The organism is Cucumibacter marinus DSM 18995 (assembly GCF_000429865.1).
GTDB classification, from domain to species: domain Bacteria; phylum Pseudomonadota; class Alphaproteobacteria; order Rhizobiales; family Devosiaceae; genus Cucumibacter; species Cucumibacter marinus.
This window is the reverse complement of record NZ_AUCR01000001.1, coordinates 53,278-281,507: the sequence shown is the minus strand read 5'-3', so window position 1 is coordinate 281,507 and position 228,230 is coordinate 53,278. Positions and strand designations below refer to the sequence as shown.

At 61.5% G+C, this 228,230-nt stretch carries 224 protein-coding genes and 3 tRNA genes (2 of these 227 only partly in view); 146 read left to right on the top strand and 81 right to left on the bottom strand.

The genetic code is table 11. From position 1 onward, the window contains the following. From G489_RS0101505 to G489_RS0101380, 25 genes are all read left to right on the top strand, one after another. Positions 1-123: the 3' portion of an outer membrane protein gene (locus G489_RS0101505; protein WP_029040026.1), read on the top strand. 405 nt of this gene lie to the left of the window's left edge; only the last 123 of its 528 coding nucleotides appear in the window; its start codon lies off the left edge, out of view; it ends in the stop codon at positions 121-123. A 296-nt stretch (positions 124-419) separates the two neighbouring features. Next, entirely contained in the window at positions 420-944 is a 525-nt protein-coding gene (locus G489_RS21515) for a hypothetical protein (protein WP_155889276.1), read from the top strand. Positions 945-1,110: 166 nt separating this feature from the next. Next, positions 1,111-1,623: an outer membrane protein gene (locus G489_RS0101495; RefSeq protein WP_029040024.1), complete on the top strand. Its 513-nt coding sequence runs from the start codon at positions 1,111-1,113 to the stop codon at positions 1,621-1,623. 293 nt (positions 1,624-1,916) lie between these two features. Beyond that, positions 1,917-2,282, top strand: coding sequence for an NADH-quinone oxidoreductase subunit A (locus G489_RS0101485; RefSeq protein ID WP_029040023.1), 366 nt, complete (start codon positions 1,917-1,919; stop codon positions 2,280-2,282). Further along, positions 2,273-2,851 (top strand): NuoB/complex I 20 kDa subunit family protein, encoded by a 579-nt coding sequence (locus tag G489_RS0101480; RefSeq protein WP_029040022.1) that lies wholly within the window; start codon positions 2,273-2,275, stop codon positions 2,849-2,851. The genes G489_RS0101485 and G489_RS0101480 overlap by 10 nt, the downstream gene beginning before the upstream one ends. Positions 2,852-2,862: 11 nt before the next feature. Then, positions 2,863-3,462: an NADH-quinone oxidoreductase subunit C gene (locus G489_RS0101475; RefSeq protein ID WP_029040021.1), complete on the top strand. Its 600-nt coding sequence runs from the start codon at positions 2,863-2,865 to the stop codon at positions 3,460-3,462. 80 nt (positions 3,463-3,542) lie between these two features. Then, complete coding sequence (locus G489_RS0101470) at positions 3,543-3,902, top strand: four helix bundle protein (protein ID WP_281173292.1); 360 nt, start codon at positions 3,543-3,545, stop codon at positions 3,900-3,902. A 60-nt stretch (positions 3,903-3,962) separates the two neighbouring features. Further along, the gene (locus G489_RS0101465; protein ID WP_029040019.1) at positions 3,963-5,153 is read left to right on the top strand and encodes an NADH-quinone oxidoreductase subunit D; all 1,191 of its coding nucleotides are present in this window, start codon (positions 3,963-3,965) and stop codon (positions 5,151-5,153) included. Beyond that, complete coding sequence (gene nuoE / locus G489_RS0101460; RefSeq protein WP_029040018.1) at positions 5,153-6,190, top strand: NADH-quinone oxidoreductase subunit NuoE; 1,038 nt, start codon at positions 5,153-5,155, stop codon at positions 6,188-6,190. Before G489_RS0101465 ends, nuoE begins: the two co-directional genes overlap by 1 nt. After that, positions 6,190-6,399 carry a hypothetical protein gene (locus G489_RS0101455; RefSeq protein WP_029040017.1) on the top strand — a complete coding sequence of 70 codons (210 nt, stop codon included), beginning with the start codon at positions 6,190-6,192 and terminating at the stop codon, positions 6,397-6,399. Before nuoE ends, G489_RS0101455 begins: the two co-directional genes overlap by 1 nt. 1 nt (position 6,400) lies before the next feature. Continuing rightward, a complete protein-coding gene (gene nuoF / locus G489_RS0101450; protein ID WP_029040016.1) occupies positions 6,401-7,708 on the top strand; it encodes an NADH-quinone oxidoreductase subunit NuoF in 1,308 nt (435 codons plus the stop codon). Between the two features lie 9 nt (positions 7,709-7,717). Then, positions 7,718-9,790 (top strand): NADH-quinone oxidoreductase subunit NuoG, encoded by a 2,073-nt coding sequence (gene nuoG, locus G489_RS0101445; RefSeq protein WP_029040015.1) that lies wholly within the window; start codon positions 7,718-7,720, stop codon positions 9,788-9,790. A 4-nt stretch (positions 9,791-9,794) separates the two neighbouring features. Beyond that, positions 9,795-10,892 (top strand): NADH-quinone oxidoreductase subunit NuoH, encoded by a 1,098-nt coding sequence (gene nuoH, locus G489_RS0101440; RefSeq protein WP_081691335.1) that lies wholly within the window; start codon positions 9,795-9,797, stop codon positions 10,890-10,892. 10 nt (positions 10,893-10,902) lie between these two features. Then, positions 10,903-11,391 carry an NADH-quinone oxidoreductase subunit NuoI gene (nuoI, locus tag G489_RS0101435; RefSeq protein ID WP_029040013.1) on the top strand — a complete coding sequence of 163 codons (489 nt, stop codon included), beginning with the start codon at positions 10,903-10,905 and terminating at the stop codon, positions 11,389-11,391. Between the two features lie 8 nt (positions 11,392-11,399). Then, the gene (locus G489_RS0101430) at positions 11,400-12,008 is read left to right on the top strand and encodes an NADH-quinone oxidoreductase subunit J (protein ID WP_029040012.1); all 609 of its coding nucleotides are present in this window, start codon (positions 11,400-11,402) and stop codon (positions 12,006-12,008) included. A 9-nt stretch (positions 12,009-12,017) separates the two neighbouring features. Continuing rightward, a complete protein-coding gene (gene nuoK, locus G489_RS0101425; RefSeq protein WP_029040011.1) occupies positions 12,018-12,332 on the top strand; it encodes an NADH-quinone oxidoreductase subunit NuoK in 315 nt (104 codons plus the stop codon). A 5-nt stretch (positions 12,333-12,337) separates the two neighbouring features. After that, a complete protein-coding gene (nuoL, locus tag G489_RS0101420; protein WP_029040010.1) occupies positions 12,338-14,374 on the top strand; it encodes an NADH-quinone oxidoreductase subunit L in 2,037 nt (678 codons plus the stop codon). After that, entirely contained in the window at positions 14,374-15,894 is a 1,521-nt protein-coding gene (locus G489_RS0101415) for an NADH-quinone oxidoreductase subunit M (protein ID WP_035871137.1), read from the top strand. Before nuoL ends, G489_RS0101415 begins: the two co-directional genes overlap by 1 nt. A gap of 9 nt (positions 15,895-15,903) precedes the next feature. Continuing rightward, complete coding sequence (gene nuoN, locus G489_RS0101410) at positions 15,904-17,349, top strand: NADH-quinone oxidoreductase subunit NuoN (RefSeq protein ID WP_029040008.1); 1,446 nt, start codon at positions 15,904-15,906, stop codon at positions 17,347-17,349. A gap of 2 nt (positions 17,350-17,351) precedes the next feature. Continuing rightward, complete coding sequence (locus G489_RS0101405) at positions 17,352-18,137, top strand: biotin--[acetyl-CoA-carboxylase] ligase (RefSeq protein WP_051332191.1); 786 nt, start codon at positions 17,352-17,354, stop codon at positions 18,135-18,137. Between the two features lie 8 nt (positions 18,138-18,145). Beyond that, positions 18,146-19,798: a ribonuclease J gene (locus G489_RS0101400; protein WP_035871134.1), complete on the top strand. Its 1,653-nt coding sequence runs from the start codon at positions 18,146-18,148 to the stop codon at positions 19,796-19,798. A 21-nt stretch (positions 19,799-19,819) separates the two neighbouring features. Next, a complete protein-coding gene (locus G489_RS0101395) occupies positions 19,820-20,065 on the top strand; it encodes a DUF1467 family protein (protein WP_029040005.1) in 246 nt (81 codons plus the stop codon). A gap of 358 nt (positions 20,066-20,423) precedes the next feature. Continuing rightward, a complete protein-coding gene (proS, locus tag G489_RS0101390; protein WP_029040004.1) occupies positions 20,424-21,773 on the top strand; it encodes a proline--tRNA ligase in 1,350 nt (449 codons plus the stop codon). A 4-nt stretch (positions 21,774-21,777) separates the two neighbouring features. Beyond that, complete coding sequence (locus G489_RS0101385) at positions 21,778-23,151, top strand: ABC transporter permease (protein WP_029040003.1); 1,374 nt, start codon at positions 21,778-21,780, stop codon at positions 23,149-23,151. After that, positions 23,144-23,830, top strand: a complete 687-nt coding sequence (locus G489_RS0101380) for an ABC transporter ATP-binding protein (RefSeq protein WP_029040002.1) — start codon at positions 23,144-23,146, stop codon at positions 23,828-23,830. Before G489_RS0101385 ends, G489_RS0101380 begins: the two co-directional genes overlap by 8 nt. Positions 23,831-23,873: 43 nt before the next feature. Here G489_RS0101380 and G489_RS0101375 read toward each other — a convergent pair whose 3' ends face one another. After that, positions 23,874-24,284, bottom strand: coding sequence for a DUF7674 family protein (locus G489_RS0101375; protein WP_029040001.1), 411 nt, complete (start codon positions 24,282-24,284; stop codon positions 23,874-23,876). Between the two features lie 444 nt (positions 24,285-24,728). Here G489_RS0101375 and dnaE point away from each other — a divergent pair, with 444 nt between their 5' ends. From dnaE to G489_RS0101305, 14 genes are all read left to right on the top strand, one after another. Beyond that, positions 24,729-28,172, top strand: coding sequence for a DNA polymerase III subunit alpha (gene dnaE / locus G489_RS0101370; protein ID WP_029040000.1), 3,444 nt, complete (start codon positions 24,729-24,731; stop codon positions 28,170-28,172). A 197-nt stretch (positions 28,173-28,369) separates the two neighbouring features. Then, positions 28,370-29,518 carry a 30S ribosomal protein S2 gene (gene rpsB / locus G489_RS0101365; protein WP_029039999.1) on the top strand — a complete coding sequence of 383 codons (1,149 nt, stop codon included), beginning with the start codon at positions 28,370-28,372 and terminating at the stop codon, positions 29,516-29,518. Between the two features lie 67 nt (positions 29,519-29,585). Further along, on the top strand, positions 29,586-30,512 hold the full coding sequence (gene tsf / locus G489_RS0101360) for a translation elongation factor Ts (protein ID WP_029039998.1): 927 nt from the start codon (positions 29,586-29,588) through the stop codon (positions 30,510-30,512). 54 nt (positions 30,513-30,566) lie between these two features. Continuing rightward, complete coding sequence (gene pyrH, locus G489_RS0101355) at positions 30,567-31,280, top strand: UMP kinase (RefSeq protein ID WP_029039997.1); 714 nt, start codon at positions 30,567-30,569, stop codon at positions 31,278-31,280. Positions 31,281-31,313: 33 nt separating this feature from the next. After that, positions 31,314-31,871, top strand: a complete 558-nt coding sequence (frr, locus tag G489_RS0101350) for a ribosome recycling factor (protein WP_029039996.1) — start codon at positions 31,314-31,316, stop codon at positions 31,869-31,871. 73 nt (positions 31,872-31,944) lie between these two features. After that, entirely contained in the window at positions 31,945-32,646 is a 702-nt protein-coding gene (uppS, locus tag G489_RS0101345; protein ID WP_407059817.1) for a polyprenyl diphosphate synthase, read from the top strand. Between the two features lie 50 nt (positions 32,647-32,696). After that, complete coding sequence (locus G489_RS18635; protein ID WP_051332190.1) at positions 32,697-33,500, top strand: phosphatidate cytidylyltransferase; 804 nt, start codon at positions 32,697-32,699, stop codon at positions 33,498-33,500. Positions 33,501-33,575: 75 nt separating this feature from the next. Further along, positions 33,576-34,709, top strand: coding sequence for an RIP metalloprotease RseP (rseP, locus tag G489_RS0101335; RefSeq protein ID WP_029039994.1), 1,134 nt, complete (start codon positions 33,576-33,578; stop codon positions 34,707-34,709). A 189-nt stretch (positions 34,710-34,898) separates the two neighbouring features. Further along, positions 34,899-37,220: an outer membrane protein assembly factor BamA gene (gene bamA / locus G489_RS0101330; RefSeq protein WP_051332189.1), complete on the top strand. Its 2,322-nt coding sequence runs from the start codon at positions 34,899-34,901 to the stop codon at positions 37,218-37,220. 69 nt (positions 37,221-37,289) lie between these two features. Beyond that, positions 37,290-38,342 carry a UDP-3-O-(3-hydroxymyristoyl)glucosamine N-acyltransferase gene (gene lpxD, locus G489_RS0101325; RefSeq protein ID WP_029039992.1) on the top strand — a complete coding sequence of 351 codons (1,053 nt, stop codon included), beginning with the start codon at positions 37,290-37,292 and terminating at the stop codon, positions 38,340-38,342. A 2-nt stretch (positions 38,343-38,344) separates the two neighbouring features. Further along, entirely contained in the window at positions 38,345-38,803 is a 459-nt protein-coding gene (gene fabZ / locus G489_RS0101320) for a 3-hydroxyacyl-ACP dehydratase FabZ (protein WP_029039991.1), read from the top strand. 4 nt (positions 38,804-38,807) lie between these two features. Beyond that, positions 38,808-39,626 carry an acyl-ACP--UDP-N-acetylglucosamine O-acyltransferase gene (gene lpxA / locus G489_RS0101315; RefSeq protein WP_029039990.1) on the top strand — a complete coding sequence of 273 codons (819 nt, stop codon included), beginning with the start codon at positions 38,808-38,810 and terminating at the stop codon, positions 39,624-39,626. Beyond that, complete coding sequence (lpxI, locus tag G489_RS21510; RefSeq protein WP_051332187.1) at positions 39,610-40,428, top strand: UDP-2,3-diacylglucosamine diphosphatase LpxI domain-containing protein; 819 nt, start codon at positions 39,610-39,612, stop codon at positions 40,426-40,428. The genes lpxA and lpxI overlap by 17 nt, the downstream gene beginning before the upstream one ends. Beyond that, a complete protein-coding gene (locus tag G489_RS0101305) occupies positions 40,421-41,557 on the top strand; it encodes a lipid-A-disaccharide synthase (protein ID WP_029039989.1) in 1,137 nt (378 codons plus the stop codon). The genes lpxI and G489_RS0101305 overlap by 8 nt, the downstream gene beginning before the upstream one ends. 98 nt (positions 41,558-41,655) lie before the next feature. On the opposite strand, the gene gltA is transcribed toward G489_RS0101305, so the two are convergent. Both gltA and gltX read right to left on the bottom strand, forming a co-directional pair. Further along, positions 41,656-42,945 carry a citrate synthase gene (gene gltA / locus G489_RS0101300; protein ID WP_029039988.1) on the bottom strand — a complete coding sequence of 430 codons (1,290 nt, stop codon included), beginning with the start codon at positions 42,943-42,945 and terminating at the stop codon, positions 41,656-41,658. 212 nt (positions 42,946-43,157) lie between these two features. Beyond that, positions 43,158-44,573 (bottom strand): glutamate--tRNA ligase, encoded by a 1,416-nt coding sequence (gene gltX / locus G489_RS0101295; protein WP_029039987.1) that lies wholly within the window; start codon positions 44,571-44,573, stop codon positions 43,158-43,160. 187 nt (positions 44,574-44,760) lie between these two features. Here gltX and G489_RS22360 point away from each other — a divergent pair, with 187 nt between their 5' ends. Continuing rightward, on the top strand, positions 44,761-46,749 hold the full coding sequence (locus G489_RS22360) for a ComEC/Rec2 family competence protein (protein WP_029039986.1): 1,989 nt from the start codon (positions 44,761-44,763) through the stop codon (positions 46,747-46,749). Positions 46,750-46,757: 8 nt separating this feature from the next. Here G489_RS22360 and G489_RS18625 read toward each other — a convergent pair whose 3' ends face one another. The 5 genes from G489_RS18625 to G489_RS0101265 form a co-directional block, all read right to left on the bottom strand. Beyond that, positions 46,758-47,618, bottom strand: coding sequence for an SMP-30/gluconolactonase/LRE family protein (locus G489_RS18625; protein ID WP_051332186.1), 861 nt, complete (start codon positions 47,616-47,618; stop codon positions 46,758-46,760). Beyond that, on the bottom strand, positions 47,615-48,229 hold the full coding sequence (locus G489_RS0101280; RefSeq protein WP_029039985.1) for a 2-dehydro-3-deoxy-6-phosphogalactonate aldolase: 615 nt from the start codon (positions 48,227-48,229) through the stop codon (positions 47,615-47,617). The genes G489_RS18625 and G489_RS0101280 overlap by 4 nt, the downstream gene beginning before the upstream one ends. A 28-nt stretch (positions 48,230-48,257) precedes the next feature. After that, complete coding sequence (locus tag G489_RS0101275) at positions 48,258-49,178, bottom strand: 2-dehydro-3-deoxygalactonokinase (protein ID WP_029039984.1); 921 nt, start codon at positions 49,176-49,178, stop codon at positions 48,258-48,260. A gap of 266 nt (positions 49,179-49,444) precedes the next feature. Beyond that, positions 49,445-50,158, bottom strand: a complete 714-nt coding sequence (gene lexA / locus G489_RS0101270) for a transcriptional repressor LexA (RefSeq protein ID WP_029039983.1) — start codon at positions 50,156-50,158, stop codon at positions 49,445-49,447. Between the two features lie 140 nt (positions 50,159-50,298). Next, positions 50,299-51,714, bottom strand: a complete 1,416-nt coding sequence (locus G489_RS0101265) for a mannose-1-phosphate guanylyltransferase/mannose-6-phosphate isomerase (protein ID WP_029039982.1) — start codon at positions 51,712-51,714, stop codon at positions 50,299-50,301. Between the two features lie 344 nt (positions 51,715-52,058). On the opposite strand from G489_RS0101265, the gene G489_RS18620 reads away from it, so the two are divergent. The 5 genes from G489_RS18620 to G489_RS0101240 are packed head-to-tail and all read left to right on the top strand — an operon-like array spanning position 52,059 to position 56,638. Then, a complete protein-coding gene (locus G489_RS18620) occupies positions 52,059-53,228 on the top strand; it encodes a thiolase family protein (RefSeq protein ID WP_035871125.1) in 1,170 nt (389 codons plus the stop codon). Next, positions 53,225-53,638: a Zn-ribbon domain-containing OB-fold protein gene (locus G489_RS21505; protein ID WP_245578787.1), complete on the top strand. Its 414-nt coding sequence runs from the start codon at positions 53,225-53,227 to the stop codon at positions 53,636-53,638. The genes G489_RS18620 and G489_RS21505 overlap by 4 nt, the downstream gene beginning before the upstream one ends. Continuing rightward, entirely contained in the window at positions 53,639-54,385 is a 747-nt protein-coding gene (locus G489_RS0101250; RefSeq protein ID WP_051332183.1) for a dienelactone hydrolase family protein, read from the top strand. A 19-nt stretch (positions 54,386-54,404) separates the two neighbouring features. After that, positions 54,405-55,475: a CoA transferase gene (locus tag G489_RS0101245; RefSeq protein ID WP_029039980.1), complete on the top strand. Its 1,071-nt coding sequence runs from the start codon at positions 54,405-54,407 to the stop codon at positions 55,473-55,475. Then, positions 55,475-56,638: a CaiB/BaiF CoA transferase family protein gene (locus G489_RS0101240; protein WP_029039979.1), complete on the top strand. Its 1,164-nt coding sequence runs from the start codon at positions 55,475-55,477 to the stop codon at positions 56,636-56,638. Before G489_RS0101245 ends, G489_RS0101240 begins: the two co-directional genes overlap by 1 nt. A gap of 12 nt (positions 56,639-56,650) precedes the next feature. Here G489_RS0101240 and gcvA read toward each other — a convergent pair whose 3' ends face one another. Beyond that, positions 56,651-57,601 (bottom strand): transcriptional regulator GcvA, encoded by a 951-nt coding sequence (gene gcvA / locus G489_RS18610; protein ID WP_051332182.1) that lies wholly within the window; start codon positions 57,599-57,601, stop codon positions 56,651-56,653. 181 nt (positions 57,602-57,782) lie between these two features. Here gcvA and G489_RS0101230 point away from each other — a divergent pair, with 181 nt between their 5' ends. From G489_RS0101230 to G489_RS0101175, 12 genes are all read left to right on the top strand, one after another. Further along, positions 57,783-58,403 carry a glutathione S-transferase family protein gene (locus tag G489_RS0101230; RefSeq protein ID WP_081691328.1) on the top strand — a complete coding sequence of 207 codons (621 nt, stop codon included), beginning with the start codon at positions 57,783-57,785 and terminating at the stop codon, positions 58,401-58,403. Between the two features lie 28 nt (positions 58,404-58,431). After that, entirely contained in the window at positions 58,432-59,601 is a 1,170-nt protein-coding gene (locus tag G489_RS0101225; protein WP_029039977.1) for a thiolase domain-containing protein, read from the top strand. Between the two features lie 9 nt (positions 59,602-59,610). After that, positions 59,611-59,994, top strand: a complete 384-nt coding sequence (locus tag G489_RS0101220) for a Zn-ribbon domain-containing OB-fold protein (RefSeq protein WP_029039976.1) — start codon at positions 59,611-59,613, stop codon at positions 59,992-59,994. 190 nt (positions 59,995-60,184) lie between these two features. Beyond that, a complete protein-coding gene (locus G489_RS0101215) occupies positions 60,185-61,555 on the top strand; it encodes an MmgE/PrpD family protein (RefSeq protein ID WP_081691327.1) in 1,371 nt (456 codons plus the stop codon). A 96-nt stretch (positions 61,556-61,651) separates the two neighbouring features. Next, entirely contained in the window at positions 61,652-62,671 is a 1,020-nt protein-coding gene (locus tag G489_RS0101210; RefSeq protein ID WP_029039974.1) for an amino acid ABC transporter substrate-binding protein, read from the top strand. A 212-nt stretch (positions 62,672-62,883) separates the two neighbouring features. Further along, positions 62,884-63,903, top strand: a complete 1,020-nt coding sequence (locus tag G489_RS0101205) for an amino acid ABC transporter substrate-binding protein (protein WP_029039973.1) — start codon at positions 62,884-62,886, stop codon at positions 63,901-63,903. Between the two features lie 100 nt (positions 63,904-64,003). After that, entirely contained in the window at positions 64,004-65,215 is a 1,212-nt protein-coding gene (locus tag G489_RS0101200; RefSeq protein WP_029039972.1) for an amino acid ABC transporter permease, read from the top strand. Positions 65,216-65,218: 3 nt separating this feature from the next. Beyond that, positions 65,219-66,337: an amino acid ABC transporter permease gene (locus G489_RS0101195; RefSeq protein ID WP_210162557.1), complete on the top strand. Its 1,119-nt coding sequence runs from the start codon at positions 65,219-65,221 to the stop codon at positions 66,335-66,337. Beyond that, positions 66,334-67,122, top strand: a complete 789-nt coding sequence (locus tag G489_RS0101190) for an alpha/beta fold hydrolase (RefSeq protein ID WP_051332181.1) — start codon at positions 66,334-66,336, stop codon at positions 67,120-67,122. The genes G489_RS0101195 and G489_RS0101190 overlap by 4 nt, the downstream gene beginning before the upstream one ends. Positions 67,123-67,221: 99 nt before the next feature. Beyond that, entirely contained in the window at positions 67,222-67,998 is a 777-nt protein-coding gene (locus tag G489_RS0101185; protein ID WP_029039969.1) for an enoyl-CoA hydratase/isomerase family protein, read from the top strand. Between the two features lie 26 nt (positions 67,999-68,024). Next, the gene (locus G489_RS0101180; RefSeq protein WP_029039968.1) at positions 68,025-68,717 is read left to right on the top strand and encodes a 3-oxoacid CoA-transferase subunit A; all 693 of its coding nucleotides are present in this window, start codon (positions 68,025-68,027) and stop codon (positions 68,715-68,717) included. A 9-nt stretch (positions 68,718-68,726) separates the two neighbouring features. Beyond that, positions 68,727-69,380, top strand: a complete 654-nt coding sequence (locus G489_RS0101175; protein WP_029039967.1) for a 3-oxoacid CoA-transferase subunit B — start codon at positions 68,727-68,729, stop codon at positions 69,378-69,380. Positions 69,381-69,406: 26 nt separating this feature from the next. On the opposite strand, the gene G489_RS0101170 is transcribed toward G489_RS0101175, so the two are convergent. The 3 genes from G489_RS0101170 to G489_RS0101160 form a co-directional block, all read right to left on the bottom strand. After that, entirely contained in the window at positions 69,407-69,793 is a 387-nt protein-coding gene (locus tag G489_RS0101170) for a DUF302 domain-containing protein (RefSeq protein WP_029039966.1), read from the bottom strand. 93 nt (positions 69,794-69,886) lie between these two features. Next, positions 69,887-70,195 carry a hypothetical protein gene (locus G489_RS0101165; protein ID WP_029039965.1) on the bottom strand — a complete coding sequence of 103 codons (309 nt, stop codon included), beginning with the start codon at positions 70,193-70,195 and terminating at the stop codon, positions 69,887-69,889. Between the two features lie 107 nt (positions 70,196-70,302). Beyond that, positions 70,303-72,228, bottom strand: coding sequence for a beta-N-acetylhexosaminidase (locus tag G489_RS0101160; RefSeq protein WP_029039964.1), 1,926 nt, complete (start codon positions 72,226-72,228; stop codon positions 70,303-70,305). Between the two features lie 116 nt (positions 72,229-72,344). Here G489_RS0101160 and G489_RS0101155 point away from each other — a divergent pair, with 116 nt between their 5' ends. Further along, positions 72,345-72,833: a GNAT family N-acetyltransferase gene (locus G489_RS0101155; protein ID WP_029039963.1), complete on the top strand. Its 489-nt coding sequence runs from the start codon at positions 72,345-72,347 to the stop codon at positions 72,831-72,833. 9 nt (positions 72,834-72,842) lie between these two features. Here the strand turns inward: G489_RS0101155 and G489_RS0101150 are convergent, their stop codons facing one another. Genes G489_RS0101150 through G489_RS0101120 form a run of 7 tightly spaced genes read right to left on the bottom strand, consistent with a single transcriptional unit; the run spans position 72,843 to position 80,379 of the window. Beyond that, on the bottom strand, positions 72,843-74,042 hold the full coding sequence (locus G489_RS0101150; protein WP_029039962.1) for a molybdopterin molybdotransferase MoeA: 1,200 nt from the start codon (positions 74,040-74,042) through the stop codon (positions 72,843-72,845). Continuing rightward, entirely contained in the window at positions 74,039-74,527 is a 489-nt protein-coding gene (gene moaC / locus G489_RS0101145) for a cyclic pyranopterin monophosphate synthase MoaC (protein WP_035871124.1), read from the bottom strand. The genes G489_RS0101150 and moaC overlap by 4 nt, the downstream gene beginning before the upstream one ends. After that, positions 74,517-75,335, bottom strand: coding sequence for an indole-3-glycerol phosphate synthase TrpC (gene trpC, locus G489_RS0101140; protein WP_029039960.1), 819 nt, complete (start codon positions 75,333-75,335; stop codon positions 74,517-74,519). Before trpC ends, moaC begins: the two co-directional genes overlap by 11 nt. Next, positions 75,332-76,351 carry an anthranilate phosphoribosyltransferase gene (gene trpD / locus G489_RS0101135; protein ID WP_029039959.1) on the bottom strand — a complete coding sequence of 340 codons (1,020 nt, stop codon included), beginning with the start codon at positions 76,349-76,351 and terminating at the stop codon, positions 75,332-75,334. Before trpD ends, trpC begins: the two co-directional genes overlap by 4 nt. 13 nt (positions 76,352-76,364) lie before the next feature. Next, the gene (locus G489_RS0101130) at positions 76,365-76,961 is read right to left on the bottom strand and encodes an anthranilate synthase component II (protein ID WP_029039958.1); all 597 of its coding nucleotides are present in this window, start codon (positions 76,959-76,961) and stop codon (positions 76,365-76,367) included. Positions 76,962-76,973: 12 nt separating this feature from the next. After that, complete coding sequence (gene trpE / locus G489_RS0101125; RefSeq protein WP_029039957.1) at positions 76,974-78,482, bottom strand: anthranilate synthase component I; 1,509 nt, start codon at positions 78,480-78,482, stop codon at positions 76,974-76,976. Positions 78,483-78,486: 4 nt separating this feature from the next. Then, on the bottom strand, positions 78,487-80,379 hold the full coding sequence (locus tag G489_RS0101120; protein WP_029039956.1) for a peptidylprolyl isomerase: 1,893 nt from the start codon (positions 80,377-80,379) through the stop codon (positions 78,487-78,489). Positions 80,380-80,615: 236 nt separating this feature from the next. On the opposite strand from G489_RS0101120, the gene tpiA reads away from it, so the two are divergent. The 7 genes from tpiA (at position 80,616) to G489_RS0101085 (ending at position 85,975) form a co-directional block, all read left to right on the top strand. Beyond that, positions 80,616-81,371 (top strand): triose-phosphate isomerase, encoded by a 756-nt coding sequence (gene tpiA / locus G489_RS0101115; RefSeq protein WP_029039955.1) that lies wholly within the window; start codon positions 80,616-80,618, stop codon positions 81,369-81,371. 96 nt (positions 81,372-81,467) lie between these two features. Then, entirely contained in the window at positions 81,468-81,920 is a 453-nt protein-coding gene (secG, locus tag G489_RS0101110) for a preprotein translocase subunit SecG (protein ID WP_029039954.1), read from the top strand. Positions 81,921-82,030: 110 nt separating this feature from the next. Further along, positions 82,031-83,659 carry a CTP synthase gene (locus tag G489_RS0101105; protein WP_029039953.1) on the top strand — a complete coding sequence of 543 codons (1,629 nt, stop codon included), beginning with the start codon at positions 82,031-82,033 and terminating at the stop codon, positions 83,657-83,659. 76 nt (positions 83,660-83,735) lie between these two features. Beyond that, entirely contained in the window at positions 83,736-84,830 is a 1,095-nt protein-coding gene (locus G489_RS0101100) for an Acg family FMN-binding oxidoreductase (protein WP_029039952.1), read from the top strand. A 26-nt stretch (positions 84,831-84,856) separates the two neighbouring features. Further along, positions 84,857-85,033 carry a DUF4169 family protein gene (locus tag G489_RS22140; protein ID WP_081691324.1) on the top strand — a complete coding sequence of 59 codons (177 nt, stop codon included), beginning with the start codon at positions 84,857-84,859 and terminating at the stop codon, positions 85,031-85,033. Between the two features lie 99 nt (positions 85,034-85,132). Then, the gene (locus G489_RS0101090; protein ID WP_029039951.1) at positions 85,133-85,747 is read left to right on the top strand and encodes a trimeric intracellular cation channel family protein; all 615 of its coding nucleotides are present in this window, start codon (positions 85,133-85,135) and stop codon (positions 85,745-85,747) included. Between the two features lie 9 nt (positions 85,748-85,756). Then, positions 85,757-85,975, top strand: a complete 219-nt coding sequence (locus G489_RS0101085; protein WP_029039950.1) for a SlyX family protein — start codon at positions 85,757-85,759, stop codon at positions 85,973-85,975. 15 nt (positions 85,976-85,990) lie between these two features. Here G489_RS0101085 and G489_RS0101080 read toward each other — a convergent pair whose 3' ends face one another. Continuing rightward, positions 85,991-86,368, bottom strand: a complete 378-nt coding sequence (locus G489_RS0101080) for a DoxX family protein (RefSeq protein WP_029039949.1) — start codon at positions 86,366-86,368, stop codon at positions 85,991-85,993. Between the two features lie 219 nt (positions 86,369-86,587). On the opposite strand from G489_RS0101080, the gene eno reads away from it, so the two are divergent. From eno to G489_RS18600, 16 genes are all read left to right on the top strand, one after another. Continuing rightward, the gene (eno, locus tag G489_RS0101075) at positions 86,588-87,862 is read left to right on the top strand and encodes a phosphopyruvate hydratase (protein WP_029039948.1); all 1,275 of its coding nucleotides are present in this window, start codon (positions 86,588-86,590) and stop codon (positions 87,860-87,862) included. A gap of 72 nt (positions 87,863-87,934) precedes the next feature. After that, positions 87,935-88,279: a DUF4180 domain-containing protein gene (locus G489_RS0101070; RefSeq protein WP_035871123.1), complete on the top strand. Its 345-nt coding sequence runs from the start codon at positions 87,935-87,937 to the stop codon at positions 88,277-88,279. Between the two features lie 135 nt (positions 88,280-88,414). Further along, positions 88,415-88,732, top strand: coding sequence for an FtsB family cell division protein (locus G489_RS0101065; protein ID WP_029039946.1), 318 nt, complete (start codon positions 88,415-88,417; stop codon positions 88,730-88,732). 177 nt (positions 88,733-88,909) lie between these two features. Further along, complete coding sequence (gene pdhA, locus G489_RS18605) at positions 88,910-90,109, top strand: pyruvate dehydrogenase (acetyl-transferring) E1 component subunit alpha (protein ID WP_081691323.1); 1,200 nt, start codon at positions 88,910-88,912, stop codon at positions 90,107-90,109. Positions 90,110-90,123: 14 nt separating this feature from the next. Continuing rightward, the gene (locus G489_RS0101055; RefSeq protein WP_029039945.1) at positions 90,124-90,504 is read left to right on the top strand and encodes a VOC family protein; all 381 of its coding nucleotides are present in this window, start codon (positions 90,124-90,126) and stop codon (positions 90,502-90,504) included. Positions 90,505-90,525: 21 nt separating this feature from the next. After that, positions 90,526-91,941: a pyruvate dehydrogenase complex E1 component subunit beta gene (locus tag G489_RS0101050; protein WP_029039944.1), complete on the top strand. Its 1,416-nt coding sequence runs from the start codon at positions 90,526-90,528 to the stop codon at positions 91,939-91,941. 4 nt (positions 91,942-91,945) lie between these two features. After that, positions 91,946-92,395 (top strand): nucleoside deaminase, encoded by a 450-nt coding sequence (locus G489_RS0101045; protein ID WP_029039943.1) that lies wholly within the window; start codon positions 91,946-91,948, stop codon positions 92,393-92,395. A 45-nt stretch (positions 92,396-92,440) separates the two neighbouring features. Next, a complete protein-coding gene (locus G489_RS0101040) occupies positions 92,441-93,796 on the top strand; it encodes a pyruvate dehydrogenase complex dihydrolipoamide acetyltransferase (RefSeq protein WP_029039942.1) in 1,356 nt (451 codons plus the stop codon). A gap of 41 nt (positions 93,797-93,837) precedes the next feature. After that, positions 93,838-94,359, top strand: coding sequence for a hypothetical protein (locus G489_RS0101035; protein WP_029039941.1), 522 nt, complete (start codon positions 93,838-93,840; stop codon positions 94,357-94,359). Between the two features lies 1 nt (position 94,360). Further along, positions 94,361-94,864, top strand: a complete 504-nt coding sequence (locus G489_RS0101030) for a hypothetical protein (protein ID WP_029039940.1) — start codon at positions 94,361-94,363, stop codon at positions 94,862-94,864. A gap of 1 nt (position 94,865) precedes the next feature. Further along, positions 94,866-95,507, top strand: a complete 642-nt coding sequence (locus tag G489_RS0101025) for an SGNH/GDSL hydrolase family protein (RefSeq protein ID WP_029039939.1) — start codon at positions 94,866-94,868, stop codon at positions 95,505-95,507. Positions 95,508-95,543: 36 nt separating this feature from the next. After that, positions 95,544-96,986, top strand: a complete 1,443-nt coding sequence (lpdA, locus tag G489_RS0101020) for a dihydrolipoyl dehydrogenase (protein ID WP_029039938.1) — start codon at positions 95,544-95,546, stop codon at positions 96,984-96,986. A gap of 44 nt (positions 96,987-97,030) precedes the next feature. After that, positions 97,031-97,282, top strand: a complete 252-nt coding sequence (locus tag G489_RS0101015; RefSeq protein WP_029039937.1) for a GlsB/YeaQ/YmgE family stress response membrane protein — start codon at positions 97,031-97,033, stop codon at positions 97,280-97,282. A 6-nt stretch (positions 97,283-97,288) separates the two neighbouring features. After that, positions 97,289-97,540 (top strand): GlsB/YeaQ/YmgE family stress response membrane protein, encoded by a 252-nt coding sequence (locus G489_RS0101010; RefSeq protein WP_029039936.1) that lies wholly within the window; start codon positions 97,289-97,291, stop codon positions 97,538-97,540. A 23-nt stretch (positions 97,541-97,563) separates the two neighbouring features. Further along, entirely contained in the window at positions 97,564-98,526 is a 963-nt protein-coding gene (gene lipA / locus G489_RS0101005) for a lipoyl synthase (protein WP_029039935.1), read from the top strand. Next, positions 98,523-98,963: a type II toxin-antitoxin system RatA family toxin gene (locus G489_RS18600; RefSeq protein ID WP_051332180.1), complete on the top strand. Its 441-nt coding sequence runs from the start codon at positions 98,523-98,525 to the stop codon at positions 98,961-98,963. Before lipA ends, G489_RS18600 begins: the two co-directional genes overlap by 4 nt. Here G489_RS18600 and G489_RS0100995 read toward each other — a convergent pair. Next, positions 98,954-99,448 (bottom strand): CinA family protein, encoded by a 495-nt coding sequence (locus G489_RS0100995; protein WP_029039934.1) that lies wholly within the window; start codon positions 99,446-99,448, stop codon positions 98,954-98,956. The genes G489_RS18600 and G489_RS0100995 overlap by 10 nt on opposite strands. Beyond that, on the bottom strand, positions 99,441-100,616 hold the full coding sequence (locus tag G489_RS0100990; protein ID WP_029039933.1) for a bifunctional 2-C-methyl-D-erythritol 4-phosphate cytidylyltransferase/2-C-methyl-D-erythritol 2,4-cyclodiphosphate synthase: 1,176 nt from the start codon (positions 100,614-100,616) through the stop codon (positions 99,441-99,443). The genes G489_RS0100995 and G489_RS0100990 overlap by 8 nt, the downstream gene beginning before the upstream one ends. 154 nt (positions 100,617-100,770) lie before the next feature. Here G489_RS0100990 and dusB point away from each other — a divergent pair, with 154 nt between their 5' ends. From dusB to hflX, 9 genes are all read left to right on the top strand, one after another. Next, positions 100,771-101,793, top strand: coding sequence for a tRNA dihydrouridine synthase DusB (dusB, locus tag G489_RS0100985; RefSeq protein ID WP_029039932.1), 1,023 nt, complete (start codon positions 100,771-100,773; stop codon positions 101,791-101,793). Further along, on the top strand, positions 101,790-102,914 hold the full coding sequence (locus tag G489_RS18595) for a two-component system sensor histidine kinase NtrB (protein WP_035871120.1): 1,125 nt from the start codon (positions 101,790-101,792) through the stop codon (positions 102,912-102,914). Before dusB ends, G489_RS18595 begins: the two co-directional genes overlap by 4 nt. After that, complete coding sequence (ntrC, locus tag G489_RS0100975) at positions 102,911-104,365, top strand: nitrogen regulation protein NR(I) (protein ID WP_029039931.1); 1,455 nt, start codon at positions 102,911-102,913, stop codon at positions 104,363-104,365. The genes G489_RS18595 and ntrC overlap by 4 nt, the downstream gene beginning before the upstream one ends. A gap of 184 nt (positions 104,366-104,549) precedes the next feature. Then, positions 104,550-106,868 carry a sensor histidine kinase NtrY-like gene (locus tag G489_RS18590; protein WP_051332179.1) on the top strand — a complete coding sequence of 773 codons (2,319 nt, stop codon included), beginning with the start codon at positions 104,550-104,552 and terminating at the stop codon, positions 106,866-106,868. Continuing rightward, positions 106,869-108,248, top strand: a complete 1,380-nt coding sequence (gene ntrX / locus G489_RS0100965) for a nitrogen assimilation response regulator NtrX (RefSeq protein ID WP_029039930.1) — start codon at positions 106,869-106,871, stop codon at positions 108,246-108,248. A gap of 42 nt (positions 108,249-108,290) precedes the next feature. After that, entirely contained in the window at positions 108,291-109,667 is a 1,377-nt protein-coding gene (gene trkA / locus G489_RS0100960) for a Trk system potassium transporter TrkA (protein ID WP_029039929.1), read from the top strand. A 10-nt stretch (positions 109,668-109,677) separates the two neighbouring features. Continuing rightward, entirely contained in the window at positions 109,678-111,120 is a 1,443-nt protein-coding gene (locus G489_RS0100955; RefSeq protein ID WP_029039928.1) for a potassium transporter TrkG, read from the top strand. A 164-nt stretch (positions 111,121-111,284) separates the two neighbouring features. Then, positions 111,285-111,542 (top strand): RNA chaperone Hfq, encoded by a 258-nt coding sequence (gene hfq / locus G489_RS0100950; protein ID WP_029039927.1) that lies wholly within the window; start codon positions 111,285-111,287, stop codon positions 111,540-111,542. Continuing rightward, the gene (gene hflX / locus G489_RS18585; protein WP_081691321.1) at positions 111,539-112,912 is read left to right on the top strand and encodes a GTPase HflX; all 1,374 of its coding nucleotides are present in this window, start codon (positions 111,539-111,541) and stop codon (positions 112,910-112,912) included. The genes hfq and hflX overlap by 4 nt, the downstream gene beginning before the upstream one ends. Before the next feature lies 1 nt (position 112,913). On the opposite strand, the gene mazG is transcribed toward hflX, so the two are convergent. The 10 genes from mazG to G489_RS21500 form a co-directional block, all read right to left on the bottom strand. After that, a complete protein-coding gene (gene mazG, locus G489_RS0100940; RefSeq protein ID WP_245578786.1) occupies positions 112,914-113,744 on the bottom strand; it encodes a nucleoside triphosphate pyrophosphohydrolase in 831 nt (276 codons plus the stop codon). A gap of 95 nt (positions 113,745-113,839) precedes the next feature. Continuing rightward, complete coding sequence (locus G489_RS0100935) at positions 113,840-114,061, bottom strand: tautomerase family protein (RefSeq protein ID WP_029039925.1); 222 nt, start codon at positions 114,059-114,061, stop codon at positions 113,840-113,842. A 209-nt stretch (positions 114,062-114,270) separates the two neighbouring features. Further along, positions 114,271-114,783, bottom strand: coding sequence for a hypothetical protein (locus tag G489_RS0100930; RefSeq protein WP_029039924.1), 513 nt, complete (start codon positions 114,781-114,783; stop codon positions 114,271-114,273). Positions 114,784-114,903: 120 nt separating this feature from the next. Further along, positions 114,904-115,716, bottom strand: a complete 813-nt coding sequence (locus tag G489_RS0100925) for an MBL fold metallo-hydrolase (protein ID WP_029039923.1) — start codon at positions 115,714-115,716, stop codon at positions 114,904-114,906. 1 nt (position 115,717) lies between these two features. Beyond that, positions 115,718-116,494: a TatD family hydrolase gene (locus G489_RS0100920; protein WP_029039922.1), complete on the bottom strand. Its 777-nt coding sequence runs from the start codon at positions 116,492-116,494 to the stop codon at positions 115,718-115,720. A gap of 2 nt (positions 116,495-116,496) precedes the next feature. Further along, on the bottom strand, positions 116,497-118,044 hold the full coding sequence (gene metG, locus G489_RS0100915; protein ID WP_029039921.1) for a methionine--tRNA ligase: 1,548 nt from the start codon (positions 118,042-118,044) through the stop codon (positions 116,497-116,499). Between the two features lie 14 nt (positions 118,045-118,058). Beyond that, positions 118,059-119,102 (bottom strand): DNA polymerase III subunit delta', encoded by a 1,044-nt coding sequence (locus tag G489_RS18580; RefSeq protein WP_035871117.1) that lies wholly within the window; start codon positions 119,100-119,102, stop codon positions 118,059-118,061. 1 nt (position 119,103) lies between these two features. Beyond that, positions 119,104-119,763 (bottom strand): dTMP kinase, encoded by a 660-nt coding sequence (gene tmk / locus G489_RS0100905; RefSeq protein ID WP_029039920.1) that lies wholly within the window; start codon positions 119,761-119,763, stop codon positions 119,104-119,106. 33 nt (positions 119,764-119,796) lie between these two features. Next, positions 119,797-120,963, bottom strand: coding sequence for a D-alanyl-D-alanine carboxypeptidase family protein (locus G489_RS0100900; protein WP_029039919.1), 1,167 nt, complete (start codon positions 120,961-120,963; stop codon positions 119,797-119,799). A 95-nt stretch (positions 120,964-121,058) separates the two neighbouring features. Continuing rightward, positions 121,059-122,132: a septal ring lytic transglycosylase RlpA family protein gene (locus tag G489_RS21500; protein WP_051332177.1), complete on the bottom strand. Its 1,074-nt coding sequence runs from the start codon at positions 122,130-122,132 to the stop codon at positions 121,059-121,061. 226 nt (positions 122,133-122,358) lie between these two features. On the opposite strand from G489_RS21500, the gene bmt reads away from it, so the two are divergent. The 7 genes from bmt (at position 122,359) to G489_RS0100860 (ending at position 128,632) form a co-directional block, all read left to right on the top strand. Then, positions 122,359-123,372: a betaine--homocysteine S-methyltransferase gene (bmt, locus tag G489_RS0100890; RefSeq protein ID WP_407059818.1), complete on the top strand. Its 1,014-nt coding sequence runs from the start codon at positions 122,359-122,361 to the stop codon at positions 123,370-123,372. A gap of 39 nt (positions 123,373-123,411) precedes the next feature. Further along, positions 123,412-124,098, top strand: a complete 687-nt coding sequence (locus tag G489_RS0100885) for a corrinoid protein (protein WP_029039917.1) — start codon at positions 123,412-123,414, stop codon at positions 124,096-124,098. Positions 124,099-124,110: 12 nt separating this feature from the next. Beyond that, entirely contained in the window at positions 124,111-124,728 is a 618-nt protein-coding gene (locus tag G489_RS0100880) for a DUF1638 domain-containing protein (protein ID WP_051332176.1), read from the top strand. Further along, the gene (locus G489_RS0100875) at positions 124,725-125,024 is read left to right on the top strand and encodes a virulence factor (protein ID WP_029039915.1); all 300 of its coding nucleotides are present in this window, start codon (positions 124,725-124,727) and stop codon (positions 125,022-125,024) included. The genes G489_RS0100880 and G489_RS0100875 overlap by 4 nt, the downstream gene beginning before the upstream one ends. Before the next feature lie 8 nt (positions 125,025-125,032). Next, entirely contained in the window at positions 125,033-125,950 is a 918-nt protein-coding gene (locus tag G489_RS0100870; protein ID WP_029039914.1) for a methyltetrahydrofolate--corrinoid methyltransferase, read from the top strand. Between the two features lie 22 nt (positions 125,951-125,972). Beyond that, positions 125,973-128,000 (top strand): ASKHA domain-containing protein, encoded by a 2,028-nt coding sequence (locus G489_RS0100865; protein WP_029039913.1) that lies wholly within the window; start codon positions 125,973-125,975, stop codon positions 127,998-128,000. Positions 128,001-128,101: 101 nt separating this feature from the next. After that, complete coding sequence (locus G489_RS0100860) at positions 128,102-128,632, top strand: thermonuclease family protein (protein ID WP_245578785.1); 531 nt, start codon at positions 128,102-128,104, stop codon at positions 128,630-128,632. 176 nt (positions 128,633-128,808) lie between these two features. Here G489_RS0100860 and folD read toward each other — a convergent pair whose 3' ends face one another. The 6 genes from folD to G489_RS18565 all read right to left on the bottom strand — a co-directional run bounded on the left by folD (position 128,809) and on the right by G489_RS18565 (position 133,480). Continuing rightward, positions 128,809-129,711 (bottom strand): bifunctional methylenetetrahydrofolate dehydrogenase/methenyltetrahydrofolate cyclohydrolase FolD, encoded by a 903-nt coding sequence (gene folD, locus G489_RS0100855; RefSeq protein ID WP_029039911.1) that lies wholly within the window; start codon positions 129,709-129,711, stop codon positions 128,809-128,811. 28 nt (positions 129,712-129,739) lie between these two features. Further along, on the bottom strand, positions 129,740-130,483 hold the full coding sequence (locus G489_RS0100850) for a LamB/YcsF family protein (protein ID WP_029039910.1): 744 nt from the start codon (positions 130,481-130,483) through the stop codon (positions 129,740-129,742). Further along, a complete protein-coding gene (locus G489_RS18570; protein WP_051332175.1) occupies positions 130,480-131,373 on the bottom strand; it encodes a 5-oxoprolinase subunit C family protein in 894 nt (297 codons plus the stop codon). Before G489_RS18570 ends, G489_RS0100850 begins: the two co-directional genes overlap by 4 nt. Next, positions 131,370-132,050 (bottom strand): 5-oxoprolinase subunit B family protein, encoded by a 681-nt coding sequence (locus G489_RS0100840; RefSeq protein ID WP_029039909.1) that lies wholly within the window; start codon positions 132,048-132,050, stop codon positions 131,370-131,372. The genes G489_RS18570 and G489_RS0100840 overlap by 4 nt, the downstream gene beginning before the upstream one ends. 46 nt (positions 132,051-132,096) lie before the next feature. Then, the gene (locus tag G489_RS0100835) at positions 132,097-132,954 is read right to left on the bottom strand and encodes a DUF6544 family protein (protein WP_029039908.1); all 858 of its coding nucleotides are present in this window, start codon (positions 132,952-132,954) and stop codon (positions 132,097-132,099) included. A gap of 112 nt (positions 132,955-133,066) precedes the next feature. After that, the gene (locus tag G489_RS18565; RefSeq protein WP_051332174.1) at positions 133,067-133,480 is read right to left on the bottom strand and encodes an META domain-containing protein; all 414 of its coding nucleotides are present in this window, start codon (positions 133,478-133,480) and stop codon (positions 133,067-133,069) included. A gap of 184 nt (positions 133,481-133,664) precedes the next feature. Between G489_RS18565 and G489_RS0100825 the strand changes: the two genes are divergently transcribed. Together G489_RS0100825 and G489_RS18560 are read left to right on the top strand one after the other, a co-directional pair. Continuing rightward, on the top strand, positions 133,665-134,660 hold the full coding sequence (locus G489_RS0100825; protein WP_051332173.1) for an amino acid ABC transporter substrate-binding protein: 996 nt from the start codon (positions 133,665-133,667) through the stop codon (positions 134,658-134,660). 14 nt (positions 134,661-134,674) lie between these two features. Then, positions 134,675-136,345 carry a L,D-transpeptidase family protein gene (locus G489_RS18560; protein WP_051332172.1) on the top strand — a complete coding sequence of 557 codons (1,671 nt, stop codon included), beginning with the start codon at positions 134,675-134,677 and terminating at the stop codon, positions 136,343-136,345. A gap of 4 nt (positions 136,346-136,349) precedes the next feature. On the opposite strand, the gene G489_RS0100815 is transcribed toward G489_RS18560, so the two are convergent. Beyond that, the gene (locus G489_RS0100815) at positions 136,350-136,898 is read right to left on the bottom strand and encodes a hypothetical protein (RefSeq protein ID WP_155889272.1); all 549 of its coding nucleotides are present in this window, start codon (positions 136,896-136,898) and stop codon (positions 136,350-136,352) included. 248 nt (positions 136,899-137,146) lie between these two features. Here G489_RS0100815 and G489_RS0100810 point away from each other — a divergent pair, with 248 nt between their 5' ends. Together G489_RS0100810 and G489_RS0100805 are read left to right on the top strand one after the other, a co-directional pair. Continuing rightward, positions 137,147-137,851 carry an ABC transporter ATP-binding protein gene (locus tag G489_RS0100810; protein WP_029039905.1) on the top strand — a complete coding sequence of 235 codons (705 nt, stop codon included), beginning with the start codon at positions 137,147-137,149 and terminating at the stop codon, positions 137,849-137,851. After that, the gene (locus G489_RS0100805; RefSeq protein ID WP_029039904.1) at positions 137,848-140,406 is read left to right on the top strand and encodes an ABC transporter permease; all 2,559 of its coding nucleotides are present in this window, start codon (positions 137,848-137,850) and stop codon (positions 140,404-140,406) included. Before G489_RS0100810 ends, G489_RS0100805 begins: the two co-directional genes overlap by 4 nt. Before the next feature lie 6 nt (positions 140,407-140,412). Here G489_RS0100805 and G489_RS0100800 read toward each other — a convergent pair whose 3' ends face one another. Further along, on the bottom strand, positions 140,413-141,066 hold the full coding sequence (locus G489_RS0100800) for a pyridoxamine 5'-phosphate oxidase family protein (protein WP_029039903.1): 654 nt from the start codon (positions 141,064-141,066) through the stop codon (positions 140,413-140,415). Between the two features lie 62 nt (positions 141,067-141,128). On the opposite strand from G489_RS0100800, the gene pdxR reads away from it, so the two are divergent. Then, positions 141,129-142,577, top strand: a complete 1,449-nt coding sequence (gene pdxR, locus G489_RS0100795) for a MocR-like pyridoxine biosynthesis transcription factor PdxR (RefSeq protein ID WP_029039902.1) — start codon at positions 141,129-141,131, stop codon at positions 142,575-142,577. Here pdxR and G489_RS18555 read toward each other — a convergent pair. Continuing rightward, the gene (locus G489_RS18555) at positions 142,549-143,886 is read right to left on the bottom strand and encodes an MFS transporter (RefSeq protein WP_051332171.1); all 1,338 of its coding nucleotides are present in this window, start codon (positions 143,884-143,886) and stop codon (positions 142,549-142,551) included. The genes pdxR and G489_RS18555 overlap by 29 nt on opposite strands. Before the next feature lie 168 nt (positions 143,887-144,054). Beyond that, positions 144,055-144,945, bottom strand: a complete 891-nt coding sequence (locus tag G489_RS0100780) for an AraC family transcriptional regulator (protein ID WP_029039901.1) — start codon at positions 144,943-144,945, stop codon at positions 144,055-144,057. A 156-nt stretch (positions 144,946-145,101) separates the two neighbouring features. Between G489_RS0100780 and G489_RS0100775 the strand changes: the two genes are divergently transcribed. Both G489_RS0100775 and G489_RS0100770 read left to right on the top strand, forming a co-directional pair. Next, positions 145,102-145,971, top strand: a complete 870-nt coding sequence (locus G489_RS0100775; RefSeq protein ID WP_029039900.1) for an SDR family NAD(P)-dependent oxidoreductase — start codon at positions 145,102-145,104, stop codon at positions 145,969-145,971. 10 nt (positions 145,972-145,981) lie between these two features. Further along, positions 145,982-146,794, top strand: coding sequence for an SDR family oxidoreductase (locus G489_RS0100770; RefSeq protein ID WP_029039899.1), 813 nt, complete (start codon positions 145,982-145,984; stop codon positions 146,792-146,794). 428 nt (positions 146,795-147,222) lie between these two features. Here the strand turns inward: G489_RS0100770 and G489_RS18550 are convergent, their stop codons facing one another. Beyond that, positions 147,223-148,443, bottom strand: a complete 1,221-nt coding sequence (locus G489_RS18550; protein ID WP_081691319.1) for a mandelate racemase/muconate lactonizing enzyme family protein — start codon at positions 148,441-148,443, stop codon at positions 147,223-147,225. A 117-nt stretch (positions 148,444-148,560) separates the two neighbouring features. After that, complete coding sequence (locus G489_RS18545; RefSeq protein WP_162142390.1) at positions 148,561-149,475, bottom strand: LysR family transcriptional regulator; 915 nt, start codon at positions 149,473-149,475, stop codon at positions 148,561-148,563. Between the two features lie 192 nt (positions 149,476-149,667). On the opposite strand from G489_RS18545, the gene G489_RS18540 reads away from it, so the two are divergent. From G489_RS18540 to G489_RS0100695, 13 genes are all read left to right on the top strand, one after another. Then, positions 149,668-150,933 (top strand): aminotransferase class V-fold PLP-dependent enzyme, encoded by a 1,266-nt coding sequence (locus G489_RS18540; protein WP_081691317.1) that lies wholly within the window; start codon positions 149,668-149,670, stop codon positions 150,931-150,933. Positions 150,934-150,935: 2 nt separating this feature from the next. Then, positions 150,936-152,036, top strand: coding sequence for an ABC transporter substrate-binding protein (locus G489_RS0100750; RefSeq protein WP_029039898.1), 1,101 nt, complete (start codon positions 150,936-150,938; stop codon positions 152,034-152,036). 55 nt (positions 152,037-152,091) lie between these two features. Then, entirely contained in the window at positions 152,092-153,021 is a 930-nt protein-coding gene (locus tag G489_RS0100745; RefSeq protein WP_029039897.1) for an ABC transporter permease, read from the top strand. Continuing rightward, positions 153,018-153,839, top strand: coding sequence for an ABC transporter permease (locus G489_RS0100740; protein WP_029039896.1), 822 nt, complete (start codon positions 153,018-153,020; stop codon positions 153,837-153,839). Before G489_RS0100745 ends, G489_RS0100740 begins: the two co-directional genes overlap by 4 nt. Beyond that, positions 153,832-154,926 carry an ABC transporter ATP-binding protein gene (locus G489_RS0100735; protein WP_029039895.1) on the top strand — a complete coding sequence of 365 codons (1,095 nt, stop codon included), beginning with the start codon at positions 153,832-153,834 and terminating at the stop codon, positions 154,924-154,926. The genes G489_RS0100740 and G489_RS0100735 overlap by 8 nt, the downstream gene beginning before the upstream one ends. 22 nt (positions 154,927-154,948) lie before the next feature. After that, positions 154,949-155,431: a RidA family protein gene (locus tag G489_RS0100730; RefSeq protein WP_029039894.1), complete on the top strand. Its 483-nt coding sequence runs from the start codon at positions 154,949-154,951 to the stop codon at positions 155,429-155,431. A 33-nt stretch (positions 155,432-155,464) separates the two neighbouring features. Further along, a complete protein-coding gene (locus G489_RS0100725; protein WP_029039893.1) occupies positions 155,465-156,439 on the top strand; it encodes an ornithine cyclodeaminase in 975 nt (324 codons plus the stop codon). Between the two features lie 144 nt (positions 156,440-156,583). Further along, positions 156,584-157,474 (top strand): LysR substrate-binding domain-containing protein, encoded by an 891-nt coding sequence (locus G489_RS0100720; protein ID WP_245578784.1) that lies wholly within the window; start codon positions 156,584-156,586, stop codon positions 157,472-157,474. A 216-nt stretch (positions 157,475-157,690) separates the two neighbouring features. After that, positions 157,691-158,941, top strand: coding sequence for an ABC transporter substrate-binding protein (locus tag G489_RS0100715; RefSeq protein WP_245578783.1), 1,251 nt, complete (start codon positions 157,691-157,693; stop codon positions 158,939-158,941). A 31-nt stretch (positions 158,942-158,972) separates the two neighbouring features. After that, entirely contained in the window at positions 158,973-159,920 is a 948-nt protein-coding gene (locus G489_RS18535) for a carbohydrate ABC transporter permease (protein WP_051332169.1), read from the top strand. After that, positions 159,917-160,762 carry a carbohydrate ABC transporter permease gene (locus G489_RS0100705; protein WP_029039890.1) on the top strand — a complete coding sequence of 282 codons (846 nt, stop codon included), beginning with the start codon at positions 159,917-159,919 and terminating at the stop codon, positions 160,760-160,762. Before G489_RS18535 ends, G489_RS0100705 begins: the two co-directional genes overlap by 4 nt. 65 nt (positions 160,763-160,827) lie before the next feature. Then, the gene (locus tag G489_RS18530; RefSeq protein ID WP_051332168.1) at positions 160,828-161,955 is read left to right on the top strand and encodes an ABC transporter ATP-binding protein; all 1,128 of its coding nucleotides are present in this window, start codon (positions 160,828-160,830) and stop codon (positions 161,953-161,955) included. Then, positions 161,945-163,231, top strand: a complete 1,287-nt coding sequence (locus tag G489_RS0100695) for an NAD(P)/FAD-dependent oxidoreductase (protein ID WP_029039889.1) — start codon at positions 161,945-161,947, stop codon at positions 163,229-163,231. The genes G489_RS18530 and G489_RS0100695 overlap by 11 nt, the downstream gene beginning before the upstream one ends. Here the strand turns inward: G489_RS0100695 and G489_RS0100690 are convergent. Further along, complete coding sequence (locus G489_RS0100690; RefSeq protein WP_407059816.1) at positions 163,228-164,085, bottom strand: LysR family transcriptional regulator; 858 nt, start codon at positions 164,083-164,085, stop codon at positions 163,228-163,230. The two genes, G489_RS0100695 and G489_RS0100690, sit on opposite strands and share 4 nt — an antisense overlap. A 213-nt stretch (positions 164,086-164,298) precedes the next feature. On the opposite strand from G489_RS0100690, the gene G489_RS18525 reads away from it, so the two are divergent. The 3 genes from G489_RS18525 to G489_RS18520 are packed head-to-tail and all read left to right on the top strand — an operon-like array spanning position 164,299 to position 167,443. Further along, the gene (locus tag G489_RS18525; RefSeq protein ID WP_051332167.1) at positions 164,299-165,729 is read left to right on the top strand and encodes a hypothetical protein; all 1,431 of its coding nucleotides are present in this window, start codon (positions 164,299-164,301) and stop codon (positions 165,727-165,729) included. Positions 165,730-165,746: 17 nt separating this feature from the next. Further along, positions 165,747-166,070, top strand: coding sequence for a ferredoxin FdxA (fdxA, locus tag G489_RS0100680; RefSeq protein WP_029039887.1), 324 nt, complete (start codon positions 165,747-165,749; stop codon positions 166,068-166,070). Then, on the top strand, positions 166,067-167,443 hold the full coding sequence (locus G489_RS18520; RefSeq protein ID WP_051332166.1) for an aspartate aminotransferase family protein: 1,377 nt from the start codon (positions 166,067-166,069) through the stop codon (positions 167,441-167,443). The genes fdxA and G489_RS18520 overlap by 4 nt, the downstream gene beginning before the upstream one ends. Here the strand turns inward: G489_RS18520 and G489_RS0100670 are convergent. Continuing rightward, the gene (locus G489_RS0100670) at positions 167,362-167,742 is read right to left on the bottom strand and encodes a hypothetical protein (RefSeq protein WP_029039886.1); all 381 of its coding nucleotides are present in this window, start codon (positions 167,740-167,742) and stop codon (positions 167,362-167,364) included. The two genes, G489_RS18520 and G489_RS0100670, sit on opposite strands and share 82 nt — an antisense overlap. A gap of 389 nt (positions 167,743-168,131) precedes the next feature. Then, a tRNA-Ser gene (locus G489_RS0100665) sits at positions 168,132-168,221 on the bottom strand. Positions 168,222-168,467: 246 nt separating this feature from the next. Here G489_RS0100665 and G489_RS0100660 point away from each other — a divergent pair. Both G489_RS0100660 and G489_RS0100655 read left to right on the top strand, forming a co-directional pair. Continuing rightward, positions 168,468-169,316, top strand: a complete 849-nt coding sequence (locus tag G489_RS0100660; RefSeq protein ID WP_081691315.1) for a LicD family protein — start codon at positions 168,468-168,470, stop codon at positions 169,314-169,316. Next, a complete protein-coding gene (locus G489_RS0100655) occupies positions 169,313-169,723 on the top strand; it encodes an adenylyltransferase/cytidyltransferase family protein (protein ID WP_029039884.1) in 411 nt (136 codons plus the stop codon). Before G489_RS0100660 ends, G489_RS0100655 begins: the two co-directional genes overlap by 4 nt. Here the strand turns inward: G489_RS0100655 and G489_RS0100650 are convergent. From G489_RS0100650 to G489_RS22350, 3 genes are all read right to left on the bottom strand, one after another. Continuing rightward, positions 169,720-170,643 carry a uroporphyrinogen decarboxylase family protein gene (locus G489_RS0100650; RefSeq protein WP_029039883.1) on the bottom strand — a complete coding sequence of 308 codons (924 nt, stop codon included), beginning with the start codon at positions 170,641-170,643 and terminating at the stop codon, positions 169,720-169,722. The genes G489_RS0100655 and G489_RS0100650 overlap by 4 nt on opposite strands. A gap of 122 nt (positions 170,644-170,765) precedes the next feature. Continuing rightward, a complete protein-coding gene (locus G489_RS22355) occupies positions 170,766-171,317 on the bottom strand; it encodes a TetR/AcrR family transcriptional regulator (protein ID WP_029039882.1) in 552 nt (183 codons plus the stop codon). After that, the gene (locus tag G489_RS22350) at positions 171,314-172,108 is read right to left on the bottom strand and encodes a hypothetical protein (RefSeq protein WP_210162555.1); all 795 of its coding nucleotides are present in this window, start codon (positions 172,106-172,108) and stop codon (positions 171,314-171,316) included. The genes G489_RS22355 and G489_RS22350 overlap by 4 nt, the downstream gene beginning before the upstream one ends. Positions 172,109-172,218: 110 nt before the next feature. On the opposite strand from G489_RS22350, the gene G489_RS0100635 reads away from it, so the two are divergent. Continuing rightward, entirely contained in the window at positions 172,219-172,536 is a 318-nt protein-coding gene (locus G489_RS0100635) for a hypothetical protein (protein ID WP_029039880.1), read from the top strand. Then, entirely contained in the window at positions 172,533-173,030 is a 498-nt protein-coding gene (locus G489_RS0100630; RefSeq protein ID WP_029039879.1) for a PadR family transcriptional regulator, read from the top strand. The genes G489_RS0100635 and G489_RS0100630 overlap by 4 nt, the downstream gene beginning before the upstream one ends. A 68-nt stretch (positions 173,031-173,098) precedes the next feature. Here the strand turns inward: G489_RS0100630 and G489_RS0100625 are convergent, their stop codons facing one another. Further along, on the bottom strand, positions 173,099-174,070 hold the full coding sequence (locus G489_RS0100625) for a quinone oxidoreductase family protein (RefSeq protein WP_029039878.1): 972 nt from the start codon (positions 174,068-174,070) through the stop codon (positions 173,099-173,101). After that, positions 174,067-174,798, bottom strand: coding sequence for a TerC family protein (locus G489_RS0100620; protein ID WP_029039877.1), 732 nt, complete (start codon positions 174,796-174,798; stop codon positions 174,067-174,069). The genes G489_RS0100625 and G489_RS0100620 overlap by 4 nt, the downstream gene beginning before the upstream one ends. 200 nt (positions 174,799-174,998) lie before the next feature. Between G489_RS0100620 and G489_RS0100615 the strand changes: the two genes are divergently transcribed. Genes G489_RS0100615 through G489_RS0100605 form a run of 3 tightly spaced genes read left to right on the top strand, consistent with a single transcriptional unit; the run spans position 174,999 to position 177,072 of the window. Continuing rightward, positions 174,999-175,430, top strand: coding sequence for a YeeE/YedE family protein (locus tag G489_RS0100615; RefSeq protein ID WP_029039876.1), 432 nt, complete (start codon positions 174,999-175,001; stop codon positions 175,428-175,430). Further along, entirely contained in the window at positions 175,430-175,912 is a 483-nt protein-coding gene (locus tag G489_RS0100610) for a DUF6691 family protein (protein ID WP_035871104.1), read from the top strand. Before G489_RS0100615 ends, G489_RS0100610 begins: the two co-directional genes overlap by 1 nt. After that, positions 175,909-177,072 (top strand): FAD-dependent monooxygenase, encoded by a 1,164-nt coding sequence (locus tag G489_RS0100605; RefSeq protein WP_029039874.1) that lies wholly within the window; start codon positions 175,909-175,911, stop codon positions 177,070-177,072. The genes G489_RS0100610 and G489_RS0100605 overlap by 4 nt, the downstream gene beginning before the upstream one ends. 78 nt (positions 177,073-177,150) lie before the next feature. Here G489_RS0100605 and G489_RS21490 read toward each other — a convergent pair whose 3' ends face one another. From G489_RS21490 to G489_RS0100590, 3 genes are all read right to left on the bottom strand, one after another. Beyond that, a complete protein-coding gene (locus G489_RS21490) occupies positions 177,151-177,801 on the bottom strand; it encodes an invasion associated locus B family protein (RefSeq protein WP_051332164.1) in 651 nt (216 codons plus the stop codon). A 178-nt stretch (positions 177,802-177,979) separates the two neighbouring features. Beyond that, positions 177,980-181,402 carry a transcription-repair coupling factor gene (gene mfd, locus G489_RS0100595; RefSeq protein WP_051332253.1) on the bottom strand — a complete coding sequence of 1,141 codons (3,423 nt, stop codon included), beginning with the start codon at positions 181,400-181,402 and terminating at the stop codon, positions 177,980-177,982. A gap of 50 nt (positions 181,403-181,452) precedes the next feature. Beyond that, positions 181,453-181,746: an FAD assembly factor SdhE gene (locus G489_RS0100590; RefSeq protein ID WP_029039872.1), complete on the bottom strand. Its 294-nt coding sequence runs from the start codon at positions 181,744-181,746 to the stop codon at positions 181,453-181,455. Between the two features lie 142 nt (positions 181,747-181,888). On the opposite strand from G489_RS0100590, the gene recG reads away from it, so the two are divergent. Then, entirely contained in the window at positions 181,889-183,997 is a 2,109-nt protein-coding gene (recG, locus tag G489_RS0100585) for an ATP-dependent DNA helicase RecG (RefSeq protein ID WP_051332163.1), read from the top strand. A 66-nt stretch (positions 183,998-184,063) separates the two neighbouring features. On the opposite strand, the gene G489_RS18505 is transcribed toward recG, so the two are convergent. The 3 genes from G489_RS18505 to glmU form a co-directional block, all read right to left on the bottom strand. Further along, a complete protein-coding gene (locus G489_RS18505) occupies positions 184,064-184,828 on the bottom strand; it encodes a DUF502 domain-containing protein (RefSeq protein ID WP_210162554.1) in 765 nt (254 codons plus the stop codon). A gap of 155 nt (positions 184,829-184,983) precedes the next feature. After that, positions 184,984-186,813, bottom strand: a complete 1,830-nt coding sequence (gene glmS, locus G489_RS0100575) for a glutamine--fructose-6-phosphate transaminase (isomerizing) (protein WP_029039870.1) — start codon at positions 186,811-186,813, stop codon at positions 184,984-184,986. Positions 186,814-186,820: 7 nt separating this feature from the next. Next, positions 186,821-188,182 carry a bifunctional UDP-N-acetylglucosamine diphosphorylase/glucosamine-1-phosphate N-acetyltransferase GlmU gene (glmU, locus tag G489_RS0100570; protein ID WP_029039869.1) on the bottom strand — a complete coding sequence of 454 codons (1,362 nt, stop codon included), beginning with the start codon at positions 188,180-188,182 and terminating at the stop codon, positions 186,821-186,823. A 177-nt stretch (positions 188,183-188,359) separates the two neighbouring features. Between glmU and G489_RS0100565 the strand changes: the two genes are divergently transcribed. Beyond that, positions 188,360-189,184: a hypothetical protein gene (locus G489_RS0100565; RefSeq protein WP_029039868.1), complete on the top strand. Its 825-nt coding sequence runs from the start codon at positions 188,360-188,362 to the stop codon at positions 189,182-189,184. A gap of 114 nt (positions 189,185-189,298) precedes the next feature. Further along, positions 189,299-189,374: transfer RNA gene (locus G489_RS0100560), tRNA-Lys, on the top strand. 295 nt (positions 189,375-189,669) lie between these two features. Here G489_RS0100560 and G489_RS0100555 read toward each other — a convergent pair. The 3 genes from G489_RS0100555 to G489_RS0100545 all read right to left on the bottom strand — a co-directional run bounded on the left by G489_RS0100555 (position 189,670) and on the right by G489_RS0100545 (position 191,011). After that, a tRNA-Cys gene (locus tag G489_RS0100555) sits at positions 189,670-189,743 on the bottom strand. Positions 189,744-189,841: 98 nt separating this feature from the next. Beyond that, the gene (locus G489_RS0100550) at positions 189,842-190,414 is read right to left on the bottom strand and encodes a hypothetical protein (RefSeq protein ID WP_155889270.1); all 573 of its coding nucleotides are present in this window, start codon (positions 190,412-190,414) and stop codon (positions 189,842-189,844) included. Positions 190,415-190,573: 159 nt separating this feature from the next. Further along, entirely contained in the window at positions 190,574-191,011 is a 438-nt protein-coding gene (locus G489_RS0100545) for an FKBP-type peptidyl-prolyl cis-trans isomerase (protein ID WP_029039866.1), read from the bottom strand. A gap of 308 nt (positions 191,012-191,319) precedes the next feature. Between G489_RS0100545 and G489_RS0100540 the strand changes: the two genes are divergently transcribed. From G489_RS0100540 to G489_RS0100520, 4 genes are all read left to right on the top strand, one after another. Continuing rightward, positions 191,320-191,748, top strand: coding sequence for a DUF1801 domain-containing protein (locus G489_RS0100540; protein WP_029039865.1), 429 nt, complete (start codon positions 191,320-191,322; stop codon positions 191,746-191,748). A 26-nt stretch (positions 191,749-191,774) separates the two neighbouring features. Next, a complete protein-coding gene (locus G489_RS0100535; protein WP_035871103.1) occupies positions 191,775-192,257 on the top strand; it encodes an SRPBCC family protein in 483 nt (160 codons plus the stop codon). A 385-nt stretch (positions 192,258-192,642) separates the two neighbouring features. Further along, positions 192,643-194,106 carry an AMP nucleosidase gene (locus G489_RS0100525; RefSeq protein WP_029039863.1) on the top strand — a complete coding sequence of 488 codons (1,464 nt, stop codon included), beginning with the start codon at positions 192,643-192,645 and terminating at the stop codon, positions 194,104-194,106. An 86-nt stretch (positions 194,107-194,192) separates the two neighbouring features. Continuing rightward, the gene (locus G489_RS0100520) at positions 194,193-194,471 is read left to right on the top strand and encodes a YrhK family protein (protein ID WP_029039862.1); all 279 of its coding nucleotides are present in this window, start codon (positions 194,193-194,195) and stop codon (positions 194,469-194,471) included. Positions 194,472-194,480: 9 nt separating this feature from the next. On the opposite strand, the gene G489_RS0100515 is transcribed toward G489_RS0100520, so the two are convergent. From G489_RS0100515 to aspS, 5 genes are all read right to left on the bottom strand, one after another. Next, complete coding sequence (locus G489_RS0100515; RefSeq protein ID WP_029039861.1) at positions 194,481-196,775, bottom strand: NADP-dependent malic enzyme; 2,295 nt, start codon at positions 196,773-196,775, stop codon at positions 194,481-194,483. A gap of 158 nt (positions 196,776-196,933) precedes the next feature. Next, positions 196,934-198,535: an EAL domain-containing protein gene (locus G489_RS21485; protein WP_051332161.1), complete on the bottom strand. Its 1,602-nt coding sequence runs from the start codon at positions 198,533-198,535 to the stop codon at positions 196,934-196,936. A 57-nt stretch (positions 198,536-198,592) separates the two neighbouring features. Further along, on the bottom strand, positions 198,593-199,477 hold the full coding sequence (gene speE / locus G489_RS0100505; RefSeq protein WP_035871102.1) for a polyamine aminopropyltransferase: 885 nt from the start codon (positions 199,475-199,477) through the stop codon (positions 198,593-198,595). Positions 199,478-199,561: 84 nt separating this feature from the next. After that, positions 199,562-199,975: an adenosylmethionine decarboxylase gene (speD, locus tag G489_RS0100500; RefSeq protein ID WP_342667625.1), complete on the bottom strand. Its 414-nt coding sequence runs from the start codon at positions 199,973-199,975 to the stop codon at positions 199,562-199,564. Between the two features lie 215 nt (positions 199,976-200,190). Continuing rightward, a complete protein-coding gene (aspS, locus tag G489_RS0100495; RefSeq protein WP_029039858.1) occupies positions 200,191-201,960 on the bottom strand; it encodes an aspartate--tRNA ligase in 1,770 nt (589 codons plus the stop codon). 167 nt (positions 201,961-202,127) lie between these two features. Between aspS and rnd the strand changes: the two genes are divergently transcribed. After that, a complete protein-coding gene (gene rnd / locus G489_RS0100490) occupies positions 202,128-203,294 on the top strand; it encodes a ribonuclease D (RefSeq protein WP_029039857.1) in 1,167 nt (388 codons plus the stop codon). Here the strand turns inward: rnd and G489_RS0100485 are convergent. The 4 genes from G489_RS0100485 to G489_RS0100470 all read right to left on the bottom strand — a co-directional run bounded on the left by G489_RS0100485 (position 203,278) and on the right by G489_RS0100470 (position 208,991). Continuing rightward, positions 203,278-204,822 carry a Ppx/GppA phosphatase family protein gene (locus G489_RS0100485; protein ID WP_051332160.1) on the bottom strand — a complete coding sequence of 515 codons (1,545 nt, stop codon included), beginning with the start codon at positions 204,820-204,822 and terminating at the stop codon, positions 203,278-203,280. The two genes, rnd and G489_RS0100485, sit on opposite strands and share 17 nt — an antisense overlap. Next, positions 204,819-207,014, bottom strand: a complete 2,196-nt coding sequence (locus G489_RS18495) for an RNA degradosome polyphosphate kinase (RefSeq protein WP_051332159.1) — start codon at positions 207,012-207,014, stop codon at positions 204,819-204,821. Before G489_RS18495 ends, G489_RS0100485 begins: the two co-directional genes overlap by 4 nt. 114 nt (positions 207,015-207,128) lie before the next feature. Further along, positions 207,129-207,830, bottom strand: coding sequence for a P-loop NTPase family protein (locus tag G489_RS0100475; RefSeq protein WP_029039855.1), 702 nt, complete (start codon positions 207,828-207,830; stop codon positions 207,129-207,131). 51 nt (positions 207,831-207,881) lie between these two features. Further along, the gene (locus tag G489_RS0100470) at positions 207,882-208,991 is read right to left on the bottom strand and encodes an AI-2E family transporter (RefSeq protein ID WP_029039854.1); all 1,110 of its coding nucleotides are present in this window, start codon (positions 208,989-208,991) and stop codon (positions 207,882-207,884) included. A 172-nt stretch (positions 208,992-209,163) separates the two neighbouring features. Here G489_RS0100470 and purM point away from each other — a divergent pair, with 172 nt between their 5' ends. The 3 genes from purM to G489_RS18490 all read left to right on the top strand — a co-directional run bounded on the left by purM (position 209,164) and on the right by G489_RS18490 (position 212,004). Beyond that, positions 209,164-210,237, top strand: a complete 1,074-nt coding sequence (gene purM / locus G489_RS0100465) for a phosphoribosylformylglycinamidine cyclo-ligase (protein ID WP_029039853.1) — start codon at positions 209,164-209,166, stop codon at positions 210,235-210,237. Beyond that, positions 210,234-210,887 (top strand): phosphoribosylglycinamide formyltransferase, encoded by a 654-nt coding sequence (purN, locus tag G489_RS0100460; RefSeq protein ID WP_029039852.1) that lies wholly within the window; start codon positions 210,234-210,236, stop codon positions 210,885-210,887. Before purM ends, purN begins: the two co-directional genes overlap by 4 nt. A gap of 190 nt (positions 210,888-211,077) precedes the next feature. Beyond that, complete coding sequence (locus tag G489_RS18490; RefSeq protein ID WP_051332250.1) at positions 211,078-212,004, top strand: DMT family transporter; 927 nt, start codon at positions 211,078-211,080, stop codon at positions 212,002-212,004. A gap of 1 nt (position 212,005) precedes the next feature. Here G489_RS18490 and G489_RS0100450 read toward each other — a convergent pair whose 3' ends face one another. The 7 genes from G489_RS0100450 to G489_RS18475 all read right to left on the bottom strand — a co-directional run bounded on the left by G489_RS0100450 (position 212,006) and on the right by G489_RS18475 (position 216,853). Continuing rightward, positions 212,006-212,392 carry a VOC family protein gene (locus G489_RS0100450; protein ID WP_029039851.1) on the bottom strand — a complete coding sequence of 129 codons (387 nt, stop codon included), beginning with the start codon at positions 212,390-212,392 and terminating at the stop codon, positions 212,006-212,008. 92 nt (positions 212,393-212,484) lie between these two features. Next, complete coding sequence (gene gatB / locus G489_RS0100445; RefSeq protein ID WP_029039850.1) at positions 212,485-213,969, bottom strand: Asp-tRNA(Asn)/Glu-tRNA(Gln) amidotransferase subunit GatB; 1,485 nt, start codon at positions 213,967-213,969, stop codon at positions 212,485-212,487. Positions 213,970-214,027: 58 nt separating this feature from the next. After that, positions 214,028-214,501, bottom strand: a complete 474-nt coding sequence (locus G489_RS21480) for a GNAT family N-acetyltransferase (protein WP_051332158.1) — start codon at positions 214,499-214,501, stop codon at positions 214,028-214,030. Positions 214,502-214,546: 45 nt separating this feature from the next. Then, positions 214,547-214,855 (bottom strand): chorismate mutase, encoded by a 309-nt coding sequence (locus G489_RS0100435; RefSeq protein ID WP_029039849.1) that lies wholly within the window; start codon positions 214,853-214,855, stop codon positions 214,547-214,549. Positions 214,856-214,995: 140 nt separating this feature from the next. Then, the gene (gene sigJ, locus G489_RS18480; protein WP_035871101.1) at positions 214,996-215,895 is read right to left on the bottom strand and encodes an RNA polymerase sigma factor SigJ; all 900 of its coding nucleotides are present in this window, start codon (positions 215,893-215,895) and stop codon (positions 214,996-214,998) included. Beyond that, positions 215,895-216,470, bottom strand: a complete 576-nt coding sequence (locus tag G489_RS0100425; RefSeq protein ID WP_029039848.1) for a hypothetical protein — start codon at positions 216,468-216,470, stop codon at positions 215,895-215,897. Before G489_RS0100425 ends, sigJ begins: the two co-directional genes overlap by 1 nt. Continuing rightward, a complete protein-coding gene (locus tag G489_RS18475) occupies positions 216,467-216,853 on the bottom strand; it encodes a hypothetical protein (RefSeq protein WP_035871098.1) in 387 nt (128 codons plus the stop codon). The genes G489_RS0100425 and G489_RS18475 overlap by 4 nt, the downstream gene beginning before the upstream one ends. Before the next feature lie 121 nt (positions 216,854-216,974). Between G489_RS18475 and G489_RS18470 the strand changes: the two genes are divergently transcribed. Together G489_RS18470 and G489_RS0100410 are read left to right on the top strand one after the other, a co-directional pair. Further along, a complete protein-coding gene (locus G489_RS18470; RefSeq protein ID WP_051332157.1) occupies positions 216,975-217,352 on the top strand; it encodes an MliC family protein in 378 nt (125 codons plus the stop codon). Between the two features lie 227 nt (positions 217,353-217,579). After that, on the top strand, positions 217,580-217,831 hold the full coding sequence (locus G489_RS0100410; protein WP_029039847.1) for a YjhX family toxin: 252 nt from the start codon (positions 217,580-217,582) through the stop codon (positions 217,829-217,831). Between the two features lie 93 nt (positions 217,832-217,924). Here G489_RS0100410 and gatA read toward each other — a convergent pair whose 3' ends face one another. The 4 genes from gatA to G489_RS0100390 form a co-directional block, all read right to left on the bottom strand. Next, on the bottom strand, positions 217,925-219,406 hold the full coding sequence (gene gatA, locus G489_RS0100405) for an Asp-tRNA(Asn)/Glu-tRNA(Gln) amidotransferase subunit GatA (RefSeq protein WP_029039846.1): 1,482 nt from the start codon (positions 219,404-219,406) through the stop codon (positions 217,925-217,927). A gap of 23 nt (positions 219,407-219,429) precedes the next feature. After that, positions 219,430-219,894 carry a GNAT family N-acetyltransferase gene (locus G489_RS0100400; RefSeq protein ID WP_029039845.1) on the bottom strand — a complete coding sequence of 155 codons (465 nt, stop codon included), beginning with the start codon at positions 219,892-219,894 and terminating at the stop codon, positions 219,430-219,432. Between the two features lie 6 nt (positions 219,895-219,900). After that, positions 219,901-220,188, bottom strand: a complete 288-nt coding sequence (gatC, locus tag G489_RS18465; RefSeq protein WP_035871093.1) for an Asp-tRNA(Asn)/Glu-tRNA(Gln) amidotransferase subunit GatC — start codon at positions 220,186-220,188, stop codon at positions 219,901-219,903. Positions 220,189-220,308: 120 nt separating this feature from the next. Next, the gene (locus tag G489_RS0100390; protein ID WP_029039844.1) at positions 220,309-220,824 is read right to left on the bottom strand and encodes a hypothetical protein; all 516 of its coding nucleotides are present in this window, start codon (positions 220,822-220,824) and stop codon (positions 220,309-220,311) included. 98 nt (positions 220,825-220,922) lie between these two features. Between G489_RS0100390 and ruvX the strand changes: the two genes are divergently transcribed. From ruvX to topA, 6 genes are all read left to right on the top strand, one after another. After that, complete coding sequence (gene ruvX / locus G489_RS0100385; protein ID WP_029039843.1) at positions 220,923-221,399, top strand: Holliday junction resolvase RuvX; 477 nt, start codon at positions 220,923-220,925, stop codon at positions 221,397-221,399. A 103-nt stretch (positions 221,400-221,502) separates the two neighbouring features. After that, positions 221,503-222,486, top strand: coding sequence for an aspartate carbamoyltransferase catalytic subunit (locus G489_RS18460; RefSeq protein WP_051332156.1), 984 nt, complete (start codon positions 221,503-221,505; stop codon positions 222,484-222,486). Continuing rightward, positions 222,483-223,769 (top strand): dihydroorotase, encoded by a 1,287-nt coding sequence (gene pyrC / locus G489_RS0100375; protein WP_029039842.1) that lies wholly within the window; start codon positions 222,483-222,485, stop codon positions 223,767-223,769. The genes G489_RS18460 and pyrC overlap by 4 nt, the downstream gene beginning before the upstream one ends. 29 nt (positions 223,770-223,798) lie before the next feature. Continuing rightward, positions 223,799-224,407, top strand: a complete 609-nt coding sequence (gene plsY / locus G489_RS0100370; protein ID WP_029039841.1) for a glycerol-3-phosphate 1-O-acyltransferase PlsY — start codon at positions 223,799-223,801, stop codon at positions 224,405-224,407. A 3-nt stretch (positions 224,408-224,410) separates the two neighbouring features. Further along, positions 224,411-225,544 carry a DNA-processing protein DprA gene (dprA, locus tag G489_RS0100365; RefSeq protein WP_029039840.1) on the top strand — a complete coding sequence of 378 codons (1,134 nt, stop codon included), beginning with the start codon at positions 224,411-224,413 and terminating at the stop codon, positions 225,542-225,544. 120 nt (positions 225,545-225,664) lie between these two features. Next, positions 225,665-228,230, top strand: partial view of a type I DNA topoisomerase gene (gene topA, locus G489_RS0100360; RefSeq protein WP_029039839.1) — the 5' portion only. Its footprint extends 38 nt past the window's final position; only the first 2,566 of its 2,604 coding nucleotides appear in the window; the start codon lies at positions 225,665-225,667; its stop codon lies beyond the right edge, outside the window.

Sequence of the window (228,230 nt, the reverse complement as noted above, 5' to 3'; positions counted from 1 at the left end):
GGCATCCAGTTCGCGGCGAGCGACAACATGTCGATTCGCCTCGAGGCCCAGGGGCTCGGCGAACTTGGCAGTTCGATCTCCGAGACGCGCGTGACAGCCGGCTTCCTGTGGCACGCCAACTAGGCAAACGCGAAGATCCCACACGACAGGGCCCCGCTTCGGCGGGGCTTTTTTTGTGACCGCGCGGATGACCTCCTTGGCGATTCTGCCCAACCAGACTGATGCTTGGTCGTTGCGAGAGGCCCGGAAATCAAGTGGTGCACATGCAGGCTCTTTGCAATGAAAACGTTCCCATAGTCAAAACCGTTGCGAAATGGTCACGCTTTTAACCAATTGTTTATTTGTGGAAGTGCCTACGCATTGTCCGCAGTCCGATTCCCCGCCACAATTCCGACATCACTTATGAAGGGGACGACATCATGAAACTCAGGACGATTGCAGCGGCGGCTTTGGCGTCAACGATGATCGCCGGCGGCGCGCAAATCGCGCAGGCAGACGAATACAGCATGTATTCGCCCATGCCGGCCCACGATTGGAGCGGGTTCTATGTCGGCAAGTTTGCGGTTGCCGCCATGGAGATCTACGACGGCGGGATTTATGGCTTCGGTGGGTTTGGCGCGGCCCTCGGCTACAACTGGCAGGATGGGTCCACCATTTACGGGATTGAGAAGTTCGTTGGCTTCGCTCCTGATGGCGACGACATTCTGGCTTCCTATCAGGTTACCGGACGTATCGGGACCGTGCTGACAGAAAATTCGATCATCTACGGGTCTTTGAGTGCCGGGTTTACCAATGCCTGGGACGAAGCGTATGTCGCGTTTGGCGGCGGCGTGGAAGTCGCGATGAACGAAAAACTGGCCTGGCGCACTCACGTGCAGTTTACGCCGTTCGATGGTGCCGTCATCGCAGGTGTCGCGACCGGCTTCACGTACAATCTCGACTGATCACGTTTGCCAAAACGCTAATCATTCATTAAGCCCTGCCTTGCGGTGGGGCTTTTTGGTTACCATGGTCGGGCCGCGGCAATTGTTGTGGCAGACTTACCACATGCATTTGGGTAGAATTCTCACTATAGTCTGGTAAGACGTGCGTTAGGGAAGGGCTAAGGGCATGAAAACTATCGCGAAATTTGGCGCGGCGGCTCTCGCTGCCACCACAATGGCATTCGCGGCGGACGCCGCAATGGCGCAGAACGCGACCTATTACGAATCACAGATTTACACACCGGCGCCGGTGGCGCAGTGGGACGGACTCTATCTTGGCGGCCACGTTTCGTTCCTTGAAAGCGCTTTCGGCGTGGGCAAACAGGTCGGCTTCAACGTGCAGAGCGGCGACGTCGTCTACGGGCTGCAGGGGTCCTGGACCTATTTCCCGAGCCCGGGCGAATATGTCGTTCAGGGGCAGGGCCGTCTCGGCATGGTCGTGTTCGACGAATTCCTCGCCTATGTGGCTGCTGGTATCGGCACCGGCAGCTCAAACCAGGCTTTCGTGACTGCAGGCGCTGGTACCGAGTTCAAGTTCTCGGACAATGCGTCCTTCTTCGAGCAAGTCGACGGCGTCTGGTATAACGGCGGTTTCCAGGGCTTGCAGGTTAAGGGCGGCATCAACTGGTATATCGACTGAGTCTGATTAATCGGTCTTACCTGACGAATTCGGGCCCCGCATCGCGCGGGGCCCTTTTGTTTTCGGGCTCATCGAATCCTGTATTGAGGGCAAGGGTGTCCCCGAAAACCGGGGGTGTGACACCGCTGCGGCGGGGCAAAGCCGCGCAACTGGGTTTTGAGCCGGACAACCCCCTTGAAACCGGCCATCGGCTGGGCTAAGCCCAAGCCCGAAAAAGGCGCCCGGGGCGGTGTCATCCCCGCCGGGGGAAATGCTAGGCTGCCTCAAGCCACAAGAACCTCGAGCGAGGCATCATGACCGAGCTGTTAAGCGACTATCTCCCGATCGTCATCTTTGTCGGACTGTCGGGTGTCATCGGTCTGGCGCTGTTGGTGGCGCCATTCATTATCGCCATCAAACGCCCGGACCCCGAAAAGGTTTCCGCCTATGAGTGCGGCTTCGACGCTTTCGACGATGCCCGCATGAAGTTCGATGTCCGCTTCTACCTGGTGGCCATCCTCTTCATCATTTTTGACCTCGAAGTGGCGTTCCTCTTCCCGTGGGCTGTCGCTTTCCGGGATGTCGGCTGGTTCGGCTTCTGGTCGATGATGATTTTCCTCGCCGTTTTGACCATCGGCTTCGTCTATGAGTGGCGCAAAGGAGCTCTCGAATGGGATTGAGCGACACAGGCACTCTGGTGACCCCGCGCCCCACCGGCGCGCTCGACCCCCGCACCGGCCAGCCGGTCGGGGCCGACGATCCGTTCTTTACCGACATCAACAATGAGCTGGCGGACAAGGGCTTCCTCGTCACCGCGACCGATGATCTGATCAACTGGGCGCGCACCGGCTCGCTGATGTGGATGACTTTCGGTCTCGCCTGCTGCGCGGTCGAGATGATGCAGATGTCGATGCCGCGCTATGACGCCGAACGCTTCGGCTTTGCGCCGCGCGCTTCACCGCGTCAGTCCGACGTGATGATCGTCGCCGGGACACTCACCAACAAGATGGCCCCGGCGCTGCGCAAGGTCTACGACCAGATGCCCGAGCCGCGCTACGTCATCTCCATGGGCTCCTGTGCCAATGGCGGCGGCTATTATCATTATTCCTATTCGGTAGTGCGCGGCTGCGACCGCGTCGTGCCGGTCGATATCTATGTGCCCGGTTGTCCCCCGACAGCCGAAGCGCTGCTTTACGGCGTTCTTTTGCTGCAAAAGAAGATCCGCCGCACCGGCACGATCGAGCGCTAGGAGAGGCGGGGATGGACGAGGTTCTCATCGAACAGGGCGACTACATCGCCCAGCGCCTGGATGATGCGGTCATCGGCCGACAGATCGCCTTTGGCGAGTTGACCCTTACGGTCAAGCGCGAGGCGATCGTGGATGTCGTGCGGTTTCTGCGCGACGACGGCCAGTGCCGCTACGTCAACATCGTCGATGTGTGTGGCGTCGACTATCCGGGGCGCCCGGAGCGCTTCGAAGTGGTCTATCACTTCATGAGCCCGACCCAGAATGCGCGCATCCGGCTGAAGGTGACGACGGATGAGGCGACGCCTGTTCCCTCGATCTGCTCGGTGTTCCCGGGTGCTGACTGGTTCGAACGCGAAGCCTATGACATGTACGGTATCCTGTTCACCGGACATCCTGAATTGCGGCGGCTTCTGACCGATTACGGTTTCGAGGGCTATCCGCTGCGCAAGGACTTTCCGCTGACCGGCTTTGTCGAAGTCCGTTACGACGAAGAGCGCCAGCGCGTCGTCTATGAGCCCGTCAAGCTCGCGCAGGAATTCCGCTCATTTGATTATCTCAGTCCCTGGGAAGGCACGGATTACGTGCTGCCGGGTGACGAGAAGGCAGAATGATGGAGGCTGTTGAAGCGACGGTGGCTCATCAGCGAATAGTGAATAGCCAATAGGGAATAGGGAAGGAGAACGGCACGACGATCGAATCCTACAAAGATCTCAGAGTATGGCAGGCCGCAATGGATCTGGCCGTCCGATGCTATGAAACGACGCGCAGTTTTCCGCGCGAAGAAGCATTCGGACTAACCAGCCAGATACGCAGGGCCGCGGCGTCAGTCGCTGCCAACATTGCTGAGGGGCACGGCAGGCAGACGACAAACTCGTTTGTGCACTTTCTGCGGGTCGCCCAAGGCTCTTTGAAGGAACTGGAAACACACATCATTCTGTCTCGACGAGTTGAGTTGATGACTGATACCAACGCCCAGCCTCTGCTGGGATTGAGTAACGAGATCGGAAAGATGTTGCGGTCGTTGATCCGTAACCTGGAGAACAAGCAATGACAGCGGAAAACGCAATTCGCTATTCGCTACTCGCTACTGGCCAGATCGCGGAGCGATCTCATGTCTGAAGCCGAAGTCCGCAACTTCAACATCAACTTCGGGCCGCAGCATCCGGCGGCCCACGGCGTGTTGCGTCTTGTGCTGGAACTCGATGGCGAAGTCGTCGAGCGCGTCGATCCGCATATCGGCTTGCTTCACCGCGGCACCGAGAAGCTGATCGAGCACAAGACCTATTTGCAGGCGGTGCCGTATTTCGACCGGCTCGACTATGTCGCGCCGATGAACCAGGAGCACGCCTTCGCGCTCGCCGTCGAACGGCTGCTGGGTATCGAAGTGCCGTATCGCGGCCAATTGATCCGCGTACTTTATTCCGAAATCGGTCGGATCCTGTCGCACCTTCTCAACGTCACCACCCAGGCCATGGATGTTGGCGCACTCACCCCGCCGCTTTGGGGTTTTGAAGAGCGCGAAAAGCTCATGGTCTTCTATGAGCGCGCCTCGGGCTCGCGCATGCATGCGGCCTATGTACGTCCGGGCGGTGTGCATCAGGATCTGCCGCAGGACCTGATCGACGATATCGAGGGCTTCTGCGACCCGTTCCTCAAGGTCTGTGACGATATCGAAGGCCTTCTGACCGAAAACCGCATCTTCAAGCAGCGCAATGTCGATATCGGCGTGGTCTCGCTGGAAGAGGCCTGGGCCTGGGGCTTCTCGGGCGTCATGGTGCGTGGTTCGGGCGCGGCCTGGGACCTGCGCAAATCCCAGCCCTATGAATGCTATGCGGATCTCGAATTCGATATTCCGATCGGCAAGAACGGCGACTGCTACGACCGCTATCTCATTCGCATGGAAGAGATGCGCCAGTCGGTCCGGATCATGAAGCAGTGCATCGAACTGCTGAATTCGGACAAGGGCAACACGCCGGTCTCTGCGACTGATGGAAAGATCGTGCCGCCCAAACGCGGTGAGATGAAACGGTCGATGGAAGGCCTCATCCACCACTTCAAGCTCTACACCGAAGGCTACAAGGTTCCCGAAGGCGAGGTTTACGCCTGCGTCGAGGCGCCGAAAGGCGAATTCGGTGTCTATGTCGTCTCCGACGGTACCAATAAACCCTATCGCTGCAAGCTGCGCGCGCCCGGCTTTGCCCATCTGCAGGCCATGGATTTCATGTGCCGCGGGCACATGCTGGCCGACGTCGCCGCAGTTCTCGGCTCTCTCGATATCGTGTTCGGAGAGGTTGATCGCTAATGTCTGTACGCCGCCTCGCCGAGGACCATGTCCAACCGCAAGCCTTTGCCTTCTCCAAAGAGAATGAGGATTGGGCCAAGGGCTTCGTCAACAACTTCCCCGAAGGCCGCCAGGCCTCTGCGGTGATCCCGATGCTGATGCGGGCACAGGATCAGGAAGGTTGGGTGACCAAGGCTGCCATCGAGCACATCGCCGACCGGCTTTCGATGCCCTATATCCGGGTGCTCGAGGTCGCGACGTTCTATACCCAGTTCCAGCTCAAGCCCGTGGGCACCAACGGCCATATCCAGGTTTGTGGCACCACGCCGTGCATGCTGCGCGGGGCCGAGGATCTGCGTTCGGTCTGTCAGAAGAAGATCAACGCCGAGCCCTTCAAGACCAGCCAAGATGGCACCATGAGCTGGGAAGAGGTCGAGTGCCTCGGCGCTTGCGTCAACGCCCCGATGGTGCTGATCGGCCGCGACACTTATGAAGATCTGACCCCCGAGCGGCTCGAAGAGATCATCGATGCCTTTGCCGCCGGCAAGGGCGACACAATCAAGCCCGGGCCGCAGATCGACCGCGTCTTCTCTGCTGCTGAAGGCGGTCAGACCACGCTGACGGATATCGATCACAAGGCTGCATCGGCACCAAAGTCCAACAAGGGTGACAGCGGCAAGCCGGTCGCCAAGGGCAAGAAGGCCCAGGTGACCGAGGAATCGGCCCCGGCCGTTGAGGGCCCTGATGACAGTGCCAAGGTTTCCCAGAAGGAGGCCGAGGCCGAAAAGGACGCCCTGTTTGACCGTCCGGCAGGCGACCCCGACGATCTCAAGCTGATATCCGGCGTCGGCAAGGTCATCGAGGGCAAACTGCATGCTCTCGGCATTACCAAATACGCCCAGATCGCCAATTTCACGCCTGAGCAGATCGCCCAGGTCGATGAACGGCTGAATTTCAAGGGCCGCATCGAGCGCGACAATTGGCTCGAACAGGCTGACGCACTGGCAACCGGCGGCGCCGAGGAATACCGCAAGCGCTTCGGCAAGGAGCCGCGCTGATGGCGGACGAACAAAAACAGCCGGTCAAGTTCGGCATCGTTGATCTGATCATCGGCGTGGTGGCTGTCGTGGTTGCCATCCTGGTGATCTCGGTGATCAACACCGCCGCTTCGCTGGGCATTCCGGACTGGCTTGCCACCGCAATCGGCGCCGCGATCGGCGTTGCCGGCTGGCTGGGCTTCAAACTGACGCGGCAGAAGGCTGAGTGACATGCTGAGTGACAAGGACCGCATCTTCACCAATCTGTATGGCCAGGGCGACTGGGGCCTTGAAGGCGCCAAGGCGCGGGGCTCCTGGTCGGGCACCAAGGCCCTGATCGACAAGGGCCGCGACTGGCTGACAGACGAGGTGAAGGCATCAGGACTGCGCGGGCGCGGCGGGGCAGGGTTCCCCACCGGCCTCAAATGGTCGTTCATGCCCAAGCAGAACGATGGCCGTCCGCATTACCTGGTCGTCAATGCCGACGAATCCGAGCCGGGCACCTGCAAGGACCGCGAGATCCTGCGCCATGACCCGCATCACCTCGTCGAGGGCTGCCTGTTGGCGGGACGCGGCATGGATGCACATGCGGCCTATATCTATGTGCGCGGCGAGTTCATCCGCGAACGTGAGCGTCTCGAGGCTGCTGTCCAGCAGGCCTATGACGCCAACCTCATCGGCAAGAACAACGTCCATGGCTGGGACTTCGATATCTATGTCCACCATGGTGCCGGCGCCTATATCTGCGGCGAAGAGACTGCGCTCCTCGAAAGCCTTGAAGGCAAGAAGGGCCAGCCCCGCCTCAAGCCGCCTTTTCCCGCGGGCATGGGGCTTTATGGCTGTCCGACCACGGTCAACAATGTTGAATCGATTGCCGTGGTGCCGGAGATCCTCAAGCGCGGCAGCTCCTGGTTCTCAGGCCTTGGCCGAGAGAACAACACCGGCACCAAGCTGTTCTGCGTTTCCGGCCACGTCAATCAGCCGGCGACTTTCGAAGAAGAAATGGGCGTCTCCTTCCGCGAACTGATCGACCGCCATTGCGGTGGCATTCGCGGCGGCTGGGACAATCTGCTGGCGGTGATCCCCGGCGGTTCATCTGTGCCTTGCGTGCGCGGCGAGAACATGCCCGACGCGCTGATGGATTTCGACGGCCTGCGCGATGTCGGCTCCTCGCTCGGCACCGCGGCGGTGATCGTCATGGACAATTCGACCGACATCATCAAGGCGATCTGGCGGCTTGCGGCTTTCTACAAGCATGAGAGCTGTGGCCAGTGTACGCCGTGCCGTGAAGGCACCGGCTGGATGATGCGGGTGATGGAACGCATGGTCCGCGGCGAAGCCGGAAAGCGCGAGATCGACATGCTGTTCGAAGTGACCAAGCAGGTCGAGGGCCACACCATCTGTGCGCTCGGCGATGCGGCGGCCTGGCCGATCCAGGGCCTCATCCGCAACTTCCGCGATGTCATCGAAGAGCGGATCGACGAATACACATACAACGCCAACCCGGACGGCGCGGTGCCGTCCGTTGCGGCGGAATAGGGCGGCGAAATGACCCTGATCAAAGTCGACGGACAGGAAATCGAAGTCCCCGATCACTACACCCTGATGCAGGCGTGTGAGGCGGCGGGCGCTGAAATTCCGCGCTTTTGCTATCACGAGCGCCTTTCGGTCGCCGGCAATTGCCGCATGTGCCTTGTCGAGGTGAAGGGCGGCCCGCCCAAGCCGGCGGCAAGTTGCGCCATGGGCGTACGCGACCTGCGTCCTGGGCCCGAGGGGCAGCCGCCCGAGGTCTTCACCAACACGCCGATGGTCAAGAAGGCCCGCGAAGGCGTGATGGAATTCCTGCTGATCAACCATCCGCTCGATTGCCCGATCTGCGACCAGGGCGGGGAATGCGATTTGCAGGACCAGGCCATGGCCTATGGCGTGGATTCTTCGCGCTATCACGAGAACAAGCGCGCGGTTGAAGACAAGTATATCGGTCCGCTGGTCAAGACGATCATGACAAGGTGCATCCACTGCACCCGCTGTGTGCGCTTCACCACCGAAGTGGCCGGTATCTCCGAGCTCGGCCTCATCGGCCGTGGCGAGGACGCCGAGATCACCACCTATCTCGAAAGCGCCATGTCGAGCGAGCTGCAGGGCAATGTCATCGACCTATGCCCGGTCGGCGCGCTGACCTCGCGGCCCTATGCGTTCCAGGCGCGGCCCTGGGAGCTCAACAAGACCGAAACCATCGACGTGATGGACGCGGTCGGCTCGAATATCCGCGTCGACAGCCGCGGTCGCGAAGTGATGCGCGTCATGCCGCGCGTCAACGAGGCGGTGAACGAAGAGTGGATCTCGGACAAGACCCGGTTCATCTGGGACGGTCTCAAATCCCAGCGCCTCGACCGGCCTTATGTGAAGAAAAACAAGCGCTTGCAGCCGGTTTCCTGGACCGAGGCTCTGGCCGCTGTGGCCAAGGAGCTCAAGGGCAAGGCCGGCGACAAGGTCGCCGCGATCGCCGGCGATATGGCATCGGTCGAAGACATGTATGCCCTCAAGGTCTTGATGGGTGCCATGGCGTCGCCGAACCTCGATTGCCGTCCGGCTGGTTCGGTGATGGATCCCGCCAATGGCCGCGCGTCCTACATATTCAACCCGTCCATTGCCGGGATTGAGGATGCCGACGCACTGCTGATCATCGGCGCCAATCCGCGCAAGGAAGCGGCGGTTCTCAACGCCCGCATCCGCAAGCGCTTCCGCCAAGGCCCGTTCCCCATTGCCGTGATCGGCGAGGGCGGCGACCTGCGTTACGACTACGAACATCTCGGCACTGGTGCGGATGCCATCGCCAAGGCGATCGACAACCCGCCCTTCAAGGCCGAGCGTCCGCTGGTGCTGGTGGGCGAGGGGGCTTTCACCGGTCCTGACGCCGACGCCACCGTCAAGCTCGCCGCCGAGGCCGCCAAGAAGCTCGGCGCCATCAAGGACGGCTGGAACGGCTTCGGGGTGCTGCACAACGCGGCCAGCCGCGTCGGTGGCCTCGATATCGGCTTCGTGCCGGGCAAGGACGGCAAGGACACGGCTGCGATCATCGAAGGGGCCCAGGCGGGCGACATCGACACGGTCATCCTGCTGGGCGCTGACGAGATCGACGTCAATGCTCTCGGCGAAGCGAAGGTCATCTATGTGGGCAGCCATGGCGATGCCGGCGCCCACCGCGCAGACCTCATCCTGCCTGCCGCCGCCTATACCGAGCAGAACGGCACCTATGTGAACACCGAGGGGCGGGTTCAACTCGCCAACCGCGCCGTGTTCCCGCCGGGTGACGCCAAGGAAGGCTGGGCGATCTTCCGCGCTATTTCCGGTCAACTCGGTTCGCCGCTCGGCTTCGACAGCATGACCCAGCTTCGCGCCGCGCTGCACAACGATGTGCCGCATATGTCGGGCTGGGACGAGATCGCCATCGGCGATCCATCCGATATCGAAAAGCTCGCCGGCAAGGCCAAGCCCTCCGGCGCCGCGCTCATCTCCCCGGTCGGCGATTTCTACCTGACCAACCCCATCGCGCGCGCTTCGGCAGTCATGGCCGAATGTTCGCAACTCGCCCTCGGTCAGAAGCAGGCGGCGGAGTAAGGCCATGGAATTCATCGCAACTGCCGCCGACTACCTTCTCGGCATTCCCTTTCTCGGCCTCGGCACGCAGATCGGCTTTGTCTACAAGGCCTTGCTTCTGCTGGTGACGCTCTTGCTGTTCGTCGCCTATGTGCTTTTGGCCGACCGCAAGATCTGGGCCGCCGTCCAGATCCGCAAGGGGCCGAACGTGGTCGGGCTGTTTGGTCTGTTCCAGAGTTTTGCCGACCTGATGAAGTTCGTCTTCAAGGAGCCGCTGATCCCGGCCGGCGCCGACAAAACCGTGTTCCTGCTTGCCCCGCTCGTCACCGTGCTGCTCGCGCTAAGCGCCTGGGCCGTGGTGCCGATCGCGGAAGGCTGGGCGCTGGCCGACATCAATGTCGGCATCCTCTATATCTTCGCGATTTCCTCGCTCGGCGTTTACGGCGTCATCATGGGCGGTTGGGCGTCGAACTCGAAATACCCGTTCCTCGGCGCTCTGCGCTCGGCGGCCCAGATGGTGAGCTATGAAGTCTCGATCGGCTTTGTCATCATCACCGTGCTGCTGTGTGTCGGTTCGCTCAACCTGACCCATATCGTTCAGGCGCAGCAGGAAATGGGGCTCGCCCACTGGCTCGGCATTCCCTGGGCGTCGTTCCTCAACTGGTTCTGGCTGCCGCTGTTCCCCATGTTCGTGGTGTTCTTCATCTCGGCCCTGGCGGAAACCAACCGGCCGCCTTTCGACCTGCCGGAGGCGGAATCCGAGCTCGTCGCCGGCTTCATGGTCGAATACGGCTCCACCCCCTACATGATGTTCATGCTTGGCGAGTATGTCGCCATCGTCCTGATGTGCGCGCTCACCACGATCCTGTTCATGGGTGGATGGCTGCCGCCCCTCGACATTCCGCCGCTCAACTGGGTGCCCGGCGCGGTCTGGTTCATTCTCAAGGTCTGCCTGGTGTTTTTCATGTTCGCCATGGTCAAGGCCTTCGTTCCCCGCTACCGCTATGACCAGCTCATGCGGCTCGGCTGGAAAGTCTTCCTGCCTATCTCGATTGTCATGATCTTCGTTGTTGCCTTCGTCCTTCAGCTCACGGGCTGGGGCTGGCACGGCGGCATGGCGTAAGGAGAGCAAGATGCGGTTCGTTCAGTTCCTCAATTCGCTCCTGCTCAGAGAGTTCGTCTCGACGTTCTTTTTGGCGATGCGCTATTTCTTCAAGCACAAGCCGACCATCAACTATCCCTTCGAAAAGGGACCGGTGAGCCCGCGTTTCCGCGGGGAGCACGCCCTGCGCCGATACCCGAACGGCGAGGAGCGTTGCATCGCCTGCAAGCTGTGTGAAGCGATCTGCCCGGCGCAGGCCATCACCATCGAGGCCGGCCCGCGCCAGAACGACGGCACCCGCCGTACGGTGCGCTACGACATCGACATGGTGAAGTGCATCTATTGCGGTTTCTGCCAGGAGGCCTGCCCGGTCGATGCGATCGTTGAGGGCCCCAATTTCGAATTCGCGACCGAAACCCGAGAGGAGCTTTACTTCGACAAGGACAAGCTCCTGTCCAACGGCGATCGCTGGGAGCGTGAACTGGCCCGCAACCAGGCGCTCGACGCGCCCTACAGGTAACAGATGCGATGACCCTCCCGCTCTTTTTCTTCTATATCTTCTCGGCCATCTGCATCGCCTCGGCGCTGATGGTGATTGCCTCGCGCAATCCCGTCCACTCGGTGCTGTTCCTGATCCTGGCCTTCGTCAACGCCGCTGGCATCTTCATGCTGGCGGGCGCCGAATTCCTCGCGCTCATCCTGATCGTCGTCTATGTCGGCGCGGTCGCGGTGCTGTTCCTGTTCGTCGTCATGATGCTCGACGTCGATTTCGCCGAGCTGGGCAAGGGCATGCTGCAATACATGCCCATCGCCATCGTGGTCGGCATCATCTTCGGGCTTGAGCTTCTGATGGTCGCGGGATCCTGGTTCATCACGCCGGAGGTCGCCGGCGGAAGCGTGCTGCCGATTGATGCCGGGGTCGAAAACACCCGTGCGCTCGGCCAGGTCATCTACACGCGTTACGTCTATCTGTTCGAAGCCGCCGGCATCGTGCTGCTCGTTGCCATGATCGGCGCCATCGTTCTCACCCTCCGTCACAAGCCCGGCGTCCGCCGTCAGGACATCGCCACCCAGGTGGGCCGGCGTCCCAAGGATGCCGTCGAGGTTGTGAAGGTCGAGAGCGGCAAGGGGATCTAGGGGGCTATTATGACACCTGCAATCGGGCTCGGGCATTTTCTGACCGTCGCCGCCATCCTGTTTACGCTCGGCGTGTTCGGCATCTTCCTGAACCGCAAGAACGTGATCATCATCCTGATGTCGATCGAACTGATCCTTCTGGCGGTCAACATCAACTTCGTGGCTTTCAGCGCCCATCTCGGCGATCTGGCCGGCCAGGTCTTCGCCTTGATGATCCTCACCGTCGCGGCCGCCGAGGCGGCCATCGGCCTCGCCATTCTCGTCGTCTTCTTCCGCAATCGGGGCACGATTGCCGTTGACGACATCAACATGATGAAAGGCTAGGACAAGTGCAGGCGTTTCTCTTCCAGGTCATCGTCCTGGCGCCCCTGCTAGGTGCGCTCGTCGCCGGCCTGCTCGGGCGGTCGATCGGACACCGGCCCGCTGAAATCATCACTTCGTCGCTGCTGGTCCTGGCCGGGCTGTGCTCCTGGATCGTGTTCCTGGGCATCCTGTTCGCGGGCGGCGGCGCCGAGCACGGAGCGGAAGCTGCCGGTCATGGCGAGGAGGCGGCTCACGCCGCCTTTGCGCTGGCCGAGAGCACCAAGGTTACCCTGTTCAGCTGGGTCCATGTCGGGGACCTCAGCCTCGACTGGATGATCCGCGTCGACACGCTGACCGGGGTCATGCTGGTCGTCGTCACAACGGTGTCGGCCCTCGTGCACATCTATTCTATCGGCTACATGCACGAAGACCCGCACCGCGCGCGCTTCTTCGCCTATCTGTCGCTGTTCACCTTCGCCATGCTGATGCTGGTGACCGCGGACAACTTCCTGCAGCTCTTCTTTGGCTGGGAAGGCGTGGGGCTGGCGTCCTATCTGCTGATCGGCTTCTGGTACAAGAAGCCCTCTGCCAATGCCGCGGCCATGAAGGCCTTTATCGTCAACCGGGTAGGGGACTTCGGTTTCGCCCTCGGTATCTTCGGTGCCTTCATGATGCTCGGCAGCATCAATTTCGATGAAGCCTTCGCCCAGGTCTCGCACATGGAAGGCGTCACCATCGACTTCCTGTGGGGCCAGTGGGATGCGATGACCGTCATCTGCCTTCTGTTGTTCCTTGGCGCCATGGGCAAATCGGCCCAGTTCCTGCTGCACACCTGGCTGCCGGACGCGATGGAAGGCCCGACACCCGTCTCCGCGCTCATCCACGCCGCCACCATGGTGACCGCCGGTGTGTTCATGGTCGCGCGCCTGTCGCCGATGTTCGAAGCCTCGGAAGTCGCGCTCACCGTCGTCATCTATGTCGGGGCAATCACCGCCTTCTTTGCGGCGACGGTTGGCCTAGTGCAGAACGACATTAAGCGCGTCATCGCTTATTCGACCTGTTCTCAGCTCGGCTACATGTTCGTCGCGCTCGGCCTCGGCGCTTATTCGGCCGGCATCTTCCACCTGTTCACCCACGCCTTCTTCAAGGCGCTGTTGTTCCTTGGCGCCGGGTCGGTGATCCACGCGATGCATCACGAGCAGGACATGCGCAAAATGGGTGGGCTGAGGACCAAGATCCCGCTGACCTATGCCATGATGATGATCGGCACGCTGGCGCTGACCGGTGTTGGCATTCCGGGCACGCCGATCGGTTTCGCGGGCTTCTTCTCCAAGGACGCGATCATCGAAAGTGCGGCTGGCGCTCATACCGCCGCCGGCGATTTCGCCTTCTGGATGCTGGTCATCGCCGCCGTGTTCACGAGCTTTTATTCCTGGCGCCTCGTGCATCTCACTTTCCATGGCAAGACCCGCGCGTCGCGCGAGACCTACAGCCATGCCCATGAGAGCCCGAACGTCATGATGATCCCGCTCTATGTGCTGGCTGCCGGCGCGGTGCTTTCCGGGGTGTTGTTCCACGAAGTGTTCTTCGCCAATGCCGAGCATGTGACAGCCTTCTTCAGGAACGCCATCGTTGTCGACGAGCATGTCATCGAGGAAGCGCACCATGTGGCGCTCTGGGTGAAATGGTCGCCCGCCATCGCCATGATCATCGGGTTCCTCGTGGCGTGGCAGTTCTATATCCGCCGCCCGGACCTGCCCAAGGCCCTGGCCGCGGAGCATTCGGGGCTCTACCAGTTCCTCTTGAACAAGTGGTATTTCGACGAGCTCTACGACTTCATCTTCGTGCGCCCTGCGAAATGGCTTGGCCGTGCGCTGTGGCGCGGGTTTGACGACTGGCTGATCGACGGCATCATCGTGGGCGGCCTCGCCGCCAGGGTGAAAGACGTCACCGATCGCGTCGTCAGGCTGCAATCCGGCTATCTCTATCACTACGCCTTCGCGATGCTGATCGGGGTTGCCGCTCTGATTACCTGGGCGATCGCCACCGGGGGCCTTCTGTAATGGAATCGAATATTCTCGCTCAGAACATTCTGACGATCGTCACATTCCTGCCGCTGGTGGGGGCGCTTTTCGTCCTCGTCGTGCCGGGCACGGATTCGGTCTCGAAGATGAACATGCGGCGCATTGCGCTTGCCACGACCGTTGTGACCTTCGTGTTCACGCTGGTCTTGTGGGCGATGTTCGATCCGTCCGATCCCGGCTTCCAGTTCGTCCAGAACGTCGAGCTGATCCCGCCCGCCATCGGCTATCGCATGGGCGTCGACGGGATTTCGGTGCTGTTCATCGTGCTGACCGGGCTTTTGATGCCGGCCTGTATCCTGGCGAGCTGGGAATCGGTCGAGAACCGCGTGCGCGAATACATGGTCTCGTTCCTCATCCTCGAGACCCTGATGATCGGCGTGTTCGCCACCCTTGATCTGGCCTTTTTCTACGTCTTCTTCGAAGGCGGCCTGATCCCGATGTTCCTGATCATCGGCATCTGGGGCGGCAAGCGGCGCATCCAGGCGAGCTACAAGTTCTTCTTCTACACCTTTGTCGGCTCGGTGCTGATGCTGCTGGCCATCATGGCCATGTACTGGAACGCCGGCACGCTCGACATCCAGCGGCTGCTCAAGCACAGCTTCCCGCCCGAGATGCAGTTCTGGCTGTGGCTGGCCTTCTTCGCCAGTTTCGCGGTCAAGATGCCGATGTGGCCATTCCACCGCTGGCTGCCCGAGGCGCACGTTGAGGCGCCGACGGCCGGCTCGGTCATCCTGGCGGCGATCCTGCTGAAGCTCGGCGGCTACGGCTTCCTGCGCTTCTCATTGCCGATGTTCCCGGACGCCTCGGCCTATTTTGCGAACTTCGTCTTTTTCCTGTCGGTCTGCGCGATTGTCATCACCTCGCTGGTGGCCCTTGTGCAGGAGGACGTAAAGAAGCTGATCGCCTACTCGTCAGTAGCGCATATGGGCTATGTGACCATGGGGATCTTCACCGCCAATGTTTACGGGATCCAGGGCGCGATCTTCCAGATGATCTCGCACGGCATCGTCTCCGGCGCTCTCTTCCTGTGCGTCGGCGTGATCTATGACCGCATGCATACCCGCGAGATCGCGGCCTATGGCGGTCTGGTCGAACGCATGCCGCAGTACGCCTTTGCCTTCATGGTCTTCACCATGGCCAATGTCGGCCTGCCGGGGACCTCGGGCTTCATCGGCGAATTCCTGACCCTGATCGGCATCTTCCAGGTCAATACCTGGGTCGCCGTGGGCGCAACGCTCGGCGTGATCCTGAGCGCGGGATATGCCCTGTGGCTCTATCGCAGGGTCATTTTCGGCGCGCTCGAAAAGGATTCCCTCAAGGGCATTCTCGATCTCAGCCGCCGCGAGATGGTGGTCCTGGTGCCGCTGATCGTTCTGACGATCTTCTTCGGCTTCTATCCGGCACCGATTCTCGATGCGACGGCGGCTTCGGTCGAAGCCCTCGTCCAACACTATGCCGACGCCGTGGGCACCGGCGCGATGACCGTCGCGGCTCACTAGGAGGGCTCAATGACATCTGATTTGACCGATATCTTCGCCCTCGCACCGGCCTATCCAGAGCTCGCGCTCGTCATTGGCGCGGTCCTGTTGCTGATGATCGGGGTGTTCCAGAAGAACAACCACTTCATGACCATCAACGGCCTTGCCATTGGCCTAATGGGGGCGGTGCTCGTCCTGCTGCTGTTCGCGCCAAGCGACGGGGTGCTGTTCAATGGTGGCTTCGTCCAGGACGAGTTCTCGCGTTTCATGAAAGTGCTGGTGCTGATCGGCTCGATCGGCGCGCTTCTGGTCTCGGTCTCTGCGGCCGAGGAGCATGCGCTCAACAAATTCGAGTATCCGGTACTCGTGTTGTTGGCGACGCTGGGCATGATGATGATGATCTCCGCCAACGATCTCATCTCGCTTTATGTCGCGCTCGAACTGCAGTCGCTTTCGCTCTATGTCGTTGCTGCCCTCAAACGCGATTCCGCGCGGGCAACAGAGGCGGGCCTGAAATATTTCGTTCTCGGCGCGCTGTCCTCTGGCATGCTGCTTTACGGTGCATCCATGGTCTATGGCTTCACCGGGCAGACCGAACTCGGCGCGATCACCGAAGCGATTGCCCTGGGTGAACCCTCGATCGGGCTCATTTTCGGCCTTGTCTTCCTGCTGGCCGGCCTGGCCTTCAAGATCTCGGCGGTGCCGTTCCACATGTGGACGCCCGACGTTTATGAAGGCGCGCCGACCCCTGTGACCGCCTTCTTTGCCGCTGCGCCGAAGGTGGCAGCGATGGCCCTGTTCGTCCGCCTGACATATGGCACCTTCGCGCCCATTTCGACCGACTGGCAGCAGATCGTGATCTTCATCTCGATCCTGTCCATGGTGCTCGCTGCCTTTGCGGCCATCGGGCAGAACAACGTCAAGCGCCTGATCGCCTATTCCTCCATCGGCCATGTCGGCTTCGCCCTTGTGGGGCTGAGCGCCGGCTCCCAGGCCGGTGTGCAGGGCGTTGCGATCTACATGGCGGTTTATCTGGCGATGACCATCGGCCTGTTCGCCTGCATCCTGTCGCTCAAATCCGACAAGGGCTATATCGAACAGATCTCGGACATGAAGGGCCTCGCACAATCGCGGCCGTTCATCGCCGTGATCATCGCGGTGATGATGTTCTCGCTGATCGGTTTGCCGCCGCTTGCCGGCTTCTTCGCCAAATGGCAGGTGTTCCTGGCCGCCGTCGAGGCGCGGCTCTACTGGCTGGCCGTGATCGGCGTGCTCGCCAGCGCTGTGAGCGCCTTCTATTACCTGCGCATTGTCCGGACGATGTATTTCGATGAGCCGGAAAACAATTTCGCCGCCGCGCCGATGGAACTGACCGTGGTCATGGGCCTCGCCGGATTGTTCGTGATCACCTATGTCTTCACCTTCGGTGGGCCGATCGCGCGCATGGCGGAAATTGCCGCAGCAAGCCTGCACTGACCGTGCTGGCGCTGTCCGAGCCGGCCGTGTTCGCGGGGTTCACCCTCGAACATGTTGTGACGATCGGTTCGACCAGCCAGACATTGCTCGAGCGGGCGGCCCGGGGTGAAACCGGGCCGCTCTGGCTCGTTTCCGACGAACAGGTGACGGGCAGGGGCCGCCGCCAGCGGGACTGGACGTCCCCCCGCGGTAATCTCTACGCGTCCTTGTTGCTGACCGATCCCGGCCCGGCGGCAAAACTCGCTCAACTGTCCTTCGTATTCGCACTGGCGTTGCGCGATGCCGTGCTGGCGATTACCCAGACAGGGCCGACCCCGCCGGACGTGAGGCTCAAATGGCCCAATGATCTGATGGTCAAGGGCCGCAAATGCGCCGGAGTTCTGCTCGAAGGGGGCAGCTATGCGGGCCGCCACTACCTCGTGCTCGGCATGGGAGTGAACATCGTCTCTCATCCGCAAGGAACCAACCACCCGGCCACCGACTTGACCGAAGCCGGATTGCCCGCAGAGCGCGACGCCCTTTTTGGCGCATTATCGAGTGGAGTGGTGCATCGCCTGGCACAATGGAACCGCGGTGACGGTTTCGCCGGTATCCGCGAGGCATGGCTCGGTTGTGCGTTCAGTATGGGGCGTGAAATGACGGTCAATCTGCCCCATGAGCGGTTCACCGCCAAGGCAGTCTCACTCGATCACAACGGTGCCCTTGTGGTGATCCGCGACGGTGTGGAACAGATCATATCTTCGGGTGAAGTCTTCGCCCTGGATGAACAATTGGAGGTTCGCTCTTGAGCGACCAGATGGTATTTGCGCCGCTCGGCGGCGTTGGTGAAATCGGCATGAATATGGGGCTCTACGGTTTCGGGCCCGAAGGCAATCGCAAATGGCTGATCGTCGATTGTGGCGTGACCTTCGCCGGTCCCAACCTGCCAGGCATCGACCTGATCCTGCCCGATATCCGGTTTCTCGAAGAGATCGGCGGCGATGTCGTTGGCATGGTCCTGACCCATGCCCATGAGGACCACTATGGCGCCGTCCTGGACATCTGGCCCGATATCGAGTGCGAGCTGTTCGCCTCGTCCTTTGCCAAGGCCATGATCGACGCCAAGGCCTCATCCAACGGCTATCCGTACACGGTTCCCGCGACCATCGTGGAGGCCGGAAAGCCCTTCAAGGCAGGTCCGTTCACCGTCGAGCTCGTCTCGATGGCCCACTCGATCCCCGAGAGCTTTGGCCTCATCATCGAGAGCCCCGCCGGAACGGCTTTCCACACAGGCGACTGGAAGCTCGATCCCGATCTGATTGGCGGGGCACCCACCGATATTGCGCGCCTGCGTGAGCTCGGGAAATCTGGCAAGTCTCTGGCGCTGGTCTGCGACAGCACCAATGCCACCCGCGACGGCGAAAGTCCGTCCGAAGCAGCGGTCGCTGCAACCCTTGAACGCATCATTGCCGGGGCCGAAAACCGCGTGGCGGTGACCATCTTCGCCTCGAATGTGGGGCGCATGGTGTCGATCGCCCGTGCCGCGCAAAAGGCAGGTCGCCAGGTCGTTGCCGCGGGCAGGGCGGTCCATCGCATCGGCGGCATTGCCCGCGATCTTGGGCTGCTCGAAGGGATTGACGATTTCCTCGATCAGGATGCCTTCGGCTATCTGCCCCGCGACAAGACCGTCCTGATCTGCACAGGTTCGCAGGGCGAGGCGAGGGCGGCCATGGCCCGTATCGCGCGCGGCGAGCATCCCGACATCTCGCTCGCCAAGGGCGATATGGTGATCTTCTCGTCCCGCGCCATTCCGGGCAACGAGCGTGAAGTGATCGACATCCACAACATGCTGGTTGACCAGGGAGTCGAACTGATTACAGACCGCGATGCCCTGGTGCATGTTTCCGGCCACCCGCGGCGCGACGAACTTCGCCAACTCTACGATTGGCTGAAGCCCGAAACCCTGGTTCCGGTTCATGGCGAGCCGACCCATCTGCATGCCCATGCAAAACTGGGGCGCGATGCGGGGATCAAGAATATTCTCGAGGCGCGCAATGGCGACATGGTCACGCTGTTCCCAACGCCGGGGGTCTCCAAGGCCGAAGTGCCGACCGGGCGGGTTTATCTGGACGGCAATCTGATCTGCGACCCTGAAGAAACCCGTGTCGGAGAGCGCCGCAAACTCTCCTTTGCCGGCCACATCACCGCCTCGCTGTGCATCAACGGCAAGGGGCAGGTGGTTTCGGGCCCGGACCTGCGCATGCTCGGTGTGCCGGAACTGGATGACGATGAAGACAATCTGACGGAAGTCGCTGTCGATGCGATCTCGGGCGTGATCAAGTCCATGCCACCCAAGCACCGCGGCGACCCCGCGCGCTTTGCCGAAGCCCTGCGACGTGCTGTCCGTGGCGAAATCAATGCTGTTTGGGGCAAAAAGCCTGTCGTCGACATCTTCGTGCACAAGGTCTGATCCCAAAAGGCTCGAGAACCCATGAACCTGACTACCGCAATCGCGCTCTATTTTGTTCTGTGGTGGATTTGCCTGTTCATCACGCTGCCCTGGGGCAACCGCTCGCAGGCCGAGCATGGCGAGCGCCACCAGGGCACAGATCCCGGTGCGCCGGTCGTCACGCGACTACGGCTGAAACTGGCCGCGACCACGGTAATTGCGGGCGTGCTGCTGGGTGTGATGTATCTTGCGCTTTCGTCTGAAGCGCTGCAGGCCTATTGGGGCTGATCGATCCGGATTTGTCCTTAGCCCGGCTGCACCAAACCCGCAAATAAGAAAGGCAGGGCGCGCGCCCTGCCTTGATAGTTCCGCGACAATCCCGCTGGTCTTATGCTCTAGGCGCAGCCAGCGCTCCTCCCTTGACGATGTCAGCGTAAAATCAGCGTTTTAGCCGCTGGTTTTTTGTGGAGCGCACCCTAACAACTCTGTGATCGGGTGTCACCTTAAAATTCCGGGTCGCGCCTCTTATGAGAAATCGTGTGTCCGCGAGCTGCCAATGGGCCTGCGGCAAAGCCGAGGCTTGAGTTTGTTCGCGGATTCGCGTTTTGTGGCCCCCACCATTCGTGAATCAGGACACAGCGCCGTTATGCGTCTTTCCCGTTATTTCCTTCCTGTCCTGCGTGACGTCCCCAAGGAAGCCGAAATCGTCTCTCACCGGTTGATGCTGCGGGCCGGCATGCTCAAGCAGGAGGCCGCCGGCCTTTATGCCTGGCTGCCGCTGGGCTATCGCGTCCTGCGCAAGATCCAAGCGATCATCGAGCAGGAACAGGATCGGGCAGGGGCCCATGAGATGCTGATGCCGACCATTCAGTCGGCCGATCTCTGGCGGGAAAGCGGGCGTTATGACGCCTACGGCAAGGAGATGCTGCGCATCACCGATCGCCATGAGCGCGACATGCTCTACGGGCCGACCAATGAAGAGATGATCACGGACATCTTCCGCGCTCATGTGCGGTCCTACAAGGATCTGCCGCTCAACCTCTACCACATCCAGTGGAAGTTCCGGGACGAGATCCGGCCCCGGTTCGGCACCATGCGCTCGCGCGAGTTCCTGATGAAGGATGCCTATTCCTTCGATCTCGATCTCGGACGGGCGCGCGAAGCCTATAACCGCATGTTCGTCTCGTACCTGCGCACTTTCTATCGGATGGGCTTGACGGCTATTCCCATGCGCGCCGAGACCGGCCCGATTGGCGGCGACCTGAGCCACGAATTCATCGTGCTGGCCGACACCGGTGAAAGCGGTGTGTTCTGCCACGCCGACCTTCTGGACAAACCGATCCCGACCCATGACGTCGATTATCTCTCAGATCTCCAGCCGATCGTCGACGACTGGACCTCGCTTTATGCGGCGACCGAGGACATGATCGACATGGCCGAGTTCGAAAGCACCGTGCCCGAAGACAAGCGCATCGCTGCGCGCGGCATCGAAGTTGGCCAGGTCTTCTATTTCGGTACGAAATACTCGGACCCTCTCGGTGCAACAGTCACCGATGATGAGGGCAAGGAAGTCGCCGTTCACATGGGGTCTTACGGCATCGGCCTGACCCGCGTTGCGCCTGCCATCATCGAGGCAAATCACGACGATGACGGTATCATCTGGCCGGTTTCGGTCGCGCCTTTCGAGGTCGCACTGATCAACCTGAAGCCGGGCGACAAGGACTGCAACACGGCCAATGAGGGGCTCTATCAGAGCCTCACCAATGCGGGCATTGAAGTTCTTTACGATGATCGGGATCTCGGCGCCGGCGCGAAGTTCGCCACCGCGGACCTGATCGGTTTGCCCTATCAGCTGATTGCCGGGCCGCGTGGCCTCAAAAACAACGAAGTCGAGATCAAACATCGTCGGACGGGCGAACGCGAAACAGTATCGACCGATGCCGCTGTGGCCCGCCTCCTTGCCCTCATCGAGCCCGAGCGCCGTGACAAGATCTGACGCCATGGCAGCGCCCGACATGATGGAAACCAAGCGGCCCCGCGATCCGGGGCCCTTTTCCCGTTTTGAATGGAAGGTGGCGTTCCGCTATCTGCGCGCCCGGCGCAAGGACACCTTCATCTCCGTCATCGCGGCGTTGACCCTGACCGGCATTGCCATCGGCGTGGCCACGCTGATCGTTGTTATGTCGGTGATGAACGGCTTTCGTGCCGAACTGCTTGAAAAGATCCTGGGACTCAACGGTCATTTCACCGGCTTCCCGGTCTCTGAAAGCTTCACCGATTTCGAGGACGTCGTTGCCAAGATCGAAACCGTTGACGGTGTGACCTCCGTCGTTGCCTTTGTGGAAGGCCAGGCGCTGGCTTCCGGCATCGGAGAATCGACCGGTGTGTCGGTGCGCGGCATGAATGCCCGCGATATCAACAAGCTGCCGCTGATGCAGAAATCGGTCGTGCTGGGCGGCTACGATGGTTGGGATGGCAGCCGGGGCGTGGCGCTTGGCATGCGTCTGGCGCAAAAGCTCGGCGTTTCCATCGGTGACAAGGTGACCATCATTTCGCCTGAAGGCGTGGTGACACCCTTCGGCACGACGCCGCAAATCCGGACTTACCCCGTGAACGTGATCTTCGAACTCGGCATGGTCGAGTTCGACAGCTATTTCGTCTTCATGCCGATGCAGGCCGCTCAGGAATATTTCCAGCTCTATACCGATCAACTCAAGGATGGCGTCGACCCGCCGCCACTCGACGCGACGGACGAGGAAATCGATGCAGCCTATGAGCGCATCTACCAGGCCAGTGCGATCGAGGTGTTCCTCGAAAACCCGGATGCCACCCAATCGATGCGGGGTCCGATCGCGGAAGCTGCAGAGCGCCCGCTGATCCTCACCGATTGGCAGCGGCGCAACCAGACCTTCTTTTCCGCCTTGCAGGTCGAGCGCACAGTGATGTTCCTCATCCTGTCGATGATCATCGTCGTGGCCGCCTTCAACATCATTTCGAGCCTCGTCATGCTGGTGAAGGACAAGGCCACCGACATCGCCGTGCTGCGCACCATGGGGGCCACGCGTTCCTCGATCATGCGCATCTTTTGTATCACCGGGACGTCGATCGGGGTTGTGGGCACGGTTATGGGACTGGTTTTCGGGCTGATCCTTGCTGCCAATGCAGAAGGTATCCGCTCCTGGCTGTCGGACGTGTTCAGGGTGTCGCTGTTCCCGCCCGAGGTTTTCTTCCTTTCCGAACTGCCATCAAAGATCGATCCCGGCGAAGTCGTCTTCGTGTGCCTCCTTGCACTGGGCCTGAGCTTTTTGGCAACGCTCTACCCGGCCTGGCGGGCCGCCCAGTACGATCCTGTCGAGGCCCTGCGCTATGGCTGATACGCCCCATCTCGAACTGCGCAACGTCACCCGCCATTACGACGACGGCGCCAAGATCATCAAGGTTCTGACTGGCGCGAGCCTGACGGCGAAATCCGGGGAAGTCGTTGCATTGGTGGCGCCTTCGGGGGCCGGCAAATCGACCCTGTTGCACCTGGCGGGCCTGCTCGAACGCGCACAGGAAGGCGAGGTTATCCTGGGGGGCACAGAAACTTCCGGGCTAGACGATCGTACCCGCACCAAGCTGCGGCGGCACTGGATCGGCTACATCTACCAGTTCCACAATCTCCTGCCTGAATTCTCGGCCATCGAGAACGTCACCATGCCCCAGCTCATTGCCGGGCACGGCAACAGCGCGCGCGACCGCGCCATGGCCCTGCTGGACCTGCTTGGACTGGCTGACCGCGCCGAACACCGCCCCGCAGAACTGTCAGGCGGCGAGCAACAGCGCGTGGCCATCGCCCGCGCCATGGCCAATCGCCCGCATCTGATCCTTGCTGACGAGCCAACTGGCAATCTCGATCCCGGCACCTCCGACGCCGTCTTCGACGCCTTTCGCGACATCATCAAGCGGGAAGGGGCGGCCAGCGTGATCGCCACGCACAACCACGAGCTGGCGCGCAAGGCGGATCGGATCGTGACGCTCAAGGACGGCGCAATCGTTCCACACACGCTCTAGGGCCGGTCCTGAGCCGGGCTTGGCGCAGTCAGGTCAGGCTCGATCAGGTTTGGCGATCATCGATCAGCCGCTCGCCGTTCTGCCAGAACCGGTTGAGCTTGCCCCACCAGATTTTTGACTGGGGCAGGAGGAAGCGTTCGAAGTCTTCGGGCGCAGTTCCCTCGTGCAGATTGGTGTTCTGCATGTCTTCGAGAAACCCGGTCGTGGCGGCGTGAAGCACGTATTTGTCGCCATCCTCGATCCAGCGCTCCACCGCAGCGAAAAGGGCGGCGATGGTCTCGTCCTCGCCAGCCTTGAGAAGGCGGGTGCATTCGATGACAAGATCGCCGACCAGCAGGAAGTGGGGCGTGCCCCTGGGATGGTCCGCCCATTGCGCCATGAACTCTTGCCACTGGGCAGTGAAATCGGGGTGAGCGCGCAGGACCGGCTCCCACATTCTGGTCTGGTCGATCATGGCTGAGTCTCGCGCCTGGCGCGCACCTCTGGTGGCGGGAAATACGTTCGCTTGGAGTGTTGAGTTTGTCGTACTGCGCCGGTCCCCGCAATCCACAGCGAAGCAGCGGGTTGTCCACCGAACCCACACGCTGAAACACAGGCGTTTTAACGCTTTATTAGTCTTCGCGGCCATTCCGGCACACAGGCACACGCTTGTGCCTAGACGAGAACAAAAATGGAACTTATAAGAACAAAACAGGAATTCAATGGAGGTTGCGATGACGGCTTGGATCAAAGACACCATGGCTCTGGTTTCGGTAGTGAGCTTTTGCGCAAGCGCAACGGTCTGGCTCGACATGCTGTCACGCCTCGCTTGACCCGACGTTTTCCCGCGCGTCATCCATGTGAATTGCGGGAGTGATCGCTTGGCGGGTGAACCGCCAACTGGCACAAGTGAGAGATCATGGAATCGCCCGGCTTCATCCATCTGCATGTCCACTCTGCTTTCTCCCTGCTTGAAGGCGCGCTGCCGCTCGGCAAGCTGATCGACATGGCAGTGGCCGACAAGCAGCCGGCCCTTGGCATCGCCGACACATCGAACCTGTTCGGCGCACTCGAATTCTCGGAGAAGGCGTCGGGCAAGGGGCTGCAGCCCCTGGTTGGGTGCGAGATCCCGCTGGACTTCGGTGACCGCGATGAGGGCAGGGGTGGCGAGCGCCGTCCGCCCGGCAAGGAAGCCGTGGTGCTGATGGCGATGAACGAGGAGGGGTTCGCCAACCTTTCCGAGCTGATTTCCCGGGCCTATCTCGAAAGCGAGAAAGGCATCGCCACCATCCCGGCCGACTGGCTGCAGGATGGTCGCTCTGATGGTCTGATCTGCCTCACCGGCGGGCCCGAAGGCTGTATAGACCCCTATATCGTCAACGGGCAGGAGGCGCAGGCCCAGGCGCGGCTCGATGCGCTGGCTGATTGTTTCGGTGACCGGCTTTACGTCGAGTTGCAGCGCCACGGTCTTGATCGCGAACACCAGTCCGAACCGGTGCTGATCGACGCCGCCTATCGCATGGGACTGCCGCTGGTCGGGACCAACGAGCCCTATTTTCCGAAGTCGAGCGACCATGAGGCGCATGACGCGCTTCTGGCGATTGCGGGCGGTACGGTGCTGGCCCAGACCAATCGGCGCAAGCTGTCGGACCAGCACTATTTCAAGACCCGCAAGGAGATGACCGAGCTGTTCTCGGATCTCCCCGAGGCGCTGGAAAACACCGTCGAGATCGCCCGCCGGGTGCAGTTCCGCCCTATGACGCGCGGCCCGATCCTGCCGGCGTTCACGACCGGCGCCGCCGGGCAGGACACCGAGCAGGCCGAGGCGGAGGAACTCGCCCGCCAGGCCCGCGAAGGGCTCGAGCAGCGCCTGCAGCGCTATGGCCTCGCCCCGGATATGTCGCGCAAGGATTATGACGAGCGGCTCGAATACGAGCTCGGCATCATTCAGCGCATGAAGTTTCCCGGCTATTTCCTGATCGTGTCGGACTTCATCAAATGGGCCAAGGCTCACGACATCCCGGTCGGCCCGGGCCGTGGTTCCGGCGCCGCGTCGGTCGTCGCGTGGTCGCTCTCGATCACCGACCTCGATCCCTTGCGTTACAATTTGCTGTTCGAGCGCTTTTTGAACCCGGAACGCGTGTCGATGCCGGACTTCGATATCGACTTCTGCCAGGAGCGGCGCGAAGAGGTCATCGGCTACGTCCAGAACAAATATGGCGCCGACCAGGTCGCCCAGATCATCACCTTCGGAACGCTGCAGGCCCGTGCGGTTCTGCGCGATGTGGGCCGGGTGCTGCAGATGCCGTATCCGCAGGTCGACCGCATCTGCAAGCTGGTGCCGGCCAACCCTGCCAACCCGGTGACCCTGCCGGAAGCGATCCGCGACGAGCCGAAACTGCAGGCGATGCGCGACGAGGACGAAACCGTCGCGGAGCTGCTGGAGATTGGGCAGAAGCTCGAAGGGCTTTACCGCCACGCCTCAACCCACGCCGCCGGCATCGTGATCGGTGACCGCCCGCTGCAGCAATTGATGCCGCTCTACCGCGATCCGCGGTCCGATATGCCGGTGACCCAGTACAATCTGAAATGGGTGGAGCCGGGCGGCCTCGTCAAATTCGACTTCCTGGGTCTGAAGACCCTGACCGTGATCGATTATGCCGTACGCATGGTCAATCGCGATGGCGGCGATTTCGTCATCGACGATATTCCGCTCGACGATGCCGACACCTACGGCATTTATCAGCGCGGCGAGACCTACGGCATTTTCCAGTTTGAAAGTCCGGGCATGCGCCGGGCGCTGATCGATCTCAAGCCCGACCGCATCGAAGACCTGATCGCCATGAACGCGCTCTATCGGCCCGGCCCGATGGACAATATCCCGAGCTTCATCAACAGAAAGCACGGGCGTGAGGACAGTTCGGTTCTTCACAAGCTCATGGAGCCGATTCTCGCCGAGACCTACGGCATCATTGTCTACCAGGAACAGGTGATGTCGATCGCGCAGGACCTGTCCGGCTATTCGCTTGGCGAAGCGGACCTTCTGCGCCGCGCCATGGGCAAGAAGATCAAGGCCGAGATGGACTCCCAGCGGGTCCGCTTCCGCGAGGGCGCCAAGGCCAACAATATCAGCGACGGTCTGGCTGACACCATCTTCGACCTGCTGGCCAAGTTCGCCAATTACGGCTTCAACAAGGCCCACGCCGCAGCCTATGCCTATGTCTCCTATCAGACGGCATACCTGAAAGCGCATCACCCGCGGGAATTCCTCGCCGCATCGATGACGCTCGATATGGGCAACACCGACAAGCTTAACGATTTCAAGCGCGAGGCCCAGCGCCTCGACATCGAACTTGTGCCGCCTTGTGTGAACCGCTCCGAGGTCATCTTTTCGGTGAAGGACGGCAAGGTCCATTATTCACTCTGTGCGGTGAAGGGTGTCGGGCGCAACGTCGCCGAAAGCATCGTGGCCGCGCGCGGTGACAGGCCGTTTGAAGACCTTGCTGACTTCGCCTCGCGGGTCGATCCGAAGGTCCTTTCCAAGCGCACTCTCGAAACCCTGGTGAATGCCGGCGCTTTCGACACGCTGGTGCCTCAGCGTGAGCGGGTGGTTGCCGTTCTCGACACAATCGTGGCGACTTCGCAGCGTTCGGCCTCGGCGCGCGATGACGGGATTGTCGACATGTTCTCTGCCGACAAACCCGAGCCTGTGCGCCTGCCGGATAACTATGAGCCCTGGTCGCCGACCGAGAAACTGGCGCGGGAATTCTCTGCCATCGGGTTTTACCTGTCAGCCCATCCGCTCGATGCCTATGAGGAGTTGTTCGCCGGCCTGCGCGTCCAGCCCTGGTCGACTTTCGAGAAGGCGGCAAGAGAAGGGGCGACCGCAGGGCGGGTGGCGGGCACGATTGCCACAAGGCAGGACCGCAAAACTCGCCGCGGCTCGCAGATGGCGATCATGAACCTTTCGGATTCGACCGGCGCCTATGAATGCGTCGCTTTTTCCGAGCAGCTGGCGGAATATGGTGAAGTGCTTGAGCCGGGGAACTCGGTGATCCTCGAGGTTTCAGCAGAAGCGCGGCCTGACGGTGTACGTCTCACCCTGGCGCGCGCCCAGCCGATCGAGAAGGCGGCCGAGCGCCTTTCGCATCGACTGACGATCTTTGCTGAAACGGCCGAATGCCTGTCGCACATCAAGGCATTGCTGAAAAAAGGGGGCGACGGCACCGTTTCGCTGGTCCTCGATCGGCCCGAGGCCGCCCATGAATACGAGATCGAGCTGCCGGGCGGCTATCGGGTTTCTCCTGAAATCGCCAGCGCGATCCGCGCCGCACCCGGGGTCACCGACGCACGTCTCGCCTGAGGTCCTCTGTTGACTGCGGCGGAACACGGCTCAACCCCGCGCAACACCGGGCTTGCGCTCCCATCCGGCTTGTTATAGAGAGCCCACGCGTAAATTCACACGCAGGGGCGGCCATTCCGTGTCGGAATGACCAACCGGTGCCGGAAAACCCGGACACATCCCCTGCGGCGGCATAACCGGTAAAGGAGAAGTCAGCCATGGCGCTGCCCGATTTTTCGATTCGTCAGTTGCTCGAAGCAGGTGTCCATTTCGGTCACCAGAAGCACCGTTGGAACCCCAAGATGGAGCGTTTCATCTTCGGTGTGCGTAACGACATCCACATCATTGACCTTCAGCAGACCGTTCCCGCGCTCTACCAGGCGCTGCAGATGGTGTCCGACACCGTGGCCGAAGGTGGCCGCGTTCTGTTCGTCGGTACCAAGCGCCAGGCTGCTCCGGTTGTGGCCAATGCCGCCCGGCAGTCTGCCCAGTATTTCGTCAACTCCCGCTGGCTCGGCGGCATGCTGACCAACTGGCAGACCATTTCCAACTCCATCGCCCGCCTCAAGGCGCTCGAGGAGCAGGAAGCCGAAGGCATGCAGGGTCTGACCAAGAAGGAACGCCTCAATCTCAGCCGTGAAATGGAGCGTCTCGAGCGCGACCTTGGCGGCATCAAGGACATGGGCAACCTGCCGGATCTGCTGTTCGTCATCGACACCAACAAGGAATCCATCGCGCTGCACGAAGCACGCCGCCTGGGTATCCCGGTTGTAGCGATCGTCGACACCAATTGCGATCCGGACACTGTCGATGTGCCGGTTCCGGGCAATGACGATGCTGCCCGCGCCATCGAATTGTACTGCGACCTGATTGCCAAGGCTGCCATCGACGGCATCTCGCGGTCTTCGGCCGCGCATGGCCATGATCTGGGCGAGGCTGTCGAGGTTCTCGAAGAGCCGGCCCTGGCTGCAGCTGAAGAAGCCGGCGTTGCTGAGGCCGCTCCGGCTGCAGAAGCCCCCGCTGAGGCCGCACCTGCTGTCGAGGCTGCTCCCGCCGCCAAGGAAGCGCCGGCCGCCAAGGAGGCGCCCGCCGCCAAGGAAGCACCCGCGGCCAAGGAAGCGGACAGCGAAGACGAAGGTCCGCTGTTCACTGCCCCTGAAGGCAAGGATGATCTCAAGAAGATCACCGGGGTCGGGCCCGTCCTGGAGCAGAAGCTCAATGATCTCGGCATCACCACTTATGCCCAGATCGCGAACTTCTCGAACGAGGACATCGTGCGGGTTGACGATCGGCTGAACTTCAAGGGCCGCATCGAACGCGACGACTGGATCGGTCAGGCCACCGAACTGGCCAAACAGGCGTCATAAGCAGACGCTAAAGACCGCTTCATCGAGAACGGGCCGCCAGCAGGAGCGGCCGACAAGGAGATTCGACATGGCGATTACTTCCGCACAGGTCAAAGAACTGCGTGAGCTCACCGGCGTGGGCATGATGGACTGCAAGAAGGCGCTGACCGAAACCGACGGCGATATGGAAGCCGCGATCGATTGGCTGCGTACCAAGGGCCTCGCCAAGGCCGCCAAGAAGGCCGGCCGTGTGGCTGCCGAGGGTCTCGTTGGCGTGGCCGTCGACGGCACCAATGGTGCCGTGGTCGAGCTGAACTCTGAAACCGACTTCGTTGCCCGCAACGAAGCGTTCCAGAAGCTCGTGGCCGACGTGGCCAAGCTGGCCGTCACCGAAGGCGAGAGCGCCGAAAAGCTCGCTGCCGCTGCCTATCCCGGCAAGAGCCACTCGGTTGCTGACGAAGTCACCGAAGCCATTGCCAAGATCGGCGAGAACATGACCCTTCGCCGCGCGGCTCAGGTCAAGGTCTCTGACGGCGTGATCGGCACCTATGTCCATACCGCTGTGGCCGATGGTCTCGGCAAGATCGGCATCCTGGTGGGTCTGGAATCCACCGGCGACAAGGCCAAGCTCGAAGAGCTCGGTCGCCAGATCGCCATGCACATCGCAGCTGCACAGCCCAAGGCGCTAGGCCCCGACGGCCTTGACGTTGACGAGGTTGCCCGTGAGCGTGCGGTGTTCGAGGAACAGGCCAAGGCGTCCGGCAAGCCCGCCGAGATCGTCGACAAGATGGTCGAAGGCCGTCTGCGCAAATACTATGAAGAAGTCTGTCTTCTCTCCCAGGTCTATGTGATCGACGGGGAAACCCGCATCGAGAAGGTGCTCGAGAATGCCGCCAAGGATGTTGGCGCACCGGTCAAGATCACCGCTTTTGAACGCTTCGCCCTCGGCGAAGGCGTGGAAAAGGAAGAGAGCGACTTCGCAGCCGAGGTTGCGGCGACTGCCGGCACCGCATAAGTTTGCCCCCGCAGCGGAATCGCCGCAGCCAAGAACAGGGGCAACCAGCGGCTTATGTCGACCAGACCGCTCAAGAAAATACTCGTCAAGGTCTCCGGCGAAGCGCTCGCCGGAGATCACTCTTTCGGTCTTGAGGTCAAGCTCCTCAACATCGTAGCCACCCAGCTCATCGAAATCGCCAATTCCGGTGTCCAGGTTGCCGTTGTCGTGGGAGGCGGCAACATCTTCCGGGGCATGGCCGTGGCGGCCAAGGGTGCCGACCGCGTTGTCGGCGATTACATGGGCATGTTGTCCACCGTGATCAACGCGCTCGCCATAGGCGATGCCGTCAATCAGAACGGTGGCAAGTCCAAGGTGTTCTCCAACCTCGACATACCGTTGGTTGCGGATAACTTCACCGTGCGCGGAGCGCGTGCGGCGATCGAGGATGGCTCGATTGCCGTGTTCGGGGGAGGGACGGGCAATCCGTTCTTTACGACGGACACTGCCGCCGTGCTCAAGGCTGTGGAACTCGATTGCGACGCAGTGATCAAGGCCACCAAGGTCGACGGCGTCTATTCGGAAGACCCGGCGATTAATCCTGATGCCGAGCGCTTTGACGAGATTTCACACGATGAGGTCTTGCGGCGCGGTCTGCGCGTCATGGATATGGCGGCATTTGCCATCGCGCGCGAAAACAATCTGCCAATTCTGGTATATGCCCTTGATTCCGAGGGCGGTTTACCGGCAGTGCTTGAAGGGACGGCGCGCTCGACCACCATCGCCTGAGGGTCGGTTCGCGCCAGACAAGGGACTCGAAAAATGTCAGACTACTCACTTAATGACATCCGTTCGCGAATGCAGAAGTCGATTGGCACGCTCAAGGAAGAGTTTGCCGGGCTGAGAACCGGTCGCGCCAGCTCCAGCATGCTCGATCCGGTCATGGTCGACGCCTATGGTTCGCAGATGCCGATCAATCAGGTCGCGACGGTTTCCGCACCCGAGGCACGGCTCATCACCGTGCAGGTCTGGGACAAATCGATGACCGCAGCCGTCGACAAGGCCATCCGCGAATCCGGCCTTGGTCTCAACCCAGCATCTGAAGGCACGCTGATCCGCGTTCCGTTGCCCGAACTCAACGAAGAGCGGCGCCGCGAGATCACCAAGGTTGCCCATCAGTATGCCGAGCAGGCCCGCGTGGCAGTGCGGCACATCCGCCGTGACGGGATGGACATCCTCAAGAAGCTCGAAAAAGACGGCGACATGAGCCAGGACGAGATGCATTCCCAGTCCGATCAGGTGCAAAAGGCAACCGACGATGCCGTAGCCCAGATCGACGAGATGCTCGCGACCAAAGAAAAAGAAATCATGCAGGTCTAACCTGGGATGGTCCCCCCCGATGGCCAATGAGCCCGCTTCCGTCCAACAGCCTCCCTTGGAGAATGCACATGCCGTGCCGCGCCATCTGGGCGTGATCATGGACGGGAACGGGCGTTGGGCCCAGGCCCGGGGCAAGCCCCGGACCGAGGGGCACAAGGCGGGTGTTGAGGCGCTGGGCCGGCTGATCGAACTTTCAGCCCGTCAGGGCATCGAATTTGTGACCGTTTACAGCTTTTCTTCAGAGAATTGGCGGCGCCCGAAGGAAGAAGTCTCCTTTCTTTTCAATTTGTTGCGGCGCTATGTTGCGGCAGAACTTGAGCGTTTTGTTAAAAACGGCATTCGCGTGAAGGTGCTGGGCGAGCGCGAAGGGCTCGACAAGACCATCTGCGGCCTGCTCGATCAGGTCGAGAGCCGGACGGCCAGTGGCACCCGCATGCAACTCAACCTGGCATTCAACTACGGGGCCAAGTTCGAGCTCGCTTCGGCAATGCGCAAGATTGCGCGCCAGGTTGCCTCGGGCGAGCTGGCACCGGACGCAATCACCGCCGACATGGTGGGCGAGAACCTCTATACCCGCGACATTCCGGATCCCGATCTCATTCTGCGAACTGGCGGCGAAAAGCGGCTCTCCAACTTCCTGCTCTGGCAGGCTGCCTATTCCGAGTTCATCTTCATCGACCAGTGCTGGCCCGATTTCGACGAAGACACGTTTCGCGACGTCCTGCTCGAATTTGGCCAGCGTCAACGCCGCTATGGCGCCCTGGAGAACCGCTAGTGACGGAATCCGGGGGAGGAGCAGACAGCACCAGGCGCAAATGGTCTGATATGTTGCCGCGGCTGGCGTCGGCGGCAGTGCTGATTCCCGTGGTCGCGGTCGCCATCTTTTTTGGCGGCTGGCTGATCGCGCTTGCCGTCGCCGTGACCATCGCCGGCGCCTTCAGGGAATGGGACACCATCATCAATGGTGGCCACCGTGATTGGCGCACGATTTCGCTGATGGCGCTGCTGGCGGCTTCCCCCTTTGCCTTCGAGGCATTCGGCTCACTTGCAGCGTTGGCTCTGACGGCGGTTGCCGTTGCTGTGGCTGTCGTCGCTGCCGATTCGAGCCGCGCCTATCTTTTCCGGGCCCCTGGAGTGGCCTTGCTCGGCATCGCCGGCATCGCCTGGATGGCGCTGCGTGGCGACACGGCTGATGGCATCTGGGCGGCGATTTTCCTGGCCGCTGTGATCTGGCTCACCGACAGCGGCGCGCTGGTTGTGGGCCGGCTGATCGGGGGATTTCGGCTGTCCCCTGAGATTTCGCCCTCAAAGACCTGGTCTGGCGCAATCGGCGGCCTGATCATCGGCACGATCGGCGGTCTCGTAGTGTGGCTGCTGGCGTCCGACTCACCGTGGTGGATCGGTGTCATTATCGCCTCGAGCCTGAGCGTTTTGGCACAGTTGGGCGACCTGGCAGAGAGTGCTCTTAAGCGCTGGTTCATGGTAAAGGATAGCGGCGATATCATTCCCGGCCATGGGGGTATACTCGACCGTATCGACAGCTTTACGGTCGGCGGGATCGGCCTTTACATTCTCGGCGCGTTGCATGCCGGTACCGGCGCGGCGGCACTCGGGGTTCTGGTCTGGTAGCCGGATTTCGCCGCATTTGGATGAGACAGGCGGTGCGAAGCCGCACCAGCGGACAGCAAACATGAGGAATGCAAGGTGATCGAAGCCCTCCTATCCCTGTTGTCCTACATCATTCCCTTCCTGGTCGTTCTCACCGTGATCGTCTTCGTTCACGAGATGGGGCACTATCTGGTCGCGCGTTGGAACGGGGTTGCCATTCAGACCTTTTCGCTCGGCTTCGGTCGCGAACTGGCTGGCTTCACGGATAAGTCCGGCACCCGTTGGCGGCTCTCCGCGATTCCGCTTGGCGGCTATGTGCGCTTTGTGGGTGACATGAACCCGGCGAGCGCACCCGATCGCGACATGCTGGCTGAAATGGATCCCGCAATCCGCAATTCACTGTTCTATTACAAGAATGTCTGGCAGCGCATCGCCGTGGTGGTGGCCGGGCCGGCTGCGAACTTCATCTTCACATTCGTGGTTTTCTACGCGCTGCTGATGAGCCTCGGGCAATATACCATTCCCCCGGTCATCCAGGACGTTGTGCCGGATTCACCCGCCGCTGTGGCCGGGCTGGAGCCCGGAGACCGTGTAGTGGGTGTCGATGGATACGAGGTGAGGGGGTTCGAGGACTTCCAGCGGCTGGTGGCAACAAGCCCCGGACGGCCAGTGACCGTTTATGTCGAGCGCGACGGCGAGCGGCTGGGATTTCTTGTGACACCTGAGATCGTCGAGCAGGAAGACGCGCTGGGCAACATCAACAAGATCGGTCGGCTCGGTGTTTCGCGTCAGACCACTGCTGAAGACATCGAGCATATCCGGCCCGATCCGATTGACGCCGTTGGCATCACGGTGTCGCGCATGTGGCTGATTGTCGACCGGACCTTTGCGTTCATTGGCGACTTCTTTGTGGGCCGCGGTGATCCGGATCAGCTTGGCGGCCCTATCAAGGTCGCCCAGGTTTCTGGCGACGTGGCGACCCTGGGGTGGCTGGAACTGGTGAACTGGATCGCGCTTCTGTCGCTGAGTATCGGTCTGTTCAATCTGTTTCCGATCCCGCTGCTCGATGGCGGGCACCTGCTTTTCTACCTGATTGAGGCCGTGCGCGGAAAGCCGCTCAGCCCCAGAGTGCAGGAGGCCGGATTCAGATTCGGGCTGGCCATTGTGTTCACCCTGATGGTATTCACGATCGCAATCGACATCCCGGATGTTGTGAACCGCTTAATGTGAGGGCTTGCCCCAGCCGTTTCCATAGTGTTGCATGTTCGCAAGGACGCCAATCTTTTGGTAACCGATGCAAGCGTTTAGCCTTGTCTTTGGCTTAAGAAACGGTAAAACGGAACAATCGAGTTAGGGCTGCTTCGTGCGGCCCGTCCGGCGTGACGCCCGCTAGACGATTGAAAGGCTGCAGAAAATATCATGACCGCCAGAGCCCACCTCCTGCCCAGTCTGATTCTTGGCCTTCTGATATGGGTGGCCGCGCCACTTGTCGGCGGGCCCCTGCAAAACCTTGTCGGCGTTGAGGCTGCGCAAGCCCAAACGGTCCGCGCAATCGCGGTTTCGGGGAACAACCGGGTCGATGACACGGTGGTGATTTCCTTCCTCACTGTGAAAGTGGGGCAGACCGCGAATTCCTCGAACATCGTGTCGTCGATCGATTCGCTCTATCAGAGCGGCCTGTTCAAGACGGTTGATGTGCGCATGTCGGGCAACACGCTGCGCGTTTCTGTGTCGGAAAACCCGATCGTCGCTTCTGTCCTTTTCGACGGCAACCGCAAGATCAATGACGGCAAGCTGGCCAATTTGGTCGATCTGTCCGAAAGCGGGGTCTATACCGACGCCGGTCTCGAGCGGGGCGTTCGCGCGATTCGTGCCGAGTATGACAAGATCGGCATTCCCGCGACGGTGCGCTCGGAAGTGCAGACGCTGACCAATCAGCGCGTCCGCGTCACCTTCCACATTGTCGAAGGGGACCGGATCGGCGTCGCAGCCATCAATTTCACCGGCAACCAGTCGATTTCCGACTGGACATTGCGTTCAGTCATCAAGACTCGCCAGTCACACCTGTTGAGCTTCCTGTTCCGGGACGACGTCTATGACGAGGCCAAGATTGCTGCTGACAAGGAACTGATCCGTCAGTTCTACGTCGATCACGGGTTCCCCGACGCCATCGTGCAGTCGGCCGTTGTCGAGTTCGACGAGCAGCGCGGCGCCTACTATGTGAATTTCGACATCCAGGAAGGTGAGCGTTACGAGTTCGGCGATATCGCCATCGAGACCTCGATCCCCGGAGTCGATACCCGTTCGCTTGAGCGCGAAATCCGCACTCGCGAAGGCACACGGTTCTCGGGTCGCGATCTTGATCGCACCACCCAGGAGATGTCCCTCGCTGCCGCCAATCAGGGTTATTCCTTCGCCGAGGTGCGTCCCCGCGTTGAGCGTGACATCGCCAACAAGCGGTTCCGGGTGACCTATCTGGTTGACGAAGGTGCGCGCCTTTACGTCGAGCGCATCAATATCTTCGGCAACGACAAGACCCGCGACTTCGTGATCCGTCGCGCCTTTGACTTCGCTGAAGGCGATCCGTTCAACCGTGCGCTGCTGATGAAGGCACGCGACGAACTTGAAGGCAGTGGTCTTTTCGCCGCCGTACAGGTGTCGATCGAGCCCGGCTCGGCTGGTGACCTTGTGGTCGTCAACGTGCTGGTCGAAGAGACCTCGACCGCTCAATACGGTGCAACCGCAGGCTATTCGACGGCAGATGGTGTTCTTGGCGAGCTTTCGCTGACCGAACGGAACTTCCTCGGCCGTGGCCAGTATCTCAAGGCGTCGATCAGTGCGACCTCCGGGACCCGCAGCTTCGATTTCTCCTTTACCGAGCCGCATTTCCTCGGCCTGGATGTCTCGACCGGCTTCGATGTCTACCGCCGGACCCGCGATGAAAACGAAACGGCCACGACCCCTGTGACTTATGGCATGGAGACGATCGGCGGCCAGGTTCGTGTTGGCGTTCCGCTGACAGATGAGCTCTCGGTCAACATGTTTGCCGGTTATGAGCACCAGACCTTCACCGATAACGATCCGATGCCTGCGCCGGCTTACCTGCCGGGTAGCATGGAAGCCAACAAGATCTTTGTCGGCAAAACGCTCACCTTCTCGACGCTGGATGACAGCCGTCGGCCGACGGAAGGCGTGATCGCCCAGCTCACCACTCAGTATGTCGGGCTCGATTACAGCCTCGCCAAGGTTGAGGGTAAGGCGCGCTACTTCTACTCGGTCCTGCCGGACTACGGCGTGGTGGCGTCCATCAAGGGCCAGGCCGGCACCATCTACGATTTCTCTGGCGGTGGTGTGAGCCCGCTTGAAGCCTATCGCGCTTCAGCCCGGCTGGTTCGCGGCTTCGTTCCGGGTGACTTCGGTCCGCGGTCGGGCGGCGACACTATCGGCATCACCGAATACGCGGCAGTGTCGGGTGAAGTTGAATTCCCGATCCCGGTTATCCCGGAATCCTATGGTATCCGTGGCGCGGTCTGGGCCGATGCTGCCTACTTCGGTACCGACGGATTTGCCGTGGCGATCGATGGAACAAGTAATGATGTTCCGGTCCGCACTTCGGCTGGTGCCAGCTTGATCTGGGATTCGCCTTTCGGGGCTCTGCGTGGCGACTTCGCCTATGCCATCAACAAGTCGACCGACGACAAAACGCAGACATTCCAGCTGACCCTGTCGAACCTGTTCTAGGATCAGGGTACACAAGAAAAACCAAAAAGGACCGTAGCCTGTGCTGCGGTCCTTTTGTTATGCAGAGCCATGGTAGACAACAGATTCTACATCAGTGCCGGGCCGATACTGCTCGCTGACTTGTTGCAGGCTGCAGGCGCGGAAGAATTGGCCGCAGCGCTAACAGCGAATCCGATGATCGCCGATGCCAAGGACGCAGAAGCTGCAGGCGCGGGCGACATGGTGTTGTTGGCCAGTTCGAACTTTCGGGACGCGGTTGCGGTTACCCGAGCGGAAGTCGTCATTGCCGAACCCGCCTTCGCCGAGTACGTGCCCGAGACGGCCACCGCGGTGCTGACAAAAGGCGCCTACGCGTTGTTTGCCCGCATGCTCGAAGTTCTGTATCCCGACAATCTGCGCGCCAACGCCCGGTTGGCGGCGGCTGCGCCACACATTGATGCCAGTGCTCGGATCGAACAGAACGTGACCTTGGGACCGGGCGCTGCGGTGGGACCCGGTGCGGAGATCGGCAGCGGCACGATACTCGGTCCAAATGCCGTGATCGGACCCGGTGTGGCGATTGGTCGAGATTGTGTGGTCGGCGCCAGTGTTTCCGTGCATAGCTCACTGCTGGGCAATCGCGTGATCATTCACCCCGGTGCACGGATCGGGAATGAAGGTTTTGGCTTCATCCCCGGCAAGGGGCGCCCGCTCAAGATCCCCCAGCTTGGCCGCGTAATCGTTCAGGATGATGTGGAAATCGGAGCATCCACGACTATCGACAGGGGCACGTTAGGCGATACCGTGATCGGCGAGGGGACCAAGATCGACAATCTGGTTCAGATTGGCCACAATTGCCGCCTCGGTCGCAATTGCCAGTTGGCTGGCACGGCCGCCATGGCTGGATCGTCCTCACTGGGCGATCATGTCCTGCTTGGCGGCGGGGCAGCGGTCGATGGATATGTGCATGTCGGGGAGGGAAGTGTGGTTCATGGTCGTGGGGTGGCGACGAGGTCCTGCCCGCCAAACTCGCGACTGGCGGGCTTTCCTGGCCGAGACTCAATGACCTGGCGCCGACAGATGGCTGCACTTGCGCGCCTTGCCGGGCGCAGGCCGGTAGATAAGAACAATACCAAGGACTAGCTATGTCAGACCGGGAACTCAACGCGCTCGATATTCGGGACATCCTCAAGTGTCTCCCGCATCGCTATCCGTTCCTGATGATCGACAAGATCATCGAGATCGACGGGATCGAGAGCGGCATTGGCATCAAGAACATCACCTATAATGAGCCCATTTTCACGGGCCATTTCCCTCAGGAACCTATCTTTCCCGGTGTGCTCATTATTGAGGGCATGGCGCAAACCGCAGGTGCCATGGTGGTAGCGGCCCAGCGCGAAGCGGGTGAAGAGCACATGGTTTATCTGCTGACCGTGGACAAGGCGAAATTCCGCAAGCCGTCCCACCCGGGAGACGTCATCGAATACCATGTCCGGAAGATCAACCTGCGCCGCAACGTGGGGCGCTACGAAGCAAAAGCCATGGTCAACGGTGTCCTCATCGCAGAGGCCGAAATTGGCGCGATGATCGTTCAGGACGTTTGAGTTTATGACCCATATTCATCCGACAGCAATCGTCGGATCATCGGTCCGGATCGGGGAAAACGTCCGGATCGGACCCTATTGCGTTGTCGATGGCGAGGCCTCGCTCGGCGAAAATGTCGAGCTGAAGTCACATGTCGTGGTCACCGGCAATACCGAAATCGGTGCTGGAACGACCGTCTATCCGTTCGCATCGATCGGATCGGCGCCGCAGGATCTCAAATTCAGGGGTGAGCACAGCCGGCTGGTCATCGGGAGCAATTGTACGATCCGCGAACACGTGACCCTCAATCCAGGCACGGAAGGCGGCGGTATGGAAACCACCGTCGGTGACGACTGCCTGTTGATGGTCGGTGCCCATGTCGCCCATGACTGCCATGTCGGCTCCAATGTCATCCTTGCCAACAATGTGACCCTCGCTGGTCACGTTACGATTGAGGACCACGCGATCATTAGTGGATTGGTGGGAATCATCCAGTTCTTGAGGATCGGCAAACATGCCTTTGTGGGGGCACAAGCCTGCATAAGAAAGGATGTTTTGCCGTACGCCATGGTCTCCGGCAATCCGCCCTATATGAGTGGAATTAATGTCGTCGGTCTCAAGCGCCGAGGGTTTACGCGCACGCAGATTCACACCCTGCGTGCTGCCTACAAGAAGCTTTTTACGATCTCCGGCCCCATGCATCAGCGCGCCGAGGCCCTCGCCAAGGATGTCGAGAACCCCGAGGACATTGCCGAGATCCTGGCTTTCCTCGACGGTCCCAATGGGCGGGCCTATTGCACGCCGCGCAGCGTCAAGGACTTCGTCAGTGAGCGAGACGCCTGAACATCTGGTCATTCTGGCGGGCACAGGCGATCTGGTGCCCGAAGTCAGCGAGGCGGCGCGGGAACACGCAAAGCGGGTTTCAATCTTGTCCCTGGTCGCGCGAGACGATCTCGGCCCGGTTGAACATGGCAGCCTGGAAGATTTGCCGGGCGTACTCGCCAAGCTCGCGGCCCTGGCTCCCACACATGTCTGTGCTGTTGGCGCTTTGCACATTTCGCACACCCAGCGCATGGATATCGCTGACGCGTCTGACGGCGCTCGCGATGCCAGCGACCTGGCGGGCAGTGCCAATGTGATGGGCCTGGCGACCAAGCTTGGATTTGCGCTGGTTGGCGCCCATCAGATCGCGCCGGAACTCCTCGCAGGTAACGGGCTGATTGCCGGTCCCGAGAACAGCCTGCCCTTGCATGGTGCGGCTGCGGCAGCCATCGAAGCAGCGCGGAACGCAGGGCGGCTGGACCTCGGACAAGCCGTGGTCTGGGTTGGCGGCCGTGTAGTGGCAGCCGAAGATATCTCGGGCACTTCCGGCCTGCTGGTCCGAATAGAGCGATATTCGGATGAGGGCTTGCTGCCGTCACCCGAAATAGCGCCGCGCTTGATGGCAAAAGCTCTGAAGCCCGGACAGCCAGCAGTACTCGACATGCCCGCTATCGGTCCGGATACGATCGATCAGGCCGCCGCGGCGGGCGTGACCGCCATCGTGCTGGAGGCGGCACGTTGCCTGATTATTCAACGCAAAGTGGTCGCTGAACGGGCCGAACGGCTCGGCATCGCTATTCTCGGCGTCACCGCCGATGAGTGACCCCCTCAACGTCTTTGTTGTGGCCGGAGAAACGTCCGGTGACCGGATCGGTGCCGGCATTCTGGCTGATCTCAAAAGGTCCGGGCCCGTAACCGCCGCTGGTGTTGGTGGCCCAGCACTGGCTGCAGAGGGCCTGCAGTCCCTGTTCGGCATGGACGAACTCTCGGTGATGGGGCTGACCGACGTGCTGCTTCGCTTGCCGCGATTGCTGAGCCGACTGCGCCAGACCATCGATGCAGTGTGTGAATGGCAACCCGACGTGCTGGTTCTCATCGATTCCCAGGAGTTCTCCTGGCGTGTAGCCAAGGCTGTCCGGCAACGAATGCCAGACCTGCCCATCGTCCTGTGCGTCGCTCCTTCAGTATGGGCATGGCGACCAGAGAGGGCGCCCGCAATGAAAGGCATCTACAGCCATGTTCTGGCTGTCCTGCCCTTTGAGCCACAAGTTATGGCCCGGCTGGGCGGTCCTCCGACGAGTTACATCGGGCACCCTGCGCTTGACCGGTCGATTGCCGATGTCGACCGCATTCCTGATCGTGTGCTGCTTTTGCCCGGATCGCGGACAGGCGAGGTGCGGCGGCACCTCGGGCATATGCTGACGGCAACGGCGGCCATCCGCACGGCACGGCCGGGTGCCAGTTTTTCAGTCGGGACCTTGCCACATCTGGCGGACACCGTTTCTCGCGCCTGCCGGGCCTTTTCGGTGGATGCAGAAATCGCGGTCGGAGGTGACGCTGTCGCCCGGGCCATGGCGGAGGCGGAGGTTGCGCTTTGCGTGATGGGAACGGCCACCCTCGAACTGGCGCTCTCCGGCACGCCAACAGTCGGCGTCTATCTGGCCGATTTCTGGCAGAAACGGAAGTACTTCCAGTATCGGCCCGATCACCTGTCCCTGCCCAATATCATCCTGGGTGAGCCCGCCATTCCCGAAGTGCTGGCGGAGACCCCGCAGCCTGCACGCTGGGCTGCCGTTGTGGCGGATCTGCTCGCCAACGAAAGCGCCCGCCGGGATCAGCGGCGGGCGTTCGAAAGGCTCAACAACCTGATGATGCAGGGGACGCCGGAAGCGCCTCTGATCAGCGGCGCGCGGATTATCCGCGATCTCGCCGCCGGCGATCGGCCCGCCTAGACCCGTACTGCGTCAGTTGGAATCGCTGAACGGATCTAAGCGCTTGGCTCTTCGCGTTTCCGAACGGTGAACCGGTATCCAATTCACCTGGAAACGCTCTAGCGTGTGCCGATATCGGTATAGTCGCGGCTGTCCGAGCCGGTATAGAGCTGACGCGGGCGACCGATCTTCTGGGTCGGATCCTCGATCATCTCCTTCCACTGCGAGACCCAGCCCACGGTGCGGGCCAAGGCGAAGATCGCGGTGAACATGGAGGTCGGGAAGCCGATCGCATCGAGGATGATACCCGAATAGAAGTCGACATTCGGATAGAGCTTTTTCTCGACGAAATACTCATCCTCAAGGGCAATCTTTTCGAGTTGCTGGGCGACCTGCAGGGTCGGGTTGTTTTCGACGCCGAGCTCCGCCAGCACTTCGCGTGCGGTTTCCTGCATCACCTTGGCGCGCGGATCGTAGTTCTTGTAGACGCGGTGGCCAAAGCCCATCAGGCGGAACGGATCCGACTTGTCCTTGGCGCGGGCAACATATTCGGGAATGCGATCCGGCGTTCCGATTTCGCGCAGCATCATCAGCGCTGCTTCATTGGCGCCGCCGTGAGCGGGGCCCCAAAGCGAAGCGACACCTGCTGCGATACAGGCGAACGGATTGGCATGCGAAGACCCGGCAAGCCGGACCGTCGAGGTCGAGGCGTTCTGCTCGTGATCCGCGTGCAGGGTGAAGATGCGGTCCATGGCGCGCGCGAGGGTCGGGGACACCTCGTACTCTTCCGCCGGAACGGCGAAGCACATGCGCAGGAAATTGGATGCGAAATCGAGATCGTTCCGCGGATACACGAAGGGCTGACCGATCGAGTATTTATAGGCCCAGGCGACAATGGTCGGCATCTTGGCGATCAGCCGGATGGTGGCGATCTCGCGCTGCTTTTCGTCCGTGATGTCGGTGCTGTCGTGATAGAAGGCCGACATGGCACCAACAGCGCCGCAGGTGATGGCCATCGGATGGGCGTCGCGGCGGAAGCCGGTGTAGAACTTCACGATCTGTTCGTGAAGCATGGTGTGCCGGATGACGGTCTCGGAGAACTTGTCATACTCCGCTGCGGTCGGCAGTTCGCCATTGAGCAGCAGATAGGCCACCTCAACGAAATTGCTCTTTTCGGCAAGCTGCTCGATGGGATAGCCACGATAGAGCAGGGTGCCTTCATCGCCATCGATATAGGTGATCTGGGATTCAGTCGATCCGGTCGAGGTATAGCCTGGATCGAAGGTGAACAGACCCGTCTGCTTGTAGAGCGTGCGGATGTCGATAACATCCGGGCCAACCGACCCCGATATGATCGGAAATTCGTATGTTTTGTCGCCAATAACGAGCTTGGCGTTCTTTTCGGTCATGGGTGGCCTCCCTCCGGATGTTGCGATTGAGATGGCTGGACGAACGGCTAGCCAAGGTGGCAACGCAGCATGCCGCGCCGAGCCTGGCGGCAGTGTCGCCGGGCTGGTGAGTGGGTACCGGATTTGGCCTCATTCTGCAATAGAATTGCGCCTCTTACGGCCCGCTTCGGCCGTGGCACAGGGCCGCGCCCGACTGGTGCCGGGGCTTTGCGCTAGACAGCGATATCGCCAAGCCGGGCCAGAGTTTCTTCCTGTCCGATCAGCAGCATGACGTCGAAAATGCCGGGCGAGACTGCCTTGCCGGTGAGCGCGGCGCGAAGAGGCTGGGCGACCTTGCCAAGCTTGAGATCTTCCGCCTCGGCAAAACTGCGGACGGCCGCGTCGATCGTGTCGTGGTCCCACGCAGACAATGCGGTCAGTTCACTTGCAAGCCGCCCGATCAGCGCTCGCGCATCATCGTCCAGAAGCCCGGCGGCCTTCTCATCGAGCGGCAGCGGGCGCGGCTGATAAATGAACTGGGCGCCGTCAATCAGCTCAACAACGGTTTTCGCGCGCGGCTGCAGTTCAGGCAGGGCAGCAAGAACCGTGTCGCGGTGAGCCTCAAGGCCCGCCTTGTCGTCCGGTCGTTCCAGCTCTTCGGCAAGCGGCACCATCGCGGCATATAGTGCGTCGGGCGTCGACGTGCGGATGTAGTGTGCGTTGAGGTTTTCGAGTTTCTTGAAATCGAACCGCGCTGCAGCCTTGTTCAACCCATCAAGCGAAAACCATTCGACCAGCTGGTCGCGCGAGAAAATCTCGTCGTCCCCATGCGCCCAGCCGAGCCGTGCGAGATAGTTGCACAGCGCGTCGGGCAAATAGCCCATCGCGCGATAGGAAGCCGCCCCCAGCGCACCGTGGCGCTTGGAAAGCTTGGCGCCATCCGGGCCGTGAATGAGCGGTATGTGCGACATCTCCGGCACGGGCCAGCCCATCGCCTCGAAAATGACCTGCTGGCGAGCCGCATTCGTCAGGTGGTCGTCGCCACGAATGATGTGGGTCACGCCCATATCGTGATCGTCCACGACAACAGCGTGCATATAGGTGGGGGTGCCGTCGGACCGCATGATGATGAAATCATCGAGGTTCTCGGCAGCGAAGGTCACGTCACCCTGCACATGATCGCGCACCACGATTTGTCCCTCGCGTGGCGCCTTGATGCGTACGACGGGATTGACGCCTTCGGGCGCCTCGGACGGGTCGCGGTCGCGCCAGGTCCCGTCATAACGGGGCGGGCGGCCCTCGGCGCGCGCCTTTTCACGCATCTCGGCGAGTTCGTCTTGCGAGCAATAGCAGCGATAGGCTTTGCCTTCCGCCAGAAGCTGTTCGGCGACTTCCTTGTGGCGCGCGACGCGGGCGAACTGGGAGATCGGGTCGCCATCCCACTCGATGCCGAGCCAGCTCAACCCATCGAGGATTGCGGCAACGGATTCATCGGTTGAGCGGGCGCGGTCGGTATCCTCAATACGGAGCAGCATCTTGCCGCCATTGGCCTTGGCGAACGCCCAGTTGAACAGCGCGGTGCGCGCGCCGCCGATATGCAGCATGCCGGTGGGCGAGGGGGCGAAACGGGTCACAACGGATGACGTCATCGAAACTGGGGCTCTTGCTGGAGAAAATCTGCGCCGTGTGTACCATAGAGCCGGGAATGCGCAAGGTGAGGCTGGCATGCCGGAGGCGGCGGCCCCGCCCAGGGGGAAACAGGCGTCTGGGAGAGGATTTGGTCCACCTGTCTGGCCGAATAGCCGGCGGGCGCCGGAACGCTTGCGCAGGGTGTCCTTGCGAGCTGCGATCACTGACGCCGTAGACCATCGGCGCGCCATTGTCCTTGCACCCTTCGCGGTTCTCGCCGGGATCGCGCTGTATCGTGCCGTTCCCGCGGAGCCGAACTCCTTCGCGGCAGCGGCAACGGTGGTTGCTGGCCTGTTGCTCGTCTGGTTGGCCCGGCACCGATATGCCGGCGTTCGGGCAGCCGCATTGTTGACTTGCATGCTCGTCGGATTTGCCTGGCCGGCGATCTCCGCCGCGGTGTGGGGAACCCATATGGTGACCTATCCAGGCGTCGCAGTGGTGGAAGGGATTGTCGCCGATACGGCCTGGAGCAGCTCCGATCGCCAGGTCCTGTTTCTCAACCGGAAATCCGACGACACCGACGGAAGGCTGGACGGCGTCCGCAAGCTGCGCGTAACGGTTGCCGGCGCCGACCCGGTGACCGTGGGCAGCTTCGTTCGCATTCGGCTGCGCTACTTTCCTGTCCCCGGGCCTGTGGCCCCCGGCGCCTATGACGCCCAGCTGCACGGATATTTCGACGGGATCGGTGCCTACGCCTCCGCCCTCGATCCGCCGGAGGTTCTGGCCCGCGGGCAGGGGATCAGAACGGCCTTCGACGCGCTTAGAACCACCATCAAGCAGCGCATTGAGTTTCACCTTACGGGCAGCGGAGCGGCCATCGCGAAAGCACTGATCATCGGCGATCAGGGCGCTGTTTCCGATGAAGATCGCGACGCTTTGGCCAAGGCAGGGCTGGCCCATGTCATTGCCATATCCGGATTGCACCTGACGCTCGTTGCCGGTGGTGTTTTCGTAAGCCTGCGGCTGTTGCTCGCCCTCTCTCCGCTTTCATTTCATTGGCCGATCAAGGCCGTCGCCGCGGGCACGGCGATATTCGTCACCTTTTTCTACTTGATGATTTCGGCGGGAAGCATTGCGACCATCCGGGCCACGATCATGCTGACCCTGGTGTTTCTGGCCGTGATGCTTGGCCGGCGGGCGCTGACCATGCGAAATGTCTCGATCGCTGCCCTGATCGTGATCGCCATGTCGCCCATGGATAGCTTCCGGCCGGGCTTTCAACTTTCATTCGCCGCGGTTGTCGGCCTCGTCGGGTGTTATGAGGCGCTGCGTGACCGGCGGCCAGCCGACGCGGTGACCCATCCGGCCTGGCGCTATGTCGGTGGGCTGGTGTTCACGAGCCTGGTCGCGGGTATCGCGACTGCGCCATTCGCGGCCTACCACTTTCAGCAGTTCGCACCCCTTGGTGTGGTCGGCAATCTTCTTGCTGTGCCGCTGGTCGGGATGTTGATCCTGCCCGCCGGTTTTATGGCGGTCTTGCTGATGCCTTTCGGCGGGGAAGGCGTGCCACTCGCCGCCATGGGTTGGGGCATTGAGCGGGTCCTGGCGATTGCCTATTGGGTTTCGGCCCATAGCGGCGCCTTTACGCGATCACCCGTCTATGGTTCGGGCACGCTGGCGCTAGTCGGTATTGGCCTGGCCTGGTTCGCCTTTCTGCGCCACCCGCTCAGGTTTGTCGGGCCGGTGCTGGCGCTCGCAGCCTTTGTTACCCTGGGGCCGAAGCCCGAAGCGTTGCTGATCGTCTCGGATTCGACCAAGGCGGTTGCCGTACGGTACGAGGACGGCATGCGTCTTGTCGGGTCCAACCGCTCGAGTTTCACCGTTCGGGCATGGTCTGACCGCTATGGAATACCGCTCGGCGATCTCCCCGCTATAGGCCAATGCGACGACATGGGTTGTGCGGTGTCGCTTCAGACACAGGTTCTGGGGATCGCAGAGGATTACGCTGCCGCTGCCGAAGAGTGCTTCGAAGCCGGCATTCTGATCGCGCGTCGCGGGGCCCCGCCAACCTGTGCGGCGAAATGGGTGATCACCGGTGCGGATCTCGACCGGTACGGCGTGCATGTGATTTCCGGCGCGTGGGAGGCGCCTGTTCTCGAGGTTGGAATGCCCGATACCGGCAGACCGTGGCGGTAGAGGTCGCCTCAGAGGTCGAGATACGACTCGGCAATGCCTTCAACGGCGAGAGAAGCCAGATAGAGACCGCCGCCCTGGTCATCCGCCGCCATATTGGCGGTTGTGATGGCCAGCTTGTCCATCTTGCCGCCAACAAAAGCGGGACAGGTCGGCCGCAGTGCCGGAATCCTGATCTCCTCTATGATTTCGCCCTGCGGCGAAAGCCGGACCACGCGACCGCCGGCCCAGCGCGCATTCCAGAGGCACCCTTGGGCATCGACAACACTACCATCAGGCTCTTCGGGCTTCTCGACTGAGTGGAAGGTTGTGAGCGAGCCAGACGGCAGACCTGTTGCCGCATCAAGTGGGCACTTCATCATCTCGCCGGTGCCACCGTCGCATAGATAGGCCGTGGAACCGTCGGGCGAAAAGCAGATCGAATTGGGGATCGTCAAGCCGTCGAACAGTTTCGACAGGCGTCCCCGGTGGTATCGGTAAACGGCACCGGCGCCGATTTCTGCCTGCCGGCCCATCGTGCTGATCCAGAAGCCGCCTTTTCGGTCCACGCGTCCATCATTGCTGCGCAGACGGACCGCATCGGCATCCAGATCGATCAGGTGTTCGCTCGCACCGGTGCCGATGGAAACGAGGAACAGTGATGTTCCAATGGCAACCACCACCCGGGACTCGTCGACCAGCGCTATTGCCGAACAACTGTCCTCGAACTGGTGCATCCCGACCACGTGGCCGTCGTCGTCCGTAATCTCGGCGATGAACAGCTGGCAGGCGTTGATATCGACCCACAGGAGCTGATTGCGTCCGGGATGCCAGATGGGTCCCTCGCCAAGTTGGTTTTGGGCCGCAATCGCAAGCCGGGCATCAATGATCATCGAGCAAAAGCGGCGTCAAAAGCAGCCACGATGGCGCGGGCGTCCGAAGACACGGCTTCAGCACTCTTGCCGGGCACGTAAATGCTGGTGCCAAGTCCTACACCGACACAACCGGCGTCTGCATATTCGGCGAAGTTGTTCACGCCGGCGCCCCCGACTGCATAAAGCGGCATTTCAGGCGGCAATACCGCCTTGATGGCCTTGATACCGTCCGGACCCAGAACGCTGGCGGGAAACAGTTTGAGCCCCGTTGCGCCCGAGCGGATGGCGCTGAAAGCCTCGGTCGGGGTCAAAACGCCCGGAAAACTCCCAAGACCCTTGCCGGCCGTGTGTGAAATCACTGCCGGATTGGCATCGGGCGAAACGATGAATGTTCCTCCGGCACCGGCCACCGCATCGACATCGTCCGGTGTCAGGACTGTTCCGGCGCCGATCTCGGCCTTGCCGGAGAAAGCAGCCGCGGCCTTGCCGATGCTCTCAAGTGGATCAGGTGAATTAAGAGGGACCTCGATGCGCGTGATGCCGGCCTCGATCAATGCGTCGCAGATATCGAGCACCTCTTCGGGGCGAACCCCACGCAGAATGGCAATTATTTCTCTGTTGCCGGACATTTCTGTCCCTCCAGGATTGGATTTCGCGCTAGGGCGCGATGGATGAGATGACGGTCTTCAGACCTGCAAGGACGGCGCTTTCACCCGACACGATCTGCGCTTTGTGGCCGGCAAGTTCGAGCGCGCGCCGGTAAAGACCGCCAAGGGCCTCGCCGGCGATGACGGGGACCGGCGCGGCGGTTGTCTTGGGCGCACAAGCTGCAATTTCGGCGCCGATCAGCAGACCCGAAAGATAACCGCGGCACCAATCCGGTGACGCGTCCGCAAGCAGGGACCGCGTGCGAACCTGGAACAGGTTCGTCAAAAGCTGGTCGGGATTGCCCAGTGCCTCGTTAACGCCGGTGTCAAAAGCTGAGCTGTCAGCGACGCCATCCTGCTGAACCGGCAGCGAGTGACGCAGCACGGAATGGCTGTTTAAAACGGAGAACATCTCGCCGGTCATTGCGGTTGCAAACCCGATAAGAAGGTCGTTCTCGATCGCGATCCACTTGCTGTGGGTGCCCGGCGTACAGATCGAGCCCCGAAAACCCGGCTGAGCCGACAAAAGACCAAGCACTTGGGTTTCTTCCCCGCGCATCACATCGAACCGGCCGTTCTGCCGGTCGGCAATGCCCGGGACGAGGAAAACGGCCTGTGTGAGCTCATGAGCGGCGGCCCTTGCCGTGTGTCTGGCAAGCTCTGAGAGAGCCGTCGGCGCCTCAAGGTAGGGTGCCTCGACCCAGCCCTGCCGGGAACCCGCCATGCCGCAAATCACGATGGGAACCTCGATGCCGAGTTCCAGATCGGCAATTGCCGCCATCAATGCAGGTTCGAACTGATCGGGGGAAAGCCCGGCGCCACCAACATTGTCGGCGGCATGCCAGACAATGTTCCCGGCATCATTAAGGCCCCAGAGCCTTCGATTGGACGAGCCCCAGTCGATGGCCAAAGATGAAATCGCTTGGGTCACGCTGCCTGCGACCCCTCGCATACGACGAGGTCGCGCAAAAGGCTATCCGTCACCGTCCACTCGAGATGACCTGGCATAAATCCCCCTACTGCCTGCGGCTTGCTTCTAGCGGGCAGGGTGGGGCGCTGGCAATATCATTATTGGAAATGCCCGCAAGCGCGAGGCGGCCGAACGCCCGCAAGTCGCTTGCGAGCCAAGCCCAAGCCGCTTGCGAGCCAAGCTCAAGTCGCAAGTCAGGCACCAGGACCGCAGGGATGCAACCGGCGTCAGTATTTGCGGAAGAGACCCACCAGACGCCCCTGAACCTTGACGCGGTCAGGACCGAATATCCGGGTCTCATAGGCCGGGTTCGCGGCTTCCAGGGCCACCGAATTGCCCTTTTTGCGCAAGCGCTTGAGCGTAGCCTCTTCATCGTCGACCAGCGCAACGACAATATCGCCATTGCCGGCGGTTTCCTGCTTTTTCACCACCACGGTATCGCCATCGAAGATGCCGGCATCGACCATCGAATCCCCGCGCACCTCAAGCGCATAATGCTCCCCGCCGGACACCATTTCGGGGGGCACGCTGATCGAATGGGAATGGGTCTGGATCGCCTCGATCGGTACGCCAGCCGCAATCCGGCCCATGACCGGGATGGAAACAGTACTCGCATTCGAAAATTGCGGAGGCGGCGGGGCAGGCGGAGCCTTGGGCTTGCCGCGATCCCCCTCGATGACGCTCGGTTCGAACTTCGACCGCTTGCCGCCGAGAGACGGGTTCATCGAGTCCGGCAGACGCATCACCTCAAGCGCGCGGGCCCGATTGGGAAGCCTGCGGATGAAGCCGCGTTCCTCGAGCGCTGTGATCAGCCGGTGAATGCCGGACTTCGATTTGAGGTCCAGCGCATCCTTCATCTCGTCAAAGGACGGCGGAATACCGCTTTCCTTCATGCGCTCATGGATGAACATCAGCAATTCATGCTGTTTTCGCGTGAGCATCAGAGGGTCCTTTCAAAGGCAGAATCAGAACAAAGCTCGAACAATAGTACATGTTCGGGTTATGTTCCGCAACTGCAATGCAGGAAAGCCCGGTTTGGCAGGGTCGCTCGCGGCTTGTGGGGGGGCGGGCCCCGGGTTGTTCAGGGACGCCCGTAGGTATCGTCATAACGCACGATATCGTCTTCGCCCAGATAGTCCCCTGTCTGCACCTCGATGAGGATCAGAGGCAGGATGCCCGGGTTCTCGAGCCTGTGTGTGTGCCCGCACGGAATATAGGTCGACTGGTTTGTGGTCAGCAGGATTTCGTCCTCACCATTGACCACGCGTGCGGTGCCGGAGACGACCACCCAATGCTCCGAGCGGTGGTGATGCGATTGAAGGGACAGCTTGGCCCCGGGTTTCACGACAATCCGCTTGATCTTGAATCGGCTGCCCTCTTCAAGAACCGTGTAGGTGCCCCAGGGACGGTGGGCCGTGCGGTGTAGCTTTGCAGCCTCGTGTCCTTGTGCAGAAAGCTGCTTGGCGAGGCCCTTCACGGCCTGATCATGCCCGCGGCGGGCAACCAGCAAGGCATCCGGCGTATCGATGACCAACAGGTCCGAGACACCGACCAGACCGACCAGACGGTCTTCCGCGTGCACGAAACTGTCGCTTGAATTCTCCTGCACCACGGTGCCCGTGATCCGGTTGCCGTTTTCATCCGGCGGCAGGAGCTCGGCATACGAGGTCCAGGACCCCACATCGGTCCAGCCGCAATCAAGCTTCTGGCAGGCGATTCTGTCCGTCTTCTCCATCACGGCGTGGTCGATCGAGATTGCCTCGATCCCGGAGAAGGGATCCATGGGAAACTCGAGCACACTGCTGCCCATCAGATCACTGTGCTTCGCGGTTTCATAGGCCGTTTGCGCGCCGTCGAGTATGTCGGGACAGTGTTTGCCCATGGCGGTCAACATCGTGTCGGCGCGGAAACAGAACATGCCCGCATTCCAAAGATAACGTCCGCTTTCAACGAATTGAGCCGCCGTCGCTTCGTCCGGCTTTTCCTTGAAGCTCACAACTTCGGTGCCGTGGGTTTCAATGTAGCCATAGGCGGTTTCCGGGCGCTCCGGCGTTACGCCAAAAGTCACGATTCGGTCCGATTTTGCCTGTTCGACGGCGCGTTCAACCGCGCCGGCAAATGCAGCCTGATCATGCACAAGATGGTCCGAAGGCATCACCACAAGAATGGCATCGGGCCCGACCGTGGCGTTGAGATGTATGGCGGCCAGCGCGATCGCAGCGGTTGTGTCTCTGGGCGCCGGTTCGAGCAAATATTCGTTGGCAAGCTCTGGCGCTTTCGCATCCGCATAGGCGTCGGCGGTCAGGAACAGCAGGTCGCGATTTGTCACCGTGATCATCCGCTCGGCCCCATCCAGCGAGGCGAGCCGCTCATAGGTGCGCGTGATCAGCGTGCTGCCGTCGGGCAGGGCCAGAAACGGCTTGGGATGGGCTTCTCGCGACAGCGGCCAGAGCCGGGTTCCGGTGCCGCCGCTGATGATGATGGGGAAGAAAGCCACGGTTGCTCCTGACTATTCAGATCCGGTGCTGCGCGTCTCTAGCGCACACTCACGGGGGCATCAATAAAGCCCCTCACGTGAGCGGGTTCAAGGAGATAGGCGGCTCACGGTTAAGTTCTGCCCGGTGGTCACGCCGAAATGCGGGGGCGTCCCGCTCTCAGCAAATCACTGAAATCTGGAGCCCGCCGCCCCACCGCTTGAGCGTTGCTCAATCCAGCTTTCTCTTAACTCGTTTGACCCTTTGAGCGCTGCCAGCGGATGCTCTGGCAACCCTGTCGGTTGACCGGGTGCTGTTCCCAAGCGGTGCCTGTCCATCACATAGCCAAGCCGGAGACCTTGCCCGTATGGCGGCTCAAAATGACCTTAGCGGCATCGCTGCCATGATCGGCGTCGGCCATACGGACTGGCCGGCGGATCACGCCCGCGTCCGCGCCGGTGACAAGCCCCATGATTCCTATGGCTATGCCGCAGCGGCCTTCAACGCTGCGCTCGCAGATGCGGCCATTTCGCGCCAGGATATCGACGGTCTGATCGTCGGCCCGACTATCGCCAATGAACGCATGGGAGAACTCCTCGGGCTCGATGTGCGGTGGGGAGGTCAGGCCGACGCCATGACCGCGGTTCTTGAGGCCGTCGCTGCCATCCGCGCCGGATATTGCGAAGTTGTGGCGCTGGTCTATGGCAATGACCAGCGCTCCGCGGCGGTCAAATATGGAGGACCCGATGCGATGGGCGGGAATGCCTTCCTGTCCTACGTCTACCACGCCCCCTGGGGCTTCACTTCCCAAGGCGCCCTCTACGCCATGATGGCCCGGCGCTATCTCCATGAACGCGGCATGACCGAGGCCGAACTCGGCGAGGTTGCGGTCGCACAACGCCTCGCCGCGAGCCGAAATCCCAACGCGTTGATGCGCGAGCCAATCACTATCGAGGATTACCTTGCGTCCCGCTTTATATGTGAACCGCTCCACCTGTTCGATTATTGCCTGATCAATGATGGCGGGGTGGTGCTGCTCGTCGCAGAGGCCGAAAAGGCCCGCCAGATCAGCCGCAAGCCGGTATCGATAAAAGGGGTGGGTCGTTTCGACCTCAACAAGGGCGCAACCAGCCTCGAGCCACGCCTCACCGATTACTACCATTCTGCCCAGTCGAAAGTGGCAGATCAGGTTTTCGAAATGGCCGGATTGGGTCCACGGGACATGGACGCGCTGCAGATCTATGACAGCTTTTCCCTGCATGTCCCGCTGGCACTGGAAGGTTATGGCTATTGTCGGCCCGGTGAGGCGGGTCGGTTTCTGACCGAGCATGGCATTTCGCTCGACAAGGGCCTGCCGGTGAACACCAGCGGCGGCCATCTGTCCGAGACCTATATGCAGGGCTGGAATCACCAGATCGAGGCAGTCAGGCAGGTTCGGAACGAAGCCGGTGACCGCCAGGTGCCGCAGTGCCGGCACGTCCATTACTCATCGGATGTGGCCGGCAAGGCGATCTCTATCATCTACGGAGCACCATGATGGCAGACGCCCAACCCGTTCTCAGCCTTTACGATGAACCTTTCTGGGCCGCCATGGCCGAGGGCAGGCTCGAGCTCCAAAGTTGTGCTTCATGCGCTCGGTTCCGCTATCCGCCGGCGCCTGTTTGTCCGGATTGCCTCAGCATGGATTATGCCTGGACGCCGGTATCAGGCCGCGGAGAGATCCTGTCCTGGGTGATATTCCACCGCCAGTATTTTGATGATTTTCCACCTCCCTACAACGCGATTGCCGTCCGTCTGGAAGAGGGGCCCATCCTGGTGTCGAACCTTATGGGCATCATGCCGGTAGGCAACTGGATCGGCGAGCCGGTACAACTCACGTGTCGCCAACACGAAGGGCGTCGCCAACATGCCTTTGAGTGGGCCGGCGCCGGGGCAGAGGGAGCCTAGATGATGCAGGAATACGAGACCGAAATTACAACGAAACACGGTCTGATGCCGACGTTTGCCGTGCACCCGGATGGGGAGGGCCCATTTCCTGCGATCCTCTTCTTCATGGACGCCCCTGGCATTCGCGAGGAGTTGCGTGAGATGGCCAGGCGCCTTGCCACGCATGGCTACTACGTCCTGCTTCCGGATCTCTACTATCGACTAGGCCACGTCAGGTTCGATTTACCGCGCCGCGATGATGCGATGTCCCGGGTCATCGGCGCGGCGCTGAACAGCATCGATAATGAGCGGGTGATCGAAGACACTGCCGCGATGCTGATGTTCGTGAGGGCGCAGGCCGAAGTCGCAACCGGTCCGGTTGGGGCGGTCGGGTTTTGCATGTCCGGTCGCTATGTCTGCGCAGCCGCACACGCTTTCCCCGGCCAGTTCGCTGCGGTGGCGTCGCTCTACGGCACGAAGCTGGTGACCGAAGACCAAGGGTCGCCACACCGGCTCTTCAACCCCTCAGGCACGGAATACTATTTCGGGTTCGCCGAAACAGACAGTTCGGCCCCGCCCGAGACCATCGAAACGGTCAGGCAGGCGCTGCAAGTTAGCGGAGCGCCACACACCGTCGACGTCTATCCGGACACGCAGCACGGCTATTGTTTTGCGGCCGGGCGAGCCTATGCCCCGGCGGCCGCCGAACAGACCTGGGAGCGCTTGTTTGACCTGTTCGAACGAACCACCCAGACGGGCCGCCATTAACGGAGAACAGCCCAGCCCCATGCTGCATGCCACCAACTATACCCTGCTCGAGGCGCCAACCCCCGATTGTCCTTTGCCGTTGCGCGTTGCCATGGCGATGACCGGCCGCATTGCTGCGGATTTGGGGGCGAACGTCCTCAGGGTGGAGGGTGGTTGCGGTGATCCGTTGCGATCGGTTGGCGCGCAGGGGAACGATGACGGCGCGCTTTTCAGTTTCCTTTCGGCCCGCAAATCAACGCTGCACATGGCAGAAGTGTCCGGTAGCGCCCTCATGGCTATAGCGGCAGATACCGACGCCGTAATCACCAACAAGGGTCTTGGCGGCGAAGCGCTCGCGCTTCCCAGCGATATCGTGGTCGAGCTGAGTTGTTTCGCCAATGATGATGCGCGCAAGGCCAGTGAGTTCACGGTCGCGGCACTGGCGGGCCTTCTCTCAATGGTGGGCGATCCTGACCGGCAGCCGCTGCGCCTTGCCGGTCATCAGCCGGCCTACGCCCTGGGACTTTCAGCATTTCTGGGGCTTTCGTCCGCCCTGTTCGGCCGTGAGTTCGGCGAGCGCGCCGGTCAGCGGGAGGTCGTGCGAGCCAATTTGATGGATACGATTGTCTGGCTCAACTGGAAAGCGATCCCGATGCCGGGCACTGACGCTGAGCCCCTCATGCGGGCGGGCACAAGCGGCGAATGGCAAGTCGTGCGATGTGCTGATGGTTATGTTGCCATCGTCTATCAGGAAGCCGACTGGGAGCGTCTGTGTAAGGCTTTGAACGACCCGAGGTTAAGCGATCCGGCTCTCGCCTTGCGTGCAGATCGATTGCGCGCATCCAAAAGGGTTGCGGCGCTGATCGAGGACAACTTTACCGACATGTCTCGCGCCGATATCCGGCGTATGGCGCTGGATCATCGTCTGCCCCTCGGTCCTGTCTGGAGCCCCGAAGAACTGTTCGATGACCCTCAATGCACCGAGCGAGATTTTTTCGCCGCAGCCCAGATCGGGTCCGCTCGTGTGCCTGGTCTGCCTCTGCTGATGAACGGGAAACGGCCCGGTCCCGATACCGTTGACGCGGCCATAATCGGGCGTGCGACTCGCTGATGGGTGTTCTCAAGGGTTGCCGTATCCTCGATCTCGGCATCATCACGGCAGGCGCCGCCACTTCCGCTTTGCTGGCCGATTTGGGCGCCGAGGTGATCAAGATCGAATCGCCCAGCTATCGTGATCCCTTCCGGGCCTGGATCCCGGACGGTCCAGCGATGTCAGAAGGCGCGATGTCACCGTTTTTCCGGGCCACGAACCGCAACAAACGTGGGCTCAGCCTCGATCTAAAGCAACCCGCTGGCCGAAAAATCATGCTGCGCCTGGCGGCCAGCTCTCATGGTCTGGTCGAAAACTTCCGGCGCGGGGTGCTGGAGCGCCTCGGCCTTGGATATGAAACGCTCGCTGGCGTTAATCCCGGATTGGTGCTGGGGTCAATCTCCAGCCAGGGCGAGACCGGCCCGGATTCCCATTACGTATCCTACGGCTCAACGCTTGAAGCGGTGGCAGGTATGGCCTGGCACACGGGCTATGATGGCGATGCACCCGTGGTCAGCGGGCGGGACGTCAACTACCCCGATCAGGTTGTTGCGATATTCGCGGCATCGATGATCGTGTCGGCGCTTCATGAGGCGCGCGCAACCGGACAGGGCGCTCACCTCGATCTCTCGCAGCGCGAGCTGACAAGCTATCTCATTGGCGAAACGTTCATTTCGGCCAAAGATGAAGCCGCGCCCAGAATCGGCAACGCGGACGCGCCCTATCTGGTGCAGGACTGCTTTCGATCGGCCGATGGTGAATGGGTCGCGGTGTCGCTGGAACACAGAGACCGCTCGAAACTCCATCAGTTGATCGGAGCGCCTGAAGGTGCTCACGCACAGCAATGCCGGCAGGCCCTTTTGGACTGGATTGGAGCGCGGCAGGGTCACGAAGCGGTCGCGTTGCTCGTGGATGCCGGGATTGCCGCTGCAACGGCCATGACCGGCGATCGCCTGATGAGTGAAACCGCCCGATTGTGGAATATGGCCATTATACCGGGGGGCGATGACGGCGGCTGGTTCAAGGGCTTTCCCGTCCAGCTTGTCAATCAGCCGCTCGCGATCGATCGCGACGCGCCGGAGGTTGGCGCCGACAGCCGAACTATTCTGTCTGAATTGGCGGGCTACACCGACCCGGAAATCGATCAATTCGCCGAGGAAGGCGTAATTGAACTGGCGGACTGAACGCCGGCGGCGCTATCCCGACAGAGCGGTCACACCGGGCTTTATCGTGTCTTTGTGGGCCTGAGCGTAATCCTCGGCCTGCCCGAGCACCCAATCTCGGAATTCACGGACCCGCGGGTCGTTTTCCGCGTGATCGGCATAGGTCAGGTAGTAGGCCTCACCATTGTCGAAGACAAAGTCGAAGGGCGTAACCAGCCGTCCGGTCTCCAGATCGTCGACGATCAGCGCCATTTGGCCCATGGCTACACCCAGCCCTTCCTTGGCCGCCTGATAGGCAAGGCTTGAACTCTCGAAACGCAAACCGCGTTCCGGGTCGACTTGAGCTGCGCCTGCCGCCTCGAGCCAGTCAGCCCAGTCATGCGGGCGCGCAAGCGAGTGCAGGAGCGTGTGCTCGTTGAGATCGTGGACAGCGCCGAGCGGAAGATCTCCATCAATCAAAGCCGGCGCACAAACCGGGACCAGCGCGCTGCCGGCCAGCCGGTGCGCGATCATGCCCTGCCAGTCTCCGCGTCCCATCTGGATAGCGACATCCACATCGCCACTTTCGAGCAGTGTTACCGGCAGAGGCGCCAGGGAGGTCGTGAGCTGAATTTCGCGTTGCGGATATAGCCGGTGAAACAGGGGCAGGAGCGGAACCAGCCAACGCAAGGTGAAGGTCATGGCACAGTGAATGCGCAACGGGCGTTCGCGCCGCGCTGTCAGCAGCCTTTCGGTGGCGGAGTTCACCCTGTCGAACACATCCGTCAGGGCGTGAACGTAATCCTCCGCCTCTTCTGTAATTCGCAGATCGCGGCTGGTTCGTTCGAACAGTTCAAGCCCGAGATAATCCTCAAGCAATTTGATCTGCCGGCTGACTGCGCCGGGGGTGACGTGAAGCTCTTCGGCGGCGCGTGTGAAGCTGACATGCCGGCCCGCGGATTCGAAGGCGCGCAGGGCATTCAGCGGAGGAAGACGGCGGCGCATGGAAGGCTCCATTGTGATCAAAACTCAATAAAGCGTATGATTTGATCGTTTGACGGACAAGCTATTAAGTGAGCATTTTTTGGGCGTTACTGGAGGCGTGCGGGCATGAGGGGTGCCGCGCGGACCGAGTTTATTTCAACTGGGCATTCGGAGTATTCCGGATGGGGCGGGGGCAAGGTTCATGATGAAGCTCTATCACTCCACGCGCTCGCCTTATGTGAGGAAGGCGATGATCGCGATACACGAGGCCGGGCTCGCACATGAGGTTTTGCTCGAAACCATGCGCGTGTCGCCTTCTCGCGACAATCCGGCGCTTTTTGCAGTCAACCCGCTCGGCAAACTGCCCACGCTTGTGCTGGACGATGGCACCGCAATCTTCGATTCAACCGTCATCGTCCATTACCTTGATGTAGTCCGCGGGGACGGGCATCTGCACCCCGACGATCCCGATGCGCGATTTCAGGCGATGCGTGACCACGCCATAGGCGAGGGGCTGATGGGCCTGGTGGTCGATTGGTATTCGGAAAAATTTCGGGACCCGGCCGCCGACACCAATGAGCGCTTCCGGCTCTATGATCTTCGGGTCCGGCTGACCCTCGATGAGCTTGAAACGCAGGCCTCGCGATTGGCCGACACCCGCTTCAACATCGCCCATATCGCGATCGCCTGCGCGCTCGGCTATCTCGATTTCCGCTTCGACGATCTCGATTGGCGGGCCGGGCGGCCTGCGCTGGCCGAACTGGGTGACCATCTCAATGCGCGGCCCTCGGTCGCCGCCACCAAACCATACGACGACATTTGATTATCTTGAGACCTTGGGGGCCTCGTTTATGAGCATTCGCGGCAAGGCATGTATCGCCGGCATTTATGAACATCCTTTGCGCAAGGCGCCGGACAAATCCGTCGCTCAGCTTCATGCGGAAGTGGCGCTGGGAGCGCTGGCGGATGCCGGCCTGACGATTGACGATGTCGATGGCTATTTCTGCGGTGGCGATGCGCCGGGTACTGGTCCGCTTTCGCTCATAGACTATATGAACCTCAACGTCCGCCACGCCGATTCATCGAATATCGGCGGCGCATCCTACATTCTGCATGTGGGGCACGCGGCCGAAGCGATAGCCGCGGGCAAATGCGACGTCGCGCTGATCACGCTGGCCGGGCGGCCACGCTCGGAAGGTCTGTCCAAGGGCATCGTCCCGCGCACCGACAACCCGGTGCAGCCTGATTTTCCCTGGGAATCGCCGATGCGCATGACCACGGTCAATGCCTATGCCATGTGCGCCATGCGCCACATGTACGAATACGGCACCACCTCGGAACAACTGGCCTGGATCAAGGTTGCCGCGTCCCATCACGCCCAGCACAACCCCAACGCGATGCTGCGCGATGTCGTGACGGTCGAGGATGTGGTCAATTCGCCGATGATCGCAGATCCGCTCCACCGCCTCGATTGCTGCGTGGTGTCGGATGGCGGTGGTGCGCTTGTGGTGGTCCGCCCGGAAATCGCAAAGGAACTGAACCGTCCGAAAATCATGGTTCGGGGCGGCGCCGAGGCGGTCAAACATCAGTCAGGCGGGACTTTTGACCTGACCTGGTCGGCCGGTGCGCTTTCCGGGCCGAAAGCGTTCGAGGAAGCCGGGATCACGCCTGACGACATCAAATATGTCTCTGTCTATGACAGCTTCACCTACACCGTCCTCACCCAGCTCGAAGATCTCGGATTTTGCGAGAAAGGCAAGGGCGGCGCTTTCGTCTCGGACGGCAATCTGATCTCGGGTGTCGGCAAACTGCCCTTCAACACCGACGGCGGAGGATTGTGCAACAACCACCCCGTCCATCGCGGCGGCATGACCAAGGTCATCGAGACCGTTCGGCAGTTGAGGGGAGAAGCGCACCCCGCCGTCCAGGTGCCTGGCTGTGACCTGGCGCTCGCGCATGGCACGGGCGGCAATCTCGGCACCCGTCACGGGGCCGCCACACTCATTCTCGAACGGCAGTAGGAGGCGGCGATGGCCGATTTTTCCGATTTGATGATCCACCATCCCGAAACCGCCGAATTCTGGCAGGCGCTGGAGGAAGGGCGGTTCCTGATCCGGTTTTGCGCCGATTGCGAGAAAGCGCACTGGTATCCGCGCGCAATCTGCCCGCATTGCCACAGCGCCCATACTGAATGGCGGGAGGGAAGTGGCGAGGGGAACATCTACTCCTACTCGGTCATGCGCCGGGCGGAGACGCCCTATACCATCGCCTATGTGCGGTTGGACGAAGGCCCGATCCTGATGACCAACATTGTCGACAGCGATCTGGAGGCAATCACCGTCGAGCATCGCGTTCGGCTGGCTTGGGGACACAAGGTCGACGGTCAGACCATGCCGATGTTTGCACTTTCCTGATGCCGCGTCCGAGCTGCCATAACGGTCAGATCAGCCAGGAAGGCCGCACCAGCAGACGGTTCGGGCAAATCCGGTTGCCTTTAGCGCCGTCCGGAATGTGAGCGAATCTCACAAAGGCTTGCAGTTAACTCGTTTGCTTGAATTGCCGGCCTTGTCGATCATCTGAACCACGTTGAGTACAGGGGAAATCATGCCCGCACCGCTAACCAGAACCTTGGCCGGTTTCGTATCCGGTCTCCGCGACGATCACATTCCGGTCCTCGCCACAGAGGCGATATTGACCGGGCTGACCGATGTTGTGGGGGTGATGTTCGCGGGCGTGAATAAGCCAGTTTCCAAATACGCGCTCGCCTTCATCGGCACCCGAGGCCGGGTGGATGGGGCACGGCTTCTACTCGGTGACCAGCGCGCATCCGCCAATGAGGCAGCATTCGTCAACGCGGCAACACTGACCTCCGTCGTGTTCGACGATGTTGCCTTTGGCGGTTGCCACACCAGTGGCATTCTGATGCCTGCGATTTTCGCCGAAGCAGAAGCGATTGGTGCCAGCGGTGCCGATGTGATCCGCGCCTATGCCGCCGGCTACGAGGTCTGGGCCCGCCTCGCGGAGCGCGACCCCGACAGCTACGCCTCCAAAGGCTGGCACGCGACGGCAAATTTCGGCGCCTTCGCCGCAGCGGCGGCCCTGTCCAGTCTTCACCGTCTCGATGAGGACGCCACACTGCGCGCATTGGGCCTTGCCGCGTCAATGACCGGGGGTACCACCGCAGCTTTTGATACCGACGCAACACCGGTTCAGGTCGGGCGCGCCTCGGCTGCCGGCATCATGGCCGTGCGGTTGGCCATGTCGGGGGCGACGGCGCCCGCCGATGCCCTGGAACGGCCTGGCCGGGGCATGTTGGTAGCGCTGTCGCCCAACGGCCGTGTCGATCTCGACACGCCGGTCACCGATCTCGGTATCAAGTGGCGACTGGAGACCATTGGCATTCACTGCAAGCAATATCCTTTCGGCAACATGATGCAGCGCGCGCTCGATGGCATTCTCGACCTCGTGCGCGAACACGATGTCAGACCCGATCAGGTTGCGCGCGTCGAGGCGCTATTGAGCGAGGCCCAGTTCGAGGTCGTCTCCAAATCGCCCTCCGTCACCAGCTTTGTGCCCGGGTTTTCGGTCGGCCTCGCCATGTCGGCGGCAATCATCAACCGGCGTGCCGGCTTTGAGGAACTTCAGCCAGCATTCTACGAGCGCAGCGATGTTCGACAGATGATGGACAAGGTCGAGATGAAGGCCGATGCCGCCATCCCGGCCGACAAGACGCCCAATCTCGGTTTTTCCGGCGCCGTGCGGCTTCATCTCAAGGATAGCCGCGTGCTTGAAAGCGAACCTGTCACCTATGCCCGCGGACACTGGACACGGCGCATGAGTGCCGATGAGCGCAGGGCCAAGTTCCTGGCCTGCAGCGCCGATCATCTCGGCGAGCAAGCTGCCCACCGGCTTTTCGATCAGCTTTGTGATCTTGGGAGCGTACGGGCGATCTCGGATTTGAATACGGTGCCATAGAACGCCGGAGCCGGCATGCGCAGGGAGGCGCGGGCCGGCAGTCGAAACGACGCAAGAACGATAATCAGCAAGAAAGATAACCAGGAGGAGGGAGTTATGTTTCGTCAATTGTCGGGTGCGGTGGCTGCTGCCGCGCTCATCCTGACGCCGTCACTTGCCCATTCGGGGGAAACCCTGGATGCGATCAAGGACAGAGGTGTCATCAAATGCGGTCAGGGCACTGGCTCCATCGGCTTTGGCTACGCCAACGACGATGGCGAGTGGGTCGGCATGAACGCCGATTTCTGCCATGCCTTTGCCGCAGCCGTTTTCGGTGACCCCGCCAAGGTCGAATTCGTATCCCTGACGGCGCAACAGCGATTTGCGGCGGTGCAGACCGGCGAAGTCGATTTGATTTCGGGCAACACCACCCATACGCTGAGCCGCGACACGACGGTGGGCCTGAACTTTGCACCACCTTTCATGTATGACGGCCAGGGTCTGATGGTGCCCAAATCGCTCAACGTCACCAGTGCACTCGATCTCGACGGCGCCACGCTGTGTCTGCAGCCTGGCACCACCACCGAGCTCAACATCACGGACTTCTTCCGCAAGAACGGCATGACCTTCACACCGGTGGTGATTGAAAGCGTGCAGGAAGTCCGCGCGGCCTTCTTCTCGGGTCGATGCGATGTCTACACCACAGACGCGTCCTTGCTGGCCGCCGCCCGCGTGGCATCCCCGGCACCGGATGACTTCATGGTCCTGCCCGAGCGCATCTCCAAGGAACCGCTGGCCCCGCTGGTACGCCACGGGGATGACGAGTGGTATGACATTGTCAAATGGACGGTGAACACCGTCATTCAGGCCGAGGAATACGGCATCACCCAGGCTAATGTGGACAGCTTCCTCGAATCCGAGGATCCGGCGATCCGCCGCTTCCTGGGCGTGGAACCTGGTCTCGGTGAGGCGCTCGGCCTTGACGACAAATTCGCCTACAACGTGATCAAGGCGGTCGGCAATTACGGTGAGATCTACGAAAAGTGGGTCGGGCCCGACTCCGTTCTCGAGCTCGAGAGAGGTCTCAACAACCTGTGGACCGAAGGCGGCCTGATGTACGCCCCGCCGTTCCGTTGATCGGCGACACGTGACCTGAGTGCCGGCGGCAGCCGATGCCGCCGGTCCTGGCGGGCCTCTTGGGAAACCGCAATCGCAATGCCCGGACCCGCATTCCGCCCGAGATCGGGCGCACCCGATTCTCTGCATTTCCGACAGCAATGCCGGAGGCGCCAAGCCGGTGCTCAACACCGGTTCTGCATAGCCAGGCCAGGCTTATGGAGAACACAACAATGAAGACCAGATATTACCTTCCGGTCGCAGCGGCCTTTTTGGTCCTTGCGCCCGCTATTGCCCAAGCCGGGCAAACCTTCGACGCCGTGAAGGATCGAGATCTTGTCCGCTGCGGCACGCCGCAGGGTACCGTCGGTTTCGGTTATCCGGATGACAGTGGCAGCTTTATCGGGATGAACCCCGATTTCTGCCATGCCTTCGCCGCGGCAACGCTCGGCGATGCCAGCAAGGCCGAGATGGTCTCGCTGACGTCCCAGACGCGGTTTCCGGCCCTTCAGACCGGGGAAATCGACGTGCTGATCTCCAACACAACCAACACCTTGACCCGCGATGCAACGCTCGGGATCAATTTCGGTGCCACCAATTTCTATGACGGGCAGGGGATGATGGTCCCCAAATCGCTCGCGATTTCTTCGGCAACCGAGCTCGACGGCGCGACTGTCTGTGTACAGCCGGGCACGACCACCGAGTTGAACCTCAACGACTACTTCCTCGCGAACAACATGACGTTCAACCCGCTCGTCATCGAAAGCGTGGCGGAGGTGCGAGAGGCATTCTTCTCAGGACGGTGCGATGTCTATTCAACGGACAGTTCGTTGTTGGCGGCCGCGCGCGTGGCGTCACCGGCACCCGACGACTTCATGATCCTGCCCGAGCGTATCTCCAAGGAGCCGCTGGCACCGCTGGTCCGTCAGGGCGACGATGAATGGCTCGATATTGTTTCCTGGACGATCTACGCCACCATGCAGGCGGAGGAATACGGGATCAATCAGGCCAATGTTGACGACTTCCTTGATTCCGATGACCCGGCGATCCGCCGCTTCCTCGGTGTAGAACCCGGCCTCGGCGAAGCGCTCGGGGTCGATGACAAGTTCGCCTATAATGTCGTCAAGCAGGTGGGCAACTACGCCGACATCTACAATCGCTGGGTTGGACCCGACACCGCGCTCGAGCTCGACAGAGGGCTCAATGAACTGTGGACCAATGGCGGGCTGCTCTACAATCCGCCGTTCCGTTGATCCGCAATGATCACCGGTGCGCAGACTTCGGCTTTGCGCACCGGTCTGAAACACGGCGCTCAAACGTCACAACTCACCAAGACCGGGACCTTCAGGCGCCATGACGCAACTAACCGGATCAGCAACGCCCCTGCGAAACCAGCCACGGCGCGGTCAGCGCCACGGCCTTTGGGGGTTCTGGTACGACGAATTTATCCGCTCCCTGATCATCCAGGCGCTGGTTTTCGGCACGGTCGTGCTGGTCTTCGGCTTTTTCGCCAAGAATGCCATCGACAACATGAACCACGTTGGCATCACTTCGGGATTCGACTTTCTTTCGCGGTCAGCGAATTTTGCCATCGGCGAGTCGATGTTCGAGTACCAGTCTTCGGACAGCTACGGCCAGGCCGTCCTCGTGGGGCTTGCGAACACGATCAAGGTCTCTTTTCTCGGCTGCGTCTTTGCCACGCTCATCGGCACCGTTCTCGGGGTGATGCGGCTCAGCACCAATCCGCTGTTGCGCGGCCTCGTTCAATCCTATGTTGAGACCATCCGTAACATCCCGCTGCTTTTGCAGCTGTTTTTCTGGTACGCGATCATCCTCAACCTGTTTCCCGGTCCGCGCGTGGCGCTCAACCCCTTGCCGGGTACGTTCTTGTCCAATCGCGGCATCGTCGTGCCGGCGCTGACCTGGTCGAACGGATGGCTGTGGCTCATCGGCTTCGCGCTGATGGCCGCCGGCGTTTTTGCCGTGTACATGATCAATCATCGTCACCGCGAAAGAACAGGGCAGCAACGCCGCACCTGGCCGATCAACCTGGCCTTGATGATTGGGGTGCCAGCCGCTCTTCTGCTCTCCGGGCAATGGATCGGCATCGAACTGCCCGCGCTTTCCGGATTCAACTTCAAAGGTGGCGCGACCCTGTCACCCGAATTCGCAGCACTCCTGATCGGGCTGACGCTCTATTCCGCGGCGCTCATTTCGGAGATCGTCCGCTCCGGCATCCAGTCTGTGTCGGCCGGCCAACGCGAGGCGGCCTATTCGGTGGGTTTGAGCTGGAGCCAGACCATGCGTCTTGTGATCCTGCCGCAGGCCCTGCGTGTTGTCGTGCCGCCGATCACCTCGATCTATCTGGCGCTCACCAAGAACTCGTCGCTTGCCGTTGCCATCGGCTATCCGGATCTCGTCAGCGTCGTGAACACGACAATGAACCAGACCGGGCAGGCGGTGGAGAATATCGCCATCCTCATGAGCGCCTATCTGACCCTTTCGATCGGGATCTCGCTGTTCATGAACTGGTACAACGCCCATGTGGCGATCCGGGAGAACTAGGTAATGAGCAATCGGCCAATCGCCATGGTCCGCGAATCGCTGGTTCCTGAAATGCGTCCTCCTCCCAGCGCCGTCGGCTTTGGCGCAAAGGTTCAGCGGGCATTCTTTTCGAGCTGGCTGAACACCTCGATCACCCTGGTTTGCCTTGTTGCCATCGGGTTTGCGGCAAACTTCATCCTCAATTGGGGTATCCTGAATGCCATCTGGGTGGGCGATGGTGAGACCTGCCGCGCCAACGCGCATGCCGGCGCCTGCTGGGCTTTTGTCTGGGCCAAAATGCGCTTCATGTTCTTTGGTTTCTATCCGCCGGAAGAGCACTGGCGCCTGATCCTGGTCATGGTCATCACGCTGGCCATACTCGTGGCATCGGCACAGCCCCGGTTCTGGAAGCGCTGGCTGGCTTATGCCTGGCTGACCGCGGTGCCCGCGGTCTTCATCCTCATCAATGGCGGCATCCTCGGTCTCAGCTATCAGCCTACCCGGGTCTGGGGCGGCCTGCCTTTGACCCTGCTGCTGGCGGTGGTGGGGCTCGCCTTTGGCTTTCCGCTGGGCATTTTGCTTGCGCTGGGGCGCCGGTCGAAAATGCCGCTGATCCGCAATCTTTGCGTCCTCTATATCGAAACGCTGCGCGGTGTGCCGCTGATCACCATCCTGTTCATGTCCTCCGTCCTGTTCCCGCTTTTGCTGCCCGAGGGCGCGGTGGTCGACAAGCTGCTGCGCGCGCAGGTTGCACTGATCATCTTTGCCGCGGCCTTCATCGCCGAGGTTGTGCGCGGCGGCCTGCAGGCTTTGCCCAAGGGGCAGTACGAAGCCGCGGATTCCCTGGGCCTCGGCTATTCCCTCAAGATGCGCAAGATCATCCTGCCTCAGGCGCTCAAGGTCGTCATTCCGGCGCTCGTCAATATCGCTATCGGTTTCTTCAAGGATACATCGCTTGTCATCATCATCGGGCTGTTCGATTTCCTGACCACCGTCAAAGCCACGCTCAACGACGGGGATTGGCTCGGAATCCATATCGAAGCCTATCTCTTCGCGGCGCTCATCTATTTCATCTTCTGCTTCAGTTTTTCACGCTATTCCATTTGGCTGGAAAAGGAAGTTGCGCCGGAGAGGATACGTTGAGCGGATCGCGCACCCGGTATTTCGTCGAGTATCGCGACGATGTCCGCATTGACACTGTCGCTGAAGGTCAGGGCGACCTGATCGTGGTTCTGCCTTCGGCCAATCGCGCCTCCACCGACATGGATGATTTCGCCACCCTTCTGGCGGGGCAAGGGTTCCGGGTGCTGAGGCCTCAACCGCGCGGCATGGAGCGAACCAGTGCGCCGCTTGAAGGGATGACCCTGCGCGACCTCGCCGACGATGTGGCTGCTGTCATCGAGCATGAGGGGGCGGGCCCCGCCATCGTACTCGGTCACGCCTATGGCAACTGGATTGCCCGGATGGTGGCCGCTGCGCATCCGGGGGCGGTACGCGGAGTGGTGCTGGCAGCCGCCTCATGCCTCGCTCCGCCCAACTGGGTTGTCGACTGCTTTCGAATTCTGGTTTCGCCTCAGGCGACACACGATGATCGCCGCGACGCCCTGCGCAGGGCGTTTTTTGCACCTGGCCACGATCCGGAGATCATGGTGGAGGGCTTTCACCCCGCGCTTATCGGCTTTTATGACGCCGCCAATCGCGCAATTCCCAAACAGGTTTGGTGGCCGGCCGGATCGGCGCCCATTCTCGATCTGCAGGGGGCTCTGGACCCCTGGCGCCCGGCCGACACCCGCAACGAAATTCGCGATGCGCTGGGCGACCGCGTCACCATTGAGGTGATCGCCGGGCTCAGCCACGCGCTGATGTTGGAGGAACCCGAGCCTGTCGCGCAGGCCATCCGGCAGTGGGCCGACGACCTTGATGCTTGAGCATAGTTCAACCTTCGGGCCGGTTATCTCGTTTGACCAGATCATGGCGCACAGCGGAAACTCCACTCGACATTCAACAGCCATCGGGACGCCATCAAGGTGACCACAGCACTGGACATCGCTGACGGCATTGCAACGGTCACGCTCAACCGGCCCGAGGCCCTGAATGCCATCGATCCGGAAACCCAGAGCGAGCTTGCGGCCATCTGGGCGCGGATCGATAGCGACCCGGCCATACGCGTGGGGATCGTCACCGGTGCCGGGAACAAAGCCTTCTCGACCGGCGCCGACCTCAAAAAGACCCGGCAAGCCGATGCGCCCTTCGCCGCATCCATCTTCGGTGATGAGCCAGATTTCAACCCGGTCGACGGGATGGACATCGCCAAACCGATGATCGCGGCCATCAATGGCTACGCGCTTGGCGGCGGTCTCGAAATGGCGCTTGCCTGCGATATCCGCATCGCCAGTGAGAACGCCCGCTTTGGCCTGCCCGAGGTCACGGTCGGCACCATACCGGGTGCAGGTGGCACGCAGCGCTTCGCCCGCATTGTCGGGCAGTCCAATGCCATGCGAATGCTCCTCACCGGCGACATCATCGAGGCGGATGAAGCCTTGCGGATCGGGCTGGTGAGCGCTGTGGTGGCGCCCGGCCAACTGATAGGGGCTGCACGGGATATCGCCACCCGGATCGCGGCGAACGCACCACTTGCGGTCCGTGCAGTCAAACGACTGGCATTGGCCGGAGCAGACATGTCTCTCGACGCTGGTCTCATGGCTGAGCGGCAGGCCTGGGGCCTGATCCGTGATACTGAAGACAGGGCAGAGGGCAGGGCGGCCTTCGCCGAAAAACGAAGCCCGGAATTCAAGGGGCGCTAGGCGTCCCGACACCAAACGGAAGACTGATGATCAACAAGCAAGTCGCCTCGATGCAAGAGGCCATGGCCGGAATAGCGGACGGCTCCAGCGTTCTCGTCGGCGGGTTCGGCGCGGTTGGCCAGCCCAATATTCTCATCGAGGCGCTGGCCGAACACGGCGCGCGTGATCTTACGATCATCGCCAATAATGCCGGTTTTGATCCCGATATCGGCCTTCCCGTGCTGATGAAGCGCGGCCTTGTCCGCAAGATCGTCTGCAGCTTTCCCCGCGGATCGAGCGTCTTCGACGAGCTTTATCAGGCGGGCCGCATTGAGCTTGAAGTTGTACCCCAAGGGACGCTTGCCGAACGTATCCGTGCCGCAGGGGCGGGTATTCCGGCGTTTTTCACGCCAACATCGGCGGGCACCCAGCTCGCCCGTGGCAAGGAGACCCGCGAAATCGACGGTCGCACCTATGTGCTCGAACATGCCTTGCCGGGCGATGTCGCTCTGGTCGAAGCCTGGAACGCCGACCGTTGGGGCAATCTGACTTATCGCGGCAGCGGACGAAACTTCAACGCGGTCATGGCGATGGCGGCAAAGTGCACCATCGTTCAGGCACAGCACATCGTCGAGCTTGGTGCGATTGAGCCTGACGACGTGATGACCCCTTCGATCTTTGTTGATCGGGTGATCCACCGACCCTGCGGCGATCCGCCAATCGCCGCCATCGCAAGCTGAGAGGCGATCATGACCGACACCATTCAACGCCTCTCCAAGCCCGACATGGCGCGCCGTGCCGCCGCTGATATCCCTGAGGGCTGGTATGTCAATCTCGGTATCGGCCTGCCGACCATGATTGCCGACAGCATCCCCGATGGACGGGAGGTGATCCTTCATTCTGAGAACGGCATTCTCGGCATGGGACCGCTGGCGACGGCCGAAAATGTCGATCCCTGGATGGTCAATGCAGGCAAGCAGAACGTCACGCTCGTCAAAGGCGCCGCGCTGTTCCATCACGCGGACAGCTTCGCGATGATCAGGGGCGGACATATCGATTTATGTGTTCTGGGCGCCTTCGAAGTCGCCGAGAATGGCGATATCGCCAACTGGACGACATCGCAAAACGACAGGGTTCCGGCGGTCGGCGGCGCCATGGACCTTGCGGCTGGCGCCCGCAATCTCTGGGTGATGACCACTCACACCACAAAGACCGGCGAACCCAAGCTTGTCGAGCGTTGCACCTACCCTTTGACGTCCTCAGGCGTCGTCAACCGCATCTACACCGATCTGGCCGTGATCGAGGTCACTGCCAGCGGTTTCGAGGTCATTGAGATGGTGGACGGCCTGTCGAGGGATGAGTTGCAGTCAAAAACCGGCGCAGGATTGACCTTCAGGGCGTAAGGAACCCCGCGCCGGTAGGGCCGGGGTCAGATGTCGGCCACGGCCAGTTGCAGCATGTCACGGACCTGCCCGGCGATTTCGCCGAGGGCCGGGTTGTCGACGGCCTGCATGGAGGCGACAGGGTCGACCGCGCTGACCTCAATGGCGCCGCCCGTATCGCGAACGATCACATTGCAGGGCAGCATCGCACCGATCTTCGGTTCTGCACCGATCGCCTTGAACGCCATCGGCGGGTTGCAGGCCCCCAGAATGAGGTAGGGCGGCAGATCCTCGTCGAGCTTCTTCTTCATCGTCGCCTTGACGTCGATTTCGGTCAGCACACCGAATCCTTTGCCGGCCAGGGCCTCGCGGGTGCGGGCAACGATGTCGTCGAAATCTTCGCCTTCAAAACGGCGGTCAAAGCTGTAGCCCATCGGGAATCTCCTCTACGGTTCCCGATGAATATTAGGATTTTCTAATATAGGTTCAAGGGCCGAAACGAAATTTCGAACCCTTGTGAGGTGGGGTCAGGCGTCCGAAGAGGGCTGCCTGCGCAGATCGACTTCCGCGGAAATGACCAGCATGGCCGATTTCCAGGCGACGAACGCCAGAATTGGCACGATGATGACGCCGCCGGCCACGTCCATCCAGAGGTTGAAATGCATCATGCCGGCCATGGCCCATCCGGTGGCCATGACCACCATCCACAACAGGCCATTGATGAACAGGATGATGCTCGCAACGGTCACATAGAAGCCGAAGTCGAGCTTGGGCGTCGCCTGACCATTTGTGGTCGGGACGTTTTCAACGCCGTCGGGCGCAGGAATTTTATTCATGAGAGTATCCGGATCACGGAGGGCACCGCGCCGTCCGCTGGTTTTGCTCTGCGCCCGGATTGGGGCAAATCGAGGGCCGGATCTTCCGGCCCCCGATCGCTGCGTCACTATAGCACCGGCATCAATCGGCAAGTGGCGGCAAAGCGCGGCCAGTCCTTGTTTTCGCGCTCGGTCCAGCCCGCTTCGGCAACCGCCGAAAGGCGCGGATAGACCATGTGGTTGAACTGGTGCCGGTTGTTGATGGTCTCCGACCACATGCAGCACTGCACGCCTTTGAGCTTATGGGCCAGGTGCTCTGGGAACTCACCGGCGGCCTCATAGGTATAGGCGTGTTCGGGCGAGGACAGCCCGGCCCAGCTCAGCCCCGGTTCCATCCAGGCTTCGTCCTGGGCCATGTCGAGATAATAGGCCTGTCCCGGTGCCATGACGACGTCATAGCCTTCCGCGGCGAGGTCCGGGCCCTTTTCGGGCTTTTGCCAAGCCACCAGCAAACTGCCTTCGCGCTCAATGCCGCCGCCATGGGAGACTTCGTCCCAGCCGGCAGTCTTTTTGCCGAGCTTCTTGAGCATCACCTGTGTCTTCTTGAGGAAGTATGATTGCAGCGCGGAGGTGTCCTGCAGCCGTTCCTTCTGCATCAACTCACGGGCTTTGGGCGATTCCATCCAGGCCGTGTGCTCGACCTCGTCGCCGCCAAGATGAATATGCGGGGAGGGGAACAGGTCCGCCAACTCGGTCAGAACCTTTTCCATGAAGTCGTAGCTGGCCTCAACGCCCGGATTGAGAGAATTGTTGGGATAGCCTTGGACCGAATAATAGGCCGCCTCCGGCTCACCGGGATCGGCCAGTTCGGGATAGGCCGAAATCGCCGCATGGCAATGCCCAGGCACATCGACTTCCGGCACAACTTCGATGCACAGGCTGTCGGCCTGCTCAACGAGGGTGCGGATCTCGTCCTGGGTGTAGAACCCGCCCGATTTTTCCATACCGGCGCCAAATTGCGGCAGCACCGGCCCGTCGGCACTGGCGAAGGCTGCGGTTTCGGTCAGCTTGGGCAGGGATTTGATCTCGACGCGCCAGCCTTCGTCGTCGGTCAGATGCCAGTGGAACACGTTCATCTTGTTCCAGGCGAGAATGTCGACGAACCGCTCGACCCAGTCGATGGGATAGAAGAAGCGGGAGACGTCGAGATGCGCGCCCCGCCAGCCATAGCGCGGCGCATCGCTAGTTGTTCCGGCAGTCGGAAAGGCGAACTTGCCCGGTTCCTTGCGCGCACCCGCCAGCATCTGGCACAGCGCGATCAATCCATATTGGAGACCCGCACGCGCCGCGCTTTCGAGCGTGGGGCCGGTATCAGCAAAGGAGAGACGATAGGCTTCCTCGCCGAGATCGGCAGCGGTTTTGAACGTCACGGCATAGCCGCCGTCAAAGGGCTGCGTCGCGAGCAGATCTGGCATGTCCGGGAACAGGCGCCGCGCCAGTGCTGCGACCGTCGCCAGTGGGCGCTCGACGTCCGGTGAGGTTCCCTCAGCCGGGCAGATCGCGACCGGCAGGTCAGAGGTCGTCCCCGTGATCTCGATGGCATTCGGCCAGGGAATCAGCGAAACGGGCACGGTGACATTTCCCTCGGGAATGAGGACGGGCGCGAAGGGCGCCGCACCGCCGCCATGGATCAGATCGCCCGTGGTGACTGCTTCGCGGCCGCCATCGGCGAGTTCGATCCAGCCGCTGCGCGCACCGTCGGAACGGTGCTTGGGCGGCAACATCAGATCATAGATCTTGAACTCCCAGTGCTCGCCGGGCTGAAGGGAAACTGGGCCATTAACGGGCGCGTATTCAAGAAAGCTGCCGACCCGGCGCTTGATCTCGCCACCTTCGCACCGATGTTCGGGTTTGGGGAAGGCGATGGCGGTCATACACAGCGATGAAATGGATTTCGGTTGAGCGGTGGCATTGGTTAGTGTGACTGTGTAATAGCCGTGGTCCGGTGCATCGGGGTCCCAACGCATGTCCAGGCGGCAATGATCGAACGGCATGAATTACCTCGGTCTGGGATCGGTCTCACAATAAAAAGCCGGCGGGCGCCGGCAGCTCTCAAACAGGCGGACGCTAGCACAGTCATCTCGCCGCGCGACACAAGGAAAATGGATTCATGCCCGATATGTTGGTGCCGCTCTATCGATCCGGCGAATGGAAAGACCGCAAGGCTGCGCTGGCCGAAAACGGCATCGCGATCCGCAATGCGATAGCGCCAGAGAGGGCGCCCGTCGTGAAGTGGATCTATGAACGGTTCGGCGATCGTTGGGCCTCGGAAGCTGAATGCGCATTCTCGAAGACGCCGACGACCATTCTGGTGGCCCAGAGAGGCGCGGAGATGCTGGGCTTCGCGTGCTTCGACACAACGGCGCTCGGGTTTTTCGGCCCGACTGGCGTCGACGAGAAGCAAGAAGGGCAGGGTATCGGCACAGCATTGCTGATCGAAACCCTGAAGGCCATGCAGGCACGTGGCTATGCCTACGGTGTGATCGGCGGGGCCGGTCCGGTCGGCTTCTACGAACGGGTGGTCAATGCAATCGCGATCCCCGATTCAGTGCCCGGCATCTACGCCGACATTCTGCGCCTTCCCCAGGATGCAGAATAGCTGACCTCTTCAGTGCGAAGGATTCAGCTCGATGACTGATACAGGGGTGCCCTCGGGCATGCCGGGATCATCCTCGGCCTGCACGATCAGGCAGTCTGCGGCTGCCAGTGAGGTCAGATGAGCACTGTCGGTTTGCAGGAGCGGTTCGACGGCAAGTCCGTCTGCAGTCTCGACAGTGCGGGCCCGGAGAAAGTGCCGGCGGAAACCGTTTGCCGGAAGGTCTCCCGTCAGGGGCAACCTGCGCTGCCCATCCCGCGGTGCTGGTGATCCAGCCAGCGCCCGCAACGCCGGAATGGCTGCGACCCTCGCGGTGACCAGCGCAGAGACTGGGTTTCCAGGCAGGCCGAACACCAGCTTGTCCCCGAGATTGCCGACCATGAGCGGCTTGCCCGGCCGCATTTTGAGCTTCCAGAAGTCGAGCGTCACTCCCGCCGATTCAAGCGCGGGTTTCACAAAGTCCCGTTCCCCGACGCTGGCGCCGCCAATGGTGAAAACCACATCTGAGAGAGAAAGCGCGCGTTCGATGGCCTCCTGCAGGACAACGGGGTCGTCCTTCACGATTCCGAGGTCGGCTATGTGGGAACCGAAAGGGCGCAACAGCGCCGTCAACGCAAGCGCGTTGGAAGCCACGATCTGGTCGGGTCCAGGTCTGGTACCGATTGGCACGAGTTCGTCGCCGGTCGAGATGATCGATATCCGCGGCAGGCGGTGAACCGTTGCCGTGTCATGGCCGGACGCGGCCATCAGCGCCAGGCCCGCCGGGCCGAGCAAGGACCGGGCGTCAATCAGGGTATCGCCTTCGGCAAAATCACTCCCGCGCCGGCGGATGTTCTGGCCGACGCTCGGAGCAGCATCGAGCCGAACGGAATCCCCGTCGGCTTGCACCTTCTCCTGCATCACCACGGCATCCGCGCCATTCGGAACCGGCGCACCGGTAAAGATACGCACCGCTTCCCCCGGGCCTACTTCGCCTTCGAATCCTGATCCAGCCTCAGAACGGCCAATCACTCGAAGGGGCGTGTCCGCCTGGTCTTGGGCCCGCACCGCGTAGCCGTCCATTGCAGACGCATCGAAGCGTGGGTTGTCGAGGTGGGCGGACACGGGGCCGGTCAGAAAGTGGCCTGCCGCATCCGCGAGCGGGACGGTCTGTGCGGGCAGGGGGCGCGCCAGCCTCAGAATACGGTCAATGGCCTCATCGACATCGATCATTTGCCAGACACGCGCTGGAAATCGCCGGACTTGCCGCCGGATTTCTGTTCGAGTTGCACGGGGCCGATCACCATCGCCTTGTCGAGCGCCTTGGCCATATCATAGAGCGTCAACGCGGCAACAGAAGCCGCAGTCAGCGCTTCCATCTCTACACCGGTTTGCCCGCGCGTTTTGACAAGGGCCGAAATGGCAAAGCCGTTTTCGGTCGACTCGATGTCAATTTCAACTTTGGTGAGGGGCAGGGGATGGCAGAGCGGGATCAGATCTGAGGCTTTTTTGGCAGCCATGATCCCGGCCAGCCGGGCGGCGCCCAGCGCATCGCCTTTCTTGAGGTTGCCGTCGCGGATGGCGCGAGCAGCCTCCGCCGACATCGCAATGCGAGCGGTCGCGATTGCCTTGCGTTCGGTGACGTCCTTGCCGCCTACATCGACCATGTGGGCGCTGCCGTCCGGTCTTAGATGCGTAAGTCCGCTCTCATCCGGCATGGGCCGCTTCTGCCTCGCCATTGAGCAGCACCCGCGTTGCCGCCTCCACATCGGGCTGCCGCATCAGGCTCTCGCCTACAAGGAATGTCTGAACGCCGCAATGGTCGCGCAGGGCAGAGATATCTCCAAAGGAGAAGATCCCGCTTTCGGACACGAGCAACGTGTCATCATCGACCATATCAGCCAGGGCGAGCGTCGTATCGAGCCGGGTTTCGAAGGTCCTGAGATCGCGGTTATTGATCCCGATCAGCGGTGCCTCGAGTGCCAGCGCGCGCTCCATCTCGGGGGCGTCATGCACTTCGATCAGTGCGTCGATGCCCCACTCATCGGCAGCCTCCATCAGCCGGCGCGCATCGTCGTCATCGACGCTGGCCAGAATGATAAGAATGGCATCGGCGCCCCAGGCGCGTGCTTCGGCGACCTGATAGGCCTCGAACATGAAGTCCTTGCGCAAGGCCGGCAGACCGGTCGCGGCACGGGCCGCGGTCAGGAACTCCGGCGCGCCCTGGAAACTCGGGGAATCCGTCAGTACGGATAGACAAGCCGCGCCGCCCGCCTGATAGGCAGCGGCGAGGGCCGGGGGATCAAAGTCTTCCCGGATCAACCCCTTGGAAGGACTCGCCTTTTTCACTTCCGCAATAAGCCCGATTTCTCCGTCTGCACGCTTGTTGCGCAGGGCATCCAGAAAACCGCGCGGCGCGTCAGCGTCTTTGGCGCGAGCGGAGATCTCTGCCATCGGCACAGCCGACTTGGCCGCCTCGATCTCCTCGCGCTTATACGCCTCGATGCGGGAAAGAATGTCGCTCATTGCGCCGCATCCTGGGAGGTCGAAACCAGGCGTTCAAGGGTGAGCCGCGCCGCGCCCGTATCGATCAGGTCAGCGGCGAGCGCAGCGCCTTCGCTCAAGGAGTTGACTTTGCCCGCGATCAATAGCGCGGCGGCAGCGTTGAAAATCACGATATCCCGGTAGGCGTTGCGTTCCCCATCAAGGATCGCGCGCAACGCAGCCGCATTTTCTTCGGGCGTGCCGCCCTTGAGGTCGCTCAGATCGGCGATTTCAATACCGATATCGGCAGGTGCGATCTCGAATTCGCGCACGGCGCCATCCTCGACCGCGGCGACCTGGGTAGGGCCGGTGGTCGAGATTTCATCGAGGCCGGAATGACCGTGGACAACCCAGGCACTGGTCGCACCGTTCTCCAAAAGGGCGTCGGCAACGGGCCGCACCCATTCAGGCGCAAACACACCGAGCAGAAAGCGCTTCACGCCCGCCGGATTTGATTGTGGCCCGAGCAGATTGAAGATGGTGCGGATACCCATTTCGGCCCGCACGGGACCTACAAACCGCATCGCGGGGTGATGGTTGGGGGCAAACATGAATCCGATGCCGGCCTCGCGGATGCAGCGCGCGATTCCTTCGGCCGGCAGGTCGAGCTCGACGCCCAGCACTTTGAGGGCCTCGGCAGATCCTGAATTCGAACTCAGCGCGCGATTGCCGTGCTTCGCGATGGGAACGCCGGCAGCCGCCGCGATGAATGCGGTTGCTGTCGAGATGTTGTAGGTCCCCGAGCCGTCGCCGCCCGTGCCCACAATATCCATGGCGTCATCCGGCGCATCGACCGGGATCATCTTTTCGCGCATGATCGCGACGGCACTGGCGATTTCGCCGGCGGTCTCGCCCTTGGTGCGCAGGCCCATGAGAAACGCGCCGATCTGTGCCGGGGTCGCTTCGCCGCCCATGATGGTGGACATCACCGCGCGCATATCGTCGGTGGACAGTTCTTGACCCGCCGCGATGGCGTTGAGGGTGGCGCTCATATTCATGGCCAATCTCCCGTCAGGCGGCGTGGGCGGTGTTGAAATCGCCGGCCAGCTCCATGAAGTTTTTGAGGATCTGATGTCCGTTCTCGGACGCGATGCTTTCGGGGTGGAACTGCACGCCGTAAAGCGGTTCCGAGATGTGTTCGAGCCCCATGATCAGACCGTCGTCCGAAGTCGCAGTGACGATCAACTCCGCGGGCAAGCTCTCGCGTTCGACGGTCAGCGAATGATAGCGCGTCGCGACGAAGCCGTCATTGAGCCCCCGGAACAGACCGCGCCCATTATGGCTGATCCGGCTGGTCTTGCCATGCATGAGCTTTGGCGCGCGGATGACCTTTCCGCCAAGCGCCTGGGCGATCGACTGGTGTCCGAGACAGACCCCCAGGATCGGAATGCGATTGCGAAAGCGCGAAACGAGATCGAGGCAGATACCGGCCTCGTTCGGCGTACAGGGGCCTGGCGACAGCACAATGGCTTCGGGCGCCATCTCGGCAATATCATCCAGAGCGATCTTGTCGTTGCGTTGAACAACGGGCTCCGCACCCAATTCCCCGAGGAAATGCACGAGGTTGTAGGTGAAGCTGTCATAGTTATCGATGAACAGGAGGCGCATGGCCCAATCCCCTTATTGCCCGACCCCGGCCTCACCGGCATAGCGTAGCGCTTCCTCGGCGGCGCTGAAAAGGGCGCGGGCCTTGTTTTCGCATTCGAGCTGCTCAAGTTCCGGCTGACTGTCGGCAACGATCCCGGCGCCCGCCTGCACATAGAGCTTGTTGTCCTTGAGGATCGCGGTGCGCAGCACGATACAGGTGTCCATCCACCCATCGGCCGCGAAATACCCGACACACCCGGCATAAATGCCGCGGCGGTCGCGTTCGAGCTCGTCGATGATCTCCATGGCGCGCACCTTGGGGGCACCCGATACCGTGCCTGCAGGGAAGCCCGCGGTCAGTGCATCGATCATGTCATATTTCGGATCGAGCGCGCCCTCGACGTTCGAGACGATGTGCATGACATGCGAATAGTACTCGAGGAAGAATTTGTCAGTGACCTCGACCGTACCAATCTTGGCGACCCTTCCTACGTCGTTTCGACCCAGATCGAGCAGCATCAGATGCTCGGCAAGCTCTTTTGGATCGTTCAGAAGTTCCTCGGAAAGTTCCTTGTCGCGCTGCGGGGTGGCGCCTCGTTTGCGGGTGCCCGCGATCGGGCGGACATTGACCTTGCCATCGCGAACGCGCACCAGGATTTCCGGGCTCGAGCCGGCAATCGAGAACGCGCCCATATCGAGGAAATACATGTAAGGCGAAGGGTTGGTGCGCCTGAGTGCCCGATAGAATGACGAGGGCGGCAGCGTGAATTCGGTCTCGAAGCGCTGGCTCAACACGACCTGGAAGATGTCGCCGGCGCGGATATAGTCCTTCGCCTTTTCGACCATCCCGAGATACTCGTCGCGCGGCGTGTTGGAGACGGTCTTCAGCGCAGCGATGTCGGGCAGTTCTGGCGTGGCGCCAGTCGGACGTGCCAGCCGGGCAATCGCATCATCGATACGGGCGAGGGCGGCTTCCTCGGCTTGTCCGGCGGAAACGCCATCACGCGGTCTGACCGGTGTGGCAAGATAGAGTTCGTCCTTGATCGTGTCGAAGACGGCCACAAGCGATGGACGCATCAACATGGCCTCGGGCACGCCCAGCACATCCGGATTGCTATCCGGCAAATCCTCCATCTGCCGCACCATGTCATAGCCGAGATAGCCGAACACGCCTGCGGACATCGGCGGCACGTCATCGGGCAGATCGAATTCGGAGGACTTCAAGACGGCGCGAATGGCATCCAGCGGGGCCTCGTTCATGGGGACGAAGGCATCCGGATCCCGGTCAGGCGTCTCATTGATCTCCGCCTTTCCGTCGACAATGCGGAAAAGCAGGTCCGGTTCGACCCCGATCATCGAATAGCGGCCACGGACATTGCCGCCATGCACCGATTCGAGCAGGAAGGTGTATTTGCGGCCCTCCGCCAGTTTCAGGAGCGTGCCGACCGGCGTTTCCAGATCGGCCACGACACGGCGCCACACCAGTTGGGCGGCGCCGGCGTTATAGGCGGTGGCAAAGTCTGCGTCGGCGCCGGCGGTCACTGATTTACTGGCCCCCGGAGGTGGTGAGTTCCATCGCCTGGTTGAGAGCGCCCTGATTGACGCGGAACCCGGCATCGGCCTGCAATCCCTGCAGGAAGGCTGTCGACAGGGAATTGAGCACAGCCGTCTGCACTGCGTCGGTCAGGGTGTCGGCAGTCTGCTCTTCGCTGGCGGGCTGAATATCGGCAACCTGGAAGACAAGCAGGTCACCGCCGGCATTGCGGGCATAACCCGGGTAACCGATGCCGCCGTCAAACGAAGCATTCGCGACCTGCCGGCCGATATTCTCGTCGCCGCCAAACCGGGTTACCGGTGCCGAAAGCTGAGGGAACAGCCCGTTCGCGGACGCCACTTGAGACAGCGACTGGCCTTCTTCCATCTCGGCGACAAACTCTTCCGCCTTCGCTTCGAGCGCCTTGTCGGTGCGTTCCTCGATCAGCGCCGCGGTGATGTCGTCACGGGCCTCGTCGAGCGTCAGGTCACGTGCAGGTTCGATATTGGTGATGTCGAACCACACGGTTTCATCGGCGGACAAGGCCACCGAAGGGATAAGCCCGTCCTGCTCCGCATTGAAAATTGCGGGAATCAGCCGGCCGCTTGCGCCTTCAGGAAGCGCGGCAACGTCAGAAAGGCCGGCGCCTGAGCGGTTGACGGTGACTTCATCGAGATTGAGGTTGAACTGTTCAGCGGCCTGAGTGACCGGGATGATGCCTGCCCGCAATTCTTCGATCTGGTCGACGATGTCGAGCATGCGATCATTGGCAAGGCGCAGAGCCGCGCGGTCGGCAATTTCATCGCGTACGTCGTCGAGCGGCAACTGGCCTCCCGCTTCGACGCTGTCGACGGCAACAGCCACAGCGGTTCCTTCGGTGTCGCCATCGATCAGCGCAAAGCTGCCGGCCTCGGTCTCAAAGGCTGCTTCCGCAACCAGGTCAGAGCCGATTTCTGCGGCGCTGACGGTGCCAAGATCGGCTACCGTTGCCGAAAGTCCGAGTTCGGAAACAAGGGTGTCGAAGTCCGTGCCTTCGCTTTGACCCTCAACGAAACGCTGCATGGCGCCTTCATCGATCAGGGTAACGGTGCGGACCGCGCGCTTTTCCGGGGCCTGGAAGTCGGCACCGGACCGGTCATATTCGGCAGCGATCTGCTCGTCGGTCGGCTCAATGGTGGCCGCCAGCGTTTCCGGCGTCAGCACGAGCATCTGAACGGTCCGCGTCTCAAGGGTACGGAATTGTGCCTGGTTCTCTTCAAGATAGGCTGCCAGCTCTTCTTCGGTCGGCTCGGCAATCTCGTCGATCATGGTCGAGTTGACGATGAAGTAGTTGAGCGTGCGCGTATCCTGTTGATAGCGGCGAGTGAGCGTCGACATCGTCTCAGGCGCAGGAATGCCTGCAAACAGGCCATTGACGAGCTGCTGGCGCGTCGCGGCGGCACGCTGAACTTCGATGAATTCGTTTTCCGTGTAGCCAGCGCGGCGCAGCACTTCCGTGAAGGCGTCGCGGTTGAAACCGCCCAGAGTGTCGGAGAAGCTCGGATCATTGGCGATGATATCGGTCACGCGCTCGTCGGTGACGCTCATGCCGTAGCGCTTGGCCAGGGCATCGAGCGAAGCGTCTGTGGCCAGCCGCTGCAGGATTGCGCCGGGAATGCCTTGCTGCGTCGCTTCTTCCGCGGTCAGGTACTGACCGGTCTGCTGCGCATAGGCATTGATCTGATTCACATAGGCCCGCTGGAAATCGCGCGAACTGATTTCCTCATCGCCCACACGGGCAACGGTCGAACTCCCTAGATTCAGGAAGACATTTGAGATACCGAACCCCGCGAGACCGATAATCAATAGACCAATGAGGATCTTGGCGACCCAGGTCGAGGCGAAGCTGCGCATCTGATCGAGCATGAAACGTCCATTCCTAAAGCAATTCGGGGCGAAACGTGTTTCGGCACGCCTTCCGCGAATGCGGTACGATAAACTGTGCCGAACGGGCAACCGCTTTATGGGCGATATGCGCCGCTCATATCTCGTTACTGCGGGATTATCCCCCGGCGAGAGGCGGCGCATAATAGACAGGGTCTCGCTTGGATCGCAAGGCGCTCAATCGCTTGTTTTTCTAGGGGTATGAGGAGATAGCGGGTATGGCAACTGCACCACGCAAACTGGTGGCGGGAAACTGGAAGATGAACGGGCTGCGCGCCAGTATCGACGAGGCGGTACGCGTTGCCGATCGGATCGAGGGCGAGAACACGCCTGACTGCGATGTGCTGATTTGTCCACCCGCGACAATCCTGGCCCAGATGGGTTGGCGATTGGGTGACAGCGCCATTGGCCTTGGTGGGCAGGATTGTCATCAGGACAAGTCCGGTGCCCACACCGGCGATTTGTCGGCCGATATGCTGGCGGACGTCGGCGCAAAATACGTCATTGTCGGGCACTCCGAGCGCCGGGCTGACCATCACGAGGACGATGCGACGGTGCGCGCTAAGGCGGAAGCAGCGCTGGAAGCCGGACTGCTTCCCATAATTTGCGTTGGCGAAACCGAAAGCCAGCGTGAATCCGGTGACGCCTATCAGGTGGTGATCGCGCAGTTGGTCGGTTCTCTGCCCCAGGAGGGTAAACCGGAGACGATTGTGGTTGCCTATGAGCCCGTTTGGGCCATCGGCACAGGCAAGACCGCATCCCCTACGGATGTCGAGCAAATGCATGCCGTGATCCGCAAGGTTCTGGTCGAGCGCTATGGTGAAATCGGCGAGGGGATTCGCATTCTGTACGGCGGGTCTGTCAAACCGGACAATGCCGCCGAACTGCTCGCTATAGAAAATGTGGATGGGGCGCTCGTCGGAGGCGCCAGCCTCAATGCGGAGCAATTCGTGGCCATTATTCAGGCTGCATAGCTCCCCTGCGACATTTTTCGGTCACACGGTCTGGTCATGTGGGGATCAGTTCGTGTAGAACCGCGCATCTTTTGAACAAGCCGGACAAGAATTCCGATGGAAACAGTCCTGATTGCGATCCATCTGCTCATCGTTGTGGCGATGATTGCGGTGATCCTGATGCAGCGCTCCGAAGGGGGCGCGCTGGGCATCGGCGGTGGCGGCGGCGGCGGTTTCATGAGCGCCCGCTCGTCGGCCAATCTGCTGACCCGCACGACCGCGATTCTCGCGGCGTTGTTCTTCGCTACCTCGATTGCCCTCACCATCCTGCCGCAGCTCGGCAGCCAGTCGAGCACGATTCTCGACCAGGCCGGTGAACGCTCGAGCGGCCAGACCAACGTTCTTGATCGCCTGAATGAACTCAGCGGCGATACAGGCAGCGAGGCAACCGATTCGGGTGATCAGCCGGCGCCGGCGGAAGACGCCAATGCCTTGCCAGCGCCTGCGGACGATACAAATGCATTGCCCGCGCCATCCTCTGACGAGGCAGGCGCAGACAACGCGCAATAGCCCGCTCAAAGGGCAGAATAATCAAACGGGGGCAGGGCGCCCCCGTTTTTTTGGTTGGTAGTTGAATTTCGCGCTTCGAATCGAGGCGTTCCATAGTAAGGTTAAGGCCCATGGCACGGTACATTTTCATCACCGGTGGCGTGGTTTCCTCTCTCGGCAAAGGCTTGGCGTCTGCGGCTATAGGTGCCGCTCTCCAGGCACGTGGCTACAAAGTCCGTCTGAGAAAGCTCGACCCCTATCTCAATGTCGATCCCGGCACGATGTCCCCCTACCAGCATGGGGAAGTGTTTGTGACCGATGATGGCGCGGAAACCGATCTTGACCTGGGACACTACGAGCGCTTCACCGGGCGCGCGGCTAACCAGCAGGACAACATCACCACTGGTCGCATTTATCAGAACATCATCACCAAGGAGCGCCGCGGAGATTATCTCGGTGCGACCGTTCAGGTGATTCCGCACGTCACGGACGAGATCAAGAATTTCGTCCTCGACGGCAATGAGGACTACGATTTCGTGCTGTGCGAGATCGGCGGCACGGTCGGCGACATCGAGGCACTGCCGTTTTTCGAGGCGATCCGCCAACTCGGCAACGAACTGCCCCGCGGCACAGCTGCCTATGTCCATCTGACCCTGATGCCGTTCATCCCCAGCGCCGGCGAACTCAAGACCAAGCCGACCCAGCACTCGGTCAAGGAGCTTCGCTCGATCGGTATCCAGCCGGACATCTTGCTGGTGCGGTGCGATCGCCCGATCCCGGAAAGCGAGCGCCGCAAGCTCTCCCTGTTCTGCAATGTGCGCGAAACCGCAGTCATCCAGGCGCTCGACGTGGCTTCGATCTACGATGTGCCGATCGCCTATCACCGCGAGGGACTGGACGCCGAAATCCTCGCTGCCTTCGGCATCGATGACGCGGCAGAGCCGGACCTGAGCCGCTGGGAGGAGATCTCCCAGCGCGTGCACCACCCCGAAGGTGAAGTGAACATTGCGGTCGTCGGCAAATACACAGGCCTGCTCGACGCCTACAAGTCCCTGTCCGAGGCCCTCAATCATGGCGGAATCGCCAACCGCGTGAAGGTCAACATGCAGTGGATCGATTCCGAGATCTTCGAGAAAGACGATCCCGGCCCCTATCTCGAAGGCGTTCACGGTATTCTGGTGCCCGGCGGCTTCGGCGAGCGCGGGTCAGGCGGCAAGATCGAGGCGGTGCGCTATGCCCGTCAGCGCGACGTGCCCTTTTTCGGCATTTGTTTCGGAATGCAGATGGCCTGCATCGAGGCGGCGCGCAACACCGCCGGTATCCCCAATGCGAGCTCCACAGAGTTCGGCGAGACCGATGAACCGGTTGTCGGCCTCATGACCGAGTGGATGAAGGGCAATGAGCTCGAAAAGCGCACCGAGACCTCTGATCTCGGTGGCACCATGCGGCTGGGCGCCTTCAAGGCCGAGCTGCAGCGCGGCAGCCGGGTGGCCGACATTTATGGCGGCACCCAGATTTCCGAACGTCATCGCCACCGCTGGGAAGTGAACATGCGCTACCGCACGGTGCTGGAGGCCAACGGGCTGATGTTCTCGGGTCTGTCGCCCGATGGCCTGCTACCGGAAATCGTCGAACGGACGGACCATCCGTGGTTCATCGGTGTCCAGTTCCACCCCGAACTCAAGTCTCGCCCGTTCGAGCCGCATCCACTCTTCGCGTCCTTCATCGAAGCGGCGCTCGAGCAGGCTCGCCTGGTCTAGGGTTTCCCAGTTGATTTGAAACAAGGCGGCGCGCGAGATCGCGCCTATGCTTTCCGCATGTCGAGTGGGGGGAAGCATGGTCACACGCCGAGATGTCTTGATCGGGGCAGGCGGCCTTGCGGCTTTGGCTGCCGGCGGTGGCGCATATCAATGGTCGGGCGCGCGCGCTTATGAGGCGGCTCTCCTCGAAACCTGGTCCCATCGGGATCCGGTCGAGCTCCACGACCTTTCCTACCTGACCCACTACGCCACGCTTGCCGCGAATAGCCACAACACACAGGCCTGGCGGTTCAGCCTGGCGGGCACGACGGTATCAATCAAGCCCGACTTCACCCGGGTGACGCCGAGCGCTGATCCTGACGATCATCATCTCTACGCCAGTCTTGGTTGTGCCGCAGAAAACCTCATGCTGGCGGCAACACGCCAGGGCTGGGCAGTGGCCGGCGCGTATGCAGGGGATGCTGCGCCCGCCTTCGACATCGACCTCACGCGAACCGGCGGCCAACAAAACCCGCTCTTCGACGCTATTCTGGAGCGCCAGTCGACCCGCGCCGAGTATGACGGAGAACCTGTGGAAGCCGGTTTGCTTTCAGCGCTCGAGCGCGCCGCAAAAGTTGAGGGTTGTGAAGTCCTGTTGATCGACGATCCGCAGCAGATCGAACAGGTGCTCGACTTCGTATTGGCGGCCAACACCCGTCAGGTGGAGAACCCGGCATTCCGGCGCGAACTGCGATCCTGGCTGCGCTTTGACGGTCGCCAGGCAGCTGCTGCGCGAGACGGCCTCTATTCGGCCTGTTCAGGCAATCCGCCTCTGCCACCGCTGATCGCCAATGCGATCTTTGATCTGGTTTTTACGGCAGATGCCGAAAACGACAAATACGCCCGACAGATCAGATCATCGGCAGGGTTGGCAGTTTTCGTGTCTGAACGCGATGATCCAGAGCACTGGATTGCTGCAGGCCGGGCCAGCCAGCGATTTGCGCTTGAGGCGACGCGGCAGGGCCTTCGCACTGCCTTCGTCAATCAACCGGTTGAGGTGGCTGAGCTGCGGTCACAGCTCTCGGCAGCACTCGGCCTTGGTGGCAGGCGTCCCGATTTGATCATGCGGTTTGGCCGCGGGCCGGCCATGCCGCGATCGTTGCGGCGCCCGGTGGAAGCCGTTATCGATTGAAGGCATCGACGATCAGGGGTCCCGAGATGGCGGAAATCATCAATCTGCGACAGGCGCGCAAGCGCAAGGCGAAGGCAGAAAAACAAGCGCAGGCTGAATCCAACCGTTCCTTGTTCGGGCGGACCAAGTCCGAGAAAAAGCGGACCGAAGCCGAACGCGAGAAAGCGCAACGCGAACTGGATGCGCACAAGCTGGACGACTGACCCCAGTGGCATCTGTGTGAAACTCCGCCCTGCGCAAGGTGCCGCTTGCCGGGTGACCGGCCCCGCCCCACACTTTGCGGAACGATTCCGGAGGGGCCGGTGCTCATCGCCATCTTCTATCTGGCCATCACCGTTGAGGGTATGACTGCCGCGCTAAGCGCGGGCCGCCGCAACATGGACTGGGTCGGCGTTTGCCTGCTGGCGTGTGTCACAGCGCTCGGGGGCGGATCGGTGCGCGACATGCTTCTTGGCAACTATCCGCTGCCCTGGGTTGCGAACCCGCACTATCTGCTCGTTGTCATCGGCGCGGCCGCTGCAACGATCATTCTCGCCCGCTTCCTTGATCGTCTCAAGACGGCGTTCTTGCTGCTCGACGCCCTGGGCCTGGTCACCTTCACCATCATTGGCTGCAATGTCGCGATCGCCCTCGAACAACCGCTTTTGATCGTGATCGTTGCGGGCATGATCACCGGTTGTACGGGCGGAGTCATCCGCGATGTCCTTTGCAACGAAGTGCCGCTTCTCTTCAGAGGTGAACTCTATGCGTCAGTGTCGATCATCACGGGCGTCATCTATCTGGCAGGGGAGTACACGCCGCTGCCCCATGATGCGGTGACAGCGATCGCATTGGTGTTCGGCTTCGCGTTGCGAGCGCTGGCCATCTTCCGCAAATGGGAAATGCCGCGCTTCGTCTATACCCGCGATTGGCACTAGGAGGCCCCCATGACCGATATCGCTGCTTTGCTTGAGCGGCTGGAGACCCTCGAAATCCGTGCCGCACACCAGGATCAGACCATCGACGACCTCAACGAGGCGCTGGCCGGTCACTGGCGGCATATCGAAGCGCTGGAACGCCGGCTGGGCAAACTTCAGGACGAGCTGCGCGAGGTCGAGGCCGCGTTGGAAGACAAGCAACCCGACGCACCGCCACCACACTACTAGCGCCGGTATCGCCCGTCAGGCGGCTGCGCCTGTGAAGCGCCGGATCTGATCCCGGTGAACAGCGATCATGACAGCCGAGAGAATGCCGAGAATGATGGCTGGCGGCGCCGTGCCCATGCCCAGCACCGTGATATGCGCGAAAAGGGCACCGATCATGGTGCACACCAGCAAAAGCGCGCCCAGTATCTGGACCCCCGGTACCCACAGCAAGATCGCACCGCCGATTTCGATGATTCCGGTGACGTATCGGAACCATTGGCCCCAACCCACGGAATCGAAGGTTGCGACCATCATTTCCGCGCCCATCAGTTTGGCGATGCCCGCGGCCAGAAAGGCCAGGGTCAAGACCACTCGGATGGTCAACACCAGGTATTTTGCAATAGACGAGTTCATCTCCTGCTCCCTCTTGCAGTTCCCAGGTCCCTTCAGACCGGCGGTTCGCCACGACCTGTCGGAATACGATAGACGCCGTTCCACAGGGGCACAACGCGGGGACAGCCGTGTGCCCAAGGGTACCTGGTGCTCACAACGCGCATGCCGCCCATCTTCCAATCTTCACGATGCCGGTATATCAAGCGCCCAGTTTCAACTGCGAACAAAGGGTCTTCGCCCATGTCTGCCATTCTCGATATTCACGGCCGCCAGATTTTCGACAGCCGGGGGAACCCCACGGTTGAAGTCGATGTGGTGCTCGACGATGGCAGCTTCGGCCGCGCGGCGGTCCCCTCAGGTGCCTCGACGGGTGCTCATGAGGCAGTCGAATTGCGCGACGGTGGCGATGCCTTTCTCGGCAAAGGCGTGACCAAGGCCGTCGATGCGGTCAATGGCCCGATCTTCGAGGCTTTGCACGGCGCCGATGCGCTCGACCAGCTCGCCATCGATACCGCCATGATCGCGCTCGATGGCACCAAGAACAAATCCAAGCTCGGTGCCAACGCCATTCTCGGCGTGTCGCTGGCCGTGGCCAAGGCCGCAGCGGAGGCAAGCGGGCTGCCGCTTTACCGCTATGTGGGTGGTGCCAATGCGCATCTGCTGCCCGTACCCATGATGAACATCATCAATGGTGGCGAGCACGCGGACAATCCGATCGACATCCAGGAATTCATGATCATGCCGGTCGGTGCGGAATCGATTGCCGACGCCGTGCGGATCGGGACCGAGATCTTTCACACCCTCAAAAAGGGTCTGTCGGCGGATGGCCACAACACCAATGTGGGTGATGAGGGCGGTTTTGCACCGAACCTCAACTCGACCGAAGACGCGCTCGGCTTCATCATGCGCTCGATCGAAAAGGCCGGTTACAAGCCGGGTGAGGACGTCTACCTCGCGCTCGATTGCGCGTCGACCGAGTTTTATGCGGGCGGCAAATACGAGCTCAAGGGCGAGGGCAAATCGCTCGGCGATCAGGAAATGGCGCGCTATCTCGAGGATCTCGTCTCCCGCTTCCCGATCATCTCGATCGAAGACGGCATGGCAGAGGACGATTGGGACGGCTGGAAAGCCCTGACCGAGGCCATCGGGAGCAAGTGTCAGCTCGTCGGCGACGATCTGTTCGTCACCAATACCGAGCGGCTGGTTTCAGGCATCAAGATGGGCGTTGCCAACTCGATCCTGGTCAAGGTCAACCAGATCGGCTCGCTCTCCGAGACCCTCGACGCTGTCGAAACCGCTCACAAGGCGGCCTACACGGCCGTCATGTCGCACCGTTCGGGTGAAACCGAGGACGCGACCATCGCCGACCTCGCCGTGGCGGTGAATTGTGGGCAGATCAAAACCGGCTCGCTGGCGCGCTCTGACCGGCTCGCCAAGTACAACCAGCTCATCCGCATCGAGGAAGAGCTGGGCGATGCCGCAAAATACGCAGGCCGTTCAATCCTGAAGGCCTGACCCGGGTCATGGTCTTCGCAAGGCGGGGGAGGCCGGGCCTTCCCGACTTCCCGCCTTGTCAGAAAGAAGATCATGCAGATCAAGACAACCAGAGACGGCAAGACCGTCGCCATCATTCCAGCAACCGGTCCGAAATTCGGCACCGAGGCGGATGCGGTTGATCTGATGGGGAGCCTGTTCGGGAGCGAGGCCGATTGCGTCGGCATTCCCATCGAACGCTGCGATCCCGACTTCTTCGATCTGGCCAACCGCAAGCTGGGTCTGTTCACCCAGAAGTTCGTGAATTACGGGCTGGGCATTGTGTTCGTTGGCGACCTGTCAGCGAAATCGGCCAGCAGCAAACCGCTCAACGATTTTGTCGTTGAAACCCGCCGTGGCGGACCGGTTCGCTTCGCCCTGACGGTGGAAGCGATCTGATGAGGCTGCGTTGAGCCGCAGCATCGAGCCGATGGGGCCACGGCATACCGTGGCCCTGTTTCGGGGGGCTTCAACCTCGCATTAAGGCATTTGTCATAGGGTAACCGGACTGTTCCAGTATCGCGTTGAACCGCTATGCCCACCCGTCTCAAGCGTCCCTCGATCACCAAGAAGCTCGCCATCACCGGGGTGCTGATCGCGGCCCAGATCTATCTGGCCTACAATGCGCTGGGTGGCAATTACGGCATTACCTCACAGCTCGCCATGCAGGACAAGCAGGTCGAGCTCCATGCCACAATCGCCGAGATCGATGCTGACATTGAGAGCTACCGCAATCGCATCGCCTTGTTCGATCCCAATCGGCTTGATCCGGACATTCTGACCCAGCGCGCTCGCGAGTTGGTCGGCATGACGCACAAGGACGACTTGTTGATCCCGCTGACGGGGCAGTAATCGAAAATCAGTTAAGTTAGTGATTTAACTGAAAAACGATTAAATCGAATTCAATATGAATAACAATGAGATAGACGGTAGGCCGGGGTAATTCTCGCAGTTTCCGGCTGGTGACGTCGCGCGTAAGGTGATAGGAGTTTCGTCACCCAGCCCAAGGCCAATTGCGGAGGCTGCCACATGGCACGCAAAACCACCACCCGGTCCCGGCAACCCTCAAAGGCGTCCGAGGGCGAGGCGAAAAAGCCCGCCAGCAAGTCGACTGCCAGCAAAACCACTGCCAGCAAGCCAACCGCTTCGAAGTCCCGCTCGGCCACAAGCGCGGGACGCAAGCCGGCGTCCCGGTCTGCGGCAGGCAAATCCTCCAGCACCACGGCCAAGGCCAATGCCGCCGCATCGCGGTCGAATGCGCCCAAGTTCGACAAAGCGCAGGAGTTCAAGGCCTTCCGCGATATGCTGCTGATCCGGCGTTTTGAGGAAAAGGCAGGCCAAATGTACGGCATGGGCCTGATTGGCGGCTTTTGTCACCTCTATATCGGCCAGGAAGCTGTGGTCACCGGCATCACAATGGCCGCTAAGCCCGAAGATGCGACGATCACCGGCTATCGCGACCACGGTCACATGCTGGCCGTGGGCATGGACCCCAACGGCGTGATGGCTGAGCTGACCGGACGCCAGGGCGGCCTGTCGAAAGGCAAGGGTGGCTCCATGCACATGTTCTCCATGGAAAAGCGCTTCTATGGCGGCCACGGCATCGTCGGGGCACAAGTCAGCCTCGGTACGGGCCTCGGCTTCGCCGCCAAATACCGCAAGGACAAGTCGGTCTCGCTCACCTATTTCGGGGATGGCGCCGCCAACCAGGGTCAGGTCTATGAGAGCTTCAACATGGCCAAGCTCTGGAACCTGCCGGTCGTCTATGTGATCGAAAACAACAAATACGCCATGGGCACCAGCGTGGAGCGTTCGGCCTCGACCACCGATTTCTCGCAGCGCGGCCGGTCTTTCGACATCCCCGGCGAGCAGGTCGACGGCATGGATGTCCGCCTGGTCAAGGAAGCTGCCGAACGGGCCATCGATCATGCAAGAAGCGGGAAGGGGCCCTACATCCTTGAGATGCTGACCTACCGCTATCGCGGCCATTCCATGTCCGATCCGGCGAAATACCGCTCCAAGGAAGAAGTGCAGACCATGCGCTCGGAGCGTGATCCGATCGAGATGGTGCGCAAGCGCATCCTCGACCAGAAATGGGCCACCGAGGACGAGCTCAAGGATATCGATAAGGAAATCAGGGCCGTCGTGTCCGAGGCGGAGAAATTCGCTACTGAAGATGACCAGCCCGATGCGTCCGAACTGTGGACCGATATCACGGTCAGCGCCTGAGTCGGAGCCAACCCATGCCGCGTGTCGTTCACTTCGAGATCCACTGTGACGATCCAGCCCGCGCCCGCCGGTTTTATGGCGAGCTGTTCGGCTGGGAGTTCGCGGAGATCATGCCCGACACCTACTGGACGGTCAAAACCGGAGAAAAGGGCGAGCCCGGCATCGATGGTGGCCTGCTCAAGCGGGTTGGCGAACAATCCGGCAATATCATCATGGCGTTCGTGTGCACGATCGAGGTCGACGACCTCGACGCCACGATCGCGAGGGCCGAGGCGCTTGGCGCCACCCCGGCCGTACCCAAACAGGCCATCCCCGGAGTGGGTTGGCAGTATTTTGCGAAAGACACAGAAGGCAATGTGTTCGGCATTCATCAAGCCGATCCCGGGGCCGCCTGAATCTGATCGAGGAAACCGCGCATGCCCACTAATATCCTGATGCCCGCGCTGAGCCCCACCATGGAAGAGGGCACACTCGCCAAATGGCTCGTCAAAGAAGGCGATTCCGTCGGTCCCGGCGATGTCATCGCTGAAATCGAGACCGACAAGGCGACGATGGAAGTCGAAGCCGTCGATGAAGGCACCATCGGCAAGCTGCTGATCGCCGAAGGCACCGAAGGGGTGGCCGTGAACACCCCGATTGCCGCGCTTTTGGGCGAAGGCGAGAGTGCGGACGACATCAAGGCGGATGCCGAGCCGGCATCTCAAGAATCGAAGGTCGAGGACGAAAAGCCGGCCGCAAACGAGGCAGAATCCTCGGGCTCGGATTCTGATGAGGACAAGAAACCGGCCGCGCCCGCCGCCCCTGCATTCGAAGCCGAGAGCGATCCCGATATCCCCGAGGGTACCGAGATGGTCTCGACCAGCGTTCGCGAAGCGCTGCGCGATGCCATGGCCGAGGAAATGCGCGCCAACAAGGACGTCTTCGTCATGGGCGAAGAGGTCGCCGAGTACCAGGGCGCCTATAAGGTCACCCAGGGCCTGCTGCAGGAGTTCGGCGCCGAGCGTGTGATTGACACCCCGATCACCGAGCACGGCTTTGCCGGTCTTGCCACTGGTGCGGCCTTTGCAGGGCTGCGTCCGGTCGTTGAGTTCATGACTTTCAACTTCGCCATGCAGGCGATTGACCAGATCATCAACTCCGCCGCCAAGCAGCTCTACATGTCCGGCGGCCAGCAGCACGTGCCCATCGTGTTCCGTGGCCCGAACGGCGCCGCCTCACGCGTTGCCGCCCAGCACTCCCAGGATTATTCGGCATGGTATAGCCATGTCCCGGGCCTCAAGGTCGTCGCGCCCTATACGGCGGCTGATGCCAAGGGCCTGTTGAAGGCAGCGATCCGCGATCCGAACCCGGTCGTCTTCCTCGAAAACGAGATCATGTACGGCCAGAGCTTCGATGTCCCCAAGCTCGACGATTACGTGCTGCCCATCGGCAAGGCCCGCATCGCCCGCAAAGGTGCTGATGTGACCATCGTCGCCTATTCCATGGGCATGCGCTACGCGACACAGGCTGCCGAACAGCTGGTATCCGAGGGCGTTGACGTCGAACTGATCGATTTGCGCACCCTGCGCCCGCTCGACCTGCCGACCGTCATCGAAAGCGTCAAGAAGACCGGCCGCTGCGTGACTGTCGAGGAAGGCTGGCCGCAGAACTCGCTCGGCAGCTACATCGCCGCTCAGATCATGACCCAGGCCTTCGACTATCTCGATGCGCCGGTGCTATCGGTCACCGGCAAGGATGTGCCGATGCCCTATGCGGCGAATCTTGAAAAGCTGGCCCTTCCGAGCACCGACGAGGTGATCGACGCGGTCAACAAGGTCACCTACCGGAAGTAAGGTCATGCAGCCCTTCACCCCCGATTTGAGCCATTTCCAGGAGGCCGTTGCTGAAGCACGCACCGGTCTCTCGGTCGGCGGTTTGCCGATCGGCGCCGTGCTGGTGCGCAATGGCGAGATCGTCGGGCGGGGACACAATCAGCGCGTGCAGAAAGACGACCCGATCCTGCATGGCGAGATGGCTTGTCTCGTCAACGCGGGCCGGCAGAAGACCTACAAAGACACGATCATGTACACGACCCTGTCGCCCTGCATGATGTGCACCGGAACGATCATCCAGTTCGGCGTGCCGAAGGTGGTGGTCGGTGAAAGCCGGAATTTCAAGGGATACCAGGACGTTCTGCGCCTGGCAGGCGTCGAGGTCGTGGACCTCGACGATGAAGAATGCATCGGGATGATGGGCGGCTTCATCGCAGATCACCCCGAATTGTGGAACGAAGATATTGGCAATTAGCGCTAGGGCCATGTGCCCGCGCCAACCGCGCTCAGAGGTCCGGATATGACCATCAACATCACCATGCCCGCGCTTTCGCCCACCATGGAGGAGGGAACCCTCGCCAAGTGGCTCGTCAAGGAAGGCGATTCCATCGGACCGGGTGACGTGATCGCCGAGATCGAGACCGACAAGGCGACGATGGAAGTCGAGGCCGTCGAAGAAGGCACAATCGGCAAGATCGTCGTCGCGGAGGGCACCGAAGGCGTGGCGGTCAACGCGGTTATCGCCGTGCTGCTCGAGGAAGGCGAAAGCGCTTCCGACATCGGTGAGGTGAAAGCCGACGCGCCCAAAGCGGACAAGAAGGCCGAGGAAAAGCCTGCCAAGGAGGAATCCAAGTCAGAGGCCAAGCCCGAACCCGCAAAGGCCGAGAAGGCCCCACCGGCGCCTGCCGCCAAGGAAAGCGCCGGTGCCGCGCCGCGCAAGGATGGCGAACGGGTCTTCGCTTCACCGCTGGCGCGCCGTCTGGCCAAGGAAAACAATATCGATGTGACTGCGCTCAGTGGCACCGGGCCCAAGGGCCGCGTCGTCAAGCGCGACATCGAAAAGGCACTCAAGGAAGGTGTCCCGTCAGCCAGGCCGGCGGCGGGTGCTGCTGGCGGTGCCGCCATGGCGACCGGCATGACCAAGGATCAGGTGCTGGCGCTCTATGAGGAGGGCACCTACGAGATCGTGCCCAATGACGGCATGCGAAAGACCATTGCCGCGCGCCTGACCGAGGCCAAGCAAACCGTCCCGCATTTCTACCTGACCATCGACTGTAACATCGACGATCTGATGTCTTCGCGCGAACGCATCAATGCGACGGCGCCGAAGACCAAGGACGGCAAGCCCGAGTTCAAGCTCTCGGTCAACGACTTCATCCTCAAGGCCTGGGCCATCGCGCTGCAGAACGTCCCGCAGGCCAATGCGACCTTTGCCGGGGATTCGATCCTTTATCACAAGCATTCCGATGTCGGTGTGGCTGTTGCGGTCCCAGGCGGTCTGTTCACCCCGGTCGTGCGCAAGGTCGAGGAAAAGACCCTGCGCCAGATCTCCGAGGAAGTGCGCGATTACGCCACCCGCGCCCGGTCCAAGAAGCTCGCGCCCCATGAATACCAGGGCGGTTCATCCTCGGTCTCCAATCTCGGCATGTACGGGATCAAGGACTTCGGCGCCGTCATCAACCCGCCGCACGGCACAATTCTGGCTGTCGGGGCCGGCGAAGAGCGAGTCTATGTGGAGAACGGAGAAATCCTGACTGGTCAATTCATGTCCGTAACGCTGTCCTGCGACCATCGATCGGTCGATGGGGCGCTCGGGGCAGAATTGCTAAGCGAATTCAAGCGGCTGATCGAAACACCGGTGATGATGTTGGCCTAGCGGACATCATCGCCTCCTGTTTTCGATTGGAGGATACGTCCTTGATTTCTAACCGCCCAATATTTCAGATCTTGCTGGCCGCACTAGTCGCAATCGCGACAGCTATGCCGGCGTCTGCGCTCGAGATCCGTCCGCTTCACTGGAGTGATCTTGACCGGATGCTCGGGCAAGGCATGTCGTATGCCAAACGTGAGTTCGGCAACAAAACCATTCGCGTTGAAGTCACATCGCGCGCCAGAGGGGATTCGCTCAAACGAATACTGAACACCGGCTCGTTCATTGCCTATGCCAAATCGAACGGCGATCTCGTCTGGTGGAACGGCAAATACAAGGTTGCATTGCCCGGGCGCTGGAAGGTGCGTGAAATCATTCCGGGCGTCCTGGATCCCTGCTTCCAACTGGCAACCCAATCCGGTTTGTCAGACTGCTTCCGCGGCGGGACCGCAAATTTTCGAGAGATCACTGACGGTAACCCTTTTGGACTGACTGCCGGAGAGGCTCCTCAATTCCGCATGAGTCGGAAAATCACACTCGCCAAGATGGCAAAGCAGAAGGGGCTGTGAGATGAACACGATCAGAACCATGCTGCTTGGCATTGTTGTTGCCTTGGCCTTCACGATGAGTGCTGGCGCGCAGCAGGTCGAAGACGTTCAGGGCCGATACCTCATCAAGGTGGGCCGAGACGGCGGCGCCGCTGCGCTCAAGGCTGAATTCGCGGGATACACCTATCTGGTCCGCACGCGGATGGGTTCCGCAGCCTTTCCGTTGGAAGACTATTCGCTGGTGGAGTTCCGCAATGACGGGACGTTCGTGGCGCTCAACAACGATGCAGCCGTCAATCGGACAGGAGTTTGGGAGATCGACTATTTCGGAGAGAACAAGTCGTTGCTCTGCTTCGTATTCGGCCGATATTTTTTGGGCGAGTGCATCATCGTGACCTCGGCGGGTCGGTTCTTCCACTCGCGCGTGAAAGGCCGGCCGTTCAGGCTGACCGCAAGCCAGCGCCCTTTCGATCTGAAGCATCGAAACGAGAAGCTGGAACGCCTGGTTTCGGAGTATGGACGCTGACATGAAAACCATCCTGTGCTTCGGCGACAGTCTGACTTTTGGCGAGGACCCGGCAACGGGTCTCCGCCATGCCTATGATGACCGTTGGCCCTCGGCCCTCGAGGCGGGGCTCGGCGGCAAGGCACGGATTATCGCCGAAGGACTGGGCGGTCGCACCACCGCCTATGAGGATGGCAGCAGCAGCATCGAGCGGAACGGCGCGCGCATCCTGCCGGTCTTTCTGGCTAGCCATGCGCCGCTCGATCTCGTCATCATCATGCTCGGGTCCAACGATCTGAGGGCGGCCCTGCATGGCCGCCCCGCCGCTGCCGGGCAGGGAATACGGCGCCTGATCAGGATCGTCCGCGGCCACCATGCCGAAGACCCGCGCTATGCAGCGCCGCAGGTTTTGGTGATGTCGCCGCCGCATGCGGTCAGGAGCGACGATCCGATCATGGGTGAGAATTTCGCCGGAGCGATCGAAAACTCGAAAGAACTCGCACGCCATTATCGGCACTGGGCGGGCCTAGAAGGCGCGCATTTCTTTGATGCCGCAGATGTTGCGGTCGCGTCTCCCATCGACGGCGTTCATCTCGATGCGGCCAACACGCGGGCGATCGGCGAGGCGCTTGTGCCCGTCGTCACTTCAATTCTGGAGCTTTAGCGGCGCGCGTCATGTGCGCCGGGAACAGAGGTTATCATGGCAGACACCTACGACATCATGGTCATCGGTTCGGGACCGGGCGGCTATATCGCGGCCATCCGCGCAGCGCAGCTCGGCAAGAAAGTTGCCGTTGTCGAGCGCGAGCATATGGGCGGCATTTGCCTCAACTGGGGCTGCATCCCCACAAAGGCGCTGCTCCGGTCTGCCGAGATCTATGGTCATATGGTTCATGCCAAGGACTATGGCCTGTCGGCAGAAAAGTTCGGCTTCGATATCGGCGATGTGGTCAAGCGCTCGCGCGGGGTTGCCGGCCAGCTCAGCCAGGGTGTCAACGGGCTGATGAAGAAGAACAAGATCGACGTCATCTGGGGTGAGGCCAAGATCGTCAAGAAAGGCGAGGTCAAGGTCTCAAAGACGGAGAAGGCCGCCGTCGAGCCGCAGGTGCCGACCCCGCGCGGGGTTTTGCCGGAAGGCACCTACAAGGCCAAGCACATCATTATCGCGACCGGTGCCCGTCCGCGCGTGCTGCCCGGCATCGAGCCGGATGGCGAGAAGATCTGGACCTATTTCGAGGCCATGAAGCCCAAGACCATGCCCAAATCCGTTCTGGTGATGGGCTCGGGTGCCATCGGCATCGAATTCGCCTCCTTCTATCGCGCGCTTGGCGCCGAGGTGACTGTGGTTGAGCTACTGCCGCAGATTCTGCCTGTTGAGGACGCGGAAATCGCCGCGCTCGCCCGCAAGCAGTTCGAAAAGCGCGGTCTGAAATTCCTCACCGACGCCAAGGTGACCAAGGTCGAAAAGACTAAATCCGGTGTGAAAGCGGACATCGAGGGCAAGGATGGCAACAAGCAGTCGATTGATGCTGACGTGCTGATCTCCGCCGTTGGCGTGCAAGGCAATATCGAGGGTCTCGGCCTTGAAGAGCTGGGCGTAAAAACCGATCGTGGCACCATCCAGATCGATGGCTATGGCCGTACCAATGTCGACGGCATCTACGCCATTGGTGACGTGGCGGGTCCGCCCATGCTGGCCCACAAGGCCGAGCATGAGGGCGTGATCTGCGTCGAAAAGATCGCCGGCCTTGATGGTGTCCACCCGACCGACAAGCTGAAGGTGCCCGGCTGCACCTATTGCGAGCCGCAGATCGCCAGTGTCGGTCTCACCGAAGCCAAGGCAAAAGAAGCCGGTCGCGAAATCCGCGTTGGCCGCTTTCCCTTTATCGGCAACGGCAAGGCGATTGCGCTTGGCGAGCCGAATGGTCTGGTCAAGACAATTTTCGACAAGAAGACCGGAGAACTGCTCGGTGCCCATATGGTCGGGCCGGAAGTGACCGAGCTCATCCAGGGTTTCGTCGTCTCGATGAATCTGGAGACGACCGAGGAAGAACTGATGCACACCATCTTCCCGCATCCCACGCTTTCCGAAACAATGAAGGAGAGTGTCCTTGATGCGTATGGTCGGGTTCTCAATATATAGGGGGCGGTTCGCCGCTTAATGGACTTCAAGCGAAAGGAAGAACCATGTGGGGATTCATTCTGGCCCTGATTATCGGCGGGGTCGCCGGTTATATCGCTGAAAAGCTGATGAAAGCCGACCACAGCCTGGTGATCAATGTCGTGCTCGGCGTGGCCGGTGCGTTCATCGTCAACCTCATCATGTCCCTGTTTCTGGGGATCAATGGCGGCAACATCATCTTTCAGCTCATCGCCGGCATCGTCGGTGCCTGCGCGCTGATCTGGGGTTATCGCCAGTACAAGCTGCGCCAGGGCTGACCGGCGATGGACGGTACTTCAATCATCATCTGGATCGTGATCGGGCTGGTTGCCGGGTGGGTTGCCCGGCTGCTGCTTGGCGGTAAGGGCGGGTTGATCCGCTACCTGATCTCCGGGCTGCTCGGTTCGGTTGTCGGCGGCTTCATTGTCAGCTATTTCGGCATCCAGATTCCCATCGAGCATGATCTGCTCAGACAGATCGTGGTTGCAGCCGGCGGTGCGATCATCGTCGTCGCCATTGCCCGGGCCATCGCCTGAGCGCCAACGATAAGGAACACCTTGTGGTTACCCTGATCGACACGACCGAGGCCGCGCCGCGTGCGCGGCACCCCGAAAAGGCCCATCGGCCCGACAATCCGATCATGCGCAAGCCTGACTGGATCCGGGTGAGGGCGCCGGGGTCTCCGGTCTACAAGGAAACCCAGGAGATCGTGCGCGAGAACAATCTCGTCACAGTGTGCGAGGAGGCCGGTTGCCCGAATATCGGGGAATGCTGGTCCAAAAAGCACGCCACCATGATGATCATGGGCGAGATCTGCACCCGCGCCTGCGCGTTCTGTAATGTGACGACCGGCATTCCCACCCCGCTCGACCCGGACGAGCCGGAAAACGTGGCCATCGCCGCAGAAAAGCTCGGTCTCAAGCACATTGTGATCACCTCGGTCGACCGCGATGACCTTGAGGATGGCGGCGCCCAGCACTTTGTCGAGGTGATCGAGGCGCTGCGCCGGCGTTGCCCGGAGACGACCATCGAGATCCTGACGCCCGACTTCCTGCGCAAGCCCGGCGCGCTCGAGAAGGTCGTGGCGGCCAAGCCCGACGTCTTCAACCACAATCTTGAAACCGTGCCGTCCAAATATCTGACGGTGCGGCCCGGTGCCCGGTATTTCCATTCGATCCGGCTTCTTCAGCAGGTCAAGGAACTCGATCCCACCATCTTCACCAAGTCCGGGATCATGGTCGGGCTGGGCGAAGAGCGGAATGAAGTTCTGCAACTGATGGACGATCTGCGTTCCGCCGATGTCGACTTTCTGACCATCGGGCAGTATCTGCAGCCGACCAAGAAGCACCACGCCATCGAGCGCTTCGTCACCCCCGATGAGTTCAAGGCCTTCGAGAAGATCGCCTTCGCCAAGGGGTTCCTGATGGTCTCTTCCAGCCCGCTCACCCGCTCTTCGCACCACGCAGGCGAGGATTTCGAACGGTTGCGCGCCGCCCGCGAGGCCAAGCTCGGACGGGCATGAGACAGATCGACTTCGCCAAGCACCTGCCTTACACCGCCGATCAGATGTATCGGATGGTGGGGGACCTGAAGGCGTATCCGGACTTTCTGCCCAATTGCTCGAGCATGGAGGTCTGGTCGCCGCCGGGGGCCGATAAAGACAATGTGCATGCCCGGATGGGCATCCAGTTCGGGCCGGTGCGCCAGGCCTATACGAGTGAAGTCACCTTCAACCCGGAGGCGCTGACCATTGCCGCCAGCGCCATCGACGGGCCGTTCTCGCATCTCGACAGCCTTTGGCAATTCGTACCGGCGGAGGAGGGATGTCACGTGACCTTCGACATTTCCTTTGCCATCGCCAACCCGCTCATTGCGGCGGTCGCCGAGCCGGCCTTTGCGGCCAAGCAGGAAGAGATCATTGCGGCCTTTCTCGACCGCGCCCGCGAGCTTTACGCCTGATCGAGCACTTCGAGCACCAGCCTGAGCACCGTCTTGACGGTCTCTGCCCGGATGACCTCCCGGCCGATGGCGCCGAAACGCTCTTCACGATGAATCGTCAAACCCTTGATCGCACAGCCGAAATGCACGAGCCCGACCGGCTTGTCCGGTGTGCCGCCATCGGGACCGGCAACGCCGGTGACAGCCACCGCAAGATCGGCGCCGGATGTTTTCAGCGCGCCTTCGGCCATGGCGCGCGCGACCTCTTCGGAGACCGCGCCTTTGTCTTCGATCAGTGCCATCGGCACGCCGATGAAATCCCGCTTGGCTTCATTCGCATAGGTCACGAAGCCCCCGTAAACCGCTGACGATGAACCGGAAACCGAGGTCAACGCCCCGGCGATCAGTCCGCCGGTACAACTTTCCCCGGTCACCATCATCATGCCCCGGGCAGTGAGAGCGTCGATCACCCGTGAGGCGAGAGCGGTTGTCTCGGCATCAAACATCGCGCGGCACCTCGATACTGGCACTCGCCATGGCGGCTATACCTTCGCGGCGGCCCGTGAACCCCAGTTGCTCGCTGGTCGTGGCCTTAATCGACACCCGGTGCTCGGCGATACCGCAGATCCCGGCAATGACGTGGCGCATGGCCTCGGCATGCGGTCCGATCTTCGGGGTTTCGCAGATGATCGTGACGTCGAGATTGACAATGCGACCGCCCTTGCCGGCGACCAGTTTCGCGGCGTGGTCGAGAAAGATCCGGGAATCCGCAGCCTTCCATCGCGCCTCGCTGGGCGGGAAATGCCGCCCGATATCGCCCTCGGCCAACGCGCCATAGAGGGCGTCGGTGATCGCGTGCATCCCTACATCCGCATCTGAATGCCCCTTGAGCGCGGCGTCATGCGGGATCTGCACGCCGCAAAGCGTGACGTGATCCCCGGCCTCGAAAGCGTGAACGTCGAAGCCGGTTCCGATCCGGGTTTCCATGGTGACGTCTCCCTGGCCGTGAAAGTCCTCGGCATAGGTCAGCTTGGTGTTGGTGGCTTCGCCTTCAACCAGCGTCACGGCAAGCCCGGCCCATTCCGCGATCGCCGCATCGTCGGTGAATTCACCGGGCTCGTCGGCTGCGCGGCGATGCGCGTCAAGAATCGGAGCGAACGCAAAGCCTTGTGGGGTCTGGGCCGCGAACAGCCGGCTGCGGTCGAGTGTCCGGCCGGCGTGATCCCCGTCGTCGGATTGCTTGATGGTGTCGGTGACCGGCCGAACGGGCAGGGCGCCGCCACGGGCTCCCGCCTCTGCGGCGACCCGCACAATCAGCTCTTTCGTGACGTTGGGGCGGGCGGCGTCGTGGATCAGGGCCACCGGGACGCCGGTTTCCCCCAGCGCTTCCAGCCCCGCCAGCACCGATTGCTGGCGCGTGGCGCCGCCGGGAACGGGGGCCAGAATCCTCGGATCGTCAAGGCCGAGGGCGTCGTAGTGCGCCCTATGGTTTGGCGCGATGACACAGACCAGTGCTTCAAGCCCCGGAGTGGCCAGAAAGGCCTCGATGCTGTGCCGGATTACCGGTTTGCCTCGATAGGGGCGATATTGCTTGGGGAAGTCGCCCGCGCCCATGCGGCTGCCCGAGCCGGCGGCAACGAGAATGGCAGCAAAGGGTTGGGCAGGCGGCGGCATGGCATATGGTCGCTTGATTGTTCGGTCCCGCCGGTTTACGCAGCCGCCGCGAGCGGCGCAAGCGCCGCCAATGCCAAACTGCCGCATTGATGTGCAGATCGCGATTGTCTATTAATTAGGCAATCAGGTGCCCTTGCGTAGAATTGAGGCAAATATGGAGCGGACGCTCCCGGAAATCTCTCTCGGCAACGTGACCTTTCCCGGCAATGCGTTCCTGGCGCCATTGTCAGGGATCACCGACCGCTCGTTCCGCCGCATTGCCGAGCGTTATGGTGCGGGTATGGTGGTCTCCGAGATGATCGCCAGTGCTGCGCTTGCAACCGGGCACGAGGACATGCATCGCCGCCTCGGCAAGCCGGCGCGTCTGCCGCATATGGTGCAGCTCGCTGGCTGCGAGGCCGAATGGCTGGCAGAAGGCGCATGCATTGCCGAGGATGCCGGCGCCGAAATAATCGACATCAATATGGGGTGCCCCGCCAAGCGGGTGACAAACGGCTATGCCGGTTCGGCGCTGATGCGTGTGCCCGATATCGCCATCGGCCTTGTTGAGGCGGTTGTTAAGGCGGTGAAGGTGCCGGTGACGGTCAAGATGCGCCTCGGATGGGACGATGCCGACCTCAATGCGCCTGACATGGCGCGTCGCGCCGTCGATGCCGGCGCGCAGATGATCACCGTCCACGGCCGGACCCGGCAGCAATTCTACAAGGGTGAAGCCCGCTGGGAGCCCATCCGCGCTGTTCGCGACGCGATTGATGTGCCGCTTGTCGTCAATGGCGACATCCTGAGCTTCAAGGATGCCCAGGAGGCGCTCGCGCTCTCAGGCGCCGATGCGGCGATGATCGGGCGCGGCGCTCAAGGCAAGCCCTGGATTGTAGGTCAAATCGCTGACCAGTTGGCAGGCAGGGCACCAAAACCGGCGCCGCAAGGCGACGATTTGGCAGCACTCGTGGTCGAGCACTACGATTTGATGCGCGACGAATATGGCCCCGAACTCGCCGTCCGGTGTGCCCGCAAACATATCGGCTGGTATCTCGATACACTGGCTGAAACCGCCAATGTCGACGCGGAACAACGCAAGGCCGTTTTGACCGAAGACGATCCCGCCGTCGTGACGCGCATGCTCGGCGATCTGTTCTCCGACACCGGTTCGCCTTCGGCAGAAAGAACCGCCGCATGAGCGACACCAATCACACCCAGATCGCAGCGGCCGCCATGCGCGCGCTCGCCCAGCCGGTGCTGGTCTGTGACGACAATCTCAGCATTGTCTACGCTAACTATGCGGCGGAGAGCTTCTTCAAGACCTCGGCGACTGTCCTGCAGCGCCAGTCGCTGACCGATCACATTCCGTTCGACTCGCCTTTGATCTCACTGGTGACACGCGTCTTTGAGCGCGGAGCGCCCGCCAGCGAGTACCGGGTGTCGCTGGGCACAATCCGCATCGGCGAGGACCGGGTGGCTGACCTGTATGCCAGTCCCTTTGCGGAAGGTGAGCCGCTTGTGGCGGTGCTGATCCAGGAGCGCACGATCGCCGACACTATCGACCGGCAACTGGTCTCGCGCGGCGCGGCCCGTTCGGTGATCGGCCTGGCCGGCATGCTGGCTCATGAGATCAAGAATCCGCTTTCCGGCATTCGCGGCGCCGCTCAGCTTCTTGAACAGTCCGCAGGCGAAGACGATCGCGAATTGGCGCGTCTCGTTCGCGATGAAGCGGACAGGATCGTCTCGCTTGTCGACCGCATGGAAAAGTTCGGCGACGATCGTCCGCTCGAAGCCGAACCCCTCAACATCCACTCGGTGCTCTCCCGCGTGAAGCTTCTGGCGCAGAACGGCGTGGCGCGAGGCATCGACATCGTCGAACACTATGACCCCTCGCTGCCGCCGGTCATGGGCGACCGCGATCAGCTCATCCAGGTCTTCCTGAACTTGGTGAAGAATGCAGCGGAAGCCTTTGGAAACAGGGAAAAAGCCACGATTACGATATCGACCGCTTTCCGGCCGGGCATCCGCATCCAGGTTCCCGGTGTCGCCGAACGCGTGTCGCTGCCCCTCGAGATCGTGGTCGAGGATAACGGCCCCGGTGTGCCCCAGGACGTTCTGCCGCATCTGTTCGAACCTTTCGTCACCACCAAGACCACAGGCAGCGGACTTGGTCTCGCGCTCGTCGCCAAGTTTGTCGGCAACCATGGCGGAGTGATCGACTGCGCCAGTCATCCCGGTCATACCCGGTTCCGCGTTCTGCTGCCGCTCGCCGCCGATTCACGGGCACCCGAGCAACGTCCGGTGGAGGAAGAGGCATGAGCGCGCAGACCGTGCTTCTTGCCGACGACGATGCAGCCATCCGCATGGTCCTCAACCAGGCGCTGACACGGGCCGGTTACGAGGTGATGCCGACAGGCAATCTCTCGACCATGTGGAATTGGGTGTCCCGGGGCGAGGGCGATATTCTGGTGACCGATGTCGCCATGCCTGACGGCAATGCCTTTGATGTCATGCCCCGTATCCGCAAGGCCCGCCCGGACCTGCCCATTGTGGTGATGAGCGCACAGAACACCTTCATGACCGCGATCAAGGCTTCCGAATCCGGTGCCTATGAATATCTGCCCAAGCCGTTCGATCTCGATGAGCTGACCGCGATTGTTGGACGCGCGCTCGCCGATGCCCGCGCCTCGCGCAAGTCGAACGGCGATAGGGAAGTGCAGTCCGAACAGATGCCGCTGGTTGGCCGCTCGGCGGCCATGCAGGATATCTATCGCGCGCTTGCCAGGTTGATGCAGACCGACCTGACGGTGCTGATCAATGGCGAGAGCGGCACCGGCAAGGAGCTGGTTGCCCGCGCGCTCCACCAGTTCGGACGCCGTCGCAATGGACCCTTTGTCGCCATCAACATGGCCGCCATTCCCCGCGACCTGATCGAAGCCGAGCTTTTCGGGCACGAAAAGGGTGCGTTCACCGGGGCTACGAACCGAAGTGCAGGCCGGTTTGAACAGGCCGAACAGGGGACGCTGTTTCTCGATGAGATCGGCGACATGCCGATGGAAGCCCAGACCCGGCTTTTGCGGGTGCTGCAGGAAGGCGAATATACCCGTGTCGGCGGCCGGACGCCGATCCGCACCGATGTGCGGATCATCGCAGCCACCCATCGCGATCTCAGCCAGCTCATCCGTCAGGGCCTGTTCCGCGAAGACCTTTACTATCGGCTCAATGTGGTGCCGCTCCGCCTGCCGCCGCTCAGGGAACGGCTCGATGACATTCCCGATCTCGCCAATCACTTTCTCGCCGAAGCACAGGGCGAGGGAGATCCGGCGCGCGATTTCAGCACCGCCGCGCTCGACGCCATGCGCGCCCATGAGTGGCCGGGCAACGTCCGCGAACTCGAAAACCTCGTTCGCCGCATTGTGGCGCTTTATGCAGACGAAACCATCTCGCCCGAGATCGTGCGCGCCGAACTCAATGTCGGCGACGCACCGTCAGCGCCATCTGGCAGTTCGAGCCCCGGTGACCTGACGAGCGCGGTCGAGGCGCATCTGTCGGGATTGTTCCAGCGCTACCAGCCCGATCTGCCGCCAGCCGGACTGCATCAGGACCTGATCGCAACCGTCGAAGCGCCGCTGATTTCCATGGCGCTCAACGCCTGCGGCGGCAACCAGATCAAGGCATCAGAGCTTCTCGGCATCAACCGCAACACCTTGCGCAAGAAGATCGCCGCCCATCAGATCGAGATTGTTCGACAGACCCGCCGGGACGGATAGTGGTCTTCGCACAACAGCCCATTTAGAGGCCGGTCACGACACTGTCACATTTTGGCAACAAACCTATTGAACACCTGCCGGAAATTGGCGACTCTACGGTGTTTTCCGTGCGCTTGAGTCCCAGATAGCGCGTAGCGACAGGCGACCCCCTGATGCGCCAATGACAACAAGGCTTGGGCGATCCATGACCGACAGCGAGAAACAGCCGCCGTCCGCATCGCCCGGGGCTGGCCGGATCAGGCAGATCTTCTTCTCCACGAATCGCGGGCTGCGCATCCTCGGCGTCATCGTCGTCGCCGCCTCGGTCGTCGCGGCCGGTTTCTCTTTCCTCGTCTTGATGGGCGCCACGCCGCTCGACCCCGAGCCTGAAGTCTGGGGTTATATCTGGGCCGTGAATGCCGCCTTGGTTCTGCTGGTGATTGCGCTGCTGATCACCGAAGCGTGGATGCTGGTGCAATCGCGCGTGCGCAAGCAGGCCGGCTCGCGGCTTCACGTGCGGCTGGTGATCACCTTTGCCGCCATTGCCGCAGTGCCCGCGCTTCTGGTCGCGGTCGTCGCAACGCTGACGCTCAATCAGGGGCTCGATTACTGGTTCTCCGAACGCAACCGGGTGATGGTCGAGAACTCGCGCCTGATCGCGCGCTCCTACATGCTCGAACATGCCGAAGTGCTGCGCGACGATATCGTCGGGGTTGCCGCCGAACTCGAGCAGGCACGCAATACCTTCGAGAGCGACCAATCCACTTTCCAGCGCATCTTCACCAATATCGTGCAGGTGCGCGCGCTGCCTTACGCCATGATCATCGATGGGAACAAGAATGTGGTCATGCGCGCGCAAACCAGTTCGGCGGGGCCCACACCGGGATTGCCGGAGGGCGATCTGAGTGGGGTCACTGTCGGCCAGCCGACGCTGATCTCACCGGGCCGGACCAATCTGATCGGCGGGATCGTGGGACTGCGCGGCTATCAGGGGCTCTATCTGTTCGTTGCCCGGCCGGTCGATGCCGAAGTGCTCGAATATATGCGCCTGACGGACCGGAACGTGTCAGCCTACCGCGAATATGAATCGAGCCGGCTGGTTTTCCAGCTCACCTTTGCCATTCTCTATTTCGGGCTCGCGGTCATTCTGCTGCTTGCTGCGGTCTGGGTCGGTATCGCCATTGCGAACCGGCTCGTGGCGCCGATCCGCAACCTCATGGTGGCCTCGAACCGGGTGTCGGAAGGCGATCTCGAGGTGCAGGTGCCGCTGATCGAAAAGACCGGCGACATGCACGACCTGTCCGACCGGTTCAACCGCATGACCCTGCAGCTCAATTCGCAACGGCAGGCGCTCTTGCAGGCCAACCAGACCATGGACCAGCGGCGCCAGTTCACCGAGGCGGTGCTGGAGGGTGTGTCCGCGGGCGTGGTGGGCCTCGACCAGTTCGGGCGCATTACGCTCCTCAATGGCCGGGCCAGCCTCATCCTGGCCACAAACGAGCCCGACCTCGTCGGCATGCATTTGAGCGAAGCCGTACCCGAACTGGAAACTTTCCTCGAAAAGGCCGCCCATGCCCGGCGCGGCAAGATCCAGGAACAGATTACCCTCAAGCGCTTTGGCGAGGAGCGTATCTATCAGGTGCGCGCGACGCGGGAGGGCACGGTGACCGATTCCAAGGGTTTCGTATTCACCCTTGACGACATCACCGACCTGGTGGCCGCACAGCGCACCAGCGCCTGGGCCGATGTCGCCCGCCGCATTGCCCATGAGATCAAGAACCCGCTGACCCCGATCCAGCTTTCTGCCGAACGGTTGCGCCGGCGCTATTCGAAAAAACTCGAGGATGATTTCGAGGTCTTTGACAAATGTACCTCCACCATCGTTCGCCAGGTTGGCGATATCGGTCGCATGGTCGATGAATTCTCGGCCTTTGCCCGCATGCCGACCGCCCAGATCCAGCCCGCCGATCTCGCGGAAACCGTACGCCAGGCTGTGTTCATGGAAGGGGTGCGGCACGCCGAGATCGAGGTGACCGCCGATATCGGCAAGGGGCCCGTGATCGTGCCGTTTGACGACCGGCTGATGTCGCAAGCCCTGATCAACCTGATCAAGAACGCCGCCGAGGCCATCGAAGGTGCGGATATGAGTCAAATTCCCGATCCGCACATCTGCGTGTCGATCGAGGAACAGCCCGGCTCGGTTTGCGTAAAGGTATCTGATAATGGGGTCGGGTGGCCCGGCGAAAGCCGGCAGCGCCTGCTCGAACCCTATATGACGACACGGGAAAAAGGCACCGGGCTGGGGCTTGCCATTGTCTCGAAGATCATCGAACAGCATGGCGGCACGATCGAACTGCTCGATTCAGAACCGGACGAATCCGGCCGGGTAGGGGCGTGCTTTGCCTTCACCCTGCCGCGGGCAGCTGCGGAAACCGCGCCCGAAACGCCGTCTGAGGGCGGCGAAGACCCGAACAAGGATCATGAGAAGGCCGCAAGCGAAGCGCTGGCCGTCGTGGAGAAGTAGATGGCGTTGGACGTATTGATTGTCGACGATGAGGAAGACATCCGCGAATTGATCGGCGGCATCCTCGAAGACGAAGGCTATGCCACGCGCTCGGCCCACGACTCCGACAGCGCGCTCGCGGCCATCGCCGCGCGTCGGCCCAACCTGGTCTTTCTCGATATCTGGATGCAGGGCAGCTCCCTCGATGGCTTGCAGCTGCTCGATGCGATCCAGACCAGCTATCCTGACATTCCCGTCGTCATGATTTCAGGGCACGGCAACGTCGAAACCGCGGTTTCCGCCATCAAGCGCGGCGCCTACGACTATATCGAGAAGCCGTTCAAGATCGATCGGTTGCTGCTGGTCGCCCAACGAGCGGTCGAAACCCAGCGCTTGCGGTCCGAAGTCGCCGAACTCAAGGAAAAGACCGGGGAGGGACCGGCCAATCTGATCGGGAATTCCCATGCCATGGGCCAGATCCGCTCGGCGCTCGAAAAAACTGCACAGAGCAATTCACGGGTCATGATCTCGGGCGCGACCGGCACCGGCAAGAGCCTTTGCGCACGCGTCCTGCACGACATGTCCCATCGCGCCAGCGGTCCCTTTGTCGAAGTCAATCTGACCCTTTATCCGCCGCAGGACATCGCCACCGCGCTGTTTGGCGAGGAGCGCCAGACGGACAATGGTGGGCAGGTGACCGCCGGTGCGCTCGAACGCGCCCATGGGGGCACCATCTATCTTGGCGAGGTCTCCGTTCTGCCGGACGACGCCCAGGCGTCGCTGTTGCGGGCCCTGGTTGAAAACCGATTTCAACGGGTCAACGGCCATGGCACTGTCGACGTCGATGTGCGGCTGGTCTCCTCGACCTCGGCCAATCTCTCTCGCCTGATCGAGACCGGGCAGTTCCGCGCCGATCTGTTCCACCGCCTGGCCGTGGTTCCCGTGCACCTGCCACCCCTCAGGGAGCGGCGCGAGGATATCCCGGAACTGGTCGCGACGTTTGTCGAGCGTCTCTCGAAGATGAACAATTTGACCGGGGTCTCGATCTCCGAGGATGCCCTGGCCGTGCTGCAGGCGCAGGACTGGCCCGGCAATGCGCGTCAGCTCAAGAACGTGGTCGAGCGGCTGCTGATCCTGTTGCGGGACAATCTGCCCGCGGATGGGGTGATCACCGCCGCCATGCTGCCGCCCGATATTGGCGAAGTGCTGCCAACCATGGACGACGCCGAGGCGAGCACGCATCTGATGAGCCTGCCCTTGCGGGAAGCCCGCGAGATCTTCGAGCGGCAATATCTCGTCGCCCAGATCGAGCGGTTCGGCGGCAATATCTCCAAGACCGCGGAGTTCGTGGGCATGGAACGCTCGGCGCTGCACCGCAAGCTGCGCTCGCTCGGTCTTTGATCCCATCCCCAACTGGCAACAAGGCCAAAAGGTTCAACAATCATGCGCGTGATCATTTCAGGGGCGGGACAGGTCGGGTACGGCATTGCCGAGCGGCTGTCGATCGAGGGCAATGAAGTCACCGTCATCGACAACAATCCCGAACTCGTCCAACGCATCCGCGACACACTGGATGCGCGCGGCATTCACGGGCATGGCTCGCACCCTGACATTCTGGCCCAGGCCGGTGCGCGCGACGCCGACATGCTGATCGCCGTGACCCAGGTCGACGAGGTCAACATGACCGCCTGCCAGGTCGGTCATTCGATCTTCAACATTCCGACCCGGATCGCCCGTATCCGTGCCCAGAGCTATCTGCAATCCGAATGGAGCAATCTGTTCGCCCGCGACCATCTGCCGATCGACGTGATCATTTCGCCCGAGGTCGAGGTCGGTGACATCATCCTGCAGCGCATCGCCTATCCCGGCGCCTCGGACATCATCACCTTCGAGGACGAGCGGGTTGTCGTGCTGGCCATCGACGTGAAGGAAGATTGCGCGGTCATCGATACGCCGCTCAACCAGCTCACAGACCTGTTTCCCAACCTCAACGCCACGGTGATGGGCGTGCGCCGTGACGGCAAGCTACTGGCGCTGCATTCGCGCGACCAGATCCTGCCGGGTGACGAGGCCTATGTGGCGGTCTCGCGCGACCAGGTGCACCGCACCCTGGCCCTGTTCGGCCGCGACGAGCCGTCTCCCTCGCGCATCGTTATTGGCGGTGCTGGCAATATCGGGCGCTATGTCGCCTCGAAGCTCGAGGCATCGGGGCAGGGCGTCTCGATCCGCCTCATCGAGGCCAGCCGCGAACATGCCCAGGCCGCCGCCGAAACCATGTCCAATTCAATCGTCGTCTATGGCGATGCGCTGGCCGAAGACATCATGCGCGAGGTCGACGTCCGCGACGCGCACATGTTCCTCGGCCTGACCAATGACGATGAGACCAATATCCTGTCCTCGGTGCTCGCGAGCGAACTGGGCTGCCCTTCGACCATCGCGCTCGTCAACCAGACCCAGTATCCGCGCTTTGCCCGCCGGCTGGGTGTCGATGCGTTCATCAACCCCCGTGCGGTCACGGTCTCCAAGATCCTGCGCCATGTTCGGCGGGGCCGCATCCGCGGCGTCTACACACTGCATAACGGCGCGGCCGAGATCATCGAGGCCGAAGCGCTCGAAACCTCGCCGCTGGTCGGCCGCCCGTTGAGAGATTTCGAATTCGGCGCCGGCGTGCGCGTCGGTGCCATTATCCGGGGCAGGGAGGTGCTGCTGCCTTCCGGCGATGTCCGTGTCGAGGCAGGTGACTTCGTGATCGTCTTCGCAGTCGCCTCTGCCGTCCGACAGGTCGAGCAGATGTTCCGCGTCAGCATCGACTTCTTCTGAGGTCCTGGCGATGCCCACCACCTTCGTCCTCGCCTCTGCAGCGCTCGCCGGCTACGCCGTCGCGCTGCTGCTGCCGCTGGTTGCAGCGCTCGCTGCCGGCGACTGGCGAAGCGCCGAAGGGCTGGGGTTGAGCGCGCTCGCCTACATCTTCGTGGCCGTGAATGTCTTCTGGGCGCTGCAGACCCGCATGCGCCCGCTCTCTCGCGCACAGACATTCTCGCTGGTTTCGGTGACCTGGGCGGTGATGACCATTGCCGCAATGCTCCCGATCCTCATCGTTGAACGGCACGACTTCACCTCGGCCTTTTTTGAGGCGGTTTCGGCGCTCGTCACGCTCGGAGTCAGTTTCGGGGCGGCCGATGGCGCCACGCCCGCGCCGGCCATGATGGTGTTCCGAGCGATCACCGCCTGGTATGGCGGCTTTCTGGCCCTGATCATCATCATTTATGTGCTCGCGCCCTATCGCGTCGGCGGCCTGCCCAACCGCAATCTGCGGCTCGTCCTGCACTCCAAGAGCGGCCGTGATCCGCGCCTGGTGCGAACGGCCGGCGAGATCTTCGTACCCTATGCGGCCTTCACCCTGGCCTGTGCCGTGGCGCTGATGGTTGCCGGCGTGCCACCGCTTGGTGCGGTGATTGCCGGGTTTTCAGCACTCTCCACCAATGGCTATCTGCCTTTGGCAACGGGTGGATCGGTGTTCAACAACAAGGCCGCCGAACTCGTCATGGTGCTGTTCATGATCATCGGTGGCACATCGATCCTTTGGCACAATATGCTGCTCAGCCGGCGGGTTGAGCTGCTCGGCCAGCATAGGGAAAGCTATGCCTTCATCGGAGTTGTCGTGGGGGTTGCCGTTCTCACGACACTGATCACCCTGCTTGGCATCAATCCCGTCACCGGTTCAGTGATCGATGTGTTCGTGCGCCGCCTGTTCGACGCGGCATCGATCCTGAGCACTTCCGGCATCGTGCACACACCGGGCCTGGGCTTCTCCATGCCGCTATTGCTGGTGCTGATCCTCGCAACGGTGGGGGCGGGCAGCTATTCTCCGGGCGGCGGTCTGCGCATGTTTCGGGTCGGTGCCATGTTGACCCACACCCTGCACGAGACGCGACAGCTCGTTTTTCCACATGCCGTGCTCCCTGGAAGGTCCGGCGGCAATGCCGAGGATTTCGTCAATATCCGGTCGATCTGGAGCTTCTTTTTTGTCTTCCTGCTGACCGTTGCCTTGGCGACTCTCGCCTTTGCGATTATCGGCTATTCGCTCGAAGGGTCCTTGTCTCTGGCCATTGGCTCCCTAAGTTCGATAGCAGGGGTTGTTGGCATTGGCCTCGCTGAATTCGCAGGACCGGTACCGGATCCGGCGACTGAAGTGGCCATTGCACTGGTTGCGCTTGCAGGGCGCATCGAGATGCTGGTGATCCTGGCGGTTGCGGCGCGCGCCGAGTGGTAGTCGTCGCCAAGATACTACAAAGTACAGGTAAACTGTGTCATACAACCGTTGTTAAGTGGCACTGATATGCGTCATGGCGCAACCCGGCTGCGGTACGAGGCGCTGAGGGGACGTCATAAAAACAGAGCCGAATCGAACGGCTCGCACCGAAAAGAGGCCGCCCAATGCCCAGTGAAAAGAATCAGAATTTACAGGACGCGTTTCTTAATCACGTCCGAAAGAACAAAGTTCCGGTGACCGTTTTTCTGGTCAACGGTGTAAAACTTCAGGGTGTCATTACCTGGTTCGACAATTTCTGCCTGTTGTTGCGTCGGGACGCGCAATCGCAGCTTGTCTACAAGCACGCCATTTCGACGATAATGCCAGGCGCGCCGATCCAGCTTTTTGACCCCGATGGTGGCGACAAGGACCAAAACGACTGACTCCGTCTCATAACCAGCCGCAAGACGAGGGCTTTTCCCTCAAGCGCGGCCCGAAAACCTTTGTTGACCGGCGCGTTGCACCAACCCGTGCCGGCCTCATCTGCCCCGACACCGGAGACAAGGCCGCGGCGCGCAGCGCCGAGGCGCGTCTTGCTGAATTCGAGGGGCTGGCGCGCGCCATCCGTCTCGAAATCGCCTTTTCCGAAATCGTGCCGGTCAAGATGGTCAAGCCCGCGACCTATATCGGGGGCGGGCAAGTCGAGCGGCTGCACGACCTTGTTGAAAACGACAAGATCGAGCTGTTGCTGATCGATGCGCAATTGAGCCCGGTCCAGCAACGCAATCTCGAACGCCAGACAGGCGCCAAGGTGCTCGACAGAACCGCGCTTATCCTTGAAATCTTTGGTGAACGCGCAGCCACGCGGGAAGGTGTGCTCCAGGTCGAACTGGCCCATCTGAGCTATCAGAAAGGGCGGCTTGTCCGCTCATGGACCCACCTTGAGCGCCAAAGGGGCGCGCAGTCCTTCATCGGCGGCCCGGGTGAAACCCAGATCGAAGCCGACCGGCGCTTGCTCCAGGAACGTATCCTGGTGCTCGAAAAGCGCATCGACAAGATCGCCAGCCAACGGCGCGAGCAGCGCAAGGCTCGCAAGGCCGCGCGCATGCCCGTCATCGCGCTTGTCGGTTACACCAATGCCGGCAAATCGACCTTGTTCAACCGGCTGACATCGGCCGGCGTCGTGGCGCAGGACCAGCTCTTTGCCACTCTCGATACGACGGCACGCAGGGCGAACCTGCCAAAGGGCAGGGAGGTCCTGTTCACCGACACCGTCGGGTTCGTGTCGGACTTGCCCACGAGCCTTGTCGCTGCCTTCCGCGGGACGCTCGAGGAAGTCACTGAGGCCGATATCGTCTTGCATGTGCGAGACCTGGCGAGCCCCAGTACGGTCGCCGAGGCGGAAGACGTGATGCAGATCCTTGGTGATCTGGGGGTCGACCCCGCGACAACGCCGATGATCGAGGTCTGGAACAAGATTGATCTGATGGATCCCGAGCGGGTTCAGGCTCTGCGCAACGCTGCGTCCGGTGACACCCGCATTGTCGATGTGTCAGCCTTGACCGGGGAGGGCATGGATACCCTGTTTTCCGCCATCGAAGAAACTCTCGACGGGGCCAGCCGGGATTACTGGATGACGCTTCCGGTCAGCGACGGACGCCGCCTGAGTTGGCTCTACGACCATGCGGAAGTGATTGAACGCCAAAACCGGGACGATGGCGGAAGCGATTTGCACGTCAAGGTCCCACAATCGGAAATTGCTCAATTTCTGTCGAAATTTAACGACATTTCCTTGAGTAAGACATCCGCTTGATTCAGCGTGATTTCGCGTCTTTGTCGGCGGCCCGGACTTCGCCCCAATAGGCTTCGAGTTGGCTGATGCCGACGGTTCCGATGTCGATACCGTCTTCCCGGCAGCGTGCTTCCACGTGATGGAAACGGCGCGCGAATTTGAGATTGGCGTCGCGCAACGCAGCCTCCGGGTCGACCCCGTGTTTGCGGGCGAGCTGGGCGGCGGAGAACAGCATGTCGCCGATCTCTTCTTCGACATGTGAGCGGTCGCCGGTTTCGGCTGCGGCGGCGACTTCATCGAGTTCCTCACGCACCTTGGCTGCGGCGCCTTCGGGCGAATTCCAGTCGAAACCGACCTTGGCCACGCGCTTGCCGATCTTCTCGGCACGGGTCAGGGCGGGCAGAGCGTTGGGCACATCGTCGAGCACCGAAGGCGGTGCGGCGTTGCCGCCCGACTTGGCAGCGCGCTCCTTGTCCTTCTGTGCTTCCCAATTGGCCTTGGCACCTGAGGCTTCGGTGCGCTCGACGTCGCCGAACACATGTGGGTGGCGGCGGATCAGTTTCTCGGTAATCGCGTAGATCACGTCGCCAATGTCGAACAGCCCATCTTCCTTGGCCATCTGCGCATGATAGATGGGCTGCAACAGCAGATCACCGAGCTCCTCGCGCAAATGTGCGTAGTCCTCACGCTCAATGGCGTCGGCAACTTCATAGGCTTCCTCGATCGTGTAGTGCCGGATCGACGCGAAATCCTGCTCGAGATCCCATGGACAGCCGGTTTCGGGGTCCCTGAGTGCCGCCATGATCTCGATGAGCCGCGACAGATCGCGGGACGGTTGGATGGTGCTCGGCATGGGTAAATCCCGGTGGAGTAGCGATCCTCCGGTCCTATGCGATGCTGCAAATCGGTGCAAGTCACGCCACGCAGCCGTCACGTCCTGACAGAGTTCTAGCTCGACTGCTTCCGGAAATCATCGACGGGCAGCCCGCCGATGCCCCAATTGTCCATTTCAACCTCATCGATCACGACAACGGTCGTTTTCGGGTCTTTGCCCAGCACGTCCTGGAGCAAAGCCGTGACGCCCTCGATCAACCTTGCTTTCTGCTCGGCACTCGGTCCGGTGCCGGTAGGTCCGCCTTCACGAGTGATTTTAATGTTCACATAGGGCATGCGCTGCGCTCCGGTTGCGGTGAAACGAATCCGGCGGATGCCGGTCACCATATCGAGACGCGACGCATCGTTGATGTCGAGTGGAATGTGGATGTCGCGGTCTGCAGGCTTTGCTGGCACCGGCGAGCGTCCGGCAGGGGATTGGCATCCGTCTCAAAGGCCGGCCCAACACGTCAACCTCCTCACATAACGGATTCGCATAATATATATTATGGAACTTTTTTGGTTATGCGGGATGGTAGCCGCCGCTCACGGCAGCGGCCGATATCCGGCGAAATGGGCTCGTGCTCCGCTCCCTGAATCACGTGCAGCTTCACCTCAAAGGCGCGACCACTCATCAGCACCGCAGTGCAGCGATGATTGCCATCCAGCAGATAAAACCCGTTCCGCGGCAATCTGCATGCCGGCACGTCCAGGCGAACCGGCTCTGCTGCTGCGCAGCATTCCTGTCGCATGAGCTCAATGTCTGATTGCACATTGTCTGGCAGTTCATGAAACCGCAGCATGGCCTCTGCGAGCGTGATCTTCCGGGTCAGGATCCAATGCAGGAAGTGTGGATCGAGGCGCCCAAGACTTTCCTGGAATGCGGAATAGACCTGACCCAGTTCAGCCGGATCAGTCAGAACCGTGGTTTGGATCTCGTGGCCGCGCTCATGCACCGCGGCCCAGTCAAGATGAACCCGGATATCCGGAAATGTTGCTTTGAAGGTCTGCAGATCCATGTGGTTCCCGGCGCCGTTTATCTCAGGCTTTCATAAAATGAAGCTTGTCGGGCGTCGAGCATGCAGATCAGCAAAAGAAAGCGGGAAGGGCCCCTGCCCCCCGTTTTCACACCGGCCGGCCTAGCCCTTGATCGCTATTTCCATACCGTCATAGGCCGGTTCGACACGGTCTGGCGTGTCTCGGAGTACGGTTTCGTAGTCCATATCGATATGCATGTTTGTCAGGATGGCCCGCCGAGGATTGACGCGGTCGATCCAGTGCAAGGCGTCGGGCAGCGAGAAATGGCTGACATGCGGCGTGGGCCGCAAGGCATCGACAATCCAAGTCTCAAGGTTCTCAAGTGTCGGTATAGAAGTGGATGGCAAGCCATTGATATCACAAGAATAGGCGAGGTTCTTGATTCGATATCCCAGCGAGTCGATATTGCCATGCCTCTGGGTAAAGGCGGTGAGTTCGAGTGTCCCGCCCTCGCCTTCGACCGAAACGGTTTCACCGTCCTCTACATAGTTCGCATTCAGGATCGGCGGATAGTCGCTCTCGGGCGGTGACACGAAGCAATAGCCGAAGGCCGCCAGCATGCGGACTTCTGTGGCGCGCGAATAATAGACATCGACACGGCGGCGACTGTTGAGCGCCAGCACGCGGAGATCGTCGATCCCATGCGTGTGGTCGGCATGTTCATGGGTGTAGAAAACGGCATCGACCTCGGACACGCCGGCATCGAGCAATTGTTCGCGGATATCGCAACCGGTGTCGATCAGGACGCGAGTTTTGCCGCCATCCTTTTCGCCCGTGATCAGCAGCGCACAGCGCCTGCGGCGGTTCCTGGGATTGTTGGGGTCGCAATCACCCCAGTCATTGCCGATACGTGGCACGCCGCCGGACGATCCGCAGCCCAGAATGCGCGCGGTGATCCGGTCGGGCGCAACCATGTTATCGCGCCGCCTTGGCGAACAAACGGTCGAAATTGGCCGTCGTCGTCTCAGCGAGTTCCTCGAACGCCATGTCACGAAGCTTGGCGACGAATTCGGCCGTGTTGCGCACAAACCCCGGTTCGTTGGATTGGCCCCGATGCGGCACCGGCGCCAGGTAAGGCGCGTCGGTTTCGACCAGCATGCGGTCGGCGGGCACGGTCCGGGCGACCTCCTGCACCGCTTTGGCGGAATTGAAGGTCACAATGCCGGAGAACGACACATAGCCGCCAAGGGCAAGGCCGCGTTTCGCAAGTTCGGGCCCCGATGAGAAACAGTGCAAAACGAAGGGGAAGGCCCCCTTCCCTGTTTCTTCCTCAAGGATCGCGGCGACGTCGTCGTCTGCTTCCCGCGCATGGATGACGAGCGGCAAACCAGTCTCCCGGGCCGCTGCAATGTGACGTCGAAATCCGGTTTCCTGTGCGTCACGGGGCGAGTTGTCATAGTGGTAGTCGAGCCCGGCTTCGCCAATCGCCACGCATTTGGGATGCGCCGACAGCCTCACGATCTCCTCGACATCGATATCGAGTTCCTCATGGGCATTGTGCGGGTGCGTGCCGACCGAGCAGTAGACATTCTCGAACCGCTCGGCGATGGCCGTGATCTCGTCGAACCGCTTGATCCGCGTCGAGATCGTCACCATTCGTTCGACGCCAGCCTCTCTGGCGCGCGCCATCACGCCTTCGATATCGGATTGAAGGCTGTCGAAATCGAGATGGCAATGGCTGTCGACCAGCATGATCAGGCGTCGTCCTTCTCGAGCCGGCGGAAGACCGGTTCGGGCGTCGGCAGCGCGGTGCCAGGCACCAATTTGGCCTCGTCCGAAACATGCGCGATCGTGCGGGCGCCTTCAGCCACCCCGAGGAAATCGAGGATCCGGCCCGCCGAATCCGGGACAATCGCCAGCGCCGGAATGGCGAGGCGCCGGATGGCTTCTGCCGTGACATAAAGAACGGTCTGCATGCGCGCGGGATCGGTCTTCTTCAGCGCCCAGGGCTCCTTCCCGGCGAAATAGCGGTTGGCGTCTGCAACCACATCCCAGATCGCTGCGACAGCATCATGAACATGCTGACGGTCCATTGCGGCCCGTGCCTTGCCGATCGCGTTGACGCAAGCATCAAGCAAGGCCTGGTCTTCATCTGTCAGCGCGCCGGGTTCGGGGATCTTGCCCTCGCAATTCTTGGCGATCATCGACAGTGAGCGCTGGGCCAGATTGCCGAAATCATTGGCGAGATCGGCATTGCAGCGATTGATAAAGCGCTCGCGGGTGTAGTCCCCGTCATTGCCGAAATTCACTTCCCTGAGGAAATAGTAGCGCACCGGGTCGGTGCCAAATTCACCAAGCAGATCAAAGGGATCAACCACATTGCCCAGCGATTTGGACATCTTCTTGCCTTCGCTGGTCAAGAACCCGTGGGCATAGACGCGCTTGGGCAGCGGCAGCCCCGCCGACATCAGGAAGGCCGGCCAATAGACCGTGTGGAAGCGGATGATGTCCTTGCCGATGACATGCACGTCCGCCGGCCAATAGCGCTTATAGCTCTCCGATTCCGTATCCGGATAGCCGACGCCCGTCAGATAGTTGGTCAGCGCATCGACCCAGACATACATCACGTGTTCGGGCGCATCGGGCACCGGAATGCCCCAGTCGAAGGTCGTGCGCGAGATCGACAGATCGAACAGCCCGCCCTTCACGAAGCTCATCACTTCATTGCGGCGCGAGGCCGGACCGATGAAATCAGGGTTCTTTTCGTAATGCGCCATCAGCCGATCGGCGAAAGCGGACAGGCGGAAGAAATAGCTGGTTTCCTCGACCCACTCGACCGGCGTGCCTTGCGGCGACAGCTTTTCGCCATCCTCGCCGGCTTCGAGCTCGCTCTCGTCGTAATAGGCTTCGTCGCGCACCGAATACCAGCCGGCATAGGTGCCTTCAAAGATGTCGCCATTGGCCTGCATCCGCCGCCAGATATCCTGGCTCGCCTTGTAATGGCGCTCCTCGGTGGTACGGATGAAGTCTGAATTGGACATGTTGACCGCCGCAGCCAGCTCCTTGAACCGCTCGGAATTCTGCTGGGCCAGTTCCTGCACGGTGATGCCCTTGTCCTGAGCCGTGCGCACCATCTTGATGCCGTGCTCGTCCGTGCCGGTCAGAAAGAACACATCGAACCCGTCCAGCGCCTTGAACCGGGCAACGGCATCAGCCCCGATCATCTCATAGGCATGCCCGATATGCGGGGCGCCGTTCGGGTAGTGAATAGCCGTGGTGATGTAATAGGCGGGCTTGGACATGGATCGGATTCGCTTCATTCGGCCCGCGGCAGAGTGCGGACATCGTCGAGTATGGTCAAAAGGGTCTGTTGGCGGTCGAGATTATAGATCTGCTGCTCTTGAGCCAGAGCCTGCGCCTTGTCCCACAGCGCGAGAAGGCTTTCAAGCCGCCAGCGGCCCCCTGCCCTTGTCAGCGCCGCATGCCGCGTTTCGGCGGCCAGCCAGTCGGCAATCCGCTCGAGAGCAAGGTGAAACCCGCCACTGTCGCGCTTGGCTGTCAGCGCCGCCGCGATCTCGAGGTGATCGGTGCCGGAATGCCGCTCGGCATGGCTCAACCAGGTTTCAAGCGCGTCGAGCGCGGCGCTGTCGGTCAGCCGCAACACCTCGAAGGCCTTGCGGGGCCGGCCATGCGCCAGCGAGAGCGCGTGTTCGAGGTCGCCGGTGTCGTCCGTATCCGTCTGCGCGGTCACTGCCCGCTCAGTATCCTCAGGCGAGAGCGGCTGCAGGCTGAGGCTGCGCGTACGCGACCGGATCGTGGGCAACACGGTGCCCGGCCGATGGGCGATGAGGATGAACAGGCTCGACGCCGGCGGTTCCTCAAGCGTTTTCAACAGCGCATTGGCCGCATTGCGGTTGAGGTCATCCAGCGCATCCACGATGGCAATCCGCAGCCCTGCCCGTGCCGAGGAATGATGGAAGAAGCTGTTCACCCGCCGCACATCGTCGACGGTGATCTGCGTCCCGAACCGGCCGGTCTTGGGATTGGGCCGGCGCCGCAGCAGCGTCACATTGGGATGCGCGCCTTGTGCGATCTGTTCGCTGACCACTTCCGCGGACTGATCCGAACTGCGGGCCAACAGCGATCGGGCCAGATCAAATGCCAGCGTTGCCTTGCCGATCCCGCGCGGACCATGCACCAGCCAGCCATGATGCAACTTGCCTTCCTGGTGAGCGTCGAGCACCGCATCGCGCGCTGTGGCATGGCCGAACAGCGCACGGGTCTGCTCAGGCGGCGTGACCCCCGGAATCTCGTCATATTCGCGTTGCGGGGTCTCGTCCTGTGGCTGGGCGCGGGCCATATCAGCTCGCCCGTTGCAACTCGGGGAACCGCTTGACCACCACTTCCCAGATCGCGTCTTCGAGCGCGTCCTCGTCGCGATTGGCGTCGAGCACGATGCAGCGATCAGGATTATTCTTGGCGATCGACAGGAAACCGTCACGGAGCTTACGGTGCCAGTCGAGCGTTTCCTTCTCGAACCGGTCGGGCGGCACCATCAACCCGTCTTCTTCCGCGCGCATTGCCACGCGCTCGAACGCGATTTTGGGATCCATGTCGAGCAGCACTGTGAGATCGGGCGAGCGGCCATTGAGTGCCAGCACTTCAAGCGCATCGATCAGCTTGTCCGGCACCCCGTCGGTGAGACCCTGATAGGCCCGTGTTGAATCATGGAACCGGTCCGAGAGAACCCAGCTGCCGCCATCAAGATTCGGTGCGATCAGTGATTCGACATGATCGAACCGCGCCGCGGCGAACAAAACCGCCTCGGCCCCCGCACCCCACTCCTCGCACTTGCCTTGCAGAATGAACGAGCGGATTGCTTCGGCCTTGGGCGTTCCACCCGGTTCACGCGTGCGCACAACTTCAATGCCTTCGCGCGACAGAGAATGCATCAAGCGTTTGATTTGCGTGGACTTTCCGACGCCCTCGCCACCTTCGAATGTGATAAAACGGGCGGTCATTGCGTGAAGAGGGCTCCCGCTAGCACTCGGCGTCTAGAGCGCCCGGAAAAGCCAGCCGAGCGTGAGTTCCTTGAAAGCATCCGTGGCCTTGCGGATGAGCCCCCCTTCTTTCACCGTCTCGGCGGCGTAGAGCGGAGAGGACTGGATCAACTGCTCATCGCACCAAACCTTGAGCGCTGCAACCTCCGCTCCTTCTTCCACAGGGGGCATCAGCGGTCCGAAATAGACAACCGAGGCGCGCAGGCAACGCTGACCGCCCTTGGGCAGGTAGAGTTCGACCGCGCCACGGCCGATCAGCGGCACTTCGGGCTTCTCCCCGCCATAGACAAGCGCATGATCGACGACCTCCCCTTCATCGAAGGCCTGGATGTGTTCGAAACTGCGGCTGCCCCAGGTAACGAGCTTGCGCGCTTCTTCCTTGCGTTCGGAAATCGAATCCATGCCGTGAAGCACGGCAATCAATCGCCGCCCGCCTTCAGTGGTCGAGGCAACGATGCCATATCCGGCAGCCTCGGTATGGCCGGTTTTCAGCCCGTCTACGCCGATTCCGTCGCCCAGAAGCGTATTGCGGTTCGATTGCTTGATCCCGTTCCACTCAAAGCTCGGCTCAGAGAAGATCGAATAGTATTCGGGGTACTCATGGACAACATGGCGGGCGAGCTGGGCCAGATCGCGCGCTGTGACGTGCATTTCGGGGTCTGGCAGCCCGGTCGAATTGGTGAAATGCGAATTCTCGAGACCGATCTCATCGGCCATGTCATTCATCATCAGGACGAATGTGCCCTCGGTCCCGCCGATCCCCTCGGCAAGGGCGATGCTGGCGTCGTTCCCCGACTGGATGATGACGGACTTGACGAGGTTCTCGACAGCGACCTTGGAATTGAGTTCGGCAAACATCGTCGAGCCGCCGGACCCAGCTCCGCCCTCCCGCCAGGCCTTTTCGGATATGAAAAATTCATCGTCGAGGGAGAGCCGGCCTGTCTTCAGTTGGTCGAACACCACGGCGATGGTCATGAGCTTGGCCATGCTGGCCGGCTCCATCTCCGTATCGGCGTTTTTCTGGTAAAGGACCGTGCCGCTTTCGGCATCCATCAGAAGCGCAAACCGGGCACGGGTATCGAATTCGAGCTGCGCACTGGCCGGGGTGATGGCCCCCAGAACCGTGATGATCAGAACCGGTACAAAATAACTCAGCCGCACAGCAACACGCTTTCCCTAACGGTGTTCTGCCCCCGGGGTCGACCCAGACCCGTTCGCCCGCGCGAACTGGCCTCAGCCGTTACCTCATCATGCAATTAGTACAAAACGATGTCTTGAAGGCCAAGTTCCCGGGTCAGGTCGACAACGTCAGACCGGGTCACCCCTTCCTTGAGGGTATCGATACGAACTTCGGTCGCCGGTTGGCCGTTCTTTTCGACCGGGCGCATCTCGACATAGGCAAGGCGGGCGAATGCCTTGCCGATCGCTTCAGCCTCATCAGCATCCACGAACGCACCGACTCCCATATTGACGTTGCGTGCTTCAAGATCGGTGGTTTGCTGCCACGCCCGCAGGGAATCCCCCCTGCCCGCCATTTCGGCGGCAGCATGGGCCGCTGGCACAAGGCTGTTGACCGTCGCATCGTCGGCTTCGTTGAACGCCAGCAGATTGCCAATTGCTGACAGGAAACCAATGGTCTTGCGCACCGGGCGCGTGGCGACCCGGATGGTTTGACCGGCATCGGGACGCGCCAGTGGCGGAACCGCAGGACTGTTGAGGCTCGCCATCAGATAGCGCGTGTCATCGCCATTCAGCGGCGCGCGGCCGACATAATCGACTTTGACCTTCGCGGTGCCGCTATGGCGGAAATCGAGCATTTCGGCCACTCGGGACGAAAGGTCGATCACGCGGCCATGGGCATAGGGACCGCGGTCATTGACCCGGACGATCATCGAGCGGCCATTGGCCATGTTGGTGACCCGGACATAGCTCGGCAACGGTAGCGTCGGATGCGCCGCCGAGATGCCGTTCATGTCGAAGATCTCGCCATTGGCGGTCATCCGCCCATGGAAGTTTGGCCCATACCAGGACGCCAGGCCGATCGCCGAATAATTCGGGTCTTCAGCCGGCGTGTACCACTTTCCGGCGACCTGATAGGGCTTGCCGACCTGATAGCGGCCACCGCCCTTGGGCACCTTCTTGCCGTGAACCAGGCGCGGCGACGCCGTCACCCCGTATTCCGACGAGGAAAACTTGGTCTTGGTGTTGATTTGGCTGTCCGAGCCACAAGCCGCCAGAAATGGCAAAGCCGCCGCAAGCACTGCAGCAGCCGCAAATCCCTTCAGGCGGGCCGATTTGGACTGGTCCGACGCGATCACTTCTGTCCCCATAGTGCCGTCATCATATCGAGACGACGCCACCCTGCCAGTCCACCTTCAACTCATGGTTTCAGGTGTGTTACTGCGCGCCTTATACCAGCTATCGCCTCGACGCACAAATTCGTGACCCCCAGCAAGGACATAGCGGGGAGAGACAAATCCGCATCGACATGATATAAAGCTTTCTTTATATGATTTCTGTGCTATGAGGGCGCAAATTGCACTCGAACCCCGAAAGGTGGAGAGGCTGATGAACAAGCTTGCGCAATTGCTGGCCGAACGTGAGGTGCTGCTCGCGGACGGCGCAACCGGGACCAATCTGATCCCGATGGGTCTCGATTCCGGCCAGGCACCCGAGGCGTGGAATTTCAATCATGTCGATCGCATCAAGAAGCTCCACCAGGGCTTCATTGATGCCGGTTCCGACATCATCATCACCAACACCTTTGGCGGCACGGCCCGCCGGCTGCACCTGCATCAGCTTGACGACCGCGTGGTCGAGGTGAATGCGCGCGGCGCCGAGATTGCCGCTGAAACCGCCGCAAACGCCGGCCGACCGATCGTGATCGCCGGTTCGGTCGGTCCCACCGGTGATCTGCTGGTCCCGCTCGGTGCCCTCTCCTATGAAGGGGCCGTCGAGGCATTCGAGGAGCAGATGACTGGCCTCAAGCAGGGCGGCGCCGATGTCGCCTGGATTGAAACCATGTCCGCGCCCGAGGAAATCGACGCCGCAATTCAAGCGGCCAACACGGTTGGCCTGCCCTATGTCGTGACCGCCAGCTTCGATACCGCAGGGCGCACGATGATGGGGCTGGCACCGGCCGATTTCGCCCGCACCATGGCTGGCAAGGATCCGCGACCGGAAGCATTCGGCTCAAACTGCGGTGTCGGTGCCTCTGACCTTCTGGTTGCGGCCCTCGACATGACCGCCAACGCAGATGGTGTGCCGGTTGTGTGCAAGGCCAATGCAGGCATTCCCAAGGTGAAGGGCGACGAGGTCGTCTACACCGGTACCGTCGAGTTGATGGCAGATTATGCCCGGCTCGCGGTGAGTATCGGCGCACGGATTGTTGGCGGCTGCTGCGGCAATACCGCAGAGCATGTCGCGGCGATGCGCGACGCCATCGACCGGCACAATGGCGGCGAACGGCCGACCAAGGAAGAGATCATCGAGCGGCTTGGCCCCCTCGTGTCTCCGCCTTCGGAAGCTGTCGGGGGCGGTCGTCCCCAGCGCCGCCGCCGCCGCGCCTGAACGCATTAGCAACTGACGAGTTACCCCCAGAGCGAACTTATGGCCGACGAGGAAGACGACATCATCCTGTCCGAACTGCCCGACGACGAACTTGTCGAGCAGATGCAGGACGACCTTTATGACGGGCTGAAGGAAGAGATCGAGGAAGGCGTCAACATCCTGCTCGAACGCGGATGGGCGCCCTACGACATTCTGACCAAGGCACTCGTCTCCGGTATGAAGGTTGTCGGCGACGACTTCCGCGACGGCATTCTATTCGTGCCCGAAGTGCTGCTCGCGGCCAATGCCATGAAGGCGGGAATGCACATCCTCAGGCCGCTGCTGACAGAAACCGGCGCGCCGAAAATGGGCAAGATGGTGGTCGGCACCGTCAAGGGCGATATCCACGATATCGGCAAGAACCTTGTCGGCATGATGATGGAAGGCGCGGGATTCGAGGTGATCGACCTTGGCATCAACACCGACGTCGACCAGTTCCTCGCCGCCATCGAGGAACATAAGCCCGATATCCTGGGCATGTCGGCGCTGCTGACGACCACCATGACCTATATGAAGGTCGTCATCGAGACGCTGAAGGAAAAGGGCATTCGCGACCAGCTGATCGTTCTGGTCGGCGGAGCGCCGCTCAATGAGGAATTCGGTGAGGCCATCGGCGCGGACGCCTATTGCAAGGACGCCGCCGTGGCCGTCGACACCGCAAAAAGGCTCGTCTCGCAGCGGGCCTGACGGGAGTAAACTGTGACAGCAACCGCCGACATCACTGCCGGCCAGAAGCGCGTGGGGCTAGTGGCCTGCGGGGCGCTCGCACGCGAAGTGCTCGCCCTGGCCGACCAGCCGGGCCTGAGGCATATCGAGGTAAAGTTCCTGCCGGCTGCCCTGCACAACACGCCCCGCGATATCCCGGCGGCGGTCGACAAGGCCATGCACGAGCTGTCCTCGCGCTGCGAGGTCTTGTTCGCCGGCTATGGCGATTGCGGCACTGCCGGCAAACTCGACGAGGTGCTTGAAAAGCACGGTGCCGAGCGTCTGCCCGGTGCCCATTGCTATGCCTTCTTCACGGGCCTCGACCGGTTTGAAGAAGTGCAGGACCGCGAGCCGGGCACCTTCTATCTGACCGACTATCTCGCCCGCCAGTTCGACACGCTGGTCTACAAGCCATTGGGGCTCGACCGGCATCCCGAACTGCTCGAAGCCTATTTCGGCAATTACACGCGGTTGATGCACCTTGTGCAGACCCCGGATGAAAAGCTCGACGCCAAAGCCCGTGAGGCCGCCGATCGGCTGGGCCTGCGTTACGAACGGATCGAGACCGGCTTCGGCCTGCTCGAGCCCTTTCTCAAGGAGGCTGCCCAATGAGCGATGCCCAGATCATCTACTGGCGCGACATCCCGACCCAGATCGTTGCCGGGAAGGGCCGCAAGGCCAAAAAGCGGGCCCTTGCGCCGCGCTTCCTGGTTGCGGTTGACAAGGCGGCGATGAAATCGGGCGCCTCGGATACCGACGCCTATCTCGAGGAATGGCGCAAGGCACCCGTTGAGCTCGAAGGCGATGACCTCGAGGCCGCCATCGAGGCGCTGGCCGAAAGAATCGAAACCGAATATTCCGCCAAGCGGCTGGCCGAACTGGCCGAACGCGGCGGTAGCGAAGCATAGGACACCCCATGACCGTCAGGACCACCCTCTCCTCGCCCACCAAGGAAGTCGTGATCGGGTTCGATCAGCCCTTCTGCGTGATCGGCGAGAAGATCAATCCCACCGGCCGCAAGAAGCTCGCTGCCGAGATGAAGGAAGGCAATTACGACACCGTTCAGGCCGATGCGCTGGCGCAGGTTGCCGCCGGTGCCACCGTGCTCGACGTCAATGCCGGGGTGCCGCTGGCCGATGAACCCAAAATCCTCGCTGAATGCATCCAGCTGATCCAGTCGATCACCGACGTCCCGCTGTCGATCGACTCCTCGATCATCGACGCTCTTGAGGCCGGCCTGTCCGTTTATCAGGGCAAGCCGCTCGTTAACTCGGTGACCGGTGAGGATGAATCCCTCGAGCGCGTCCTGCCGCTGGTCAAGAAACACGGTGCTGCTGTCGTTGCCATCTCGAATGACGAGACCGGTATCTCGACCGACCCCGATGTGCGGTACGCAGTCGCCAAGAAGATTGTCGAGCGCGCCGAAGATCACGGCATCCCGCGTTCAGACGTTATCGTCGACCCGCTTGTCATGCCGGTCGGCGCCATGAACGATGCCGGAACCCAGGTTTTCCGCCTGGTGCGCCGCCTGCGCGAGGAGCTCAAGGTCAACACCACCTGCGGTGCGTCGAATGTGGGCTTTGGCATTCCCAACCGCCACACCATGACCGGCACCTTCATCGCCATGGCTTCGGCCTGCGGCATGACCTCCGCGATCATGAGCCCGCTGCATAAGGAGCAGATGGACGCCGTGCGCGCTGCCAATGTGCTCAACGGCTTTGACCCGGACTGCATGGCCTGGCTTTCCGCCAACCGACCTGCCGCGCCTGAAGGCGAAGAAGGCGGCGAAGGCCGCCGTGGCCGCCGTTCCGGCCGCCGCCGCGCCCGGGGTTGACCCCAACTGCGAAGGATCTGCCGTGGCCGATGCCGCCAATGATGCGCTGATCGTTTTTCAGCCCTCGGGCAAGCGCGGGCGTTTCCCGCGCGGTACCCCTGTGCTCGATGCCGCGCGCGACCTTGGTGTCTATATCGAAAGCGTCTGCGGTGGCCGCGGCATCTGCGGCAAGTGCCAGATTTCCGTCGCCGAAGGCGATTTTGCCAAGCACAAGGTCAAGAGCGCTGCGGATCATCTTTCGCCCGCAGGCACGACCGAGCGTGAATGCGCGGCCAACAAGAACGTCGATCCCGAGAATCGGCTCTCCTGCCTGGCGACGATCGAGGGCGATCTGGTTGTCGATGTGCCCGATGCCTTCCGCATTGCGGGCCAGACAATCCGCAAGGATGCGACCACTGTCGGCATGCATCGACATCCGGCGGTCCGGCTCTGCTATGTCGAGGTCGAAGAGTCCGACATGCACAACCCGCTGGGCGATGCCGACCGGTTGGTTTCAGCAATTGAATCAAGTTTCGATCTCGAAAACGTCAGGATTCGCTTCGACTTGCTGCAAACCCTGCAGCGCACGCTGAGAAAGGCGGACTGGAAAGTCACGGCCGCCGTCAACACCGCCGGCGACCGCCCCGAGATTGTGTCGATCCTGCCCGGATACAACGAAACCCTGACCGGTCTCGCTGTCGATATCGGTTCGACCACGATCGCAGCTCATCTGGTCGACCTGATGACCGGCGAAATCCTCGCCTCGACCGGTGTCGCCAATCCTCAGATCCGCTTCGGCGAGGATCTGATGAGCCGCGTCTCCTATGTGATGATGAACAAGGGCGGGCGCGAGAACCTGACCGAGGCCGTTCGCAAGGCCATCAACACGCTGGTCGGCGACCTGTTGAAGATGTCCGGCACGCCGCGCGGTGCCCTGCTCGATGCGGTGTTCGTGGCCAACCCGATCATGCATCACCTGTTTCTCGGCCTTGATCCGACTGAACTCGGACAGGCGCCGTTCGCGCTTGTCCAGTCCGACGCCGTGCGCTGCCGGGCCGATGAGATCGGTATCTCGCTCGGCAAAGGGGCCTCGGTCTATCTGTTGCCGCTGATCGCCGGCCATGTCGGGGCTGACGCAGCCGCCGTGCTGCTTGCGCAGGCCCCGCAGCGCGAAGACCATCCGGTCCTGATCGTCGATGTCGGCACCAATGCCGAAATCCTGCTTTGGGATGGCAAGGCGGTCTACGCCGCCTCCTCGCCGACGGGACCGGCTTTCGAGGGTGCAGAGATTTCCTGCGGCCAACGGGCTGCGCCCGGCGCCATCGAGCGCGTTCGCATCGATCCCGAAACCCTGAAGGCCAGCTTCAAGATCATCGGCACCGAGTTCTGGTCCGACCGTCCCGAATTTTTCGGCGCGTCCAAGGCCACCGGCGTCACCGGGATTTGCGGCTCTGGCATCATCGAGATCATCGGCGAGATGCTGCGCGCAGGCATTCTCTCGCCCGATGGCATTATCCGAGCCCCGCGGACCGAGGCGGAAGCGCCCTATCTCGTCGAGAACGGCCGGACCTGGTCCTATGTGCTCAACGACAGCAATCCTCGCCTCACCATCACCCAGAATGATGTGCGCGCGATCCAGCTCGCCAAGGCGGCGCTCTATGCGGGTGTCCGGCTCTTGATGGACAAGGCCGATCTGAGCGAACTCGGCGAGATCAAGCTCGCCGGCGCCTTCGGGTCATATATCGACCCGGCATATGCCCTGTTGCTGGGCCTCGTCCCCGATTGCGCAGTCGAGAACGTCACCGCTGTCGGCAATGCTGCCGGTCAGGGCGCCCTCACCGCGTTGCTGGACGTCGCGCAACGCCGGGAAATCGAGCGTGAAGTGCGGGCGGTCACCAAGATCGAGACGGCCCTCGAACCCAAGTTCCAGGAGCATTTCGTCGCCGCCATGGGCCTGCCGAACTCTGCCGACCCATTCGTCAAGACGCGCACGCATTTTGACCTGGCCCCGCTGGAACCAGCCGCCCAGCCGGGTGATCGGCCCAGACGCCGTCGCCGCCGCGAACGCTAGACGGTCTAGGTAGTCACCCCAATATCGAACCCACCGTCTTAACCGCAGTTTCACCGCCCCAGGTCCATTGTCTGGGCTGGCAATCGGTGAATGGCATCGTCTTGGCGACACGCTACGGCAGTCAGCGAAGGGGCATTCGCAGGTCATCGCGCCTGCTCGCGACGGTGCTGCCATCGCTGATCGCTTTCGCCGTCAGCGCAGGCGTTGGCACTCTTTTGCTGCGGGGCGACCTCAAACCGGTCGCCGATTTCCTGCTCGACCGAAAGGTGATGCAGACCATCGCGTCCCCGAAGTTCGCGTCCTGCCCTTCATCCAACCGCATCAACTGTTTCGTCGATGGCGACACCCTGTGGATCGATGGCGAAAAGATCCGCCTCACCGACATCAACACCCCGGAGATCAGCACACCCGAATGCGCCAGCGAGCGCCGGCTCGGGCACGAAGCCAAGCGCAGGCTGATCGCCCTTGTGAATGAAGGCCCGTTCGACGTGGTGCGCGACGGCGCACGCGATGCGGACCGCTATGGCCGCAAGCTTCGCGTGCTTGAGCGGGATGGCGTTTCCCTCGGCCAGATCCTCGTGACAGAAGGCCTTGCCCGCACCTGGTCCGGCCGCCGGGGCAGCTGGTGCTAGGCGCCCTTGAGTGTCACGGAGCCATCAGAATGAGCCAGTCGACCCATGCCGCCCCGGACTTGATCCGGGGCCGGTCCGACTATCGCTACGAGGTCCCTGATCGGGTCCGGGACAGCGCGGTGGATGGAACCTCCTCCTGAGCTTGTCGAAGGACGAGGTTCTATCCTGAGGGCAAACTAGGCCGTCAAATCCCTGGGCGGCTCAATGCCATTGGCAAGGCACATCGCCGTCACCGTATTCGCGAGCAAGCAGGCGATAGTCATCGGCCCGACCCCACCAGGCACCGGTGTGATCGCGGCAGCCTTCTCGGAAGCTTCCTCGAACGCCACATCGCCCACGAGCCGGGTCTTGCCTTCGCCACGCTCGGGGGCATCGATACGGTTGATGCCCACATCGATCACTGTCGCGCCGGGCTTGATCCAGTCGCCCTTGACCATTTCGGCCCGGCCGACCGCTGCGACAACGATATCGGCCTGCCGGCAGACCCCGGGCAGATCCGCAGTGCGCGAATGCGCGATCGTCACCGTACAGTTGTCGCGTAGAAGGAGCTGCGCCATCGGCTTGCCGACAAGGTTCGAGCGCCCGATGATCACCGCATGCTTGCCGGTCAGGTCGCCGAGGCTGTCGCGCAGCAACATCAGGCAGCCAAGTGGCGTACACGAGACCGGCGCAGGATCGCCAATCGTCAGCTTGCCCACATTCACCGGCGTGAAGCAGTCGACATCCTTGGCCGGTTCGATGGCATTGATGACCGCCTTGGGATTGATCTGGTCGGGCACCGGCATCTGAACCAGAATCCCGTGTACCGCCGGATCGTTGTTGAGCTTGTCGATCAGCGCCAGCAAATCCGCTTCTGAAGTATCCGCAGGCAACTCATGTTTGAACGAGGCCATGCCGACCTCTTCGGTCTGCTTGGCCTTGTTGCGCACATAAACCTGGCTTGCCGGGTCTTCGCCCACAATGACGACCGCCAGCCCCGGCACCAGCCCATGATCGGCCTTCAAGCTCGCAACATGGCTCGCAATCCTCTCGCGCAGCCCCGCCGCGAAGCTCTTGCCGTCAATTCTGGTCGCAGTCATGCCCTTGTCCCCTGCCCATTTGCCCTGATCAGATAAAACTCGAAACCGAAACGCCGGCCTCCTCCAGTGCGGCGCGCACCGCCTTTGCCAGCGCCACAGCGTTCTTGGTGTCACCATGCAGGCAGATCGACTGTGCCTTGCTGGTGAGAACAGAGCCCTCCGCTGCCACGATTTCGTGGCGTTCCGCAAGTCGGAGGCATTGCTCGACCACATCGTCCGGTTCGGTAATTACCGAATTCGCCCGCCGCCGGGACAACAGCAGCCCATCGGGTCCGTAGCGCCGGTCCGCATAGGCTTCGGTGAAGACCTCGAGGCCGAGATCCCGAGCCACCCGTTCCTGCGCGCTGCTTTCGAGCGCCAGGATCGCGAAGTCCTCTGATATCCGGGCGACCGCCTTGAAAGCGGCCTCGGCCGTCTTTTCATCGGTTGATGCAAGGTTCGCGAGCGCGCCGTGCAACTTGACATACCGAACGTCCGCCTGCTCCTCGATCGCGATCTCGATCATGCCTTCAAGCTGCCGGGTGACCTGATCCTCGAGTTCGCTTTCGCTCAACTCGAGCGGCACTCGCCCGAAATTCTCTCTGTCTTCATAGCCGGGGTGGGCACCAATGATGACGCCGTGCTTCCTGGCCTGCTGCAGGGCGTGCCGAATGGTCTTGCGCGTGCCGGCATGTCCGCCACAGGCGATACTGGCGCTGGTCACGATCTCGAACATGGCGTCATCGTCGCCCATTCCCTCGCCGAGATCGGCATTGAGATCGATCGTCTTCATGCTGCGCCTCCACGCGCCAGGCGCTGGGCCTCGGCAAGCGTAGCGGGCTGGAACTGCAGCCGGGTCCCCGGCCGCATCTGCGCCAGCCGGTCGAGCTCTGCTGATATTACCGTGGCCACGCGGGGATAGCCGCCTGTCGGCTGGTGGTCACGCATCAGGATAACAGGTGTCCCATCGCCCAGGATCTGCACATCCCCGGGCACCACGAAATCGGAGACCAGCGAACCGGCGTCAAATTCGGCAAAGAAACCGTTCCGGTCGTTGAGCCGGATGCCCATACGGTCAAATCGGGACGTGATTTCGAAGTCGGCGTCGAAAAGGTCAGCCCAGCGCGATCCAAGCAATGAGGCGTGAAGACCTGGCAGCACCCGGATTGGCCCCTCGAGCCAAGGACTGCCAGAGGTGTCGCCCGGGGGGCTATTCGACGCCTGCAAGAATCCGATGCGGTCGCCGGCCGTGAGCGCGCCGCCACCGAGCCCCGCCATAAGGTTGGCCGACCGGCTGCCCATCACCGGTTCGATATCGATCTCGCGGTCGAAACGCGCATAGCCATAAAGGCCGGATTGGCCGGTCGTGATCTCGACCCTGTCCCCGTCTTCAAGCTGATGCAGGCCCGGCCATCCACGCTGCTGGCCGTTGATCAGGATCTTGAAATCGCCGCCCGAGACCGCCATTTGCGCGCCTGCGCCGGCATAGGTGAAATCGGCGCCCAACATGCCCAGCTCGAGTGCGGCGGAGCCGGCCTTCTCCGTCAGCAGACGCCCGCCTTCGAGGAAAGCGCCGCGATCCATGGGGCCGCCGGCAGCGGCACCGTAGACGCGTTTACCAGGCCGGCCCTCGTCCTGTACCGTCGATCCCGGCGACACACGGCTGAACGTGATCGCACTCATGCCAGCCCGCCTGCGAACTGGATAATCCGCCCCGGCATCAGGGTGACCGGCGGGGTCCTGGCGAGGTCGAAATTCCGGAAATCGGTGCGTCCGATGACATTCCATCCAGTGCGGATGCGGGTAGCGGTGATCGCTGTCTGTCCGGCGGCAAACAACACGCTGCCTGCCGGCACGTCTTCGCGCAGCGTTTCACGACGCGGCACCGTGAGATTGGCCTCATGCGGTCCGATATAGACGAAGCCGGGCGAGAAGCCGCCCGACAGCACCCGGGGAGTACCGGTCTGATGCGCGGCAATCAGTTCGTCGGGCGTCAATTCGAGCGCGTCGCACACCGCCTGGAAATCCGGACCGCCCGCGCCGCCATATTCGACCTCGATCGGGAATGGCTCGCCCATATCCGGCAAGGCCGGGAGTGTCCCTGGCAGTCGGAGGCGGATTTCACCGCTCAACACCTGAAAACTGACCCTTGCCGGATCGTAGCCGACGAATACCGAAACCAGAGACGTTGCGATTTCGGCCACCCCCGGCAAGCGCGCGCGTTTGAGGATATCCGCAAAGCCAATGGCCGCCCGGTTCGCTCCGCTGCCCACGTCATTGCCGAACTTAACAAGAAGCGCCGCATCGCCAAGGGGATGCAGGATCGCATTGGGCATGGTGCCGATGGATTCAACGGTCATTATCGCCTTTTACCTGATCGCATGATGAGGGCAAGCGGTGGTTGACCTATTCGAACCGAAATGCGGTCAGGCGTGCCTTGAAGAACGGGAAGAAGTCCGGCGTGCCGAAGAAATTGCCGGCATCGACCGCAAATGCCACACGATAGCCGTCGATTTCTCGGAAATCGTCGAGCGTGCCGCCAAAGGGTTGCTCTTGCCACACACCTTCGGGATTGGCGTTGTTCCAACGCATCATTGACACGGATTGGGGCCGGCCTGCGTTGTCGAGAGCAATATCGACTGTCTGGCTCAGGCCATCTGCGGAAATAACCGCACGGGCCAGATCGGGCCCGGCCTCGACCCACTCAATGCCTTCGCCGGGCAGCAGCGCCGCCGGTGTCCAGATTGCCGCTTCGGCTGCCATCCGGCCAAAGGCGGAGCGAGCCAGATCCTTGCCACCTTCTGCCCGAACCACGGGAATGACGCCGAACAGCCAGAACTTCGTCCAGTGCTCGCCGCTCGCCGTGCCGTCCGATCCGGACATCCGCATCAGCCCCTCACCGGCCTTGGCGCGCCAGATGAGGCCGTGGGGCAGCGCCAGGACCTGGTCTGCGTTCATCGGGAGATAACTGCCCTGCTCGGCATTGCCCATGCCGAATTCGCCGCCCATCTCGAAGCTGGCGACCGTCCGGATCTGGGATCCGGGTGTGATCGAAAAGGCAAAATAGCGCTGCGCGGCCTCCGGCAATGCCGCCACGAGCTCCGGTGAATAAGTGCCTGCCGGTGTTTCGGCACTGGCGAGAAGCTGCTCACGGGCGGCCTGCGCCTGGGCGTCGTCCCCGCTGCGCAACACATAGACATAGGCAAAGCCTGCAAACACTGCAGCGCCAAGCACGAAGAGAATCACGAGGATGATCTTGAACATCAATGAAGCCCTTGCTCCGGCCTTCTGACCGCCTGGCGCAACCTGCCCTGGAGGCGCGGTCAAATCCTTGATTCCGATCAAACCGACGGGTTGGTCGGCGCATTTGATCGAATTATTGCTGGATCAGTGTCAGGACGGTTTCGGACACGGTGTTCTTCAGCGTCAGCACATCGCTGAAAGGGTCGAATTCTACTGAAACGGTGCCCTCAAGGGTGCCAAGGATCGAGCGTTCCTGCTCTTGCAGCCCGTCCCCGAGGCAGGCCATCAGGGTGGCAGCCACAGGCCCGGTCATGGTCAGCGTGCCGTCTGCAAACTCACCGGCCCCGCGATAGCTGTTGCATCCCGTTCGGCCGGAGATTGCACCGTCCGAGCCGAACCGCATGGTCGGGTTGCCGGCAGCGGCTTCGCCATTGATGGCCGCAATGCGCCAGCTCATGCGTCCCGGGCCGCCGGCATCCTGCGCCAGGGGTGAAGAGACGGTCAGCAGCCCGATCGCCATGACAATGCCGCAAGTGATCGCTTTCATCGGACGCTCCGGTTCAGCTGGGTGGCCTGATGCGATCACCCTAGGGACAAAAACGAGGCTGCGATAGGTACATGCCCAAGACTCGGGGCGCAGGAGCAGTCTCCCTCACGGTCACAAACCCATTGTTTTCGGGACCCAAATCCGCACAATCAAATCGTGGCTCAATGACCCAACAGGGATATCCATGACCCTCAATTTCCGGCAGCTGGCTGCCTTGATCCTGACTGGTGGCCCCGCACTTTTAACCAGCCTGCCCGCCGCGGCGGACACGCTGGGCGATGTGCGCGAACGCGGTCGCCTGGTTTGTGGTGTCAGTGAAGGGTTGCGCGGGTTTTCCGAGCAGGCGGAGGATGGCAGCTGGGTCGGCTTCGATGTCGATTTCTGCAAGGCCGTCGCCTCGGTGACACTGGGTGACACCAACCTTGTCGATTATGTACCGCTGACCGCTGCCGAGCGGTTCGAGGCGCTCGGGCAAGGACAAATCGATTTGTTGTCTCGCAACAGCACCTGGACCTTGAGCCGGGACCTGATGCTTGGTCTCGATTTCGCGGGCGTGAGCTATTATGACGGCCAGGGCTTCCTGCTACCGGCACTTTACGGGGTCACCAATCCCCTCCAGCTCGCCGGCGCAACAGTTTGCGTGGTATCCGGCACCACCAGCGAACAGAATGCACGCCACTTTTTCGAGGGCGCCGGCATGTCGCTTGAAATCAGCACCTTCGCCGAACGAGACGACGCCCGTGCCGCCTATGAGGCGGGGGAATGCGACGCCTATACCGCTGACCGCTCGGCGCTGGCGGCCGAACGCAGCCTGCTGGCTTCTCCAGACGATCACATCCTGCTGCGCGATGTTATCTCCAAGGAACCGCTGGGACCTGTGGTGCGCCAGGACGATCCGGTCTGGCGTGATCTCGTGCGGTGGACCCTGTTCGCGCTCGTGACCGCGGAAGAACTCGATCTCTCGGCCGACGATACTGAAACGACCAGCCTGCTCGGCGAATCGATGACCGAAGCATTCCGGCTCGATCCCGGATGGTATGCCCGCCTGATTGGCGATGTCGGGACATACGCCGCCATCTTCGAACGCAATCTGGGCACGCAGAGCCCCCTCGAACTCGGCCGCGGGCTCAATGCCTTGTGGACCCAGGGCGGCCTGCTCTATGCGCCGCCCATGCAGTGACGGGGACCAACGGGATGCGCATTCCTTTCCTCAATCTGCCGATCTGTTTGCCCCGCCTGCTTGTGGGCGTTCTGGTCATTGCCGGCTGGATTCTTGGCATGCTGGCCGCTGACGCCCGCGCCCAGACCGCCAGCGATCCGCGCGATCTGGCGGTCGTGCGCCTGAACCTCATCGATCTGTTGGAGAACGAGCCGCGCCTCCCCCTGCCGGTCCAGCAGCGGCGCGAATCCCTGCTCGAGTTCTATTCGGCTCAGGATACCCGGTTCATCTGGTTGGGAACCACACGCGGCCAGGGTCTGGTCGACCGGCTCAGCCGCGCTGAAATCGATGGCTTGCGGCCGGGCGACTATCCTTCTGGTCAGTTGCAGGCGCTTGTCGATGCCGCACCTCGCGCCGACCTGCGCGGACAGGCCGTCATAGAATTGCATCTCTCTGCCGCCATGCTGGAATACGCCTCAGACCTGCATGTCGGCAGGTTTCTGCCCAGCCGCATCGACCCGAACTTCTTCCTTCAGAAGCGTTCGATTGATCAGGTCGCCGCGCTGAATGCGGCAATGACGGCGACGGACATGGATGCCTTTTTCGCCGGGATGCAGCCTTCAGCCGAGGAGTATCGAGATCTCCGCAATGCCCTGGCGGGTTTCCGGCAATTGCGCGCGTCAGGCGGTTGGCCCGCCATGCCCTTCGGCGAAACGCTCAAACCCGGGATGGACGACCCGCGTGTCGCCGACCTGCGGGCGAGGCTGGGAGTCAGGGACCCACTGCTGCTGCTCGCCGAACCGGGGACTGAAACCGTTTATGACGAGGCGCTGGTCGCCGCCGTCGAAAAGTTTCAGGCAGAGCACGGTCTTGATGTCGATGGTGCGGTCGGACCGGCGACCGTCGGTGCCCTGAATGTCACCATCGATGACCGCATTGCCTCCATCGAAGTGGCGATGGAACGCTGGCGATGGATGCCGGAGGATCTCGGCGCTCAGTATGTCTTTGTGAATATTGCCGGTTTCGAACTCAAGCGCGTGCGCAACGACGTCGTCGAAGAACGCATGAATGTCGTTGTCGGCAAGCCCTACAGCCGGACGCCGGTCTTCAGCGACCGCATCCGCTATCTCGAGTTCAATCCCTATTGGAACGTGCCGTCCTCGATTGCGCTCGACGAACAGCTCCAAGAGCTGCGCGCCAATCCCGCGCGTCTCGCCAGCCAGGGTTTCGAGGCGGTGTCAGGTGACCAGGTCTACGATTTGCGGTCGATCGACTGGCGCCAGTTCGGGCCGGGCAATTTCCCGTTCCAGATCCGGCAGCGTCCGGGCGCCAACAATGCGCTTGGCCGGGTCAAGCTGATGTTCCCCAACCCCCACAATGTCTATCTGCACGATACCCCGTCCCGTTCATTGTTCTCCCGCTCTGAACGGGCCTTCAGTCACGGCTGCGTGAGACTGCAGCGGCCCCTCGATCTGGCGCAACAGGTGCTCGCGGTCGGCGGTGTGCCCGGTTGGGATCGTAACCGAATCGATTCGGTGCTTGCATCGGGCGAACGGACCGTCGTGTCACTCGAGCAGCCGATCCCGGTCCACATCGCCTATTTGACGGCATGGGTCGAGGACGGCGTGCCCCAGTTCCGCGCAGATATTTACGAGCACGACCGCAAATTGCTGGCCGCGCTCGATGGCAAGGATATCGCCTGGTAGGGTCTTATCCGCGACGGCCGAACGGCACCGAAGTGGTCAGTGTCTCGCCGGAATCCGAGAACGCGATCGAGAAATCAACGGTCACCGTCTCGCCCTTGAGCGTGATCTGGGCATCGATGGCCACTTCGTCGTCCTGATCTCCGGGTTGACGTTCCTCGAAGTCGAAAACGATCGAGCTGCCACGGATGCGGCCCAGCGCAATCCCGGAAAACGCAGTGTTTGAGGACATTACGCCTTCATAGCGACGGGTGTTGTCGTTGAACCCGATGGCACCGCTGACGGTCAGATTGAGGCCGACCAATGTGCACCGCCCGACATAATAGATCTTGGGTGTTCGTGCCTCGGTGATTGTCATGCGGCAGGTGAAATCTTCCGGCTCGTCGCCGCCGAGAAGTTTGGCCGTGCCGTCCCACTCGCCGACATAGGATTCGAGCAGGCTCATTTCCCGTTCGCCTGCATCTGCCGAAATCGGCAGGGCAAGAGCCGCTGCAGCAACCGCCGCAGCCCGAATGGTGCGCCCCAGCGTCACCGGATTAGTTGATGAAGTCCCCATAGGTATGCGCGCCTTCCCTTACCCTGTGAGCCGTTCAAGTATAGCCGCGAGCGCATTGCGCACAACGCGGGCCCGGATTTCAAGGCCTAACTATGCACAATCGCGTGGACATCTCGTTCCCGGACCGGTCCCTGCCTTGCGTAACCGGTCTGTTTGGTCCCTTATTCTTCGCGGACTGCAGCCGTGGCGCTCGTAAACGCGATACGCAGCACATTCCGCCTAGAGACACACAGGCCCAATCGAATTCTATGTCCGGACTGATCATCGACACCCAAGACGCCAACCTGGTTCTGTCTCTTGGGGGCGAGCCGCTTCATGTCCTCAAGGACATCAATCTGAGCCTTGGCCCCAGCGAAGCCGTTGCGATTGTCGGTCCTTCGGGCAGCGGCAAGACCTCGCTTTTGATGGTTCTGGCGGGCCTCGAACGGGCGACCGGTGGCAAGGTCGAAGTTGCCGGACATGATCTTCGGGCTTTGAACGAAGACAACCTTGCAGTCTATCGCCGCGAAAATATTGGTATCATCTTTCAGCACTTCCACCTGGTTCCCTCCCTTACTGCGCTCGACAATGTCGGGCTTGCCCTCGAGATCGCGCGGCCCGAAATGCCGCTGCGCCAGGCCCGTGAAGCGGCTGCGGCCATGCTCGAGGAAGTCGGCCTCAAGGACCGGCTGACCCATCTGCCCGGCGCCCTGTCAGGTGGTGAACAGCAGCGGGTGGGCCTTGCGCGGGCCATGGTCACCGAACCGCGACTGTTGCTGGCGGACGAGCCCACAGGCAGCCTCGACCAGGATACGGCAACGCGGATCGGGGAGCTGATGTTTTCCGTCACCCGCAAACAGAAGACCGCGATGGTCCTGATCACTCATGACCCGGCGCTGGCACTCAGGGCAGACCGTCGCCTCGGTATGGATCGGGGACATCTCACCCCGATCGCCGGAGAGGATCAGTCGTGACGCGCTTTCTGCGATGGTCACGGCTGGCGGTTGCCGACCTGCGCGGCGATCTGCGCCGATTTGCCGTGTTCATCGTCTATCTGGCGCTCGGCACCAGCGTCATTGCCGCTGTCGGTTCTGTGGGGTCCAGCCTGCAACAGGCCGTGGAAGACAACGCCGCCGTGCTGATGGGCGGCGATCTTGAGGTCTCCTGGGCCGGGCGAAGCGCCGAGCCGGGGGAACTCGACTATCTCAATTCACTCGGCGCCGTTGCCCATGTCGTTGACACCAACGGCCACGCCAAGTCCGGCGGCAACTCCGCACTGGTCGACGTGCTGGCGACTGGGGACACTTACCCCCTCGCTGGATCGATCGTCAGCCCGCAACTCGGTCCCGATGCCGACCGCACCGCTTTCCTGGCGTTCCGCGACGGGGCATTCGGCGCACTGGTCGATCCTTTGCTGCTCGACTGGCTGGATCTCGAGATTGGCGGGCGTTTCGATATCTCCGGCACGCCTTTCGAAATCCGCGGCGTGGTGTCGTCGATCCCGGATGCCGCGGCGCGCGGGTTCAGGCTGGGCGTTCTGACACTGATTTCGGTGGAAGGGTTCGAAGGACTGGGCGAGTACAATCCACCCCTCCCCGGCCTTGTGAACCGGCATCGTTACAAGATCCTGCTCGACGAGCTCGACTTCGAGACCGCCAAGCGCGCCGTTCTTGAAGAATTCACCGATCCCGTCATGACCGTGCGGTCCCCGCGCGACGCCGCGGGCAATCTGGTGCGCTATTACGATCTCTTCGCGCATTTCCTGCCGATTGTCGGGCTCGCCTCCCTGTTGGTTGGCGGGGTCGGCATCTCCAACAGCATCACCGCCTATATCAACGAGCGCCGGACTTCGATTGCGGTCTTGCGCAGCCTCGGCGCCACCAAGGGCCGGGTGCTGGCGCACTACCTCATCCAGATCGGTATTCTGACCCTGATCGGGGTGTGCCTCGGCATTTTGATCGGTGTGCTGGTGTCGCAATTGCTGCTGCCCCTTGTGGGCAGCGCGCTCAGCGTCGAACTGCGCCCGCATATCGACCCGGCGCCGCTCCTTGTGGCCCTCGGCTTCGGCGTGCTCACCGGTTTTGGATACTGCTACGTGCCGCTGATGCGGGCCCAGCAGGTCAGCCCCGCCCTGTTGTTCCGCTCGGTCGACCCTTCAGGCTTCTCCTCGGACTGGCGGTTTGTCCTCCGGCCGATGATTTTCATTCCGATCCTTCTGGTGGCCGCCGGCATCTTCGCGCTCGCCGTTGCCGCGTCGAACGATTTGATGCTGGTGACGTTCGCTGCTCTCGGCGTGGGACTTGCGCTTGTCGCGCTGCGCTTTTCCGGGGTTGTCCTGAAGGCCGGGCTCAAATCCCTGCCTCCACTCAGGCTGCGCGTCCTACGTCACGCTCTGCGCAATATTCACGGGCCGGGTTCGACGGCCCTCGTCGTCGTCAATGTGGTCGGGCTCGGCATCGCCATGCTGGTGGTCGTGGTCCTGCTCGAAAGCAATCTTTACGAACAGCTCACAGGCGCGTTCCGGGGCAACGCACCAACCTTCGTGGCGACCGACCTGTTCGACGACGAAGTTGAGGCGCTTGAAACGCTCACCCAGGATGATCCGCAGATCACGGCCTTCCGCTGGAGCCCCATGTTGCGCGGCGCGGTAACCGCGATCAATGGCGAGCCCAGCGAAGGCATGAGCGGCTCGACAGCGCAGGCCGAGCAGCTCCTTTCCGGCGAAATCCCTGTGACCTGGCTCCGCGACCTGCCGGACGGCTCCGAGATCACCGATGGCGAATGGTGGCCCGAAGACTATTTCGGCGAACCGCTTGTCTCGCTGCATTCTTCCCTGCAGGCCGATCTCGGCTTGTCAGTGGGCGACACGATGACCATTCGGCTGTTCGGGGAACTGATCGAGGCCAGGATTACCAGCTTCCGCGATTATGACTGGCTGCAGGGCACCGATTTCCTGATTGCCCTGTCCCCCGGGGATGTCGAGTTCTATCCCTCGACCTATCTCGGCACGATCCGCGCTGCCGGCGGGCAGGAAAAGGATGTCGAACGCACTCTCGCCCGCACCTTCCCCACAGTGTCCTTCATACCCATCGGGGACGCCCTGAATCGCCTCGCTGCCGTGTTTGGCCAACTCGGGCTGGCGGTCAACCTGGTCGGAAGTCTGGCGGTCGCCAACGGACTGTTCGTGCTGATCGGCACCATGACAGCCGGCCACAAAAAGCGCCGGACCGACGCCATCATCCAAAAAGCCCTGGGCGCGACCCGGGGCGAGATCGTTGCAGCCCAGATCATCGAAACCAGCCTGATGTTTCTTTTCGCCGCCTTTGTGGCAGCGGGGCTGGGGATCGGTGCGGCCTTTGTCATCGCCCAACGTGAGCTTGATGTCGCCTTTTCCTCGCATCCGGGTCTGATCGCCGCCGTGATCCTGGCAGCGCTGGCCACGGCGACGATTCCCAATGCAATCTCAACCTGGCGAACGCTGTCGATCCCCTCGGCGCCGCTTTTGCGCAGCCATCACATCCGCGCCTGATCGCAATCAACCAAAGCGGTATGCCCGGACATGCTCAGGCATTTCGACCTCCGGCCGGTTGCGCGGGTCAGGAACGGGCTCACCAACTTCCATGCGCACCGGCACGACGCCCGCCCAGATCGGCAGGTCGTAATCCGTTTCTTCGTCATTGGGGCCGCCAGCCCGGGCCTTGGCGCTGCCCTCGGTAATCTCCATGCCCAGTAGCGTGGTAGCCTTGAGGTCCTGTTGATGCTCGGCGCGCAGCATCTCATATCGACCCGGGAAGAGGGAATTGACGAACCGCCCCAGCTTTGCGTGCTTCTCCGCAGGGTCTTCGATCTTGAACGCCTTGCCGAACAGCATCACAGAACGGGAGTTCACCGAATGGTGCATGCCCGAGCGTGCCAGAACGAAACCGTCGAGTATGGCCACCGTCAGGCAGACATCCGCCTCCTTCTGGTTGCGCAGCGCGCGGCTTGCCGACGACCCGTGCCAATAGACATGATTGCCTTCGCGCCATTGCAGGGTCGGTGTCACATAGGGTTTGCCGTCAATGACATAACCCACGCTGCACATGGGTTGTGCATCAAGAATGGCATTGACCGTCTCGCGGTCGAATTGGCCGCGTTCGTGCGACCGGCGGAGGCGCGACCGTTCGGTGATGGGCAGGGTTTCGTTCATGTCGATCATCCTTGCATGCCGTCTTGATGCCCTGCCTGTAAACCGGTATTGGCTATATTTGCATGGCCAGTAGCAGACAAAAACATCAGTCCAATTTCGATGCGGCACTCTTCGGGCTGACCCTGGATCGCGGCGCGTCCACCCCGCTGCACGTCCAGTTGATTGATCGGCTGCGCGCCATGCTGGGGGAGCTTGAGGGAGTCTCCGGGCTGCGCCTGCCCTCTAGCCGGGCGCTTGCGGCCGAGCTCTCCGTTTCCCGCATGACCGTGACCAGCGCCTATGACCAGCTCATGGCCGAGGGCTATCTGGCAGCGCGGCGGGGCGCGGGCACCTTTGTTTCCGACCATTTGCCGCACCTCGTGCGCCCTGCCCCCAGGGAAACGGCTCCGGCCGGAAATCCCGCCGGCAAACAGCGACCATGGGCACCGTTCCAAACGGATTTGTCGGACCAGTCCCTGTTTCCGCACAAGCACTGGGCCCGGCATCTCGAACGCGCCTGGCGCGATCCTGAGGCGGCGCTTCTTAACAAGGCGGATGCATTTGGTTGGCGACCGCTTCGCGAGGCGATCAGCGCTCATCTCTCGGCCTGGCGTGGTCTCGAAGCATCGCCCGAGCAGATCATTGTCACCAGCGGTGCCTGGGAGGCCTTCGATATCATCTGCAACGCCCTTATCGACAAGGCGCGGCCGGTGGTTGTCGAGGATCCCGGCTGGGCCAGCATGCGCCGCGCCGTCGAACGCGCCGGTTGCACTGCAAATCCCGTTCGCATCGATCAGCAAGGGCTCGATCCGGCGATGATCCCGTCACGTCCGGCAGCAGTCATCGTCACCCCGTCCCGGCATTACCCGACCGGCATCGCCATGCCACTGGGCCGGCGTCTCGAACTGCTGGAACGGGCAGAGCGCGACGACGCGCTGGTGATCGAGGATGATTACGACAGTGAATTTCGTTACGAGGGCCAGCCCCTGCCCTCCCTGTCGGGCCTCGATGGTTTGTTGCGCACGGCCTACATCGGCAGCTATTCGAAATTGCTGAGCCCGGCACTCCGGCTGGGCTATCTCGTCGTTCCCCAGCACTTTGCCGGCGCGGTTAGGGATTACCTCTCAATGGTCGGCCTGCGTGCGTCCCTTGTGCCGCAACCCGCCCTGGCGTCTTTCATGCAAAGCGGCGAGTTTGCTGCCCACCTCCGGCGCATGCGCCGCACCTACGCGAAGCGCCAGAAATGCCTTGTTGAAGCCCTTTCCGGCGCGGCCGGGATGCTCGAGATCCGTCCCGATCCCTCCGGCATGCATCTTTGCCTGCCGCTCCTGTCTCCGCTTCGCGAACGGGTATCCGATCTCGATATTCAACTCGCCGCACGCGCTCAAGGGCTTGGCCTGAGGGCACTGTCGTCCCATGCCAGCCTGCCCGAGCCTCCTCAAGGACTGCTGCTCGGTTATGCCGGCTTTGATGAAGAGGCTCTGAACGCGGCTGCGGCCAAGCTCACCGGTGTTCTGAACGACATGGCCTAGGCCTTGTTGTTCTGTTGTTCTGTTCTTCGGTATCGTCCGCCTCGGCATTGGCGTCTTCGCCATCGTCGGACTGGGCATCGTGCTCGGCGCTCCATTCGGTCACGGCCGTCACCGCCACCTGGGAAGCCGTGGGCGACAGCGACACATAGTCCCCCGCCTCTTCCATGCTCGGTGCATCGCTGACCCGCATGCGGAAAGCGCACCACGCGGCCATCGCCAGAAACGCGCCCGAGAGAAACAGCCAGAAGCCATTGGCGCCGATCAGATCCATCATCTGCCCGATCACCAGAGGGCCGATGATCGCGCCAACCCCGTAGATGAACAGGATCCCACCTGCCGCTGCCGGCATGTCGTCAAGCTCGAGATAGTCATTGGTGTAGGCCACGAGCAGCGAATAGAGCGGGGTTGCCATGCCGCCCATCACGAATCCGGTGATCAGCAGCACCGGGTAGCTTGGCCCGGCAATCCATGGCAACAGGCAGGCAAACCCGCCCATCAGCGCGACCCCGAGAATGAGCAGCCGACGGTCGAAAATGTCGGAAAGCCAGCCAACCGGGATCTGGAAGACAACCGACCCCACAAAGATCGCGGCGATGAATGTCGTGATGCCGGTGACCGAGAGCCCGATCACGCTGCCATAGACAGCCGCCATGCCGAACTGGGCGGCCAGAACGCCCCCCAGCAACACCATCCCCACCGTTGCCAGTGGAGAGGTATCGAACAGCCGCTTGAGGCTCATCGGTTTCACATTGGCGATCACGGGCGCCGGGCTGGCCGAGAGCAGGATCGGGGCAAAAGAGACCGACACCAGGATTGAGGCCAGGGCAAAGGCGGCAAAGGTATCGACCGGCGAGATGCCCACCAGCACCTGCGCACTCACCAGCCCCACCGTCTGAGCCAGCATATAGGCTGAAAGGATGGTGCCGCGGGTCTTGTTGGTGGCCTTGTCATTGAGCCAGCTCTCCGCCGACACATAGACACCGGAAAGGCAGAACCCCAGCAGCAGCCGGATCAGCACCCAGGCCCAGGGCTCGAGCACGATCGGGAATGCGATCAGACCCGCCGACATGAATGAGCCGAGCGCCGCAAAGACCCGCACATGCCCCACTTCGCGGATCAGCTTGGAGGCAACGCGCGAACCGATCAGAAAACCGGCGAAATAGGCGGAGGATATCACCGACAACTCGAAGGTGGAGAAGCCCTCGATCCCGCCACGCACACCGATCAGGGTCGACTGCATGCCGTTCCCGATCATGATCAGGATCATGCCGAACAACAGGGCCCAGACGCGAAACAGGACTGTCAGCATATCGGGGCCTTCTCCCTGGTGCCGATCGATTCCTCAACAGAACACGGGCAAAGTGAACGGGACTACCCTCGAATTCAACTTTCAACGACTTGCAAAGCTCAACCAAGCCGATTCAACTGCCGCCCAAGAAATGCCTGCTGTCGAAACCGAGCTGCGGTTGACCGACGACTATTCCGCAGCCTGAAGTGCGCGGTCCTGCCTTGGCGGCAAACCGAATTTGCGGGCGTATTCCCTCGAGAATTGGGCTGAACTCTCATATCCGACCTCGAACGCGACCTTGGAGACCTTCTCGTTCGTATTTCGCAGGGTTTCGCGGGCGCGCAGGAGCCGCAAGTCCTTCTGATATTGCAGTGGTGACGTGCCGGTGACCGACTTGAAGTGCTCGAAAAACGCGGAACTGCTCATGCCTGCCTTTTCCGCAAGGTCTCCGACGGCGATCGGGCGTGCGAGGTCCGACTGGATGTCCCGCGTGACCCGAAAAATTCGGCTGGCCGTGCTGTCATGCCAAAGGAGCCTTCGAAGGGGTTCGGCATGAGAGCCCAGAAGCAGCCGGGCATGGATTTCCCGCGCCGTGATTGGCGCCAGCAGGCGGCGCGCCTCGTCGTTTTCGCATTGCCGCAGATAACGCGAGAGCGCCTCTTCCACTTCGAGGTCGGTCGGGCAAAGGGAAATCGAGAACGTGTCTTGTGTGCTCCAGCTTCCGCCGGGCGGCACGTCCGCGGCCATCCCCCGCAAAAGGTCGAGATCGATAGGGAACACAACCGCGACATAGGGCCTGTCCGGCGCGGCCTGGGTGATGCGCGAGATGACTGGCAGCGCGTGGCTCACGATGAGCGACTGCCCATCCGCGACGCGCAGGGTCCGCTTGCTTGTGCCAACCTCCTTGGCACCCTGCAGGACGAGGCAGAGAAGCGGGCGGTAGACGGTCGCGTCCTGCCCGGTCGGAGTCGAATGCCGCAGAAAATGCATGCCGCTGGGCGCATGCGCAAGCGCGCCCTCTGTCGGTCCTTCCCGGTCGAGCAACGCCGCTACGTGATGCAAGAGGGTTTCGCTGGCCATGGCTTTCTCCTTGCAACGGTTCTAGCACAGTGCATCCATGTGTTTGTGCAAAAATGGCGTAGTTTGGAGGATCAGGCAAGAAATTCGGGAAATCATGAAAGAATGATCTCAGCCTCCGAATTAGGTTCGTCGAACAGAAACGCAAGGAGGACGGACATGGCAAAGGTCTTGATCACCGGGATTGCAGGGGGACTCGGCAAACCCACGGCACTGGCGCTACTGGAGCGCGGGCATGAGGTTGCGGGCAGCGTGCGCAGCCGCAGCGGCCGGAATGCGGACGCGGTCGCCGCGCTTGAGGCCGCCGGCGCGCGGATAGTCGAGATGGACGTGACCGACACGGACAGCACGGAGCGGGGCGTCACCGAAGCCATTGCCGCGCTCGGCGGTATGGAGGTGCTTTTCAACAATGCAGGGATCGGCTCCTACGGCATCCAGGAACTGATGTCGCCCGAAGACATGGCGCATGTCTTCGATGTCAACGTCACGGGGGTTCAACGGGTGATGCGGGTGGCCCTGCCCCACTTCCGCAAGCAAGGGCGCGGCACCATCCTTTACACATCCAGTCTGATCGGCCGGATCGCCACACCCTTTTACGGCACCTATTCCGCTTCCAAATGGGCGTTGGAAGCCATCGTCGAATGCTATCGGACGGAGCTCTCGGGCTTCGGCATCGAATCCTGCATCATCGAACCCGGCGCGATGCCAACGGCCTTTTTCGAGGGAATGATCGCGCCGAGCGATCCCCAGCGCGAGGTTGGCTATGGCGATTTCGCACAGGTGCCGGCGATGTCGGCGGCCGGGCTTGCCCAGATGTTGGACGCCACCCCGGCGCAGCGGCCCGAGCGGATTGCCGAGGCGGTTGTGGCGCTGCTGGACCTGCCCTACCGCCGCAAACCCTTCCGCACGGTTGTCGATCATACGGGCGTCGGCCCACAGATCGAACGCTACAACGACGTGTTGCACGACGTAACCCGCACTGTCATGACGAATTTCGGCATCGAGCAGATGCTCGACCTGAACGCGTGAGGAGACGCACATGAACACCATCCTGATCACGGGCGCCTCTTCGGGCATCGGCAAGGCCACCGCCAAACGCTTTCAGGCCGAGGGCTGGAACGTAGTCGCCACGATGCGCGACACCGCAGCTGGCGGCGACCTTGGTGCGCTGGACAACGTTCTTGTCACCCGACTCGATGTCACGGACGCAGGGTCCATTGCGGACGCGGTCGCTGCCGGCATCGACCGCTTCGGCCAGATCGACGTTCTTCTGAACAACGCCGGATACGGCGCGTACGGGCCCCTTGAGGCGTTTTCGGTGGACCGGATACGCCGCCAGTTCGACACCAACGTGATCGGCCTCCTGGAGGTGACCAAGGCTATTCTGCCGCACATGCGGGCAAACCGATCCGGCACGATCATCAATATCTCGTCCATCGGCGGACAGATAACCTTCCCGCTTGGCACGCTCTATCACGGCACCAAGTTCGCCGTGGAAGGCCTGTCCGAGGCGCTGCATTACGAGTTGGAGCCGCTCGGCATCCGGGTGCGGATCATTGAGCCGGGCATGGTCAGAACGGATTTCGGCGGCCGCTCCTTTGATTTTGCAAGGGACGAAAACCTGCCGGACTACGATCCCATGGCAGCGGCGATGGGGCGCCTGTTCGCCAAGCTGGCCGCCGACCCATCTTCTCCCGATGTCATCGCCGGGGTAATCTGGGAGGCCGCCAATGAGAGCGGCGACCGCCTCCGCTTCCGCGCAGGTCCGGATGCACACGCCCTGCTGGAGGACCGGAAGGCGCAGGACGATGAAACGTTTATCGGCGGCATCAAGGAACTGATGAAGGGCTGAGGCACCCATGGCGGCCGATCTTTGGTCGGCCTTTGCGGGATCGAATGTCTGGGGAAACGGCCTTTCCGCCATTCGAGCATCGCTCCCAAGGATTTCCTGCGCTCGCAAACCTCCTCCGGAGGTTCGCGAAGGCTGGTGCCGCCCGCTTGGAAGCGGCGAAGGAAGTGGAGTTGCTCCTCTTTTTCGGGGAGCGACGACGTCCGATCCCGTCATTTCCCTAGGTATGGGCCCACCAGACACCCTGCTCCAGCGAAAATGATCCGGGTTCAGGGGGCAAGACCACTGCTCAGCACTGACCGCTGGAAGGATGATCAGAGAGAAACCTGAAATGGCGATTGGGGTATTTTGTGTGCAAACGCGCACCCTATCCGCGCGGGGCAAACGTTTTGCTCTGGCAGTGGCGGCAATACTGTTATCAGGCGTCAGACCTAGCTGATGCCGCCTCCCTTAGCGGTGAGGACCCCACCGCTGTGGGTCGTCTCGGGTTCAGCAGAGGTAACCCGCGCCCAACGATGCGGGGCGATGGTCTCGAGTGACAATTCGACGCCAAGCCCCGGCGCTTCAGGGACCGGCAAGCGGCCACTAATGAGGGTATCTTCCAGGGGATTGAGCAAGACGGACGTGTAGCCAGGCTCCAGATGATGATCGGGAAAACACTCGAGCACCATGAAATTCGGAATCGCCGCGCAAAGCTGCGCGGAGACCGCAGTTGCCAGCGTGCTGCCGTAATTGTGCGGCGCGACCCGGACATTGTAGATCTCCGCCATGGCCGAGATTTTTTTAGCCTCGGAAAGACCGCCGGTATTGCAGACATCGGGCTGGATGATGTCGACCGCGTTCGATTGCAGCAGCTCATGAAAACCGTAGCGAGTATAGACGCGCTCCCCGGCGGCCAAGGGGATCGAGGTCATCTGACGCACCGCCGACATGGCTTGCGGAATGGCCGGATCGACGGGCTCTTCAACAAAGCCGGGATGGAACGGTTCTATGCGCGCAAGCAGCCGCCGCAGCTGGTCCATGGTCAGACCGCCCCCGAAATCGAGAAGCAGTTCTACGCCGTCGCCCAGTCGATGGCGCAATACCTCGATGCGCTCCACCACGTGCTCAAGCGCGTCGGGCGTCAAGGCACGGCGAACCGGATGCCGCACCACGGTCACCGGATCCGGCATTCCGAGGGGATAGAGTTTGAGTGCGGTGTATCCCCGATCCACCATCTTGAGGGCAGCCTCGGCGTATTCATCGCCGGTATGGCAATCGAGCCACCAGCCATTGGCGTAGACCTCTAGGCTGTCTGCAAATGGCCCGCCCAGCAGCGAATGAACAGGTACACCAAGGGTCTTGCCCTTGATATCCCACAAAGCGTGGTCGATCGCGCTCAGGGCAGAGGTGCTCAGGGCCCCGCCGCCTTTGGTCCAGAAGCTGTGATCGTATATGTCGCTCCATATTCGCTCGACCGGTGAAGGATCACGGCCAATGACGAACCGCTCGACTGTGGTCCTCAGCAGCTCGGCTGCCGCCGTTGAGCCCATGCCATAGGCGACGCCTGCCTCGCCAATACCGCTGATGCCGGCATCGGTTTCAAGATTAAGCAGCACGGCCCGGCGATTGCCTGTGGGCACCACGTAGATGTCGGCAGCGATGATTTTCATTGAACGGTCCGGGGTTGGTTCGATCGTCTCGAAAGGATCGGGCCGAGGCCGTTCAGGGCAAAGGGAATAGAAGTGAGGGGTGCACCACCCGAGGGAATAACCTCAGTGAAATCAGGCTCAACCAAGAAGGTGCGAAAGTAGCTTCTCGTCCTTCTCCATCTCCGCAATCAGCCAGTCACGAACATGGCGAACGATCGCGCGTGTGGCGCGCTGGCTCGATGAGACCAGATGATAGCTGCGGTCGGTCACCACCACGGTTTTGGAGGCCTGTTCCAACATGCCATTGATGATCAGTCCGGAGGCAACGGAGGTCCAGGCGAGCGCCAGCCCCTGCCCGCTCAGGGCCGCCTGAAGTACCACCGAGTAGTCCGAGAAAGAAAGCTTGTCGTATCCGGCAGGGGTCCGGATGTCGGCCTTCTGCGCGAATTCGGGCCAGCCAAACCAGTGATCTGGAAGGTGGATCAGCGTGTGGTTTGCCTTGGGCTCGTCAAAGCTGCCATGTTCGCGGAGATAGCTTGGCGCGCCGACCGCAAGCACCCGCTCGGGCGCAAACCAGCCGCCAAGCTCGCGCGCATCTTCACCCTGGGCAACGCGCAATCCGAGATCGCAATTGAGCAATGGCCCGCCGACACTGCCGGCTATCAGCTGGAATTGCAGATCGGTGTGCGGAAAGACCTCGCGAAATGCACCATAGCGCGGCATCAGCCAATGCGTTGCCATGCCCGAAGAAATCGAGAGCATGACGATCTCCCGCGAACTGTCCCTCCCCTCGATTTCTTCCAGAACGGCCTCGATGGCATGGAAGGAACGGGTGGTGACCCGACTCAGCTTTTCCCCGGCCTCTGTCAGCTCCAGATGTGGTCCAGCGCGGGTGAACAAAGGTTGACCCAGATGCTGCTCAAGCGTCGCGACTGCATGACTGACAGCGGGTTGGGTGATGTTAAGTTCCTGCGCCGCCCGCGAGAAATTCGTCAGACGGGCTGCAACCTCGAACACGAAAAGCGTGCTGGGTGATGGGAGATGACGCCTCAATACCATAACCTCAGCTTATACTAACAATGAATCTTTTCAATCTGTTTGCCCCTCCTCTGCGATGCAAGGATTAGGTCCTGGATCGCGCTTCTCCAGCTGCTGACGTGCAATACGCCAATCACATCAGCATCTTGGCGACCATCGCCGCCACACGGAATTGCGCGAAACCGCGAGGGAGTATCAAGCCAAATCATGGTAATGGATGCCGACAGATTGAGAGCAGAAACACCGGGCTGCCAGAGCGGCCTTGTGCATCTCAATAATGCTGGCGCCAGCCTTATGGCCGCTCCCGTGTCACAGGCAGTGTTCGATCACCTCGCCCTCGAGCAGAGTATCGGCGGCTATGAGGCAGCGGCCCGCCAGAGCCATCTGATCGATCAGGCCTATCAGGCCGCTGCCGATCTGGTGGGTGGCAAGAGATCGGAAATCGCTCTGCTCGACAACGCAACGCGCGCCTGGCAGGCGATTTTCTACGCTATGGACTGGCAGCCCGGCGACCGCGTCGTGACCGGCCACGCCGAATATAATTCCAATATGATCGCCTTCCGTCACGCTGCGGACCGCTTCGGGATCGAGGTGGTTCTCGCAGATGACGATGGGAATGGCGCGCTTGACCCCTCGGCACTTGAAGCGCTGATCGACTCGCGGACCCGGTTGATCTGCGTATCGCACATGCCGACCAATGACGGGCTGATCAATCCGGTCGAAGAGATCGGCGCCATTGCGCGACGCCATACCATTCCCTTTCTACTCGATGCGTGCCAATCGGCCGGTCAGATGCCGATCGATGTCGGCCGCATCGGGTGCACCATGCTGTCGGCCACCGGGCGCAAATATCTGCGCGGCCCCAGGGGCACCGGGTTTCTATGGATCCGCCAAGACTGGATCGAGCGGTTATCACCGCACGTGCTCGACATCCGTTCGGCAGAATGGGTAGCGGTCGATGACTATCGGATCGTCGACAATGCAACTCGCTTCGAGCTCTGGGAAAGCAATGTTGCGGCTCATATCGGGTTCGGTGTGGCTTGCCGCTACGCCCTCGACACAGGTGTTGCCGACATCTGGGCCCGCATCAAAACCCTTTCAAATACGCTGAGAACCGACCTTGCCGCCCTGCCCGGTTTCAACTTGCGGGACCGGGGCCGCGAGAAAAGCGGCATCGTGACTTTCTCACATCAGCATCTACCCGCAGAGACGATCGTCTCGCGGCTTCGCAATGAGTGGTCCATCAACACTTCGGTTTCCGCAACCCAGCTTACGCGGACCGAGCTGATCGAACAGGGGATCACCCAGCTCGTGCGTGCATCCGTGCATGCGTACAACACGCATGAGGATATCAACCGTCTTATTCACGCACTCAACGCGCTTGCCACGGATCAACCGGATCATCACAACAGGGAATCCGGCCGCAACAGCTCGATGGGTGCCAAGCAAGACGTACTGAACGAGGAGGACTGAACATGAGTTACAAACCATCCCGTCGACAAGTTCTACGCGGCGCAGGCACCGCAGGTCTGGCCACCCTGGCCGCCCCCGGCATCATCCGCTCTGCATTCGCCCAGACCAATGAACTGAATATCTGGGCCTATGACGGCTTTGTCACCGACGAGTTCCGCCGCCGTTTCGAGGAGGAAACAGGCATCAGGACGAATATTCGCCTGGTCACCGATCAGGGCGAACAGTTCAACCTGATGGCCGCCGAAAACGGCAACTACAGCGCTGACATCGTCACCTGCGCCGGTCACCGCTTCTACCAGTTTGTCGATGCCGGCTTCCTGGCACCGATCGATCGATCGCGGCTCGAGAACTGGAACCTCATCGAGGAAGAATATGCGGACGCCTCCTGGGTATCGCGTGCCGGCGAACGCTGGGGCGTTCCGCTCGTCGTGGTCTCCACTGGCCTCCTCTACAACACCGAAGAATTTGAAAAGCCGACCAGCTGGGACGTGATGTTCGACGAGGCCAATGCCGGACGCACCGCCTATCAGATCCAGGACTTCTTCCAGATCGTGATGAACTATCTCGGTTATGATGGGTCCGCGGCCAGCTATGGCAACAATGTCGACGTTGCCCAGCGCGCAGTCGATGCCACGCGGGACTTCCTCATCGATCACAAGCATATGGTGCGCCGCTACTACGAAGCCGCAACCGAGATCCAGCAGATGATGGTAACCGGAGACGTCAGCCTCGCCCAGGCCGGCTCTGGACCCTCCTCACAGCTCATTCTGGAAGGGTTCCCTGCCGGCTACACCATCCCGCGTGAAGGCGGGCTGGCCTATGCCTACGGGTTCAACATCACCAATAACGCGCCGAACATGGCCAATGCCTATGCGTTCCTCAATGCGCTGCTGGGTGATGCGGAAAACGGCGCCGAGATCGTGCGGTCGACGGGTCTGAGTGCCACGATCAAGGGCACCGAAGCGCTCTTGACCGACCAGGAAAAGGAAGCGCTGTCGCTTGACCCCGACGAGCGGGCCCGCCTGTCCTGGGTAAATGTGGAGACCGCCGCCTTCATCTTCGATCTGGTCGATACGGCAGCGGAAGAAATCCGCGCAGCCTGACACTGTCCGGGGCGGCCGCTGGCCGCCCCCTCTCACCGGAGATCATGCCGTCACCATGACGAGACTACTGATCAGCCTGCGCAGATTTGCCCTCTATAGGGGATTGCTTGAGCTTTATGGCCGTTCGCCACTGCTCAGACTGATCCTTGTCGCCATTATTCCGGTGCTCTGGATTGGCGCCACAAACATCACGCCCCTGTTCCAGATGGTCGAAATCAGTTTCTACGATCGCTATCCCGTACCGCAGGGCGAACCGATCGAATGGACTGGACGGCACTATGCCACCTTTTTCGAGCGTCCTCTCTATATTACGGCGTTCCTGCGATCCTTCATCTTTGCCAGCCTTGCCACCATCGTCACGCTGATCGTGGTGTTCCCGGTCGCCTACTACATTTCCAAGGCGGCGCCAAAAAACATGCGCACAAGGCTGCTCCTGCTGGTCGTCGCCCCGTTCTGGGTCAGCGAAATCATCCGCAGCTTTGCCTGGATTGTGATGCTGGCCAACCGCGGCGCGGTGAACTCGTTCTTTTCGCTCATCGGCATGCCCGGCACGCCCTTTGATCTTCTGTACAACAACGTGTCACTGACCATTGGCGTCGTCTATCTGACCTCGCTTTATATGCTGCTCCCGCTCTATGCGGCGCTCGAAAAAATCGACGACAATCTGCTCGAGGCCGCTGCCAATCTCGGAGCGCCCGCCTGGCAGCGCTTTTTCCGTGTCGTTCTGCCGCTTTCACGCGAAGGCATCGTCGCCGGTTGTACGCTGGTGTTTCTCCTGGTCATCGGTCTCTATGCCATGCCGCAGCTGCTTGGAGGGCCCAGCAACACGCTGTTCGCCTCAACCATCGGGCAGATCTTTTCCAAGGCTGGCGATTCCTGGCCACTCGGCAGCGCTTTCAGCATCATTCTGACTGGATCGGCCCTCGCCTATGTCGGCCTGTTCGTTGCCCTGTTCCAGCGCAAGCGCCGCGGGAGGGCAGCATGAAATTCCTGCGCCGCCTCGCCCTGCCCGGCCTGTTCTGGCTGTTCGTCGCCTACATGTTTCTGCCGCTTGCCGTCATGGCGGCCATGGGGTTCCGGGATTCCAACTTCGTTGCCTTCCCGATCCAGGCCTGGACCACGCAGTGGTATCGCGAAGTCCTGTTCGATCGGGACATCCTGGCATCGCTATGGCTGTCAGCGCAGGTCGCTCTGCTCTCGACGACCATCTCAATCCTAGTTGGCCTGCCGGTTGCCTTCCTGACGGCGCGAACCTCGGGGCTGCTCCGCGGTGCGCTGGTTGCACTCGTGGTATTGCCTGCCTTTCTACCGGTCGTGGTGTCGGCCATTGCGCTGCGTATCTTCATTGGCAGGATCGGGCTCGAGACCGGCATGCTCGCCATTGCTTTCGGCCATGCGGTCGCCTCCATGCCCTTTGTGGTTGTCATGGTGCTGACCCGGCTCAACTCCATGGGCCAGAACATGGCCGATGCTGCTCGAAACCTGGGTGCTGACGACCTCATCGTCCTGTTCCGGATCGTGCTGCCCTACCTGTCGCCAGCGCTCCTGGGCGCCTTCATGTTCTGCATGCTGCTTTCGTTCGAGGACTTCGTGCGTTCATTCTTCCTGGGCGGCTTCGAACAGACTTTCCCGGTCCTTCTGTTCTCACGGCTCCGCTTTGGCTTCGATCCGGGCCTTGCAGCCATCTCCACCATCATTCTGATCGTGACCACCGGCTTCGGCCTTTATGCCGAACGCTTCATTCGGAGCCGCCGGCTCGGGCGCGACACCTCCCTTTCCGCCACGGGCAAAACCAATGACTGACACCGTTCCTGCGATCGAACTCAGAAATATCTCGAAAGCGTACGGCGCCCTGCGCGTGATCGACGACGTATCATTGACGGTCGACAAAGGCGTGTTCATCACGCTGCTCGGTCCCTCGGGTTGCGGCAAGTCCACACTTTTGAGGTCCATTGTGGGCTTGGCACAGCCCGACAGCGGAGAAATTCTTGTCGACGGCAAGGACATCACGCGGGCCGTCGCCCATAACCGGCCAGTCAAGATGGTCTTCCAGGACTATGCGCTGTTCCCGCATATGACGGTGACGCAAAATATCGGCTTCGGCTGCGAGATGCAGGGCATGGGCCGCAAGGCCATCGCCGATAGATGCCAGGAATTGCTCGACCTGATCCGCTTGCCCGATCTCGGCAATCGCTATCCCGATGCCCTGTCCGGTGGTCAGCGCCAGCGGGTCGCCCTCGCCCGTGCCCTGGCGCCGGATCCCAGCGCGCTGCTGCTTGATGAACCGCTTGGCGCCCTCGACCTCAAACTGCGCCAGGACATGCAACGCGAGCTGAAATCCATTCAGCGGCGGACTGAAAAGACCTTCGTCTTCGTTACCCACGATCAGGAAGAGGCGATGTCGATGTCGGATCTCGTGGCCGTGATGAACAAGGGACGCATCGAACAGCTGGATACACCACAGAATGTCTATGCCAACCCGGTCAGTGAGTTCGTCGCCAGCTTTGTCGGCGCTGCCAATCTGTTTCCGGCCAGCGTAACCGCAGTCGAAGGCGGCGAGATACGGCTGGAGACGGCGGGCACCGAGTGGACCATCCCCGCAAACAGGGTGACCTCACCTCATGCGCTCAAACCGGGTGACAGCGCGACGGTCGTTATCAGGCCAGAGGCACTTTCCGCACAAGCAGAGCATAACGGCCATCATATTCGACTGTGCGGCAAGGTAACCGAGCAGACCTATTTCGGTGACCGGGTTCATCTACATCTCGAGCTGGCCGGCGATCAGTCGGTGCTCATCGATGCACGACCGGGCACGCTGGAAGCGGCAAGCGGAGAAATGACCGTTACGTGCCGGACCGAGGATGTCGCTGTCATTGCCCGCAAGGATTGAATGGAAGTGAGGGCCTGAACCCATGCCTACTATTGAGGAAAATCTCAGCCGGCTCGGCATCGAGCTGCCCGATACGCCGCCAGCGCAGGGCAATTATGTGCCTGCGGCGATTATCGGCGACATGGTGCATATCTCCGGCCAGCTCCCCACCGGCAGCAACGGTTTGCCCAAGCGCTTTGCCGGGGAAGTCGGCAAGGTTGTCGATCTGCCCGATGCACAGGCGGCCGCCCGGCAATGTGCGATTGCCATTCTTTCGCAGCTCAATGCAGTGCTCGGGGGCAGGCTCGACCGCGTTACGCGTTGCGTCAGACTGGGCGGTTTCGTGCAGGCAGGCGCCGGGTTCTCCCAACACCCCGCAGTGATCAACGGCGCTTCCGACCTCATGGTCGATGTTCTGGGTGAGGCCGGGCGTCACGTTCGCTGTACGGTGGGCGTCGCCAGCCTGCCGCTTGACGCCTGCGTGGAAATCGAAGCCAGTTTTCAGATTGAAAAAGACACGGCCTGAAGGCCGGGACCGAGAAGACAAGGAGATGAAGGAATGGAAATGATCGACGCGCGGCGCGTGCACGAGCTGCTTGACTACAAGGGGCTCATCCCCGCGTTGGAAACCGCCCATCTCGGCGGCATGCCGAAGCAGTCGGACCGGCTGATCTATCAGGAGCCGAATCCTGAGGGCCAGCCTGACATTTTCATCATCCTGCCGGCCTGGCAGCCCCAGGAGGGCATTCTTGCTAAGCTCGTCACGTCGTTCCCCAACAACAAGGCGCGGCACAACCTGCCGACGGTAAACTCGGTTTATGTGTTCATCAATGCGGACACCGGCGTGACCGAAGCGGTGATCGACGGCGAAGCGATGATCTTCCGCAAGACCTCATCGGATTCAGCACTCGGTTCCAAGATTTTGTCCCGGCCGGATGCCGAAAACATGCTGATGATCGGCGCTGGCGGTCTGGCCCCCTATCTGGTGGAAGCCCATATGGCAGCGCGTCCGAGCATCAAGTCAGTGAAGATCTGGAACCGCACCGCTGCCAATGCGGAAGCGCTTGCCGATACGCTGTCGGAACGCGGCATTGCCGCCCATGCGGTCGACGATCTCGATGCCGCTGTGTCGCAAGCCGACATCATATCGAGCGCCACCATGGCGCAGACCCCCCACATCAAGGGCAAATTGCTCAAGCCAGGGGCCCATATCGACCTTGTGGGGTCCTTCACACCCGAAATGCGCGAGGCCGATGATGACGTGCTGACCCGCGCGTCGATCTTCGTGGATCATCGCCAGACCACCACGCGGTCGGGTGAGTTTCTAGGCCCCTACGAACGCGGCATCATCACTCCGGACGATGTCAAAGGCGATTTGTTCGAGCTTTGCCAGGGCAAGGTTCCGGGCCGCCAGTCAGCCGATGAGATCACCATGATGAAGAACGGCGGCGGCAGCCATATCGACTACTACGTCGCCAAATATCTGATGGACCGGCACTACGGCCGCACCTTCACCACGAGCTGCGCAAGCTGATTGCGCCACCCCGGGGGAAGCTACGCACTGCCCTGCCCCGCTTCCCCCGGGCTCAGCATATGGACCCTTGTTGAAACCACTCCAGCCCAAACCGGCCAATGTCCAGGTAATGCCATGGAGCTTCCCCGAAGATCGATACCGTCCATGTCCGGCCTCATCGCTTTCGAGGCGACGGCCCGCCATTTAAGCTTCTCACAGGCTGCCAAGGACCTTTCTCTCTCCCAGGGTGCCGTCAGCAAGAGAGTGCGTCAGCTCGAACAGGCGCTTGGCGTATCCCTGCTGGCGCGCAACAATCACCAGGTACACCTGACCGAGATCGGCAGTTCCTATCTGCCTGAAGTCCGCACCCTGCTGGGACAACTTGAGAGCTCAACGCGAACGCTGATCAACAGGGCGCAGGGCAAATCGGCGATTACCATTGCCGTCCTGCCCAGCTTCGCCACCCACTGGCTGATTCCACGGCTTGGTGGATTCCGGCACCTGTATCCGGATATTCTGGTCAATCTGAAAAGCAGGCTGAGGCCCTTCGATTTGGCGGCCGAGCGCATGGACGGCGCCTTCCATTTCGGAACCCCGCATTGGCCTGAAGCCAAGGTTTCCCCGCTTTTCGGTGAGGACCTGGTGCCGGTTGCGAGCCCGGAAATGCTGCGCGCAAGCCGCGCCAACAGCCCGGCCGATCTGATCGAAGGTCCGCTGCTACACCTGAGCAGCCGGCCCGGTTTGTGGTGTGAATGGTTCGAGATGGCCGGACATTCGTTCGGCCAGCCCCCGGGCGGCGCGAGCTATGACCAGTTTTCGATGATCATTGCCGCCGCCGTGCATGGCCAGGGCGCCGCTATCGTGCCGCGCTTCATGGTGGAGGCCGAACTTCGGTCGGGGGCGTTGTCTGTCGTGTTCGACCATCCGCTGAAAAGCGAGCGATCTTACTATTTCATCACCCCGCTGCATGCCTGCAGTGATCCTCACGTTACGGCATTCAACGACTGGGTGGGCCAATGCGCTGCCGAATATACCCGGCAAGGCGACGCCCGGTGATCCGGGCGGTCATGTCCCCTCTGGCAAGAATCGTCACCGGTCTATTCCAAAAAGCGATTTGCCGGGATTTGGGGACAACGACATAGTTTTCTCCGTTCTGCCCCCGGGCCAAACCAGCCGGGGGGAACGGTCCAGAGCAAGTTCGAACGGCGAGCGGCCGCGCGACGACGCGTGCGCCGACCCGGTCGGGCTGTGCCCAAGGGAGGAGAAACCAAAGTGAAATCACCAATCAAGAGCGCATTGCTCGCCGGCGCGGTTGCCCTTGCAACACCATTTGGCGCCCACGCCCAGGACGAGATCAGCTTCCTCGTCATCGATTATGAAGCGCCCGGCATGGGCGACTGGTGGCAATTGCTGGTCTCGACCTATGAAGCAAATACGGGCAACACCGTGGTGCCCCGCAATACCCCGGCCCGCGAGTATTACGAGCAATTGCTGATCCAGGCCGCCAGCGGCACCGGTGCTGACATCCTGATCGTCAATCCCAACAATCTGGGTGAGATGCTTGCAGCCGGTCAACTCATGCCGCTCAACGACTTGATCGCCGATTCCGGACTTGAAGAACGGATCGTTGACGGTGGTTGGGACAGCCTGACCGTTGACGGCACAACCTACGCCCTGCCCATCACCGGGCGCACCCTCGAACTGATTTACAACAGCTGCTACCTGGAAGAGGCGGGGTTCACCGAACCGCCCTCAACGCCTCAGGAGTTCCTCGACTACGCCAAGGCACTGACCATCACTGACGAATCCGGTCGCGTCACGCGCTATGGCGCCAACATGGTCAATGCGAACGAAGACCCTACCTACGAGATGCTGCTCATGTGGTCGATCGCGTTTGGCGGCTCCTATGCTGACGAGAACGGCAACTTCACTCTCGATTCTCAACCGGTCATCGACGGCCTCAACCACATGAAGGCCCTCTACGATGCCGGCGTCGTGCCCAAGGGCATGACCGAGACCGACCAGCGTTCGCTGTTCGCGACCGGCGGCACCGCCATGACCATTGACGGGCAGTGGCAGTTCCCCTTCATCGAAGAGAACAATCCCGACAACTTCGATTGCTACAAATCCGCATCGCATCCCTGGGACGGTCCGGGCACGGGTGGGGTCAATATGGCCCTCGCCATCAACGCAGCAACCGACGCACCTGAGGCGGCCTTCGCTTTTCTCGAAACCGCCGCCAGCGAAGAGATGCAGTCCGCATTCTCCGATCACAGCCCCTACATTCCGTATGGTGTGGGCGCACTGACCGACGAACAGCGGGCAGCCCGCCCCTATCTCGAGCCCTGGATTGCCAGCTCCGGCACCGCGCACCCGGTGGCCATTCCCGGCCATGCCGACCAGTTCAACGAGATCTGGCCGATCGTGGTCGACGCGATCCTGCTGACATTGCGTGACGGCGTCCCGGCTGAGGAATCCCTCGCCCAGGCCCAGACGCGGCTCGAAGAGTGCTGCTCCAACTAGTGCACGTGGTTCGCCGAGCATGACAACGCACATGACCCGTGCACAGCGCCGCAAACGCCCCGGAACCCTGCCGGGGCGTTTCGGCCGCCTGATGACCGAAGGCCCGGGATTTGCCCTGTTGATGTTGGCACCTGCACTGCTGGTGCTCGGCTTTGTCATCGGCTTGCCCATGGTGAAAGCGCTGATGCTCAGTTTCGACACCATCGCCCTGCGCCGGCCCGCGGCCGCGGGCACCTACGGCCTGCATAACTATGTCCGGCTGCTGTCCGATCCCGACGCCTGGGGGGCTGTCTTGCGGTCCGCGCTTTACATGCTGGGCACTGTCGCCGGATCGATCGCCCTGGCGCTGAGTGCAGCCCTGCTGACCCGCCGCGTCGTCCGTTTCCGCGCCCTGTCACGCCTTGCTTTTCTTCTGCCCTGGACCGTGCCGGCTGTCGTCACGGCCCTTGTCTGGGGTGTGATGTATGACGGCAATTTCGGCGTGATCAACCGGCTCCTTGACCATATTCCTTTCATTACTGGCCGCGATTGGCTGATCGATCGCCAGACGGCCCTGCCGGCCCTGATCCTGGCGCAGGTCTGGAACGAGTTTCCGGTCGCCTACATCTTTTTCCTCGCCGGCCTCCACTCCATCCCCGATGAACTCTATGAGGCCGCGAAAATCGACCGGGCCGGCGCCTTCGCGCAGTTCCGATTCATCACCCTGCCGCAGTTGCGCTACATCATCGCCGTCATCGTCATCCTGTTGATGATCATGGGATTCAAGTCCTTCCCGATAGTCTATATTCTGACCGGAGGCGGTCCCGCGGGTGCCACCGAAACGTTGACCGTTCTCACCTACAACACCGCCTTCAGGACGCTTGATTTCTCCTATTCGGCAACACTCGGCATCCTGGCGGTGCTGGTGTCGCTCGTGTTGGTGCTTGGTTATCTGCGCGTCATGACCCGCGCCGACACCGGCAAAGGGGGCGCCGTATGACGTCCCCTCGCCGCCGACGGCTCGACAGCGTTGCGGGCCAGGTTTTCAAGGCCGCCGGCATCGTCGCTCTCGGCATCGCCGTGCTGTTTCCGATCTATTGGATGGCCGTCATCGCGCTCACGCCCACGGGCTTCAGCCGCAGCCTTACATCGCTCGTTCCGGCCGAAGTGACGCTCGAGAACTTCGTTACCCTGTTCACCGAACGCCCGATGCTGCGCTGGCTGTGGAACTCGATCATCGTGGCCGCCGCCTCCTCGTTTCTTTCGTTGGCCTTCGGCACGTCCTGCGGCTATGCGCTCAGCCGGCTTCGTTTTCGCGGTGCGGGGCTGGTGCTGATCCTGGTGCTGGCGACCCAGATGATGCCGGCCACCAGCATCGTCGTGCCGCTCTACATCCTGTTCCGGGATTTTGGGCTGCTCGACACCATGCAGGGCATGGTATTGGGGCATGTCTCGCTGGTTGCGCCGCTGGCGATCTGGATGGCCAAGGGCTTCTTTGACAGCATCCCGGCCGACCTTGAGGGCGCAGCACGTATTGATGGCTGCACCCGTTTGAGTGCCTATTGGCATGTGGCCCTGCCGCTGGCCATGCCGGGGCTCGCCGCGATCTTCATCTATGGATTCGTCACCAGTTGGCACGACTTCCTGTTCGCCAAGACCCTCATCAATTCGCAGGCACTTTGGACCGCGGCCACCGGCATTTCTTCATTTCGCGGCGAATATTTCACGCTTCACGAATTGCAGATGGCGGCGGCCCTGACCTTCGCCCTGCCTGTGGTGATCGTGTTTCTGGTGATGCAGCGCCGGATCGTATCCGGGGCACTTTCCGGCAGCGTGCGGTAACTGACGAAACAACGGGCAAGGCTCAAAGGGCAACGCTCAAGGGGCAAGGATCAACGAGTAGACTTATGGCCGATGTGACATTCAAGGGCGTCGAAAAGACCTTCGGAAACCTCAAGGTGATCCACGGCGTCGACATCGACATTGCCGATGGAGAGCTCGTTGTATTTGTCGGACCCTCGGGCTGCGGAAAGTCCACGCTGCTGCGGATGCTGGCTGGACTGGAGGAGAATACCGGCGGAGAAATCCTCATCGGGACCGATGTGGTCAACGGGCTGCCGCCCAAGGATCGCGACATCGCTATGGTGTTCCAGAACTATGCGCTCTACCCCCATATGACCGTCGCTGAAAACATCGGTTTCCCGCTGCGTATGCAGGGCTTGACCGCCGCCGAACGCAAGAAACACGTCGTGCGGGCAGCCGAACTTCTCGGTCTCGAATCCTATCTTGAGCGCTACCCCCGCGAGCTATCCGGCGGTCAGCGGCAAAGGGTTGCTATGGGCCGTGCCATCGTTCGGGAACCGCGCGCCTTCCTGTTCGACGAACCCCTCTCCAACCTCGATGCGGCCCTGCGTGTGCAGATGCGCAAGGAGGTCAAACTGCTCCACCGGCGGCTGGAGGCGACCATGATCTTCGTGACCCACGATCAGGTCGAAGCCATGACCTTGGCCGATCGGATTGTTGTTCTGCGCGATGGCCGGGTCGAACAGATTGGCACGCCTGAAGATGTCTACCGCCGCCCAGCAAGCACGTTCGTGGCCGGGTTCATCGGCTCGCCGCCCATCAACCTGATTGCCGGAACGGTTCGGCCCCTGCCGGGCAAGCTGGGCCTGGTCCCGGATGCAAACCCGGCTCTCACCTTCGATCTGCCGGAGGAGTTCGATTTCTCTTCCGGTCAGCACATCACGCTGGGTGTGCGGCCAGAAAATCTGGTGCTGGTTTCTCCGGCTGGCAAACAAGAACTGGAAGGAAAGGTCGTCTTCTGTGAAAGCAGCGGTCAGGAGAGCGCCGTGACGCTTGATCTGGGCGGTCTGCAGCTCGTTAGCAGCATTTGGGGCGAAGAAGCCCCATTGATTGGCAACATGGTCGGGGTAGAAATCCGGGCGGGAGAAGTGCTCTTGTTTGACGAGCGGGGCATTCGGGTAGACCCGGGCGTTGCCGAACAGGAACACAGGGATTTCACCGATGCTGAATGATCGCGGGCACAACAATCTCTGGTTGCGGACTTCCCGTGAAAATGACGATCATTCTGCCCTCAATCGAGATGAGACCGCTGATGTGGCGATCATCGGGGCCGGGTATACGGGGCTGTCCACTGCCCTGCATCTGGCAGAGCGGGGGCTTAAGCCGGTCGTGGTAGAAGCCGCCGGAATCGGCCATGGCGGATCAGGCCGCAATGTCGGCCTCGTTAATGCCGGCATGTGGGTCAAACCCATGGATCTGATCGAAACCCAGGGTGAGGAATGGGGGCATCGCCTGATCTCGGCGCTCGGCGACGGCCCGCGGCTCGTTTTCGATCTGATCGAGCGCTTCGACATGGCCTGCGAGCCACTCCAGAACGGCACGCTTCACCTGGCGGTCGGCGATAAGGGGCTTTCGGAATTGCGCGACCGAGAGACGCAATGGCAAGCGCTTGGCGCACCGGTTAATCTGCTGGACGCAGGAGAAACCGCAAGCCTGACGGGGACAAACGCTTTCCCCGGTGCACTGCACGACGCCCGCGCTGGAACGGTTCAGCCCTTGGCCTATGCCCGAGGGCTGGCGAGAGCCGCGACGGAGGCGGGCGCGCAAATCTTCACCCACTCACCCGCGACGAGAGTAGAAAAACGCAACGGGCAATGGCGCGTTCAAACGCCGGGCGGTGTTGTGAAAGCCACATGGCTCGTTGTGGCCACCAATGCCTATGCGGACCCGGCCCAGCCCGGCCTGCTGGCCGCGCCCATGCAGGAACTCACGATCCTGCCTTTTTTCCAGTTCGCAACCGCGCCCCTGCCCGAGGATATCGCACGCCGCATTTTGCCCGAGCGCCATGGATGCTGGGATACACGCATGATCCTCACATCTCTGCGCCGAGATCAGGACAACCGATTGATTTTCGGTAGCGTGGGTTCGCTGGAGATGTGGTCTGACGCGGCCCAGCAAGCCTTTGCACGCCGGACGCTTAAACAGCTGTTTCCGTTTCTCGGCGAGATCTCCTTTGAAGCGAAATGGCAGGGCCAGATTGGCATGACGAAGAGCCACCTCCCCCGCTTTCACATGTTCGCCGAAAAGGCGATCGGGGTCTGCGGATTCAACGGCCGGGGCATCGCGCCGGGAACCGTTTTCGGAAAGCAAATGGCTGCCTATATCGCTGGCGGTGAAGAACTGGCGCTGCCGCTCACACCGGTCGAGCCGGCCGGTCTCGCCCGCCAGCGCACGCTTTTCTATCGGCTCGGCAGTTGCGCGGCGCACCTCGTTTCCGCGCGCGGTTAGGATCGGCCAACTTCCGCGAGCAACCACTCCCTGAAAGCCAGTACCGGTGCATAGTCGGCGCTTTCTTCCGGGATCATCAGATAATAGGCAGATTTGGTCGGAACCGGGCGTTCGAACAGGATCCGCAACTCCCCGCGCTCAATCTCGCTGGCGATCAGAAATTTCGGCAACAGCGCGACCCCGAGCCCGGCAGCCGCGGCCTGCGCAGCCGTCGAGAATTGCTCGAACAACAAGCCTTGGTACTGCGCAGGCGAACGGGCATCCGTGTCCAGCCATTGGGCCCACGCATCGGGCCGGCTGGCCAGCAAAAGCCGGGGAACGGTAGACAGGTCGGCAGGCTGAGTAACGGGGTATCGTTCCAAAAACGCCGGGGCGGCAACCGGTATGGATTCCTCACCCATGAGATAAACCGCTTCCGCATCCGGCCAGTCCGCCAGCCCGAAATGGATCGCGGCATGTATGCCCTCCGCCGCGCAATCGAACGGGGTCAGCTTGGTCACGAAATTCACCGTCACCCCGGGATTGCTCTCGATGAATCCCGGCAGGCGCGGCATCAGCCAGCGTGTGCCGAATGTCGGCAGGATCGCCAGGTTGAGGATTCCCGAACGTGGGTTTGTCATCACGCAAAGCGAGGCGGCCTGGATGCGTTTGAGCGCCAGATGAATTTCGCGGGCATAGGTCCGGCCCGCCTCGGTCAGGGCAACGGCCTTGTTGATCCGGCGGAACAGAACAACGCCCAATTGCTCCTCAAGTGCCCGGACCTGACGGGAGATGGCGCTTGTGGTCAGGTTTAGTTCTTCCGCCGCGGCCGTAAAGCTGCCAGTGCGGGCGGCGCAATCGAATGCCACCAGCATGCTGGTACTCGGATAAAGCCGCCTTTGTGTGCCGTTTTCGATTACCATTGGTAAAGTGATGACAACCAATCATCGCTTGTCGCCTGCCCAAACAGATTAGACAATTTCAGCTCAGAAATACAGGGCATAAGACGCTTGGAACGCCAGCGAGGCATTCCTGGCAAGCATGTCTTGATGCGCAGCGATCATGGATTTTCGAGGACTGATTGTAAAATGACCAATCCAGCCAAGTACCAACCGAGTGAGCGTGAACAGGCCTTTTTGAGCACTGTCGAGAACGGCAAATACAATCGGGGAATTGTCACCGGTATCGGTAAATTCATGTCGGGCGACGTGCCCGAAGAAATGCGCGATTTCTATAGTGCCGACGAACTGGCAGCGTTGACCGAACTCGATGGATCGCAGCGTGACGTGCAGGCCCGAATGCCCGTGAAAATCACCCGGCACTATTTCGAGCAGGCCAAGAAAAGCCGTCCCATGCAGGTCCTGATCAAGGCCTCTCCCAACGAAACAGCTGATCTCGAGGGCGCCGAGGATCCGGGCAAGCAGATGGACTACAGCCCGGTCGAGGGCCTGATCCACAAATATGAGCTCGGTCTGATCTATGTGGCCTCGACCTGCTCTGCACATTGCCGGTTCTGCTATCGCGAAGAACTGATCGCCAAGAAGGAAGTGACGCGCCCTGACGGCACGGTGGCCCCCAAAGGCCTGGCGCGGATCGAGGAACTGGTTCCCTACATTCTCGAACACAACCGGCTGGTTGCCGAGAATGGTGGCCGCCACCCTGAAACCGGCCGCGAGAAGCTGCGCGAGATCCTGATGTCCGGCGGCGACCCGATGGTTCTGGGCAACAAGAACATCGCCGCCTGGCTTGCCGCACTGGCGGAGGCAGGCATTGAATCCATCCGTATCGGCACCAAGGAGCTGGCCTTCTTCCCCGACCGGTTCGATGAGACCTTCATGGCCATGCTGGACCGGTTCCATGAGACCTATCCGGAAGTCAATCTGCGCATGATGGTTCATTTCAACCATCCGGACGAATTCCTGAAAAAAGCCGAGGACGGCAGCTATATCGAACAGCCTGCCGGCGGCCTCGAATGGCTGGACAATACCCGTGCCGCGGTCAGGCGGCTGCGGGCCCGCAACTGGATCAATGTCGACAATCAAGCGCCGATCATCAAAGGCATCAACAACGATCCCGATGCCCTGCGCGTCATGCAACGCGAACTCAAGCGCAGTGGCGTTGAAAACCACTACTTCTTCTGTGGCCGCGACATCGTTGGCTACAAGGCCTTCAACGTGCCCATCGAAGAGGCATGGCAGATTCTCAATGAGTCCCAGAAAGGGCTCTCCGGCGTCGAGACCCATGCCCGGCTTTCGATCACCCACTACAAGGGCAAGACCGAGGTCGCCGCGGTGACCAATGAACCTATTCCGGGCCTGCCCGGCGCCGAAAACGGCGTTGTCATCCTCAAGCTCTTGCGGTCCGCCGCCGATGCGCCCGACCGTGCCAAGGTGACCATTGTCGGGCGCAACCCCGAGGCCATCTGGTTCTCCGGTTATGACGACCGCGTGCTGTTTGATGAAGCGGGGCTCTATTCGATCTACGGCATCGATCTGCTCGCGCGTTCGAACGCGGCCTGAGGGGGGCGCTACTCAAGATGACCTATGTCGTCACCGAGAACTGCATCAAATGCAAATACACTGACTGCGTGTCGGTGTGTCCGGTGGATTGCTTCTATGAAGGGCCGAACTTTCTGGCAATTCACCCGGACGAATGCATCGATTGCGGCGACTGCGTGCCGGTATGCCCGGCCGAGGCGATTGTGCCCGATACCGAGTTGACCGAGGCGCAGAAACCCTTCCTCGCCCTCAATGCCGAGCTTGCGGAAAGCTGGGAATGCATCACCGAGCAAAAGCCGTCCTTGCCCGAAGCGGCCAAGTGGGACGGCGTCGCCGGCAAGCTGGAGCATCTTGAAAGATGACCGCAGCGATCGATCACGACGCCCGTGTCAAAAGCCGGGCGCTGCAGGAGCGGGCTGTCAAAGTGTTACCGGGTGGCGTCAGCCGCAACACCCTTCTTCACGATGGCCCGCTCCACTACGCGGATTTCGGCCGCGGCTGCCGGGTGACGGATATCGAGGGCACCGAACGCATCGACTTTGCCAACAATGTCGCCGCCCATATCCACGGCCATGCCTACGGCCCCATCGTGTCCGCTGTCAGCCAGCAGCTTGAACGCGGCACCGGCTTCACCATGGCAACGGAAGTCGAGATCGCCTTCGCCGAACATATGTGCGGCCGCGCACCGGGCTTTGAGCGCATCCGGTTCGTTAATTCGGGCTCCGAAGCGGTTATGGCCGGCGTCAAGGCAATGCGCGCCCTGACCGGAAGGCCCAAGATTGCCAAAGTCGAAGGTGCTTATCACGGCGCCTATGACTATGTGGAAGTCAGTCAGGCACCATCCCCCGGAAACTGGGGAGATGCAGCAACCCCCAATCCCGTGCCGCTTTCGACAGGAACGCCGGAAGGCCTGCTTGCCGACACCGTCATTCTGCCTTTCAACGAACCCGAGACCGCACTCGCCATCCTCAACCGGTATCGCGACGAGATTGCCGGTGTGATCATCGATCCCCTTCCCCATCGTGTGGGCCTCGTGCCGGCAACCCCTGACTATGTAAAGTCCCTCAGGGACTGGACACATCAGCACGACGCGCTGTTGATGTTCGACGAAGTCATCACCTTTCGCACCGCCCTCGGCGGCGTGCAGGAGACGCTTGGAATCACCCCGGACCTCACCTCGCTGGGCAAGATGATCGGCGGCGGTTTTCCGGTTGGCGCGATTGCCGGCAGCGTCGAGGCGATGTCGGTCTTCGAGAGAGGCGCCGCGGGTCTGCGCCTGCCACTGTCAGGAACCTTTTCCGCCAACCCGATCACGATGACCGCCGGACTTGTGGCCATGGAGCACTTCGATCGTCAGGCGATCACGCGCCTCAATATACTCGGCGAACGGGCGCGGGTGGGATTGGCTGCTGCGATACACTCAGCCGACGTCCCCGCTTCGGTCACTGGCGCAGGTTCGCTGTTGCGCCTGCACCTCAAGCCCAAACCGCCGCGCAACTACCGCGAAGCCTATGCCGGCCCGGCCGAGAAAAAAGCCTTGGGAGCGCTCATCAACACGTTCTACGAATTGGGCGTGATGATGATCCATACGGGTACCGCCGCGCTGTCCACACCCATGCAAGAGTCAGAGATCGATCATCTGTGCGGCGCCACCTACGCGGCCCTCAAGAAGGTCAGGCCGCTTGTTGAAGCGGGCCTTGCCGAAGCGGAAATGGGCCAGGAACACGGCAGATAAGCAGAATGAGCGCCGATTAGCAGAAACCGCCGCGCCACGGCATCCACCAAGGTCATCTGGAAGTTGAACGCAGGCTTGTAGCCGGGGATCCAGTCCTCGCCGAGCCCCTTCAGCACCGCGCTAATGTTCTGGTGCTTGAACTCGATGGCCCCCTCGGACCGATCGTTCAGCAGCGGAACGAGCGCGCGGCGATGTTCGGCCTTGCTGCAGCGGCGCCCGGAAATGTCGTCGGCCAGCATCGCGAAGTAATCCGCGACGATCAGGTCGTTCTCTTCATCTGTCCACACCCCGTTCGACATTGCGCCAGGCTATGGGCACGAAGTCTGTTTGTCATCTAAGACTTCCGGCAGGCTCCTGGCTCGCTTCGAACGCTGCCGCCGGACTTGGGGACCGGCCGCCACGGAGCCGTCATTCTGACCGCCCTGCGCCTTCGTGTCAGTCTCCGCCACCGGATAATCTCGCAAACGAGACGACCCCATGAAGGCGGCAACCTATTGGAAATGCGAGGATGTTTCGCACCGTCCCGTGGCCGTCGAGGGGTGCTCGAAGAGAGACGCGGGCCATGCGGAGACCCATTTCGCGTCAAGCGCCCAATCTCCGAAGGGCAGATGGCCCGGCCAACGCTCCTTGAAACAAAAAGAAAAAAAGGCCCCAATCGGGGCCCTTGGACGGATTCAGTATCTGAATGTGGCGGAGGGAGTGGGATTCGAACCCACGAGACGGTCGCCCGCCTGCCGGTTTTCAAGACCGGTGCCTTCAACCACTCGGCCATCCCTCCGTCGCGCTCCGATTAACCCGCCAAGCCGTCAGGCGCAAGCACCATTGGGTCGCGAAACGCCCCCTCCTCACTGTCCCCGGCTTTTCGCCGCAATCTCGGACACCGGTGCCCGGCAACCCTTGCCGAATCCCCTGCAGCCAGGGACGATGTCTTACTCATGGACCATCTCGTCAGCGCGCCCGAGCGGGGCCGGTCCCACCCGTGAAGGCGATGCATCGAGCAATGAAGAAACATCAAGGCTGACCAGTGCACACAGTTCACGACGGACATGCTGAAGCGGGGGAAAGGGCGAAGCGCAGCGGTCCGGTTGTGCTCAACACCTCAGAGGTTCAAGAGGTCCTGATCGGGATCCTCAATCAGGTCGTTTCTGTCTGTGAGGCCAACGACATCGACTATTTCCTGATCGGCGGTGCCTGCCTCGGGATCGTGCGCCATCAAGGCGGGTTCGTTCCCTGGGACGATGACTTGGACATGGCGGTTTGGAGCGGGGATTTCCCTCGTCTTCTGCACGCTCTCAAATCCCTTCCTGCGCCTTTCAAGGCCGCGCGCATGCCGGAGATGTATAACGCGCCGGTCAAGGTCTATGACCGGCGCACGAAAATTCGCTCTGACGGACCGGATGACGGCACTGCGGTTTTCATCGACATCATGCCAATGATGCGCTGGAGCTCTCGCCGGTGGAAACGCGTCGACAATTTCCTGACTTCGGGACGGCGGAAGCTCAACACGGTCAACACCTCCAAGGTTCGAAGGTTCAGCGACGCGCTGCGGTTAACCGCTCCGCTGGCGCGCGCGGAAGCGAGGATGACCAACGAGATCTTCGTGCCACTCTTTCATCGACAGGAACGCCGGCTGATAAGGGACGGTCGGGGCATAATCTCTGGCGCCTATGGCCGCAAATGGCACGGCTTTTTCGAACACGATGTGATCTATCCGCTGGCCCGCCGCTCATTTTGCGGCACCACGGTCAATGTGCCGCGGAACCTGGAACGCTTTCTCGAACTGCGATACGGAACCGACTTCATGGACATCCCCGGCGAAGACAGGCGTTGGGTGCATTTTCACAGGGCCGAGTGGGTAGACGGGCATAAATGAGAATTCTGACTTTTGGTGCCTTCGATATCCTGCATTACGGGCATATGAGGCTGCTCGAACGCGCGGCACAACGTGGCGACTACCTGATCGTCGGCCTCGCCAGCGATACGTTGATCGCATCGCGCGGAAAGCCCGAACCTTTTTATTCCTTCGATATCCGGCGGGAGATGCTGCTGCACACACGCCATGTCGACGAGGTCGTTCTCCATGACGGCCCGGTGGACGGCGCCGGCCGGGTCAAGCTGATAACCGAAAAGGTCCGGCTGATCCGCGACATGAAGATCGACGAGATCGTGATGGGGAGCGACTGGGCGGGAGAATACGACGTCTTCGCACAGCATTGCGCGGTGCACTATCTCGATCGGACACCGGGCATTTCCACAAGCTGCATCCGGAAACAACTCTAGCCATTGGCAAGATGCGCACTGTCGCGAATGCCGCGCAGCGTACGTCCTGACACCGAAGGCGACACGCTGCAGCCCGGTGCAAGGATCAATCCACGCCGGCCGGCAGCATCCATTGCTTTCGCGACCGCCTGTTGAATGCCCGACGGGCTGAGCCGCGTGATCGTCCGATACGGCAAGCCCCCCATGACCGCGCCCCTTGTGGCTTTGCGCAATTCCGCAAGTCCGGGGTTACCGGGATCGCAATCCTCACAGTGGAGCACCTCATGCGGATAATCGCGGGCCCGCGCGAGGTCTGTCTTCGTGCCATGCAGATGCAGGATTCGCGCAAGCCCCTCGGCCTCGGCCAATACAAGCATGTCTGTTTTGGCCTGCTGAACAGCTTCATCGGGACCGGTATGCACATCGCCAACAGTGGTCGCAAAGAATATTCCGTAAATGCCGATCCGGCGGATCGCCTGCAGATGTTTGCTGACCGCATCGGAAATGCGGCTCGATACCTCCGCGGCCAGGCCGGGATTGGCAAGCAGATCCGAGCGGCGGTCGTAGCCCACATGACGGAGCAGATACATCCAGGGGCTGTAGACGGTTTCGAACAGCGGTGTATGCCCGCCCAGCCTTTCTTGAAGGATTTCGAGGCAGATCTGCTGGCGGCGGAACGGCGCGTTCCAGTCCATTTCCGAGAGTGGGACCTCGATCTGGGGCCGCGCCTGTCCGTCGAACCCGACGGGGAGATCGAGGCGGTAGTCGAACATGACCTTGAGGAAGTCCCAGCGATATTCGAGGCAATAGGCCTCATGCAGATCGGCCACCATTTCGGGAGACAGATGCTCGGATCCGAAATGAAACCAGACGCTGACGGGGATCCTGTCCGGCTGTTCGCCGTTGAGAGCTGCCGCCAATCGCTCGAACGAAGTCATCATGAGAAAATGTCTATATCGCAATTGGTTGTGAGCGGAGCCTGCCGTCGCTCTTTCCACAGACGAACGCCATTGGTCCTGCGGGTCTTAAGGCAAAATGCGCCCATAATGACAAGGGCAGCAGATCAGACCGCCAGTTCGGGCGCCAGAAGTCGTCTGAACCGGCCCATCGGGTCCGGATCGTCGGCAATCGCCGCTATCACCCCGGCCCCTTCGATCAATGCCAGAATCCGCTCTGCGCGAAGCGCCGCGTCGCCGGCGTGGCTCTCCCCTTTCTCTCTGATCAGGATATCGATCAGGGCCTGACGACTTGCAGCGATGACGGCGACAAGGCCATCGCGTCTGGACGGCACGACATCGAGGATAAAGCGGAGGTAGGCCGCCGGCTCACCGCAGAGCTGCTGCACTTCCTTGAGCGCCGCCGCATAGCCTTCGCAAAGCCCCCCAACATAGTCGGCCAGACCGACATCTGCCGCGGGACTGATCGGCACGTGACCGGCAAAGAACCGCTCGATGCAGGCGTCGAACAGAGACTGCTTGTCGGGAAAGTAGTGGTAGAACGCCCCTTTGGACAGGCCGCTGGCCTTGACCAGCGTCGCCATGGTTGCCCCTTCGAAGCCCTTGGCCAGAAAAACCGGATAGGCGCGCTCGACAATGTCTTCGCGTGACGTCTTCATGCCGGCTCCTTTTCGTGTCCCTGCCCCGCCTCGCCATGCACAACGGCGAAGGAATAAAGCACCTTGACAACGAAAAGCGCCGAGACACCAACCCCGATGGGCGTCATACCCTCGAGCATCGGCATCACGCAAAGCGCTGCCGCCAGGGCCGCACCTGCAACGGTGCGCTGAACATTGCCCCACGGCAGGGCATTGACCAGCAGGGCCCCGGCAATCGTATAGGCCCAGATGAGAGCGAAAGGTTCGATACTCCATCCCATGAGAAATGCCACGGCAGGCAAATGGATGTGGATGGCGATGAAGACCAGCCGGTTGCGCGGCCGGGCGGCGTAGAAACTGCTGGTGCCGCGCGTGAAATTGGCGACGCATCCGGCCGCGATGTCAGCGACCAGCACCACGGCCGCGGCGCTGCGATACCAGGCCAGCGCGGCCAATTCGCCCGCTGCCACAAAAACAAAAAAACCGGCGATTCCCAGTCCGAGCGCCGCGATCAACGCGATCGAGAGCCCGTCTTGCTCCTCTCCAAAAACGTCGTGTAATGCCTTGGGGATCGTCAACATCGTTCCATCCAAATAAAAACCAACCGTTCGGTATGTTTCATGTGCCAGGTGGTCTGTCAAGCCAAGACGGCTACTGGATGAGGTGCTGGCCTGCGTTCCGTCGTCGCTCTTCGAGGCGATGCTTCGCCTCGCATCTCGGGACGAGAGAGCGGAGGACCCCTTGGCACAGCTCAGCCACGCTCGTTTTGTCACTCCGGTGCAGAGTTGGAATCCAGTGGAGGTGACGATCACGACCTCGCCTCTTTGGATGAGGCCGCAAGCGTTTGGGAAAATCTCTTCAGCTCCTTGAAACTTCCGTAAATAGTCATAAATGACTAGTTGTGAATGATGAGGAGAATATCATGCAGCCGACCTACACCTTCATGTCGCGATCAACCGCCAAGCCGGGACGGTTTGACGATCTGGTGCGAATCGCTTCCGCTCCGCCGGCGGCAATTGACCGCGATACCGACGGCGTCGTTGCCTATCAGGTTTCCGCGGATCGCGAGCGCAACTCGGTCGTCGTCTGGATCACGATGACCGAGAAGAAAACCATGGATGACTACCTTGCGAGCCCCAAAGGTGCGGCCGAACATGGAGATGCCGACGAGATGGAAGCGATCATCGAGACCTTCGAGATGTTCGATCTTACGCCGGTGGCGGGAAGGCTTGCAGGATGAGCCTGACTGTCGCACGGGAACTGGCGGTCCTGAGTATCGTGATCGCCCATCCCGTCCATGGCTATGAAATCGCGTCGGCCTTTGAAAAAGGGCCGATGCAACTGCTTGGGCTTAAACGGCCGGCGGTCTATTCGATCCTCGCCCGCTTCGTGAAGCGCGGCTGGGTGGAGGAGCGCCAGGAGCCCGGCGGATCCTATCCCGACCGCCAAATCTGTTACCCGACCGATCTCGGTCGCGCGGCTATCGGCGAACTTGTCATCAGGGCTGGAGGATTACCTCAAACCCCACTTCTTTCCCTGATCATGCTCAGGGATGCCGGCGTCGACGTCAGCGAATCCCTTCGCGCCCAACTCCAATCCCGCAGGACGACTCTGAAATCCCTCGCTGAGCCGGATTCCGAACACGCGCACAGTTTTTCCGCGCTGTTGGCGAGCCGCGTAGTTGAGGCGGAAATCGAGGTGATCGCTAATGCCCTTGCCGACACCTCGGAGTGACAGCGACGCGAACGAAAGGACGGTGTAGGCCGATCCTGCCGATGTGGCAGAGCAGCGCTTTCTCGCGCTCAGGGCACCAGAATGCTGGCCCCGGTGGTTTGCCGTGCCTCGAGGGCCCTGTGGGCCTCCTGCGCATCGCTCAAGGCGAAGCGCTGATTGACCTTGGGTTTGATGATACCGGTCTGGATGGCGGAAAACAGGGCATCGCAGCTCTCGACCAGGGCCTCGCGGGTTGCCGTATACGTGCCGCTGGTCGGTCGGCAGACATAAAGCGACCCCTTTTGGGCAAGAACGCCAAGATTGTCGATCGACACCGGACCGGTGGCATTGCCGAACGAGACCATCATGCCGCGCGGCTTGAGACAGTCGAGCGAGGACATGAACGTCGCCTTGCCCACCGAATCGTAGACCACATCGACCCCCTGCCCGCCGGTCAGCTTTTGCACCTCGATACGATAATCCTGTGCCGAATAGTCGATCGCGTGGTCGCAGCCATTGGCGCGAGCCAGTGCCACCTTCTCGGGCGAACCGGCACAACCGATAACGGTGGCGCCGATATGCTTGGCCCATTGGCACAGGAGCTGTCCCACACCGCCGGCAGCCGCCATCACCAGCACCGTCTCGCCCGGCTGAAGCGCATAGGTCGAGTGAAGGAGATGATAGACGGTCAGCCCCTTGAGCGTGGATGCGGCCGCGATCTCTTCGGAAACGCCCTCCGGCAGCTTGACGGCAAGTTCCGCCTTGAGATTGCGCAGCTCCGAATAGCTGCCCAGTGCCCCGCTATAGGTGACGCGGTCACCAACCGAAAACTCGGTCGCCCCCTCGCCGACCGCCACAACCTCGCCGGCGCCCTCCTGCCCCGGCGTGAAGGGCAGCGGATTGGGGTAAAGCCCGGTGCGGTGATAGACGTCGATGAAATTGAGGCCGATGGCCTCGTGCCGGACCTGGATCTCGCCCGGCCCCGGGGCGCCGATCTCGACCTCCTCGAACTGCATCACTTCCGGTCCGCCGAATTCGCGGATGATTACCGATTTGCTCATTTCGAGACCGCTCCCTTTTTCTTGCGCCGGCTGCTGACCAGGATGTTGATGGCTTCCACCCCGGTCGAGAATGCCATGGCAAAGTACACATAGCCCTTGGGGATATGGAACCCGGCGCCATCAGCAACCAGGGTCACACCGATCAGGATGAGGAATGAAAGCGCCAGCATCTTTGTGGTCGGGTGCGCGGCGATGAAGTCGGCGATCGTACCGGAGAAGATGTACATGACGCCGATTGCGATCACGACGGCGGTGATCATGATCCAGACATGCTCGGCCATGCCGATGGCGGTGATGATGGAATCGATCGAGAACACCATGTCGATGATCGCGATCTGGATGATCACCGCGGTCATGCCGGCGGAAACCCCGCTGCCGGTGTCGTGCCCCTCGCCCTCGATCTCCTGATGGATCTCGTGGGTGGCCTTGTAGAACAGGAACAAGCCACCAGCGATCAGAATGATGTCACGCCAGGAGACGTCGTGCCCGAAGATCGAGAACAGCGGAGCGGTGAGCCCGATGATCCAGGCCAGCACCAGCAGCAACAGGATGCGAAACACCAGGGCCAGCGCAAGACCGATCTGGCGTGCCCGCTTGGCCTGGTTTTCGGGGAGCCGCGCCACCAGCACTGAAATGAAGACGATGTTGTCGATACCGAGCACGATTTCCATCAGTGTCAGCGTCAACAAGGATGCCCAGATGCTGGGATCGGCGAGCCATTCCATGATTGCGGGGTTCCGTTTCTTTTTTCGGGGCGAACTTACAAAATTCGTCTCTTCTTAGGCGATACCGCAGACCGGTTAAACCACGCCCTTCTCCACGATGAGAAATTGCTGGCGTTTGGCAAGGTTCCGTTCGCGGGGGCCCTTTGTTTTCCGGGGCTTTGCGCACTATTTTAGCGTCAGCTAATGATAACGGAGCAAGCGCCATGGAAGCGATCTCCATCTGGCCGCCCCTGGTCGGCGGTCTCCTGATTGGTCTCGCCAGTGCCGTCCTGTGGATCGGTAATGGCCGTATTGCCGGCATCTCGGGCCTGTTCGGGCAGCTTCTGCCGCCCGCCCGCACCGTGATCTGGCGTTTTGTATTTCTCGGCGCGATGATCGCCGGTGGTCTGCTGGCTGCCCTTGCGGCACCCGGCCTGTTCCCCGGCTTTTCCGCGCCCACGCCCGAACTCGTCGGCAGCCCCGTTTGGATCGCCGCCGCCGGCCTGCTGGTCGGTCTCGGCACCAAGATCGGGAACGGTTGCACCTCGGGTCACGGCGTTTGCGGACTGGCGCGCTTTTCCAAGCGCAGCTTTGTCAGCGTGATTGTGTTTTTCTCGGTGGCGATCGCCACGGTTGCGATTACGGGAGTGGTCTGATGCGTGAAACTCTTCATCCCGCCTATCTGGCTGTCAGCCTGGTTGCAGGCCTCTTGTTCGGTGCCGGTCTCTATATCGCCCAGATGACCGATCCCCTCGTCGTGCTCGGTTTCCTTGATTTCGGCGCGATCACGACCGGCGGCTGGAACCCCAGCCTCGCGCTCGTCATCGTGCCCGCCATCGGGGTTATGATGCTCGGCGTGCGCTACGCTGGCACCCGTGCCCGGCCCTTGTTCGAACACAAGTTCTTCCATCCCGAGCGCACTGATATCGACACCCCGCTGGTGGGCGGTGCGGTCCTGTTCGGGATTGGCTGGGGCATGTCGGGCATCTGCCCGGGTCCGGCCATCACCCTGATCGGGTTCATGCCGGAAAACCTCTGGATTTTCCTCGGCGCCATGTTCCTCGGATCGTTTTTGGGCCATTATGTGCTGGAGGCGTTCAATCGCCGCGAGTTAATTGCCAGCGCACCGGCCGAATGACATCAAACCATGATATCGCCGTTATAGGCGGCGGATTAAGCGGCTTCGCTGCAGCGCTTGTATGTGCTGCGGCGGGCCGCAAAACCTTGTTGTTTGCTCCCAAGGGGCCCGTCGACAGGCGCACATCGGCCCTGATGATGCCCTCGATCGAAATATTGCGGCGCCACGATCTGATCGGCGATCCCGCCGAGATCGGCACCGCGCTCGAAAAGATCCGCATCATCGACGCCACCAGTCGGCTGCTGCGTACCGGCGAGACCCTGTTCGAAAGCAGCGAGGCGGGTGTGGAGGCCTTTGGCTACAATCTGCCCAATGCCGACCTGTTGGACGCCTTTGCAGCCCGCGCTGAGGCGGAGGCCAATTTGACCGTCATCGATGCCGCAGCCAGCCGCATATCCGGCAAGGCTGGCGCCTTTGAGATTGAGGACGGTGACGGCAAGACCCATTCGGTCAGCCTGATTGTCGGTGCGGATGGCAAGAAATCGTCGGTCCGGGCCTTTGCCGGTATTGGGACCCGCGAGCACGCCTATGACCAGGCGGCGCTTGTCGCCAATCTCAAGCTGTCCCGCCCGCTCGATGGCTGCTCGGTCGAATTCCATTATGAGAATGGCCCGTTCACCCTGGTCCCGGGCGGTGAGAACAACGCCAACCTCGTCTGGATCGACAAGCGCGCCGCGCTCGACGCGGCAAAGGCCGATCCCGGGCGGTTGGCGGCCACGATCAACGAGAAGTCCTCCCACCTGTTCGGCCATATCGAACTGACGAGCCCGGCCTTCATTTTCGAATTGATGAGCCTCACGGCAAACCGGTTCGGCAAGGACGGCGTGGTGCTGGTTGGCGAATCCGCCCACGCGTTTCCGCCCATCGGCGCGCAGGGCCTCAATTTAGGCCTGCGCGACGTCGAGAGCCTCGCCGAGGCGCTTCAGAGTGCAGAGCTGCTGCCATCCGGTGCTGAATGGGCGGATGCGGTCTCAAACGCCTATGAACACGGCCGCCGGCGGGACGTTACCGGCACTGGGCTGTTCGTCGACACCCTGTTCCGCACATTGATTGCGGGTTTCCTGCCGGCCGACGCGGTGCGGCTTGCTGGGTTGACCGCTCTGCGGTCCTTGCCCGGCCTGCGCAAATCCGCCTTCCGCCTTGGCATGGGCGCGCGCTGACCGCACTTATCCCGGCAAAGAAAAGCCCCGTGCCGAAGCACGGGGCCTTGAACCTTTTGGTGCGCGGACCGACGCGGCTTACTGGCCGCTGTCAGTGCTGTCGCCCGAATCTCCGCCTTCTTTTTGCTGGCGGATCTTCTCGGCCTGCTGCTGAAGCATCTGCTCCAGTGCCGACTGGCCGGTCTGCTGGTCGCGCAGTTCCTCGGCGGTGACGGTGGCATCGCCTTCATAAACGGCGGTGAAGCCCGACAGGTTTACCTCGATCTTGAGGTCCTTGTTCTGGCGGTTCTTTGCGGTCATGACGAGGCGCGCGCCCTTCTTGAGGCTGTTCACATAAGCCTCGTTGACCGCCAGCTGGGTCATGCAGGACTGCGGGTCGCAGATCACATAAGGCAGGCTGATCGGCTTGGCATTGTCGATCTGCAGCGTCAGGCCGGCCGGCAGGAACACCCCGATCGGCACAGCCGCAATGGCCAGCAGACGGTAGTCCTGGGTCGGGTCGTCGCGCAGAAGGAAGGCGCCGGAGAACTGGCCACCCTGCAGGATGGTTTGGCGCATCACGCAGGCTTCTTCGCCGCTTTCGAGCGTGTCGCAGACCTTGAGCCAGTTCTGTTCGGGCTTGCGTTCCTGCTCGCCGGAGTTTCCGCTTTCCTGCGCCATGGCGGTGGCCGGGAACAGCGCCAGGCTCGCGGCGGCGAAACAGGTGAGGATAGCTTTGGTGAAGCGCATTATCATTCCTTGTGCATTGGCCCGGTGAACGGGCAACAGTGCTGAATTCGTCGGTGCCCTAAGGATCGTGGAATTCGGGCAATAACATGACAGTTTGCCGCCGCCAAACGCGAATAGCCCCTCGCGTGCCCCCCGCGCAACAACGCCTTGCATTTATCCGCAAGGAGAATCCGCAGTTTTACGCTGCTTCCGCCAGCCGTGCCATCTTGGTGAGAATGACCGCAACGCCCTTCAGCCGGTCCTCTGGGGTCATCCAGTTGCGGACAAAGACAAGCTTCTGATCAGGCTTGAGCCGCACCTGCTGGCTCGAATCGCCGATCAGCGCCACAAGCCCGGCGGGATTGGGGAATTTGGCCCCGCGCAGGGTGACGACGGCCCCCTTGGGGCCGGCTTCGACCCGCTCGACATTGGCCGTGCGGCAAAGCGATTTGACCAGAACGATCTTCAAAAGCGCCTCGACCTCCTCCGGCAACGGCCCGAAACGGTCGATCAGTTCCGCCCCGAAACGGTCGATCTCGCGCGCATCCCTGAGCTCGCCCAAGCGCCGGTAGAGCTGCATGCGCACCTGCAGGTCGGGCACGAAGTGATCCGGGATCATCACCGGCATGCCGATGGAAATCTGCGGCGACCACTGGCCTTCATCTTCCGCCTCGGCACCGCCGGCGCGCAGGCTGGCGACCGCCTCTTCAAGCATCGACTGATAGAGTTCGAACCCGACTTCCTTGATGTGTCCGGACTGTTCTTCACCCAGAATGTTCCCTGCCCCACGGATATCAAGGTCGTGGCTGGCGAGCTGGAACCCGGCGCCAAGGCTGTCGAGCGACTGCAGAACGTGCAGCCGGCGCTGGGCGGTGCCCGTCAATTGACGGTCGGGTGGCATGGTGAAAAGCGCATAGGCACGCACCTTGGAGCGCCCGATCCGGCCGCGGATCTGGTGCAGCTGCGCCAATCCGAACATGTCCGAGCGATGCACGATCAGGGTGTTGGCATTGGGAATGTCGAGCCCGGATTCAACGATGGTGGTCGAAACCAGCACGTCGAACTTGCCATCGTAGAACGCGTTCATGATGTCATCGAGCTCGGAGGCCGACATCTGCCCATGGGCCACCATGAAGGAAACTTCGGGCACCCGGTCGCGAAGGAATTCGGCGATCTCGGTCTGGTCCTTGATCCGCGGCACCACATAGAAAGCCTGCCCGCCGCGATATTTCTCGCGCAGCAGCGCCTCTCGCACCACCAGCGGGTCGAAGGGGCTGACAAAGCTGCGCACGGAGAGCCTGTCAACCGGCGGCGTGGCCAGCAGCGAGAGGTCGCGCACGCCGGTCAGCGCCATTTGCAGCGTGCGCGGGATCGGCGTCGCGCTCAGCGTCAGCACATGAACATTGGCCTTGAGTTCCTTGAGCCGTTCCTTGTGTCCGACCCCGAAGCGCTGCTCCTCATCGACCACCAACAGGCCGAGATCCTTGAATTTGACCGACTTGGCCAACAGGGCGTGGGTGCCGACGACGATATCGACCCGCCCGTCGGCCAGGTCTTCCCGGCTTTGCTTGGCTTCTTTCGCTGAAACCAGCCGCGAGATGTGCCGCACCCGTACCGGCAGATCGGCAAATCGCTCGGCAAAGGTCTTGTAGTGCTGGCGCGCCAGAAGCGTGGTCGGCACGACAACCGCAACTTGCCTTCCGCTCATCGCGACGGCGAAAGCGGCCCGTAGAGCGACTTCGGTCTTGCCGAAGCCCACATCGCCGCAAATCAGCCGGTCCATGATCCGGCCGGCGGCCAGATCCTCGAATACGGCCCCCAGCGCCTCGAGTTGGTCCTCGGTTTCCTCGAACGGGAAGCGCGCGCAGAACTCCTGATAGAGCCCGTCGGGTACTTCGACGACTTCGCCATTGGAGAGCTCGCGCTGCGCCGCGATCTTGATCAGTTGATCGGCAATCTCGCGGATGCGCTTCTTGAGCTTGGCCTTCTTGGCCTGCCAGGCCACACCTCCAAGCTTGTCGAGCGCCGCATGCTCATTGTCCGAGCCATAGCGCGACAGGAGTTCGATGTTCTCGACCGGCAGGTAGAGCTTGTCGGATTTGGCGTATTCGATCTCGACACAGTCATGCGGGGCCCCGCTGACTTCGATCGCCTTGAGCCCGACAAAACGCCCGATACCGTGATCGACATGCACGACCAGATCGCCGGCAGAGAGGCCCGAAACCTCGGTCAGCGCCTCCGCGCCTTTGGCCCGCCGCGTCGGGCGGATAATGCGCTCACCGAGAATATCCTGTTCGGAGAGCACGTAGAGCTCTTCGGTTTCGAACCCGGAATCGAGCCCGAGCACGATCAGGCCCGTGCTGTTGGCGCCAAGGTCCTTGACCTCGCTCCAACGGTCCAGACGGATCAGCCCGCCGGCCTCGTGATCCCCCAGAACCTGGGCCATGCGGTCGCGTGTGCCTTCGCTCCAACAGGCGACGACGGTCTTCTTGCCTGCTTTGCGTTTCTCGCCAATCGCCTTAACGACAGCCTCGAACAGGTTGATATCGTTCGATTTGCGTTCGGCGGCAAAGCTCGGTGCAAGTTTTCCGGCCTGGTCTTCGAGGGCGTTCGCGGCGCCCGGTGCGGGGGCGAAGGGTGATAGTTGAATCGCTTCACCGCCCTCACCCAGCGCATACACACCGGCATTGAGCCGGTAAAGCTGGCCGGGTTCGATGGGCTTATAGGGCGCACCGCCGCCCGCAGGGTCGCTGAGCGCTTCTGTTCGCGCCTTGTAGTAGTCTTCGATCTGCTCGCGGCGCTCGCTGAGAGCCTGCGGCGCCTGATCGTCGAACACGAAACTGGCGGTACCGGTATAGTCCGCAAGCCCGGCCATCTCGCCGTAAAAGAACGGCAACCAGTGCTCCATGCCGGCAAAACGCTGCCCGGCGCTGATGGCGCCATAGAGCGGATCGTCAGCCGTCGCGCCGCCGAAGGCAGCAGTGTAGTTGCCGCGAAAGGTGCGGATGCTGTCTTCGGTCAGCACCACCTCGCTCATCGGCACAAGGGAAATGGACTTGACCTGGCCGATGGTGCGCTGGCTTTCGGCGTCGAACTGCCGGATCGATTCAAGAGTCGTGCCGAAGAAATCGAACCTGAGCGGTGCATCGGCACCGGCCGGAAACAAGTCGATCAGCCCGCCCCGCACGGCGAACTCGCCGGCCTCGCGCACCGTCGGCACGCGGAGATAACCATTGGCATTGGCCCAACCGATCAGCTTTTCGCTGTCGACAACCGCACCACCCTTCACCGAGAAGGTGAAGGTGTCGACGACTTCGGTGGGGATCAGCCGCTGTGCGATGGCGTTGACCGTGGTAACCACGATTGCGCCCGCTTTCGGCGCGGCCCGCAGATAGGCCAGAGTTGTCATCCGCTCCGCGATCACCCCTGCATTGGGCGACACACGGTCATAAGGCAGGCAGTCCCAGGCCGGAAACCTCAGGACGGTCCTGTCGGGCATGATCCGCTCGAGAAGATCCGCCATCTTGTGAAGGCGCCGCCCGTCACGCGCCACGAAAACCAGCCGCGCGGGTCCTTCTCCCGGTGCGCTGCGCACCAGGTCCGCGACCACGAAGGGCTGCATGCCGTCCGGCACACCCCCGATCAGCTTGTCAGGCGGGGTGGTGGGCGCGCTCACGATTGTGGGTCCCCATCGGCGTGAAAGGCGCTGATCTCTGCGATCAGGGTTTTGTCCACATCTGGTGGCACGGCCGCCTGCCCGGTCAGCCAGACCTGCAATTCGGTATCCGCGATCTCGAGCAGGGCCTCGAAACGGGTCAGAGCTGGCTCGTCAAACGCTTCGATCCGGGCATCGGCGAAACGGCCCATCAGCAGGTCCATTTCCTTGGTTCCCCGGTGCCAGGCGCGGAAGTGCGCCCGTTTGCGGCGGCGAACAAGCTCGGATTCGTCGGCATTCGAAGCGGTCATGATCGTCTGTCTTTGCTGGGCATCACGGCCGGCGACAGGCGCCGGGTGCGAACAGGCCCACGGATTTGTCAGGCTTTTGCGCGCGCGTCAACGGCGCTAAGGTCCATTCCACCTTCTCGAGAATCCATCAGGAATCGTTGTATTGCCCCGGCCTACCCGTCTCGATCCGCTGTTTCGCTCGGTACGGTCGGTCAAGGGCGTCGGCCCGCAGATCGCCACCTTGATGGCGCGCTTTTTCGATGCGCCCGAGGGCCAGGACGCGCCCCTTGTCGATGTGTTGCTGCACATGCCTGCCGGCGCCATAGATCGTCGCATGAAAGGCGGCATCTCGGCCGCCATTCCCGGCACGGTCGCTACGCTCAGCCTTCACATCGATGAACACGCAGGGCCGCCGCCGGGGAATCGCCGCGCGCCCTATCGCATCTTCACCCATGACGAGACCGGTGAGCTGACCATCACCTATTTCGCTGGCAAGGCCTCCTGGCTGCAAAAGGTGCTGCCGGTCGGCGAGAACCGTATTGTCTCGGGCACGGTCACCACTTTCGGCGGGATGAAGCAGATCAGCCATCCCGACCATATTGTGCGCACTGATGAACTCGATACCCTGCCCATGGTCGAGCCGGTGTATCCGCTGACCCACGGGCTGACCAACAAGACGGTGCACAAAGTGGTGGTCGAGGCACTCAAACAGGTGCCTGACCTGCCCGAATGGATAGCCCCGGAGCGGCTCAAATCGAACCACTGGCCGAGTTTCCGTGCCGCGCTTGAACAAGTGCACAATCCCGGTGACCCGGCGGACCTGCAACCGTTCAACACGGCGCGCACGCGGCTGGCCTATGACGAGTATCTCGCCGGCCAACTCACCCTGTTGATCATCCGGTCAACCATGACCCGCCAAAAGGGGACCGCGCGCCAGCTCACAGGGGAATTGACCGGCAAGGTTCTCGACGCCCTGCCCTTTTCACCGACCGGCAGTCAGCTCGCAGCCTTTGACGACATCAAGGCCGATCTCACCTCAACCAATCGCATGTCGCGTCTGCTGCAGGGTGATGTCGGCGCGGGCAAGACGCTGGTGGCGCTGCTGGCCATGGCCGCTTTGGCCGAGGACGGTGCGCAATCCGCCTTCATGGCACCGACCGAACTCCTGGCAGCCCAGCACTACCGCACCCTTGAACCGCTGTGCACCGCCGCCGGAATCGGCATTGTCCTTTTGACCGGAAAGCAGGACGCCGCCACCCGAAAGTCTGCCCTCGCCCGCCTCGCCTCCGGTGACGCATCGATTGCCGTTGGCACCCATGCCCTGTTTCAGACGGGGGTCGAGTTTGCCGATCTGGGGCTGACGATCGTCGACGAACAACACCGCTTCGGCGTGCATCAGCGTCTCGCCCTGTCCGACAAGGGCCGGCACACCGAATTGCTGGTGATGACCGCCACACCGATCCCGCGCACCCTGGTCCTCACTCACTTCGGCGACATGGCGGTCTCCAAGCTCACCGAGAAGCCCGCAGGTCGCCAGCCCATCGACACAGCCGTCATGCCGGTCGCCGCTTATGACCGCGTCATCGCAAGGCTCAAGGCCCGGGTCGATGAAGGCGCTCAAGCGTTCTGGGTCTGCCCGCTTGTCGAGGAATCCGAGGAAGTCTCCGCCATGTCGGCGGAAGAACGGGCAGCAAAGCTGCGGGAGGTCTTCGGCGCGCGTGTGGGGCTGGTGCATGGCCGCATGGGAGCGCAGGAAAAACAGGCCGTCATGGACGGGTTCCTGGCCGGGGAACTGGCGATCCTTGTTGCGACCACGGTCATCGAGGTCGGGGTGGATGTGCCCAACGCAACCATCATGATCATCGAACATGCCGAACGCTTCGGCCTCGCCCAGCTCCACCAGTTGCGGGGCCGCGTGGGGCGCGGATCGGCCCGTTCAGCCTGTCTGTTGCTGCATGGAGAACCGTTGACCGATTTGGCGCGGGCTCGGCTCGACACCATCAAATCAACCGAGGACGGTTTCGAAATCGCTGAACGCGACTTGGAACTGCGCGGCCAGGGCGATCTGCTGGGCACCCGGCAGTCGGGCATGCCCGGCTATCGCCTTGCCCTGCCCGATCTGCATCGCAACCTGCTGGAATACGCGCATGACGATGCCCAGGCCCTCCTCGAACAAGATCCGGGGCTGACAAGCCCGCGCGGTGACGCGGTGCGTAACCTGTTGTATTTGCTGAGGCGGGACCTTGCGATCCCGCTCATCAAGGCGGGCTAGAGCGTTTCCAGGTGAAGGGGATCCCGGTTCACCGTTCAGAAACGCGGCCAGATGACGGGCCTGACGCTATTCGGCAGCCTTGCTGCTGCCGGGATCGTCATTGTGGTCGTCATGGTGCTTTTCGGCCTCGTGTTCAGCGGCCTTGTGCTTGATCTGGCCGGCAAGCTCCTGGGCTCGCTGCTCAGGCATCACCAGGCCGGCGGAGATTACCAGCTTGGCACCATCTTCGATCGACATGTCGAGCACCGTGACATCCTTGCGCGGCAGGAACAGCAAATAGCCCGAAGTCGGGTTCGGCGTCGTCGGCAGGAAGACGCTGACGATATCCTCACCCTCGACCTTCTCGGCCACCTCGCCCTTGGCTGTGGTTGACACGAACACGAGTGCATAAAGACCCGGACGCGGATATTCGATGAGCCCGACTTCGCGGAAATTGGTCTTCGACTGGCTGACCACGGTCTCGAAGATCTGCTTGAGCCCGCGATAGAGCACCGAGAAGAAGGGGATCCGCGCCAGAACGCTTTCCCCGAAGGTGATCAGCGATCGTCCGACCAGGGTCGCGGTCAGGAACCCCAGGATCACAATGCCCACGACAGCCACCACCACGCCGACGCCAGGCAAGGCGACCGGCAGGTAGTTGTCCGGATTGTAAGCGGCGGGGAGCAGCGGTTTGACGACGCTGTCGATCAGGCCGATGAACCACCATGTCACATAGATGGCGATGGCCAGGGGGCCGGCGATAACCAGACCCGTGAGAAAATAGTTGGTAAGGCGGCGGCCAAACGCGCTGCGCTTGCCAACGTGAGGGGTCGGATCGTCCGGCAAATGCACTGTGGATTGCTCCTGCGGGGTTATACCGACCTATATAGGAACGCAGGCCGGCATCTCCAATATCGCATATTCAAACAGTTCGGTCAGCCGCCCAGAACCATATCAATCGGATATCACCTTGTTATTTCGCGGCTTCGCGGTTCGGGCGGACATGCTTATTCAACGGTCACGGACTTGGCCAGGTTTCGGGGCTGATCGACATCCGTGCCCATATGCACCGCCGTGTGATAGGCCAGAAGCTGCACCGGCAGCGCACAAACGATGGGCGCCAGCATGTTGTGAACCGTCGGCACGGTAATCACCTCGGCAGCGCTGTCGCCAGCCTGGTTCGCCCCCTCCTCATCGGTGATCAGCACGATCGAACCCCCACGGGCCGCCACTTCCTGCATGTTGGAAAGCGTTTTTTCCATGAGGTCGTCCGAGGGAGCGACCACGATCACGGGCAGATCCTCTTCAATCAGGGCGATCGGCCCGTGCTTGAGTTCGCCCGCCGCATAGCCTTCGGCGTGGATATAGGAGATTTCCTTGAGCTTGAGCGCGCCTTCAAGCGCCAGCGGGAACATCTGCCCGCGCCCGAGATACAGAACGTCGGAGGCCCGCGCCATCTGTCGGGCGATGTCTTCGGTCTGCTTCTCGGCTCTGAGCGCATCGTGCATAAGCCCCGGCAACCCGGCCAGTGCCCGCACGAGCTCCGCCTCTTCCCCGGCGGAAATCGTGCCCCTCGCCTTGCCGGCGGCCACGGCGAGTGCGGCCAGCGCCGTCAACTGGGACGTGAAGGCCTTGGTCGAGGCCACCCCGATCTCGGCACCGCAAAGCGTCGGGAATACGACGTCGGATTCCCGGCCGATGGTCGATTCGGTGACGTTGAGAAGCGAAGCGATGTGTTGCCCCGCGCCCGCGCAATAGCGCAGCGCGGCCAGCGTGTCGGCGGTTTCCCCCGACTGCGAGATAAACAGCGCCATGCCGCCCTTCTCCATGGGCGGTTCGCGGTACCGGAATTCGGAGGCCACATCGACGTCGACCGGCAGGCGCGCATAGCGCTCGAACCAGTATTTGGCGACGAGCCCCGCATAATAAGCCGTGCCGCAGGCCGAAATCGTCAGCCGTGGCATATCCGCGAAATCGATGGGCAGGGTTTCGCGCAGCCGCACCGTCTCGCTGGCAAGGTCGACATAATGCGCGAGCGTATGGCCGACCGTCTCCGGCTGCTCATGGATTTCCTTCAGCATGAAGTGCCGGTGATTGCCCTTGTCGGCCAACAGTCCACTGGCCTGGGTGGTGATCACGGCGCGCTTGACCGGTTGATTGGCCCGGTCGAAAAGCGAAATCTTGCTGCCCTCGAGAACCGCCCAGTCGCCATCCTCAAGGAATGTCACCCGATTGGTGAATGGCGCGAGCGCCATGGCGTCCGACCCCAGATACGTCTCAGTATCGCCATGGCCGACGGCGATCGGCGCGCCGCGGCAGGCCGCGATCATCAGCGATTGTTCACCAGAGAAGATCAGCGCCAGGGCAAAAGCGCCATTCAGTTTTGCCAGCACCGTCTCGACGGCCTTTTGCGGAGTCGCACCGCGGGCCAGTTCGCGGGTCACCAGCAGTGGCACCACCTCGGTATCGGTTTCCGATTGCGGCTCGTAACCATCGGCGGCCAGCTCTTCCCTGAGCGCCTTGAAATTCTCGATGATCCCATTCTGCACGACCGCCACGCGGCTGGTCATATGCGGATGGGCATTGGTCTCTGTCGGCCCACCATGGGTCGCCCAACGGGTGTGGCCGATGCCGATATTGCCAGCCAGCGGCTCCGCCTCAAGACGCGCGGAGAGATTGCCCAGCTTGCCCTCCGCCCGGCGCCGTGTCAGTGCACCGTCGCCGCCAACCGTAGCGATCCCCGCACTGTCATAGCCGCGATACTCCAGGCGCTTCAGCGCCTCGAGAAGCCGTTCGCTCACTGGCGCCTGGCCGATAATCCCGACGATTCCGCACATAAACTGCCTAGGCCTTGTCGTTCTTGCGTTGATCCTTGATGGCCTTGTTGCGGGCGCGGAGATCCGCCCCCCGGCCCGGCTTGTTGACCTGCTGCCCGCGTGCCAGCGCCAGGGCGTCAGCTTCGACGTTCTGGGTGATGACGCTGCCCGAGCCGACATAGGCGCCGTCCCCGATATTGACCGGGGCGACCAGGGACGAGTTCGAACCGATAAAGGCTCCCTCGCCGATCACGGTCAGCCATTTGTTGAAGCCATCGTAATTGCAGGTGATGGTGCCCGCGCCGATATTGGCCGCAGCGCCCACCTGAGCATCGCCGATATAGCTGAGGTGGTTGAGCTTGGCGCCCTTGCCGACTTTCGCCTTCTTCACTTCGACGAAATTGCCGACCTTCGCGCCCTCGCCGATCTCGGCCGCGGGCCGCAGCCGCGCAAAGGGCCCGATCTCGGCACCCGGCCCGATGGTGCAGCCTTCAAGATGCGACCAGGCCTTGATACTCGCGCCCTTGCTCACCGACACGCCCGGCCCGAACCAGACACCCGGCTCGATTTCGACATCACGCTCGATTGCCGTGTCGTAGCTGAAATAGACCGTATCGGGATCGATGAGCGTGACCCCCGCATCCATCATTTCGGCGCGGCGGCGCTTCTGGAACAGCTTCTCGGCAACGGCGAGCTGCCCCCGGGAATTGACGCCGACAACATCGGCCTCGGGCGCAATGGCATAGCCGACATCGAGCCCTTCGGCATTGGCCAGTTCGACGAGATCGGTGATGTAGAATTCGCCCTGGGCATTGTCATCCGTCACCTTGTCGATGAGGTCGCGGAACACATCGGCTCTGAACGCCAGGCCGCAGGCATTGCAAAGCCCGATCCTGCGTTCTTCCTCGCTGGCATCCTTTTCCTCGCGGATCGCCAGCAACCGGTCGCCCTCGGTGATCAGCCGGCCATACCCGGTCGGGCTTTCCGGTTTGAAGCCGAGAATAGCCGCATGCTTGCCGGCATCGAGCGGTGCGATCACGCTATCAAGGTTTTCCGGCCGCAACAGTGGATGGTCGCCATAGACCACGATCACGTTGCCCTTGGCACGGTCGAAGGCCTCACGGGCCGCCATGGCCGCATGGGCGGTGCCCTTCGCCTCGTCCTGCACAAAGATCCCGGCATCGGGCGCGATCTGCCTGATCACCGTCTCGAAAGCATCGGCGCCGGGCGCCGTGACGACCGCCAGCTCGGTTGCCCCGCTGCCGCGCGCGGCGGCCAGCACATGCCCGATGATCGGCATGCCGCCGACCCGGTGCAGAAGCTTCGGGGTGTCCGACTTCATCCGCTTGCCTTCGCCCGCGGCAAGGATGATCGCCAGCAAGTCAGCCATAGAGCCTTTTGTCCCTTCCTCGCCGCCCGCCATTTTCCGGCGTTCGGCCAATCCTGCCGTGCCTATATGACAAATTTGTCGGGATTTGTGACCGCGCCATGTTGTCAAAGGGGAAACGAATTAAATCGATAGTAAACTGAATCAGCAACGATTCGCAGGCGCTTGACGGAGAGAAGCTTGGCGACCCGCCACAAGAAGAGCACCGAGAAGAAGGATTTCATGCGCTGGGGTGTTGCTGCAGTCGCATCGGTTGCGCTCGCGGTGATGTCGACCAACCTTGCCGCCTATCTGCCGGAGAACTGGCTGGTTGGCCTGCACGCAACCCGCATCGAGACCGGCAACATGGTGGGCATGAAGGCCGAAGTCGACCGCATGCGTATCGAACTGGCCCGCGCCGAACGCACCAATGCGGTACTCAACACACGCGTTTCGCTGATGGAAGACAATCGGACCAACTTTGCCCGCCGGGTCGGCGCGCTCGAGTTGAGCATCCCGATGCTTCTCGAATCGCTCCCTCCCGACGCAGACCTCGACTACAATCTGTTGACCGCTGCGATCGGCGAGGACCTGCTGTCGGAAACCAGGGAAGTGGAAGGCGGCATTCTGGTGGTCAAACGCAGCCCGATGTTCCCCAGTGAAGAAGAACTGGCCGCGGCCAATGCCGCGCGCACTCAGCCCATGCCGGATAGCCTCGACGCGGTACGCGGACCGCTCCGCGAATTCGATGGTCACAGCGTCGGGCTCGTCATCGGCGCCCCGGTTGCGCCCGGCGACGCGCCGGCGGCATGGCAGGCGATCCGCCAGGATGTCGGTGGACTGCTGATCGGCCTCGATCCGCTTCTCGACCCCAAGCTGAGCGAGGAAGGCGAAACCCGGTTGATTGCCGGCCCCGTCGCCAGCCTTGCGGAAGCCGAGCGGCTTTGCGCCGAAATCGGTCGCGCCGAACTCCAATGCAGCACCGCCGACTATGCCGGCGTCAGCCTGCCCTCACCGGCCCGCTAACCACATCCAATTTTCTGGCCCATTCCGCGCCATACCGGTTGACACCGGGACGCTCCCGGCTATTGTCCGCGCGAATTCGCCGGGCGGGCTTTCGGGTCCCAGGCGACACCCCGGGCGCCCGTAGCTCAGCTGGTAGAGCATCCGACTTTTAATCGGCAGGTCGAAGGTTCGAATCCTTCCGGGCGCACCACTTCGAATTCGGCTGGCCATCGGCCAATCGAACGATCCAGTGAACCATTCGAAGATGAGAAGGCCACGAGCGCTTCGCTCGAATGGCTTCAACTCCCCATTGCGGCATAGAAACGTGCCCTCGTCCTTCGAGACTCGGTACTCGACTTCGGCCCGGTCCCTAGACCAGCTCAGGATGAGGGCTGAGACAGCTGCGGCGTTCCAACTGATCGTCCTCTCCATGCAGACCGGTGCCGATCCGCGCGTCATCGCAGGCAATTCCTGCAACGCTGTCGGCATTCAATCTGAAAGGAAAGTGGAGGCCACGCCCGGAATCGAACCGAGGTACACGGATTTGCAATCCGCTGCGTAACCACTCCGCCACGTAGCCCCACTGCCCCGTTCCCTATCACGGTGCCGTGATCAGGAAAACCGGTTGCGGCCGAAGTTGTAGACTTTGGTTAAAAATCAATCGGAACAGGTGATTGGCTATTTTCCATCTGGTGAAAGTACATCACCAAATTGGGCTATGCGCTGCTTCCAGAAAGCCCGCGCCGGTTCGATCATTCTTTCTGTATTCAACTTCTCATGCCCGATCCCGAGCTGGCATTTTTCACCTGAAGTCTTGTTCATGCCGGCAGTCACCTGGCTGCCGTCGGAGAGACGGACCCGCCAGTAATACCACTTCTCCGTTTCCGTGACGTTGGGTTCGTCGACGACGGAGACGCCATCGACACGGTCGAGATCCGCATTGAACTCGACCCAGGCGGCAAACACATCATGGCTTGAGCGCCAGAACGTCTTGTTGACCGACACGGAGAAGTCACCGTCGCAATTCTGGCCTGGCACGCGCCGGCCGATCTCCTGCTCATAGGCGACAGTGATGGTCTGCGCCCACCACATGCTCGCCTCGCCGGTCTTTCCGATCCGCTCGGCGATTTCCTTATGCGGCATGCCCCGGGCACCGATGCTGTCGAGCCAGGTTACCCAGGCTTCAAAGCTCTTGCCCGTCGCTTCGCGAACCTTTCCGATGTTTTCCCGCGTTACGGCCATCGGCAGCACCTCCGACGCACAAACGGCGCCACCGGCCCTTCGATCATCCACCGATGACCAATCGCGCCGGCCAGCGCCGCTGGCGGTTCAAACCGTTTATATCGCGGTCCGTCCTGCATCCGGCCAGTCTAGTCCGCTGGCACCGCGCAGAAAAGGCGCTCAATGGGCCTACGCGGCCTGGACGATCTCGACGACCTCGACATCGAACACCAGGTCCTTGCCCGCGAGCGGGTGGTTGGCATCGACAGTCACTTCATCGTCCTTGGCTTCGACGACGGTAAGAGTGAGCTGGCCACCCTCTTTGGTCGTTGCCTGAAGCTGCAGGCCGGGTTGCAGGTCGATCTCTTCGGGGATCATGGTGCGCGGCACGTTCTGGACCTGGGCTTCCTCGCGCTCGCCATAGGCTTGCGCTGCGGGAACCGTAACCGTGGCCTTTTCGCCTTCGGCCATGCCCTCGACCTGCTTTTCAAGGCCGGTGATGATCTGTCCGGCACCGAGCTGGAACTGGAGCGGTTCGCCGCCGACCGAGCTGTCGAACTGCGTGCCATCCGTCAGCTTGCCGGTGTAATGAATGCGGACGGTATCGCCCGGCTTGGCTTGCGTCATGGGTGAATTCCTTTGTTGTGTATTGAGCCGCATCGAGCACGCAAATGAATCAATCGCCCGACAACTCTTTGGGGCGCCTCTTGCCCCACGCCCAAGCGTGGAACATGCGACTGGCAATGTAAAATCTGGGAAAGTCGTTGTTTCCCAACGGCTTGCGACTCGCCTTTCCGCGTCATTGCCACATTCTGGCAAGCCGAAATTGTCCACCCGATCCACTGGATCGACGGCGACAGCGTTCATTCGAACATTTGAGGTGGTTTGACTTCAACCCCCGGGCATGAATGAATCTCGCCGATCCGGAGTGTGCCATGGCGAAATCGCAGAACAAGACCCAGCAAACCGAGTCCAGCGTTGCCGACTTTCTCAACGCCATCGAGGATGACACCAAGCGGGCAGATGCCTGGCGGATCGACGAGATCATGCGCGAGATCACCGGTGAAGACGCGAAGATGTGGGGCGCCGCAATCGTCGGTTATGGCCGCTATCACTACAAATATGAGAGTGGCCGCGAAGGCGATTTCATGATCGCCGGTTTCTCACCCCGCAAGGCCAATCTGACTCTCTACATCATGGCCGGTTTTTCGACCTATGAGAAACTGTTGGAAAAGCTGGGCAAGCACAAGACCGGCAAATCCTGCCTTTATGTCAAACGCCTGTCGGATATCGATGAATCCGTTCTAAGGGCCATGATCGCGGAATCCGTGGCCTATATGCGCGATAAATACCCCACCGACTGAACCAGCACAGCCGAACGGACCCAGCCATGCCTACCCTCACCATCACAGAGCACTTCGAGGCGCCGCCGGCCCTGGCCTTCGAAGCCCTTTCGGACTTTCCCAATGCCGCTGATATCGTGACGGGAATTCAAAAGGTCGAGATGCTGACGGACGGGCCCGTTGGCGTTGGCACGCGGTTCCGCGAAACCCGGATCATGTTTGGCCGGGAAGCCAGCGAAACCATGGAAGTCACGGCCTTTGATCCGCCGGCGGGCATCACGCTCGAGGCCGAAAGCCACGGCACCCATTACCGCTCGATCTATGCCTTGTCCGCTCTCGATGGCGGGACCAGCGTCGCCATGACGTTCGAGGCTACGCCGAAGACTTTCATGGCGCGGCTTCTTTCGGTGGTGTTCTCGGGCATGATCAAGTCGATGGCCAAGATGATGCACACGGATCTGCGCGAGGCTGCTCAATATGCGAAACAGCGCGCACGAGAACAGCTGCAGCAAGCGGGGGGTGAGGGATAACTGTCTGGAAGACAAAAGAAATGCCGCGACCGGGCATTCAAGTCGCGGCACTCCCTGTGAGGTCAGGTGCCGCCGCTGACCACTGGTTGAGGGCTGCAGAGGGGACGCGGCCAGCAGCGGCTGTCACGTGCTGTTCGAGTAGAGATTCAGGGACGCCCCGAACAGCCGCGTGAGTTGAATATGGACCCCAAATTTGCCGGGAGAAGGGCCTTCACCGTAACGTGATCAAATCGCCCGGTTCTGCCCGATCCTCCCAGCGGTGACGGCCCGCCTGTTTAATCGGTGCCATCAGGGTGCCAAATCTGATATTAGACCAAACGGTCAAATACTTGATGGACGAATACTCGATGACCGAATTCTCGATCACCATTTCCTTGGAGCCCGTATGTCGCTGATAAAGCCCGAACACTTGCCGATGCGCGCGTTTGACGATCCGGAAGCCGCCTTCGACTACATTCTCGAGATTTATGAGCGCAATACCTCCTTTATCCGGGACATGGTCAAACGGCTTGTCGAGGGCGAAACGCCAACTGGCCGGGTACGGGCGACTTATCCCAAGGTCCGCGTCACTTCGACCAGCTTTCAAAAGCAGTCGTCCCGCCTGCCTTTCGGCTTTTTGCATTCGCCCGGGCTCTACGAAACCACCATTACGAATCCCGCCCTGTTCAAAACATACCTTCTGGAACAGCTTTCGCTCATCCGTAGTAACCACGAGTGCCCGATCGAAGTCGGAGAATCCGATACACCGATCCCTGTCCACTTTGCGCTCCGGCCCAATGAAGAACTCAACGGCGAAGCGATCGCTGCGGCCAATGTCCCGATACGCGACATCTTCGATACCCCCGACCTGACCCACACGGATGATGAGATTGCCAACGGCACCTTCATTCCCGAGCCGGGCGGCCCCTACCCGCTTGCGGCCTTCACCGGTCCGCGCGTCGATTATTCACTGCAGCGCCTCGCGCATTACACGGCAACCGAGCCGGACCACTTCCAGAACTTCGTGATCTTCACGAACTACGGTTTCTACGTGGACGAGTTCGCCCGCATTGCCCGCGAATGGGTGAGCGAGGGCCACGATCACTACACGGCCTTTGTCGAGCCCGGGAACGTCGTCACGACCCGTAAGGGCTTGACAGGCAAGGCACCACCGCGCCAGCCGCAAATGCCGGCCTACCACCTAGTGGCAGACCGCGCCCGCGGGATCACCATGGTCAATATCGGCGTCGGCCCGTCCAACGCCAAAACGATCACCGATCACATCGCGGTTCTCAGGCCCCATGCCTGGATCATGCTCGGCCACTGCGCCGGCCTGCGTTCGTCCCAGGCGCTGGGCGACTATGTGCTGGCCCACGCCTATGTGCGCGAGGATCATGTGCTCGACGACGACCTGCCGCTCTCCGTGCCGATCCCTGCGCTGGCCGAAGTCCAGGTCGCGATGGAACGTGCCGTGGCCGACGTCACCCATCTCGAAGGCATCGAGACCAAGGCCATCATGCGCACGGGCACCGTCGCCTCGATTGACAATCGCAATTGGGAGCTGCGCGACCAGAAGGAGATCGTGCGCCGCCTCTCCCAGTCCCGCGCCATTGCGCTCGACATGGAAAGCGCCACCATTGCCGCCAACGGCTTCCGCTTCCGCGTGCCCTACGGGACGCTGCTGGCGGTGTCCGACAAGCCGCTGCATGGCGAACTCAAGCTGCCGGGCATGGCCTCGGAGTTCTATCGCACCCAGATCGGCCGGCATCTGCAGATCGGCATCAGGGCGATGGAAATCCTGCGCGATCAGCCTTCGGACAGGCTGCATTCACGCAAGCTGCGCTCGTTTGCGGAAACCGCCTTCCAGTAACGCGCACCGGGTTGGAACCGAGAGCGCCTCGCGTCATTGTTGGCCAGAGAAACCAGCGAAGTGACATCAAGCGAGGAGCCAGCGCGATGAAGCTGTTCGATCCCAAGAACAAGAACCGGTCCGCCGAACACACCCGGATCTATGCCATCTATGAACTCTGGTACACGGTGGTGGACTTCAGCGCTGCCGGCGCGTTCGTCATCGGCAGCGTCTTGTTCTTCTTCGAATCCACCCAGTTCGGGGCGACCTGGCTGTTCCTGATCGGCTCATTGCTGTTCGGCGCCAAGCCGACCATCAGGCTCTTGCGGGAACTGCGTTACCTGCGCATGGGCGAGATCGACAAACTGGCCGAGCTTCACGGCTGAACCTGCGGGTCAGTCGATCTCCACATACCGTTCATTGGCCTCGGAAACAGCCACGGCGGTCATGTTGACGATGCCGCGGCTGGTGACCGACGGCGCCAGGATATGGGCCGGGCGCTCGGTCCCCATCAGAATCGGGCCGACCGGCAGCGCATTGGTCATTTCCTTGACGATGGTCATGGTCAGATTGGCGGCTTCCAGATTGGGGAAGATCATCAGATTGGCTTCGCCCTGCAGCACCGTATCGGGGATATAGCGTTCGCGAAGCTGCTGGTTGAGCGCCAGGTCGCCCTGCATTTCGCCTTCGACCACCATGTTGGGATCGATCGCCTTGAGCTTCTGATAAGCCTCACGCATCTTGTAGGCGCTTTCACCGTCCCGCGAACCGAAGTTCGAATAGCTCATAAGCGCGATACGGGCCTCGAGATTGAAGCGCTTGAGATGCTCGCGCGCCTGCAAAGCGATCCCGACAATCTCGTCTGCGCTCGGATCGATGGTCACATAGGTATCCGAGAAAAAGAACGCGCCCCGCGGCAGGATCAGCAGCGACAGGGCAGACACATCGGTCGCCTGAGGCGCCAGTCCGATGATCGATTTAATGTCGCGCACATGTTTGATGTAGCGGCCTTGCAGCCCGCAGATGAGCGCATCCGCCTCATCGCGCTTCACTGCCAACGCACCGATCACCGTGGTGTTGGTGCGCACGATAGTGCGTGCTGTATCCGGGGTGACGCCCGAGCGGCCGACCAGCGAGTGGAACAGCGAGACATATTCGCGATAGCGCGGATCGTCTTCGGGGTTGATGACCTCGAAATCCTTGCCCGGCGTCAGGTTGAGCGCAAACCGCTCGATCCGGCTTTCGATCACCGCCGGACGACCGATCAGGATCGGGCGGGCGATGCCTTCCTCCAGAAGCACCTGGGTTGCGCGCAACACCCGCTCGTCCTCACCATCCGCGAAGGCGACACGTTTGGGATCGCTCTGGGCCTTGGTGATGATCGGCTTCATCACCATGCCGGATCGGAAGACGAAGCGGTTGAGCCGGTCGTGATAGGCGCCGAAATCCTCGATCGGGCGCTTGGCGACACCCGATTCCATGGCCGCCTTGGCCACGGCCGGCGCGATCTCCAGGATGAGCCGCTGATCGAACGGGCTCGGGATCAGATAGTCGGGTCCGAAACTGGCTGTCTCGCCGGTTGCAGCGGCCTCCAGCACCGGTTCATGCGCCAGCCGGGCAATTGCGCGGACGGCGGCCATCTTCATTTCCTCATTGATCGCCGTGGCACCGGCATCGAGCGCACCGCGAAAGATGAAGGGGAAACAAAGGACATTGTTGACCTGGTTGGGGTAGTCCGAGCGTCCGGTGCAGATCATCGCGTCAGGCCGCGCTTCGCGCGCCAGCTCGGGCATGATCTCGGGGGTCGGGTTGGCCAAAGCCATGATCAGCGGATCCTTGGCCATCTGCTTGAGCATGTCGGGTTTGAGAACGCCCGCGGCACTCAAGCCGATGAAGATGTCCGCATCGGGCATCAGGTCGGCAAGGCTCTCGGCGTCGGTGTCCTGTGCGAAGGACCCCCGCCAACGATCCACTTCCGGCTTGCGGGCCATCGTCACCACGCCTTCGCGGTCAGTGACCCAGATATTCTCGCGTTTGGCTCCAAGACTGATGAGAAGGTTGAGACAGGCGATGGCCGCTGCCCCTGCCCCCGAGGTTACGATCTTGACGTCTTCGATCTTCTTCTTGGCCAGTTCGAGCCCGTTGAGCACCGCCGCAGCAACGATGATTGCCGTACCGTGCTGATCGTCGTGAAAAACAGGGATCGACATGCGCGCCCGCAGCTTTTCCTCGATCTCGAAACAGTCGGGTGCCTTGATGTCTTCGAGATTGATTCCGCCGAAGGTCGGCTCGAGCGGCGCAACCACTTCGACGAACTTGGCCGGATCGGTCTCATCGACCTCGATGTCGAAAACGTCGATCCCGGCAAACTTCTTGAACAGCACCCCCTTGCCTTCCATGACTGGCTTCGAGGCGAGTGCGCCGATAGAGCCGAGCCCCAGAACCGCCGTGCCATTCGAGATCACGGCGACCAGGTTGCCACGCGAGGTGTAGAGAGAGGCTGTATCGGGATCCGCCGCGATCTCCTCGCAGGGCGCAGCCACGCCGGGCGAATAGGCCAGCGCCAGATCCCGCTGGTTGCCCAGTGGTTTGGTCGGGCTGATCTCGAGCTTGCCGGGCTTGGGATAGCGATGGAAGTGCAGCGCGGCTTCGCGCAACGACTGGTTCTGATCGTTGGTTTCCTGGGCCATGACCGGTCCTCTCCGACGCGTCGCCAATATTCGCGGATCGATGGTGATCCGGGTCCCGCTTCAGGCGCAGGCCGCTCCCCGCGCCCACATCAGGGCGGACCTTGTGGTGCCATCAATTATTGAAAAAAGAAAGCGTAACGCGCTGGAATTTTGCCTCTTTAGGCAGCTTGACTGGCGCCGAGCGCGTCGTCCGGTGCAATCGTCTGGTTGGCATTGAGCTGCCGCGCCAGCAGAAGATAGTCCGGCAACGGCAAGGCCGGCGCGAACAGGTACCCTTGCGCGAACACCACGCCATGCGATCTGAGGTAAAGCGCCTGCTCCTCGGTCTCCACCCCTTCGGCGATGATGTCCGTCCCCAGGTCCTTGGCCATGGCGATCAACGCATCAACCACCGGCACGGGCTGGGAGCGCGATTTGATAAGGTCCACGAAAACCTTGTCGATCTTGATGATGTCGATCCCCATGGTCTGGAGATAGGCAAGGTTCGAATGGCCCGTGCCTGCATCATCAAGCGCTACGCGAACGCCAAGACGGTGTAGCTCGGCGATCGTCTGGTTGGCATCGGCCATGTCTTCGAGCGGCTGACGCTCGGTGATCTCGAAGACGAGCTGATCGAATTCGACGCTCGACCCCTCGAAGATCGCCTTCACATCATCGACGATGGTGCCGTCGCGGAAATGGCCCTCGAACAGGTTGATCGAAATCTTGAGGAGGGGTTGCTCCTGGCTCAACGGCTCGAGGTCGTCCCTCACCTGCTCCATGAGCGAAAGCGTCATCGGGATCGCCAATCCGCTCATCTCGGCATATTCGATAAAGGCGCCAGGCGAAATGATTTCGCCGCTGGGTTTCTCCCAGCGGATCAGCACCTCGCATCCGGCGATCTCACCGGTGTTGAGATTGATCACCGGTTGATATCGCGGCTTGAGTTGCCCGGCCATGATCGCCCGCTCGAGGTTGAACACCGGCACATTGGTCCGCCGCACATATTGCAGCGACAGCCACAGGAACGCGGCACTCATCAGGCAGGCCACGAATGTGAACCCGACATCGAGATCGGCATAACCGATCCGCACGGCACCGAACGGGACCGCGGCCTCGACCCGGATCGGCAGCGATCCGGCGATTGCCTCGGCGCGGATATAGCTCGAGCTGTGACGCGATCGCTCGACGAGCTTGGGGTCTCCGAAAGTCGCGATATTGTTGCCATTGGTCAGCGAGATGCGCACCAGCGTGGCGCCGGCGAGCGCCTGCGGATGGCCGAACAGCAATTGCGGATTGACCGGGGTGTAGACCGAAACGAGCTTGCGCGGTCGCACCAGGGCCGAGATCTGCAGGGCCGGTTCGGACTGACCCTCGATCTGCACGACCGTGATGGTCTCTTCGCTGCCCGCGATGCTCACGGTTTCGGACAAGGGCGTGGCGGCGAACCCCTGCCCGAAGGCCTGGCAGAGCTGCACACCGTCATCGCTTGAGACCGCGAACTGGCGCAGGACCTGGCTGGCCTGCAATTCGGTCTGGGTGTTGTTGATGAATGTCGGGGAACACAGCGAAGGCGACTTCTCAAGAACCCGGCGCAAGGCATCGACACCCTCGGCGACTGTCTTTTGGGTTTCGGCGGTCACCGCTTCGACCGCGTCTTGAAGCTGCTCGCTCTCGCGATAATCGACGTAGGTATCGAGGAAATAGTCGACCACCAACACCGGCACGAAAGCCAGGATGGCGCTGACAAGCAGAAGAATATGCGACAGTCGCGCGAACAATGGTGGTCCCGGGGTTCGATTCGTCCCGAACCTTACCCCGTTGGGATTAACGGGCTTTTAACCCTGTTGAAGGCCTTTTTCGATCAGCTCTTCGATGAAACGCGGCAGCGCGAAGGCGCCCGCGTGAACCCGCGGGGTGTAGTAGCGCGTGTCGAACCCGGCCTTGGCAAATCGCTCGGTCAGGACACCAGCGCCCCGGAAGCGGGCCTCGCCGTCATGGCTGGCCCAGCCCATCGCCATGTGCCCCCCGATATAGGTCGGGATCGCTGCCAAATAGGCCGAGGCGTCCGTAAAGCTCTTCTTGAACCGCGAAATCGAGGTCACCAGTTCATCGGCCTGCATGAACGGTACGCCGTTCTGGGTGACCATGATGCCCTTCCCGGTCAGGATGCCGGCACAGGCGTCATAAAAGGCTTGCGAGAAAAGCACTTCACCCGGCCCGATCGGATCAGTGGAATCGACGATGATCACGTCGAATCGCTCATCGGTCTCGGCCACGAATTTCATGCCGTCCGCGATGACGGAATGGAACCGGTCATCCTCGAAAACCGAGGCGTTGAAGACGGAGAAATGGGTTTTGGCGAACTCGATGACCGACGGATCGATTTCGACCTGGGTCAGGTGCTTGACCGATGTATGCTTGAGGACCTGGTTGGCAATGCCGCAGTCCCCGCCGCCGATCACCAGGACCCGTTCGGCGGCGCCATGGGCGAGGATCGGCACATGGGTCATCATCTCGTGATAGATGAACTCGTCCGCCGTCGTGACCTGGGTCACGCCGTCGAGCATGAGCACCCGGCCGAACTTTTCGTTCTCGAACAGGGCCAGATGCTGGAACTCGGTGTCTTCCTCGTAGATCACCTTGTCAGCGCGGAAGGCGTAGCGGGTTGAATCGTACAGCCGTTCCTCGAACCAGCGCTTGTCATCGCCGTTTCCGCTCATCTCGGTTCCCCTTTTTGGACGTTTCCAGGCCCTGAAATGAATGCGGCGCCAAAAGGCGCCGACATTACCGTTTGGCTGGCTTTCTCAGAGCCCCTGGCCGCGCAGTTCCGTGTGAACAGCGACGCGCTTGGCCGAGAAGGCGTCACGCAGAACGTTGACGCATTTTTCGGGCTCTGCGTCTCCGCACATGAAAACGTCAAAGGCCGCATAGCCATTCTCCGGCCAGGTATGGACAGAGATGTGGCTTTCCGCCAGCACGGCCACACCGCTCACGCCCTCGGGCGAGAAATGGTGCAGGTGAATATGCAGCAAGGTCGCTTTCGCTTCCTCGACGCATTTGCGCATGGCCTCTTCGATGTACCCGATGTCGTTGAGACGATCGGCATCGTAGAGGTCAATGATCAAATGGGTGCCAGCGCAACGGATACCATTCTTCTCAATGAAGTGGTCCTTGCGGTCTTCCGGCCTGTCCCCCCAGTTCAGAGTGGAACTGGACACAAAACTGTCTTCCGTCTGGGTGGTGCTTGTTTCCAAGTCCATCCCCAATTGGAAGAGGTGATCTTGCCGCATTGCAGCGCCTCCCCAACCAGTAGATGAAACCCGGTCATGCCGGACCGCGGCTAGATAGTGGGTACGGTATTCACAATCAATAGAAAATCTGTCCCAAAAGGCGCTTTTTTGCGCATGGCCGATCTACGCGGAGCGGTCAGCCCTTATTCCTTGGGCAAATTCAGTTTCAGGTGAAGTTCGCGCAATTGGCGTGCACTGGCCGAATTCGGGGCCCCCATCAACAGGTCTTCGGCCTGCTGGTTCATCGGGAACGCGGTCACTTCGCGCAGATTCTCCTCGCCGCACAACAGCATCACGATGCGGTCGATACCCGGGGCGATCCCGCCATGCGGGGGCGCGCCATACTGCATCGCGCGAAGCATGCCGCCGAACTGCTCTTCGAGTACGGATTCATCGTAGCCCGCAATCTGGAATGCCTTGCGCATGATTTCCGGACGATGATTCCGGATCGCGCCGGAGCTCAGCTCATAGCCGTTGCACACGATATCGTACTGGAAGGCATTGATGGTCAGCGGGTCTTCATTCTCGAGCGCCTCGAGCCCGCCCTGGGGCATGGAGAACGGATTGTGCGAGAAATCGACCTTCTTGTTTTCCTCATCCCACTCGAACATCGGGAAGTCGACGATCCAGCAGAATTTGAACTGGTCGGCATCGACGAGATCGAGATCCCAGCCGACCTTGGTACGCGCGGCGCCGGCAAAACTGGTGAACTGCGACGGCAGGCCGGCGACGAAGAATACCGCATCACCATCCTTGAGCCCAAGCTGCTCGCGGATCGCCGCCGTGCGCTCGGGGCCGATATTCTTGGCCACAGGGCCGGCGCCCTCGCCTTCGCGGAAGAAGATATAGCCAAGGCCCGGCTGGCCCTCGCCCTGCGCCCAGGAATTCATCCGGTCACAGAATGCGCGGCTCCCGCCCCCCGGCGCGGGGATCGCCCAGACCTCGACCTTGGGGTCCTTCTCGATCATCCCGGCAAAGACCTTGAAGCCCGAACCGGCAAAGTGCTCGGTGACGGCTTCCATCTCGATGGGGTTGCGCAGGTCAGGTTTGTCCGACCCGTATTTGCGCATGGCCTCGGCATAGGGGATGCGCGGGAACTGCTGGGTCACCGGCTTGCCTTCACCAAACTCCTCGAACAGGCCACGCAGCACCGGTTCGATCGTCTGGAACACGTCCTCCTGCTCGACAAAACTCATCTCGATATCGAGCTGATAGAATTCTCCGGCGCGGTCGGCGCGGGCGTCTTCATCACGAAAGCACGGCGCGATCTGGAAATAACGGTCGAACCCGGCAATCATCAGGAGCTGCTTGAACTGCTGCGGAGCCTGCGGAAGCGCGTAGAATTTGCCCGGGTGCAGTCGGGCGGGCACCAGGAAGTCGCGCGCGCCCTCGGGGCTCGACGCAGTCAGGATCGGGGTCTGGTATTCGGTAAAACCCTGCTCGACCATGCGGCGGCGCACGGAAGAGACGATCTTCGAGCGCATCACGATGTTTTTGTGCAGGCGTTCGCGGCGCAGATCGAGGAAGCGATAGGTCAGCCGGGTGTCTTCCGGATACTCTTGGTCACCGAACACCGGCATCGGCAACTCGTTGACCGGCCCCAGCACTTCGACCTCGCGGGCGAAGACTTCGATCTCGCCGGTCGGCAGATTGGTGTTTACCGTATCTTCGGTGCGGGCTTTCACCTCGCCATCGATGCGGATCACCCACTCCGCACGCAGGCCCTCAACTGTCTTGAAGGCCGGCGAATCCGGGTCGGCCACGACCTGGGTCACCCCGTAATGGTCGCGCAGATCGACGAACAACACGCCGCCATGGTCACGCACGCGATGGACCCAACCCGAAAGGCGGACGGTGTCGCCCACATTGGCTTTGGTGAGCTGCGCACAGGTGTGGGAGCGATAGCGATGCATGTCGGGGTATCCGCGGTCGGTAATAAGGTTGGAAATCGGTCGGGAAAAGCGCATGTGACGCCCGGTTTGTCAAGCGTTGCGCCCCGAGCTGCGCCGGTTTGCGGCTTGCCATGCAGACAGGCCGGTCTCGACCTGATAGGACAGACGGTCCAACGACAAGGCAGTTCATGCACACGATTACTCAAACGCCCGATCTGGCGGCCTTTTGCGAGCGCGCCGCGAACGCACAATTCATCACGGTCGATACCGAGTTCATGCGCGAATCGACCTATTGGCCCAAGCTCTGTCTCATCCAGATCGCGACCGAAGACGAAGCCGTACTGATCGATCCGATCGCCGGCAAACTCGATTTCGCGCCCCTGCTGGCGCTGTTCGACGACAAGGACGTGGTCAAGGTCTTCCACGCCGCCAAGCAGGACATCGAGATCTTCGTGAAGATGTCCGGGCGTACGCCGAACCCCGTCTTCGACACCCAGGTCGCTGCTGCGGTTTGCGGCTTCGGCGACAGCGTGGCGTACAATTCCATCGTCAAGCAGGTTACCGGCGGCGAGATCGACAAGTCTTCCCGTTTCACTGACTGGTCGCACAGGCCGCTTTCGGAGAAGCAGCAGCGCTATGCGCTCGCCGACGTCACCCATTTGCGCGACGTCTACGAGCATTTGCTGACCGAGCTCGACCGCCAGAAGCGCCATGAATGGGTCGCCGACGAAATGGCCGACCTGATGCGTCCCGAACTCTACCGCGTCGAGCCCGAGGATGCCTGGAAACGGCTCAAGATGAAGGTCAACAAGCCGCTTGAGCTCGCCATCATGCAGGAACTCGCTGCCTGGCGCGAAAGACGCGCCCAGGATCAGGACGTGCCGCGCGGCCGGGTGATGAAGGACGAGGCGATCTTCGAGCTCGCCCAGCAGCAGCCCGCCGACGCCAAGGCTTTCGACCGCCTGCGGTCGTTCTCGCGCGGCTTCGGGCGCTCAGATCAGGCTGCCGACATCATGGCCGTGATTGCCAGGGTGAAGAAGCGCGACAAGACCGAGCTGCCCAAGGTGCCGCGTCGCCCCCGTGGCCCCTCGCCGCGTGGTCCGATCGGCGACCTGATGCGGGTTCTGTTGAAATCGGTTGCCGAGGATGCCGGCGTCGCGCCGCGCGTCATCGCCAGTTCAGACGATATCGATGCCCTGGTCCTCGATGACGAGGCGGACATTCCTGCCATGCATGGCTGGCGCAAGAAGCTGTTCGGCGACCGCGCCCTGGCGATCAAGCACGGCAAGCTGGCCCTGGGCGCTTCGCCCGAAGCCGTCATTCCGATCGAAGTCGATATCAATCCGCCACAATAACGTCGGGCTTGAGATCGAGCGCCGATGCCAGCTGACCAAGCCGCCGCATCATCTTTTCGGCGGCGAGGAACGCCAGCGCGCTGGGCAACACGACCAGCAACTTGCCATCCTCGATCTTCCAGTCGACCTGGTTGAGAACCCCTTCCCGGCCGGCCGACAACAGGAACCCGACCCGCATCGAGGCGCCGAGAAGGCGCGCGCGCTTTCCCGCTTCTTCGCCGCACAGGTCGAGAATCGCCTGTGAGATGCTTTGCTGCTTGAGGCCCATATAGCGCACGGCAAGTGCCTGGGCGAGGAACGCCCGCCCGGGATGATCGATGCCGACAAACGAGCCGAACGCGACCATGTCGACCGCCTGTTCTCCGCGATAGTCAGGATGGCCGCGCCAGCCGATATCGGACAGAAGGCACGCCGCTCGGCGCAAACGTTGGTCCGCCGCAGATTCGAACAGGCCAGCAGCGCGCATGAACCGGCCACAGAACGCATCCAGATCGTCCGCATGGTCAGGGGTCCGGGCGCGCAGGATGGCCAGTTCTCGGCTGGCCTCGATCAGCGGGTCTTCCGCTTTCACCGCATCGGGCAACAGATCGAACAGATAGCCTTCGCGCACGCCAAGCGCCGAGAAGCTCACCTTCTCGAAGCCGCCGGCCCTGAGCACTTCGAGCATCACCACTGCCCCATAGGGCAACAGGGCCCGCCGGCTTGAGCTCAGGGCCTCGGCCCCGTCGACATCATTGCCCTTGGCAGCGGCCTCAACGATCTTTTTGCAAAGATCGGTAATCTCTTCCGCCGAAATCTCATAGTTCTGGATGAGGTGCAGCGGATATTTGCTGCGCATCTGATGCAGCTTGGCGAGCGCCCGCCATGTGCCGCCAATGGCCACGAACCGGGTATCGGGTGCGTCCTGTTTCAGGCGTTCCGCCTTGCCTATCCGCTCCCGGGCGATTTCTGCCGCCTTTTCGAGATCGCCCCCGGAATCGTCCTGTAGCCGGATGGCGCCAAGCGCCAGGGTTTCCCCGGAAATATCATGATGATCGCGCACGGTCGCGATTTCGAGGCTTCCGCCCCCAAGGTCACCCACCAGTCCCGAATGCTCGGGCATGCCGGAGACGACGCCCATGGCCGCGTAGTGGGCCTCTTCGGCGCCCGAAAGCACCTCGACCTTGACGCCCATGATCTCTTCGACGGCTTCGATGAAGCTCGCCCCGTTCGACGCCTCTCGGGTCGCGGCGGTCGCCAGGACATGCACCCTGGCGCGGCTGAGTTCGGCGACAAGAGCAAATCGCCTCAGCGCCACCATGGTGCGCTCGACACTCTTTTCGGAGAGTTCGCCGGTCTCGTTGAGCCCGCGGCCGAGCGCACACGTGGCTTTTTCGTTGTAGAGCGGGGTCAGGGCCCGGCTGTGGCGTTCATAGATCACGAGCCGGACCGAGTTCGAGCCGATATCGAGGACACCGATCGGAGCGGCTTTGTCGATCAGGCCCTGAGCCTTGCCAACGGGCCCTGATTTAACAAGTGAGAGTATCAATCCTCATCCTCGTCACCGGAGTCGTCATGCCCGATCGCGCTGCCGCGTCCGGAGAGCGACGGGTTGGTCATGAAGTACTCATGCGCATTGAACGGCGCGCTGCCTTCCTCGACTTCCAGCCGGCGGGACGTGCCGTCCGGCAGAACCTCCCAGCTCTGCTGATTGTCATTGAGATTCGCCACCATGATTCGGTCAAGGATTTGCCGGTGAACGGTCTCGTTGAAAATTGGCACCAATACCTCCACGCGCCCGTCGAGATTGCGCTGCATCAGGTCCGCCGAAGAGATGAACACCTTGGCCGACCGGCTGGGCATTTCCTGTCCCTGCCCGAAGCAGAAGATCCGCGAATGCTCGAGGAACCGCCCGACGATCGATTTGACCCGGATATTCTCGGAGAAGCCCGGCACGCCAGGCCTGAGGCAACAAATGCCACGCACGACCAGGTCTACCTGCACGCCGGCCTGTGAGGCATCATAAAGTGCATCGATAATCAGCGGATCGACCAGCGAATTCATCTTCATCCAGATCTGGGCCGGCTTGCCTTCGATCGCGTTCTTCTTCTCGGCCTCGATATGCTCGATCAGCGTCGAACGCAGATTGAGCGGCGAGACTGCGATATTCTCGAGGTCGCTCGGGCGAGCATAACCGGTGACGAAGTTGAACACGCGCGCCACATCCCGGCAGATCGCCGGATTGACGGTGAAATAGCTCAGATCGGTGTAAATCTTGGCCGTGATCGGGTGATAGTTCCCCGTGCCGATATGGCAGTAGGAGACGAGCTTGCCCTTTTCGCGCCGCACCACCTGGCTCAGCTTTGCGTGGGTCTTGAGGTCGATAAAGCCGAACACGACCTGCACGCCGGCGCGTTCAAGGTCGCGCGCCCAGCGGATATTCGCCTCCTCGTCGAACCGCGCCTTGAGTTCGACGAGCGCGGTTACCGACTTGCCGGCCTCTGCGGCCACTACAAGCGCCTTGACGATCGGGCTGTCCTTCGAGGTCCGGTAAAGCGTCTGCTTGATCGCCACTACATCGGGATCGCTGGCGGCCTGACGGACGAACTGCGCCACAACATCGAAGCTCTCATAGGGGTGGTGGACGACAATGTCCTTTTGCTGGATCGCGGCAAAACAATCCCCGCCATGGTCGCGGATACGCTCGGGAAAGCGGGCATTGAACGGCTTGAATTTGAGGTCGTTCCGTTCGAGCGAGCAGATCGCGGAGGCATCGGCCAGTCCGAGGAAACCCTCCACCTCGAACGTGTCTTCGGCGACAACGCCCAGCTCTTCGGCGATCAGAAGCCGCAACGAGCGCGGCATGGACTTGTCGATCTCGAGCCGGATCACCTGGCCCCGGCGCCGCTGCCGCAGCGCGGATTCGAACTCCACCACAAGGTCTTCGGCTTCGTCGTCGATTTCGATTTCGCTGTCGCGGATGACCCGGAAACCGCCCGACCCGACAATCTCGTATCCGGGGAACATGCCCCGGAAGAACAGGTTGATCAGCGTCTCGATGGTGACGAACTCGGTCTTGCCTTCATTGGTCAGTTCAGGCGGCAGGAAGATGAAACGGTCGAGATTGGAAGGCACGCGCACAAGCGCGGTCAGGTGTGAACCGTCATCCACACGCGTCAGCTGGAAGGCCAGCGAGAAGCCGAGATTGGGAATGAAGGGGAACGGATGCGCCGGATCGACCGCCATGGGGGTGAGCACCGGAAACACTTCCTCGTGGAAGAGCTGATCGAGGAACTCAAGCTGCCTGGGCCCGAGCGTATCGGCCTCCAGCATGACGATGTCGTTCTGCGCCAGTTCCTCGCGCAGATATTGCCAATGGTCCTGCTGTTCGAGATGCAGGTGCTGGGCGAGCGTCGCAATCTCCTCGAGCTGCTCGGCGGCACTCATGCCATCGGCACTCAAACTGGTGATACCGGCCCGCAACTGTCCCTTGAGGCCGGCCACGCGCACCATGAAGAACTCGTCGAGATTGCTCGCCGAGATCGAAACGAACCGCAACCGCTCCAGCAGCGGATGATCGGCATTGCCGGCTTCTTCGAGCACGCGCATGTTGAACTGAAGCCAGGACACTTCGCGGTTGACGAAGCGAGCCGGGCTTTCCTTGAGGGCAGCCACGTCGGGTGAAAGACCACCGTCCTGGGTGGCGGGTTCCATGCTCGTATCGATCTCGAATTCGGACATATCGGCCTGTTTCGGTTATGGCCGGTCCGGGACAGGGCCTCGGGCCGGTTGATTGCGGGGAGCGCGTATCGCTACGGCGTGATTCATTCCTGCTCTAGGGCAGGATTGTGACGGTCACGTAACGCCGTTCTCGCCCGCATTCTCGGTCTTCTTCGCCTCATTGGCGCGGATTTCAAGCGCCTCGGCGGCAAGCTTACGCGTGATCGAACGTCCACGCGACATTGCGATGCCGTCCATGGTTTCCACAAGCGCAACGACCTCGGCCGGTGAGCGCTCCATGCGCGGCAGCAAATAGCGCAAAACCGCCGGATCCACCGTCACCTGCCGGTCGGCGAACAGCTTGACGAACATTTGCGCCAGATGGGCTTCGTCGAGCGGTTCGACGGTGAACACGGTCGCGAGACGGAGCCGCGACTTCACATCATTGGTCGCCAGCGACCATTGATCGATTGGTCGCCGTGCCGTCAAAAGCACCGTTCGGTCGCCGCGTACGCCCTGATTGAGCAGGTTGAACAGCACCGTCTCGTCATACCGGCCGCTATCGGCATCCTCGACGACCAGCGGCCCGTCGAGGCTCAGCACGTCCTCGCCCATATCCGGGTCGGCAAAGGCCGCACCGGCGCGCTCCGCCCAGATCAACGCCAGGTGGCTCTTGCCGGCCTTGGCCGGGCCAAGGATCAGCGTCAGGGCGACCGGCCAGTCAGGAAAGGCACAGATATGGCGGTAGGCGGCTTCGTTGCCGCCACTCACCACAAAATCCGCCTCGGACAGCGCAGGCGCGTGCGGCAGGTCAAACGCAAGCTGTTGCGCGCACATCACTCGGCCCCCGAACGCGAAATCGGAAAATGCAAATCATCACCGATGACTCTAGGCCTTTGCACCGTCATTGTCTTTGTTTTCGCCATCCTCTTCGGGAAATTCGCCGGTGAGGTAGAGGGAGCTGCCCTTGTATTTGGCGACCCCGTAACGCACCAGCACCCCGGCAATAGCCGCCAGCGGTACCGCCAGCAACACCCCGACCGCGCCAAACAGCAGCGCAAACGCAAACAGCGCGAACATCAGCGCAACCGGGTGGAGACCGATCGAAGAGCCAACGAGCTTGGGATAAAGGATGTTCCCCTCGAGGAACTGGCCGATGATGAAGATCGCGAAGATCACCCCGATCATGAGACCGTCCGGCCAGAACTGGACGATGGCCACGCCGATCGAGAGGATGAACCCAATCAGGAAGCCCACATAAGGCACGAAGCTGAACAGCCCTGCAGCCAATCCGATGGCCAGCCCGAAATTGAGGCCTGCCAGCGACAGCGTCGTTGAATAGAAAGCGGCAAGGATCAGCACCACACTGCCCTGCCCGCGGATAAACCCGGCCAGCGCCTTGTCGATTTCGCCGAACACGCCGCGGATTTCGCCAAGATAGCGCCGCGGCAACATGGCATCGCCCTTGGCAACGATATTGTCCCAGTCGAGCAGCAGGTAGAACGCCACCACCGGGGTCACGACAAGCAGACCCAGCGCATTGATGATGGTCAGCCCGCTTTGGGCAACCCGGGTCGAAATCCCCGCCACTATGCCGACCGCGTTGTTGATCAGCTGGTCGAGGCTCTTCTCGAGTTCGGCCACCCGTTCCGCGCCAAGCTGCTCCTGGATCTGCGGTGCAATCGACCTGATCCACTCCTGCAGAGCGTTCACATAAGAGGGCAATCGCTCGATCAGCCCGTAAAGCTGTTCAATGAAGGGCGGGATCAACAAAACGAATATCCCGATGAACAGCCCGATGGCCAGCACCAGGATGGTCAGTGTCGCCCAGAGCCGGGAGAATTTCATCCGCTCGAGGAAATCGGCCACCGGATCAAGAAGATAGGCGAGAACAATCCCCATCACAAAGGGCAGCAGTATGCCCCGGAATACCCACAGAAAGAGGATCGAGGCTGCGAGAAGCACCAGCCAGGTTTTCAATTGGTTCTGGAGGGTCATCCTGTCCCCTTGCGCATGCCCGAGCGAGCCTTTATCAGCGCTGTTACCTGCTGACCGGCTTCCGGGCAATAGTGTAGGGACTAAAGTCCCGCCCGCAAGATGCCAGGCGCGCAATGCCTGACCGGAGCCACACGGCGGAACCCGCGAAAACCGAGACCGAAGGCCGACGCCAATGTCCGACCAGTCCCCGAAATCCGGCAATGGCCTGTCCTACAAGGACGCCGGCGTCGATATCGAAGCCGGCAATGAACTGGTCGACCGCATCAAACCGGCCATCCGCTCGACGGCTCGCGCTGGCGCGGACAGCGAGATCGGCGGTTTTGGCGGCCTTTTCGACCTGCGCGCCGCAGGCTTTCACGATCCGGTTCTGGTTGCCGCCAATGACGGGGTCGGCACCAAGCTCAAGATTGCCATCGATGCCGGTATTCACTCGACTGTCGGAATCGATCTCGTCGCCATGTGCGTCAACGACCTCATCGTGCAGGGTGCCGAACCCTTGTTCTTCCTCGATTATTTTGCCACCGGCGCTCTCGATGTGGACAAGGCAGCCGACGTGGTTGAAGGCATTGCCGAAGGTTGCCGCCGCGCGGGCTGTGCCCTGATCGGCGGCGAAACCGCCGAAATGCCGGGCATGTACGCCAAGGGCGATTATGATCTCGCGGGTTTTGCCGTTGGGGCTGCTGAACGCGGCACGCTCCTGCCCCGCAACGACATGGCCGCAGGCGACGTTGTGATCGGTCTGGGGTCGGATGGGGTTCACTCGAACGGCTTTTCACTGGTGCGCCGCATCGCCGATTCCGCGGGTCTTAGGTGGGACAATCGCGCCCCGTTCGAGGACGCGACCCTGGGTGAGGCCCTGTTGGCGCCCACCCGCATCTATGTGAAGTCCCTGCTCGCAGCCCTTCGGGCGGGCATGCCTATCAAGGGGCTCGCGCATATCACCGGCGGCGGGCTGATCGAGAACATTCCGCGCGTACTGCCCAAACCCCTTGCTGTCGAGATCGACCTGTCGCTGATCGACGTACCCCCGGTCTTTTCGTGGCTCGCCGCCGCCGGCGGGGTCAGCGAGCCGGAGATGTACCGCACATTCAATTGCGGGGTCGGCATGATCGTCATCGCGCCTCGCGAATATGCCGATGAGTTGATCGGCTTCTTCGCGGCCCAGGGTGAAAGCGCCCGCGTTATTGGACATCTTGCCGAGCGCAAGGATGCTGCCTTTACCGCCTTCGGGAGCCTCAACCTGTGAGCGCAAAAAAGCGCGTCGCCATCCTGATTTCTGGCCGCGGCTCCAATATGGAGGCACTGATCGGTGCCGCCTCTCAGCCAGGGTTTCCTGCCGAGATCGTCGGCGTCTTCTCCAACAAACCCGACGCCAAGGGGCTCGAAACGGCCGCTGCCGCCGGCATTGCGACGGCCAGCCGCTCCCACCGGGATTTCGACAGCCGCGAAGCGTTCGACGCCGCCATCGAGGAACAACTCGCTGCATGGAATGCCGGTCTCGTTTGCCATGCCGGCTTCATGCGCATTCTCTCCGAGGGGTTCACCAGCCGCTGGGCAGGCAAGATGCTCAATATCCACCCGTCCCTGCTGCCCTCCTTCAGGGGGCTGCACACCCATCGGGCGGCGCTTGATGCAGGCGTGAAGCTGCATGGCTGCACCGTGCACTTCGTGACCCCCGAACTCGATGGCGGACCCGCCATCATCCAGGCGGCGGTGCCGGTCATGGCCGGAGACAACGAGGACACCTTGTCGGCCCGTGTGCTGGAGCAGGAACACCGGATCTACCCCAAGGCGCTCGAATGGGTCGCTTCGGGCGCAGTGCGCTATGAGGACGGCAAGGTCACCGGCCCGCAAAGGGCAAACCCGTCCCCTGCCCTGGTGTCACCCGCCCTCTGAACGTCCTTTTGGTCCATCACCGGAATTGATGGACCCGATCGTCAAAATCGGTTCGACTTTCGTTTTTCCGGAGCCTAATTTCCGGCCTCTGACGCATTCACCGGCCCCCGACGATTCCAGGGGCCGGACAATTCATACTGTATTGATTGATCTTCGCGCTGCGGAACGGCGCAATCAGGGAGTTCATGCCATGGCATTGCGCGATTGGCTCTGGATCATCTTGCTGGGCGGGATATGGGGTACTTCGTTCCTCTACAACGAAATCCTGATCCGCGAGATCGGACCGCTCACCGTATCGAGCCTACGGGTCGGGATCGGCGCCTTGGGCTGCTGGGTCTTCGTCATCGCGCTCAAGAAAAAGCTCCCGCGCAGGCCTGTGCTTTATGCACACCTGTTGCTGCTCGGCACCTTGAGCTACGCCATCCCCTTCGCCCTCTATCCGCTCAGCCAGGGCTCGCTCACCAGCGGTGTCGCCGCCATCATCAATGCCATGACCCCGTTGATGACCGTCGTCGTCTCGCATTTCTGGCCCGGTGGTGAACGCGCCAGTGTCACCAAGAGCTTCGGTGTGGTCGCCGGCCTCGCCGGTGTAACGATTTTGGCGCTTCCGGCGCTTTCGGGCGGCGGAGACACTCAACTCTGGGCCATCGGCGCATGCCTGTTGGCCACGGTCTGCTATGCGATTTCGCTAAATTACACGCGCTCCCTGGGCAAGATCGACCCGACCGTGTTTGCCGCCTGCGCCCTGACGGGCGCCAGCATCACCGCCGTGCCCACGGCAATGGTGTTCGAGGGCCTGCCGGTCATCACCCGCACCGAGACCTGGCTGTCAGCCCTCGGAATCGGGCTGATCGCGACGGCGCTCGCCTTCCAGATCATGTATCGGATTCTGCCGCGCATCGGCGCGACCAATTTCTCGACCGTCACTTTCCTGGCGCCGGTGTCAGCCATCTTTCTCGGCATCACGATCCTGGGCGAATCCATCCTGCCCAGCCATGTCGGCGGCATGGCGATGATCTTCCTCGGTCTCATCCTGATCGACGGGCGCCTGACCCGCCGGCTGAGGCGCAAACCGACGGTCACCCCGCCACCGACACCAGAGACAGTGAGCAAATAGCTCAGCTTTGTGTCGGGCTGGAAATGTCGACGATCAGACCATTGGGATCGCGGATCAGCATGCGTGTCTGCCCGTAACCGAGAGCGGTCGGCTTCTCGATGATGTCGATATTCATCGACTGGGCACGCTTGAAGCTGTCTTCGACATTCTCGACCACCAGGGTCAGATAGCTTCCCGCTGGCGTGCCGGCGGTGCCTGAGGGCGTGATGTCGCTCTGCCGGTCGATGATACCGAGCTCAAGTGCCGGCCCTTCCTCGGGCACAAGCACGATGTACCAGTCGCTCGTATAGAGCCGTTTGAAGCCGACGAGCTCTTCATAGAACCGCGCCGAAGCCTCGATTTTGTCAGAGACGATGTTGAATAGAACCCGGTTGACCGGTGACCGCATGGGACCCTACACCTGATGAGACTGTCATCATGCGCAACGTTTGTGACAGGCCAACCGTTCAACGCCGCAAACAGCGATCTCTCCTGACAGGGTCAGTCAAGCCCGAGCTTGTCCTTGAGGATCTGGTTGACCGCCTGCGGGTTGGCCTTGCCCTGGGTCTGCTTCATGACCTGGCCCACGAACCAGCCCAGAAGCCCCGGCTTGTTCTTGACCTTTTCGACCTGGTCCGGGTTGTTGGCGATGATTTCGTCGACAACAGCCTCGATGGCGCCGGTGTCTGTCACCTGCTTCATGCCGCGGTCTTCAACGATTTTTGCCGGGTCGCCGCCCTCCGTCCAAACGATCTCGAACAGATCCTTGGCGATCTTGCCGGAGATCGCGTCGCTTGAAATCAGGTCGACGATTTCGCCAAGCTGCTTGGCACTGACCGGGCTCGACGCCACGTCATGGCCTTCCTTGTTGAGCCGACCGAACAGTTCGTTGATCACCCAGTTGGCGCACAGCTTGCCATCACGACCTTCGGCCACCTCTTCGAAGAAATCGGCATTGGCCCGGTCCATGACCAGGATCGAGGCGTCGTAATGTGTCAGCCCGAAGGTTTCCATCAGCCGGTGGCGCTTCTCGTCCGGCAGCTCCGGCAGGTCCTTGGCGAGGTGTTCGATGAACGCATCGTCGAATTCGAGCGGCAGGAGGTCCGGTTCCGGGAAGTAACGGTAATCCTGTGCGTCTTCCTTGGAGCGCATCGAGCGGGTCTCGCCGGTCTTGGGATCATAGAGCCGGGTTTCCTGGTCGATCACGCCACCGTCTTCCAAAATGTCAATCTGGCGGCGCGCCTCGAACTCGATGGCCTGGCCGGCAAAGCGGACGGAATTGACGTTCTTGATTTCGCAGCGGGTGCCGAATTCGCCGCCGGGCTTGCGCACCGAGACGTTGATGTCGGCGCGCATGGAGCCCTGCTCCATATTGCCGTCGCAGGTACCGAGATAGCGCAGAATGGTGCGCAGCTTGGACAGATACGCCTTGGCCTCTTCCGAGGAGCGCAGATCGGGCTTGGAGACGATTTCCATCAGCGCTACACCGGCGCGGTTGAGATCGACAAAGCTCGAATTCGGGTCCTGATCGTGGATCAGCTTGCCCGCGTCAGTCTCCAGATGCAGCCGCTCGATGCCGATCTCGACTTCGCCATCCTCGCCCATGTCGAGGAGGACCTTGCCTTCGCCTACGATCGGATCGAGATACTGGGAAATCTGGTAGCCCGGCGGCTGGTCCGGATAGAAATAGTTCTTCCGGTCGAACACCGAATGCTTGTTGATCTTCGCTTTCAGCCCCAGCCCGGTGCGAACGGCCTGGCGCACGCACTCCTCGTTGATCACCGGCAGCATGCCCGGCATGGCCGCATCGACAAAGCTCACATTGGCATTGGGCGGATTGCCGAATTGGGTCGACGCGCCGGAGAACAGTTTGGATTCCGAGATCACCTGGGCATGCACTTCCATGCCGATGATCACTTCCCAGTCCCCTGTGGCCCCGCCAATGAAATAGGCCGGGTTCGGTGTGCGCGTGTCGACGAGTGTCATAGAGAAATCTCGGTGAGAGGTAAGCCGAAGTCGTTTGGAACCGGATGTGGGTAGCCGATCAAAGCACTTTCATCAAGCGCAGCGCGCGGGTGTCGCGCCCCCTGCGGCCATAATATCCGGTACCGGCCGACTCGAAACCGTGTCGGACATAGAATCGGATTGCCGCGTCATGTTGTTCGGGCGTTGTGACGGAGAGCGCTTTCAGCCCGTCCTGGCGCGCCTGGCTGACAATCGCGTTGATCAGCGCCGTCCCGATTCCCTCACGCTGATGGGAGACCGCGGTCCACAGATAGGGGATATAGCCACCTTCCCGCGCGCCCCAGCCGACGGGCTCACCATCGCGGTCGGCCACAATGATCCGGTCCATCTGGCCGATCGCATAGATGGTCAACTCGACATTGATGGCATCGGATTGCGCCGCGCCATTCTTGAAATGCGGCATCAGGCTTTGTCGCCATGCTGCGTGAGCCAGCGCGCCGAGCCGGGCGGTCTCGGCAATATGCGGCGGGCGCAGCGTAATCTGGGTAACCATGGCGACCTTTCGGCGAAGCTCTTCAGGCTCTGCGCCGAAAGCGGATCAGTCCTCGCTGTGGCGCGCAGCGATTATGCCCTTTTCATAGTTCACGTTCCAGTCGATCAGCGTCCGCCAGATCAGTTCCGCCTGATCGGGGTCCATCTTGTGACCCTTGGCGCGGTCGCGCACCTTGGCGATCACCGCTTCGATCCGCTCACGGTCGAACGCCTCGTCCGGCGAATCCTTGAAGTCCGCAATCCGCCGCACATACTGGTGCCGTTCCCCGAAAAGGGTCAGTAGCGCTTGGTCGAGCCGGTCGATTTCGACGCGCACATCGTCCTTGGTTACGCACTCGGCGGGGGTCTTGCTCATCGGGGATCCCTTCTTGCGGTCTTCAGCGAGCCCAATTGCACCAGCTTGCCCGGGGAATCAACCACTTGCCGCGCAATTTCGGGTCGCAACTGTCAGGTTGACCCGTCATTCTGAACCGTTTCCTGAACGCCGATGCATGTTCAATGCATATCCGCGCCCGTCCCGTCCGCAGGAGCCGGCTGCAAGTGCTCAAGTTTTTCGGGATTGCGGATTTCATAGATCGCGCCGATCAGCCCTTCTTCATCAACATCGAATCCCATGACCTGTTCGATCGATCCATCGCGCCAGATTACCAGTCCCTGCCCGCCATTGACCCACGCCTTCTCGAACCGCAGATCTGCCGATCCCGGCAGGCCCGCAAGACCGACCAGCAATCGAGCCACGGCCCTGGCGCCGACGACAATCCTGTTCGCTGCAGAAACCTTGCCGCCGCCATCCGGGATCAATTCAACATCCGCCGAAAGCACGGCCATCAGACCGGAAACGTCACCAGTCCGCGTCGCTGCAACAAAGCTTGCCTCGAACCGGGCCAGATCGGCTTCGCTTGCCGGGTAGCGGGGTTTTTCCGCCCTGATGGCCTGCCGGGCCCGGGAGGCAAGCTTGCGACAGGTTGCCGGCGAGCGGTCGATGGCTGCGCCGACCTCTTCGAATGACATGTCGAACATATCGTGCAGAAACAGCGCAGCCCGCTCCAGGGGACTAAGCCTTTCAAGCGCACACATCACGGCATAGGAAATATCGAGGGCGGCGTCATAGTCCGTTTCCGTGGTCCCGGCCCGCTCGACAAGCGGTTCGGGCAACCACGGCCCGACATAGTGTTCCCGCCGGTGTTGGGCCGAACGCAGCCTGTCGAGGCACAGATTTCCCACGATCCGCGTGAGGAAGGCAGGTCCGTCTTCCACGCACTCCGCCTTGGCGTATCGCAGCCAGGCCTCCTGAACGGCATCCTCGGCCTCGCTGGCCGACCCCAGAAAGCGGTAGGCGTGCCGCAAAAGGCGCGAACGTGCCCCGAGATAAGTTTCAAGTCGCTCATCCGGCATCACACCGTGCGCTCCCGTGCTTCGGTTCTCCGGCTGTCGCGGCCTCGGGCGGCTTCCGATTCAAGCCAGAGCATCACCGGCTCGCAGCTGAGCGCAAGCCCGAGCCCCCGCTTTATCATCGGATAGAACTGCCCTGACACGATTGCTGTCGACAGGCCCGCCAATCCGCGTCGTCCCCAACGCGCCTCGCACTCGGCAACCAGACCGGAAAGGGCACCACCGTCCTCGGTCACCGCCCGCGCGTATTGGGCCGTGAGGCTGACATCCGGCGACAATGCATCATGCCGGCCTTTGAGAACGTTCACGATGGTTTCAAGGCCAACCCCATCCTCGCGCGCCATGGCAATGGCGAGCTTAAGACACGGCCCGCAATCCGCCGAGCGCGTGCCAATCAGCCTTGCGGTATGGGCAACATCAACGGGCAGCCCGAAATTGTGACTGAAATACGCGCCAGCCATCCCCATCTTGATCATCGCGACGGGGTCATCCTCGGCGAGATCGGCCAGGTACCCGGTGTCATAGTCATATCGGCTGCCGAACCGCCGTATCTGTTGCTTGAGAAAGGCCCTGATCAACGCACCGTTCCCAACCGCTGGTTTCTGTGACGGAGTGCCAGAACCGGCAGCAACCCGGGAATGAGAATGAGCAGGGTATCCCGCAGCCAGACATCGATACCGGCCCCATGCTCGATCATCTCGACGAAGTGCAGTGCAGCATGTCCGCCGGTGAAGACCAGCGACGTCAGGATCACCCCAGTTGTGACCGTCCAAAGCGCCGAATAGCCGAGTGCGAAACTGGCAGCCAGAAAGGCCAGTCCAATGTCCTTGAGAAAGTGCCCGTTAAACGGACCGGTGTGGGACGCGCCGGGCGCCATGTTGTACCAGAGTTCGGGTGCCACCAGCATGAAGGCGCCGTTGAGGCCGTGATAGATCGCCAGTGCGATGAGGATGTAACGCATATCAGTCTCCTTTCATTTGAGGAGACGAGACAGCGCCCTGTTGTGTGACAACAGACCCTTCAAAGGCCACAATCGCTTCCTAGATCAAGCGTCCTGCCCATTGGTCCTTCCGGAGCCGATCATGCTCAAAAGAGCCCTCGCCCTCGTTCTCGGCCTTGCCGCCATCACCGCCTTTGCCGCCAGCGGCCAGGCCCAGGCGGACGTGCCCGAGATCCAGCAATACAGCTATAGCTGTGAAGACGGTACGGTGATGCCCGCGACTTACATCAACGTACCCGACGGCGATTCCTATGCCGTCATCCAGGCCGACGGTCGCCAGATCGCCATGCAGGCCGGCCCCACAGGCTCGGGCGTTCGCTATGTCGGGCTTGGCGACCAGCATGGATATGTCTGGCACACCAAGGGGATGAGCGGCATTCTCTATTTCGACAATGGCGACAGCCTGAGAGATATCCTGACCGGCTGCCGTGGCGAATTGGTCACGGACGGCAGCGAATAGAGCTCCTTCCAGACCCAGCCGCTTGCGCCGGTCGAAGCGCGCGCTATCTTGGCGCTTCATGTTGAAGAACCGCATTCCAACCCGGTGAAGCCCCGTTCCATGACGGGCGGGGCCGATTTCGCCAGCCACTGAACCGGCCATGCTCCTGCTGGCCGGGCGGCTCGTGATATCCGGACGTGCGGCAATCTCCATGTGCCCTCGTCCACAAAGGGCGAAACCCTTCAGCAATGAACATCTCAAAACGCGAAAGGCGGGTGCTCCAGGCCCTCGCCATTGGCGGCCGTATCCTCATTGAAAAGGATGAGAACGGCCGCATCGAACACCTCGACTGCATCACCCGGGAAGGCTGGTTCCTCTCCGACTGCACGTTCGAGATCTTCAGAAAACTGCGCGCGAACCGGTTCATCCGGTCCCGCAATGGCGGGGCTTATCGCATCACCCGCGAGGGTATCGAGGCCCTCCAGGGCCAGCGCGCATGACTGTCTGATACCATGACTGCCCGATACCTTGACCACCAAAGAAAAAGGCCCGGCGTGGTGCCGGGCCTCAATTTCTGCAGCGTGTGGCGGTACCTACCACCAGCGCTCGGGCGCGAAATCCATGCCGCGCGATTTTTCGATCACGCGGCCGGCAGCAAACAGCGTTTCCTCGTCGAAGGGTTTGCCGATCACCTGCAGACCAAGGGGTAGACCGGCGCTGTCCTGCCCGGCCGGCACCGCAATGCCCGGCAGACCGGCCATGTTGACCGTCACCGTGAAGATGTCATTCAGGTACATCTTCACCGGATCCGCAGCCATGTCCTGATCGTTGACGCCAAAGGCCGCCGAAGGCGTGGCCGGGGTCAGGATCGCGTCGATCCCGTCGGCGAACACCTTCTCGAAGTCCTGCTTGATCAGCGTACGCACCTTCTGGGCCCGCTTGTAATAGGCATCGTAATAGCCGGCCGAAAGCACGTAAGTGCCGATCATCACCCGACGCTTCACCTCACGGCCAAAACCGGAGGCGCGGGTGTTTTCATACATCTCGGTGATGTCCCGGCCCGATTCACGCAGACCGTATTTGACGCCATCATAGCGCGCCAGGTTCGAAGAGGCTTCCGCCGGCGCCACAATATAGTAGGCCGGCAGGGCATATTTGGTGTGCGGCAGGGATATGTCGCGCACTTGTGCGCCTTCCGCCTTCAGCCATTCGAGACCATCGGCCCACAACTTCTCGATTTCATCGGGCATGCCGTCCATGCGGTATTCCTTGGGCACACCGATGGTGAGCCCCTTCACGCCGCGTTCGACCGCGGCTGCGAAATCCGGCACCGCGATATCAGCGCTGGTCGAATCCATGGTGTCGAACCCGGCCATCGAATTCAGCATCAAGGCGGAATCTTCGACCGTTCGGGTGATCGGTCCAGCCTGATCGAGCGAAGACGCAAAGGCGACGATGCCCCAGCGCGAACAACGGCCATAGGTCGGCTTGATGCCGACCGTGCCGGTGAACGCCGCCGGCTGGCGGATCGACCCGCCCGTATCGGTGGCCGTCGCACCGGCACACAACCACGCCGATACGGCGGATGCAGAGCCGCCCGAGGAGCCGCCCGGCACCAGATCCTTGTTGCTGCCCTTGGCACGATAAGGATTGATGACCGGCCCGTAATAGGAGGTCTCGTTGGACGAGCCCATGGCAAACTCGTCCATGTTGAGCTTGCCCAACATCACCGCGCCGTCCCGCCACAAATTCGAAGTGACGGTCGATTCATATTCAGGCTTGAAGCCGTCGAGGATGTGGCTCGCCGCCTGGGTGTGCGCGCCCTTGGTGGCGAAGAGGTCCTTAATGCCGAGCGGCACACCTTCAAGCGACCCGCCCTCACCCTTGGCCAGCTTTTCGTCGCTTGCCTTGGCCATCTCGACCGCCCTGTCGCCCGTGACGGACACATAGGCGTTGAGCGACTTCGCTTGCTCGATGGCGCCAAGATAAGCCTCGGTCACCTCCACGGAGGTGAACTCCTTGTTGGCAAGGCCCTTGCGGGTGTCGGCGAGGGTGAGTTTTGTCAGATCGCTCAAGGCTGAGATCCTGCTTTAGTCGTTCAAATCGCCATTTCGAAGAAGGTCGAGTAGCCGCTGTCCGGATAATCGAGTACCGGGCCGCACAGAGAGAAGCCGCGCCGGGCATAAAGCCGATGCGCCGGTTCGAACCCTTCGCCGACACCGGTCTCAAGCACGAGACGGGAAAGGCGCTTGTTGCGGGCTTCCAGGATGATCCGCTCAACGAGTTGAGCGCCCACGCGGCGGCCACGGGCCGATTCGTGCGTATACATGCGCTTCACTTCACCCAGACCATGATCGTGGATCTTGAGCGAGCCCATGCCGACCGCTTCACCGGTTTCGTCGCGCGCGACAAAGACGATGGTGCCGGGACCGGCCATTTCCTCGGCCGTCATCTGGAACTGGAATTCAATGGGGGAAAGCGGACGAAGATAATCGTTGAGCGCGGCGACCATGTCCCGCACTTCGTCCTGCAGCGGCGTCTCCACCGCAATCTTGATGGCCATCAGGGGTTACTCCACGACCTTGGGAACGACAAAGAAATTGTCTTCGCTTTCAGGTGCATTGGAGACGATCCGCTCCGGGTGACCGCCAGCGGTCACCTTGTCCTCCCGTCGCCTCAACTGCATCGGGGTCACCGACGTCATGGGCTCGACGCCGTCGATATCGACTTCGTTGAGCTGTTCGACGAAACCCAGAATAGTGTTCAGTTCGCCTTTGAGAGCTTCGACATCGTTTTCCTCGATGCGAATTCGAGCGAGCCGCCCGATGCGGCGCACGGTATCGGCGTCAACCGACATAATCAGCGCTCCTGCTGAATGCTTCAGAACAAGCCGCGCTTTTAGCAACGCCGAACGGGCCTGACAACTGCCCCGCCTGCCTTGCCAACATGCAGGGTTGGGCCCCCGCGCCGCGCCCTGTCAGAATTCGACCGCCATTCCCGGGTCGAGCATCTGCAAAGGCACACCCGGCAGGCCCGCCACAAGCCGGTCCCAGGCGCCTTCGCCGCCTGCCTCGATGGCCAGCAGAACCCGCCGTGGCCAGACCCCCTTCGAAGGTTGGACCTCGGGATGGGTCAACACCAGCGTTGCATTCGCCACCAATCCGCCCGGCAGATCAGGCAGTGCCTTTCCCCGGCAAAGGATCAAACTGCCCTCGCCTTCCGCCTCGAGAACCAGCGTGTCGCCGCCATCTAGCCCAACCCGCATTTCGCTTTGATTGTTTTCGGACAATGGCGAGCGTCGGGCCAACGGGCGCCACTCCTCAGCCGCGAAAGGCAGGGGTGCTCCTTCGCCATCAAAAGCCAGTTCGCGATCCACGCCGGCGCGCAGCTCGGCCGCATCGATTGCCATCGTAGCCGAACCCGGTGCCACCAGCAGGACCGACCCGCCATATTGAAGGCGAAACGCGGCGCCGCCAAACCATGTCAGTCTCATCTCACATCTCCGGCCAAATCGGTCTCGATCAGCGGGCCGCTAGTCAATATCACTGCTTCACGCTATAGCGCGTCATCAGCTCCATATGCAGGTGCACCGTGCCCGAGACAACGCCAGAAAACGACATCGCGTCCATTCTGCCCAATGTCGGCAGATTGCTGGGCCTCGATCTCGGCACTAAGACCATCGGGGTTGCGGTGTCCGACTCCCTGCACATGTCGGCCACCCCGGTGGAGACCATCGCCCGCAAGAAGTTCACCAAGGATGCCGAGGCCCTGCTGGCCCTGGCCGCGAAGCACGATGCCGTGGGAATCGTCTTGGGCCTGCCCCTCAATATGGACGGCACCGAAGGCCCTCGCGCCCAGTCGACACGGGCCTTTGCCCGCAATCTCCAAAGGCTTACCGATCTGCCCATCGCCTACTGGGACGAGCGCCTTTCAACCCATGCGGTGACCCGCACAATGCTCGAGGCGGATATGAGCCGTGCCCGACGCGCCGAGATTGTCGACAAACTGGCCGCCAGCTACATCCTGCAGGGCGCGCTCGACCGCCTGCGCTCGCACCGGGCAAGCTGACCCCTTTAACCTTGGCGATCCGAATAGCAGGGGAAACCCTGCTGGGGACTTGATGGTATGCCCCGCTTGCGGTACGCACCGCCAGTCCCAGCGAGACAGAGATATGGCCGAGCCGACAACCCAGTCCGCCACACCGACAACCGGCGAAGCCGGTTCTCCTCCGCCTTTCCGCCATCGACACCTTCTCGGCATTGCCGATCTCGATCCGGTCGAGATCACCGCCCTGCTCGATTATTCCGAGCGCATGGTCGAGGTCTCCCGCCAGCCCAACAAGAAGCGCGCAACGCTCAAGGGCCGCACCCAGATCAACCTGTTTTTCGAGAATTCGACCCGCACCCAGGCCAGTTTCGAGCTCGCCGGCAAGCGGCTGAGCGCCGATGTCATGAACATGGCGGTAAAATCTTCCTCGATTTCCAAGGGCGAGACCCTGATCGACACGGCAGCAACGCTCAATGCCATGCAGCCCGATGTGATCGTCATTCGCCATTCGGCGGCAGGCGCGGTCGAGCTGTTGAGCCAGAAAGTCGGCTGCTCGGTCATCAATGCAGGCGACGGCGCCCATGAGCACCCGACCCAGGCACTGCTCGACGCCCTCACCATCCGCCGCCACAAGAACCGGCTCAATGGCCTGACGGTCGCCATTTGTGGCGACATTGCCAATTCGCGCGTCGCGCGCTCCAACCTCATCCTGCTCGGTCAGATGCAGGCCCGCACCCGGGTCATCGCCCCGGCCACCATGCTGCCCCCTGGCATCGAGCTGCTCGCCACCGAGGTCTTCACCGACATGGAAGAGGGCCTCAAAGGCGCAGATGTGGTGATGATGCTGCGCATTCAGAACGAACGCGCCCATGGCAAGCTGATCCCGTCGGTGCGCGAATACTACCAGTTTTACGGTCTCGACGAGAAAAAGCTCGCCCTCGCCGCACCGGACGCCATTGTCATGCATCCCGGCCCGATGAACCGCGGTGTCGAGATCGACCCGCTGGTCGCAGATTGCCCGGCCTCGGTCATTGAAGAACAGGTCGAGATGGGTGTCGCCGTGCGCATGGCCGTGATGGAAACGCTTCTGTCGCAGGGGAACCAATGACCGCGCTTGTCATCGAGAATGCCCGCCTGATGGACCCGGCAACGGACCGGGACGAAAAGGGCGCCCTGCTGGTCGAGAACGGAGTCATTACTGAGACTGCCGCAGGCGCTGCACCCGGCGCACCCGATGGCGCACAGCGCATCGACGCCAAGGGCAAGGTGCTGGCGCCCGGCCTCGTCGATCTTCGGGTGTTCACCGGCGAACCGGGCCATGAATTCCGCGAAACGCTTCAGAGCGCTGCCGAAGCGGCCGCCGCTGGGGGCGTCACCTCCATGTTGGTTATGCCGGACACCGAACCGGTCATCGATAGCCCGGCTCTGGTCAATTATATCCTCGACCGAGCGCGCGATTATCCAGCCCGCATCTATCCCGCCGCTGCGATCACCAAGGGCCTCGAAGGCAATGAGATCACCGAGTTCGGGCTGTTGAAATCGGCCGGCGCTCGCGCCTTTGCCGAAGGCCGCAAATCCATCGCCAACGCTGCAGTCATCCAGGCAGCCATGCTCTATGCCCGCAATTTCGGCATGCCGCTCATTCACCTGCCCTATGAGGCAAGTCTTGGCGCGGACGGAGTGATGAATGAGGGCGCGGTGGCCACTCTGCGCGGCCTGCGTGGCATTCCCAGAGAGGCAGAGACGATCCCGCTCGCGCGCGACTTGCAGCTCGCCGAGAAGACCGGCGCCCGGTATCACGCAGCCCAGATCTCGACCGCCCGGAGCGCTGACCTCATCAGGTTCTCAAGGGAGAGTTGCTCAACCATTTCGGCAGGTGTTTCGATCAACTCATTATCGCTCAATGAGAATGATATTGGCCCCTACCGGACCTTCTTCAAACTCTCGCCCCCGCTGAGGCATGAAAACGACCGTCAGGCGATTGTCGACGCCCTCGCAGACGGCACGATTTCGATCCTGCATTCCGACCACGATCCGCAGGACACCGAGATGAAGCGGCGGCCCTTCGCCGAGGCCGCAGACGGGGCTATCGGGCTTGAAACGCTACTCGCCGCGGCCTTGCGCATCGTCCATGACGGCACGGTGCCGTTGATGACCGTTTTGAAGGCGCTGACCATCAATCCGGCCAGCCTGATCGGCATCGAGGCCGGCAGCCTCGCCAAAGGCTCCCCGGCCGATCTGGTGCTGATCGATCTCGACAAGCCCTGGCTGGTACGCGAGACCGAAATCCGCTCCCGCGCCCGCAATACCACCTTCGAAGGTGCCCGCATGACCGGCAAGGTCGTGATGACTTTCGTTGGCGGCAAAACCGTTTATGCTGACGCCTCTTAGGGTCCGGACCCTAAAAGGAGAACCCTGTGCTGATCGAATACCCCGCCGCCCTGATCATCGGCTATTTGCTCGGTTCGATCCCTTTCGGCCTGCTGATCACCCGCATGGCCGGCCTGGGCGATGTGCGCAACATCGGCTCGGGCAATATCGGCACCACGAATGTACTCCGCACGGGCAGGCGCGAACTCGCCGCCCTTACCCTGATCGGTGACGCCGGCAAAGGCGCTGTCGCCGTGCTCGCAGTTCGCTATTTCTTTGGCAGTGAAGCCGCCGTGATCGCCGGGGTCGCGGCCTTTCTTGGCCATTGCTTTCCGGTCTGGCTCGGCTTCAAGGGCGGCAAGGGCGTCGCCACCTATATCGGGGTGATGCTGGCCCTCAACTGGATCGTCGGCCTTCTGTTCTGCGTCGTGTGGATCATCATTGCGGTGATCCGGCGCTACTCGTCGCTTGCGGCTCTTATCGCAGCGGCATCGGCTCCCGTTTTCGCCTGGATCTGGGATACGCCCCTTCTCTCCTTCACCGCGGCCTGCATGACCCTTGTGCTGTTCTACAAGCACGTCCCCAATATCATGCGGCTGATGGAGGGCACCGAGACAAAAATCGGTGACAAGGGCAAACAGTCCGAAAGCGGCGCCTGATCCATGGGCGAGCGCCAGGGGCTCCCCGGCGCACTCACCAACTCACAAATCTTCGATTGGCTGCGGCTTATCCGTACGGAGAATATTGGGCCCAGCACCTTTCGACGGCTCATCAATCGATTCGGTTCGGCCGATGCGGCCCTCGACGCTTTGCCCCACATCGCCACCAAGGGCGGTGCCCGCAAGACGCCCCGAATACCGGCGGCTGACGAAATCTCGGCGGAGATGGAAGCGCTCGAAGCGCTCGGCGGGCGCTTCATCGGCATGGGCGAGGCGCACTATCCCCCGCTGCTGCGCCACATCCACGGCCCGCCACCCCTGATTGCCGTGCTCGGCGACACGGCGGTGTTGACCCGGGAGGCGGTGGCGATCGTCGGCGCCCGGAATGCATCTGCCGCCGGGTTCAGCTTCGCCAGCCAGATCGCAGCCGGTCTGGGCAATGCCGGTTATGTCATTGCCTCGGGCCTAGCTCGCGGCATCGACACTGCAGCTCATCACGGCTCCCTGCAAACCGGCACCATCGCCATGCTCGCCGGCGGACTGGACCATATATACCCGGCGGAGAACATGGGACTCGCGGAAGCTATCGCCGATCAGGGCGGCGCCCTGATCTCCGAAATGCCGATGGGACATGAGCCGCGGGCCCGCGATTTCCCTCGCCGCAATCGTTTGATTTCCGGGGTCTCCGCCGGGGTCGTGATCGTCGAGGCAGCCAAGCGCTCAGGCTCACTGATCACCGCCCGAATGGCTCTGGAGCAGAATCGGGAGGTCTTCGCCGTCCCCGGTTCGCCACTCGACCCGCGTGCCGCTGGTGTCAATGATCTCATCCGGGACGGCGCCACCCTGACCCGCAATGCCGAAGATGTGATTGACGTGCTCCGGTCAGGCGACCGACCACCGTCCGACCTCTTTGCCGGTGAGCCCGACGACGAGGACATCGATCTCAGCGGTGCCGACGCGACCGACGACGACCGTGCCCGGCTGGTTGCCGCGCTCAGCCCGACCCCGGTCGGGATCGACGAGCTGGTCGCCGCCACCGGGCTGACAGCACCACAGGTCCAAATCATCCTGCTCGAACTCGAAATCGCAGGCCGAATCGAACGCTCTGGCGGCCAGCGCGTTGCCCTCACCGGCTGACGTCAAAGCACCCGATACTTCGGCGCCTTATCCCTCTCGGTTGACCAAGCGCGATTGACAAAGCCTGGGTGTCTCACCATCTTGCGCCCGCTCCGCCCCGTGCGTATCGAAAGGGTTCCCATGAAAGTCGTCATTGTCGAAAGCCCGGCTAAGGCCAAGACAATAAACAAATATCTGGGCAAGGACTTCGAGGTCCTGGCCTCCTTCGGGCATGTTCGGGATTTGCCCTCGAAGGACGGTTCGGTCGAACCCGACTCGGATTTTGCGATGCATTGGGAAGTCGACAAGGACTCTAAAAAGCGCCTGTCCGACATCGCCAAGGCCCTCAAGGGTGCCGATGAACTGATCCTCGCAACTGACCCGGATCGCGAAGGGGAAGCGATTTCCTGGCACGTTCTCGACGTGCTGCGCGAGAAGAAGGCGATCAAGGACAAGCCCGTCCGCCGGGTGGTGTTCAACGCCATCACCAAGCAGGCCGTGACCGAGGCGATGGCGCATCCGCGCGATATCGATGAGCCGCTGGTCGAAGCTTATCTCGCCCGTCGCGCCCTTGACTATCTTGTGGGCTTTACCCTTTCCCCGATCCTTTGGCGCAAGCTGCCCGGCTCGCGCTCGGCGGGTCGCGTGCAATCGGTCGCGCTTCGTCTCGTCTGTGAGCGTGAAGAGGAAATCGAACGCTTCAAGGCTGAGGAATACTGGTCGATCACAACCGCGCTGACCCAGGGCGGCAAGGATTTCGAGGCGCGGCTCTATGCGCTCGACGGCAAGACCGTCGACAAGCTCGCGATCAAGACCGAGGCCGATGCGGCCGCCATCCGCGCCGCGATCAAGGGTGGCACGGTGCGCATTACCTCGCTCGAAAAGAAGCCGACCAAGCGCAACCCCTATCCGCCTTTCACGACCTCGACCCTGCAGCAGGACGCCTCGAGCCGTCTCGGCTTTTCGCCCTCGCGCACCATGCAGGTGGCCCAAAGGCTCTATGAAGGCGTGAATATCGCGGGCGAGACTGTTGGTCTGATCACCTATATGCGTACTGACGGCGTGCAGATGGCGCCTGAGGCGATCGATGCCACCCGCCGCCAGATCGGAAAGCAGTTTGGCGACAACTACCTGCCCGAGAAAGCCCGCATCTATCAGACCAAGGCTAAGAACGCGCAGGAAGCCCACGAGGCCATCCGTCCGACCGACCTGTCGCGCAATCCGAAGAATCTCAGCCATCTCGAGCCCGATCAGCTCAAGCTCTATGAACTGATCTGGAAGCGTACCATGGCCTCCCAGATGCGCGCCGCCGAGATCGAGCGCACGACCGCCGATCTCGCACTTGAAGGTGCGGATCGCCCGATCACCCTGCGCGCGACCGGCGCGGTCACCACGTTCGATGGCTTCCTGGCGCTTTATGCGACCGCCAAGTCCAAGGAAGACGAGGCGGACCGCGAGCTGCCGCCGCTCGCCGAAGGCGACACCCCGGCGATCACGGACTGCACGATCGATCAGCATTTCACCCAGCCGCCCCCGCGCTTCAACGAGGCGAGCCTCATCAAGCGCATGGAAGAGCTCGGGATTGGCCGGCCTTCGACCTATGCGGCAACCCTGTCGGTGCTCAAGGACCGCGACTATGTGCGGCTCGAAAAGCGCACACTGATCCCCGAGGACCGGGGCCGGCTGGTCACGGCGTTCCTCCAGTCCTTCTTCACCCGCTATGTCGAATACGACTTCACGGCGAGCCTGGAAGAACAGCTCGACGAGATCTCGGCGGGCAACGCGGATTACAAGGATGTGTTGCGCCAGTTCTGGAAGGATTTCTCGGCCCATGCGACCGAGATCAAGGATCTGCGCGTCTCCGAGGTCCTCGACGCCCTCAACGCGCTCCTGGGCGATCATATCTTCCCGGCACGCGAAGATGGCGGTGATCCGCGCGAATGCCCGAATTGCAAGTCCGGGCAGCTGAGCCTGAAGGTCGGGCGCTACGGCGCCTTCATCGGCTGCTCGAACTATCCCGATTGCAATTACACACGCCAGCTTGCCGAAAGCGCGACCGGCGAGGCTTCAGCCAATACCGGCCCGCGGGAACTCGGCGTAGACCCGGAGACCGGCGAAGAAGTCACCGTCCGCACCGGGCGGTTCGGCCCCTATGTGCAGCGCGGCGAAGGCAAGGAAGCCAAGCGCGGCTCGATCCCCAAGGGCTGGGATGTCGATCTGATCGATCTCGAAAAGGCGCTGCGGCTGATCAACCTGCCGCGCGAGATCGGCAACCACCCCGAATCCGGCAAGCCGATCTCGGCGGGCATCGGGCGCTATGGCCCCTTCGTGCTGCATGACGGCAAATATGCGAACCTGCCGGATGTCGAGGAAGTGTTCACGGTGGGCATCAACCGCGCCGTCGATCTTCTGGCCGCCAAGGCCGCCGGTGGAGGACGTGGCCGCGCTGCGGCGACCGTTCTCAACAAGCTCGGCGACCATCCCGATGGTGGCGAGATCACCGTGCGTGACGGCCGCTACGGGCCTTACGTCAATCACGCCAAGATCAACGCCACCCTGCCCCGCGACCTCAAGCCCGAGGACGTGACCATGGAAAAGGCGCTCGAACTGATCGCGGCCAAGGCCGCCAAGGGTGGCGGACGGAAGAAGGCCGCGGCGAAAAAAACTGCCACCAAGAAGACCACTGCCAAGAAGAAAGCCGCGCCGA

Excerpts from the sequence above, each read along its gene's own strand:
- G489_RS0101495 (WP_029040024.1), top strand. The coding sequence starts at position 1,111 with ATGAAAACTATCGCGAAATTTGGCGCGGCGGCTCTCGCTGCCACCACA.
- G489_RS0100615 (WP_029039876.1), top strand. The coding sequence starts at position 174,999 with ATGGAAGCGATCTCCATCTGGCCGCCCCTGGTCGGCGGTCTCCTGATT.
- G489_RS0100705 (WP_029039890.1), top strand. The coding sequence starts at position 159,917 with ATGACGTCCCCTCGCCGCCGACGGCTCGACAGCGTTGCGGGCCAGGTT.
- eno (WP_029039948.1), top strand. The coding sequence starts at position 86,588 with ATGTCTGCCATTCTCGATATTCACGGCCGCCAGATTTTCGACAGCCGG.
- trpC (WP_029039960.1), bottom strand. The coding sequence starts at position 75,335 with ATGAGCGACATTCTTTCCCGCATCGAGGCGTATAAGCGCGAGGAGATC.
- nuoN (WP_029040008.1), top strand. The coding sequence starts at position 15,904 with ATGACATCTGATTTGACCGATATCTTCGCCCTCGCACCGGCCTATCCA.
- G489_RS0101455 (WP_029040017.1), top strand. The coding sequence starts at position 6,190 with ATGGCGGACGAACAAAAACAGCCGGTCAAGTTCGGCATCGTTGATCTG.
- G489_RS0101165 (WP_029039965.1), bottom strand. The coding sequence starts at position 70,195 with ATGAATAAAATTCCTGCGCCCGACGGCGTTGAAAACGTCCCGACCACA.
- G489_RS0100635 (WP_029039880.1), top strand. The coding sequence starts at position 172,219 with ATGCAGCCGACCTACACCTTCATGTCGCGATCAACCGCCAAGCCGGGA.
- rpsB (WP_029039999.1), top strand. The coding sequence starts at position 28,370 with ATGGCGCTGCCCGATTTTTCGATTCGTCAGTTGCTCGAAGCAGGTGTC.
- secG (WP_029039954.1), top strand. The coding sequence starts at position 81,468 with ATGGAAACAGTCCTGATTGCGATCCATCTGCTCATCGTTGTGGCGATG.
- tpiA (WP_029039955.1), top strand. The coding sequence starts at position 80,616 with ATGGCAACTGCACCACGCAAACTGGTGGCGGGAAACTGGAAGATGAAC.
- G489_RS18560 (WP_051332172.1), top strand. The coding sequence starts at position 134,675 with ATGCGCATTCCTTTCCTCAATCTGCCGATCTGTTTGCCCCGCCTGCTT.
- G489_RS0101250 (WP_051332183.1), top strand. The coding sequence starts at position 53,639 with ATGATGCAGGAATACGAGACCGAAATTACAACGAAACACGGTCTGATG.
- G489_RS0100450 (WP_029039851.1), bottom strand. The coding sequence starts at position 212,392 with ATGCGGTCACCGGTCAACCGGGTTCTATTCAACATCGTCTCTGACAAA.
- folD (WP_029039911.1), bottom strand. The coding sequence starts at position 129,711 with ATGACTGCGACCAGAATTGACGGCAAGAGCTTCGCGGCGGGGCTGCGC.
- rnd (WP_029039857.1), top strand. The coding sequence starts at position 202,128 with ATGCACACGATTACTCAAACGCCCGATCTGGCGGCCTTTTGCGAGCGC.
- speE (WP_035871102.1), bottom strand. The coding sequence starts at position 199,477 with ATGAGCGGAAACGGCGATGACAAGCGCTGGTTCGAGGAACGGCTGTAC.
- G489_RS0100815 (WP_155889272.1), bottom strand. The coding sequence starts at position 136,898 with ATGGGGACTTCATCAACTAATCCGGTGACGCTGGGGCGCACCATTCGG.
- G489_RS0101040 (WP_029039942.1), top strand. The coding sequence starts at position 92,441 with ATGACCATCAACATCACCATGCCCGCGCTTTCGCCCACCATGGAGGAG.
- nuoI (WP_029040013.1), top strand. The coding sequence starts at position 10,903 with ATGCGGTTCGTTCAGTTCCTCAATTCGCTCCTGCTCAGAGAGTTCGTC.
- G489_RS0100525 (WP_029039863.1), top strand. The coding sequence starts at position 192,643 with ATGTCGCTGATAAAGCCCGAACACTTGCCGATGCGCGCGTTTGACGAT.
- G489_RS18580 (WP_035871117.1), bottom strand. The coding sequence starts at position 119,102 with ATGGCCCGCGCCCAGCCACAGGACGAGACCCCGCAACGCGAATATGAC.
- pdxR (WP_029039902.1), top strand. The coding sequence starts at position 141,129 with ATGGCCAGTAGCAGACAAAAACATCAGTCCAATTTCGATGCGGCACTC.
- glmU (WP_029039869.1), bottom strand. The coding sequence starts at position 188,182 with ATGGCTGACTTGCTGGCGATCATCCTTGCCGCGGGCGAAGGCAAGCGG.
- G489_RS18490 (WP_051332250.1), top strand. The coding sequence starts at position 211,078 with ATGGCATTGCGCGATTGGCTCTGGATCATCTTGCTGGGCGGGATATGG.
- G489_RS0100515 (WP_029039861.1), bottom strand. The coding sequence starts at position 196,775 with ATGGCCCAGGAAACCAACGATCAGAACCAGTCGTTGCGCGAAGCCGCG.
- proS (WP_029040004.1), top strand. The coding sequence starts at position 20,424 with ATGCGTCTTTCCCGTTATTTCCTTCCTGTCCTGCGTGACGTCCCCAAG.
- nuoE (WP_029040018.1), top strand. The coding sequence starts at position 5,153 with ATGTCTGTACGCCGCCTCGCCGAGGACCATGTCCAACCGCAAGCCTTT.
- G489_RS18620 (WP_035871125.1), top strand. The coding sequence starts at position 52,059 with ATGGCGGCTCAAAATGACCTTAGCGGCATCGCTGCCATGATCGGCGTC.
- glmS (WP_029039870.1), bottom strand. The coding sequence starts at position 186,813 with ATGTGCGGAATCGTCGGGATTATCGGCCAGGCGCCAGTGAGCGAACGG.
- gltA (WP_029039988.1), bottom strand. The coding sequence starts at position 42,945 with ATGACCGAAAAGAACGCCAAGCTCGTTATTGGCGACAAAACATACGAA.
- G489_RS0100630 (WP_029039879.1), top strand. The coding sequence starts at position 172,533 with ATGAGCCTGACTGTCGCACGGGAACTGGCGGTCCTGAGTATCGTGATC.
- G489_RS0101130 (WP_029039958.1), bottom strand. The coding sequence starts at position 76,961 with ATGCGCCTCCTGTTCATCGATAACTATGACAGCTTCACCTACAACCTC.
- G489_RS0100825 (WP_051332173.1), top strand. The coding sequence starts at position 133,665 with ATGACCCTCAATTTCCGGCAGCTGGCTGCCTTGATCCTGACTGGTGGC.
- ntrC (WP_029039931.1), top strand. The coding sequence starts at position 102,911 with ATGAGCGCGCAGACCGTGCTTCTTGCCGACGACGATGCAGCCATCCGC.
- G489_RS0101200 (WP_029039972.1), top strand. The coding sequence starts at position 64,004 with ATGACGCAACTAACCGGATCAGCAACGCCCCTGCGAAACCAGCCACGG.
- pyrC (WP_029039842.1), top strand. The coding sequence starts at position 222,483 with ATGACCGCGCTTGTCATCGAGAATGCCCGCCTGATGGACCCGGCAACG.
- G489_RS0100720 (WP_245578784.1), top strand. The coding sequence starts at position 156,584 with ATGTCCGGCCTCATCGCTTTCGAGGCGACGGCCCGCCATTTAAGCTTC.
- G489_RS0101385 (WP_029040003.1), top strand. The coding sequence starts at position 21,778 with ATGGCAGCGCCCGACATGATGGAAACCAAGCGGCCCCGCGATCCGGGG.
- G489_RS18550 (WP_081691319.1), bottom strand. The coding sequence starts at position 148,443 with ATGAAAATCATCGCTGCCGACATCTACGTGGTGCCCACAGGCAATCGC.
- aspS (WP_029039858.1), bottom strand. The coding sequence starts at position 201,960 with ATGCATCGCTATCGCTCCCACACCTGTGCGCAGCTCACCAAAGCCAAT.
- G489_RS18565 (WP_051332174.1), bottom strand. The coding sequence starts at position 133,480 with ATGAAAGCGATCACTTGCGGCATTGTCATGGCGATCGGGCTGCTGACC.
- gcvA (WP_051332182.1), bottom strand. The coding sequence starts at position 57,601 with ATGCGCCGCCGTCTTCCTCCGCTGAATGCCCTGCGCGCCTTCGAATCC.
- dnaE (WP_029040000.1), top strand. The coding sequence starts at position 24,729 with ATGGAATCGCCCGGCTTCATCCATCTGCATGTCCACTCTGCTTTCTCC.
- G489_RS0101465 (WP_029040019.1), top strand. The coding sequence starts at position 3,963 with ATGTCTGAAGCCGAAGTCCGCAACTTCAACATCAACTTCGGGCCGCAG.
- G489_RS0100840 (WP_029039909.1), bottom strand. The coding sequence starts at position 132,050 with ATGACCGTTGAATCCATCGGCACCATGCCCAATGCGATCCTGCATCCC.
- G489_RS0100410 (WP_029039847.1), top strand. The coding sequence starts at position 217,580 with ATGAACATCTCAAAACGCGAAAGGCGGGTGCTCCAGGCCCTCGCCATT.
- G489_RS0101015 (WP_029039937.1), top strand. The coding sequence starts at position 97,031 with ATGTGGGGATTCATTCTGGCCCTGATTATCGGCGGGGTCGCCGGTTAT.
- ntrX (WP_029039930.1), top strand. The coding sequence starts at position 106,869 with ATGGCGTTGGACGTATTGATTGTCGACGATGAGGAAGACATCCGCGAA.
- bamA (WP_051332189.1), top strand. The coding sequence starts at position 34,899 with ATGACCGCCAGAGCCCACCTCCTGCCCAGTCTGATTCTTGGCCTTCTG.
- G489_RS22355 (WP_029039882.1), bottom strand. The coding sequence starts at position 171,317 with ATGAAGACGTCACGCGAAGACATTGTCGAGCGCGCCTATCCGGTTTTT.
- G489_RS18555 (WP_051332171.1), bottom strand. The coding sequence starts at position 143,886 with ATGCTGACAGTCCTGTTTCGCGTCTGGGCCCTGTTGTTCGGCATGATC.
- trkA (WP_029039929.1), top strand. The coding sequence starts at position 108,291 with ATGCGCGTGATCATTTCAGGGGCGGGACAGGTCGGGTACGGCATTGCC.
- G489_RS0101380 (WP_029040002.1), top strand. The coding sequence starts at position 23,144 with ATGGCTGATACGCCCCATCTCGAACTGCGCAACGTCACCCGCCATTAC.
- G489_RS0101180 (WP_029039968.1), top strand. The coding sequence starts at position 68,025 with ATGATCAACAAGCAAGTCGCCTCGATGCAAGAGGCCATGGCCGGAATA.
- G489_RS0100930 (WP_029039924.1), bottom strand. The coding sequence starts at position 114,783 with ATGGATCTGCAGACCTTCAAAGCAACATTTCCGGATATCCGGGTTCAT.
- G489_RS0100875 (WP_029039915.1), top strand. The coding sequence starts at position 124,725 with ATGAGCGATGCCCAGATCATCTACTGGCGCGACATCCCGACCCAGATC.
- purM (WP_029039853.1), top strand. The coding sequence starts at position 209,164 with ATGTCCGACCAGTCCCCGAAATCCGGCAATGGCCTGTCCTACAAGGAC.
- G489_RS0100770 (WP_029039899.1), top strand. The coding sequence starts at position 145,982 with ATGAACACCATCCTGATCACGGGCGCCTCTTCGGGCATCGGCAAGGCC.
- fdxA (WP_029039887.1), top strand. The coding sequence starts at position 165,747 with ATGACCTATGTCGTCACCGAGAACTGCATCAAATGCAAATACACTGAC.
- G489_RS21505 (WP_245578787.1), top strand. The coding sequence starts at position 53,225 with ATGATGGCAGACGCCCAACCCGTTCTCAGCCTTTACGATGAACCTTTC.
- lpxD (WP_029039992.1), top strand. The coding sequence starts at position 37,290 with ATGGTAGACAACAGATTCTACATCAGTGCCGGGCCGATACTGCTCGCT.
- G489_RS0101205 (WP_029039973.1), top strand. The coding sequence starts at position 62,884 with ATGAAGACCAGATATTACCTTCCGGTCGCAGCGGCCTTTTTGGTCCTT.
- G489_RS0101240 (WP_029039979.1), top strand. The coding sequence starts at position 55,475 with ATGGGTGTTCTCAAGGGTTGCCGTATCCTCGATCTCGGCATCATCACG.
- G489_RS0100690 (WP_407059816.1), bottom strand. The coding sequence starts at position 164,085 with ATGCTGGTGGCATTCGATTGCGCCGCCCGCACTGGCAGCTTTACGGCC.
- dprA (WP_029039840.1), top strand. The coding sequence starts at position 224,411 with ATGGGCGAGCGCCAGGGGCTCCCCGGCGCACTCACCAACTCACAAATC.
- G489_RS0101105 (WP_029039953.1), top strand. The coding sequence starts at position 82,031 with ATGGCACGGTACATTTTCATCACCGGTGGCGTGGTTTCCTCTCTCGGC.
- pdhA (WP_081691323.1), top strand. The coding sequence starts at position 88,910 with ATGGCACGCAAAACCACCACCCGGTCCCGGCAACCCTCAAAGGCGTCC.
- G489_RS0100935 (WP_029039925.1), bottom strand. The coding sequence starts at position 114,061 with ATGCCCTATGTGAACATTAAAATCACTCGTGAAGGCGGACCTACCGGC.
- G489_RS0100520 (WP_029039862.1), top strand. The coding sequence starts at position 194,193 with ATGAAGCTGTTCGATCCCAAGAACAAGAACCGGTCCGCCGAACACACC.
- G489_RS0101070 (WP_035871123.1), top strand. The coding sequence starts at position 87,935 with ATGCAGATCAAGACAACCAGAGACGGCAAGACCGTCGCCATCATTCCA.
- G489_RS0101305 (WP_029039989.1), top strand. The coding sequence starts at position 40,421 with ATGAGTGACCCCCTCAACGTCTTTGTTGTGGCCGGAGAAACGTCCGGT.
- tsf (WP_029039998.1), top strand. The coding sequence starts at position 29,586 with ATGGCGATTACTTCCGCACAGGTCAAAGAACTGCGTGAGCTCACCGGC.
- fabZ (WP_029039991.1), top strand. The coding sequence starts at position 38,345 with ATGTCAGACCGGGAACTCAACGCGCTCGATATTCGGGACATCCTCAAG.
- nuoH (WP_081691335.1), top strand. The coding sequence starts at position 9,795 with ATGGAATTCATCGCAACTGCCGCCGACTACCTTCTCGGCATTCCCTTT.
- G489_RS18470 (WP_051332157.1), top strand. The coding sequence starts at position 216,975 with ATGCTCAAAAGAGCCCTCGCCCTCGTTCTCGGCCTTGCCGCCATCACC.
- trpD (WP_029039959.1), bottom strand. The coding sequence starts at position 76,351 with ATGAATATGAGCGCCACCCTCAACGCCATCGCGGCGGGTCAAGAACTG.
- G489_RS0100745 (WP_029039897.1), top strand. The coding sequence starts at position 152,092 with ATGACGAGACTACTGATCAGCCTGCGCAGATTTGCCCTCTATAGGGGA.
- G489_RS0101100 (WP_029039952.1), top strand. The coding sequence starts at position 83,736 with ATGGTCACACGCCGAGATGTCTTGATCGGGGCAGGCGGCCTTGCGGCT.
- G489_RS0100670 (WP_029039886.1), bottom strand. The coding sequence starts at position 167,742 with ATGTCGAACGGGGTGTGGACAGATGAAGAGAACGACCTGATCGTCGCG.
- G489_RS0101195 (WP_210162557.1), top strand. The coding sequence starts at position 65,219 with ATGAGCAATCGGCCAATCGCCATGGTCCGCGAATCGCTGGTTCCTGAA.
- G489_RS0100955 (WP_029039928.1), top strand. The coding sequence starts at position 109,678 with ATGCCCACCACCTTCGTCCTCGCCTCTGCAGCGCTCGCCGGCTACGCC.
- G489_RS0101215 (WP_081691327.1), top strand. The coding sequence starts at position 60,185 with ATGCCCGCACCGCTAACCAGAACCTTGGCCGGTTTCGTATCCGGTCTC.
- lpxA (WP_029039990.1), top strand. The coding sequence starts at position 38,808 with ATGACCCATATTCATCCGACAGCAATCGTCGGATCATCGGTCCGGATC.
- G489_RS0101025 (WP_029039939.1), top strand. The coding sequence starts at position 94,866 with ATGAAAACCATCCTGTGCTTCGGCGACAGTCTGACTTTTGGCGAGGAC.
- G489_RS18540 (WP_081691317.1), top strand. The coding sequence starts at position 149,668 with ATGGTAATGGATGCCGACAGATTGAGAGCAGAAACACCGGGCTGCCAG.
- G489_RS18460 (WP_051332156.1), top strand. The coding sequence starts at position 221,503 with ATGGCCGAGCCGACAACCCAGTCCGCCACACCGACAACCGGCGAAGCC.
- G489_RS18590 (WP_051332179.1), top strand. The coding sequence starts at position 104,550 with ATGACCGACAGCGAGAAACAGCCGCCGTCCGCATCGCCCGGGGCTGGC.
- G489_RS0101280 (WP_029039985.1), bottom strand. The coding sequence starts at position 48,229 with ATGTCCGGCAACAGAGAAATAATTGCCATTCTGCGTGGGGTTCGCCCC.
- G489_RS0101475 (WP_029040021.1), top strand. The coding sequence starts at position 2,863 with ATGGACGAGGTTCTCATCGAACAGGGCGACTACATCGCCCAGCGCCTG.
- G489_RS0100775 (WP_029039900.1), top strand. The coding sequence starts at position 145,102 with ATGGCAAAGGTCTTGATCACCGGGATTGCAGGGGGACTCGGCAAACCC.
- G489_RS0100625 (WP_029039878.1), bottom strand. The coding sequence starts at position 174,070 with ATGAGCAAATCGGTAATCATCCGCGAATTCGGCGGACCGGAAGTGATG.
- metG (WP_029039921.1), bottom strand. The coding sequence starts at position 118,044 with ATGTCCAAGCCCGCCTATTACATCACCACGGCTATTCACTACCCGAAC.
- G489_RS22140 (WP_081691324.1), top strand. The coding sequence starts at position 84,857 with ATGGCGGAAATCATCAATCTGCGACAGGCGCGCAAGCGCAAGGCGAAG.
- G489_RS0100925 (WP_029039923.1), bottom strand. The coding sequence starts at position 115,716 with ATGGTTGCGCCCGACCGGATCACCGCGCGCATTCTGGGCTGCGGATCG.
- G489_RS0101160 (WP_029039964.1), bottom strand. The coding sequence starts at position 72,228 with ATGCCGTTCGATCATTGCCGCCTGGACATGCGTTGGGACCCCGATGCA.
- G489_RS0101245 (WP_029039980.1), top strand. The coding sequence starts at position 54,405 with ATGCTGCATGCCACCAACTATACCCTGCTCGAGGCGCCAACCCCCGAT.
- G489_RS0101055 (WP_029039945.1), top strand. The coding sequence starts at position 90,124 with ATGCCGCGTGTCGTTCACTTCGAGATCCACTGTGACGATCCAGCCCGC.
- G489_RS0100470 (WP_029039854.1), bottom strand. The coding sequence starts at position 208,991 with ATGACCCTCCAGAACCAATTGAAAACCTGGCTGGTGCTTCTCGCAGCC.
- G489_RS0100885 (WP_029039917.1), top strand. The coding sequence starts at position 123,412 with ATGGCCGACGAGGAAGACGACATCATCCTGTCCGAACTGCCCGACGAC.
- G489_RS0100990 (WP_029039933.1), bottom strand. The coding sequence starts at position 100,616 with ATGCCGCCGCCTGCCCAACCCTTTGCTGCCATTCTCGTTGCCGCCGGC.
- G489_RS0100810 (WP_029039905.1), top strand. The coding sequence starts at position 137,147 with ATGTCCGGACTGATCATCGACACCCAAGACGCCAACCTGGTTCTGTCT.
- G489_RS0100850 (WP_029039910.1), bottom strand. The coding sequence starts at position 130,483 with ATGAAGACGATCGATCTCAATGCCGATCTCGGCGAGGGAATGGGCGAC.
- nuoG (WP_029040015.1), top strand. The coding sequence starts at position 7,718 with ATGACCCTGATCAAAGTCGACGGACAGGAAATCGAAGTCCCCGATCAC.
- G489_RS0101030 (WP_029039940.1), top strand. The coding sequence starts at position 94,361 with ATGAACACGATCAGAACCATGCTGCTTGGCATTGTTGTTGCCTTGGCC.
- sigJ (WP_035871101.1), bottom strand. The coding sequence starts at position 215,895 with ATGCCGGATGAGCGACTTGAAACTTATCTCGGGGCACGTTCGCGCCTT.
- pyrH (WP_029039997.1), top strand. The coding sequence starts at position 30,567 with ATGTCGACCAGACCGCTCAAGAAAATACTCGTCAAGGTCTCCGGCGAA.
- G489_RS0101230 (WP_081691328.1), top strand. The coding sequence starts at position 57,783 with ATGATGAAGCTCTATCACTCCACGCGCTCGCCTTATGTGAGGAAGGCG.
- G489_RS0101485 (WP_029040023.1), top strand. The coding sequence starts at position 1,917 with ATGACCGAGCTGTTAAGCGACTATCTCCCGATCGTCATCTTTGTCGGA.
- G489_RS0100400 (WP_029039845.1), bottom strand. The coding sequence starts at position 219,894 with ATGGCCATCAAGATTGCGGTGGAGACGCCGCTGCAGGACGAAGTGCGG.
- hfq (WP_029039927.1), top strand. The coding sequence starts at position 111,285 with ATGCCCAGTGAAAAGAATCAGAATTTACAGGACGCGTTTCTTAATCAC.
- G489_RS18600 (WP_051332180.1), top strand. The coding sequence starts at position 98,523 with ATGAGACAGATCGACTTCGCCAAGCACCTGCCTTACACCGCCGATCAG.
- mazG (WP_245578786.1), bottom strand. The coding sequence starts at position 113,744 with ATGCCGAGCACCATCCAACCGTCCCGCGATCTGTCGCGGCTCATCGAG.
- nuoF (WP_029040016.1), top strand. The coding sequence starts at position 6,401 with ATGCTGAGTGACAAGGACCGCATCTTCACCAATCTGTATGGCCAGGGC.
- G489_RS0100545 (WP_029039866.1), bottom strand. The coding sequence starts at position 191,011 with ATGACGCAAGCCAAGCCGGGCGATACCGTCCGCATTCATTACACCGGC.
- G489_RS0100610 (WP_035871104.1), top strand. The coding sequence starts at position 175,430 with ATGCGTGAAACTCTTCATCCCGCCTATCTGGCTGTCAGCCTGGTTGCA.
- G489_RS0100390 (WP_029039844.1), bottom strand. The coding sequence starts at position 220,824 with ATGAGACTGACATGGTTTGGCGGCGCCGCGTTTCGCCTTCAATATGGC.
- G489_RS0101080 (WP_029039949.1), bottom strand. The coding sequence starts at position 86,368 with ATGAACTCGTCTATTGCAAAATACCTGGTGTTGACCATCCGAGTGGTC.
- G489_RS0101225 (WP_029039977.1), top strand. The coding sequence starts at position 58,432 with ATGAGCATTCGCGGCAAGGCATGTATCGCCGGCATTTATGAACATCCT.
- nuoK (WP_029040011.1), top strand. The coding sequence starts at position 12,018 with ATGACACCTGCAATCGGGCTCGGGCATTTTCTGACCGTCGCCGCCATC.
- G489_RS18530 (WP_051332168.1), top strand. The coding sequence starts at position 160,828 with ATGGCCGATGTGACATTCAAGGGCGTCGAAAAGACCTTCGGAAACCTC.
- G489_RS0100835 (WP_029039908.1), bottom strand. The coding sequence starts at position 132,954 with ATGTTCAAGATCATCCTCGTGATTCTCTTCGTGCTTGGCGCTGCAGTG.
- G489_RS18635 (WP_051332190.1), top strand. The coding sequence starts at position 32,697 with ATGTTGCCGCGGCTGGCGTCGGCGGCAGTGCTGATTCCCGTGGTCGCG.
- G489_RS0101415 (WP_035871137.1), top strand. The coding sequence starts at position 14,374 with ATGGAATCGAATATTCTCGCTCAGAACATTCTGACGATCGTCACATTC.
- G489_RS0101150 (WP_029039962.1), bottom strand. The coding sequence starts at position 74,042 with ATGATCGATGTCGATGAGGCCATTGACCGTATTCTGAGGCTGGCGCGC.
- G489_RS0100650 (WP_029039883.1), bottom strand. The coding sequence starts at position 170,643 with ATGATGACTTCGTTCGAGCGATTGGCGGCAGCTCTCAACGGCGAACAG.
- moaC (WP_035871124.1), bottom strand. The coding sequence starts at position 74,527 with ATGCCGGATGAGAGCGGACTTACGCATCTAAGACCGGACGGCAGCGCC.
- tmk (WP_029039920.1), bottom strand. The coding sequence starts at position 119,763 with ATGACCGCCCGTTTTATCACATTCGAAGGTGGCGAGGGCGTCGGAAAG.
- G489_RS0101045 (WP_029039943.1), top strand. The coding sequence starts at position 91,946 with ATGCAGCCCTTCACCCCCGATTTGAGCCATTTCCAGGAGGCCGTTGCT.
- G489_RS21500 (WP_051332177.1), bottom strand. The coding sequence starts at position 122,132 with ATGGGGACAGAAGTGATCGCGTCGGACCAGTCCAAATCGGCCCGCCTG.
- G489_RS0101175 (WP_029039967.1), top strand. The coding sequence starts at position 68,727 with ATGACCGACACCATTCAACGCCTCTCCAAGCCCGACATGGCGCGCCGT.
- G489_RS0101010 (WP_029039936.1), top strand. The coding sequence starts at position 97,289 with ATGGACGGTACTTCAATCATCATCTGGATCGTGATCGGGCTGGTTGCC.
- G489_RS0101155 (WP_029039963.1), top strand. The coding sequence starts at position 72,345 with ATGCCCGATATGTTGGTGCCGCTCTATCGATCCGGCGAATGGAAAGAC.
- G489_RS0100800 (WP_029039903.1), bottom strand. The coding sequence starts at position 141,066 with ATGAACGAAACCCTGCCCATCACCGAACGGTCGCGCCTCCGCCGGTCG.
- G489_RS0100540 (WP_029039865.1), top strand. The coding sequence starts at position 191,320 with ATGGCGAAATCGCAGAACAAGACCCAGCAAACCGAGTCCAGCGTTGCC.
- G489_RS0100725 (WP_029039893.1), top strand. The coding sequence starts at position 155,465 with ATGGAAATGATCGACGCGCGGCGCGTGCACGAGCTGCTTGACTACAAG.
- G489_RS18525 (WP_051332167.1), top strand. The coding sequence starts at position 164,299 with ATGACCAATCCAGCCAAGTACCAACCGAGTGAGCGTGAACAGGCCTTT.
- G489_RS18495 (WP_051332159.1), bottom strand. The coding sequence starts at position 207,014 with ATGTCCGAATTCGAGATCGATACGAGCATGGAACCCGCCACCCAGGAC.
- G489_RS18535 (WP_051332169.1), top strand. The coding sequence starts at position 158,973 with ATGACCCGTGCACAGCGCCGCAAACGCCCCGGAACCCTGCCGGGGCGT.
- G489_RS0101085 (WP_029039950.1), top strand. The coding sequence starts at position 85,757 with ATGACCGATATCGCTGCTTTGCTTGAGCGGCTGGAGACCCTCGAAATC.
- lpdA (WP_029039938.1), top strand. The coding sequence starts at position 95,544 with ATGGCAGACACCTACGACATCATGGTCATCGGTTCGGGACCGGGCGGC.
- G489_RS18520 (WP_051332166.1), top strand. The coding sequence starts at position 166,067 with ATGACCGCAGCGATCGATCACGACGCCCGTGTCAAAAGCCGGGCGCTG.
- G489_RS18570 (WP_051332175.1), bottom strand. The coding sequence starts at position 131,373 with ATGAGTGCGATCACGTTCAGCCGTGTGTCGCCGGGATCGACGGTACAG.
- G489_RS0100475 (WP_029039855.1), bottom strand. The coding sequence starts at position 207,830 with ATGTGCGCGCAACAGCTTGCGTTTGACCTGCCGCACGCGCCTGCGCTG.
- G489_RS0100655 (WP_029039884.1), top strand. The coding sequence starts at position 169,313 with ATGAGAATTCTGACTTTTGGTGCCTTCGATATCCTGCATTACGGGCAT.
- G489_RS0100920 (WP_029039922.1), bottom strand. The coding sequence starts at position 116,494 with ATGCTGGTCGACAGCCATTGCCATCTCGATTTCGACAGCCTTCAATCC.
- G489_RS18475 (WP_035871098.1), bottom strand. The coding sequence starts at position 216,853 with ATGCGTTACATCCTCATCGCACTGGCGATCTATCACGGCCTCAACGGC.
- lexA (WP_029039983.1), bottom strand. The coding sequence starts at position 50,158 with ATGCTCACGCGAAAACAGCATGAATTGCTGATGTTCATCCATGAGCGC.
- G489_RS21480 (WP_051332158.1), bottom strand. The coding sequence starts at position 214,501 with ATGGTTACCCAGATTACGCTGCGCCCGCCGCATATTGCCGAGACCGCC.
- gltX (WP_029039987.1), bottom strand. The coding sequence starts at position 44,573 with ATGACGTCATCCGTTGTGACCCGTTTCGCCCCCTCGCCCACCGGCATG.
- mfd (WP_051332253.1), bottom strand. The coding sequence starts at position 181,402 with ATGCAGCCCTTCGTGGTCGCGGACCTGGTGCGCAGCGCACCGGGAGAA.
- G489_RS0100995 (WP_029039934.1), bottom strand. The coding sequence starts at position 99,448 with ATGTTTGATGCCGAGACAACCGCTCTCGCCTCACGGGTGATCGACGCT.
- G489_RS0101120 (WP_029039956.1), bottom strand. The coding sequence starts at position 80,379 with ATGCTCGATCAGATGCGCAGCTTCGCCTCGACCTGGGTCGCCAAGATC.
- G489_RS0100750 (WP_029039898.1), top strand. The coding sequence starts at position 150,936 with ATGAGTTACAAACCATCCCGTCGACAAGTTCTACGCGGCGCAGGCACC.
- G489_RS0100435 (WP_029039849.1), bottom strand. The coding sequence starts at position 214,855 with ATGAGCAAGACCCCCGCCGAGTGCGTAACCAAGGACGATGTGCGCGTC.
- gatB (WP_029039850.1), bottom strand. The coding sequence starts at position 213,969 with ATGACACTCGTCGACACGCGCACACCGAACCCGGCCTATTTCATTGGC.
- G489_RS0100780 (WP_029039901.1), bottom strand. The coding sequence starts at position 144,945 with ATGGCCAGCGAAACCCTCTTGCATCACGTAGCGGCGTTGCTCGACCGG.
- G489_RS0101050 (WP_029039944.1), top strand. The coding sequence starts at position 90,526 with ATGCCCACTAATATCCTGATGCCCGCGCTGAGCCCCACCATGGAAGAG.
- G489_RS21490 (WP_051332164.1), bottom strand. The coding sequence starts at position 177,801 with ATGCGCTTCACCAAAGCTATCCTCACCTGTTTCGCCGCCGCGAGCCTG.
- G489_RS0101400 (WP_035871134.1), top strand. The coding sequence starts at position 18,146 with ATGGTATTTGCGCCGCTCGGCGGCGTTGGTGAAATCGGCATGAATATG.
- G489_RS0100870 (WP_029039914.1), top strand. The coding sequence starts at position 125,033 with ATGACCGTCAGGACCACCCTCTCCTCGCCCACCAAGGAAGTCGTGATC.
- G489_RS0101375 (WP_029040001.1), bottom strand. The coding sequence starts at position 24,284 with ATGATCGACCAGACCAGAATGTGGGAGCCGGTCCTGCGCGCTCACCCC.
- G489_RS0100730 (WP_029039894.1), top strand. The coding sequence starts at position 154,949 with ATGCCTACTATTGAGGAAAATCTCAGCCGGCTCGGCATCGAGCTGCCC.
- G489_RS0101430 (WP_029040012.1), top strand. The coding sequence starts at position 11,400 with ATGACCCTCCCGCTCTTTTTCTTCTATATCTTCTCGGCCATCTGCATC.
- G489_RS0101220 (WP_029039976.1), top strand. The coding sequence starts at position 59,611 with ATGGCCGATTTTTCCGATTTGATGATCCACCATCCCGAAACCGCCGAA.
- G489_RS21515 (WP_155889276.1), top strand. The coding sequence starts at position 420 with ATGAAACTCAGGACGATTGCAGCGGCGGCTTTGGCGTCAACGATGATC.
- G489_RS0100735 (WP_029039895.1), top strand. The coding sequence starts at position 153,832 with ATGACTGACACCGTTCCTGCGATCGAACTCAGAAATATCTCGAAAGCG.
- G489_RS0101480 (WP_029040022.1), top strand. The coding sequence starts at position 2,273 with ATGGGATTGAGCGACACAGGCACTCTGGTGACCCCGCGCCCCACCGGC.
- G489_RS0101395 (WP_029040005.1), top strand. The coding sequence starts at position 19,820 with ATGAACCTGACTACCGCAATCGCGCTCTATTTTGTTCTGTGGTGGATT.
- G489_RS0101210 (WP_029039974.1), top strand. The coding sequence starts at position 61,652 with ATGTTTCGTCAATTGTCGGGTGCGGTGGCTGCTGCCGCGCTCATCCTG.
- dusB (WP_029039932.1), top strand. The coding sequence starts at position 100,771 with ATGGAGCGGACGCTCCCGGAAATCTCTCTCGGCAACGTGACCTTTCCC.
- G489_RS0100590 (WP_029039872.1), bottom strand. The coding sequence starts at position 181,746 with ATGACCGCTTCGAATGCCGACGAATCCGAGCTTGTTCGCCGCCGCAAA.
- G489_RS18595 (WP_035871120.1), top strand. The coding sequence starts at position 101,790 with ATGAGCGACACCAATCACACCCAGATCGCAGCGGCCGCCATGCGCGCG.
- G489_RS0100695 (WP_029039889.1), top strand. The coding sequence starts at position 161,945 with ATGCTGAATGATCGCGGGCACAACAATCTCTGGTTGCGGACTTCCCGT.
- G489_RS0101065 (WP_029039946.1), top strand. The coding sequence starts at position 88,415 with ATGCCCACCCGTCTCAAGCGTCCCTCGATCACCAAGAAGCTCGCCATC.
- G489_RS0101170 (WP_029039966.1), bottom strand. The coding sequence starts at position 69,793 with ATGGGCTACAGCTTTGACCGCCGTTTTGAAGGCGAAGATTTCGACGAC.
- G489_RS0100605 (WP_029039874.1), top strand. The coding sequence starts at position 175,909 with ATGACATCAAACCATGATATCGCCGTTATAGGCGGCGGATTAAGCGGC.
- G489_RS18625 (WP_051332186.1), bottom strand. The coding sequence starts at position 47,618 with ATGATCATTGATGCCCGGCTTGCGATTGCGGCCCAAAACCAACTTGGC.
- gatC (WP_035871093.1), bottom strand. The coding sequence starts at position 220,188 with ATGTCGGTTGACGCCGATACCGTGCGCCGCATCGGGCGGCTCGCTCGA.
- G489_RS0100740 (WP_029039896.1), top strand. The coding sequence starts at position 153,018 with ATGAAATTCCTGCGCCGCCTCGCCCTGCCCGGCCTGTTCTGGCTGTTC.
- frr (WP_029039996.1), top strand. The coding sequence starts at position 31,314 with ATGTCAGACTACTCACTTAATGACATCCGTTCGCGAATGCAGAAGTCG.
- G489_RS0100535 (WP_035871103.1), top strand. The coding sequence starts at position 191,775 with ATGCCTACCCTCACCATCACAGAGCACTTCGAGGCGCCGCCGGCCCTG.